Annotated in this window: 221 protein-coding genes, 5 tRNA genes and 2 pseudogenes (2 of these 228 running past the window's edge); 117 read left to right on the top strand and 111 right to left on the bottom strand. The window is 66.0% G+C overall.

Annotated elements, in window-relative coordinates; genetic code table 11:
- The 6 genes from TX79_RS07885 to TX79_RS07910 form a co-directional block, all read left to right on the top strand.
- Nucleotides 1–328: the 3' end of an isopentenyl phosphate kinase gene (locus TX79_RS07885; protein ID WP_049926914.1), read on the top strand. The gene continues 416 nt to the left of window position 1, outside the view; only the last 328 of its 744 coding nucleotides appear in the window; its start codon lies beyond the left edge, outside the window; it ends in the stop codon at nt 326–328.
- Nucleotides 329–379: 51 nt separating this feature from the next.
- Nucleotides 380–856, top strand: coding sequence for a nucleotidyltransferase domain-containing protein (locus TX79_RS07890; RefSeq protein WP_049926915.1), 477 nt, complete (start codon nt 380–382; stop codon nt 854–856).
- Nucleotides 857–1094: 238 nt separating this feature from the next.
- On the top strand, nt 1095–2447 hold the full coding sequence (locus tag TX79_RS07895; RefSeq protein ID WP_049926916.1) for a ribonuclease J: 1353 nt from the start codon (nt 1095–1097) through the stop codon (nt 2445–2447).
- 1 nt (nt 2448) lies between these two features.
- Nucleotides 2449–3516: a geranylfarnesyl diphosphate synthase gene (idsA3, locus tag TX79_RS07900; RefSeq protein ID WP_049926917.1), complete on the top strand. Its 1068-nt coding sequence runs from the start codon at nt 2449–2451 to the stop codon at nt 3514–3516.
- Between the two features lie 206 nt (nt 3517–3722).
- Nucleotides 3723–5039: a TIGR00341 family protein gene (locus TX79_RS07905; protein ID WP_049926918.1), complete on the top strand. Its 1317-nt coding sequence runs from the start codon at nt 3723–3725 to the stop codon at nt 5037–5039.
- A 128-nt stretch (nt 5040–5167) separates the two neighbouring features.
- Nucleotides 5168–6937, top strand: coding sequence for a glutamate--tRNA ligase (locus TX79_RS07910; RefSeq protein ID WP_049926919.1), 1770 nt, complete (start codon nt 5168–5170; stop codon nt 6935–6937).
- A 23-nt stretch (nt 6938–6960) separates the two neighbouring features.
- Here the strand turns inward: TX79_RS07910 and TX79_RS07915 are convergent, their stop codons facing one another.
- From TX79_RS07915 to TX79_RS07920, 3 genes are all read right to left on the bottom strand, one after another.
- On the bottom strand, nt 6961–7845 hold the full coding sequence (locus tag TX79_RS07915) for a carboxypeptidase regulatory-like domain-containing protein (RefSeq protein ID WP_049926920.1): 885 nt from the start codon (nt 7843–7845) through the stop codon (nt 6961–6963).
- A gap of 161 nt (nt 7846–8006) precedes the next feature.
- Nucleotides 8007–8171, bottom strand: coding sequence for a hypothetical protein (locus tag TX79_RS19640; RefSeq protein WP_195892477.1), 165 nt, complete (start codon nt 8169–8171; stop codon nt 8007–8009).
- Nucleotides 8172–8212: 41 nt separating this feature from the next.
- Complete coding sequence (locus TX79_RS07920) at nt 8213–8695, bottom strand: DUF456 domain-containing protein (RefSeq protein WP_049926921.1); 483 nt, start codon at nt 8693–8695, stop codon at nt 8213–8215.
- A gap of 115 nt (nt 8696–8810) precedes the next feature.
- Here TX79_RS07920 and TX79_RS07925 point away from each other — a divergent pair, with 115 nt between their 5' ends.
- Complete coding sequence (locus TX79_RS07925) at nt 8811–9548, top strand: SDR family NAD(P)-dependent oxidoreductase (protein WP_049926922.1); 738 nt, start codon at nt 8811–8813, stop codon at nt 9546–9548.
- Here the strand turns inward: TX79_RS07925 and TX79_RS07930 are convergent.
- The 3 genes from TX79_RS07930 to TX79_RS07940 form a co-directional block, all read right to left on the bottom strand.
- Nucleotides 9545–9769 carry a hypothetical protein gene (locus TX79_RS07930; protein ID WP_049926923.1) on the bottom strand — a complete coding sequence of 75 codons (225 nt, stop codon included), beginning with the start codon at nt 9767–9769 and terminating at the stop codon, nt 9545–9547. The two genes, TX79_RS07925 and TX79_RS07930, sit on opposite strands and share 4 nt — an antisense overlap.
- A 55-nt stretch (nt 9770–9824) precedes the next feature.
- Nucleotides 9825–12125 carry a tRNA(Met) cytidine acetyltransferase TmcA gene (gene tmcA / locus TX79_RS07935; RefSeq protein ID WP_049926924.1) on the bottom strand — a complete coding sequence of 767 codons (2301 nt, stop codon included), beginning with the start codon at nt 12123–12125 and terminating at the stop codon, nt 9825–9827.
- 110 nt (nt 12126–12235) lie between these two features.
- Complete coding sequence (locus TX79_RS07940) at nt 12236–12538, bottom strand: hypothetical protein (protein WP_154660482.1); 303 nt, start codon at nt 12536–12538, stop codon at nt 12236–12238.
- 270 nt (nt 12539–12808) lie between these two features.
- Here TX79_RS07940 and rpl7ae point away from each other — a divergent pair, with 270 nt between their 5' ends.
- From rpl7ae to TX79_RS07980, 8 genes are all read left to right on the top strand, one after another.
- The gene (gene rpl7ae, locus TX79_RS07945; RefSeq protein WP_049926926.1) at nt 12809–13171 is read left to right on the top strand and encodes a 50S ribosomal protein L7Ae; all 363 of its coding nucleotides are present in this window, start codon (nt 12809–12811) and stop codon (nt 13169–13171) included.
- Between the two features lie 11 nt (nt 13172–13182).
- A complete protein-coding gene (locus TX79_RS07950) occupies nt 13183–13407 on the top strand; it encodes a 30S ribosomal protein S28e (protein WP_049926927.1) in 225 nt (74 codons plus the stop codon).
- A 3-nt stretch (nt 13408–13410) separates the two neighbouring features.
- Nucleotides 13411–13782 carry a 50S ribosomal protein L24e gene (locus TX79_RS07955; RefSeq protein ID WP_049926928.1) on the top strand — a complete coding sequence of 124 codons (372 nt, stop codon included), beginning with the start codon at nt 13411–13413 and terminating at the stop codon, nt 13780–13782.
- On the top strand, nt 13779–14246 hold the full coding sequence (gene ndk / locus TX79_RS07960; RefSeq protein WP_049926929.1) for a nucleoside-diphosphate kinase: 468 nt from the start codon (nt 13779–13781) through the stop codon (nt 14244–14246). Before TX79_RS07955 ends, ndk begins: the two co-directional genes overlap by 4 nt.
- Nucleotides 14247–14464: 218 nt before the next feature.
- On the top strand, nt 14465–14839 hold the full coding sequence (locus tag TX79_RS07965) for a DUF7344 domain-containing protein (protein WP_049926930.1): 375 nt from the start codon (nt 14465–14467) through the stop codon (nt 14837–14839).
- A 261-nt stretch (nt 14840–15100) separates the two neighbouring features.
- A complete protein-coding gene (sod, locus tag TX79_RS07970) occupies nt 15101–15703 on the top strand; it encodes a superoxide dismutase (RefSeq protein WP_049926931.1) in 603 nt (200 codons plus the stop codon).
- Between the two features lie 267 nt (nt 15704–15970).
- Nucleotides 15971–16243: a DUF5827 family protein gene (locus tag TX79_RS07975; RefSeq protein ID WP_049926932.1), complete on the top strand. Its 273-nt coding sequence runs from the start codon at nt 15971–15973 to the stop codon at nt 16241–16243.
- Nucleotides 16240–17073 (top strand): ATPase, encoded by an 834-nt coding sequence (locus TX79_RS07980; protein ID WP_049926933.1) that lies wholly within the window; start codon nt 16240–16242, stop codon nt 17071–17073. The genes TX79_RS07975 and TX79_RS07980 overlap by 4 nt, the downstream gene beginning before the upstream one ends.
- Nucleotides 17074–17113: 40 nt before the next feature.
- Here TX79_RS07980 and TX79_RS07985 read toward each other — a convergent pair whose 3' ends face one another.
- Nucleotides 17114–17692: an MBL fold metallo-hydrolase gene (locus TX79_RS07985; RefSeq protein ID WP_049926934.1), complete on the bottom strand. Its 579-nt coding sequence runs from the start codon at nt 17690–17692 to the stop codon at nt 17114–17116.
- 121 nt (nt 17693–17813) lie between these two features.
- Between TX79_RS07985 and TX79_RS07990 the strand changes: the two genes are divergently transcribed.
- A complete protein-coding gene (locus TX79_RS07990) occupies nt 17814–19007 on the top strand; it encodes a helix-turn-helix transcriptional regulator (protein ID WP_049926935.1) in 1194 nt (397 codons plus the stop codon).
- Nucleotides 19008–19094: 87 nt separating this feature from the next.
- Nucleotides 19095–19169 (top strand) — tRNA-Glu (locus tag TX79_RS07995).
- A 392-nt stretch (nt 19170–19561) separates the two neighbouring features.
- Here the strand turns inward: TX79_RS07995 and TX79_RS08000 are convergent.
- Together TX79_RS08000 and TX79_RS08005 are read right to left on the bottom strand one after the other, a co-directional pair.
- On the bottom strand, nt 19562–20017 hold the full coding sequence (locus tag TX79_RS08000; RefSeq protein WP_049926936.1) for a helix-turn-helix domain-containing protein: 456 nt from the start codon (nt 20015–20017) through the stop codon (nt 19562–19564).
- A gap of 234 nt (nt 20018–20251) precedes the next feature.
- Nucleotides 20252–21088, bottom strand: a complete 837-nt coding sequence (locus TX79_RS08005) for an alpha/beta fold hydrolase (protein ID WP_049926937.1) — start codon at nt 21086–21088, stop codon at nt 20252–20254.
- A 363-nt stretch (nt 21089–21451) separates the two neighbouring features.
- On the opposite strand from TX79_RS08005, the pseudogene TX79_RS20055 reads away from it, so the two are divergent.
- The 3 genes and pseudogenes from TX79_RS20055 to TX79_RS08015 form a co-directional block, all read left to right on the top strand.
- Nucleotides 21452–21517: pseudogene (locus TX79_RS20055) on the top strand (hypothetical protein); the annotation flags it as partial.
- Nucleotides 21518–21519: 2 nt separating this feature from the next.
- A complete protein-coding gene (locus tag TX79_RS19840) occupies nt 21520–21888 on the top strand; it encodes a hypothetical protein (RefSeq protein ID WP_230198556.1) in 369 nt (122 codons plus the stop codon).
- A 580-nt stretch (nt 21889–22468) separates the two neighbouring features.
- Nucleotides 22469–23569 carry a cupredoxin domain-containing protein gene (locus TX79_RS08015; RefSeq protein WP_230198557.1) on the top strand — a complete coding sequence of 367 codons (1101 nt, stop codon included), beginning with the start codon at nt 22469–22471 and terminating at the stop codon, nt 23567–23569.
- 6 nt (nt 23570–23575) lie between these two features.
- Here the strand turns inward: TX79_RS08015 and TX79_RS08020 are convergent, their stop codons facing one another.
- The 3 genes from TX79_RS08020 to TX79_RS08030 all read right to left on the bottom strand — a co-directional run bounded on the left by TX79_RS08020 (nt 23576) and on the right by TX79_RS08030 (nt 27368).
- The gene (locus tag TX79_RS08020; protein ID WP_049926938.1) at nt 23576–25462 is read right to left on the bottom strand and encodes a glycoside hydrolase family 15 protein; all 1887 of its coding nucleotides are present in this window, start codon (nt 25460–25462) and stop codon (nt 23576–23578) included.
- Nucleotides 25463–25584: 122 nt separating this feature from the next.
- The gene (locus TX79_RS08025; RefSeq protein WP_049926939.1) at nt 25585–26355 is read right to left on the bottom strand and encodes an ABC transporter permease; all 771 of its coding nucleotides are present in this window, start codon (nt 26353–26355) and stop codon (nt 25585–25587) included.
- A complete protein-coding gene (locus TX79_RS08030; protein WP_049926940.1) occupies nt 26352–27368 on the bottom strand; it encodes an ABC transporter ATP-binding protein in 1017 nt (338 codons plus the stop codon). The genes TX79_RS08025 and TX79_RS08030 overlap by 4 nt, the downstream gene beginning before the upstream one ends.
- Before the next feature lie 263 nt (nt 27369–27631).
- Here TX79_RS08030 and TX79_RS08035 point away from each other — a divergent pair, with 263 nt between their 5' ends.
- The 4 genes from TX79_RS08035 (at nt 27632) to TX79_RS08050 (ending at nt 32977) form a co-directional block, all read left to right on the top strand.
- On the top strand, nt 27632–29590 hold the full coding sequence (locus TX79_RS08035; protein WP_049926941.1) for a hypothetical protein: 1959 nt from the start codon (nt 27632–27634) through the stop codon (nt 29588–29590).
- Between the two features lie 176 nt (nt 29591–29766).
- Nucleotides 29767–30063, top strand: a complete 297-nt coding sequence (locus tag TX79_RS08040) for a hypothetical protein (RefSeq protein ID WP_049926942.1) — start codon at nt 29767–29769, stop codon at nt 30061–30063.
- Complete coding sequence (locus tag TX79_RS08045) at nt 30063–31031, top strand: ArsA family ATPase (protein ID WP_049926943.1); 969 nt, start codon at nt 30063–30065, stop codon at nt 31029–31031. Before TX79_RS08040 ends, TX79_RS08045 begins: the two co-directional genes overlap by 1 nt.
- 83 nt (nt 31032–31114) lie before the next feature.
- Nucleotides 31115–32977 (top strand): carbon starvation CstA family protein, encoded by a 1863-nt coding sequence (locus TX79_RS08050; protein ID WP_049926944.1) that lies wholly within the window; start codon nt 31115–31117, stop codon nt 32975–32977.
- A gap of 27 nt (nt 32978–33004) precedes the next feature.
- On the opposite strand, the gene TX79_RS08055 is transcribed toward TX79_RS08050, so the two are convergent.
- Nucleotides 33005–33625, bottom strand: a complete 621-nt coding sequence (locus TX79_RS08055; RefSeq protein ID WP_049926945.1) for a hypothetical protein — start codon at nt 33623–33625, stop codon at nt 33005–33007.
- A gap of 129 nt (nt 33626–33754) precedes the next feature.
- Here TX79_RS08055 and TX79_RS08060 point away from each other — a divergent pair, with 129 nt between their 5' ends.
- Nucleotides 33755–33973 carry a hypothetical protein gene (locus TX79_RS08060; protein ID WP_049926946.1) on the top strand — a complete coding sequence of 73 codons (219 nt, stop codon included), beginning with the start codon at nt 33755–33757 and terminating at the stop codon, nt 33971–33973.
- Nucleotides 33974–33990: 17 nt separating this feature from the next.
- On the opposite strand, the gene TX79_RS08065 is transcribed toward TX79_RS08060, so the two are convergent.
- Together TX79_RS08065 and TX79_RS08070 are read right to left on the bottom strand one after the other, a co-directional pair.
- Nucleotides 33991–34545, bottom strand: a complete 555-nt coding sequence (locus TX79_RS08065) for a DUF7122 family protein (RefSeq protein WP_049926947.1) — start codon at nt 34543–34545, stop codon at nt 33991–33993.
- Nucleotides 34545–35453: an RsmB/NOP family class I SAM-dependent RNA methyltransferase gene (locus TX79_RS08070; protein WP_049926948.1), complete on the bottom strand. Its 909-nt coding sequence runs from the start codon at nt 35451–35453 to the stop codon at nt 34545–34547. The genes TX79_RS08065 and TX79_RS08070 overlap by 1 nt, the downstream gene beginning before the upstream one ends.
- Nucleotides 35454–35577: 124 nt before the next feature.
- Between TX79_RS08070 and TX79_RS08075 the strand changes: the two genes are divergently transcribed.
- The 5 genes from TX79_RS08075 to TX79_RS08095 all read left to right on the top strand — a co-directional run bounded on the left by TX79_RS08075 (nt 35578) and on the right by TX79_RS08095 (nt 39946).
- Nucleotides 35578–36321, top strand: a complete 744-nt coding sequence (locus tag TX79_RS08075) for a proteasome assembly chaperone family protein (protein ID WP_049926949.1) — start codon at nt 35578–35580, stop codon at nt 36319–36321.
- An 88-nt stretch (nt 36322–36409) separates the two neighbouring features.
- Nucleotides 36410–37786: a geranylgeranyl reductase family protein gene (locus tag TX79_RS08080; RefSeq protein WP_049926950.1), complete on the top strand. Its 1377-nt coding sequence runs from the start codon at nt 36410–36412 to the stop codon at nt 37784–37786.
- A 100-nt stretch (nt 37787–37886) separates the two neighbouring features.
- Nucleotides 37887–38732, top strand: a complete 846-nt coding sequence (locus tag TX79_RS08085; RefSeq protein WP_049926951.1) for an aldo/keto reductase — start codon at nt 37887–37889, stop codon at nt 38730–38732.
- 184 nt (nt 38733–38916) lie between these two features.
- The gene (locus TX79_RS08090) at nt 38917–39672 is read left to right on the top strand and encodes a hypothetical protein (RefSeq protein WP_049926952.1); all 756 of its coding nucleotides are present in this window, start codon (nt 38917–38919) and stop codon (nt 39670–39672) included.
- 64 nt (nt 39673–39736) lie between these two features.
- Nucleotides 39737–39946, top strand: coding sequence for a DUF7333 family protein (locus TX79_RS08095; RefSeq protein WP_049926953.1), 210 nt, complete (start codon nt 39737–39739; stop codon nt 39944–39946).
- A 39-nt stretch (nt 39947–39985) separates the two neighbouring features.
- On the opposite strand, the gene TX79_RS08100 is transcribed toward TX79_RS08095, so the two are convergent.
- The 3 genes from TX79_RS08100 to wecB form a co-directional block, all read right to left on the bottom strand.
- Nucleotides 39986–41185, bottom strand: a complete 1200-nt coding sequence (locus tag TX79_RS08100; protein WP_049926954.1) for an AGE family epimerase/isomerase — start codon at nt 41183–41185, stop codon at nt 39986–39988.
- Between the two features lie 72 nt (nt 41186–41257).
- Complete coding sequence (locus tag TX79_RS08105; protein WP_049926955.1) at nt 41258–42229, bottom strand: phosphoadenosine phosphosulfate reductase family protein; 972 nt, start codon at nt 42227–42229, stop codon at nt 41258–41260.
- 389 nt (nt 42230–42618) lie between these two features.
- Nucleotides 42619–43728: a non-hydrolyzing UDP-N-acetylglucosamine 2-epimerase gene (wecB, locus tag TX79_RS08110; RefSeq protein ID WP_049926956.1), complete on the bottom strand. Its 1110-nt coding sequence runs from the start codon at nt 43726–43728 to the stop codon at nt 42619–42621.
- Between the two features lie 546 nt (nt 43729–44274).
- Between wecB and TX79_RS08115 the strand changes: the two genes are divergently transcribed.
- The 4 genes from TX79_RS08115 to mce all read left to right on the top strand — a co-directional run bounded on the left by TX79_RS08115 (nt 44275) and on the right by mce (nt 48199).
- Nucleotides 44275–44901: a GNAT family N-acetyltransferase gene (locus TX79_RS08115; RefSeq protein ID WP_049926957.1), complete on the top strand. Its 627-nt coding sequence runs from the start codon at nt 44275–44277 to the stop codon at nt 44899–44901.
- 95 nt (nt 44902–44996) lie between these two features.
- Complete coding sequence (locus TX79_RS08120; protein WP_049926958.1) at nt 44997–46682, top strand: acyl-CoA mutase large subunit family protein; 1686 nt, start codon at nt 44997–44999, stop codon at nt 46680–46682.
- A 213-nt stretch (nt 46683–46895) separates the two neighbouring features.
- Complete coding sequence (locus tag TX79_RS08125; protein WP_049926959.1) at nt 46896–47735, top strand: aldo/keto reductase; 840 nt, start codon at nt 46896–46898, stop codon at nt 47733–47735.
- 80 nt (nt 47736–47815) lie between these two features.
- Nucleotides 47816–48199, top strand: coding sequence for a methylmalonyl-CoA epimerase (gene mce / locus TX79_RS08130; protein WP_049926960.1), 384 nt, complete (start codon nt 47816–47818; stop codon nt 48197–48199).
- Nucleotides 48200–48241: 42 nt separating this feature from the next.
- Here mce and TX79_RS08135 read toward each other — a convergent pair whose 3' ends face one another.
- Nucleotides 48242–48766 carry a hypothetical protein gene (locus TX79_RS08135; protein WP_049926961.1) on the bottom strand — a complete coding sequence of 175 codons (525 nt, stop codon included), beginning with the start codon at nt 48764–48766 and terminating at the stop codon, nt 48242–48244.
- 339 nt (nt 48767–49105) lie between these two features.
- Between TX79_RS08135 and TX79_RS08140 the strand changes: the two genes are divergently transcribed.
- Nucleotides 49106–49786 (top strand): helix-turn-helix domain-containing protein, encoded by a 681-nt coding sequence (locus TX79_RS08140; protein ID WP_049926962.1) that lies wholly within the window; start codon nt 49106–49108, stop codon nt 49784–49786.
- 415 nt (nt 49787–50201) lie between these two features.
- Here TX79_RS08140 and TX79_RS08145 read toward each other — a convergent pair whose 3' ends face one another.
- Nucleotides 50202–50648 carry a hypothetical protein gene (locus TX79_RS08145; RefSeq protein ID WP_049926963.1) on the bottom strand — a complete coding sequence of 149 codons (447 nt, stop codon included), beginning with the start codon at nt 50646–50648 and terminating at the stop codon, nt 50202–50204.
- A 210-nt stretch (nt 50649–50858) separates the two neighbouring features.
- Here TX79_RS08145 and TX79_RS08150 point away from each other — a divergent pair, with 210 nt between their 5' ends.
- Nucleotides 50859–51392, top strand: a complete 534-nt coding sequence (locus TX79_RS08150) for a type 1 glutamine amidotransferase domain-containing protein (protein ID WP_049926964.1) — start codon at nt 50859–50861, stop codon at nt 51390–51392.
- 85 nt (nt 51393–51477) lie between these two features.
- Here the strand turns inward: TX79_RS08150 and TX79_RS08155 are convergent, their stop codons facing one another.
- Nucleotides 51478–52422 (bottom strand): M48 family metallopeptidase, encoded by a 945-nt coding sequence (locus TX79_RS08155; protein ID WP_049926965.1) that lies wholly within the window; start codon nt 52420–52422, stop codon nt 51478–51480.
- 198 nt (nt 52423–52620) lie between these two features.
- Between TX79_RS08155 and TX79_RS08160 the strand changes: the two genes are divergently transcribed.
- Nucleotides 52621–54489, top strand: a complete 1869-nt coding sequence (locus TX79_RS08160) for a S9 family peptidase (RefSeq protein ID WP_049926966.1) — start codon at nt 52621–52623, stop codon at nt 54487–54489.
- 115 nt (nt 54490–54604) lie between these two features.
- Nucleotides 54605–55009, top strand: a complete 405-nt coding sequence (locus tag TX79_RS08165) for a hypothetical protein (RefSeq protein ID WP_049926967.1) — start codon at nt 54605–54607, stop codon at nt 55007–55009.
- A gap of 127 nt (nt 55010–55136) precedes the next feature.
- Here the strand turns inward: TX79_RS08165 and TX79_RS08170 are convergent, their stop codons facing one another.
- A complete protein-coding gene (locus tag TX79_RS08170) occupies nt 55137–56000 on the bottom strand; it encodes a 2-oxoacid:ferredoxin oxidoreductase subunit beta (RefSeq protein WP_049926968.1) in 864 nt (287 codons plus the stop codon).
- A complete protein-coding gene (locus tag TX79_RS08175; RefSeq protein WP_049926969.1) occupies nt 56000–57751 on the bottom strand; it encodes a 2-oxoacid:acceptor oxidoreductase subunit alpha in 1752 nt (583 codons plus the stop codon). The genes TX79_RS08170 and TX79_RS08175 overlap by 1 nt, the downstream gene beginning before the upstream one ends.
- A 327-nt stretch (nt 57752–58078) precedes the next feature.
- On the opposite strand from TX79_RS08175, the gene TX79_RS08180 reads away from it, so the two are divergent.
- Complete coding sequence (locus TX79_RS08180; RefSeq protein ID WP_049926970.1) at nt 58079–58717, top strand: ferredoxin--NADP reductase; 639 nt, start codon at nt 58079–58081, stop codon at nt 58715–58717.
- A 73-nt stretch (nt 58718–58790) separates the two neighbouring features.
- Complete coding sequence (phoU, locus tag TX79_RS08185; RefSeq protein WP_049926971.1) at nt 58791–59462, top strand: phosphate signaling complex protein PhoU; 672 nt, start codon at nt 58791–58793, stop codon at nt 59460–59462.
- Between the two features lie 12 nt (nt 59463–59474).
- Here phoU and TX79_RS08190 read toward each other — a convergent pair whose 3' ends face one another.
- From TX79_RS08190 to TX79_RS08210, 5 genes are all read right to left on the bottom strand, one after another.
- Nucleotides 59475–59852, bottom strand: a complete 378-nt coding sequence (locus TX79_RS08190) for a hypothetical protein (RefSeq protein ID WP_049926972.1) — start codon at nt 59850–59852, stop codon at nt 59475–59477.
- Nucleotides 59852–61546 (bottom strand): FAD-dependent monooxygenase, encoded by a 1695-nt coding sequence (locus TX79_RS08195; protein WP_049926973.1) that lies wholly within the window; start codon nt 61544–61546, stop codon nt 59852–59854. Before TX79_RS08195 ends, TX79_RS08190 begins: the two co-directional genes overlap by 1 nt.
- Complete coding sequence (locus TX79_RS08200; RefSeq protein ID WP_049926974.1) at nt 61543–63138, bottom strand: electron transfer flavoprotein subunit alpha/FixB family protein; 1596 nt, start codon at nt 63136–63138, stop codon at nt 61543–61545. Before TX79_RS08200 ends, TX79_RS08195 begins: the two co-directional genes overlap by 4 nt.
- Before the next feature lies 1 nt (nt 63139).
- Nucleotides 63140–64009: an electron transfer flavoprotein subunit beta/FixA family protein gene (locus TX79_RS08205; RefSeq protein WP_049926975.1), complete on the bottom strand. Its 870-nt coding sequence runs from the start codon at nt 64007–64009 to the stop codon at nt 63140–63142.
- Between the two features lie 215 nt (nt 64010–64224).
- Nucleotides 64225–65082 (bottom strand): polymer-forming cytoskeletal protein, encoded by an 858-nt coding sequence (locus tag TX79_RS08210; protein ID WP_049926976.1) that lies wholly within the window; start codon nt 65080–65082, stop codon nt 64225–64227.
- A gap of 135 nt (nt 65083–65217) precedes the next feature.
- On the opposite strand from TX79_RS08210, the gene TX79_RS08215 reads away from it, so the two are divergent.
- Entirely contained in the window at nt 65218–65415 is a 198-nt protein-coding gene (locus tag TX79_RS08215) for a DUF5800 family protein (RefSeq protein ID WP_049926977.1), read from the top strand.
- A gap of 3 nt (nt 65416–65418) precedes the next feature.
- Here the strand turns inward: TX79_RS08215 and TX79_RS08220 are convergent, their stop codons facing one another.
- From TX79_RS08220 to TX79_RS08230, 3 genes are all read right to left on the bottom strand, one after another.
- Complete coding sequence (locus tag TX79_RS08220; protein WP_049926978.1) at nt 65419–67023, bottom strand: methyl-accepting chemotaxis protein; 1605 nt, start codon at nt 67021–67023, stop codon at nt 65419–65421.
- Nucleotides 67024–67026: 3 nt separating this feature from the next.
- Nucleotides 67027–67335: a hypothetical protein gene (locus tag TX79_RS08225; RefSeq protein ID WP_049926979.1), complete on the bottom strand. Its 309-nt coding sequence runs from the start codon at nt 67333–67335 to the stop codon at nt 67027–67029.
- A gap of 122 nt (nt 67336–67457) precedes the next feature.
- On the bottom strand, nt 67458–67925 hold the full coding sequence (locus tag TX79_RS08230; protein ID WP_049926980.1) for a hypothetical protein: 468 nt from the start codon (nt 67923–67925) through the stop codon (nt 67458–67460).
- 147 nt (nt 67926–68072) lie between these two features.
- Here TX79_RS08230 and TX79_RS08235 point away from each other — a divergent pair, with 147 nt between their 5' ends.
- Nucleotides 68073–68849 (top strand): SRPBCC family protein, encoded by a 777-nt coding sequence (locus TX79_RS08235; RefSeq protein ID WP_049926981.1) that lies wholly within the window; start codon nt 68073–68075, stop codon nt 68847–68849.
- Nucleotides 68850–68877: 28 nt separating this feature from the next.
- Here the strand turns inward: TX79_RS08235 and TX79_RS08240 are convergent, their stop codons facing one another.
- Both TX79_RS08240 and TX79_RS08245 read right to left on the bottom strand, forming a co-directional pair.
- Nucleotides 68878–69981 carry a saccharopine dehydrogenase family protein gene (locus TX79_RS08240; RefSeq protein WP_049926982.1) on the bottom strand — a complete coding sequence of 368 codons (1104 nt, stop codon included), beginning with the start codon at nt 69979–69981 and terminating at the stop codon, nt 68878–68880.
- A gap of 94 nt (nt 69982–70075) precedes the next feature.
- Nucleotides 70076–70621, bottom strand: a complete 546-nt coding sequence (locus tag TX79_RS08245) for a DUF7097 family protein (protein WP_049926983.1) — start codon at nt 70619–70621, stop codon at nt 70076–70078.
- Between the two features lie 86 nt (nt 70622–70707).
- Between TX79_RS08245 and TX79_RS08250 the strand changes: the two genes are divergently transcribed.
- From TX79_RS08250 to TX79_RS08260, 3 genes are all read left to right on the top strand, one after another.
- Nucleotides 70708–71079 (top strand): DUF192 domain-containing protein, encoded by a 372-nt coding sequence (locus TX79_RS08250; RefSeq protein WP_049928327.1) that lies wholly within the window; start codon nt 70708–70710, stop codon nt 71077–71079.
- A gap of 198 nt (nt 71080–71277) precedes the next feature.
- The gene (locus tag TX79_RS08255; protein ID WP_049926984.1) at nt 71278–72810 is read left to right on the top strand and encodes a (R)-citramalate synthase; all 1533 of its coding nucleotides are present in this window, start codon (nt 71278–71280) and stop codon (nt 72808–72810) included.
- A 106-nt stretch (nt 72811–72916) separates the two neighbouring features.
- Nucleotides 72917–73543, top strand: coding sequence for a hypothetical protein (locus TX79_RS08260; protein WP_049926985.1), 627 nt, complete (start codon nt 72917–72919; stop codon nt 73541–73543).
- Between the two features lie 236 nt (nt 73544–73779).
- On the opposite strand, the gene TX79_RS08265 is transcribed toward TX79_RS08260, so the two are convergent.
- The 5 genes from TX79_RS08265 to ppc all read right to left on the bottom strand — a co-directional run bounded on the left by TX79_RS08265 (nt 73780) and on the right by ppc (nt 79419).
- Nucleotides 73780–73980, bottom strand: coding sequence for a hypothetical protein (locus tag TX79_RS08265; RefSeq protein ID WP_049926986.1), 201 nt, complete (start codon nt 73978–73980; stop codon nt 73780–73782).
- A 58-nt stretch (nt 73981–74038) separates the two neighbouring features.
- Entirely contained in the window at nt 74039–75427 is a 1389-nt protein-coding gene (locus TX79_RS08270) for a 4Fe-4S ferredoxin N-terminal domain-containing protein (protein ID WP_049926987.1), read from the bottom strand.
- A 209-nt stretch (nt 75428–75636) separates the two neighbouring features.
- Nucleotides 75637–75721: transfer RNA gene (locus tag TX79_RS08275), tRNA-Ser, on the bottom strand.
- A 164-nt stretch (nt 75722–75885) separates the two neighbouring features.
- Nucleotides 75886–76620, bottom strand: a complete 735-nt coding sequence (gene sfsA / locus TX79_RS08280) for a DNA/RNA nuclease SfsA (RefSeq protein WP_049926988.1) — start codon at nt 76618–76620, stop codon at nt 75886–75888.
- Nucleotides 76621–76728: 108 nt separating this feature from the next.
- On the bottom strand, nt 76729–79419 hold the full coding sequence (ppc, locus tag TX79_RS08285) for a phosphoenolpyruvate carboxylase (RefSeq protein WP_049926989.1): 2691 nt from the start codon (nt 79417–79419) through the stop codon (nt 76729–76731).
- 192 nt (nt 79420–79611) lie between these two features.
- Between ppc and TX79_RS08290 the strand changes: the two genes are divergently transcribed.
- The 3 genes from TX79_RS08290 to TX79_RS18980 all read left to right on the top strand — a co-directional run bounded on the left by TX79_RS08290 (nt 79612) and on the right by TX79_RS18980 (nt 82371).
- Nucleotides 79612–80061, top strand: a complete 450-nt coding sequence (locus TX79_RS08290; RefSeq protein WP_049926990.1) for a MaoC family dehydratase — start codon at nt 79612–79614, stop codon at nt 80059–80061.
- A 92-nt stretch (nt 80062–80153) separates the two neighbouring features.
- Nucleotides 80154–81074, top strand: a complete 921-nt coding sequence (locus tag TX79_RS08295) for a thiamine-phosphate synthase family protein (protein ID WP_049926991.1) — start codon at nt 80154–80156, stop codon at nt 81072–81074.
- Nucleotides 81075–81159: 85 nt separating this feature from the next.
- Nucleotides 81160–82371, top strand: coding sequence for an outer membrane protein assembly factor BamB family protein (locus TX79_RS18980; protein ID WP_081655513.1), 1212 nt, complete (start codon nt 81160–81162; stop codon nt 82369–82371).
- Between the two features lie 57 nt (nt 82372–82428).
- Here the strand turns inward: TX79_RS18980 and TX79_RS08300 are convergent, their stop codons facing one another.
- A complete protein-coding gene (locus TX79_RS08300; protein ID WP_049926992.1) occupies nt 82429–82668 on the bottom strand; it encodes a hypothetical protein in 240 nt (79 codons plus the stop codon).
- A 276-nt stretch (nt 82669–82944) separates the two neighbouring features.
- Here TX79_RS08300 and TX79_RS08305 point away from each other — a divergent pair, with 276 nt between their 5' ends.
- Together TX79_RS08305 and TX79_RS08310 are read left to right on the top strand one after the other, a co-directional pair.
- Complete coding sequence (locus TX79_RS08305) at nt 82945–84153, top strand: PQQ-binding-like beta-propeller repeat protein (protein WP_049926993.1); 1209 nt, start codon at nt 82945–82947, stop codon at nt 84151–84153.
- 170 nt (nt 84154–84323) lie between these two features.
- Complete coding sequence (locus tag TX79_RS08310; protein ID WP_049926994.1) at nt 84324–84512, top strand: DUF5786 family protein; 189 nt, start codon at nt 84324–84326, stop codon at nt 84510–84512.
- An 81-nt stretch (nt 84513–84593) separates the two neighbouring features.
- On the opposite strand, the gene TX79_RS19980 is transcribed toward TX79_RS08310, so the two are convergent.
- A complete protein-coding gene (locus TX79_RS19980) occupies nt 84594–84716 on the bottom strand; it encodes a hypothetical protein (RefSeq protein ID WP_268257979.1) in 123 nt (40 codons plus the stop codon).
- Nucleotides 84717–85079: 363 nt separating this feature from the next.
- Between TX79_RS19980 and TX79_RS08315 the strand changes: the two genes are divergently transcribed.
- A complete protein-coding gene (locus TX79_RS08315; protein ID WP_049926995.1) occupies nt 85080–85427 on the top strand; it encodes an ArsR/SmtB family transcription factor in 348 nt (115 codons plus the stop codon).
- Nucleotides 85424–85741, top strand: a complete 318-nt coding sequence (locus tag TX79_RS08320; protein WP_049926996.1) for a hypothetical protein — start codon at nt 85424–85426, stop codon at nt 85739–85741. Before TX79_RS08315 ends, TX79_RS08320 begins: the two co-directional genes overlap by 4 nt.
- Before the next feature lie 65 nt (nt 85742–85806).
- Here the strand turns inward: TX79_RS08320 and rpsB are convergent, their stop codons facing one another.
- The 13 genes from rpsB to TX79_RS08385 all read right to left on the bottom strand — a co-directional run bounded on the left by rpsB (nt 85807) and on the right by TX79_RS08385 (nt 92097).
- A complete protein-coding gene (gene rpsB, locus TX79_RS08325; RefSeq protein WP_049926997.1) occupies nt 85807–86613 on the bottom strand; it encodes a 30S ribosomal protein S2 in 807 nt (268 codons plus the stop codon).
- Nucleotides 86610–87815: a phosphopyruvate hydratase gene (eno, locus tag TX79_RS08330; protein WP_049926998.1), complete on the bottom strand. Its 1206-nt coding sequence runs from the start codon at nt 87813–87815 to the stop codon at nt 86610–86612. Before eno ends, rpsB begins: the two co-directional genes overlap by 4 nt.
- The gene (locus TX79_RS08335; protein WP_049926999.1) at nt 87812–87991 is read right to left on the bottom strand and encodes a DNA-directed RNA polymerase subunit K; all 180 of its coding nucleotides are present in this window, start codon (nt 87989–87991) and stop codon (nt 87812–87814) included. Before TX79_RS08335 ends, eno begins: the two co-directional genes overlap by 4 nt.
- A 1-nt stretch (nt 87992) precedes the next feature.
- Nucleotides 87993–88187 (bottom strand): DNA-directed RNA polymerase subunit N, encoded by a 195-nt coding sequence (locus tag TX79_RS08340; protein WP_049927000.1) that lies wholly within the window; start codon nt 88185–88187, stop codon nt 87993–87995.
- Nucleotides 88188–88199: 12 nt separating this feature from the next.
- On the bottom strand, nt 88200–88598 hold the full coding sequence (locus TX79_RS08345; RefSeq protein WP_049927001.1) for a 30S ribosomal protein S9: 399 nt from the start codon (nt 88596–88598) through the stop codon (nt 88200–88202).
- Nucleotides 88592–89041 (bottom strand): 50S ribosomal protein L13, encoded by a 450-nt coding sequence (locus tag TX79_RS08350; RefSeq protein WP_049927002.1) that lies wholly within the window; start codon nt 89039–89041, stop codon nt 88592–88594. Before TX79_RS08350 ends, TX79_RS08345 begins: the two co-directional genes overlap by 7 nt.
- Entirely contained in the window at nt 89038–89391 is a 354-nt protein-coding gene (locus TX79_RS08355; RefSeq protein WP_049927003.1) for a 50S ribosomal protein L18e, read from the bottom strand. Before TX79_RS08355 ends, TX79_RS08350 begins: the two co-directional genes overlap by 4 nt.
- 135 nt (nt 89392–89526) lie before the next feature.
- Nucleotides 89527–89611 (bottom strand) — tRNA-Leu (locus TX79_RS08360).
- 124 nt (nt 89612–89735) lie between these two features.
- A complete protein-coding gene (locus TX79_RS08365) occupies nt 89736–90485 on the bottom strand; it encodes a DNA-directed RNA polymerase subunit D (protein WP_049927004.1) in 750 nt (249 codons plus the stop codon).
- A gap of 3 nt (nt 90486–90488) precedes the next feature.
- The gene (locus TX79_RS08370; protein WP_005579703.1) at nt 90489–90878 is read right to left on the bottom strand and encodes a 30S ribosomal protein S11; all 390 of its coding nucleotides are present in this window, start codon (nt 90876–90878) and stop codon (nt 90489–90491) included.
- 3 nt (nt 90879–90881) lie between these two features.
- Nucleotides 90882–91403: a 30S ribosomal protein S4 gene (locus TX79_RS08375; protein ID WP_049927005.1), complete on the bottom strand. Its 522-nt coding sequence runs from the start codon at nt 91401–91403 to the stop codon at nt 90882–90884.
- Nucleotides 91403–91918 (bottom strand): 30S ribosomal protein S13, encoded by a 516-nt coding sequence (locus TX79_RS08380; protein ID WP_049927006.1) that lies wholly within the window; start codon nt 91916–91918, stop codon nt 91403–91405. The genes TX79_RS08375 and TX79_RS08380 overlap by 1 nt, the downstream gene beginning before the upstream one ends.
- A 96-nt stretch (nt 91919–92014) precedes the next feature.
- Nucleotides 92015–92097 (bottom strand) — tRNA-Ser (locus TX79_RS08385).
- Between the two features lie 216 nt (nt 92098–92313).
- Here TX79_RS08385 and TX79_RS08390 point away from each other — a divergent pair.
- Genes TX79_RS08390 through TX79_RS08400 form a run of 3 tightly spaced genes read left to right on the top strand, consistent with a single transcriptional unit; the run spans nt 92314 to nt 95851 of the window.
- Entirely contained in the window at nt 92314–93297 is a 984-nt protein-coding gene (locus TX79_RS08390) for a DUF4129 domain-containing protein (protein WP_230198558.1), read from the top strand.
- The gene (locus TX79_RS08395) at nt 93297–95297 is read left to right on the top strand and encodes a DUF58 domain-containing protein (RefSeq protein ID WP_049927008.1); all 2001 of its coding nucleotides are present in this window, start codon (nt 93297–93299) and stop codon (nt 95295–95297) included. The genes TX79_RS08390 and TX79_RS08395 overlap by 1 nt, the downstream gene beginning before the upstream one ends.
- On the top strand, nt 95294–95851 hold the full coding sequence (locus TX79_RS08400) for a DUF7519 family protein (RefSeq protein WP_049927009.1): 558 nt from the start codon (nt 95294–95296) through the stop codon (nt 95849–95851). Before TX79_RS08395 ends, TX79_RS08400 begins: the two co-directional genes overlap by 4 nt.
- 44 nt (nt 95852–95895) lie before the next feature.
- On the opposite strand, the gene moaA is transcribed toward TX79_RS08400, so the two are convergent.
- Nucleotides 95896–96912: a GTP 3',8-cyclase MoaA gene (gene moaA / locus TX79_RS08405; RefSeq protein ID WP_049927010.1), complete on the bottom strand. Its 1017-nt coding sequence runs from the start codon at nt 96910–96912 to the stop codon at nt 95896–95898.
- A gap of 139 nt (nt 96913–97051) precedes the next feature.
- On the opposite strand from moaA, the gene TX79_RS08410 reads away from it, so the two are divergent.
- Complete coding sequence (locus TX79_RS08410) at nt 97052–97276, top strand: hypothetical protein (protein ID WP_049927011.1); 225 nt, start codon at nt 97052–97054, stop codon at nt 97274–97276.
- A 53-nt stretch (nt 97277–97329) separates the two neighbouring features.
- On the opposite strand, the gene TX79_RS08415 is transcribed toward TX79_RS08410, so the two are convergent.
- From TX79_RS08415 to TX79_RS08425, 3 genes are all read right to left on the bottom strand, one after another.
- The gene (locus TX79_RS08415) at nt 97330–97701 is read right to left on the bottom strand and encodes a hypothetical protein (protein ID WP_049927012.1); all 372 of its coding nucleotides are present in this window, start codon (nt 97699–97701) and stop codon (nt 97330–97332) included.
- Nucleotides 97698–97922 carry an AbrB/MazE/SpoVT family DNA-binding domain-containing protein gene (locus TX79_RS08420; RefSeq protein ID WP_049927013.1) on the bottom strand — a complete coding sequence of 75 codons (225 nt, stop codon included), beginning with the start codon at nt 97920–97922 and terminating at the stop codon, nt 97698–97700. The genes TX79_RS08415 and TX79_RS08420 overlap by 4 nt, the downstream gene beginning before the upstream one ends.
- A 97-nt stretch (nt 97923–98019) precedes the next feature.
- A complete protein-coding gene (locus TX79_RS08425; protein ID WP_049927014.1) occupies nt 98020–99531 on the bottom strand; it encodes an RtcB family protein in 1512 nt (503 codons plus the stop codon).
- A 136-nt stretch (nt 99532–99667) separates the two neighbouring features.
- Between TX79_RS08425 and TX79_RS08430 the strand changes: the two genes are divergently transcribed.
- Nucleotides 99668–100021: a hypothetical protein gene (locus TX79_RS08430; protein ID WP_049927015.1), complete on the top strand. Its 354-nt coding sequence runs from the start codon at nt 99668–99670 to the stop codon at nt 100019–100021.
- A 156-nt stretch (nt 100022–100177) separates the two neighbouring features.
- Here the strand turns inward: TX79_RS08430 and TX79_RS08435 are convergent, their stop codons facing one another.
- Nucleotides 100178–100603, bottom strand: a complete 426-nt coding sequence (locus TX79_RS08435) for an archease (protein ID WP_049927016.1) — start codon at nt 100601–100603, stop codon at nt 100178–100180.
- A gap of 138 nt (nt 100604–100741) precedes the next feature.
- On the opposite strand from TX79_RS08435, the gene TX79_RS08440 reads away from it, so the two are divergent.
- The 4 genes from TX79_RS08440 to TX79_RS19845 all read left to right on the top strand — a co-directional run bounded on the left by TX79_RS08440 (nt 100742) and on the right by TX79_RS19845 (nt 103320).
- Nucleotides 100742–101221 (top strand): GNAT family N-acetyltransferase, encoded by a 480-nt coding sequence (locus TX79_RS08440; RefSeq protein ID WP_049927017.1) that lies wholly within the window; start codon nt 100742–100744, stop codon nt 101219–101221.
- A 95-nt stretch (nt 101222–101316) separates the two neighbouring features.
- A complete protein-coding gene (locus tag TX79_RS08445) occupies nt 101317–102504 on the top strand; it encodes a M24 family metallopeptidase (RefSeq protein ID WP_049927018.1) in 1188 nt (395 codons plus the stop codon).
- A gap of 113 nt (nt 102505–102617) precedes the next feature.
- Nucleotides 102618–102917, top strand: a complete 300-nt coding sequence (locus TX79_RS08450; protein ID WP_049927019.1) for a winged helix-turn-helix domain-containing protein — start codon at nt 102618–102620, stop codon at nt 102915–102917.
- The gene (locus TX79_RS19845; protein WP_230198559.1) at nt 102907–103320 is read left to right on the top strand and encodes a hypothetical protein; all 414 of its coding nucleotides are present in this window, start codon (nt 102907–102909) and stop codon (nt 103318–103320) included. The genes TX79_RS08450 and TX79_RS19845 overlap by 11 nt, the downstream gene beginning before the upstream one ends.
- Before the next feature lie 102 nt (nt 103321–103422).
- Here TX79_RS19845 and TX79_RS08460 read toward each other — a convergent pair whose 3' ends face one another.
- Complete coding sequence (locus tag TX79_RS08460; protein ID WP_049927020.1) at nt 103423–104517, bottom strand: S1C family serine protease; 1095 nt, start codon at nt 104515–104517, stop codon at nt 103423–103425.
- Between the two features lie 108 nt (nt 104518–104625).
- A complete protein-coding gene (locus TX79_RS08465) occupies nt 104626–105666 on the bottom strand; it encodes an NAD(P)/FAD-dependent oxidoreductase (RefSeq protein WP_049927021.1) in 1041 nt (346 codons plus the stop codon).
- Nucleotides 105667–105990: 324 nt separating this feature from the next.
- Here TX79_RS08465 and carB point away from each other — a divergent pair, with 324 nt between their 5' ends.
- Together carB and TX79_RS08475 are read left to right on the top strand one after the other, a co-directional pair.
- Complete coding sequence (carB, locus tag TX79_RS08470; protein ID WP_049927022.1) at nt 105991–109236, top strand: carbamoyl-phosphate synthase large subunit; 3246 nt, start codon at nt 105991–105993, stop codon at nt 109234–109236.
- A 396-nt stretch (nt 109237–109632) separates the two neighbouring features.
- Nucleotides 109633–110382 carry a TraB domain-containing protein gene (locus TX79_RS08475; protein ID WP_049927023.1) on the top strand — a complete coding sequence of 250 codons (750 nt, stop codon included), beginning with the start codon at nt 109633–109635 and terminating at the stop codon, nt 110380–110382.
- A 104-nt stretch (nt 110383–110486) separates the two neighbouring features.
- Here TX79_RS08475 and TX79_RS08480 read toward each other — a convergent pair whose 3' ends face one another.
- Nucleotides 110487–112157, bottom strand: coding sequence for a hypothetical protein (locus TX79_RS08480; protein WP_049927024.1), 1671 nt, complete (start codon nt 112155–112157; stop codon nt 110487–110489).
- A 228-nt stretch (nt 112158–112385) separates the two neighbouring features.
- On the opposite strand from TX79_RS08480, the gene TX79_RS08485 reads away from it, so the two are divergent.
- The 10 genes from TX79_RS08485 to TX79_RS08530 all read left to right on the top strand — a co-directional run bounded on the left by TX79_RS08485 (nt 112386) and on the right by TX79_RS08530 (nt 124174).
- The gene (locus TX79_RS08485) at nt 112386–113195 is read left to right on the top strand and encodes an ABC transporter ATP-binding protein (protein ID WP_049927025.1); all 810 of its coding nucleotides are present in this window, start codon (nt 112386–112388) and stop codon (nt 113193–113195) included.
- A 59-nt stretch (nt 113196–113254) separates the two neighbouring features.
- Nucleotides 113255–114070 carry a hypothetical protein gene (locus tag TX79_RS08490; RefSeq protein ID WP_049927026.1) on the top strand — a complete coding sequence of 272 codons (816 nt, stop codon included), beginning with the start codon at nt 113255–113257 and terminating at the stop codon, nt 114068–114070.
- Between the two features lie 114 nt (nt 114071–114184).
- Nucleotides 114185–115249: an ABC transporter substrate-binding protein gene (locus tag TX79_RS08495; RefSeq protein WP_081655515.1), complete on the top strand. Its 1065-nt coding sequence runs from the start codon at nt 114185–114187 to the stop codon at nt 115247–115249.
- A gap of 12 nt (nt 115250–115261) precedes the next feature.
- On the top strand, nt 115262–116128 hold the full coding sequence (locus TX79_RS08500; RefSeq protein ID WP_081655516.1) for an ABC transporter permease: 867 nt from the start codon (nt 115262–115264) through the stop codon (nt 116126–116128).
- Nucleotides 116129–116132: 4 nt separating this feature from the next.
- Nucleotides 116133–116993 (top strand): hypothetical protein, encoded by an 861-nt coding sequence (locus tag TX79_RS08505; RefSeq protein ID WP_049927028.1) that lies wholly within the window; start codon nt 116133–116135, stop codon nt 116991–116993.
- Nucleotides 116994–117069: 76 nt separating this feature from the next.
- The gene (folP, locus tag TX79_RS08510) at nt 117070–119559 is read left to right on the top strand and encodes a dihydropteroate synthase (RefSeq protein ID WP_049927029.1); all 2490 of its coding nucleotides are present in this window, start codon (nt 117070–117072) and stop codon (nt 119557–119559) included.
- A 117-nt stretch (nt 119560–119676) separates the two neighbouring features.
- On the top strand, nt 119677–120486 hold the full coding sequence (locus tag TX79_RS08515) for a hypothetical protein (RefSeq protein WP_049927030.1): 810 nt from the start codon (nt 119677–119679) through the stop codon (nt 120484–120486).
- Nucleotides 120487–120507: 21 nt separating this feature from the next.
- On the top strand, nt 120508–121269 hold the full coding sequence (locus tag TX79_RS08520) for a class I SAM-dependent methyltransferase (RefSeq protein WP_049927031.1): 762 nt from the start codon (nt 120508–120510) through the stop codon (nt 121267–121269).
- Between the two features lie 6 nt (nt 121270–121275).
- A complete protein-coding gene (locus TX79_RS08525) occupies nt 121276–122361 on the top strand; it encodes an MGH1-like glycoside hydrolase domain-containing protein (protein WP_049927032.1) in 1086 nt (361 codons plus the stop codon).
- Nucleotides 122362–122458: 97 nt separating this feature from the next.
- Nucleotides 122459–124174: an NADH-quinone oxidoreductase subunit D gene (locus tag TX79_RS08530; protein WP_049927033.1), complete on the top strand. Its 1716-nt coding sequence runs from the start codon at nt 122459–122461 to the stop codon at nt 124172–124174.
- Nucleotides 124175–124288: 114 nt separating this feature from the next.
- On the opposite strand, the gene TX79_RS08535 is transcribed toward TX79_RS08530, so the two are convergent.
- From TX79_RS08535 to TX79_RS08545, 3 genes are all read right to left on the bottom strand, one after another.
- A complete protein-coding gene (locus TX79_RS08535; protein WP_049927034.1) occupies nt 124289–124546 on the bottom strand; it encodes a DUF7553 family protein in 258 nt (85 codons plus the stop codon).
- Nucleotides 124521–125798 carry an RNA-guided endonuclease TnpB family protein gene (locus TX79_RS08540; RefSeq protein WP_049927035.1) on the bottom strand — a complete coding sequence of 426 codons (1278 nt, stop codon included), beginning with the start codon at nt 125796–125798 and terminating at the stop codon, nt 124521–124523. Before TX79_RS08540 ends, TX79_RS08535 begins: the two co-directional genes overlap by 26 nt.
- Before the next feature lie 67 nt (nt 125799–125865).
- Nucleotides 125866–126054 (bottom strand): hypothetical protein, encoded by a 189-nt coding sequence (locus TX79_RS08545; RefSeq protein ID WP_049927036.1) that lies wholly within the window; start codon nt 126052–126054, stop codon nt 125866–125868.
- Between the two features lie 190 nt (nt 126055–126244).
- Here TX79_RS08545 and TX79_RS19645 point away from each other — a divergent pair, with 190 nt between their 5' ends.
- From TX79_RS19645 to TX79_RS08570, 6 genes are all read left to right on the top strand, one after another.
- Complete coding sequence (locus TX79_RS19645; RefSeq protein WP_195892478.1) at nt 126245–126418, top strand: hypothetical protein; 174 nt, start codon at nt 126245–126247, stop codon at nt 126416–126418.
- Nucleotides 126419–126422: 4 nt separating this feature from the next.
- Entirely contained in the window at nt 126423–127406 is a 984-nt protein-coding gene (locus TX79_RS08550) for a YeiH family protein (protein ID WP_049927037.1), read from the top strand.
- A 348-nt stretch (nt 127407–127754) separates the two neighbouring features.
- Complete coding sequence (locus TX79_RS08555; RefSeq protein ID WP_049927038.1) at nt 127755–128726, top strand: PstS family phosphate ABC transporter substrate-binding protein; 972 nt, start codon at nt 127755–127757, stop codon at nt 128724–128726.
- A gap of 8 nt (nt 128727–128734) precedes the next feature.
- On the top strand, nt 128735–129676 hold the full coding sequence (pstC, locus tag TX79_RS08560; protein WP_049927039.1) for a phosphate ABC transporter permease subunit PstC: 942 nt from the start codon (nt 128735–128737) through the stop codon (nt 129674–129676).
- On the top strand, nt 129676–130536 hold the full coding sequence (locus TX79_RS08565; protein WP_049927040.1) for a PstA family ABC transporter permease: 861 nt from the start codon (nt 129676–129678) through the stop codon (nt 130534–130536). The genes pstC and TX79_RS08565 overlap by 1 nt, the downstream gene beginning before the upstream one ends.
- 42 nt (nt 130537–130578) lie before the next feature.
- The gene (locus TX79_RS08570; protein WP_049927041.1) at nt 130579–131475 is read left to right on the top strand and encodes a phosphate ABC transporter ATP-binding protein; all 897 of its coding nucleotides are present in this window, start codon (nt 130579–130581) and stop codon (nt 131473–131475) included.
- Nucleotides 131476–131513: 38 nt separating this feature from the next.
- Here TX79_RS08570 and TX79_RS08575 read toward each other — a convergent pair whose 3' ends face one another.
- Nucleotides 131514–132926, bottom strand: a complete 1413-nt coding sequence (locus TX79_RS08575; RefSeq protein ID WP_049928330.1) for a hypothetical protein — start codon at nt 132924–132926, stop codon at nt 131514–131516.
- A 225-nt stretch (nt 132927–133151) separates the two neighbouring features.
- Between TX79_RS08575 and TX79_RS08580 the strand changes: the two are divergent.
- Nucleotides 133152–134414, top strand: a pseudogene (locus TX79_RS08580) (tryptophan synthase subunit beta).
- On the opposite strand, the gene TX79_RS08585 reads toward TX79_RS08580, so the two are convergent.
- The 4 genes from TX79_RS08585 to TX79_RS08600 form a co-directional block, all read right to left on the bottom strand.
- A complete protein-coding gene (locus tag TX79_RS08585; protein ID WP_049927042.1) occupies nt 134411–134821 on the bottom strand; it encodes an HIT family protein in 411 nt (136 codons plus the stop codon). The pseudogene TX79_RS08580 and the gene TX79_RS08585 overlap by 4 nt on opposite strands.
- 111 nt (nt 134822–134932) lie before the next feature.
- Complete coding sequence (locus TX79_RS08590; protein WP_049927043.1) at nt 134933–135994, bottom strand: glycosyltransferase family 4 protein; 1062 nt, start codon at nt 135992–135994, stop codon at nt 134933–134935.
- Nucleotides 135995–136178: 184 nt separating this feature from the next.
- Entirely contained in the window at nt 136179–136841 is a 663-nt protein-coding gene (locus TX79_RS08595; protein ID WP_049927044.1) for a hypothetical protein, read from the bottom strand.
- A gap of 363 nt (nt 136842–137204) precedes the next feature.
- Nucleotides 137205–138032 (bottom strand): hypothetical protein, encoded by an 828-nt coding sequence (locus TX79_RS08600; RefSeq protein WP_049927045.1) that lies wholly within the window; start codon nt 138030–138032, stop codon nt 137205–137207.
- 261 nt (nt 138033–138293) lie between these two features.
- On the opposite strand from TX79_RS08600, the gene TX79_RS08605 reads away from it, so the two are divergent.
- The 3 genes from TX79_RS08605 (at nt 138294) to TX79_RS08615 (ending at nt 142029) form a co-directional block, all read left to right on the top strand.
- Nucleotides 138294–140126 carry a S9 family peptidase gene (locus TX79_RS08605; RefSeq protein ID WP_049927046.1) on the top strand — a complete coding sequence of 611 codons (1833 nt, stop codon included), beginning with the start codon at nt 138294–138296 and terminating at the stop codon, nt 140124–140126.
- Between the two features lie 98 nt (nt 140127–140224).
- Entirely contained in the window at nt 140225–141196 is a 972-nt protein-coding gene (locus TX79_RS08610; RefSeq protein ID WP_049927047.1) for an ABC transporter ATP-binding protein, read from the top strand.
- Complete coding sequence (locus tag TX79_RS08615; protein WP_049927048.1) at nt 141193–142029, top strand: ABC transporter permease; 837 nt, start codon at nt 141193–141195, stop codon at nt 142027–142029. Before TX79_RS08610 ends, TX79_RS08615 begins: the two co-directional genes overlap by 4 nt.
- Nucleotides 142030–142062: 33 nt before the next feature.
- Here the strand turns inward: TX79_RS08615 and TX79_RS08620 are convergent, their stop codons facing one another.
- Nucleotides 142063–143121: an NAD(P)-dependent glycerol-1-phosphate dehydrogenase gene (locus tag TX79_RS08620; protein ID WP_049927049.1), complete on the bottom strand. Its 1059-nt coding sequence runs from the start codon at nt 143119–143121 to the stop codon at nt 142063–142065.
- Nucleotides 143122–143269: 148 nt separating this feature from the next.
- Between TX79_RS08620 and TX79_RS08625 the strand changes: the two genes are divergently transcribed.
- From TX79_RS08625 to TX79_RS19850, 4 genes are all read left to right on the top strand, one after another.
- Nucleotides 143270–144265: an RAD55 family ATPase gene (locus TX79_RS08625; protein WP_049927050.1), complete on the top strand. Its 996-nt coding sequence runs from the start codon at nt 143270–143272 to the stop codon at nt 144263–144265.
- A gap of 73 nt (nt 144266–144338) precedes the next feature.
- Entirely contained in the window at nt 144339–145760 is a 1422-nt protein-coding gene (locus TX79_RS19275) for a hypothetical protein (protein ID WP_154660483.1), read from the top strand.
- Nucleotides 145761–145866: 106 nt separating this feature from the next.
- Nucleotides 145867–146280, top strand: coding sequence for a GIY-YIG nuclease family protein (locus tag TX79_RS08635; protein ID WP_049927052.1), 414 nt, complete (start codon nt 145867–145869; stop codon nt 146278–146280).
- A gap of 324 nt (nt 146281–146604) precedes the next feature.
- Nucleotides 146605–146841 (top strand): hypothetical protein, encoded by a 237-nt coding sequence (locus TX79_RS19850; RefSeq protein WP_049927053.1) that lies wholly within the window; start codon nt 146605–146607, stop codon nt 146839–146841.
- 34 nt (nt 146842–146875) lie between these two features.
- Here TX79_RS19850 and gltB read toward each other — a convergent pair whose 3' ends face one another.
- Both gltB and proS read right to left on the bottom strand, forming a co-directional pair.
- Nucleotides 146876–151429 (bottom strand): glutamate synthase large subunit, encoded by a 4554-nt coding sequence (gene gltB, locus TX79_RS08645; RefSeq protein ID WP_081655517.1) that lies wholly within the window; start codon nt 151427–151429, stop codon nt 146876–146878.
- Between the two features lie 487 nt (nt 151430–151916).
- Nucleotides 151917–153398, bottom strand: a complete 1482-nt coding sequence (gene proS / locus TX79_RS08650; protein ID WP_049927055.1) for a proline--tRNA ligase — start codon at nt 153396–153398, stop codon at nt 151917–151919.
- Between the two features lie 212 nt (nt 153399–153610).
- Between proS and TX79_RS08655 the strand changes: the two genes are divergently transcribed.
- Nucleotides 153611–154582 carry a quinone oxidoreductase family protein gene (locus tag TX79_RS08655; RefSeq protein WP_049927056.1) on the top strand — a complete coding sequence of 324 codons (972 nt, stop codon included), beginning with the start codon at nt 153611–153613 and terminating at the stop codon, nt 154580–154582.
- Nucleotides 154583–154773: 191 nt separating this feature from the next.
- Nucleotides 154774–155238: a GNAT family N-acetyltransferase gene (locus TX79_RS08660; protein WP_049927057.1), complete on the top strand. Its 465-nt coding sequence runs from the start codon at nt 154774–154776 to the stop codon at nt 155236–155238.
- 140 nt (nt 155239–155378) lie between these two features.
- Here TX79_RS08660 and TX79_RS08665 read toward each other — a convergent pair whose 3' ends face one another.
- The 6 genes from TX79_RS08665 to TX79_RS08690 all read right to left on the bottom strand — a co-directional run bounded on the left by TX79_RS08665 (nt 155379) and on the right by TX79_RS08690 (nt 165493).
- Complete coding sequence (locus tag TX79_RS08665) at nt 155379–155882, bottom strand: 8-oxo-dGTP diphosphatase (RefSeq protein ID WP_049927058.1); 504 nt, start codon at nt 155880–155882, stop codon at nt 155379–155381.
- Between the two features lie 76 nt (nt 155883–155958).
- Nucleotides 155959–159792: a UvrD-helicase domain-containing protein gene (locus tag TX79_RS08670; RefSeq protein ID WP_049928331.1), complete on the bottom strand. Its 3834-nt coding sequence runs from the start codon at nt 159790–159792 to the stop codon at nt 155959–155961.
- Nucleotides 159793–159808: 16 nt separating this feature from the next.
- Nucleotides 159809–160909 (bottom strand): PD-(D/E)XK nuclease family protein, encoded by a 1101-nt coding sequence (locus TX79_RS08675; protein WP_081655518.1) that lies wholly within the window; start codon nt 160907–160909, stop codon nt 159809–159811.
- Nucleotides 160902–163214: a hypothetical protein gene (locus tag TX79_RS08680; protein WP_049927059.1), complete on the bottom strand. Its 2313-nt coding sequence runs from the start codon at nt 163212–163214 to the stop codon at nt 160902–160904. The genes TX79_RS08675 and TX79_RS08680 overlap by 8 nt, the downstream gene beginning before the upstream one ends.
- 74 nt (nt 163215–163288) lie before the next feature.
- Entirely contained in the window at nt 163289–164938 is a 1650-nt protein-coding gene (locus tag TX79_RS08685; protein WP_049927060.1) for a thiamine pyrophosphate-binding protein, read from the bottom strand.
- 78 nt (nt 164939–165016) lie between these two features.
- Complete coding sequence (locus TX79_RS08690; RefSeq protein WP_049927061.1) at nt 165017–165493, bottom strand: hypothetical protein; 477 nt, start codon at nt 165491–165493, stop codon at nt 165017–165019.
- Between the two features lie 127 nt (nt 165494–165620).
- Between TX79_RS08690 and TX79_RS08695 the strand changes: the two genes are divergently transcribed.
- On the top strand, nt 165621–166031 hold the full coding sequence (locus TX79_RS08695) for a CBS domain-containing protein (RefSeq protein WP_049927062.1): 411 nt from the start codon (nt 165621–165623) through the stop codon (nt 166029–166031).
- A 41-nt stretch (nt 166032–166072) separates the two neighbouring features.
- Here the strand turns inward: TX79_RS08695 and TX79_RS08700 are convergent, their stop codons facing one another.
- Nucleotides 166073–166453 carry a hypothetical protein gene (locus tag TX79_RS08700; protein ID WP_049927063.1) on the bottom strand — a complete coding sequence of 127 codons (381 nt, stop codon included), beginning with the start codon at nt 166451–166453 and terminating at the stop codon, nt 166073–166075.
- A 142-nt stretch (nt 166454–166595) separates the two neighbouring features.
- Here TX79_RS08700 and TX79_RS08705 point away from each other — a divergent pair, with 142 nt between their 5' ends.
- From TX79_RS08705 to TX79_RS08725, 5 genes are all read left to right on the top strand, one after another.
- A complete protein-coding gene (locus tag TX79_RS08705) occupies nt 166596–166943 on the top strand; it encodes a hypothetical protein (RefSeq protein WP_049927064.1) in 348 nt (115 codons plus the stop codon).
- Between the two features lie 133 nt (nt 166944–167076).
- Entirely contained in the window at nt 167077–168273 is a 1197-nt protein-coding gene (locus tag TX79_RS08710) for a 3-hydroxyacyl-CoA dehydrogenase (RefSeq protein WP_049927065.1), read from the top strand.
- A gap of 285 nt (nt 168274–168558) precedes the next feature.
- Entirely contained in the window at nt 168559–169086 is a 528-nt protein-coding gene (locus tag TX79_RS08715) for an MOSC domain-containing protein (protein ID WP_049927066.1), read from the top strand.
- A 73-nt stretch (nt 169087–169159) separates the two neighbouring features.
- Nucleotides 169160–170638, top strand: a complete 1479-nt coding sequence (locus TX79_RS08720; protein WP_049927067.1) for a lipase maturation factor family protein — start codon at nt 169160–169162, stop codon at nt 170636–170638.
- A 75-nt stretch (nt 170639–170713) separates the two neighbouring features.
- Nucleotides 170714–170911, top strand: coding sequence for a hypothetical protein (locus tag TX79_RS08725; RefSeq protein ID WP_049927068.1), 198 nt, complete (start codon nt 170714–170716; stop codon nt 170909–170911).
- Nucleotides 170912–171243: 332 nt separating this feature from the next.
- On the opposite strand, the gene TX79_RS08730 is transcribed toward TX79_RS08725, so the two are convergent.
- Together TX79_RS08730 and TX79_RS19280 are read right to left on the bottom strand one after the other, a co-directional pair.
- Entirely contained in the window at nt 171244–172254 is a 1011-nt protein-coding gene (locus tag TX79_RS08730; RefSeq protein WP_049927069.1) for a tyrosine-type recombinase/integrase, read from the bottom strand.
- On the bottom strand, nt 172251–172418 hold the full coding sequence (locus TX79_RS19280; RefSeq protein WP_154660484.1) for a hypothetical protein: 168 nt from the start codon (nt 172416–172418) through the stop codon (nt 172251–172253). Before TX79_RS19280 ends, TX79_RS08730 begins: the two co-directional genes overlap by 4 nt.
- 606 nt (nt 172419–173024) lie before the next feature.
- Here TX79_RS19280 and TX79_RS18990 point away from each other — a divergent pair.
- From TX79_RS18990 to TX79_RS08760, 7 genes are all read left to right on the top strand, one after another.
- A complete protein-coding gene (locus tag TX79_RS18990; RefSeq protein WP_081655519.1) occupies nt 173025–173297 on the top strand; it encodes a winged-helix domain-containing protein in 273 nt (90 codons plus the stop codon).
- A 70-nt stretch (nt 173298–173367) separates the two neighbouring features.
- Nucleotides 173368–173799, top strand: coding sequence for a hypothetical protein (locus TX79_RS08735; RefSeq protein ID WP_049927070.1), 432 nt, complete (start codon nt 173368–173370; stop codon nt 173797–173799).
- A gap of 105 nt (nt 173800–173904) precedes the next feature.
- The gene (locus TX79_RS08740) at nt 173905–175608 is read left to right on the top strand and encodes a hypothetical protein (RefSeq protein WP_154660485.1); all 1704 of its coding nucleotides are present in this window, start codon (nt 173905–173907) and stop codon (nt 175606–175608) included.
- Between the two features lie 4 nt (nt 175609–175612).
- A complete protein-coding gene (locus tag TX79_RS08745; RefSeq protein ID WP_154660486.1) occupies nt 175613–176158 on the top strand; it encodes a hypothetical protein in 546 nt (181 codons plus the stop codon).
- A complete protein-coding gene (locus TX79_RS08750; RefSeq protein ID WP_049927073.1) occupies nt 176155–176961 on the top strand; it encodes a hypothetical protein in 807 nt (268 codons plus the stop codon). Before TX79_RS08745 ends, TX79_RS08750 begins: the two co-directional genes overlap by 4 nt.
- Nucleotides 176958–178136, top strand: a complete 1179-nt coding sequence (locus TX79_RS08755; protein ID WP_049927074.1) for an ATP-binding protein — start codon at nt 176958–176960, stop codon at nt 178134–178136. The genes TX79_RS08750 and TX79_RS08755 overlap by 4 nt, the downstream gene beginning before the upstream one ends.
- 176 nt (nt 178137–178312) lie before the next feature.
- On the top strand, nt 178313–178687 hold the full coding sequence (locus TX79_RS08760; RefSeq protein WP_049927075.1) for a hypothetical protein: 375 nt from the start codon (nt 178313–178315) through the stop codon (nt 178685–178687).
- Nucleotides 178688–179044: 357 nt separating this feature from the next.
- Here the strand turns inward: TX79_RS08760 and TX79_RS08765 are convergent, their stop codons facing one another.
- The 13 genes from TX79_RS08765 to TX79_RS08825 all read right to left on the bottom strand — a co-directional run bounded on the left by TX79_RS08765 (nt 179045) and on the right by TX79_RS08825 (nt 190144).
- Complete coding sequence (locus tag TX79_RS08765; RefSeq protein WP_081655520.1) at nt 179045–180748, bottom strand: DUF7845 domain-containing protein; 1704 nt, start codon at nt 180746–180748, stop codon at nt 179045–179047.
- 193 nt (nt 180749–180941) lie between these two features.
- On the bottom strand, nt 180942–181193 hold the full coding sequence (locus TX79_RS08770; protein WP_049927076.1) for a hypothetical protein: 252 nt from the start codon (nt 181191–181193) through the stop codon (nt 180942–180944).
- 545 nt (nt 181194–181738) lie between these two features.
- Nucleotides 181739–181810, bottom strand: a tRNA-Ala gene (locus TX79_RS08780).
- A gap of 179 nt (nt 181811–181989) precedes the next feature.
- Nucleotides 181990–182649: a rhomboid family intramembrane serine protease gene (locus tag TX79_RS08785; protein WP_049927078.1), complete on the bottom strand. Its 660-nt coding sequence runs from the start codon at nt 182647–182649 to the stop codon at nt 181990–181992.
- A gap of 223 nt (nt 182650–182872) precedes the next feature.
- A complete protein-coding gene (gene rpsJ, locus TX79_RS08790) occupies nt 182873–183181 on the bottom strand; it encodes a 30S ribosomal protein S10 (protein WP_004215311.1) in 309 nt (102 codons plus the stop codon).
- Nucleotides 183182–184450, bottom strand: coding sequence for a translation elongation factor EF-1 subunit alpha (tuf, locus tag TX79_RS08795; protein WP_049927079.1), 1269 nt, complete (start codon nt 184448–184450; stop codon nt 183182–183184).
- Between the two features lie 423 nt (nt 184451–184873).
- A complete protein-coding gene (locus TX79_RS08800; RefSeq protein ID WP_049927080.1) occupies nt 184874–185821 on the bottom strand; it encodes a homoserine dehydrogenase in 948 nt (315 codons plus the stop codon).
- Entirely contained in the window at nt 185821–186378 is a 558-nt protein-coding gene (locus tag TX79_RS08805; RefSeq protein ID WP_049928333.1) for an amino acid-binding protein, read from the bottom strand. Before TX79_RS08805 ends, TX79_RS08800 begins: the two co-directional genes overlap by 1 nt.
- 134 nt (nt 186379–186512) lie before the next feature.
- Nucleotides 186513–186878, bottom strand: coding sequence for a NifU family protein (locus tag TX79_RS08810; RefSeq protein ID WP_049927081.1), 366 nt, complete (start codon nt 186876–186878; stop codon nt 186513–186515).
- A gap of 101 nt (nt 186879–186979) precedes the next feature.
- A complete protein-coding gene (locus tag TX79_RS08815; RefSeq protein ID WP_049927082.1) occupies nt 186980–188497 on the bottom strand; it encodes an LVIVD repeat-containing protein in 1518 nt (505 codons plus the stop codon).
- Between the two features lie 96 nt (nt 188498–188593).
- Nucleotides 188594–188791 carry a hypothetical protein gene (locus TX79_RS08820; protein ID WP_049927083.1) on the bottom strand — a complete coding sequence of 66 codons (198 nt, stop codon included), beginning with the start codon at nt 188789–188791 and terminating at the stop codon, nt 188594–188596.
- Nucleotides 188792–188885: 94 nt separating this feature from the next.
- Nucleotides 188886–189056: a DUF7331 family protein gene (locus TX79_RS19285; protein ID WP_154660487.1), complete on the bottom strand. Its 171-nt coding sequence runs from the start codon at nt 189054–189056 to the stop codon at nt 188886–188888.
- A 110-nt stretch (nt 189057–189166) separates the two neighbouring features.
- Nucleotides 189167–190144, bottom strand: coding sequence for an ROK family protein (locus tag TX79_RS08825; RefSeq protein ID WP_049927084.1), 978 nt, complete (start codon nt 190142–190144; stop codon nt 189167–189169).
- A gap of 341 nt (nt 190145–190485) precedes the next feature.
- Here TX79_RS08825 and TX79_RS08830 point away from each other — a divergent pair, with 341 nt between their 5' ends.
- The 3 genes from TX79_RS08830 (at nt 190486) to TX79_RS19650 (ending at nt 194088) form a co-directional block, all read left to right on the top strand.
- Nucleotides 190486–192888, top strand: coding sequence for a hypothetical protein (locus TX79_RS08830; RefSeq protein WP_049927085.1), 2403 nt, complete (start codon nt 190486–190488; stop codon nt 192886–192888).
- Nucleotides 192889–192893: 5 nt separating this feature from the next.
- Nucleotides 192894–193856, top strand: a complete 963-nt coding sequence (locus TX79_RS08835; protein ID WP_049927086.1) for a hypothetical protein — start codon at nt 192894–192896, stop codon at nt 193854–193856.
- Nucleotides 193857–193923: 67 nt separating this feature from the next.
- The gene (locus TX79_RS19650; RefSeq protein ID WP_195892479.1) at nt 193924–194088 is read left to right on the top strand and encodes a hypothetical protein; all 165 of its coding nucleotides are present in this window, start codon (nt 193924–193926) and stop codon (nt 194086–194088) included.
- Nucleotides 194089–194152: 64 nt separating this feature from the next.
- On the opposite strand, the gene TX79_RS08840 is transcribed toward TX79_RS19650, so the two are convergent.
- The 3 genes from TX79_RS08840 to cobN are packed head-to-tail and all read right to left on the bottom strand — an operon-like array spanning nt 194153 to nt 199606.
- Nucleotides 194153–194965 carry a cobalt-precorrin-7 (C(5))-methyltransferase gene (locus tag TX79_RS08840; RefSeq protein WP_049927087.1) on the bottom strand — a complete coding sequence of 271 codons (813 nt, stop codon included), beginning with the start codon at nt 194963–194965 and terminating at the stop codon, nt 194153–194155.
- Nucleotides 194962–195714 (bottom strand): precorrin-8X methylmutase, encoded by a 753-nt coding sequence (locus TX79_RS08845; protein WP_049927088.1) that lies wholly within the window; start codon nt 195712–195714, stop codon nt 194962–194964. The genes TX79_RS08840 and TX79_RS08845 overlap by 4 nt, the downstream gene beginning before the upstream one ends.
- Nucleotides 195707–199606, bottom strand: coding sequence for a cobaltochelatase subunit CobN (cobN, locus tag TX79_RS08850; protein WP_049927089.1), 3900 nt, complete (start codon nt 199604–199606; stop codon nt 195707–195709). Before cobN ends, TX79_RS08845 begins: the two co-directional genes overlap by 8 nt.
- A gap of 34 nt (nt 199607–199640) precedes the next feature.
- Between cobN and TX79_RS08855 the strand changes: the two genes are divergently transcribed.
- Both TX79_RS08855 and TX79_RS08860 read left to right on the top strand, forming a co-directional pair.
- Nucleotides 199641–201860 carry a VWA domain-containing protein gene (locus tag TX79_RS08855; protein WP_049927090.1) on the top strand — a complete coding sequence of 740 codons (2220 nt, stop codon included), beginning with the start codon at nt 199641–199643 and terminating at the stop codon, nt 201858–201860.
- 99 nt (nt 201861–201959) lie between these two features.
- Nucleotides 201960–203588 carry a uracil-xanthine permease family protein gene (locus TX79_RS08860; RefSeq protein ID WP_049928334.1) on the top strand — a complete coding sequence of 543 codons (1629 nt, stop codon included), beginning with the start codon at nt 201960–201962 and terminating at the stop codon, nt 203586–203588.
- 120 nt (nt 203589–203708) lie between these two features.
- Here TX79_RS08860 and TX79_RS08865 read toward each other — a convergent pair whose 3' ends face one another.
- Entirely contained in the window at nt 203709–204335 is a 627-nt protein-coding gene (locus tag TX79_RS08865) for an RAD55 family ATPase (RefSeq protein ID WP_049927091.1), read from the bottom strand.
- Between the two features lie 146 nt (nt 204336–204481).
- Between TX79_RS08865 and pyrB the strand changes: the two genes are divergently transcribed.
- The 4 genes from pyrB to TX79_RS08885 all read left to right on the top strand — a co-directional run bounded on the left by pyrB (nt 204482) and on the right by TX79_RS08885 (nt 208360).
- Nucleotides 204482–205414 (top strand): aspartate carbamoyltransferase, encoded by a 933-nt coding sequence (gene pyrB, locus TX79_RS08870; protein ID WP_049927092.1) that lies wholly within the window; start codon nt 204482–204484, stop codon nt 205412–205414.
- Nucleotides 205407–205889, top strand: coding sequence for an aspartate carbamoyltransferase regulatory subunit (pyrI, locus tag TX79_RS08875; protein ID WP_049927093.1), 483 nt, complete (start codon nt 205407–205409; stop codon nt 205887–205889). The genes pyrB and pyrI overlap by 8 nt, the downstream gene beginning before the upstream one ends.
- Nucleotides 205890–206172: 283 nt before the next feature.
- Nucleotides 206173–207012, top strand: a complete 840-nt coding sequence (locus TX79_RS08880) for a hypothetical protein (RefSeq protein ID WP_049927094.1) — start codon at nt 206173–206175, stop codon at nt 207010–207012.
- 307 nt (nt 207013–207319) lie between these two features.
- Nucleotides 207320–208360 (top strand): hypothetical protein, encoded by a 1041-nt coding sequence (locus TX79_RS08885; protein ID WP_154660488.1) that lies wholly within the window; start codon nt 207320–207322, stop codon nt 208358–208360.
- A gap of 96 nt (nt 208361–208456) precedes the next feature.
- Here TX79_RS08885 and TX79_RS08890 read toward each other — a convergent pair whose 3' ends face one another.
- Nucleotides 208457–209143 (bottom strand): hypothetical protein, encoded by a 687-nt coding sequence (locus TX79_RS08890; RefSeq protein ID WP_049927096.1) that lies wholly within the window; start codon nt 209141–209143, stop codon nt 208457–208459.
- A gap of 97 nt (nt 209144–209240) precedes the next feature.
- Nucleotides 209241–210005, bottom strand: coding sequence for an enoyl-CoA hydratase/isomerase family protein (locus tag TX79_RS08895; RefSeq protein WP_049927097.1), 765 nt, complete (start codon nt 210003–210005; stop codon nt 209241–209243).
- A gap of 289 nt (nt 210006–210294) precedes the next feature.
- Here TX79_RS08895 and TX79_RS19290 point away from each other — a divergent pair, with 289 nt between their 5' ends.
- On the top strand, nt 210295–211020 hold the full coding sequence (locus TX79_RS19290; protein WP_154660489.1) for a hypothetical protein: 726 nt from the start codon (nt 210295–210297) through the stop codon (nt 211018–211020).
- Between the two features lie 320 nt (nt 211021–211340).
- Here TX79_RS19290 and TX79_RS08905 read toward each other — a convergent pair whose 3' ends face one another.
- From TX79_RS08905 to TX79_RS08940, 8 genes are all read right to left on the bottom strand, one after another.
- A complete protein-coding gene (locus tag TX79_RS08905; protein WP_049927099.1) occupies nt 211341–212009 on the bottom strand; it encodes a helix-turn-helix domain-containing protein in 669 nt (222 codons plus the stop codon).
- A 231-nt stretch (nt 212010–212240) separates the two neighbouring features.
- Nucleotides 212241–212792 carry a molybdopterin-guanine dinucleotide biosynthesis protein B gene (locus TX79_RS08910; RefSeq protein ID WP_049927100.1) on the bottom strand — a complete coding sequence of 184 codons (552 nt, stop codon included), beginning with the start codon at nt 212790–212792 and terminating at the stop codon, nt 212241–212243.
- 133 nt (nt 212793–212925) lie between these two features.
- Nucleotides 212926–213735, bottom strand: a complete 810-nt coding sequence (locus TX79_RS08915) for a TorD/DmsD family molecular chaperone (RefSeq protein WP_049927101.1) — start codon at nt 213733–213735, stop codon at nt 212926–212928.
- 9 nt (nt 213736–213744) lie between these two features.
- Nucleotides 213745–214938 (bottom strand): 4Fe-4S dicluster domain-containing protein, encoded by a 1194-nt coding sequence (locus TX79_RS08920; protein WP_049927102.1) that lies wholly within the window; start codon nt 214936–214938, stop codon nt 213745–213747.
- Nucleotides 214939–214955: 17 nt separating this feature from the next.
- Complete coding sequence (locus TX79_RS08925; protein ID WP_049927103.1) at nt 214956–218492, bottom strand: molybdopterin-dependent oxidoreductase; 3537 nt, start codon at nt 218490–218492, stop codon at nt 214956–214958.
- A gap of 280 nt (nt 218493–218772) precedes the next feature.
- Nucleotides 218773–220059 carry a P-loop NTPase gene (locus tag TX79_RS08930; RefSeq protein ID WP_049927104.1) on the bottom strand — a complete coding sequence of 429 codons (1287 nt, stop codon included), beginning with the start codon at nt 220057–220059 and terminating at the stop codon, nt 218773–218775.
- 91 nt (nt 220060–220150) lie between these two features.
- Nucleotides 220151–220813, bottom strand: coding sequence for an MBL fold metallo-hydrolase (locus TX79_RS08935; RefSeq protein WP_049927105.1), 663 nt, complete (start codon nt 220811–220813; stop codon nt 220151–220153).
- A 69-nt stretch (nt 220814–220882) separates the two neighbouring features.
- Nucleotides 220883–221617 (bottom strand): competence/damage-inducible protein A, encoded by a 735-nt coding sequence (locus tag TX79_RS08940; RefSeq protein ID WP_049927106.1) that lies wholly within the window; start codon nt 221615–221617, stop codon nt 220883–220885.
- A 183-nt stretch (nt 221618–221800) separates the two neighbouring features.
- Between TX79_RS08940 and TX79_RS08945 the strand changes: the two genes are divergently transcribed.
- On the top strand, nt 221801–222124 hold the full coding sequence (locus tag TX79_RS08945) for a HalOD1 output domain-containing protein (protein ID WP_049927107.1): 324 nt from the start codon (nt 221801–221803) through the stop codon (nt 222122–222124).
- A 37-nt stretch (nt 222125–222161) separates the two neighbouring features.
- Here the strand turns inward: TX79_RS08945 and TX79_RS08950 are convergent, their stop codons facing one another.
- Nucleotides 222162–222512, bottom strand: coding sequence for a DUF7344 domain-containing protein (locus TX79_RS08950; protein WP_049927108.1), 351 nt, complete (start codon nt 222510–222512; stop codon nt 222162–222164).
- A 213-nt stretch (nt 222513–222725) separates the two neighbouring features.
- Here TX79_RS08950 and TX79_RS19295 point away from each other — a divergent pair, with 213 nt between their 5' ends.
- Nucleotides 222726–222896, top strand: a complete 171-nt coding sequence (locus TX79_RS19295) for a hypothetical protein (RefSeq protein WP_154660490.1) — start codon at nt 222726–222728, stop codon at nt 222894–222896.
- 80 nt (nt 222897–222976) lie between these two features.
- On the opposite strand, the gene TX79_RS19985 is transcribed toward TX79_RS19295, so the two are convergent.
- On the bottom strand, nt 222977–223102 hold the full coding sequence (locus TX79_RS19985) for a hypothetical protein (protein WP_268257980.1): 126 nt from the start codon (nt 223100–223102) through the stop codon (nt 222977–222979).
- Between the two features lie 118 nt (nt 223103–223220).
- Nucleotides 223221–223457: a DUF6684 family protein gene (locus tag TX79_RS08955; RefSeq protein ID WP_049927109.1), complete on the bottom strand. Its 237-nt coding sequence runs from the start codon at nt 223455–223457 to the stop codon at nt 223221–223223.
- Nucleotides 223458–223583: 126 nt separating this feature from the next.
- On the opposite strand from TX79_RS08955, the gene coxB reads away from it, so the two are divergent.
- From coxB to TX79_RS08970, 3 genes are all read left to right on the top strand, one after another.
- Nucleotides 223584–224366, top strand: a complete 783-nt coding sequence (coxB, locus tag TX79_RS08960) for a cytochrome c oxidase subunit II (RefSeq protein ID WP_049927110.1) — start codon at nt 223584–223586, stop codon at nt 224364–224366.
- Nucleotides 224363–224785, top strand: a complete 423-nt coding sequence (locus TX79_RS08965; RefSeq protein WP_049927111.1) for a DUF6789 family protein — start codon at nt 224363–224365, stop codon at nt 224783–224785. The genes coxB and TX79_RS08965 overlap by 4 nt, the downstream gene beginning before the upstream one ends.
- Nucleotides 224786–224942: 157 nt before the next feature.
- Nucleotides 224943–225198, top strand: the 5' end (the start) of a protein-coding gene (locus tag TX79_RS08970) for a cbb3-type cytochrome c oxidase subunit I (RefSeq protein ID WP_154660491.1). Its footprint extends 1601 nt past the window's final position; the window shows 256 of its 1857 coding nt (coding positions 1–256); the start codon lies at nt 224943–224945; its stop codon lies beyond the right edge, outside the window.

Consider the following 225198-nt stretch of genomic DNA (forward strand, 5'->3'; position numbering starts at 1 on the left):
CGTGATCGCCCACGCGGGCGAGGGGGCGACGATCATCAGCGGCGACGAGGTGGTCACCCGGGTGGCGACCGACCTCGAGGCGGACTGCGTCGGTCTCTGCTCGACGGTCCCGGGCGTGCTGGACGCGGACGACGCCGTGATCGACGAGATCACCGCCTTCGAGGACGTCGCGAGCGTGCTGGGTGCCAGCGACGCGACCGACGTCACGGGTGGCATGGCCGGGAAGGTCCAGACGTTGCTGGACCTCGAGGCCGAGGCCTCGATCTTCGGGCTCGACGATCTGACCGCGTTCTTCGACGGGGCGAATCCGGGAACGACGATCAGGTGACGACCACGACCACTGTAGGCGGGTCACCGAGCCGATCGAACGACCACGACGATGCCTAACCTCGATCCGCAGTTTCAGGCCGTTCTTCGAACGCTCGCGAAGCGCCTCGACGACGTCGAGTGGGCGCTCACGGGAAGCACCGCCTTCGCGCTCCGGGACGTTCCCCTCGAGCCGAACGACGTCGACGTGCAGACGACGGAAGACGGCGCGTACGAGATCGCGGACCGGTTTCAAGAGGCGGTCGTCGATCCGGTCTCGTTCGAGGAGTCCGATCGGATCCGCTCTCACTTCGGCGCTCTCGAGCTCCGGGGAATCCGCGTCGAAATCATGGGCGCGCTCCAGAAGCGCGAACCGGACGGCACGTGGGAACCGCCGGTCGACGTCGCCGCGCGTCGGGCGTGGATCGACGTCGACGGGAGCCGGATTCCCGCGTTTCCGCTCGAGTACGAGGCGCGAGCGTACGAACGGTTGGGTCGGACTGACCGCGCGGAACTGCTCCGCGAGTGGGCCGAGGCCGACGCGAACTGAGCGACGACCAACCCACTGCGTTTTTAACACCTGGGCGTGTAGAGGGTGGTAGCGAAACCCGCGGGCAAGTGCGCTCGAGGTCGCGACGGTGTCGCGGCCGGCCGGAGGCGGTCGCCTCCGCGAGCGCATAGCGGGATGGCCGACGCGCTGCAAGACGCCGGGGCCGCACAACCGGGAGTCCGCGGACCGTTTCGATGAGAGTCCACGCTAACGCACACGGCTTTCAGTACAACGAACCATGGAAATAGAAATCGCAACAATCGGCGGTTACGAAGAAGTCGGACGGCAGATGACTGCCGTCCGCGCCGGGGACGACGTCGTCATCTTCGACATGGGTCTGAACCTCTCGCAGGTGCTGATCCACGACAACGTCGAAACCGAGCGGATGCACAGTCTCGATCTGATCGACATGGGCGCAATCCCCGACGATCGGGTCATGTCGGACCTCGAGGGCGACGTGCAGGCCATCGTGCCCACGCACGGCCACCTCGACCACATCGGTGCGATCAGCAAGCTGGCCCACCGGTACAACGCGCCGGTCGTCGCGACGCCGTTTACGATCGAACTCGTCAAACAGCAGATCGAGGGCGAGCAGAAGTTCGGCGTCGAGAACGACCTGATCAAGATGGAGGCCGGCGAGACGATGTCGATCGGCGACTCCGGCAAGGTCGACCTCGAGTTCGTCAACGTGACCCACTCGATCATCGATGCGATCAACCCGGTTCTCCACACGCCCGAGGGCGCGGTCGTCTACGGGCTGGACAAGCGCATGGACCACACGCCCGTCATCGGCGACCCGATCGACATGGAGCGGTTCCGCGAGATCGGTCGCGAGGGCAACGGGGTGCTGTGTTACATCGAGGACTGTACCAACGCGAACAAGAAGGGCCGCACGCCCTCCGAGCGGGTCGCCCGCGAGCACCTCCGTGACGTCCTCTACAGCATCGAAGACTACGACGGCGGCATCGTCGCGACGACCTTCTCCTCCCACATCGCTCGCGTGAAGAGTCTCGTCGAGTTCGCCGACGACATCGGCCGCCAGCCCGTCCTGCTCGGTCGCTCGATGGAGAAGTACTCCGGCACCGCCGAGCGGCTGGACTTCGTCGACTTCCCGACCGACCTCGGGATGTTCGGTCACCGCAAGTCCGTCGACCGTACGTTCAAGCGGATCATGAACGAGGGCAAGGAGAACTTCCTGCCGATCGTCACGGGCCACCAGGGCGAGCCCCGCGCGATGCTCACCCGGATGGCCCGTGGCGAGACCCCCTACGAACTGGACGACGGCGACAAGGTCGTCTTCTCCGCCCGCGTCATTCCCGAGCCGACCAACGAGGGCCAGCGCTACCAGGCCGAGAAACTGCTCGGCATGCAGGGCGCGCGCGTCTACGACGACATCCACGTCTCGGGCCACCTCAACCAGGAGGGCCACTACGAGATGTTAGACGCCTTGCAGCCCCAGCACGTCATTCCGGCCCACCAGGACATGAGCGGCTTCTCGAGCTACGTCAACCTCTGCGAGAGCGAGGGCTACCAGATGGGCCGCGACCTCCACGTGACGCGCAACGGGAACCTCATCCAGCTCGTCGATTGATATGACACGTCCCGAGACGCGAGAGGAAGCGGTGCTCGAGGCCGTCCGAGAGCGCCGCGAGTTGGTCAACGAAGCGATTCCGGACGAACTCCCGATCCGACAGCCCGAGCGGCTCTACGAAGCGTCGCGATACCTGCTCGACGCGGGCGGCAAACGCCTTCGGCCGACCGTCCTGCTGGCGGCGGCGGAGGCACTGGCGGACGTCGAACCCCTCTCGACGGAGTACCGCACGTTCCCCACGCTCGACGGCGACGTCGCCGGACAGCCGGAGACGGTCGACGTGATGGACGCCGCGGTCAGCGTCGAGGTCATCCAGTCGTTCACGCTGATCCACGACGACATCATGGACGACGACGACCTCCGGCGCGGGGTTCCGGCGGTCCACAAGGAGTACGACCTCGAGACGGCCATCCTCGCGGGCGATACGCTCTACTCGAAGGCCTTCGAGATCATGCTCGATACGGGGGCCACCGCGGACCGAACCGTCCGGGCGCTCGACGTGCTCGCGACGACCTGTACGAAGATCTGTGAGGGCCAGTCGCTCGACGTCACCTTCGAGGAGCGCGACGACGTCACGCCCGAGGAGTACCTCGAGATGGTCGAGCAGAAGACGGCGGTGCTGTACGCCGCCTCGGCCTGTCTCCCCGCCGTCCTGATGGGCGCGGACGACGAGACGATCGAGGCGCTGTACGGCTACGGCCTCGACATCGGCCGGGCGTTCCAGATCCAGGACGACGTGCTGGACCTGACCGTCCCGAGCGAGAAACTCGGCAAACAACGGGGTAGCGACCTCGTCGAGAACAAGCAGACGCTCATCACCGTCCACGCCCGCGATCAGGGCGTCGACGTGGCGGACCTCGTCGAGACCGACGACGTCGACGCGGTCACCGAGAGCGAGATCGACGACGCCGTCGCCCGACTGGAGGAGACTGGCTCGATCGAGTACGCCAACGAGATGGCCCGTGATCTCGTCGAGCAGGGGAAAGCACGCCTCGACGTGCTACCGGAGAACGACGCCCACGACCTGCTGGACGAACTCGCGGATTTCCTGATCGAGCGCGGGTACTGAACCGGCGTCACTACCCCCCTTTTCGTCGGCCGATCCGCTCCGTCCTAGCGACTGCTCGAGTCTGGCCGGGCGGCTTCACCCAGGAGACGAGCACTGAGGACGGTCGCTGGTATGGCCCCGCCAGGTCGACGTCGCTGGTCGAGGCGTTCGTCGATGAATGCAGGGCCAAGTCGAACGTTTATCCACGGCATGGTGGACGGGCGACCATGCGGCTCGTCGAGATACTGATTCCGGAACGGAAGCGGGAGGCCGTCGAGGAGACCCTCGAGGAAGAGGAACTCGATTACACTCTCGTCCAGGAAGAGAGCCGCGAGGAGCCCTCGGTCGTCATCACGTTTCCGCTGCCGGCACCGGCGGTCGAGTCGGTCCTCGAGGCGCTTCGGAACACGGGGCTCGAGGAGGACTCCTACACCGTGATCGTCGAGGCGGAGACCGTCGTCTCGGAACGGTACGAGGACCTCGAACAGCGATACGCACAGAACACCGCGCGCATCTCCCGCGAGGAGCTACAGGCCCAAGCGAAGGATCTCACACCCAGATTCAGTACGTATCTCGTCATGACGATCATGAGCGTGGTCGTCGCGACCGCCGGCCTGTTGCTCGATTCGCCGGCGGTCGTCGTCGGCTCGATGGTGATCGCCCCGCTGATCGGCCCGGCGCTCGGCGCGAGCGTCGGGACGGTCATCAACGACCGCTCCCTGTTCCGGCGCGGGATCAAACTGCAGGCGATCGGGCTGGGCGTCGGCATCGTCACCGCGGCCGTCTTCGCGTTCGGTGTCCGTACGACCGGTCTCGTCTCACCGATGTTCAACATCTTCGAGATATCGGAGATCCAGGGCCGTCTGACGCCGGATTTGCTCTCACTCGCTATCGCAATCGGCGCTGGGGTAGCGGGCGCGTGGACGCTCACCGCGGGCACGTCGGCCGCCCTCGTCGGCGTCATGATCGCCGCCGCGCTCGTACCGCCGCTGGGCGTCGTCGGCATCGGGATCGCGTGGGGGCTCCCTGCGGTCGCCCTCGCCGCCGCCGTCCTCGTCCTCGTGAACATAGTCACGATCAACATCACCAGCCTCGCGGTCCTCTGGTACAAGGGGTACCGACCGGACGAGTGGTTCCAGCAGGACGAGGCCCGGATCTCGACGGAGAAACGCGCCGTCGTCCTCGCGGCCACGATCGTCGTCCTCTCGGCGTTTCTCGGCGGCGTGACCTACGACACCTACCGGACCGGCGCGTACGAGGAGGGAGTCAACGACGACGTGGCCGCCGTCATCGAGTCTCCCGATCACAGCGAACTCGAGCTCACCGACGTCGCGGTCGAGTACGACGATCCGGTCCCGATCCGCCAGCCGGAGCGGGTCGTCGTTCGGGTCTCCCACCCGGTCGGCACCGACCCGCCGCGCATCGGTGACGAAATACGACCCCGGGAGAGCCTCCGCGTCGAGTCGGCGATTCCGTTGCCGAGCGGGCCGCTCGTCGAGTCCCAGCGCGCCGAGGTCGTCGTCTACTACACCGAGCGGGGATAACGGGCGAGACGGCGACCTGCGGCGGGCCGGAGAGGGACTGCGCTGACCGTCTCGAGAGCCCTCGACGGAACGGGACCGACGACCCGACATCGCGGACGTTTTGGTCCGGGCACGAATACTGGGGCGTAATGAACGACGAGTTGCGCGAGCGCGTCGAACGCGAGGTCGAGAAGCACGCGCTATTGAACGCGGTCAAACACGAGAGCGACGCCGACGTCGGCGCGATCATGGGTCCGCTGATGGGCGACAACCCGGAGTTCCGCGAGCACGGCGACGAGATTCCGGGCATCGCCGGCGGCGTCGTCTCGCAGGTGAACGACCTCTCCTACGAGGAGAAACGCGAGCGCCTCGAGGAACTGGCCCCCGAGGAACTCGCCGAGATCGAGGCCGAGGACGAGGGGGACGACCATCCGCTGCCGGACCTGCCGAACGCCGAGGCGTACGACGAGATCCGAATGCGGTGTGCGCCGAACCCGAACGGTCCCTGGCACGTCGGCCACGCCCGGATGCCTGCCGTCATCGGCACCTACCGCGACCGGTACGACGGCTGGTTCTGCGTTCGCTTCGACGACACCGACCCCGAGACCAAACGGCCCGACCTGGAGGCCTACGACGCCATCCTCGATGACCTCGAGTACCTCGGCTTCGAACCCGACGCCGTCTACCGTGCCAGCGACCGCCTCGAGACCTACTACGACCACGCCCGCGAGTTGATCGAACTGGACGGGGCCTACACCTGCTCCTGTCCGGGCGAGGAGTTCAGCGAACTGAAAAACGCCGGCGAGCCCTGTCCCCACCGCGACAAGGACGCGGAGACCGTCCTCGAGGAGTTCGAGGCCATGGTCGACGGCGAGTACGACAGCGGCGAGATGGTGCTCCGGGTGAAGACGGACATCGAGCACAAGAACCCGGCGCTGCGTGACTTCGTGGCCTTCCGGATGATCGACACGCCACACCCGCGTGAAGAGGCCAACGACTACCGCTGCTGGCCGATGCTCGACTTCCAGTCGGGGATCGACGACCACCTCATCGGCATCACCCACATCATCCGCGGGATCGATCTCCAGGATTCGGCGAAGAAACAGCGGTTCGTCTACGACTACTTCGGCTGGGAGTACCCCGAGGTGGTCCACTGGGGTCACGTCCAACTCGACGCCTACGACGTGAAGATGAGCACCTCGACCATCGCCGAACTGATCGAGGAAGGCGAACTCGACGGCTGGGACGACCCGCGCGCGCCGACCCTCAAGAGCCTCCGCCGCCGTGGCATTCGCGGCGAGGCCATCGTCGACGCGATGGTCGACCTCGGCACCTCGACCAGCGACGTCGACCTCGCGATGAGTTCGATCTACGCGAACAACCGCGAACTGATCGACGACGAGACCGACCGCCGATTCATGGTCCGCGACGGCACCGAACTCCCGCTGGGTGGCAGCCCACCCGCGGAGGCGAACCCGCCGCTACACCCCGATCACGAAGAGCGCGGCGTCCGCGAGATTCCCGTCGGCGACGCCGTTCTACTGGAGCCCGACGACCTCCCCGACCGCGAGGAGCGCGTCTGGCTCAAGGGCCTGGGTTGTTTCCGGTACACCGATGGGACGCTCGAGCACACCGACGACGACATCGACGTGGTCCGCGAGGGCGACGTCGACGTCGTTCACTGGGTGCCCGCGAGCGAGAGCGTCCCCCTCCGGATGCGAACGCCCGAGGGCGACGTCTTCGGGCGCGCGGAACCCGGCGTCGCCGACCTCGAGCCCGACGAGCTGGTCCAGTTCGAGCGCGTCGGTTTCGCCCGAATCGACAACGTGGCACAGAGCGCCACGGACGACTCGAGCAACCGACGGTCACGAGACCGTCACGAGGACGAGGAGACGGTGGCCTACTACACCCACGACTGACTGGGAGCTTCCCGAAACCGCTTCTACTGTACCGGTTCGAGCGAAACGGTTATGTCGGTCGTTCTGCCGAATCTGACGGTGGCCGATCCCCGACTCCGTTCGTACCCGTCGGCAGTCGCGACGATCGGATGGCGACCGTGCTCGAGGTCGACTTCGACGGTGCCGTTCTCGACGGCTACCGGATCGCCGTCCACGAGAACCGTCGCGTCGTCGATCCGGTTCCCGTCCGCGTCCACGACGGTGCCGCGGACGCGACCGGTCGACGGAATCTCCGCGTCGCCTTCGGCGAGTTGTACCCACGCGTTCTCGGTTTCGTCGCCGCCGACGTACACCTCCGCGTAGCCGTCGCTGTAGCCGTCCGCCTCGGAGACGCGCACTTCCCACCAGCCGTCGGCGACCTCGAAACCCCGATCCCAGGTGTCGCCGTCGGGGATCGACCCGTTCGGCGCGTCCGCGGCGTACGTCTCGTCGCCGTAGACCGTTACGCGACAGGGAATCGTCGACCCGCCGCCGACCGGCGTCGCGAACACCTCGAGGTCGCCCGTTCCGGGACCCCACTCGCGCTCGAGGTGGAGGGCGAGGTCCGCCGTGGCGGCTTCGTCGAGAGGGATGCGTCGTCGGAGGTCGACGTATCCGTCCGCGCTAACCGCGAGGTCGGCAACCGACGCGGTGCTCTCGAGTTCGAACGTCCCGTCATCGTCGGTCGTGGTTTCGGAGCCGGGGGAGAGCGAGACCGTCGCGTTGGGAACCGGCTCGCCGAAGTGGGTAACCGTTCCGCGAATTTCGCCGGCCCCAGTACCGTCGTCGCTGCCGTCGCCCTCATCGTCGCCGTCGACAGTGCCCGGCCGCGCGAGCCCCGTACCGGACCCCCATCCGAAGAAGGCCCCGGTCAGGCTCGCTCGAGTCAAAAAGTGCCGTCGAGTTTCACGCATAGAATCGTCGGCCGATCGGAGGGATCGGCCAAAGATAGCCGTTGTGATGCCGATAACGGTCGGTTTTCGGGACAATCACGGTCACCAACGTGCGCCCGACACGGGAGGGACGAATTACGGGATCGATTCCCGAACCGCTACTCGAGCAGTTCGTCCGCCCGCTCCGGGAGCGGGTCGGCGACGACGCCGTCCTGTCGGCCGAGTACGCGAGCGTGGGACGCACAGACCAGTCGATTCTCGTCCCAGGGGACGTGGAGTTCGACGGCTGCCGGTCGCTCGCAGTCGTCTTCGGAACACTCCATACCCGTGTGAACGAGACCCAGACCTTCAGTGTTGCGCGGCGTTAGACGAAGACTGCCACCAGAAACGCGAGCAGGATCGTCAGCGTCAGCAGGACCTGGACGGCGCTCGAGGCGAGGGTGCCGACCGTCGTGTAGAGGGCCGACCGGGCGCTGCCGTGGACGTCGCGCCCGCGCACGTACTCGAGGACGAAGACGGTACCGAACAGGCCGGCGAGCAGCCCGAGGGGGCCAGTGACGGTCATGAGTGCGATCGCGACGACGGTGGCGACCCCGGTGGTCGCCCACGAGGCCCCGCCCGCCTGAGCTGCGATCGAACTCCCGAACAACTCGACGAGAAGGGCCAGGAGGGCGAGTCCGGTCAGGACCGCGAGCGTTATCGTCCCCGGTTCGGCGTACCCCGATTGCCACCAGTAGAGGAACAGCCCCGACAGCGACAGCAGTCCGCCGGGGACCAGCGGCACGACCGTTCCGAGGACGCCGCCGACCAGGAGCGCGATGGCGACGATCCCGAGAGGTTCGACCATAGCGGACCTATCCACGCAACGGCTCAAAGCCGTGGTGCGTGTGGTCGAAGACTCCGACCACGGCAACTTGCCGGTCGATCAGTACCGTTATAGGCCGCTTCGAGAACGTGTGCGTATGACTCGAGGTGCGATCATCGTCGGTGCGTCGTCCGGAATCGGCGAAGCGCTGGCTCGAGAGCTCGCCGACGAGGGGTACCAGATCGGCCTCGCGGCCCGGCGGACCGAACGGATGCGCGAGATCGGCACCGCGTTACCGACGAAAGCCTACGTCGCAACGATGGACGTTACCGACACGGACGACGCCCGCGAGGGCTTTTTCGAACTGGCCGACGCGATGCCCGCGGTCGACGTGGTCGTCGTTAGCGCCGGCGTCGCGGACGAGAACTACGACCTCGAGTGGGAGGTCGAACGGCGGACGATCGACGTCAACGTCCGCGGGTTCACCGCTATCGCGACCGCTGCGATGGAGTACTTCGAATCGAACCCCGATCCGGCGAGCGACCGGGACGGCCACCTCGTGGGCATCTCTTCCGTCGCGGCCCACTTCGGGAACGGCGGTACCGCATCGTACAACGCCTCGAAGGCCTACGTCTCGCGGTACCTCGAGGGACTCCGGAACCGCCAGGCCGGCAGCGACGCCGACGTCGCGATCACGACGATCGAGCCGGGGTTCGTCGACACCGACCTCTCCTACGGGTCGTTCTGGGAGTGCTCCCCGGAGACGGCCGCGACACAGATCGCGCGGGCGATCCGCAAGGAGAAGTCCCACGCCTACGTGACCCGCCGGTGGCGACTCGTGGCGTGGGCGATCGCCGCCATGCCCGCCTTCCTCGAGCGTCGGCTCTTCTCCTAAGCCTCGGTCTCGACGTTTCGCGCCAGAAACGGCGGCAGAACCGTGAGATCCAGGATAGCGACCGCCAGGAACAGGCCCCCGATGAGCAGCTCGTCGAACGCCAACACGAGGGCCGATCCGGCCAGGAACATCGGGATGCCGGACGCGAAGAAGAGGAGTTCGATCCGCTCCGCCTCGCTCAGGTCTCCGAAGTTCCGGGCGTAGTCGATGTACTTCTTCATTACACCACATATCAGTTGGTCATAATACAAGTTATTGGCGAATCGGACACGCACCTTACTCCGCGCGGAAGCGGTCCCGAACCGCGAGCGCGGCGTCCCCGCCGTACCGATCGACAAGGGGACAGAACGCCTCGCCGAGGGCGCGCATGCACTGGCCGGGCGAGGGGTACTCGAGGCGATCCGCGACGATCGACCAGTCCCGACCTTGCAGGACGCGCAGGACGAGCAGTCGTTCCTCGCGACCGCTCAGATCGATGGCGTCAGGATCCTCGACGAAGTAGCGGACGGCCAGCCGCCGAAACGGACCGGGGTCGACGTCGAACAACCCTGGGCCGTAGGCCGCGCCCGCGACCACCCGCCACTCGTGATCGGACAACTCGAGCGGCGGTGCGGCGTCGACGCACCGGAGCGCCGCGCGGGCGACGTCGGGATCGAGGTCGCGGAGGGCGTCCGAGGCGACCGCGGCGAACCGGCGGGCGAACCACTGCGCGTGGCTGTCGTGGAGCGCCCGGCCGGCGTCGCTCGTCGGGGAAAGCATCAGCGCGGAGTACTCGCCGCTGGCGTCGTTGCGGGTCGTCGAGAGGTGGACCGTCCGGTAGCCGTTCTCGCGCCAGAACGACAGCAGGCCGGGCGTCGCGCCGAACCCGGTCCCCAGCCAGTCCATCTCCGAGGCGAACTCCTCGCGGACCCGCTCGAGGAGGTGCGAGCCGAGACCCCGGGAGCGAACCGCGTGGTGGGTGGCGATCCTGACGACCCGCAGGCCGGCGGGCTCGCCCGCTGACTCGTCGCGCAACTGGCTCGTGAGCACGTCCGGCAGCATGTTCCCCCGGACCCGGCCGCCCTCGTACATCATCGATCGCGTCTCCGGCTCGAGGTTCCCCTCCCGGGCGAGCAGGGCGACGCTGACGACGTGGCCGTCGTGGGTGAGCGCCCGGGCCTCGAGGTTGGGCGCGTCGAGGAGTCGCGCGAGGTCGTTGGGCTCCGTCCGGTAGTGTGCGAGCACGAGGAGGCCGAAGGTCTCCCGCAGTAGGTGGTCGTCCGCCAGCAGCGTATCCGGCTCGAGTCGCCGATAGGCCACCGATTCGGGGTCGGCGTCGGCGACGAGCGGCTCGACCGGCGGACGGGCGTCGAGCAACAGCGCCCGGAAGGCCCAGACCTCGAGCGGGTCGCCCGCGGCGTACCGGATCGGGTCGACGAGCGTCCGCTCGATCACCTCGTGGTCGCTCTCGGCGAGTCGGTCGCGGAACCGGACGGAAAAGCCCCGGCCGGCCCCCTCGTAGCCGTGGATCGTGGTCGCGAACGCGACCCGAGGCGCGGCCAGCAGCGACTCGAGCACTGCAACGGGAAGCGCCGCGGCCTCGTCGACGACGACGGCGTCTGCCTCCGCGAGGCGATTCGATTCGACTGCCGACGCGGGATCACAGAAACGGACGACTCCGCCGGTGGTCGTCCCGATTCGATGCCCGTCGCTGACGTCGCCGCCGTCGTGGCCACCGTCGTCGAGCCGCTCGAGATCCGCACATACCTCGCGCGCCCGAGCGAACACCTCGCGAGCGTTTCGCCACTGCGGTGCGGTGACGAGCACCTCGGCCCCGTCGGCGGCCAACGCGCCGGCGGCCAGCCCCGCGGCGCTGGATTTGCCACGGCCGCGGTCGGCCTCGAGCACGACGGCCCGTTCGCTCGCGTCGGAATCGCCGTCCGGCCGCAGCGACTCGAGGGACGCGACGGCCTCGGCCTGATCCCCGGTGAGACAGGCCTCGTAGACGGCGGCAGGGAATCGGGGGTCTTCTGGAGGGTCGATGGCATCCTCCGACGGGGCCAGCCGCGGGGCCGGTCGCGTCAGGCCGTCGTCCTCGATTCGGCCGGCCTCGAGGTCCACGACGGCGATGCCGCGGTGCGCACGGAGCGTCTCGACGAGTCGCCGTCGGAACCGTCCCGTGACGTCCGACAGGTCGAACGGCGGCACGGCCAGCGACTCGTCGAACGCGCCGCGTCGATCGGGCCACGCCTCGAGGGGCGGCGCGAGCAGGACGAGGAGGCCGCCGCCGTCGACGGCACCGACGACCTTCCCCAGCGCGTTCGGTCGGAGGCCCTCGTGTGCGTCCAGCGCGACGACCGCTCGCGTCGTCCCGAGGAGTTCGCCCGCGCGGGATTGCGGGAACTGCTCGCAGCGAAGCCGATCGTCCGGCCCCACGAGCGTCGTCTCGGTGATCGGGACGGAGAGCGCGTCGAGGACGGCCTCGAGCGCGTCGTACCCTGCCGCACGATCACCCGCGAGAACCAGCCCCCGTCGCTCGTTCGCGTCGCGGGCTTCCTCGTGCAGCGACGTAGCGAGGCCGACGACGTCGCGATCCATACGGGGAGGTTCGTCCCTCGAGAGTAATAGGCACCGGAACCGGCTTTCGGGCACCCCCGTCGTCCGCGGATCCCGTCCAGCCTCGTCGATCGAGACGACGGGCCGTGCCGCTATCCCAGTTTGCGGCCCACCCAGGCGCGATAGCGGTCGAACGCCGGGAGCAACAGGACGAGCAGGAGGAGGCCGGCGAGCCACGTGAGCGGGTCGTCGGACCGCTCGGAGAGGACCACCGACACCGACAGGTCGGCGATGACCGCCGCGGCCGATCCTCCAAGTAGCGCGGCGAGCGCGACCCGGTAGGCCACGGAGATCACGACGACCAGGCCCACCACGACGCCGAGCAGGCCGACGAACCCGATCGAGGAGCACAGCAGGCGGAGCCACCTCGAGTCGATGCCGTCGCGAACCGTCACGAATGGTGACTCGTTGCGAGCGGGCATGAACGTATCGACGGCCCCGTTCGAACGGTGGTGGCGTCGTGCACCCGTGCGGAGTCGTGCCACAGGCCCGTGCGTTTGAACACGCTTTTAAGGGGGGCAACGCTACTGGCGTAGTACACCCTACGCGGGGTTGATGATGCTCCTAGCCTCTCAGGACTTCCGCCGGACTGCTCCGGCCCGGAGCCCCCAGCGCTTCGGATGGCAGGGGAGCGCGAGCCCACGCGTAGGAGAGGTGAACAACCTATGTCAGTCTACGTAACCACCGACATCCCAGCCGACCTCGCCGACGACGCCCTCGAGGCGCTCGAGGTCGCACGAGACACCGGACGCGTAAAGAAAGGAACCAACGAAACGACCAAGGCGATCGAGCGCGGCAACGCCGAGCTCGTCTACGTCGCCGAAGACGTCTCGCCCGAAGAGATCGTGATGCACATCCCCGACCTGGCCGACGAGAAGGGCATCCCCGTCGTCTTCATCGAGACCCAGGACGACGTCGGCCACGCCGCCGGCCTCGAAGTCGGTTCGGCCGCCGCGGCGATCGTCGACTCCGGCGAGGCCTCCGGCGACGTCGAGGACATCGCCGACAAGGTCGAGGACCTCGACTGAGGTGATCAGACATGAGTGCTGAAGAGGAAGAAACCGGATCAACGCCCGCCGAGGTCATCGAGATCGTCGGCAAGACCGGCATGCACGGCGAAGCCATGCAGGTCAAGTGCCGAATCAAGGAGGGCGAGAATCAGGGACGTATCATCACCCGAAACTGCCTCGGGCCGGTCCGCGAGGGGGACGTCCTCCAGCTTCGCGAGACCGCCCGCGAGGCCGACTCCATCGGAGGTCAGTAACCAATGGTCGAGAAACGCACCTGCGACTACACCGGCGAAGAGATCGAGCCCGGCACGGGCATCATGTACGTCAAGAACGACGGCACCGTGCTGCACTTCGTCGACTCGAAGGCCGAGAAGAACTACAAGCTCGGTCGCGAACCGCGCGACCTCGAGTGGACCGAGGAAGGTCGCGCCGGCAAAGGCCCCGCGGAAGCGGAGACGCCAGCCGACGAGGAAGCCGACCAGGACGAGGTCGTCGAAGCCGCCGAAGACGAGGACATAGAGACCGAGGCCGAGGCCGTCGACGAGGACGAGGAAGACGTTCCTGCTGGTGACGAGACGGTCGACGAGACCGAAGAGACCGAGACCGAAACCGAGGCCGAGGAAGCATGAGCGACGACCACGAACGCACCTTCGTGATGGTCAAGCCCGACGCCTTCGCGCGCGGCCTCGTCGGCGAGGTCGTCTCCCGACTCGAGGACCGCGGCCTCAAACTCGTCGGGATCAAGGTCGAGAACATGCCCCGCGAGCGGGCCGAGGAACACTACAGCGAGCACGAGGACAAGCCGTTCTACGACGACCTCGTCGACTTCATCACCTCCGGCCCGGTCGTCCCGATGGTCTGGGAGGGCCAGGACGCGACCCGTCAGGTCCGCCAGATGATCGGCGAGACCGACCCGCTCGAGGCCGAACCCGGCACCATTCGCGGTGACTACGCGCTCGACCTCGGTCGCAACGTCGTCCACGCGGCCGACCACGAGGACGAAGGCGCTAACGAGCGCGAGATCGCGATCCACTTCGACGAGGACGAACTGATCGACTACGACCAGCACGACGCCGAGTGGCTCTACGAGTAACGATCGGCACACCACGGCCTCGTTAACCGGCCAGCGCCACTTCACTGACCGATTTTCTCCCGGATCTCTCACTACCCGGTACGGACGGGATTCTCTCGTCAGCGATAGTTACGGGAGAAATACACGTAACAATCTAGAGAGACGTAACAACTAATGGATGGCCTGCAGTAGAGAGGAGTGGTGATTTCGTATGGTAACGTACGGTAGGTGGTCCGGAAATGCGTGAAACAGAGGGGTCGACGGCACGCGTCGCGGAATCGGCACCGTCGCTCGATCTCGTCTTCGATCTCCTCTCCAATCCTCGTCGTCGATACGCCCTGTATCTCCTTTCCGACCGGACGGACGGGGTCGCGACCGTCGGCGAGATTACGGACCACATCGCCACGCTCGAGTGCGGCGACGATCCGGCCGCCGATGAGCCGCCGACCGACCTGAGCCGCGAGATCCGGATCGAACTCCAGCACGTCCACCTGCCGAAACTCGAGGACGCGGGGATCCTCGAGATCGATCAGCGAAGCGATACCGTCCGCTACTGGAGCCAACCGTCGCTCGAGGAGTGGCTCGAACACGCCTATCACAAGGAACTGTCGTAGCGGCGGCGAGTCGAACACGAGCGGGCGAGATCGGCGAGGCGGACTGCTGTACCGATGTATCGGGGCACCCGCGACCCGGCGTCGGCTGCGCCGGCACAGACGTACAGTAGACCGTATGAAAGGTTTAACAGGGAGTCCGTAGTGCACTCGAGTGGCGTCCGTCGCGAACGGGGCGACGGACCGAAGCAATTGGGGTGTGATATCGTTTCACTCCTCAACACTTAACAATCGAGCTATCCATACACTCACACGGGTGTTATCATGACTGATCACGAACTTCCACCACTACCGTACGATTACGACGCGCTCGAGCCGGCGATTTCCGAACAGGTCGTCACCTGGCACCACGATACGCACCATCAGGGCTACGTCAACGGCCTCAACTCGGCCGAGGAAACCCTCGCGGAAAACCGCGAGTCCGGCGACTTCGACTCGACGCCCGGTGCCCTCAAGGACGTCACCCACAACGGCTGTGGCCACTATCTCCACACGCTGTTCTGGGAGAACATGTCTCCCGACGGCGGCGGCGAACCCGAGGGCGACCTCGCCGACCGCATCGAGGAGGACTTCGGCTCCTACGAGGGTTGGAAAGGCGAGTTCCAGAAGGCTGCCGGTGCCGCTGGCGGCTGGGCCCTGCTGGTGTACGACCCGGTCTCGAAGCAGCTGCGCAACCTCGCGGTCGACAAGCACGACCAGGGCGCACTCTGGGGGGCCCACCCCATCCTCGCGCTGGACGTCTGGGAACACTCCTACTACTACGACTACGGCCCGGACCGCGGCAGCTTCATCGACGGCTTCTTCGACGTGATCAACTGGGACTCCGTCGCCGAGGAGTACCAGAAGTGCATCGACCACTTCGAGTAACGTAGTTCGACGACGGATCGCCGCCGACGAGTCAGTCAACCTCCGTTCTTTTATCAAGCACCGCCGAATAGCGGGTCGATTCCCGACCGCGGTCGAGACGCATCGCCTCGCCCGAGCGGGCCTCGAGCGTCAGACCGGCTTCGATGGTCGGGTCCATCCGGTACCGACGACGGACTGATCGCATGTCGAACCGTGACAATCGACTACTGGCACGACGTCGAAACGGGAACGAACGATTTAGGCGTCAGAACGCGATATCGACGACACATGCCCGTTCCGAAATCCGAGTTCGACGAACTCCCACCCTGTGACTTCTATACGCCCGCAGAACTGCTCGAGCCCGATCAGATGTACACCGTCTACGAGATCGCGAGACTCCTGCAGGGACTCGAGCCGGACGCCGAAATCGAGGCCGAGACCGAGGCCATCCTGCTCGACTGGGCGATCCCGTGGATCATGACGAACGCGGACGACCTCGTCGTCGCCGAACCGCGATCGGACGACGAACCCGGCTACTACGGGCTCAAAGAAGACGAATGAACGTCCTGGTGGTCGGTGCCGACCGCGTCGACGCCGGGAAAACGACGTTCACCGTCGGCCTGCTCGCACGGACCGGCGGCGTGGGCTACAAGCCGCGGGCCGGGAACGACTTCTGGTTCGACCACGACGACTGCCGTCGTGCGTTGGCGGAGGGACGGCTCTACGGGAAGGACGCGGCCCGTATCGCGGCCGCGGAACGGAGCGACCGTCCGCCGGAGCGACTCAATCCCGTCCATCGACTCTGGCGACCGTCACCCGGCGGCGGTAACGGCTTGCTCGGGCGAAGCGACCGCGAGTTCCTGATCGACAGGATCGGATCGGGCGACCCCGATTCGACGACTTACGTGCGGAACGCGACCGCCGACCTGCCCGAGTCGGTCGCCGAAGCCCTCCCACTCGAGGACGCGATTCCGGTCGAGTCCGTCGAGACGTTGAACGACGTCGCCGAACGGGAGTACGTCCCCGCGTTCGAGCGGATCGCCGACGAGATCGCAGCCGCCGACGTCGCCGTGGTCGAATCCTACGGCGACATCGCGATCCCGATCCGGTCCCTCGAGCCGACGGTCGTCGCCGCCGTCGAACCCCGTCGCGTCCGGATCTATCCGGGTGACCGATACGCCCGCGCCTGTGACGTCGCTAGCTCCAGTCCGATGGACGGCCGCCTCGAGAAACGCACCGACGACGTACTCGAACTGCTGGACCCGCTCGAGCGGGTCGAACTTCCGGCGCTACCGAGCGAGGAACGATCCGATCCCGAATCGGTCGCAACTGCATACGAACCCGCGTACGACACGGTGTTGGCCGCAGCCGATCGAGCGGCCGACGGGTGAGACCCGTCGACGGAGATCGCGAGGACGGGAGTCGACCGCTCTAGGCCTGGCGGGCCATCCGGGCCGCCAGTTGGACGTGGTCGTACGGATCGGTCGTCACGCTCGGCCCGTGGCCGGTGTGCATCTCCGAAAGGTCGGGCGAGATCCGCTCGAGGACGCGATCGATGCTCTCGATCAGCGTCTCCCGGTCGCCCTCCGGCAGGTCCGTCCGGCCGAAACTGCCGTTCTGGAAGACGAGGTCCCCGGCGAAGAGGATGCCCCGGTCCTCGGCGTAGAAACAGAGGTGATCGTCCTTGTGACCAGGCGTGTGCAAGGCGACGTACTCGTCGGACCCAAGTGTGACGCGCTCGTCGTCCCCGATCGCGTGGTCCACGCCCTCGATCGCGGGATCGTACCCCCAGACGTCGACGTCGAACGCGTCCGTGACTGCCTCGAGATTTCCGACGTGGTCCCGGTGGGTGTGCGTGAGTACGACCGCGTCGAGGTCGTCCGTCCGCGCCCGGATCCGTTCGACGACGTCGAAGTTCGCCCCGGGGTCGACGAGGACGGTCCGGTCGCCCTCGACCAGAAAGACGTTGCTCGTAAACGCCTGCACGTCCGCCGCGAGGTTGGCGATCATAGCGACGCATACGGGGTCGGATCGTTTGTGCGTATCGACACGACGCGCCATGGTCGGCGTCGCCATGGGGGTGGGTCCGTATTCACAACCATTTTTAGCTCCGGCACGTAGTAGACGACGAATGCATCGGTCGGTTTCTGTCGGGCTCGTCGCCCTCATCGTCGTGCTCGTGGTGGTCGGCGGCCCGATAGGAGGGGTCGTCACCGCCTTCACTGGGAGTGGTACCGCGGTGCCGTCGCCAGCCCTCCAGTCTTCGTCCGACTCGGACGACGTCGACTCGAGCGACTTCGAGTCGACCACCTTCGAGATCACCGTCCACGAGAACGGGAGCGCCACCTGGACCTTTCAGTACGAACAGCCGCTAACGGAGGACAGCGACGGGATCGAGACGCCGGAGAACTTCCGGACGTTCGCCGACGAGTTCGAGTCCGAAGAGACCGCCCTCTACGTTCAGTTTACCGAGCAGGCGGAGTTGATGGCCGAGACTGCGATCGAAGACACCGACCGTGAGATGGCGGCCTCGAACTTCAACCGATCGGCGGACATCGAGGGACAACTCAACGCCATCGGCGTCGTCGAGATGTCGTTCCTCTGGGAGAACTTCGCCGAGACGACCGACGGACAGGTCGTGGTCGGCGACGTGTTCCAGGGGCTGATCATCACCGCCGACCAGGAGATCGTCGTCAAACCCGACGGCAACCTCGCGTTCAGCAGTGCCACCCCAGAACCGGATAGCGTCGTCGGCTCGTCGATCGAGGAGGCGACGTCGCTTCACTGGAAGGGCGAACGCGAGTTCTTCGAGGGGCACCCACGAGTCGTCCTCGAGTCCGACCACGATGGGGCGGTCGGAGGCAGTTCCTCGCTCTCGGAGCGCATCTCCCCGAACGGCGACGCGTCGCCGTGGACGCTCGGTCTCGGCGTCTTGCTCGTTGGTCTCGCGCTCGGTGCGGCCGGATTGTGGTACCGGCACCGGTCGACGTCCGACGCCGACGGGGCCGAACCGAACACCGGCGGATCCGACGACGATACTCCCTCCGCAGATGCCCAGCCGTCGGACGCCCCTGCCGACCCACTCGAGGACGAAGAACTGCTCACCGACGAGGACCGCGTCGTCAAACTCATCGAGAACAACGGCGGCCGCATGAAGCAGGTGGACATCGTCGACGAAACCGGCTGGTCCAAATCCAAGGTCAGCATGCTCCTCTCAGACATGGAGGACGAGGGCACGATCAGCAAGCTCCGCGTCGGCCGCGAGAACATCATCAGCCTCGAGGGGTACGAGCCCGAAGCGACGAAGTCGCCGTTCGACGAATAACCGCGGCATGGCACGCCGGCCCACCCCCGGATCGAAACGGAATCCTTAAACATCGACCCGCACTACGGATGAATGCATTCGACGCACGCTCCGATAGTGTAGTCCGGCCAATCATATTGCCCTCTCGAGGCAATGACCGGGGTTCAAATCCCCGTCGGAGCACTCTTCTGAACGAACCTCGTGAGTGAAGAAGGAAGCGCACGAGGGGATTTGAACAAGCGAGTCGCAGCGATCGAACGAAGTGAGATCGACCGTCTCGCACCTGTTCAAATCCCCGTCGGAGCCGTTCTACGGCGAACTAACCGGCGAGCACCGCATAGCGTGTACTACCCGTGAGCCGTGAAATCGATCCGGGCGTTCATCGACCGCTGTCCCTTCGGAAACCGATCCGTGACTGCAACACCAGATCGCTGATCGAGTCAGTTCGTAACCTGCACTCGCCAGTAACGTGCTGTTACGATACGTCATGAGGGGGAGCACTCCTCGCGTCGGTCGTCGTTCGTACGGTTGGGGCCCAGTGCGGACAGAATGAGACGAGCTCCGCAGCCACTCGATTACGACGAATCACCTAAAGAGAGCAATCGATCGACTACCGATCGACCGACGTTGTGGTCGTCGGAGTTCGGGTTCTCGGCCATCATCGCGATCTTTTCCTCGTTCACCTCCTCGAGCAGTTCGATGGCGTCGAGACACGACGCGTAGAGCCCGTGTTTACGTTTGCGTCGGACCACGTCCTCGGAGCGAGGTGCGTAGACGTTAACGCGGCCCCCTTCGGGAAGGACGCGCGACGTCTTCTCGACGACGCCGAGATCGACGAGGTGGTTCAGGTGTCGGCTGACGACGCTTCGGTCACGGTCGACGGTCTCGACGAGGTCATCGATGGTCGTTTCACCCGCAGCCATGACCTGCTGACGGACCTCGAGTTCGGTCGGGGAGATATCGAACACGTCGCGCATGAGTTCCTCGACGGTCGGCGATTCGGTGGGGACGGTCGTCTCTACGGCGTCCATCGGCCCGTCGCAGCAGGTCGCTCCCCGTCGCTCAACGGAAGTTCGCCGCAGGTCGGACACTCGTAGACGTCTAACTGGCTATCAGAAGGCGGCATACCCGTATCTACGGTGTTCTCGAGCAAAATAGTTCCACCTAACGTGACGCCGACTCCGTCCGACCGTTCTCGTTCTCGCGTCCGAACCCGGGCTGTCGGTCGCGACGAACCCTCCGTTAGAGCCGGGCGTGAAATCCGGTCAGTCGCCGGCGAGGAACTCGCGAAGCTGGTCCCCGTAGCGGTCCGGTCGATCGGCCATGACCCAGTGGCTCGCCTCGGCCACCCCGACGAGTTCGGCGTCGGGGATGTCGTCTGACAGGCGCTCGGCGTACTCGATCCCCTGGAACTCGTCCTCGGACCCCCACAGGAGGAGCGTCCGCGCCGAAATCTCGCTCGGGTCGATCTCGGTCGTGTGACTCGTGTTGGTACCGATGGCGTTGCGCGACAGCGAGACGATCGCCTCCTCGGAGTCCCAGGGTGCGAGCATCCCGTCGACGAACTCCTCGCTCGGGTCGTCGTACCGGGTGTTCCGAAAGATCTTCTCGAGGAGGTTCCGGGCGTCGTCGACGCTCATCTCCTTGCTGGTTGCGGGGAGGCCGAGCTCCAGAATCGTCTCGATCGGCCACGAGTCGTAACAGACCGCGTTCGAGAGGACGAGGTTCGTGACCGTGTTCGGCTCGTGGGCGGCGTAGCGCAAACCGACCCCGCCGCCGAGGTCGTGTCCGACGAACGTTACTCGCTCGAGGGCCAGGTCGTCGACCAGCCCGTCGATCATCGCTTCCTGCGCACGGATCGACCGGTCGAAGCCGTCGTGCATCGCCGAATTACCGTAGCCGACCATGTCGGGGACGATCACGCGGTACTCGTCCGTCAGCGGCGGTGCGACGTCGCGCCAGAGGAACGACGACGTCGGGATTCCGTGACACAGGAGGACCGGTTCGCCCTCACCCTCGTCGTAGTACGCGACCTCGAGGTCGTGCTCGTCGACCGCCACCGTCGTCGTCTCTTGGTTCTCGGCCCACGTTTCGTAATCCATGTCCCGTCTCGCTGCCACGCCGAGACCATTAGCGGTTGGGGTCGGTCGGGATTCGGACGTGTTCGTCACATCGTTCGAGAGGATTGGGTCGTCCGCGTTCCTTCTTGGCGAGTCGACGAAAGCCTCGAGACACCGGCGGCGTGCCGTCACGTTCGGCGGTAGACCGCGGGCTACGGATCGACGTCAACGTGGGAACAGCAGCCAGATCAGTAGTCGGCAACAGATTATACCGCATTTCGGTAGTGCATCGGCGACACTCAGTCACGACACCGATTCCCGTCGCCCACCAGTACGTCAGGTGTGTCGCCGAAATTCACTGAAGAGTACGACTTCCTGGTGATCGGCTCCGGATCGGGGCTGGACGTGGCGAACGCGGCCACGCGGCGCGGGCAGTCGGTCGCCGTCGTCGAGAAGAGTCGACTGGGCGGAGCGTGTCTCAATCGCGGCTGTATCCCCTCGAAGATGTTGCTCTACCGGGCGAGGTCCTCGAGACGATCGATCGCGCCGGCGAGTTTGGGATCGACACGACGGTCGACGACGTCGCATTCGCCGATATCGTCCGAGAGGTCAACGAGGAGGTCCACGAGGACGCCGAGTCGACCCGTCGGGGACTGGAGTCGTCCTCGGATCACGACCTCTACCGGTCAGTGCGGGATGAAGCAGCCGTCTGGGACTACTGTGCCAGCGCGTTCGACGCCGACGACGCGATCGAGGACGCGGGACTCGTCCGCATCGATGAGAACGAGGGCCATCCCAGTATCCGGTCGCTAGTCGACGACGACTACGAGATCACCTTCTAGCGGTTCGATCCCAGTTCCGTTTCGAGGCGCTGTCTCGTCGCGACCCTCGAATACAGCGGACGCTGTGTCGTCCGAGTCGGTAACCTCGGATTGGGCGGTTCGCTCGCGGAACTAAGTGCCCACTTCGCATCGGCTCGCGAGAACCGCCTACAAAAGAATTGTGGGAGTGATGTGTTGCCATACCACAACGATTCACCCATTTATTCTTCCAATCTCTCTGCGCATACACGTGGTAACACATGACAAGAAAGGGCGGATCGAACGGCCGATTGACGCGACGCTCCCTCCTCGAGGCGGGCAGTGCAGCAGGGGCCGGTATCTCCCTCGGCTCGGGACTTTCGACGGTGGGTGCCCAACACGACGGTACCGACGAGGATGGAAGCGCATCCGCGCTGGGTCGCGACGTGACGGTTCGACAGGAACCAGGGAACGCGGTCTACTGGGTGTTGCCGGGCGAACGACGGCTCAGCCCGCAGGTGTTCGGAACGGCCGAAAACCCACGGTTCGGCAGTCCCTCCTCGAGTCGCGGATCGAACAGGCGAAGGAACTGCCCGAACCACTCGGTGCGGCGGTTCCCCAGTTGCTCGAGGACCTCCCGTTGCTCGTGGCCGCACCGGAGGCGGGCCGCGAACCGATCGAGGACGACGAGGATGCCGGGGTCGCCGAGCAGACGTTCGTCGAGCCGAACCTCTACAGCGACGAAGCCGAGGTCACCAGCGGTGCGTTCGAGATCACCTATCGGGACCGCCAGCCGTACGACACGCCCGGCGAACCGGGTGACACGGCGGACGAAGTCGACCTCGAGACGGTGTTCACCGATCCGGCGGGCAACGAGTACCGACTGGACTTCGATCACGTCGTCAAGCCACCTATCCCAGGCTACCAGACCGGCGGCGGCGTCCGCGTCGGTGCATGGCACCACGGACAGACCGGAACCGGCTCGCCGTTGATGGCGCAGGTGTACGATTACGCCGCCTGCTGGGACGTCGGTGACATCTACGTAAACGGCGAGCTGGCCACCGAGGACGGCTTCCGCGTGATCCACTTCATGACGACCCAGACCGTCCGCGACGAGCGCTACCGGCTAGCGATCGACGAGGAACTTCCGCTAGCGCCCGAGGAGACGATCGCGGGGCAACTCCACCACACGCACGGCGTGGTGTTGCCGATCCGGCCGACAGACGAGGGACCGGTCTTCGATCCGGTTCCGACCGCGATGGAACTTCCCGACGGCGAAATGCAGCCGTTCATTCACGCCATGTGGGAACAGGAGGAACTCGTCGAGGGGCCGTTCGACGACTGGGAGTTCCCCGGCCAGGCGGAGGCGGAACCCGAAGACGGGGCCGCCGAGGAACCGGCGAACGAGGACGCCGACTTCCGGCTGTCGGGCGAAGCACCGGGCTGGCAGGGTACGGAACCCGAGGACGTCGCGAACGAAGCGAATCCGGTACTGGAACTCGAGGCAGGCACCGAGTACACGCTCGTCTGGGAGAACGCGGACGGGTTGCAGCACAACTTCGCGATCGAGGACGAGAGCGGCGCGGACCTCCTTGAGTCCGATCTCGTCGGCGAGGAGGGGGCGACGCAGACGGTCACGTTCACGGCCGTCGAAGAGATGGCCGAGTACTACTGTCAGGTCCATCCGGAGAGCATGCGGGGGACGATCGACATCGTAGGGTAGGAGGCGTTACTCCGACAGCACCGGGACGTCCACGGCCGGGTCGCCGAGTCGGATCCCCATCGGTGCCGGGCCAGGGGTATCGTACCCCCGGACGTAGCCCAGATAGAGGGCGCTGTTGACGATCCCGATGTGGCTGAACGCCTGCGGAAAGTTCCCGAGGTGAGCGCCGGTCTCGGGATCGATCTCCTCCGCGACGAGTCCGAGCGGGTTCAGGTACTCGAGCAGCGTCTCGAACCGCGACTTCGCCGCCTCGAGGCGGCCGGAGAGCGCGAGCGCGTCGACGTACCAGCACGAACAGAGGACGAACGCGCCTTCCTCGCCCGGAAGCCCGTCGTCGCCGTCGTACCGCCGGACGAACACATCCTTCTCGACCAACGCGTCTTCGACCGCGTCGATCGTTCCTTGCACGCGGTCGTCGTCGAAGGGCAGAAAGCCCACGATCGGGAGCAGGAGGCCGGTCGCGTCGAGCGCGTCCGACCCGTAGGACTGTACGAACGCGCCGACGGCCTCGTCGTACCCGTTCTCGAGGACGTCCGCTCTAATCCGCTCGTGGCTCTCTCGCCACGCCTCGAGCGGCGCGTCGTAGTCGCCGTCGGTAGTGAGCGCGAGCGCGCGGTCGAGGGCAACCCAGCACATGACCTTCGAGTAGACGAAGTGTCGGTTCCCGCCGCGGACTTCCCAGATGCCTGCGTCCGGCTCGTCCCAGATCTCGCGGACGTAGTCGACGATATCGCGAATCCGATCCCACTCCTCGTCGGTCAGCTGGCGACCGTGTCGGTGCATCTCGTCGACGGCCAGCAGGAGTTCCCCGTAGACGTCGTGCTGGCGCTGCTCTGCGGCCTCGTTGCCGATCCGAACCGGACTGGAGCCGCGATACCCCTCGAAGTGCTCGAGTTCCCGTTCCGAGAGATCGGATTCGCCATGGAGGCCGTACAACGGCTGGATCGCTTCGGGGTCGTCGGCCTGGCAGAGGTCCATGAACCAGTCGAAGTAGTCGTTGGCCTCCGACGCAGTTCCGAGGTTCATCAGCGCCTGCACGGTGAACCCGGCGTCTCGAAGCCAGTTGAAGCGGTAGTCCCAGTTACGGACGCCACCGATGGTTTCGGGCAGCGAGGTGGTCGGCGCGGCCGCGATTCCCCCGGACTCGGCGTGAGTCAGGAGTTTCAGGGCCAACTCCGAGCGGACGACGGTGTCGTGCCACGGCCCCTCGAACGCACAGCCGTCTTCGGGATCACAGTCGTGCACCCAGTCGGTCCAGAAGCCGATCGTCTCTTCCAGCGCGGCCGCCGGGTCCGTGTCCGCGTCCTCGGCCCCCGTACACCGGAGCATGAACCACTCCTCGTCCCCTTCCTCGAGCGATTGCTCGCCGGTTATTCGGCCGTTTCGACCGTTTCCCGACGTGATCTCGAGGTCGATCGGGCTCTCGAGCAGCGTCCGTTCCCGTTCGCCCTCGGCGAGGATTCCCGCCTCCGTGAGTTCGATCGACGTCTCCGCTCGACCGTAATCGAACCGGGGTTCGAACTCGACCGCGAGGTCGACGCATCCCTCGTCGCAGGCTATCTTTCGGTAGAGGACTTTTTTCGGGTGGTTGGTCCGGCCGGCCGGCGGCAGGAAGTCGGTCACCGTTACCGTTCCGTCGTCGGTGTGGAAGGTCGTCTCGAGGACGTTCGTGTCGTCGACGTATCGCCGCGCGGTCTCGAACGAGTCGATCGGTGCGATTCGGAACCGGCCGCCGCCGTGAGCGTCGAGGATCGCCGCGAGGACGCTCGGCGACTCGAGGTGCGGAAAGGGAAACCAGTCGACCGAGCCATCGGGCCCGACGAGAGCACAGGTCTCGAGGTTGCCGACGATCCCGTAGGCCTCGATCGGCGGATACGCGTCGGACTCAGACACCGGTATCACCCGTTCCTCGAATACCAGTAGCGAACCCGGAGTGGCCGAGCGGCATACCGTTTCCTTCGGATACCAGTAGGAAAAAGACGGAGCATGCAACGCACGGATACGGTAAGGCTCGTTCAGGCGGCTTCGACACGCTCGAAGAGGGCGGCACCGAGAGCGACCATCGCGACTGACGAAAGCGCGAGGAGGCCGGCGTCCAGAAGCACCGAGTACGACGAGGAGCCGATCAGCACGGCGCGGAGACCGTCGACACCGTAGGTGAGGGGGTTGACGTACGCGAGATACTGGACCGGACCGGGGAGCCCGGAGATGGGAAAGACCGCACCGGAGAGGAAAAACAGCGGGAAGATGATGAACTGGACGATCAGCATGAAGCCTTCGCTGTCGCGAAACTGCGAGGCGAGGGCGATGCCGAAGCCGACGAACGTTACTGCGATCAACACGAGGAAGACGAACGCCAGCGGCAACGAGAAGAAACTCACGAAGCGGAACCCGAGCGGGACCGCGAACACGAGGATGAGCACACCCTGGACGAACGCGGTGGTGGACCCACCCGCGATCCGGCCCAGAACGATCGACGTCCTGCTGGCCGGCGAGACGAGAATCTCCTTCAGGAACCCGACGTCGCGATCCGAGAGGATCGAGAGGCCGGCGAAGGAGGCACCGAACATCATCGTGAAGCCGACGATACCGGGGACCAGAAACTCGATGTAGCCCACGTCCTCGGGGAGGCCGGGGATCGCCGCCCCTTCGAAGCCGTACCCGAGGAACACGAGGAACAGAAGCGGCATCGACAGCGCCCCGACGATCCGGGACGGCGTCCGCAGGAACCGTTTCACGTCCCGAAGCCAGAGACCGTAGATGGCCAGCGGATCGATTCGAGTCATCGCTCTCCCTCCAGCGATCCCGCGGACCCCGCAGCGCCGACCGACTGGACCGCTTCGGTCTCGGCCGCTTCAGTGTCGCCGTCCTCGAGCGTCCGCCCCGTCACCGAGAGGAACACGCTCTCGAGGTTGGGCTTCCGGAGGTCGATGGACGTAATCTGTACGTCGACCGCGTCGGCGATCCGGACGAGGTCGACGATGTGGGACTCGCCGCTTGGCAGCGTTACGTGAACCACGGCGTCGCTCGTCGTGTACTCGGCGACCCAGGACGCCTCGTCGAGACGGTCGAGCAGGGGAGCCGTCGGGCCGTCGATCTCGAGGGTGACGACGTCGCCGCCGAGGGAGTCTTTGAGGGCGTCCGGGGAATCGAGCGCGGCGATGTCGCCGTCGTCGACGATCGCCACGCGGTCACAGAGCTGTTCGGCTTCCTCGATGTAGTGGGTCGTCAGGACGATCGAGATACCCGACTGCTCGTTCATCCGCTTGATGTAGTCCCAGGTGTCGCGGCGGGCGCGAGCGTCGAGTCCGACCGTCGGTTCGTCCAGAAAGAGCACCGAGGGTTCGTGCATCAGACCGCGCCCGATCTCGAGGCGGCGTTTCATCCCCCCGGAGTAGTTCTCGACGAGTTCGTCGCGCTCGTCGGCCAGGTCGACGAGGTCGAGAATCTCGTCGATGCGGCGTTCGCGTTCGGCTTTCCGCTGGCCGTACATCCGTGCGTGCAACGCCAGGTTCTCGGTACCGGTGAGTTCCTCGTCGAGGGCCGGTTCCTGGAAGACGATCCCGATGCTATCGCGGACGCCACCTCGGTCCTCGCGGATGTCGTGGCCGTTGACCCGTGCGGTGCCCGCCGTCGGCTGCAACAGCGTGACCAGCATCTTGATCAGCGTCGACTTCCCAGCGCCGTTGGGTCCCAGTAACCCGAACAGTTCGCCGCTCTCGACCGTAAAGGAAAGGTCGTTGACGGCGGTCACGTCGCCGAATTCCTTCCGCAGTCCGTCGACGGTGATGGCGGCCATCACCGGAGCATAACGTCAGTGCGCCAATCAATGTTTGCATAGCCGAACCCGATTCGAGGGGACGAAACCCGGCTACGGATGGACGGCCTGGCTGGGGTCCAAGTGTGGAGGGGGGCCGGTCAGTTCGGCGCTCGTCGTTGCGTCGGTCTCGAGCGACCGACGACGCTGCCGGAGAAATCGGCGACGGCTGCCAGTTTCGACTGTGTTCTGAACTGGAATATGATGGGAAGATACTTGTTGGAAGAACGGAAAGAACGGATCGTATGAAGTGTCCCCGCCGAACCCTCTTGGGCGGTATCGCCACGACTGCGACCATCGCGTTTGCGGGTTCCGCCGTGAGTGCGTCCGACGGCTCCTCCGTCGAGGCCTCGGGCGATGCACCCGACCTCGAGACGCTGCTGGAGTATCTCCCCGCGTCCGTCAGCGACGACGCGATCGTATTCCGCGCGGTCGACTACGAACGCCGTCGCGAGGCCGACGAACCCCACGAATCCCGGCCCTACATCGGTCCGCTGAACGTCGATCCCGACGGCATCGCCGCCGAGGTCACCGTGACGTCGTACGACGAGGAGTACACCCAGCCGATCCGGATCCTCGCCGGCGACATCGATCCGGACGGTGACGGCGAGCCTGCCGAGACGGACGGCGGCCTCGAGTACGAACGGTTCGAATCCGGAAACACCGACGAGTTCGCCGCGGTCACCGACGAGTTCGTGTTCGTAACCACCGACGAGGGGACGATCGACGACGCGCTGGCCGCGGCCGCTGGCGAGGAAGACCGACTCCTCGAGACGAACGACATGCTCCAGGAGGCGATCGAGACCGTCGGCGACGCCGACAGCTACACCGTTCAGTCAGTGAACGGTTCGGCGTCGGCTTTCACCGGTAACGAGGACGACCCCCAGCCGGAGTACATCGCCCACGCCGAGACCGTCCTCGATCCCGATACGATCGAGATCGAGTACGTCGTCGCGTTCGAGGACGCCGACGACGTCACCGACGAGTTCGTCGAGAGGATCGAGGCCGACTTCGCGTACATGGGCACCACCGAGGAGCCGGAAGCGACGGTGGACGGCCGCTACGTCACGGTCTCCGTCGAACGCGACCTCGAGGCCGAACGCGCAGTCGCCGAACACGACAGCCCGGGCTTCCTCCGGGTCGATCGTGACATCGATCCCGACGACGAGTACCTCGAACTCGAGGTCGGCCGAGGCGATCCGACGCCGGTCGAGGATCTGACTCTCGAACTCGGAGACGAGGAGTACGATCCCGACATCTGGGCCGACGGCCACGGGAAGATCGAAGAGGGCGATACGATCGTCGTGAAGATGGAGGACGTCGAGCCCAACACGTCCGTCTCGATCACGCACGACCACGAGATGGGGTCGAGCAGCAGCGGGACGTCCATCCTCAGCAATCTCCGCTTCGAGTTCGAGTACGACTACGAGACGGAAACCCTCTCCATCGAGTACACCGACGACTTCCCGCTCGACGGCGACCGCATCACGATCGCGGCCCACGACGAATCGCCGTACCGGATCGTCAACGACGAGGGCGAACGGGTCGACCCCGAGCCGACCGCGACGATCCAGCCCTGGGACGGCGAAACCGTCGAGGAGGGAGCCGAAGCCACGTTCGAGGACGTCCAGCCCGGTGACGAGATCATCGTCGGCTGGGACGGAACCTCCCGATACGACTCGCTCTCGTTCCACCGGATCGACGCGCCCGGGGACGTCGACTTCGAGTACGAATACGCGGACGACCGGCTGACTGCCACTCTCGAGGTCGAGATCGAACAGCCCGCCGACGCGTACGAGCTCCGGGTCGACGACGACCCCGCGGACGTCCAGTGGGCCGACCAGTACGAGACTATCACGGAGCCCGCAACGATCGAACTCGACGACGTCGGCTCGGGCAAACGCGTCACCGTCGTCTGGGACGGAGACGAGATCCCCGTCGGTCGGACCCGGACGATCCCGAGAGTCGACCTCGAGTACGACGACGGCGTCGTCGAACACGCCGGCGGCGACGCGATTCCCGCGTCGGATCTCGAGCTACAGATCTGGAACGAGAACGGCCGTGACGGTGTCAGCCTCGCGGACGAGATCGACGGCACCTTCGAGGAAGGCGATACCGTCGCGATCGAAACCGAGAATCCACGCGACGTGACGCTGTACTACAAGGAGGATTTCTACGTCGGCTCCGTCTACATCGACCAGTAGGGCCTGAATCACCCGACCCGGCGGCGACCGGGACTACACAGACGCTATTTTGCTTCACTGAGGCACATTCGGGGTGTCCGGGTTAGTATCGAATTACGGGCGATTTGCCCTCGATGGTCCGTCGAGACCTGCCTGACGCGATAGATTTTTGGGGTTTTGTCCATGCATGTGAGACGATGACACTCGCCGAGCGAATCGCCAGGTTCCGGGCCACGGTCGAGGAGTGGCTGCACGGCCTCTATCACGGGATGATCTCGCATCCGGCGTACGAGAAGATCGAGGCCGAGGCCGAGGACATCGAGGACGCGTTCATGCTCGCGTGCTTCCCCGACGCATTCGGGGTCCCGTCGCCGATTTCGTACTACACGGCCGAGCTCGTCCCGTACCTCGAGAACGAGTTCCTCGCCTGGGAGCGACGGCTCTGGGATCGAAGTACGCTCGTCGAGCGGAAGGGACGACAGTATCACTTCTGATGGTGCGACACGTCTTCGTCGGGGGGAAAGGTGGCGTCGGCAAGACGACGATCGCGGCCGCCCACGCCTACAACTGTGCGGGGGACGGCCTCGAGACGCTGCTGGTGTCGACCGACCCCGCCCACTCCGTCGGCGACCTGTTCGACCAGTCCTTCGGCGACGAGCCGCGGTCCGTCGAGGGCGTCGACGGCCTGTCGGCCATGGAGATCGATCCCGACGAGGAGGTGTCCCGGCATCTCCAGGAGATCAGGGGGAAACTCTCCGAGCAGGTGTCGGCGGCGATGGTCAACGAGGTCGACAGCCAGATCGAGATGGCCCACGGGACGCCCGGTGCCTACGAGGCTGCGCTGTTCGACCGGTTCGTCACGGTGATGCGCGACGCCGAGGGATACGACCGGATCGTCTTCGACACGTCCCCGACGGGCGGTACGTTACGGCTGCTCTCGCTGCCGGACCACCTCGAGGGCTGGATCGACCGGCTCGCGACCAAGCGTCGCCGGAGCATCGATCGCTACGAGCGGGCGGCGATCGGCGATCGGGAACCGCGTCGGGTGCTCGAGGGCGATCCGATACTCGCCCACCTCGAGGATCGCAAGGAGTTCTTCGAGTTCGCCGGCGACACGCTCCGGGAAGACGCCGCGTTCGTCCTCGTGTTCAATCCGGATTCGCTCTCGATCAGGGAGACCGAACGCACGATCGACCGCCTCGAGGAGCAGGACCTGACCGTCCACGGGCTGGTTGCCAACCGGCTCACCCCCGAACCCGAACCCCACGAGGAGGGGCGTGGCGCACGGTACCTTCGCGACCGGGTCGAAACCGAGCGGAAACGGCTCGAGACCGCACGCGAGCGGCTATCGCCGCCGATACTCGGTACCGTCGAGTCACGCGTCGCCGAGATCCGCGGCGATCGACTCGCCGACGTCGCATCCGATCTCGACCTCGGGATCGAACGCGACGACCGGCGATAATCGTGCGTTAGCTGCTCACGACGCGTGTTACCTTTCCGCATGATTTATGATCGTGCACGGAAAATCGGCGGAAATAGGTACCTATGACCGGGGTAATATGGATCGTCGCGACGGTGCTCGTCCTGTTTACGGTGGGGTACGTAGGGTACGGCCGGTACCTCTCACAGTTCGTCGAACTCGACGATTCCAGGGAGACGCCGGCCCACAAGTACCAGGACGGCCAGGAGTACGTCCCATCGAAGAAACCGGTACTGCTCGGCCACCACTTCTCGAGCGTGGCCGGCGGCGCGCCGATCGCCGGCCCGATCACGGCGGCGCTCGTCTGGGGCTGGGTGCCTGCACTGCTGTGGGTCGCGATCGGCAACCCGCTGATGGGCGCGGTCCACGACTTCATGTCGCTGTCCTCGAGCGTGCGCCACGAGGGGAAGTCGATCGGCTACATCATCGGCGAGTACATCGGCGAGCGGGGGAAGAACATGTTCCTCTGGTTCGCCTTCCTGGTGATCATCCTCGTCGTGGCGGTGTTCGCGTTGCTGGTGGCCGTCATCCTCGACGCCTATCCGCAGGCCGCGACCGCGAGCCTGCTCTACATCGGACTCGCGCTCGTCTTCGGCGTCTGGCTCTACCAGTTGGATCTCCCGTTCATTCCGGGGACGCTCCTGTTCGTTGCCGGCGTCTTCGCGAGCGTCTGGGTCGGGTTACAGTATCCGATCGCGCTGTTCGAACCCGCGGCGTTCGCCGACGAGGCGTACATCCTGTTCGACGGGGACGGGATGTGGGTCCCCGGTGCGACCGTCTTCGAGAGCGGAAACGTCGCAGCGTGGGTCATCGTCTCGTTGCTGTACGCCTTCGTCGCTGCGATTCTTCCGGTCTGGGTGTTGCTCCAGCCGCGGGATTACCTCTCGTCGTTTCTCCTCTATACGGGGGTCGGCGGAACGCTGCTCGCGGTCGTCGTCGGCACGTTCCTCGGGACGGCCGAAGCGCCGGACGGAGCGACCGGTGCCGCAGCGCTCGAGATCCAGCTGCCCGCGTATACGAGCTTTATGGGTAGCGAACTGGTCGACGTCGCCATGCCGCTGTTCCCGCTGTTATTTATCACCATCGCGTGTGGGACGATCAGCGGCTTCCACTCGCTGGTCTCCTCGGGGACGACGGCGAAGCAGTTGAACCGCGAGACCGATGCTCGCCTGATCGGCTACGGCGGGATGCTCGCCGAAGGCCTGCTCGCGGCGACGGCGCTTGCGGCCGTCTCCGTCATCGCTGTGACCGCCGAAGGCGTCGAGGGCATCGCCGCAGCCCTCCCGAACTTCGCTGAAGGTGGCGGTCTCATCCTCACCAGTTTCGGCATCCCGATGCTCACCGGCGAGGTCTTCATGGCGCTCGTGTTCGTCAGTTTCCTGCTGACGAGCCTGGATACGGGCCTGCGACTGGGCCGATACATGATGGAGGAACTCGTCGGCACGCCCGAGACAGGCGTCGAGAACGTCGCAGCCAACCGGTACGTCAACACTGCCCTCGCGACGGGGGCCGCATATCTGCTCGTCTCGAGCGGCCAGTGGGAGGAAATCTGGCCGCTGTTCGGCGGCGCGAACCAGTTGCTCGCGGCGCTCGCGTTGTTGACCGCGACCGTCTGGCTCGCCAACTGGAAGGACACCAAACAGCTGTTGACGACCGGCGTCCCGGTCGTGATCATGGCCGTCGTCACGGTCGTCGGCCTGCTGTGGCTGGCGTTCGTCGAGAACCTCAACCGGCAACTGCTCGACGCCGCCTGGCGGGCCGAGGCGTCGATCATCGAGATGATCTCGAGCGGGCTCCGGATGCTGCTGGCGTTCGTGCTGATCTTCCTCGCGCTCTCGATCATCCGGATGGGGTACGACAACCTGCAGTCGGCCCGCGAGAGCTTGCTGTCGACCGACGAACCCGCCGTGGGGACCGACGACGACTGACCCCGTTTCGCCCTTCACTACTGTCGGCTATCGGGAAAACAGCCCCAGGACGCGACTGAGGAGGCTACGGTCCCGTTCGATCGGCTCCCACGTGGCAAACGCCGCGTCGATCTCCGTGCGGTCGCTCGAGACGACGACCTCCCGGTCGGGCGCGACGACGCCGAGGTGGATCTCGTAGTGGCCGTGGAAGCCGTATTTGAGCAGGGTTCGATCGGAGAAGCCAGCGACGAACTCCCGAACCTCGTCGGGGATCGAGGGAGCGACGAGGACGAACGTAAACTCCGTCGCCCGGTGGCGATCGTCCGGGTCGACCCGCTCGTCGGCCAGGTCGTGGCCCAGTGCGACCAGTCGCTCGAGGTCGGCGACGCGCACGCTCGAGCGGCGGTCGGCGTAGAGGTACTCCCGCATGCGGTGGTTCGCGTAGGTGATCGACGGGTGAAACAGGTGTTTGCTGCTCTCGACGCGGAGGTCGCCGTGGAGGGCGAACGATTCCCCGTTCGCGGTAACGTCCTTCTCGAGGTCGTAGGTGTGGACGAGTCGATGGGCCACCCGATTCAGGTACTCGTCTTCCCAGTCGGGGACTGCCTCGAGGATTTCCTCCGGGAGCGATCCCGCCGTGGCGTCCTCGCTACCCGTCCCGTCGCTCATACTCGAGGATGCGACGGGGAGAACTAAAACTCGTCGCCGAGTCGACCGGGTGCTCGACCTCCGAACCCCCGACCGGTCGAGAACGGGGTCACCGGTGGGCTTACGGACGAGCATGTCGTACGTGATCGTATGACATCCTATCGCGAAGCCTGCGGCCGCTGTGCGATGTCGACGGCGGTCGAGGTCGCCTCGGGGGGCGACGACGGTGAGGACGACGAGGGTCCGTACGGGGCGGACCGTATCGAGGTCGAGGAAGACCAGTTACGCACCGTCTCGCCGGGAGCGTGGCTCGCGGGGGTCGCCGATCGGATCGGCGCGACGGTCGACCGTCTCACCTGGGGGCGCTGAACGACCGGGCGGCCCCCTCAGAGGTCTCGCTGTCGTCCCTTCGGGACCATCGAACGCAGTTCGCCGTGGACGTAGAGGCCGATCCCGAGCGGTTCCAGTTCGCCCGCGACCTCGTGGGCGGCGATCAGGTACCCCCAGTCGCCGTCCCAGCGCTCGAGTTCCTGGTCCTCACCGCTCGCGAACCGTCGGGCTTCCCCGCGGTCGAGTTCGATCACGCACTCGGTCGCGTGCCCGCCGAATCGCTGGGCGAAGTCCGTCGTCGGCTTCCAGTGTTCCTGCCGCGTCCGGAGGCAAGTCATGCCCAGCGACTCGAGTTCGATCGGCGTCGGGGCCTCCCCGGCGTAGATCCAGATCTTGCCGGCACCTTTCTCCCAGAACGTGTACTCCTCGAACGTCTCCGGGGGGATGCCGAACCGGTCGTCGAAGTACTCGAGGACAGCCTCCCGACTGACGCGGCCCTCGACGGTGCGCTCCGCGGCCGTTGCGGGAAGGCGATCGAACCGCTGGCCGTCGTTTTGCTCGAGGTCGGCCGCCGAATCGGCGGATCCGTTCGCGTCGCCGTCGCCCGCCATCAGGCGGTCACCTCCAGTTTGGCGACGAAGAAGCCGCCAGTATCGTTCTGGTGAGGGTAGATCCGGGCCGCCCGCTCGAGCGTCGAGTCGAACTCCTCGCCGTCCCACTCGGTGAGTCCCGGCGAGTGCTCGAGGCCGAGGTCGAACTCGACGACGCGACAGTCCTCCGCGTCGAGGGCGTGCTGGACGACCGCTTCGTTCTCCTCGGGGGCGAACGTACACGTCGAGTAGACGACGGTACCGCCCTCGCGGGTCGCCTGGACGGCGCGCCGGAGGATCCCCTTCTGGATGCCCGAGACCGACGCGATGTGGTCCTCGGACCAGTCGTCGAGCGCGTCGGGGTTCTTCCGGATCGTCCCCTCGCAGGAACAGGGGGCGTCGACGAGCGCCCGGTCGAACGCGTCGAACGAGAACGGTTTCAGCGAGTAGTTGCGCGCGTCCTGGTTGGTGACCGCCAGACTGGTCGCACCCAGTCGTTCCGCGTTGAACCGCAGCGCCGAGATACGCCCGAGGTTGCTGTCGTTGGCGACCACCGTGCCGCAGTCGTCCATCAGCGCGGCGATCTGGGTAGCCTTCCCGCCCGGCGCGGCACAGCAATCCCAGACCCGCTCGCCGGGTTGGGGATCGAGGACGACCGGTGGAACGACCGAAACCTCCTCCTGGCCGTGGGTAAAGCCGTGGAAGGAACTCCAGGTCGACCCCGGCGAGTCGGTCTCGAGGCGCAGCACGCGGGGGTTCCAGTCGGCCTGCTCGTAGCCGACGTCCTCCGCCTCGAGGGCGGCGAGTGCGCGCTCGACCGAGGCCGTGATCGTGTTGACCCGCACGGCGTTACCGAGCGGTCGGCGGCAGGCCGCGAGGAACGCCTCGAAGTCGTCGACGATCGGTCGATACCGCTCGAGTGGCTCCATCGACCGTCCGTTCGCAGCGCCGGCGTTTGTGGGTTTCGAACCGTGGAAACCGGGATCACGGCCGCCGTCAGCATCCGAGTACGCTGCCCCCGTTTTTATGCGGGCTCCGGCCCAAGGCGACGGTATGGCAGCTATCCGTCAGCACGGCCCGGACGTCGACCTCGAGGACCCGGTGCTCGTCGAGGGGTTCCCGGGCGTCGGCCTCGTGGGCAAGATCGCGACCGATCACCTCGTCGAGGAACTCGGGATGGAGTACTACGCGAGCGTCCACTGTGACGGGTTACCCAGCATCGGCGTCTACCGGGGCGACGACCGAACTGCGCGGCCGCCGGTCCGACTCTACGTCGACGAGGCCGAGAACCTGATCGCCCTCCAGAGCGACGCGCCGATCGCCGCCCAGGCCGTCGACGACGTCGCCGACTGCCTCACCAACTGGATCGCCGAGCGAAACGCGACGCCGATCTACCTGAGCGGCCTCCCGGCCGACCAGGAGGAGAACCGCCTGGAACTGTACGGCATCGCGACCGGCGACGCCGGCGAGACGCTCGAGCGCCACGACGTCGCGGTCCCGCCGGAAGACGGCGTCGTCACCGGCCCGACCGGGGCGTTGATCAACCGCGCGGCTCAACTGGATTCCGACAGTCTCGGACTGATCGTCCGATGTAACCCGCAGTTTCCCGATCCCGAGGCCGCGAGCGTCCTCCTCGAGGAGGGCATCGGACCGGTAGCCGACGTCGAAATCGACGTCCAGGAACTCGTCGACCGGGCCGAAGAAATCCGCCGGAAACGCGAGCAGCTCGCCCAGCAGATGCAGGCGGTCGGCCAGGACGAGAGTACGCAGGCCCAGCCGTTGCGGATGTACCAGTAACCATCGTACGCGTCGTTTCGTCCTCGTATCGAGGACACAACATTTTCATTGTGTTTTTTATTTCTGATACCGTTCGATCGACGTACAGATGGCTCCCAGTACGGAAACGGCGGACGTCGTCGTCGTCGGCGGCGGCACGGCCGGTTGTTTTGCCGCGGCGACCGCAGCGCGTGAGGGGCTCGAGACCGTGCTCCTCGAGCGAAAGTCCGCCAAAGAGGCGGGCCACATCGCCTGCGGGGACGGCATCAAAGGCAAGAGCAAGTTCCCCGACGTCGTCGACCGCGAGCGGTTGCGGACCGAGTCGTTCACCAACGAGAGCATCACCCGTGGCATCTTCGAGAACCCGCGGACCGGTGAGACGATCGACGTCGACTTCGGCGAGTCGGGAGCCGTCGTCGACCGCTACCGGTACGGACAGGTGTTGCTCGACGAGACCGAACGTGCAGGCGTAGAGATCCACTACGACACCGTCGTCAACGACGTCATCCAGCCGGACGCCCGGGTCGAGGGTGTTCGTGCAGTCCGCGACGGCGACCCCGTCGACTACGAAGCCGAGGTCGTCATCGACGGTGCTGGCGCACTGTCCGTCTTGCAGGACAAGATCGACTTCTCCGCGTCCGCGTTCGATACGAACGTAAACTACTCCCAGTTCTGCTCGGCTTACCGCGAGGTGCTCGAACTCCCCGAACCGGTCGAGTGGGAGGACGCCCTCGTGTTCAAACCGACCGAGGAACTCGGCTACCTCTGGTACTTCCCCCGGTCGGCGACCGAGATCAACGCCGGACTGGGGTTTCAGATGACCGAGGAACCGATGGAGCTGGTCGACGTCCTCAAGGACGACCTGGCGAACCGGGCCGACTTCGAGGGTGCGACGGTGAAAAACAAACTCGGCGCTGCCCTCCCGACCCGTCGCCCCTACGATTCGGCTGTTCACCCCGGCTACGTGGCCGTCGGCGACGCTGCGGCCCACGTCAATCCCTGCACCGGTGGCGGCATTCCCGGCGCTGCGAAGGCCGGCCACTGGGCGGCCGAAATCGCGGCCGAAGCGATTTCCGACGGCGACGTGAGCGAAGCGGGCCTGTGGGAGTACAACCACCGCGTCCAGACGGACTTCGGCAAGCGCTTCGCCGCGATGGATCTGTACAACATCTTCGGGACCGCACACGGCGTCGACGACCTCGTCTCGGTCGTCACCGCTCTCCCTGGCCAGCAGATCGTCGACGCGATCGGCAAGAAGGGAACGACCGAGATGAGCCTCGGACTCAAACTCAAGACGGTCCTCAAGACGATCGGTCACTGGGGGACCCTCTACGATCTCTACAAGGTCCAGAAGGAGGCCGTCTCGCTCAAGGACGTCTACGACAGCTACCCGGACGATCCCGGACGGTTCGACGCCTGGCGGAAGGAACGCGACGCCCTGATGGATCGCGTCTACGAGATTACCGGCGCGGAGCCCAAGTACTGAACGCGACCCACTCGTTCGTCCGGAACCCGATCGAACCGAAAACCCCGAACCCCTGACCGCAACCCAAACCCACTTTCACTCGCTCCCGTATCTATCACACATGGGAACGCGAGACGCCGATACAGTCGCACCCGAATCGTGTCCGACAAGTAGCGGCATGCCCGTGCTCGGACTCGGCACCTGGCAGAACACCGACGCCGACCAATGTGCCGAAAGCGTCGAGACGGCGCTCGAGACGGGATACCGACACATCGACACGGCCCAGGCGTACGACAACGAGGAGGCCGTCGGCGAGGGGATCGCACGGGCCGACGTCGACCGGGAGGAGATCTTCCTCGCGACCAAGATCTGGATCTCCAATCTGGCGCGCGAGGACGTCCTCGAGACGGCCCGCGAGAGCCTGGATCGACTCGGCGTCGACTACGTCGATCTGCTGTACGTCCACTGGCCGGCCCGCACCTACGACCCCGAAGAGACGCTGGGCGCGTTCGAACAGCTCTACGAGGAGGGCTTGATCGAGAACGTCGGCGTGAGCAACTTCCTCCCGGAACAACTCGAGGAAGCCCTCGAACTCTGTGACGCGCCGATCCTGGCGAACCAGGTCGAGATGCATCCACTGTTGCCCCAGTCGGAACTGCGCGAGACCTGCGCGGACAACGACGTCGAAGTCGTCGCGTACTCGCCGCTGGCACGCGGGGACGTCTTCGACCGGCCCGAAATCCAGGAGATTGCGGAGAAACACGGCGTCAGCGAGGCCCAGGTCAGCCTCGCCTGGTTGCGCGAGAAGGGCGTCACGGCGATTCCGAAAGCGACCGGCGGCGATCACATCCGCGACAACTGGGCGTCGCTCTCGCTCGACCTCGACGACGAGGATATCGAGGCGATCGATTCGATCGAGGAGCGCAACCGTGCCGTCGACCCGGAGTTCGGCCCGTGGAACCAGTAGTCGTAGTCGGGAACTGATCCCGGCTTCGAACACCCGTCTCACCGCACGTCGTTTTTCCGTTCGGTGAACGAACGCGATCACGCCGTAGCCCCTCGAATCGGCCGCTCGTCCTTCGATTTCGCCACCTGTCGTCCGGCCGGAAAGAGCAGGAAAGTTTACGGTACAAGGGTGTTATGGCTCGCGTATGTCCACCCGCTCTCGTAGAGGCGGCGGCGGTGGCATCGTCGGTGCGATACGGACCGACTTAGCGCGGTTACACGGGGCGTGGATGGAACTGGTCTTTCCACGTCAGCGCGGCCGCGGCCACTCCGTCATGGGTAAGTGGAAGCCGGAGACGCTTCCACAGAAGATCGGCTACTACGGCTGGGCTACCGTGGGAGTGCTCGGTCTCCTCGTCCTCTATCCGCTCACGGTTATCGGTCTCGCTACCCGCTACTACGCGGCGAAACTCGACTCGACCCGCACCCGACTCGGCATCGTCGGCGTCACTGGCGTCGCCATCCTCGCCTGGGGGGCACTGACCGTCAGTGCGTATCTCAGACTCCCTTTCGACGCGTTCGTCGCGGTCGCCGCCGCCAGCAGCGCCGGCGTCGTCGCCGCAGCGCTCGCGGCAGCGTCCGCGAAGTTCGGCGGCCGCTTTACGACGGTCCTGCTCGCCTACCCCTTCGCGATGACCGCCATCTTCCTTCCACCGGTCGTCGCAGCGCTCGTCACGCCGTCGCTCGAGCCGTACGTCCTCGATCCGAGCTACGACTTCGCGGTCTGGATCCTCGATAACGTGCTGTTCGTCGGGGACCTCAACTCGCTGTTGCGCGAGAACTTCACGCTCGAGGGCGGCGCTTACGCGGCCATGTGGCTGGGAATGTCGTTCCCACTGGGCTGGTTCCTCGGAGTTCTCGTCGCCCTGGCCAATCTGGTCCGCCCGTCGGAGCAGAACTAGGCCCCGACTCGAGGGGGTTGCCGGTTTCCGATTCGTTTCAGGGATCCGGTCGAAATCGTCCGCTATGGAGTTCGACCTCCCCAAAACGATCGCTGCCTTCGTTGCGGTCGTCGCCATCGGCGTCGGCGGACTGTTCCTCGTACCGGAACTGACCCCGATGACGCCGATGGGGACCGAGACGATTCTCATGATGGTGCTCCCGTCGATGGCCGTCTTCGGCGCGATCACCCTCGCGATCGGCGTCAAACACGGCGAGTACCGTGCGACCCACTGACTGACCCGCGTTGAATTCGAGTCGTCGATCGTATCGACGTCACTCGGCAAACGCCGGTGGTTCAGCCTCGAGCGCACGCATCGTAAGCCAGCAGTTCGTTAGCGGGTGATAGCCCGGTTCGACTGCAGGGCCTCGGTCCAGCGCGTTGCGGTCGCCGGTTCGGCTCGCCCGTTCGTACCAGTTCCCGTAGCGTGGGTTGCGCAGGTGCTCCCGGACGTACGCCCAGACCCGGTCGTACCACGCGGCGTACGCGTCGTCGTACCGGCTCAAGAGCGCACTCGCCCCGATGGCTTCCGCGTGTGCCCAGCCGTACTTGTCGGGGACGTTCGGGTCGCCGTCGGCCTCGACCGTGTAGTAGAGCCCGCCGTACTCGTCGTCCCACCCGAGTTCGATCGCCGCGTCGAACAGGTCCCGTGCTCGCTCGAGGAGCCACGTCTCATCGCGGTAATCGGCGAGCAGGGCGAGCAGTTTCGCCCACTCGGCGTGGTGGCCGGGCTGGTAGCCCGGCGGCCGGAACGTGTGGCGGGGTTCGTCCTCGTTGTAGGAGCGGTCCGGCTCCCAGTCTTCGGTGTAGTGTTCCCACAGGAGTCCGTCCGTCGCGCTCGTTACCTCCCGGGTGAACCGGTCCGCGACGGTGACGGCGCGGTCGAGGTACCGCTCGTCGTCGGTCGCCTCGTACGCCGCAACGAGCGCCTCGCAGGCGTGCATGTTCGCGTTCCCCCCGCGGTAGGGCTCGAGCGACGACCAGTCGGCTGCGGCCTGATCGGCGTACAGGCCGTGATCGGGCTCCCAGAATCGCCGCTCCAGCACGGCGTCGGCCCGCTCGAGTGCCGCCCGCGCGCCGGGAATGCCGGCCTGGTGGGCACGGGCCGCCGCGAGCAGGACGAACGCGTGTCCGTAGCAGTACCGCCGCCGTTCGACCGGCGTTCGTCCCTCGAGCAGCCAGTCGTATCCCTCGTACTCGTCGTCCCAGTGGGCACTCGAGAGGAAGGACAGCCCGTGTTCGGCGGCGAACCGACACCAGTCGGGACCGTCCGCGAGGACACCGAGACTGAAGTTGTGGACGCCGCGGGCCGTCGCGACGAGGTGCCGCGATCGGGCGTCGTAGACGTGCCCGTCGCGTTCGTCCAGTTGGAAGACGTAGCCGCCGCTCGCGGTATCGACGCAGTCGGGGTAGTAGAAGTGCAGCACGTCCCGGAACTGGTGACGAAGTCCCTCGCGGGTCCGATAGATTGTCACGAGCGAGGGAACGTTCTCCGGGCGATCACATAGTGGTTCGCCTCGTCCCGGATCGATGCGAAGACGCCGATCCTACATGTAGCCGAGGTCGCGCAGGCGCTCCATCAGGTCCTCCTTGTCCTGGGCGCGGCCCGCGCGCTCGGTCGTCTCCTCGAGGTTCTGGAGCCAGGCGGGGTCGTCCTCGGTCTTCTCGGTGCTGACTTCGCTGCCGAGCGACCGGAACCCTTCCCAGTACTTCGGCGAGACGGGCGTATCGGCGGGCTCGAGGTCGTCCGGCAGGTCGTCCTTCCCCTCGGGGACGTAGCCCTCGTCGGGGAACGCCTCGACGGTGTCGGGGACGACGAAGTTCCAGAACGCCTCCCAGACGGCGGCCTCGTCGAACTGCAGGATGGGCTGGATGCGGTCGTGGGGCGGGTAGATGTCGGGGTCGTGACGCGGCGAGAAGAACGTCTCGTCGGCCCGGGCTTCCTGTTCGTCCCAGCGGACGCCCGAGATGACCCCGTCGACGTCGTACTCCTCCAGGGCGTTGTTCAGGGCGACGGTCTTCAGCAGGTGGTTGCCGACGTAGGTGTCCAGCAGGAACGGGAACGTGTCCTCCTCGTACTCGAGGATGTTCTCGACGTGGTGCTGGTTGTGGTCGTTCAGCTCGTCGATCTCGATCTCGTCGCCCGGCGTGAGGTCGTGTTCGTCGACGTAGTCGCCGACGTCCTCGTTGCGCGCGTAGATGACCTCGAGGTCCCACTCGTCGGCCCAGCGGTCGACGAAGTCGTGGATCTCGTCGAAGTGCTGGTAGTGATCGATGAAGATGGCCGGGGGCACCTCGAGGTCGAACCGGTCGGCGACCTCCGTGACGAAGTACAGCACGAGCGTCGAGTCCTTGCCGCCGGTCCACATCACGGCGGGGTTCTCGTACTGCTCGAGGCCCTGCCGCGTGACCTCGACGGCCTTTTCGATCTTCTCGTTGATGTGGGGGTAGTCCTCGGGATCTTCGCCGTCGCCGTCGTCGTAATCGACGTCCACGTAGTCGGGGAAGTCTGCCGTCATATCGTGTAATTAGATATAATTACGATACGTAAACCCTTTGGGAGAGCGGAAACGTCTGTCGGGATCTTCGAGCGCTGTCGCCCGTTGTGAGTCGGCGTCGGACTCGCCGACGGGAACGGGTCCGTCCGATACCGGAGTCCAACTGTCGCCCGATTTCGACCGATTCGTCCGCTCTCGCCGTCGTTCTCGACTCGAGTATTTCCCGAGAGTGGTCGGCTCCAGTGATTCCAATCCGGAGCGACGATCCGGGATCGATCCACGACGGGGTACGAGACAGTATTGTCACTACCACAAGCCGATTCGTCGGTTCGAGCGTTCTTATCGGACCCACCGACGTCTCCCTGGAAGAGCCCCGACGGAGGTCCGTTCGGGCGAGGGTTCGTGCCCAGTCAGTCCAGCGAAACGGGTTCGGCTTGCGGCTCCGCTTTGGGCGCTGGCAACTGCTCTTCGAGCAACTCGACGATCCGGCGGCCGGCGGTGCCGTCGCCGTAGGGCTGTGGATCGGCCGTCGGCTGCCAGTCGTCCCGCAGGGCCTCCCGAATGCGGCTCTCGTTCGGGCCGACGAGGCGGTTCCAGCCGCAGTCGACCGTCTCGACCCACTCGGTCTCCTCGCGTAACGTGAGACAGCGCGTACCGAGGAAGAAGGCCTCTTTCTGGACCCCACCGGAGTCCGTCGCGACCCGTTCGGCCGCGTCGAGCAGTCGGACGAAGTCGAGGTACCCCTGGGGTTCGATCACCTCGAGGTGCTCCGTCGCTCGGGACCACAGGCCGTACTCCTCGAGTCGGTCGACCGTCCGCGGGTGCGCGGGGAAGACGACGGGCAGGGGGGCCGACGCGAGGGCGTCGACGATCGACGCGAGGTTCGCCCGGTCGTCGGTGTTGCTGGCGCGATGGACCGTCGCGAGGACGAACTCCCCCGGTTCGAGGTCGAGGTCCTCGAGGATCGTCGACTGTCTGTGGGAGCGCTCTCGAGCGTCGAGGATGGCGTCGTACATCACGTCGCCGGTCAGGTAGACGCCGTCCCCGAGTCCCTCCTCGGCGAGGTTAGCCACCGCCGCTTCGCTCGGCGCGAAGAGGAGATCCGAGGCGTGATCGGTCAGGATTCGGTTGATCTCCTCGGGCATCGATCGGTTCTCGCTTCGCAGTCCCGCCTCGACGTGGGCGACCGCGACGTCCCGTTTCGAGCCGACGATCGCTCCCGCCAGCGTCGAGTTCGTATCGCCGTACAGCAGGATGGCGTCGGGGGAGGTCTCCTCGACGACCGGTTCGAGACGCGCGATCATCTTTGCCGTCTGCCGGCCGTGGGTATCCGAGGCGACGCCGAGGTTGTAGTCCGGTTCGGGGATGTCGAGTTCCTCGAAGAAGACGTCGGACAGTTCCTCGTCGTAGTGTTGCCCGGTGTGGACGAGGACCTCTTCACCCGCCTCCCTGAGTTGGCGCGAGACGACCGCGGCCTTGACGAACTGCGGCCGCGCGCCGACGATCGAACAGATACGCATCAGTAGCCCCCCGCGTGCGTGTGTTCGGTTCGGCTGACGACCGACGGGTCCACCACCGTCGGTGTTCCCCACGAGCAGCGCCCGTCGAGGTGCTGGCTCGAGACGACCGGAGGGCTGGGTCGCGTCCGGAGCACGGATCGAGCGGCAGGAATCGGAGACGGGGAAACGCGTGCCATCGCCGCAGACGGACTGCTGTAAGTCAGTCCCGGCACAACCGCAACCCCGGATCGGAGTTGCACCGGCACATCGTTACAGCGTTCCGTATCAGCGACGGACGCTGCACGCGCGCTCACCTCGTGAAACATGGCAGTCACTGCTTCCAAACAATCGCATTTCGTTATCAGTCCGCTACCGCCGAGAAATCGTCACCTATCAGCCCGACTGACTCTCAGTGTGATCGTCCCGGCTCGATCCGACCGCAGGACCGTGTAACGGCACGTAGCAAGGCGATGAGAGAGCGGAAACCGGTGACTACGCCGGTCAGTTTCCGCCTCGAAACAGCCCGACCCGCAAATCCTTTTGGCCGCACGTTCCGTACCTCGAATCATGTACGTGCGGGACGCGAAAAACCGGGAGGAGGTCTGGCTGCTCGATCACATCGAGGCCATGGGTCTCGACGAAACGGCGTTCCGCTCGCGTGACTACGTCGTCGCCGTGGACGAGGAATCGGGCGAGAAAGCCGGTTTCGGACGCATCCGGATCCACAAGGCCGACGGAACGTCGTCGTCCGATGCCGACTCCGGTCGCGCCAATGGGGGTGCAGACGACGTCTGCGAGTTGACCAGCATCGGCGTCCTCGAGGGGTGGCGCGGCCAGGGCGTCGGCGCACACGTCGTCGAGCGCCTCGTCGAGTACGCGAGCGACGAAGGGTTCGATACCGTCTACGCGCTGACGAGCGAGGGAGCATACCTCGCCCAGTTCGGGTTTCGCCGCATCGAGGAGTCCCGGCTTCCCGACGCGCTCGAGGATCGACTCGAATCCAAACGTGACGGCGTCGATCCCGAGGCCGTGCCGTACGCACTCGAGGTCGACCGGTTCCGCATGCCCGAGCGTCTCCGGGAGGCGTTCAAACGCGCACCGGAAGGCCGTTCCGACGCGTCGACGGACGAATCCGCCGAGGACTTCGGTATCGATCCGGATTCGGCGACGTACAAGTACGATACGGGCGACTGAGTCGAACGCCACCGCCCCCGGATCGCCGACGCGTGGCCCCGCAAGCCTGGTGCGTTCATCAAGCTTGAAGCCCTCCGACCACGTCGATATCTATAATGTTCGATCCCGACGAACTCGAGGAGATCCGTGCCAGCAAGGAGGAGTGGCACGAGGAGGAAGTCGAACCCGTCCTCGAGCGCTTTGGCGAGCGGAAGGAGACATTTACCACCGATACGGGGGGTCAAGAAGTCGATCGCCTCTACACGCCCGACGACGTCGCGGACTTGGATTACGAGGCGGACCTCGGCAACCCGGGCGAACCGCCGTACACGCGCGGCGTCTACTCGACGGGCTACCGGGGTCGCCTGTGGACGATGCGCCAGTACGCCGGCTTCTCGACGCCCGAAGATACCAACGAGCGCTACCACTACCTGCTCGATCAGGGACAGACCGGCCTCTCGATGGCCTTCGACCTGCCGACCCAGATGGGGTACGACTCGGACGACGAGATGGCCGCCGGCGAGGTCGGGAAGGCCGGCGTCGCCATCGACTCCTTAGAGGACATGGAGACCGTCTTCGACGGCATTCCCCTCGACGAGGTCTCGACCTCGATGACGATCAACGCCCCCGCCTCGGTGCTTTTGGCGATGTACATCGCGGTCGGCGACAAGCAGGGCGTCGACCGCGAGGAACTCCGGGGGACGATCCAGAACGACCTTCTGAAGGAGTACATCGCCCGTAACACCTACATCTACCCGCCGGAGCCGTCGATGCGGATCATCACGGACATCTTCGAGTTCTGTGCCGAGGAGACCCCGAAGTTCAACACGATCTCCATCTCGGGCTATCACATCCGCGAGGCCGGCTCGACGGCCGCCCAGGAACTGGCCTTCACGCTGGGCAACGGCATCGAGTACGTCGAGGCCGCCCTGGATGCGGGATTGGACGTCGACGAGTTCGCTCCGCAACTGTCCTTTTTCTTCAACGGCCACAACAACATCTTCGAGGAGGTGGCGAAGTTCCGCGCCGCTCGCCGGATGTGGCACGACATCATGGACGAGCGCTTCGACGCCGACGATCCCAAATCGAAGCAGCTCAAGTTCCACACCCAGACCGCGGGCTCGATGCTGACCGCCCAGCAGATCGAGAACAACGTCGTGCGCGTCGCCTACCAGGCGCTGGCCGCGGTGCTCGGCGGGACGCAGAGTCTCCACACGAACGGGAAGGACGAGGCCCTCGCGCTCCCCACGGAGGAGTCGGTCCGAACCGCACTCCGAACCCAGCAGATCCTCGCCCACGAGTCCGGCGCGGCCGACACCATCGATCCGCTCGCCGGCAGTTACTACGTCGAATCGCTCACCGACGAGGTCGAGGCGGAAGCCTACGAGATCCTCGAGGAGGTCGAAGACCGGGGCGGCATGCTCGAGGCCGTCGAACAACAGTGGGTCCAGCGCCAGATCCAGGACACCGCCTTCGAGCGCCAGAAGGAGATCGAGGAGAGCGAACGGATCATCGTCGGGGTCAACGAGTTCGAGATCGAGGACGAGGAACCCGAGATGGACGTCCAGGAGGTCACCGAAGAGGACCAGCAGCGCCAGATCGACAGCCTCGAGACCGTCCGCGCCGACCGCGACGACGAGGCCGTCGACGCCGCGCTCGAGGCGCTGCGCGGCGCGGCCCGGACTGGGGAGAACCTGATGCCCTACATCATCGACGCGGTGAAGGCGTACGCGACCGTCGGCGAGATCTGTGGCGTCCTCCGCGAGGAGTTCGGCGAATACCAGCCGGGTAGCGCGGTCTAATCGGGGGATCGTATCGTCGTCGGGATCTCGCATCGGTTCTCCTCTAGTGACCGCACCTCCAGTCACTACCCGACGACGCGAGACGCGACCGTCCAATTCTCGAGCACCGACGCGTCCACCAGTCCGTGGCACTCGTCGTACGCCGGGTGATTAGCCCGGCGAGATCCAGCGATCGGGCGAGATTTCAAGCCTGAAGACGGGGAACGCTGCACCATGGGAACCGAATCGAGCGTCTCGACGGCGACCGTCTCGGCCGACGGTGCGGAGATTCCCGCACTCGGGTTCGGAACGGCCCGCATGACCGGCGACGAGTGTCGTCAGGCGGTCGAACGAGCCCTCGAGGTCGGCTACCGCCACGTCGACACCGCCCAGCTGTACGACAACGAGTCGGCAGTCGGCGACGCCATCGCCGCCAGTACCGTCGATCGCAACGACGTCTTCGTCGTCACGAAAGTTCACCCCGACAACGCCGCACGTGAGGACGTCCTCGAGTCGACCCGGACGAGCCTCGAGCGCCTCGGCCTCACGACCGTCGATCTGCTCTTGCTCCACGCGCCGAGCGATGAAGTGCCCCTCGAGGAGACCCTTTCGGCGATGAACGAGTTACAGGACGAGGGTAGCGTCGATCACGTCGGCGTCAGCAACTTCCCGGTCGAGGCACTCGATCGTGCTCGCGAACTCTCGGACACACCGATCGTCGCGAACCAGGTGAAGTACCACCCGTACCATCACCAACCCGAGTTGCTCGAGTACTGCGTCGAACACGACGTCTGCCTGACGGCCTACAGCCCGCTGGCTGAAGGAGCCGTCCCCGGCGACGATCGGCTGGGCGAGATCGGCGACCGGTACGGGAAGTCGGCCGCACAGGTCGCGCTGCGGTGGCTGGTTCAACAACCGATGGTGGCGGCGATCCCGAAGGCCGCCTCGCCGGCGCACGTCGAGACCAACGCCGACGTCTTCGACTTCGAACTGGACCCAGCGGAGATGGACGCGGTCGCCGACCTCGGCGACGGGCGCTGGAGCGCCCTCGTGTCGAAACTCGGCCTGCGTTGAGTCGTCGTTCCACCAGCGACGTCCCGGAGCCTCGAGCGAGATCCCCGCGATATTTGACGCCCGGTCGGTAACGGTCGATCATGCACTTCGATCACGCGGGGATCGCGACCGAGGACGCACGCGCGCTGGCCGACCTGTACGGCGACCTCTTCGGCCTCGAGGTCGCCCACGAGGAGGAGTTCGACGGGATGCGAGTGGTATTCCTCGCGGTCGGCGAGGGCTTCCTGGAACTGCTCGAGCCCCTCGAGGAGGGGACGATTTCGCAGTATCTCGAGGAGAACGGGCCGGGCATCCACCACCTGGCACTGGGAACCGACGACGTCGAAGCCGCGCTCGAAAGAGTGCGCGAGCACGACGTGACGCTGATCGACGAGGAGCCACGGGAGGGTGCGTGGGGCCACAGCGTCGCCTTCCTGCATCCGAAGGACACCGGCGGCATCCTGATCGAGTTCGTCGAACACTGAGGGTCCGACCGTCCCGACTCGAGCGCGGTTCGGACGGGGGCGTCAGTGGAGCGTCCCCTCCCGGACGTGATCGTCGTAGGCGAACAGCGCGTAGCCGACCTCGGCGACGCTGTAACCCGTGTCGTCGGCGATCTCGCGGATCGGCTCGATCATGGTCACGTAGTCGTCGGCGTCGAACGACTCCTTGCGGCCCTCGAGGTAGTCCAGACGCTCGAGCGAGGCCCAGACGCGAGTGTCGACGACGGCGTGGCGCTCGGGATCGTACGCCGTCAGGACGCAGGACGCCGTCGGGGCCTTGAACCCGGAGAGGCCCGTCAGCAGTTGAATCTTCGAGAAGTCGTCGTCGACGGCCAGCACGTTCGCGGTGACGGTTCGACACCGCGCTTCGGGGTTGCGCTCGACGTGGTAGGCGCTGCGCGTCGAGGACTCGTAGGCGATCTCGTACAGTTGCTCGCGGGTGAGATACCCCTGCTCGCGATAGGTGTCGCCGAACTCCTCGAGTCGCTCGGGCAACACCCCCTGGGTGTCGGCGTAGCGCTCGAGGTTCTCCGCGATAAACGCCTCCATACGCGTCGCTGGGGACGACACTTACTCGAACGTTGTGGTCCGTTCGAATCCGCGTCGGCCCCTGTGCAACTCCCCGCGGTGTCCGCTCGAGCACTCGTCCCAGCCGTCTTCGACCCAGCGATCCGAACGACCGATACTGCCGTCGTAGCCGCCGGTTCCGAGGGATTCGACAGTGTGATAATATGACAATCGAACCGAGAGAACGTCTGTGTAAGCGACGAGTACGCGCTCGTCAACGATCCTGATCCTCGCTCAGAGCTGACACTCACGGCGATTGGGTGGCGGGAAAGGCTACCGGAAACCCAACGGGTCTATACGGCATCGTGGTGGCTTGGGGTGATGACGACGGTGGTCGAACTCGACGTTCCGGCTGAACGGCTCGGATTCGCGCGAACGTTCGATCGGATTCCGTCGTTCGAATTCCAGGTGCGCGGCCTCGTCGGCGACGCGCCTCCGTTGTGTCAGGTCTCGGGGACCGACCGGCCGACGATCGAAACGACGCTCGAGGAGGACCCGTCCGTCGACGTGATCGCACGGCTCTCGTCCGACAGCGGGGACGACGCCGACGACGAGCGTGCGGGGTGGCTGTTCCGCCTCGCGTTCGACGAGGGGTTCAAACTCTTCGAGCAGATCGTCCTCGAGAACGACGGCGCGATCATGAGCGCTCGAGGACGCGACGGCACCTGGAACGTGCAGTTGTTGTTCCACGACCGGGAATCGGTCTCGACCTGTCACGAGCGGTTCCAGCGCTACGAGTACGACGTCGAGGTCGTCCGAGTTCGCGGCATCGACGACCTCGAGCGGGCCGGGACGCCCCTGACCGAGACGCAGTACGAGACGATCTGGACGGCCCACGAACTCGGCTACTTCGACGTTCCTCGCGAGATCACGCTCGAGGAGCTGGCGGCGGAACTCGACGTCTCCCACCAGGCACTCTCGGAGCGACTGCGTCGCAGTCACGCGGCGCTCATCAGTTCGGAACTCGAGGGCGGCCTCGGCCCGACGAAGATCGATCCGTGATCGGGACGACCACGACCCTGTCGAACGGCCGTCGATCTACCAGCGTGATCGACGAGCGTGGAAAACGAGAGGGGCGACTCGAATAATTATCTGATATACATCACTGAATACGGACTAGTTTGTACGATCGTTTTCCAATATCTGATATAGTGGCGAATTCGCCTCGAGAGGTAGTTTTATTATTAAACAGACAGACAATACTGGTGTCGGCGTGATGCCGACCCGTGACGCATTGCCCGATAACTGAACCCTGTGAGCGCCGGTGGATCACTCGTGCTCAAACAGCGCTCGCGGTCACTCGTGGCTGTGTGACCGTACCTCTGTTGTACGATCCATTGGGTCGGGCCAGCATGCCGGTGGCTCGTCCCACTGATACTCCTCGTATAACTCGTCGTCCGAGCCGTTGGGTCGCGGTTCAGTCGTCGGCGACCGTGGCGTCGAACCCCGATGCGTCGGCCTCGAGCCGTCGGTGGGCGTAGAAAGCGACCGAGAAGTCCTGTGGGCTCGGAATCGCGCAGCCGAGCCAGCCGATCGTCACCGCCGTCCCGAGCGGGGTCTCGAGCGAGACGGTACCCGAGCCGACGAAGACGAGGACGGGCAGACCCATCGCCAGTGGGGCCAGTGCGGCGAGTCGGAGTTTCCAGGGCGGTACCTCACCCGCTGGACGCGGGTGGACGGCCGCCCACGGACAACTGGCCAGCAATCCCAGGACGCCCTTCGATCGGCCCGGAAAGAGCGACACCCCGTACTCGATCCGGGCCAGCCGTAACACCAGTGCGTGGGTTCCTTCGTGAACGAGCAGCCCGATCGCTACCGCGAGAGCGAGTCCGCACCCAGCGACCGCGAGATTCGCGTCGATCATACGGGCTCCCACCGATGCCGTCTCGGCACCCGGCCTGTTCCGTGCACCCGTCTCGAGGGAGGCGACGCCCAAACACCCGCGGCTGGACGCGTGTCGACATTAAGACGGGACGGTCGTCGCGACGTCCGACCCGTATACCTTGCGAGAGAAACGGGGCTGGAACGGAGCGTCAGCGTTTTTTCGAACCGTCGTTCTAGCGTCGACCGAACCATGCGTGCGATCGTACTCGCCACGGATGGTGTCGAGGACAGCGAGTTCAACTACCCCTACTACCGCCTACAGGAGGCCGGTCACGAGGTAGACGTCGCGACACCCGACGGCGAGACGATCGAGGGCAAGACCGGCTACGAGTTCGAGGCCGACTACGCGATCGACGAGTACGACGCCGACCGGTGGGCCGACGAGTACGACCTCCTGGTCGTCCCCGGCGGCTACTCGCCGGAACCCCTCCGACTCGAGGCCCCCGAGGCGGCCGACATCGTCGCGGCCTTCGACGACGCCGACCAGCCGATCGCCGCGATCTGTCACGGCGCGCAGCTGCTGATCAGCGCCGACGTCCTCGAGGACCGCTCAGTTGCGGCCTACTGGAGCCTCGAGGACGACGTCGAGAACGCCGGGGCCACGTTCGTCGACGAGGAGGTCGTCGTGGACGACAACCTCGTCACGGCCCGGGTGCCAGACGACCTGCCAGCGTTCGCGAGCGAGGTACTGGCCCTGCTCGAGGAAGAACCGATCGCGGCCTGATCCGGTACTGACGGCCGCTTCCCCGCCTTCTTCCGCGGTTCGCGCCGTACGCGGGGACTGCGTTCTCGGTCGCTCGAGGCGCGTATCAGCGAGCGGTCGAACGTCCACTGCGGGCGTGCTCGACCAGCCGTTCGATTCGCTCGTCGGTGTCCGGGTGCGTCGAGAACAGGCGACTCCACGCGTCCTCCTCGTCGGGCGAGACGTACAGCGTCGAGAGCAGTCCCCGACGGGGGTTCGCGGCCCGTTCGATCGTCTCCAGCGCGCTGGCGAGCGCGAGCGGCTTCCCGGTGACGACGGCGGCGCGATCGTCGGCGGCGTACTCCCGTCGCCGGGAGTGGGCACGAACCAGCGCCGTGAACGCGAGGAGACCCACCGTCACGCCGCGTTCCGTCCAGCGGACCAGGCGGCCGAAAACCGTCTCCGTCCACGCGGCGGGGCGACCGCGCGCCCACGCGATGGCGCGTGCGACGCCGACGACGAGAAACACGGCCGGCGAGAGCACCAGCAGAACGAGACCGGCGAGCGTGCGGAAGAGGCTGTACGCCAGCGTCTGGACGAACGCGTCGTAGCGCTCCAGATGGGCGAGTTCGTGGGCGATCAGCCCCTCGAGTTCGTCGAGCGAGAGCAGTCGGAACAACGATCGATCGAGGACGATCACGCCGTTGCGCGCCCCGCCGAGCGCGAAGGCGTTGGGGACCGGCAGCCGTGCGACGTAGACCGTCGGTTCGGAGAGGTCCATTCGTTCCGTCAGGCGATCGATTCGCCGGTAGAACGTCGGGGCCCGCGATCGGGGGAGTTCGGTCGCCTCGAGTCTGGACAGTAGCTGTCGCGTCCCGAACCGGTAACTCAGGTAGCCGCCGACGAGACCGCCGAGGGCGAGCACGAGGAGCAACGTCTCGAAGTTCGGCGTCGAGAGCCACAGCAGCGTCAGCGCGAAATACCCCAGGGCCGCCAACCCGACGTACGCCAGCAGGACGAAACACCCGACGAGGACCATCGTCACCCGGGCAACGGTCCGATGCGTGAACATTCAGTCGGCCGTAGGTGCGGCCGACTGAAACGCGTTTCGCGCTCCGCCCCCCGCTGGGAACGCTACCGAAGAGCGAGCGGCTGAACCGCCCGATGACCGACTCGAGTCGATCCGCCGTCCCGTGATCGGTCACGTCCGAAGGCGGAAATTCGTTCAGGATTGCTGAACATTTACCTGTATCGGATGTGAGTCCCCACCATGATCGACGCAGTCGAGGATCCGCTCGAGGAACTCGCGAACCTGCCGACGATCGCACACCCGGTCGTCTCGCCCGACGGCACCGAGGTCGCCTGCTACTACGACGGCAGCGGCCGGAACGAACTCCACGTCATCGACCTCGAGACCGGGGAAATGGGACAGTGGTCCGACGGTCAGGTACCCCGGAACGCCCGCTGGCCCGTGCAGTGGGGAGCCGACGGCGACCGGATCTACTTCCACCTCGACGACGCAGGGGACGAACAGAACGACATTTACGCACTCTCCCGCGAGGGCGACGCCGAGACGGTCGTCGAGATGGACGGCCAGAACGTCCTCCAGGACGTCGGTCCCGACGGCGAGACGCTGTTGCTCAGCTCGAACCGCGACGGACAGATGAACGTCTATCGCCACGACGTAGCGACGGGCGAGACGACCGCCATCACGGACTACGACCGGGCCGTCACCGGCCCGATCCTCGCACCGGACGGCGAGCGAATCGCCTATGCGACCAACGAGGCCGACGACTTCGACAACCGGGACGTCTACGTCGCGAACGTCGACGGCTCGGACGCCCGCAACCTCGAGATCGGAGCCGTCGGGGCCGAAGCGACGCCGATCGACTGGGACGAGACCGGAACGCGGCTGCTGGTCCACGACAACACGCCGGACCTCGGCCGCGTGGGGGTCTACGACCTCGAGGAGGAATCGATCGAGTGGTTCGGCGGCGACGAGTACGAGGAAGCCGGCGTCTCCTTCCTGTCGGGCGGGGACCGCGTGCTCGCAGCCCGGTGCCGCGGCCCGCTGTACGTCCCGGTCGTCTACGACGTCGCGACCGGCGAGGGACGCGAACTCGACCTGCCGGACGGTGTCGCGAGCTACGCCCAGGGCGGGCGCGCGTCCTACGAGTCCGCCGACAGTCGCCTCCTGGTGCCGTACACGACGCCGACGCGCCGGACGGAACTGCTCGTTTACGACCTTGCGGACAACTCCCACGAGACGCTGCTGCCGGCCGAGTACGGCCCGTTCGACCAGTCGGACTTCGTCGACGCCGAGTACGTCACGTTCGAATCCGATGGCGTCCCCGAGACGCCCGCGAACGCCGTCGAGCACGAGCCGGCCGACGAACTCGAGATCGGCGGGTTGTTCTACGACTCCGGTGAACGACCGTCGCCGCTGATCGTCAAGCCGCACGGCGGACCCCGCGGTCGGGACACCAAATCGTTCGACCTCTACACGCAGGTGCTCCTCTCGCAGGGCTACTCCGTCCTCGAGGTCAACTACCGCGGCTCTACGGGCCGCGGCCGCGAGTTCGTCGAGCGACTCATCGGCGACTGGGCTGGTGCGGAACAGGGCGACGTTGCCGCTGGCGTCGAACACGTCCTCGAGACCCGTGACTGGCTGGACGAGGACCGCGTCGCCGTCTTCGGCGGCTCCTACGGCGGCTACTCGGCGTACTGGCAACTCGTCCAGTACCCTGACCTCTACGACGCGGGCGTGGCCTGGATCGGACTCACCGACCTCCAGGAGATGTACGAGACGACGATGCCCCACTTCCGCGTCGAGTTGATGGAGAAGTACCTCGGGACGCCCGAGGAGAACCCCGACCTGTACGCGGAACGGTCGCCGATCACGTACGCCGACAACCTCGCAGCCCCGCTACTACAGGTCCACGGCGTCAACGACCGGCGCGTCCCGATCTCGCAGGCCAGACTGTTCCGCGACGCCCTCGAGGAAGCCGGCTACGAACGCGGCCAGGACGGCGACTTCGAGTACGAAGAACTCGGCGAGGAGGGCCACGCCTCGACCGACTCCGACCAGAAACTGCGGATGTTCCGCCTGCTCTGTGACTTCCTCGAGCGGCGTCTCTGATTCCGGTCCGACCCGGAACCGGTACTGAGAGGACGACGACGGGATCGGAACTTTCGGGACGACCGTCCCGAACAGCGATACTTTGATCACGCTCACTCCGGATCGTTCAGCTACGGTGACTTCCAGGCGCTCCTCGATCGGCACGCTGTTGCTCGTCGGCGCGATCCTCCTGACGGCGGTCGTCTACGGCTGGCTCGTCCCGACGCACGCGCTGGACGACGATCACGGGGGCGCGCTGTTGTACCTCACTATCGGTTGGGTCCCGTACACGCTCGTGTTCTACCTCGTGGGCCGGCGGTTCTCCGCGCCGTCGAAACTGCCGAACATGCGCGCCGCCGACGCGGGCCTCGGTCTCTTTCTGATCTCACTGTTGCTTAGCCTGGGACTGGACGCCTGGGGGTTCGAGCCCGAACTGGTGCCCCAAGCCCACGTCCTGCAGGCGATGGGTATCTTCGTCGGCCTCGCGCTGTTCGGCTGGGGGATCGGTCGCCGCTCGAAAGCGGTTTCGGCGTACGAGTAGGAATTTGCGACGGCGCATTCGTAACTCGAGTCGCTCCCTCGAGAAAACCCAGTCGCGACGACGAGACCGAAACCGAAACCGAAACGGGCGCGGATCGGCCGGCGAGAGAAGCGTCCAACGGCGTCGCTCAGTAGAACTCTCGAACCAGGTCCATGGCGTCCTCGGGCGCGCCGTCCGGAATGTCGGACATGTCCTCGGTGACGCCGTGTTTCTCGTGGTACGGGACGGACTCTTCGTCCTTGTACATCACGCCCTGGTACTCGCTGTCGCCGTCAAGGATGACCTCCTTGGCGGCCTCGTAGTCGGTCGGATCGTGGTCTTCGTCCTGGAGGTCGACGAGGTTGTCGCGGAAGTAGTCGTAGGTGTCGACGTCGTTGAACGTGACGCAGGGGCTGAAGACGTTGACGAAGCCGAAGCCGTCGTGCTCGATGGCCTTCTCGACGATCTCCTGGTGGCGCAGGGCGTCGGAGGCAAAGGACTGGGCGATGAAGCTCGCGCCGGAGGCTAGCGCCAGAGCCAGCGGGTTGACCGGCGGCTGTTTCGGTCCCTCGGGCGTCGTCGAGGTCTCGAAATCCGAGCGCGAGGTCGGCGAGGCCTGTCCCTTGGTGAGGCCGTAGATGCGGTTGTCCATGACGACGTAGGACATGTCGACGTTCCGGCGGACGGCGTGGACGAAGTGGCCGGCACCGATCGAGTAGCCGTCACCGTCGCCGCCGGCGACCATGACCTCGATGTCAGGGCGGGCCATCTTGACGCCCGTCCCGACGGGCAGGGCGCGACCGTGGACTCCATGCAGCGCGTAGCTGTGCATGTAGGTCCCGATCTTGCCGGAACAGCCGATCCCGGCGACCACGAACGTGTTGTCGGGGTCGTTGCCGGTCTCGGCCAAGGCTTTCATCATGCCGTTCATCGTCCCGAAGTCGCCGCATCCGGGACACCACGTCGGCTGCTTGTCGGATTTGAAGTCTGTGAATCGGACGTCTGAGCTCATTAGGCAGGCACCTCCTCGGAGAGTTTTTCGGTGATCTCTTCGGCGAGTTCGTCCGCCTTGAAGCGGACGCCGGTATACTTGTTAATGCGCTTCACACGGGTAAGTGCGTCGTGTTCGAGCAGGTCGGCGAACTGACCCGTGGCGTTGTTCTCGACGACGATGACCTCGTCGGCGGCCTCGATCTCCTCCGAGAGGTCCGGTCGCGGGAAGATGTACGGCACCGAGATGACCCGGACGTTCAGGCCGTCTTCTTCGAGGTAGTCGAGGGCTTCGATGAGCGCGCCCTCGTTGGAGCCCCACGAGATGACGAGGTCGTCGGCGTCGGCATCGCCGAACTCCCGGTAGTCCCAGTCCTCGCGCTCCTCGGCGGTTTCGACCTTGCGGTAGCGTTTGTCGACCTGCTGGACGCGCTCGTCCTGGTCCTCGGTCCGGCGACCGAGTTCGTCGTGCTCGAGGCCGGTGGACATGTGTGCACCCTCTTCGGTGCCCGGGATCGCCCGGGGACTGATGCCGTCGTCGGTGACGGCGTGGGCGCGGAACCGACCCTGGGCGTCGAGCCACTCGTCGACCTCGTCCTCCTCGACGAGTTTGCCGCGATCGATCTCCACCTCGTCCATGTCGAACGCCTCCGGCGGGAACGTCTGTTCGGTGACCGACATCGCGAGGTCGGAGACGAGGAAGACCGGCGTCTGGTACTTCTCGGCGAGGTTGAACGCTTCGACGGTCTTCCAGAAACACTCCGTGATCGAGGTCGGCGTGATGACGAACCGCGGGATCTCACCGTGACCGCCGTACAGCGCCATGTTGAGGTCGCCCTGCTCCTGTTTCGTCGGCATCCCCGTCGAGGGACCGGAGCGCTGGACGTCGGTGATGACCAGCGGCGTCTCGCTCTGGGCGACGAGGCCGAAGGTCTCGGTCATCAGGTCGATCCCCGCACCGGACGTCGCGGTCATCGCGCGGGCACCGCCGCGGGCAGCGCCGAGCGCCATGTTGATCGCCGAGAGTTCGTCCTCGGCCTGCACGACGTGGCCGCCGTACTCCTCGATCCGACCGGTCAGGTACTCCATGATCGAGGTCGCGGGCGTGATCGGATAGCCGGCGTAGAACCGACAGCCGGCGGCGAGGGCCCCCATCCCGATCGCCTCGTTCCCGTTCAGGAGGACGTAGTCCTCGTCGGTGACTTCGAGATCGTAGCCGAGGTCGACGTCGTAGTTCTCCTGGACGTACTCCTGGCCCAGGCGGGCGGCCTCCTTGTTGTTCTCGACGATCTTCGACCCCTTGCCGCCGAAGCGCTTCTCGAGCGCCTCGTCCAAGTACTCGACGTCGAAGCCGGTGATCTCACAGGCAGCCCCGAGCGCGACGATGTTGCGCATGATCGCGCCGCCGGCGTCCTCCGCCAGCGACTTCAGGGGGACGTCGACGGCCGTCATCTCCTCGGGAATCTCGGCCTCCCAGGAGCGTTCGCCGTCGTAGATGATGGCGCTCCCCTCGTGGAGTTCATCGAGATTTTCGTCGATGGTCCGCTGGGTGAGCGCGACGAGAATGTCGAGGCGATCGACGACGCTGCGTACCTCGTCGACCGACGTCCGAATCTTGTACGCGGTGTAGCCGCCACGGATCCGCGACGCGAAGTCCTTCGACGTGAACACGTGTCGCCCAGCGCGCGAAAGCGCCTGCGCGAAGATCTTCCCGGTGGAGTCGATACCGTCGCCGGCCTCGCCTCCAATCGCCCAGTTGAGGTCCTCAGCCATGTTAGGGCGACACTTGCCCTCCACAAATGAAAAGGCTTCTGAAACCCGTACCGACGATTGTGATTGACTCAAAATTTTCCCGATTTCCGGGTGACGGTTCGGTCCAGAAGATCACCGGACAGGTCGACGGCCGATCGAATCGGCACCCGTGCTAACAGCGGCCGTGTTCCGACGGTAGTCATACCCGATCGCACCGGTTTCGATCGAGGTTTCTCGCCGTGAATCGCACGGCTGTCTCGATCACGGTCCGCGACGGCCGCGGGACTCGCGCGACGAACCCGTCGGCGAACGAAACGACTTTTCGAGCGACTGCCGAATCGCTGCGGTATGGAAGGCACTCCCGTCACCGTCGCTTCCGTTCGCGACGTCGGCCCCGATACGGTCGCACTCGAACTCGAGACGCCCCCGGAGTTCGACGCCGCGCCCGGACAGTTCGTCCTGCTGCGGGCGGCACCCGAAGGCGAAGAGATCGCCCGCCACTACACCCTCTCCTCGCCGTCCGTCGGCGAGACGTTCGAACTCACCGTCGGAATCGATCCCGACGGCGACCTCTCCCCGTGGCTCGCCGACCTCGAGGGCGGCGAGACCGTCCACGTCGAAGGTCCCTTCGGGAACATCACCTACGAGCGCGACCGCGACGTCGTCGCCGTCGCTGGCGGACCCGGCGTCGGCCCCGCGGTGTCGATTGCCGAAGCCGCACGCGAAGCGGGCCACGAGGCCGTCGTCATCTATCGGGACGACGCCCCCGCCCACACAGACCGTCTCGAGGCCCTCGAGGACGACGGCGCGACCGTCCACGTGCTCGAGGGGGACGCCGACGACGAACTGGCCGCGGCGATCGACTCCCACGTCGACGACGGGCAGGTGTACGCCTTCGGCTTCGCTGACTTCGTGACGGCCGTCGCGGACGCCATCGAGGACGCCGGCGGCGATCCGGACGACGCGCTCATCGAGAACTTCGGGTGACGCCGGGAAACGGACCGAGACCTCGACGCAGACGAGCACAAGCTATTTTGCCACACGAACTGCTTGCTGAACCATGGCTCGCAAATCCTATCAGGAGCAACTCACGGAACTCCGTGAGGACATCCTCTATATGAGCGAGGTCGTCCTCGAGCGACTTCGCATGGGACTCGACGCGTTAGAGCAGAAAGACGAGGAGTTGGCCCAGGAGGTCATCACCGGCGACGACGAGATCAACCGGATGTACCTCGACCTCGAGCAGGACTGCATCGACCTGCTCGCGCTCCAGCAGCCGGTCGCCAGCGACCTGCGCTTTATCGCGGCCTCGTTCAAGATCATCACCGACCTCGAGCGCATCGCCGACCTGGCGGTCAACCTCGGGGAGTACACCCTCGAGGCCGAGGAGAACCTCTTCCCGGACGTCGACGTCCAGGAGATGGGCGAGTTGACCCTCGAGATGGTCGAGGATGCGATGACCGCCTACGAGACCGAAGACACCGACGCCTGTCGCCAGCTTGCGGTCCGCGACGACGACCTCGACCAGTTCGCGGAGCGAGCGAGCGAGATCGTCGTCCGGGACCTCATCGAACGCGAACTCGACTCGCCGGACGAGGTCGAACGCATCCTGCAGGACGTCTCGCGGCTCCTGTTGACGATTCGTGACTTGGAGCGCGTCGGCGATCACTCGGTCAACATCGCCGCGCGAACGCTGTACATGGTGGAGAACGACGACGAACTGATCTACTGACCACGACCGTAGCTATCCGTTCTTCTCGCGGCCCGGAACGCCGGTCAACAGTTGCCCCACGTCGTGGACGTTTCGCGTCTGGAGCAGCAGTTCCGCCGCCTCGCGGACGGTGAACGACGCCTCCAGTTCGACGCCGTGACAGCGGGCGTAACACTCGAGCCAGTCGTTCATCGCGCCGGTCAGGGCCTCGAGTTCGGCCGGCGAGAACGGGACCATCCGGCCGCCCGTCCGTGCCTCCACGTAGAGCCAGATGGCTTCGCCAGCCCCCTCGCGGAGGTAGGCAGTCGGCTCCTCGCGTTGCCTACGATCGGGACGCTCGTCGTCGAAGGCGGCGCGGTCGCGTTCGGCCCGTCGCTCGAGTGCGGCGATGCGTGGTCCGTACCCGCTCATCAGCCCTCCCTGTACTCGACGCCCTTCCCGCCACGGGGATGTTCCCACTCGGTGTCGGCGACGATGGCGCACGTGCCACACTCGACGCAGGGCTGGGTGTCGAGGCTGACGACGGTTTCGGTCGTGCCGTTGCGCTCGACCTCCTCGGAGCGGTAACAGCCGCCGCCAAAGTCCTCCGCGCTGACCGGACAGGCGTAGACGGCCGCCCCGCTCGCGTCGAACGACTCGTCCTCGAGTTCGATGTGGGGGTTTCCCACGTCCGTATCGTAGGTGAGGTCGCCGATGCGCTCCTCGAGCGTCGGCGGGTCGACCTCGTTCTCCCAGTGGATGGTCCGGCCCTGCGTCTCCCCGATGATCGACGGAATCGTGACGTAGCCCGTCCGCGTGTCGGGCAGCATCGACAGCAGGAACGGCGAGTTGAACGCCCGCTGCAGCAGGTAGCTCGAGAGCGAGTTGCCGAGCGCGACGCGGCCGACCGGCGAGTCCAGTACCCGCTCGGCGAGGTTCGTGACAGTCTCGTTCTCGCCGACGGTCCGTGCGAGTTCGTACCGCCGGGGACGGAGTTTGTCCATCGTCCCCGACTCCTCGAGGAGTTTCGCGTAGCGCCGGCCCGCGGCTTCGGGATCGGCGTTGCCCTTCGTGACCGCGTAGGCGTCGGCCGCCAGCGCGCCGGCGGTGACGGCGTGATTCATCCCCTTGATGATCGGCCCCTGGGCCTGCATCTGACCGGCGGCGTCGCCGACCAGTACGAGTCGGTCTTCGTAGGGCTCGCGGTGGGCGATCTTCTTCGAGTCGGGGACGAGTTTCGCGGCGTACTCCCGTTCCTCGTACTCGTCGCCGATCCAGGTCGCCAGCATCGGGTGGGTGAGCAGCGCGTCGAGCAACGCGTGGGGATCGGCCCGCTGCTCGACCAGGCTGTCGAGGTGGAAGACGGTCCCGATCGACAGCGACTCGGCGTTCGTGTAGAGGAAGCCGCCGCCGCGGACGTCCTCGAAGAGGTCCCCCGAGAAGAGGTGGGCGACGCCTTCGTCCGCGTCGATCCCGAACCGATCGTCGATGACGTCGGGGTCCATATCGACGACGGCCTTGACGCCCTGGAACCACTCGTCGGGCTCCTCCCAGTCCATCAGGCCCGCGTCGCGGGCGAGTTCGGAGTTGACGCCGTCGGCCGCGACGATCAGGTCCGCCTCGATGGGGTCGAGTTCGTCGCAGGTGACGCCGACGATCTCGCCGTCTTCACGCAGGAGGCCGTTCACCCGCACGTTCGTCAGCACGCCGCCGCCCGTCTCGCTGGTCTTCTCGTGGACCCGCTCCTCGAGCCACGAATCCATCCGCCGCCGGAGGACGGCGTCGCACCACTCGGTGTCGTGCTCGTGGAGGTCGGTGAGGTCGTACGTCTTGACCTTGTTGCCCGCGACGTTGTGGATTCGATACTCCGTGACAGGTCGTTCGGCGGCCCCCTCGCGGAAGCCGTCGAACAGGTCGTCGATCGTGTACGGGGCCGACTCCTCGGCGTAGATCAGCCCGCCGGAGACGTTCTTCGATCCCGCCTCGGTGCCGCGCTCGAGGACGAGCGTCTCGACGCCGTGCTCGGCGAGTCTGGCCGCGGCCGCGGCTCCGCCAGGACCACAGCCGACGACCACGGCCTCGTAGCGTTCGCGCTCGGCCTCGTCTGCGTCGATGCCGACGCTCATTCGGGCTCACCTCCGCCGTCCGCGCCGCTACCGTCGGCGACGGCCTCGGGCGCGAGTTCGCCCGATTCGACGGCCTCCGTCAGTTGCGGGAGCACCTCGAACAGGTCCCCCTCGACGAAGTAGTCGCTGAAATCGCGGATGCGCGCGTCGGTGTCGGTGTTGATCGCGACGATAGTGTCGGACTCGTCCATCCCGACCTTGTGCTGGACCGCGCCGGAGACGCCGGCCGCTATGTAGAGGTCGGGCGCGACGACCTGGCCCGTCTCCCCGATCTGGCGTTCCTCCTTCGCGTACGCCTCGACGTGGCTCTCGAACTCGTACGAGGAGGTGACGATCCCCCGGGTGATGCCGAGGGCGGCGTCCTCGAAGGCGTCGACGAGGTCGAGGCCCAGTTCCATCCCCCCGGTGGGGTCGTCGGCGATGCCGCGGCCGAGACAGACGATCACCTCGTGACCGGTGAGGTCGACGCCTCCCTCCAGCCGATCGTACTCGGTGATCTCGACGCGGAACCAGTCGTCCGGGAGGTCCATCTCGTGTTCGACGACCAGCCCGTCCCGATCGTAATCGGGATCGATCGGGTCGAAGCTCCCCGGAATGACCGACGCACCCTGCGGGTGGAACTCCCGGCCCGGATTGTCGAGACAGAGGATCGTCGAGTACTCGAAGCCGGAGAAGTCCGGCCGCTTCATGTGCAGGACCTTCTCGAAGGTCTTCTTCACGCCCGGCTCGCCGGTCTTGACGGGGTTCGAGACCTCGTTCTCCTCGATGAAGAGGTCCGAGCAGTCCGAGGCGAGTCCGGAGTCGAGTTCCGCCTGGACCTTCGCGGAGAGGTCCCGGCCGTTGTTCGTCGCCGGAAACAGGACGTACCGGGGTTTGTCGTAGTCGCGCCAGTCGGTGCTCTCGATCGAGCCCTCGCCGCGGGCCATGTGAGCCGCGATCTCGGTGTAGGGCTTGTGCAGGAAGCGATCGAGGCGCTCGTCGTCGTGGTAGACCGCGACGTCGGCCCCGTAGGCGATGCACTCCTCGGCGAGGCCCTCACAGTCGTCACCCATCAGGAACGCGACGACGCGCTCTTCGTCCCCGTACTCGTCCGCAAAGTCGTCCATCAATCGTCGCGCTTTGCCGAGCATCTCCCTCGAGACGTCGATGAGGTCGCCCCCCTGGGTCTCGCAGAAGACCCACATGTCGGCGTACTCGCCGTCCTCGAGCGCACGGACGTGTTTCTTGTCCCGGGTGGGGTGAGAGAGGTCGTCGTCCGCTTCGTCGGCGTCGGTTTCGTCGGGTTCGGTCTCCTCGTCGTCTGCCTGGGCTTCCTCGATCTCCTCACCCTCTGCCTCGTCACCGACCGTCTCTTTCGTCTCCTCGTACTCGCCTTCCGTCTCGGTGTCGCCCTCCACGCCCGCGGTTTCGTCGTCGGCGTCGAGCGCGCCGATCGCCTCGAGCCGTCGGTGGACGACCTCGCGGGCCGTCTTCCGGTCGCGACCGGCCTGCTCGGCCTCGAGGATCGACTGCAGGACGTCCGCGTCGTCGACCGCCTCGAGTTCCTCGCGCAGTTCGTCGACCGTGTGCTCGTCTGGATCGATCTCGGTCATCTCACTCACCCGCCTCCGCAGCGTACGGGTGCATCTCCGCGACGAGTTCGCCCATCCCCTCGGGGTCGTCGGGTTCGATCATCGTCGCCTCCCGCTCGGATGGGGCCTTCGGGATCGGGTCGACCGAGGAGACGATGGTCGGCGAGCCGTCCAGGCCGATGTAGTCCGGGTCGAGGTTGAGGTCGACGTGGTCCCACGTCGTCAGGTGATCCTCGTGGTCGGCGGCGCGCTCCTCGGTCTCGGTCCGGAGTCGCTTGTGAGTCAGCCGGTGGGACGCTTTCCGGTAGATGGGTTCGAACTCGGGGTCCGTGACGACGAAACAGGGGAGCGGTGCCTCTACCGTCTCGATCTCGTCCACGTCGCCCTCGACGAGCCGTCTCGCCCGCAGTCGGCGCTCGTCGGGGTCGATGTCGAGCGCGATCACGTGGGTGACGATCGGCCAATCCATCGCCCAGCAGGTCTGAGGCCCCGTCTGGCCCGTCTCCCCGTCGGCCGTCTTGAACCCCGCGAACACGAGGTCGATCTCGGCGACCTCCTCCCGATACTTCTCGAGGCCCGCGCTCAGGGTGATCGCCGTCGCCCACGTGTCCGAGGCCGCGAGTTCCCGATCCGAGAGCAGGTAGCTGTCGTCGGTGTACACCGACTCCATCGCCTCCTCCAGAACGTCCGCGTACCCCGGCGGCCCCATGCTCATCCCGCTGACGTGGCCGCCGTGGCGAACCTTCGTCTGGAGGGCCGCCTCGAGCGCGAACGCGTCGTTCGGGTTCATCACCGTCGGCGTCTTCCCTCGCTCGAGGTGGCCGTCCTCGTCGAACGACACCGCGCCCTCGGAGAAGTCCGGGACCCCCTTCGTCAGCACGATCGATCGCATGAGACGCTCCCTCCGTGTGTGGTGTTTTCTCGTACCATTCCCGCCTCGGGCTATCACACTATAACTATTAAGAATGGGGGAGCGTTCCACCGCGAGAAGCACGGGGGAGACGGCCTCCTACCGGACGAATCGGACGGTCGGTTCTGGTCGTCTCCGAGGATAGCCGTGGAAATCAACCGATCACGACTACGGCCGTCTCGAGCCAACGACCGCCGTCACTCGCGTTGGCGTTCGGTCGTGCCCATCGTGATCTCGCCGTCGGCACGGATCGTGCCGTCGACTTCGGCGTCGGGTCCGAGCTCGAGGTCCGCACACGAGACGTCGCCGAGAATCCGCGCGCCCGCGGCGACGGTGACGTCGCCGTGACGCGTCGTCAGGTCGCCGTGGATGCGCGTGTCCTCGCCTACGGTGACGTCGCCGCGGGCCCGGAGGCTGCCGAAGACGTTGCAGTCGGCCCCGACGTCGATGGTTTCGGCGCGGACGTTCCCGTGGAGCCGACAGTCGTCGCCGATCGTCGCCGGCGTCGACACGCGCCAGGCGTCGTCGCCGACGGTCGCGTTCCGCGGGATGACAAGCGGGTCGGTGTCGGGCGTCTCGCCCTCCTCGTCGACCAGTTCCGAGATGAGCCGCTGGGCGGTCTCCTCCTCGCCGATCAACAGCAGGTGCTTGAGGTAGACGAACAACAAGACGATGGTCGGCATCGGGTTCCGGATGACGATCCAGCCGTTGGCCTCGAACCCCTCCTCGATGTCGACGTCGTCGCCGATGTCCAGGTCCCCGGCGACTTTCAACTTGCCGCCGATGTGGACCCGTTCGCCGATGTAGGCGTCCTGGCCGACGAGCACGTTCTCGGCGACGTCACACCACATGTCGAGGCGACAGTCGCCGTCGGCCTCGATGTCGCCGCCGAACTCGACGCTCTCGCCGGCCAGCACGTTCCGTCCGCGCACGCCGAACTCGATCGTCGAGCGCGCGCCGACGAGCACGTCCCCGTCGGTCTCGAGGGCGACTTCCTTCGCTTCCGTCCCGTCGGGAACGACGAGTTCGTCGAGCGGGTCCCTGCCTACGGCCACACTCGAGGGCCATGTGACTGCCGCGTAATAAACTTCGTCGTTGGTCGTCTGACGCCTGTCTGCACGCCGTCAGGTCCGCGTCTCCGCCGACGCGACAGCCGTCCCCTTTTCATAGCTCGACTCGTACGCCCGTGCATGACGACCCTCGCGTTCGACGACGACGGCGTCGACGTCGTCTACGAAGGTACCGAGTTCCGCCTCGAGCGGGAGTTGATCGAAGAAGCGACGGAGAAGTCCTACTACGACGTCACCGACCACGAGGTGCTGAAGATCGTCGCCGAACAGCCGAACCTGCAGGGGGAACCGCGACGGATCGGCGACATCGTCGACTAACGACTACCGATCGTCGGTTTTTCGATCGGTGCCGCCGTCCGTGGCGGCGACCGACGGCCGTTCGTCGATGTCGAAGGTCTCGAGGCGCTCGTCGAGTTCGTTCGCCCGGGTGGCGAAGGAGTCGGCGTTCGTCGAGACCTCGGTAATCGTGGACGTCTGTTCCTCGACGGCGGCGGAGACGCTCTGGGTCTCCGACTCCGTTCGTTCGCTCGCCTCGACGACGTCGTCGACCATCGCGACGACCTCTTGCGCGGAGGCGGCCTGCTGGTCCGTCGCGTCGTTGACCTCCTGGATGCTCGCGTTGACCGTCTCCACGTGTTCGGTGATGTCCTCGAGTGCGTCGATACTCGCCTCGATCGTGCCGACGCCGTCGGTGATCTGTTCGCGCATCGTCTCCATCTCGCCGACGGCGTCGGTGGTCGAGGACCGAACGTCGGTGATCTGCGCTTCGATCTCCTGGGTCGCCTGTCCGACCTCGCCGGCGAGCGTCTTGATCTCGTCGGCCACGACCGCGAAGCCGCCGCCGGAACTGCCGGCCGTCGCGGCCTCGATTGAGGCGTTGAGCGCGAGCAAGTTGGTCTGCTCGGCGATGTCGTCGATCAGGTCGACGATCTCGATGATCGACTCCATGTCGTCGTCGAGCGATTCGACCTCTCGGACCGTTCGGTCGCTCGTCTCCTGAATCCTCGAGAGCGCGGCGACCGCCTCGGTGGCGTTCTCCCGACCCGTCTCGCCACGTTCTGCCGCGTTCTCGGTCGTCTGGGCCACGTTCGCCGCCGAGGACGCGACCTCCTCGACGGTCGCCGAGAGGTCACTCATCTCGTCCGAGACCGTCTGGAGGCTCGTCGTCTGCTCGGAGTTCGTCGCGGCGATCTCCTGGATGGAGTCGCTCACCTGCTGGCCCGCCGCTTCGATGTCCTGTGCGCTGGCCCTGACGGACGAGCTTTCGGTCGCGATCTCCCCGGCGAACTCGCGGATCTCGCCGATCGTCCGCTCGAGGTCGGCCATCATGTCGTTGAAGGCCGTCGCGATGTCGGTCATCGCCCGGCTCTCGCTCTCGGGATCCATCCGCTGGGTCAGGTCCCCGTCGGCCGCCGCCTCCATCGTCCCCTTGAAAGCGGTTGCTTTTCGCTGGAGGGTTTCCGAGAGTTCCTCGGCCTCCTGCTTCGCGGTCTCCGCCTCCGTCCGCGCTCGTTCGGCTTCTTGCCGGGATTCCTCTGCTTCCTGGCGAGCCGTTTCGGCTTCAGCCTGCCGTCGTTCGGCCTCCTCCTTCGCGGCGACGGCGTCGCGGCGAGCGGATTCGACGGACCGGCGCTCGCTTTTCAGTTCGACGACGGCCGACAGCGATCCGGTCGACGTGATCGCGAAGACGCCGATCGTGATGCCGAGCAGGATCAGTCCGAGCAGGTCCCAGAACCCGCCGCTGATACCGAGCCACTCGGCGGCGGTTACGGCGGCCCACAACATTCCCAGGAAACAGCCGAACGCGACGTTCGACCAGAAGCCGGCCTCGAGCTCGAAGTCGCGATAGTTCTGCGCGGCGATGACTCCACCCGTCGCGAACGCGACGGTGCCGACGATGTCGAACAGGGCGGTGATTTCGACCATCGATCACACCTCCGGGCTCTCGATTTCGTCGTCCGACTGGGCCAGCAACCGCTGCCGTCGGTGGTAGGTCGCGTACGCGAACGCGATGCCGACGCCCATGAGTCCCACGCTGTGCTCGAGGAAGTTGAACGCCGTATTGAACGCCAGGGCCTCGAGGTTGGTCGCGAGCGTCCCGACGACGATACAGCCGTAGCCGACGGCGAACCACTTCGCCTCCGGCTTGTACCCCAGTAACACGGGAACGAGTCCGACGACCGCGATCGTGAGGAGAATGAGCTCTCCGGGCTCGAGCGCCGATAGTGCCAATGCCATAGCCGGTAGAGGAAGAACCGGTTAAAGAGTCTTATCGCCAAAATTACAAACGTTCTATAGAACGTCTAGAGTTTATATCGGAGTAGAGGAGATGATGGACGCCGACGGGGGGACGGGACCGACTATCTATCGTCCTTTCGGCCGCGGTCCGTCGTTACGGTTCGATCCCCGTGTGGCGGGGCGTCTTCGTTGTCCTCGTGTCGATTAGCACCCTCTTCGCCCTCGACCTGCGTCCGATCCGACGCGTCCATCTTGCCGTCGCCCGTCCCGGCCCCCACGTCTCGAGGATCGGCGTCTCCCTCCTCCTGTTCGACGACGGGATCGCCCGCGTCGCTCGAGGGGGCATCCGACGCCGACGCCTCGAGTCGAACCGCGTCGTCGGTGACGGCCGCGACGTCGTCCACGTCGACGGGAACCGGCTCGTCGGCCTCGAGTTCCCAGCCAAGCGCCGCCTTGATCGAATCGAGCGCGCTCGGGTTCGGTTCGACGAGGACCCGCTCGCCCTCCACGTCGGTGAGGACGCCGATCGCCGAGCCGTTCGGTTCGGTGACGGTCTTGCCAATGTCGTCGTCCGTGAGTTGCGGTGCCATACGCGGGTGACGGTTCCGGCCGGGCAAGCGGCTGGTGCCTGCACCGGCCGGGGCGACTGGCCCGGATTGCCGACGATTTCGACACCGACGGTTGCATCTGCAGCCCGAATTACCAATGGACGGCCCGGTCCGAGTGCGTATCGACCTATGTCACCGTCTCAAGACGCGGTTGACGACGCCGCGACGCAGGTAGCGAACGACGCCAGTGATCCCGGCGCGAACGTCGGCCGACTCGAGCGGATCGCGTCCGTGGGCGTCGGAACGGCCCTCGTCGTTCGCGGCGCGTCCAGCCGTTCCCTCGGCGGCGTCGCGACGGCACTCGTCGGGGTCGGCCTGGTTGTCCGGGGCGTTCGCGGTACGAGCCGCCTCTACCGACGACTCGGCGTCGACACCGCGTCGACGCCCGATCGCGCCGGCAGCGAGGAGCGGGCGGTCACGGTCGAACGCTCGATCACGGTCGGGGAGCGCGCCGAGGACCTCGAGGCGTACTGGCGCGACCCGGATCAGTTGACCCGGATCGTCGGGCCGGTGGCCGACGTCTCCGGCTCGACCCGTAACGAGGGCGGCCACCGCTGGGAACTGGCCGGCCCGTTCGATCGCACCCTCGAGTGGGAGACGCGGCTGGTCGACGAGCGACCGGGCGAACGGCTGCGGTGGGAGACCCTCGACGGAGCGACGATTCCCCACGACTGGACGGTGCTGTTCGACCGCGCGCCGGACGATCGAGGGACCGAGGTCACCGTCCGGATCGGGTACGATCCGCCGGGTGGCTCGATGGGCGACGCGACCCTCTCCAAACTCGGTCCCGGCGTCGACGCGCTCGTCGGCCAGGCACTGCGCCGGTTCAAACGCCTCGCCGAGACGGGAACGGTCCCGTCGCTCGAGGCCAATCCCTCCGGGAGAGGGAAAGGAGACGTGCTCTAACCCTTCTTCGACGGTCGCGCCGATCCGCTTAGCCGGCGACGTCGATCCGCGGCGATTCGGTGTCGGGCGTGCCCTCGTCGAAGAAGCCGGCCACGCCCTCGAGGTCGAGGACGAACTCGGGACCGAACGCGCCGGCGGGCGTCCGGAATCCCGGCTCGAGGTCGGTCTCGAGGACGCGCTCGACTGCCGTCACCGCCGCGTCGACGGTCAGCACGTACGGGTCCGGCGTCCGGAGGCGTGAGACGACGCGTTCGCCCGAGTACTCGTCCCGGGCCTCGCCCCAGACGTAGGCCGACCCGCGCTCGCGCGACCACGACGACGGCCCTTCACGGACGAGCCCGGCGACGGCTTTCAGCGTCTCGGAGACCGGCTTCGCGGCGACGATCGGCGCGACGTACCGGTGAAGCTTCAGGAGGCTCCGCGCAGGCTGGGGGATCGCCACGTAGACGGCGACGTTCGAGATGCCGGTCGTGTAGTGGGCCGTCGCCACGTCGCCCGTCGGCATGGTGACGCCCTCCCGATAGCCGCGTCCGAAGTCGATCCGCCGGGTTCGCCAGGCCGCGGGAACGTGCTCGAGCCGTCCGTTCCGGTAGACGGCCCCGCCGTCTTCCGCCCCTTCGATGACCGTCCGAACGGTGCCGATGGAGGGCGGCCGGAGCGAGTCGACCCCCAGCGCGAGGGAATCGGGGTCCGGCAGCCGCTCCGCGAGGTGGGCCGCCAGACAGTCCATCGGGACCGCCGAGAAGGCAGCGGCCGGAACCAGCGTCACGCCGGCCTCGCGAGCCGCTTCGTCGCGGTCGGCGATCCCCTCGATGACCGGAATCTCGCCCGTGATGTCCACGTACTCCGTTCCCGTCTCCACGCAGGCCTCGACGAGCGGCTCCGCCGTGTTCGAGAACGGCCCGGCGCAGTTGAGCACGCAGTCGACGTCGGCCCCCGCGAGCGCCTCGCGGACGACGTCCGACTCCTCGAGCGCGAAGCGCCGTCCCGGGCGCTCGAGGTCCTCGACCTGTTCGCGCACTGCCTCCGGATCGCGGCCGGCCAGCACGACCTCGAGTCCGCGGTCGATCGCCTCGCGGGCCACGAGCGAGCCGACGAAACCGTACGAGCCGTAGATCAACACCGACGACATAGACGGTAGTGTTCGACTCGCTTGCGTGTAAGCGACGGGCCAGCGATCGCCGTCGTGGGGTGTTTTCGGGGCGAAAAGCGCCGACTTCGGGGGGTCACCCTTCGTCGTCCGTCTCGAACCGTTCGGCAGCGGACTCGAAGCCGAGTTCCTCCTGCTCGCGGCTCCGTCGGCCCTCGAGTTCGGCGATGGCCTCGGGTTCGGGGGCCGCGTCGTCGGTGACCCGCGCCCAGGAGTTGTGGATCTTGGCGTGACACCATCGACAGAGGTAGATCGTGATCTCGTGGCTCAGCTCTGTGCCGTCTCGCGCGTACGAGAGGTGGTGTTCCTCGAGCAGCGGGCGCTCGTCGTCGTGGGCCATGCGTTTCTCCGCGAGACCACAGCGGGCACACTCGCGGTCGCGGTTACGACAGCGGAAGTGGGGACACTCGCCCCAGTCCGGCTCCGCGTCGGCGTCCGGATCCGGATCGACGATGGGGCAGGCGTAGTCGTCGCTGGCCCGTTCGCGAGCGAACTCGGGGTCGTGTTCGTAGTGGTCGTAGGCGTACCGACACTTCCCGTCGCCGGTCAGGTAGTCGCAGACGCCGACGAACTCGTAGGGGTCGTCGACGCCGACCGAGGTCCCCTGGGGCGTTTTCTCCATGCGCTCGCCAGTCCGTTGGCAGCGGATCGATTTGAATCTGCTGTCGGGCGGGAAGCTTTTTGCCGACCGCGCGCCGACTCGAGGGCGTGCGCGTCAAGTGGGAGCCGGCGGCCGATCGCACCGTAGAGACCGAGCGGCGAACGCTGGCGACGAACGTCGACCTCGCGGATTCCGTTCTCAGCCAGGCGCGCGGGTTGATGTTCCGGCGATCGATCCCGGACGACTACGCGCTGGCCTTCCGGTTCGGCGCGGCCAAATCGCGGGACGTTCACATGGTGTTCGTCCCGTTTCCCATCGACGCCGTCTGGGTCGTCGACGACGTCGTAACTCGCGTCGAACGGCTCCGCCCCTGGCGGGGGTTCGCCCGCGAGGAAGCCGACCTGCTCGTCGAACTCCCGGCCGGCACCGCCGACGAGGTCGAAGCCGGCGACGGGCTGGTACTCGAGGGCGTCGAGTGACGCTCTGCGGCGAGGTGTCAACGCCCCATCCGAAAGACGTGCCCCCACCGGCGGATTTATGAGAGGCCCCTTCGATAGGACGAGATACAATGGCACGAGACTCGTTCTCAACGCCTGACGAGGATAGAGGAAGTCGGGGCAACCCGGCTGGGCGTGAAATTCTCCGCCGAGACTGATCGCAGTTCCAACTCACTACGCTTGCCCGTACACGACTCCACCGAACAGACCGTTCCATCCGATCGTACAGTCCGCCTTCTCGATACGACGCTTCGCGACGGCGAACAAGCCCCCGGCGTATCGCTGTCGCCCGACGAGAAAGTCGAGATCGCCCGCGCGCTCGAGCGCGCCGGCGTCGCCGTCATCGAAGCGGGCAGCGCCTGTACCGGTGCGGGCGAGCGACAGGCGATCTCGCGGGTCACCGACCTCGAACTCGATGCGGTCGTGACCAGTTTCTGTCGCGGGATGCAGTCCGATATCGACCTCGCACTCGACTGCGACGTCGACGGCGTCCACATCGTGGTCCCGGCGAGCGACCGCCACGTCGAGCGCAAGGTCGGCACCTCCCGCGAGGACAACCTCGAGACGACGGCCGAACTCGTCGCGTACGCGACCGACCACGACCTCTGGGTCGAGGTCATCGGCGAGGATGGCTCCCGGGCCGACCTCGACTACCTCGAGCGGCTGGCCGAGACGTCGCTCGAGGCCGGCGCGGATCGGTTCTGCTTCGCCGACACGGTCGGCCACACGGGGCCGGAACACACCCACGAGGCGGTCGCCCGCCTCGCCGAAATCGGGCCAGTCAGTGCTCACACGCACGACGACCTCGGGCTGGGCGTTACGAACGCCCTCGCCGCCGTCGCGGCGGGTGCCGACCTCGTCCACTGCACGGTGAACGGCCTCGGTGAACGCGCGGGCAACGTCGCCCTCGAGGAGGTCGCGATCGCGCTCTCGCACGTCTACGACGTCGAGACACTCGAACTCGACCAGCTGTACGATCTCGCCCAACGCGTGGCACGGGCGACGGGCGTCCAGCTCCCCCCGAACAAGGCCGTCATCGGGGAGAACGCCTTCACCCACGAGAGCGGGATCCACACGGACGGCACGCTCAAAGACGACAAGATGTACGAGCCCTATCCCCCCGAGACCGTCGGGCGCGAACGCCGGCTGGCGCTTGGCAAACACACCGGCCGCGCGGGCGTCGAGGCGACCCTCGAGGAACACGGGCTCGAGGCCGACGACGACGAGGTCGCGGAGATCGCGACCCGCGTCACGGAACTGGGCGACCGCGGCCGACGGGTGACCGACGCCGACCTGCTGGCGATCGCCGAGGACGTCACCGGCGACGACCGCGAGCGCGTGGTCGAACTGCTCGACCTCAACGCCACGAGCGGCGGCTCCGTCCCCACGGCGAGCATCCGCCTCGAGGTCGACGGCGAGGAACGGATCGCCAGCGGCACCGGCTCCGGCCCCGTCGACGCGGCCGTCTCGGCGGTCCGGGAGGCGCTGGGCTCGATGGCCGACGCCGAACTCGACTCGTACCACGTCGACGCCGTCACGGGCGGCACCGACGCCGTGGTGACGGTCGAGGTGACGATGGTCCGGGACGACCGCTCGGTGACCGTCGCCCGCAGCGAGGCCGACATCACCCGCGCGAGCGTCGAGGCCATGGTCGACGCCCTCGACCGGTTGCTCGCGACGGAGTCCCAGCCGCTCGCGCCGGCCGACGACTGACCTCAACCCGCCGCTTTTCGTCCACTCAGGTCGAACTGATCCGGATTTCCCGATCCGCTGTCGCTCCGTTACGTTGATATTGGACTGTCCCCACCGGAAGGACACGATGATGCTGCCGACCCACGCGCTCGCCGGGATGGTCCTGGCGGTGCCGCTGGTCGCCACGGCCCCGGAGCTCACCCCGATCGGCCTGATCGCCGGCTTGCTCGGCGGCGTCGTTCCCGATCTGGATCTGTACACCGGTCATCGCAAGACCCTCCACTTTCCCGTCTACTACAGCCTCGTCGCCGCCGTTGGAACCGTCACGGCGCTCGCGGTGCCGACGACGCTGACGGTCGCCGCCGCGCTCTTCTTCCTCGCTGCGGCGCTGCACTGCGTGACAGACGTGTTCGGGAGCGGCCTCGAGTTACGGCCGTGGGAAGGAAAGTCGGAGCGAGCGGTGTACGACCACTACCGCGAGACGTGGATCCGGCCCCGTCGCGCGGTCCGATACGACGGTTCGCCGATCGATCTGTTGCTGTCGATCGCGCTGGCGACGCCGTTGCTCGTGGTTTTCGAGGGCGGGCTTCGGATACTCGTCCTCGGAGCACTCGCCGTCGGATTCGTCTACACTGTACTCAGACGCGCTCTCGCCGACGTCGCGGCCACCGTCGTTTCACTGCTCCCTGCGAGCGTACTGCCGTACGTCCCGCCGCGGTATCTCGACGAACCCCCCTCCGACCGGTCGGTCTGATCGGGGGTTCGCATCGAGCAGTCGGCTTTCGACGGCTCCCTCGCACTGAGCAGGACCCCGATCCCGAGAGGCCAACAGTGTCGGAGACTCTTTCGAAGATCACGAGACGGCGAAGCCGTCTCGAACGACGTCACGTCCACAGCCCACCAGGTGAACCGCCTCGGGGTCAAGCTCCCGGGGCATTCGCCTTGACCGCCTGTAAAGCCGAAAGACGACCGTCGACGTGCTGCTCAGTTTCAATCGCTGTGTGGACGGTGGTCGAGGATGCCTCTGGGATTGAACAGGTACACGCCGGCCAGCAACAGCGCCGTTAGGACGACGAGCAGTCGTGCGATCGTCTCGAGCGACGTCGGGTCGGTCGGATCGAGGGTGATCGAGATCAGTCCGGCGACGGCGATCCAGAGAACGGCGACGATCACCCGCTGACGGTCGGTCATACACGGCCCTTCGTGGCCAGCGATAAGAAATGTGCGAGTTGCCGCGCTCCTGGGTCGATCAGTACAGCCCGCCGTCGACCGTCGACTCGTCGAGGACGTTCTTCCGGTTGTCGACCATGCCGACCTCGTCGTAGGCCACCGGCCCTTCGACCTGTTCGGCGTTGGGTCCGGGCTCGTTGCCGATGTACATCACGTTCGGGTTCGTGTTGAACTCCTCGAGTAGCCTGAACTGCGAGGAGTTGTCGCCGTACTCGCCCTCGAGGAGCCGTTCGGCGTCCTCCTCGGTCAGTCCGTCCTCGTCCTCGCCGGCCGGGTCCTGTTCTCCCGCGACGATGGCCATCGCCTCCTGGAGGTCCTCGTCGTCGGGGTCGTCCTCCCGGGCGCGTGCCAGCGTCACGTTCTCGAGGTAGGACTGGGGGTCGCTCTCGGGATCGTTCATGTCGCCGAACTGGATCGCGCCGGGCGGGCAAGCGTCCTCACAGGCCGTGGTGCCGACCATCTCCTCGCCCATGTTCCCGTCCTGGCGCGCCGGATCGAAGACGCACTTCTCCATGACGCCCTGCGGGCCGGTCCCGCTGACCCATCGGTCGCGTTCGTCGTACATCATCTCGTCGCCCAGCTCCTCCTCGACGTCCACTTCCGGTTCGTCCCACGAGAAGTAGTTGACGCCGTAGGGGCAGGCGACCTGGCAGTACCGGCAGCCGATACAGACGTCGTAGTCGGTCAGCACGAGGCCGTCCTTCTCGCGGGTGTGACGGGCCGTCGTCGGACAGACTTTCTCACACGGCGCGTCGGTACAGTGCTGGCACGGGCGGATGAGGTAGTTGAAGTCGCGGGTTCCGGGATCCTCCTCCGGATCGGGAGATTCGACGATGCCGTCCTCGTAGGCGATGATGTACATCCAGTTCGCCCCGAGGTTCCAGTTGTGCTCGGCGTTACACGCGACGACGCAAGAGAGACACCCGTCACAGACCTCAAGATCGAGGGTCATCCCCCACTGCGTACCGTCGTCGTCTTCCTCCTCGCCATGGTCCTGAACCGCGGCCGACGGATCCGGATTGCCGTCGTCCGCCGCCGTCAGCGCGCCGAGTCCGAGGAAGCCGGCTCCGGCCCCCATCTTCTTCATCGTCTCGCGGCGGGTCTCCTGGTCGGCACCGAACTTCGAGAGCGCCTCCCCGAGTCGTCCCCCCTCGCGGGCGGCTTCGATCTCCTCGGCCATCGGGCGGTCGTCCTCGCCGAACTCCTCGAGCACCTCCTCGTGGTACCGGTCGTAAAACTCCTCGTCGGAGAGTTCGCCCTTCGTCACCCGCATCGCGTCCTTGGCCATCTCCATCCCGAGATCCGCGTCGTAGTCGCCGTCCTCGAGTAGCTCGCGATAGTTCTCCTCGGCCTCGGGTCCGAGCGGGTGGAACGCCTCGTCGTCACCGCCGCGGTCGTCGTGGCTCATCGACTGCGGTCACCCCGATCGAATCGGGTACGATCGATCGAATACATACTCGCTCACCAACAGCCGTGCCAACCACTCACTGCCGGTTAAGAACGATCCCTGCGCACGACGGCCACGCCGGTGCGGGATCCCGATTTTCGACCCACGAACTCCGCGCACCCCCTCGAGCACGCGCTGTGCGGTGCTCGGCGGTCGGTTCGCGGAAAAAGCGCCGAGAGGGAGATTTGAACTCCCGAGTCCGTGAGGACAGCAGATTTCGAATCTGCCGCCTTGGCCGGGCTAGGCTATCTCGGCTCATCGAATCGTAGTACGGAGACGCTTTTACCCGTTTCGATTTTTCCGCCGTCTGTGATCCGTTGCCGACGTTCGAACGGAACGACCGTCGCGGTCGACGTCACTCGTGCCGTCCCCGGCTGACGGTCGCGTACAGATCACGACGAGCGGTGGCTCGAGGGCGCTCAGTCCACCTCGACCGGTAGATCAGGATCCTCGAGCGTGACGACCGGCGGGTCGAACCGCGTTGTCAGCGCGTGGACGTCGACGCCCGCCTCGACGGCCGTCGACAGCAGGTCGGCGAAGTCGGGATCGACCGAACGAAACGGCCGAACGACCGCGGCGTCGGGACGTTGCACGACGAAGACGACGTGACACTCCCGCTCGGGACCGACGAGCGACGTGAGGTGCCGAAGGTGGCGACGCCCCCGTTCGGTCGGCCGATCGGGGAACTTCGAGACGCCGTCGACGACCCAGGTGTTCGATTTGACCTCCACGTAGGCGTCGGCTCCCGACGGCGACCGCAGTCGGAAGTCGGTCCGCCCGCCCTCGGGAAGGGACGGCTCGCGCGACTCGAGGCGATAGCCCTCGAACTGCGGCACGAGCCCGTCGGCGACGCAGCGGTCGAAGATTTCGTTCGGCAGGGTGGCGTCGACGGTCACCCAGGTTCCGTCGGCCGAAATCGCGATCGCGTCGAAGTCCGTCTTGCGATCTTCGTCGTCGGCCGGGCGACAGAGTACCGTCCGGCCGGCCTCGAGCGTCGTTTCCAGCCCGCCGGTGTTGCGCAGGTACGCCCGCCGCTGCTGGCCGTCGACGTCGACCAGCAGCGTAAAGCGGTTCGAACGCTCGAGGACGGTCCCTCGCTGCAGAGTCGCCTCGTACCGGGCCACGACGTCGCGGGAATCCGATCGGCCGTCCATACTGTTTCCTGCACAGAGGTGACCCAAATCCGTATCGCTCGAGAACGACGGACAGTTTTCCTGTCCGCTCCAGGAGGATCGACTCGGTCCGTCTCGAGTACGCGAGCGTCACCCCGTGTTCTTCATTCCGGCGGCGATCCCCTTCACCGTGAGTCGCAACGTTCGCTCCTCGAGATCCGTCCGGTGGCTGCGGTCGAGCAGCGTGGTCTGCAGTAAGTTCAGCGGGTCGACGTACGGGTTGCGCCGCTCGAGGTGTTCCTCGAGCCAGTCGCGCGTGTGCAGCGTCTCACGGTTTCCGATGTCGGTGACCAACTCGACGGCGCGGTCGTACTCCCCCGCGAGTCGCGGGAAAAACCGCTCCTCGAGGTCGTCCTCGGCGAGGGCCGCGTAGTGGGCCGCGATCTCGAGGTCGGTTTTGGACAGCGACAGCGCGGCGTTGTCGAGCGTCGTACGGAAGAAGGGCCACTCCTCGTACATCTCCCGGAGGGTCTCCATCGAGCCGCCCTCCGAGAGGTAGGCGTCGATGCCGGTCGCCAGCGCGTACCAGCCCGGGAGGATACACCGCGACTGCGTCCAGGAGAAGACCCACGGGATCGCCCGCAGATCCTCGACGGTGCGCTCGCCGCTCCGTGAGGCCGGCCGCGACCCGAGATTCAGATCCTCGATGACCGTGATCGGCGTCGCCTGCTCGAAGTACGCGACGAAGCCGTCGCTCTCGAGGAGGTCCCGATACTCCCGCCTGGCCGCGTCGGCCATCGTCTCCATGGCCTCGAACCACTCCTCGGGGACGTCCTCGGTGGGCTGTTCCAGGGCGTACAGCCGCGCCCGTAGCTGGGCGTTGAGCATCTGTTCGATGTTGCGCTCGGCGATGCGTGGGTTGGCGTACTTCTCGGCGATGGCCTCGCCCTGTTCGGTGAACTTGACCTGGCCCGTCACCGTCGAGTTCGGCAGGGCAAGCAGGGCCTCGTTCATGGGGCCGCCACCCCGCGAGATGGAGCCACCGCGGCCGTGGAACAGCCGCATCGTCACGTCGTGTTCGTCGCAGATCTCCCCCAGGCGGCGCTGGTTCTTGTACAGCGACCAGTTCGCGGCGAGGAAGCCGTTCTCCTTGTTCGAGTCCGAGTAGCCGAGCATGATCTCCTGGGTCCGGCCACGGGTCTCGAGCGCCTGGCTGTAGGCCTCGTTCTCGAACAGCGTGCCCATGATCCGCCGGGCTCCGGAGAGGGCGTACTCGGTCTCGAGCAGCGGCACGATGTCGATGCCGCAGTGTTCGGGCAGGGAGACGACGCCGCCCTGATCGGCGAGGAAGAGGACCTCGAGCACGTGACTCGGCTCGTTGTTCATCGAGATGGCGTACGTATCGATGGCCTCGACGCCGTACTCGTCCTGCCAGTCGCCGAGCCGATCGAACAACTCGAGGACGCGCGCCGTCTCCTCGGAGAGCTCCTCGGTGTCCTCGAGGTCGATTATCGGGTCGTCCTGGAGCACGGCGTCGGTCAACAGTTCGACCCGTTCGTCCTCCGAGAGGGCACGGTACTCGATGCCCTCGCGCTCGAGCGCCTCGGCGATCGCGTCGGTGTGTTTCTGCCGGTGCTGGCGAAGGTCGAGGCTGGCCAGCGAGAAGCCGAAGGTCGCGACCTGCCGCCGGATCGGGTCGACGTGGGCCTCGACGACGCTCTCGGCGTCGTTGTTCCGCAAGCTTTGGGCGATGACCGCGAGGTCAGCGAGCAGGTCGTCGGCGTCGTCGTACCCTCCGGGCCGAACGTCGTCGACGCGATCGAGCCGTTCGCGCATGAGTTTGAGCTTCTGACGATAGGGCTCGTCCGGGTAGCGCTCCTCGGCCGTCCGTGCGCTTCCCGGCAGCCGTTCACGGTCGGCCTCGAGAGAGGCTGCAAACTCCGAGCCGGCCTCGATTCGGGAGCCGTCCTGGCTCAACACACCAGAGAGGCGCTTCAACTGGTCGCGGTACTTCTCGAGGACGACCTCGCGCTGGCGTGCCAGTGTCGCCTCCGTCACCTCCGGCGTGACGTAGGGGTTGCCGTCCCGGTCGCTGCCCGCCCACGAGCGGAACTCGAACAGCTTCGGGATCTCGAAGTCGCCCTCGACTTCCGCCTCGATGGCCTCGGCCAACTCGTCGTAGACCTCGCCGACGACGTCGAACAGCGTGTTCTCGAGGTACCACTGGACGTTTCGCGCCTCGTCTTCGGGCTCCGGTTGGCGATTGCGCACCTGTGGCGTCTGCCAGAGGCTCGTCACCTCGGCGTCGACGTCGCGCCAAACCTGTCCGGCCTCCTTCTCGGTGAGCAGTCGCTCGTCCAGGGTCTCGAGGTGGGAAGCGATGGTCCGAAGCTTCGCCTTGACCGTCTTGCGCCGGGCTTCCGTCGGGTGAGCGGTGAACGTCGGTTCGATGAGGACGTCCTCGAGCACCTGCCGAACGATCTCGGGGTCGGCCTCGCCGAGTTCTGCTGCCGCGGCTTCGAGGCTGTCCTCGAGCGTCCCCTCGTGTGAGGCCTGCCGGATCGTCCGAACCCGCTCGCGTTCCTCCGCGAGGTTGATCAACTCGAAGTAGGTCGTAAACGCCCGGGCGACGATCCGCTGGGTCTCCGGCGACAACCCCTCGAGTTCCGACGCCAGCGGCTCCCGGGAGTCGATCTCGCCCGATCGGTAATCGATGGCCGTTCGTCGACAGGACTCGACGGTCTCGAACGCGGCGCGCGAAGTCTGAGCCTCGAGCACGTCGCCCAGCAACGCGCCGAGTTCGCGGACGTCCTGTCGGACCTCCCTGTTGTGAAGGTGCATACCAAGCCGCACTCGTTTCACCCTCAAAAATCCCCATGTAGTCTCCTCAGCCCCTCACGTATTAGAATTCGTTATTTAACGAGTGAACGTAATCGAGTTACAACCGACTCCGGCGAGCCGTCGTCGACACCGATGCCGAAACCGGTTCGTCTACCAACACTTTCTTGCGTACACGTCACCCACCACGGCCGTATGCGGTACTACGAAGATATCGAAATCGGTGAGACGTCCGAGAGCGGCGAGTACGAGGTAACGAAAGACGAAATCCTCGAGTTCGCCGAGCGGTACGATCCGCAGCCGTTCCACACGGACGAGGAGGCTGCGGCCGACTCGGCGTTCGGCGAACTCGTGGCGTCGGGCTGGCACACGTCTTCGATCTGCATGCGGCTGCTGGTCGACGGAATACTCGACGATCAGGCGTCTATGGGCGCACGCGGCGTCGACGAACTCCGATGGCACCGCCCGGTCACGCCCGGGGATCGGCTCACCGTCCGAACCGAGGTACTCGACAAGCGCGTCTCCGAAAGCGACCCGACACGCGGCCACGTTCGAAGTCGACTCGAGGGGTACAACCAGGACGACGACCTCGTCATCTCCTGGATCAGCCTGGGTATGATCGAGCGGCGGAACCCGGACGCGTAGTTCCGGTCGAGCCGTCGCGAGGGCGACTGATCCCTACTCGCGACCCGTACCGTGTAGCGGGACTTAAGCCGTCGTCGTCCGAACGAGGGGGCATGTCCCTCGTCCTGCCGAGCGAACTCGTCGTCGATCGATTTCTGCCGACGGTTCGGGCGATGCTGGCAACGCGACTCGCCGAGCGCGGCATGACACAACAGGAGATCGCGGCCAACCTCGGCGTCACGCAGGCAGCCGTAAGCAAGTACGTCAGCGGCGAGAGCGGCGGCGACGATCGCTTCCGCGACGATCCGGAGACGGTCGCCACCGTCGACCGGATCGCGGACGGACTGGCCAGCGGCGAGATGGACGGCTACGAGGCGCTCTCGGAACTGCTCTCGCTCGTTCGGAGCCTCGAGGATCGCGGCCCGATCTGTGAACTCCACGAAGAGGAGATGCCGGACCTCCGCGGACTGGGCTGTGATCTGTGCGTTCGCGGTCTCGACCCCGACGTCCGCGCCGAGCGCGACGTCCTGGCGGACGTCCGGACGGCTGCGCGAACCCTCGCGTCGATCCCCGAGATGGCGGCAGTCGTCCCGAACGTCGGTACCAACATCGGGATGGCGCTGCCCGACCCCCGCGACGAGACCGACGTCGCCGCGATTCCGGGCCGCATCTACGCGATCGGCGGCCGCATCGAAATCCCCGCCAACCCCGAGTTCGGTGCCTCGAAACACGTCGCGACGGCCGTCCTCGCCGCCACCGACGTCGATCCGTCGGTGCGCGGGGCCGTCAACATCGCCACCGACGACGCACTCCTCGAGGCTGCTCGTGAACGCGGGATCGACCCCCTCGAGTTCGACGCCGACTACGAGGACCGCGGGGCTCACCTCCGCGAGCGGTTCGCCGAGCGCGGCGGCGTCCCGCGCGTGGCCTACCACCGTGGCGCGTTCGGTATCGAACCGGCGACCTACGTTTTCGGGACCGACGCGGAGGCGGCGGTCGAGCGCGTTCGAGAACTGGTCACCACCGCGATCTAACCGGGTGATCGCTCGCGGTTCGGCCGTGACTCGAGGGAATGCTACCAGAGCTATTATTTCCTTGAACTGTGTGCGGTGGGGTATAATGGCTGATCGGCAGACGCAGACGCGTCGACGGTGGCTCGGTACCTGTGCGACGCTCGCTGGTGCAACTGCGCTCGCGGGGTGTACCCAGAGCGAGGAGACGAACGGGAACGGCACCGGCAACGGGACCGGGGGGAACGACGACGGGACGGAGGCGGTCGGCGAGGACTGGCCGATGTACGGCGTCGACCTGCAGAACACGGCCTATCATCCGACTGTGACTAATCCAGACGGTAACGAATTGACAAAACGTTCAATTTCTGCAATTGATGGACGAAGTCCCTATCCTGTCGCCGTCGCTGACGGGGTCGTCTACGTATCGAGTACTGCGGGGAAAACGTATGCAATAGACACTGAGACGGAAGATGTTCTCTGGGAGAAAGAGGGGTATGGATCGCCGACAATCCATGGAGAAACGGTATACGGCCCAACCGCTGATGGACTACTCTATAGCTACGATGTCGAAACGGGAGAGCGATGGGAATCCGATGAAATCGAGTCAGTGATCGGGTTGGGTGCACCGATTCCGACTGACAACGGCATTTACGTTGCATCTCAAGAGGAGATTTGGCAGTTCGAACGTGAAACCGGAGCATACACGGATGTACTTACCACTCCATCGTTCGTCGGTGGTTCTTCTGAGCAACCGGCATACCAGGACGGTATCATTTATATCGCTCGGTCGTCAGAATTACACGCAGTAAACGTCGAATCTCCCGAAATCGAGTGGACGTTCGAATCCGATAATGAGGGAATTATGACGGATAGTAACCCGGCCGTCAGTGATGGACTAGTTTTCGTGGGTACGCGAGAACACCAAGTACATGCAGTCGATATTGAGTCCGGAGACGAAGTCTGGACAGTCGATACCGATTCCGATGTGGAGACAAGTCCGGCGGTCGCAAACGGGTTCGTCTATATCGGCGATAACGATCGAGTCATTGCTATCGATATCGACGAAGGTACCATTGAATGGGTAGCAGACGATGCGGTCTCAGGCGAACCCTATGATATCGTAGTCGCAAATGATGTCTGTTACGCGACTACTCTTTTTGGAGTTTACGCGCTTGACTCGAGATCTGGAGAACTAGACTGGCAGTATACAGTGGATGACTCCCTCGAGGGTGGTTTTACTGCGTCCGCTACGGTGTCCGATGGAACGGTATACGTCCCAGCAAATGATGACACACTGTACGCGATCGAAGACGCTTAGCTGACGAGCTATTTGTGAATCTCTGAAAACAAACGGTAGCCGAGAAACGGACGGAGGCTACAGACAGTCTTCCTCTGGTTCGAGGTCCCCTGTGAAGTTCGGTCCGATATCGCCCCAGAGCGGTGAACAGAGATTACCCGGTGCGTCGCTGCCGTGCTGATTGTCGCCGACGCCGGGTGCGCCCTTCGGAAGGAACTGCGGCGCGGGGACGACGACCATGATCGTCTGGCCGTTCTCGTAGCTGACCGGATTGGTCGATCCCAATTTGTGTTCACCGCCGTCGGGGGTCTCGAGCATGACATCCGTGTCCTCCCAGACGTTACCCTCTGATCACGGTTTTTAGACGCCGACCCGCAAGGAAGTCGAGACGACCGTCACCCGCTGTCCGAGCCACTGGGTACGTCGATCCGGTTGACAGCCATCTGCGAGGAGTAATCGATCGGAGAGTCGGTTACTCGACGCTGGATTCGAAAATCGCTCCGCGAGGACGACCCGGATAATATTCTTCACCCTATTTAAGCAGAACTTCCTTCTATAGGAATTATTTAGTTGAGGTGATTGTTGGGAGATACTATGGACGAACGACGGAGACAGACGCGACGGCGCTGGCTCGGCACGTGTGCGGGCGTCGCCGGGATCGCCGTCCTCGCGGGGTGTTCCGAGAGCGACGAGACGAGCGAAAACGGCACCGGCAACGGGACCGAGGGGAACGGCGACGGGACGGAAGCGGTCGGCGAGGACTGGCCGATGTACGGCGTCGACCTGCAGAACGCCTCTTATCATCCGACTGCGACGAATCCGGACGGTAACGAAATAACGAGACGAGCGATATTCGATCTGAACGGCTTCACTCTCGAACCAGTCCTCGTTCTCGATGGGATCCTGTACAGCAATAGCAGCGATGGGAAGATATACGCAGTAGACGACGAGGGAGAGACGGTCTGGGAGACCGAGAAGTCCGGATTTCTGAGCGCCGCTGACGGCATGATTTACGGCCCGACTGATGACGTTCGCATCCACGGATACGACGCGGAGACCGGCGACCACTGGCAATCGGACGTGATCGAACCCGCTAACGGACTCGCTCGTCCGCTCCCGACACCGAGCGGGATCCTAATTCCCAACTCTGAGAGGATCTGGCGGGTCGATCCCGAAACCGGAGAGTACACGAAAGTCCTCGATATGCCAGCGTACATCGGTGGCTCTTCCTATTGGCCGGCATTTCACGACGAAACGTTGTACACCAGTCGATCATCGGAACTCCACGCGGTAAACGTCGAAGCCGGCGAAATCGAGTGGACGTTCGAGCCCGAAAACGAGGGGAAACTATCCGAAAGCAACCCCGCCGTCGCGAACGGCTCGGTATACGTGACTAACTACAATCGACAACTGCACTCGGTCGACGCCGACTCCGGCGAGGAAGAGTGGACGGTTTCGACCGAGACGAGAGCCGACGCGAGTCCAGCCGTTGCGGACGGGCTCGTGTATCTGGCCGAGCGAAGCCGCGTGATAGCCGTCGACGCCGACGAGGGAGCTATCGAGTGGGAAATGGGTGACGAACTTTCGGGCGTCCCCCACGATATCGTCGTTGCAGGAGACGTGTGTTACGTCACTTCGAGACGCGGAATCTGGGCGTACGACGCGGCTACCGGTGAACTCGAGTGGAAGTTAGACTTCGAGTTCGAGAGCGACGTGCAATTTACCGCACCGCCGACGATTCACGACGGGACGGTCTACGTTCCCTCCCGGGACGAGACGCTCTACGCCCTCGAGGACGCCTAGCTGACGGCCAGTCCGGGCAAGACGCCGGCGGCGCAGTTTCATCGGCCTACAGCTACGGTTCGCTCTCCGAGACGTTGGTGGTGCGGCGATTGGGTCCCGTTCCGTGTGCTCACATCCCACCGACGGGTCAAACCACGGGACCTTTAGGGCTACCGATCGACGGTCCCGCTATGGGTTTTGGAAGCTACGACGAGTCCGAGCAACAGCACCAGAGCAGGGAGAGTGACGGCGACGAGGACGCCGCCGTCAACGTCCACGAGAACGACTACGACGGCTCCGTCACTGTCGAGTCCGATGCCTCGACGGACGACCTGCTCGGCCAACTCCAGGAAATCAAGGAATCGAGCGACGAGGAGTAACCGTCCCCGCAATCACGACTCGAGCAGCGCGCTACGGCCGTCTCGTCTATCGATTTCTCACGAGTCGTTCGACCCGCCGGATCAGAACAGTCCGCCCAGCAGCCGGAGCGGAATGCCGACCGCGAAGATCGCGATCAGTGCGCCCGCTGCCAGCAATACGGGGAGGGGCAGTTGTTCCTCCTCGAACTCGAAGAGCCAGTCCATACGCGAGAGTATCGAACGGTCCCCACGTAACCTTGTCGTTCCTGCGAGTCGCAACCGATAACGCTTTCGACCGTTTGCCGGGTCGCGAAGCGACTCGAACTATTATGATGGCTCGGTGTCACTGTCAGCACCGATGAGTGAACGCGACGACTGCGGGGACAGGGAGACGGCGAGAGTACCGTTTCGCCTCTCTGAATCGATCGAAGAATCACCGGCGGCCACGATCGAACGGTCGTGAACAGCGTTCAGCGCCGTGCAGAGTCCACTCGATGGTGCGCCTGTCTCGTTCGGACGGCCGCGACCGCTGGGACCGAGCACCGACGGACTGCCGTCGAACCGGCCCTCATTCCCTCGAGGCGAGCCGTGAGTGAGGAGTCGTCGCTCGAAACGGTCGTCGACCTGCTCGACGACGAGTACGCCCGCGCGATACTCACAGCGATCCGAACCGACCCCATGTCCGCGAACGAACTCTCCGAGCACTGTGACGGCTCGTTCTCGACGATCTGGCGGCGTCTCGAGCGCCTCGAGGAGGCAGGCCTGGTCGCCGAACGGACCCGTCCACGATCGGACGGCAACCACGATACGGTGTACGCCGCGACCGTCGAAGAGGTGCGACTGCGCCTCGACGACGACGGCTTCTCCCTCGAGATCGACCGTTGCGACGAGGACGCGGCCGACCGTCTGCAACGTCTGTGGAGTGAGTTCCCATGATCGACGCGTTCGACGTTCGGCCGATCGAACTCGCGATCGGTGTGCTCGCACTCGGCGCGACGATCGTCGGCCTCTACATCGGTTATCAGGCCATCGTCGCGCTACGCCGGTACGAGGATCGCTCGATGTGGTATCTCGCGGTCGGTCTCCTGCTCCTGACCGCGGTCACGTACTCGCTGTCGTTTCTGGCGACAGTGTTGATCAACTTGCGACTGCTGTCGCTGCCCCAGCAGGACTGGCTCTGGCTGGGCATTCACGTCTCCCAGTTTACCGGACTGGCGTTGATCGCCTACGCGCTGCACCGCCGTCCCTGATCGATAGCGGCCGCGACGCTGGTGGGTAGCTACCGGACGGAAACTGCAGGAAAAACTCGACCCGTTCAGACCGTACTCTCGAAGTCCTCGAGCGAGTACGAGGGTTCGGCACCGCGCCGATCGAGGACCTCGTTGGCGAGCAGCCAGTAGACGACCGAGAGGGCCTTGCGACCCTTGTTGTTCGTCGGGACGACGAGGTCGACGTTGCTGACCTGGTTGTTCGAGTCACACATCGCGATGACCGGAATGCCCACCGTGATGGCCTCCTTGACGGCCTGGGCGTCGCCGATCGGGTCCGTGACGACGACGACGTCGGGTTCGATGTAGCCGTCGTACTTGGGGTTGGTCAGCGTGCCCGGGATGAACCGCCCGGTGCGGGCTCGAGCGCCCACGGCCTCGGCGAACTTCTCGGCCGGGAACCGACCGTACTGGCGCGAGGACGTGACCAGGATCTGTTCGGGGTCGTAGTTGGCGAGGAAGTCCGCGGCCGTACGAATGCGCTGGTCGGTCTTGGAGACGTCCAGCACGTAGAGGCCGTCGGTCCGGACGCGGTGGATGAACCGCTCCATGTCGTTGGTCTTCTGCTGGGTACCGATGTGGACACCGGCACCGAGGTAGTCCTCGACGGGGATCAGCAGGTCGGCCTCCTCGTCGGACATCACGTCGTCGTCGAGGGCGGGTCCCGCGTCTTCCTCCTCGTCAGCGGCTGGTTCTGCCTCGGCGTCGGCCTCCTCGGCCTCGGCGTCGGTGGACTGTTCGTCGACCGGCTCGACGTCCTCCTCGGCGGCGGGGCCAGCCCCTTCGGCTGGCTCCTCGTCGATTTCCTCCTCGGCGGCGTCGAGCCCTTCCTGGGTTGCGTTGTCGTCTGTCATGTCGCGTCGTCTGCGATTCTGATGAGCTCGTTGAGCTTGGCGGTTCGCTCGCCGCCGACCGCGCCCGTCTTGATGAACGGGGCGTCGGTCGCGACGGCGAGGTGTGCGATCGTCGTATCCTCGGTCTCGCCCGAGCGGTGGGAGACGACCGAGTCGTAGCCGTTCTCGGTGGCGAGTTCGATCGCGTCGAAGGCGTCGGTCAGCGTCCCGATCTGGTTGGGCTTGATCAGGATGCTGTTTGCCGCGCCGCGATCGATCCCCTCACGCAGCCGATCGGTGTTGGTGACGAACAGGTCGTCACCGCAGATCAGCGTCCGATCGCCGACCTGGTCGGTCAGCTCCGCGAAGGCGTCGTAATCGTCCTCGTCGAGGGGGTCCTCGACGTAGACCAGATCGTACTCGTCGACGAGGTCGGCGATGTACTCGATCTGTTCGTCGGTATCGCGGCTGGCGTCGCTGTACTCGTACGTGCCTGAGTCGGCGTCGTACAGTTCGGCACCGGCGACGTCCAGTCCGAAGGCGACTTCGAAGCCGACCTCGTCTTCGACCTGCGAGACCGCCTCGTCGACGATCTCGAAGGCCTCCGCGTCGTCGATCGACGGTGCCCACGCGCCCTCGTCGCCCTTCCCCGAGGGTACGTCGCGTTCCTCGAGCAGGTCGGCGACGGCCGCGTGTGCGGCGGCGTTGGCGAACACCGCGTCCTGGACGTTCGGCGCGCCGACGGGCGCGACGAGGAACTCCTGAATGTCCGTCGCGTCGGCGGCGTGTTCGCCGCCACCGACGACGTTGCCGAGCGGGATCGGGAAGTTCTCGCCGCGGAAGGTGCCGCCGAGATGCTGGAACAGCGGCGCACCGAGAACGTCCGCGCCGGCCTTCGCGGCGGCCATCGAGATGGCGACCGCGCTGTTGGCACCGATCTCGGAGAAGTCGTCGGTGCCGTCAGCGGCGTGCAGGATGGCGTCGACTTCCCGCTGGTTGCCGGCGTAGGCCTCGCCGACCAGTCGTGGGACGGCGTGTTCGCGGGCGGCGGCGATCGCCTCGCTCGGTGGTCGCTCGATGGCCTCGTACTCGCCGGTACTGGCACCGCTCGGCGCTGCGGCGCGACCGAACCCGCCGCTTTCGGTCAGCACGTCGGCCTCGACCGTGGGGTTGCCACGCGAGTCGAGGATCCGGCGGAGTCGGACGTCGGTGATCAGCGTCATTCGTGTCCTCGTTTGACCGTGAACGGGAGCGCACCCGCGTCGTACTCCTCGGCGGCGATCAGGATCGGCTCGGACTGGTCCGTCTCGATCAACACCGGTGCCCCGTGGGACACCTGCAGCGCTCGCGCGCCGAGGATCCGTGCTTTCTCGTAGCGGTTGTGCTGTTGCTGTTGCATGTTACTGGTACGGAGAGACGACGTCGACGAGGTCGGTGTGACTGACGAGCATGCGCCGACAGCAGTAGCGCTCGACGCCGAGGTCGTCGAGGACTTCGGCAGGGTCCTCGTCGCCCTCGTTGGCTCGCTCGTCGAACTCCTCCCAGTGTTCGCCGACGACGCTGCCACAGGTGAAACACCGAACCGGTACCATCATACTTGAATCACCTCAGCGGTAGGACTTCTGGTAGCGCGCCCGAGCGCCCGGGCCGCCCCACTTTTTCGGTTCGGACTGGCGAACGTCGTTGACCAGCAGCGAGCGATCGAACTCCATGAACGCGTCGCGGAGTTCGGCGTCGTTCGTGTGCTGGACGATCCCGCGCGCGATGGCGGTGCGGACGGCGTCCGCCTGGCCGCTGATGCCGCCGCCGTCGACGCGCACGTCGACGTCCATCTCGTTGCGCAGGTCCTCGCCGGCGATGCGGAACGGCTCGAGCATCTTGAGCCGCGACATCTCGGGCTCGACCAGTTCGACCGGCTTGGAGTTGATTCGCACGCGACCCTCGCCCTCGCGCACGGTGGCGCGAGCGACGGCCGTCTTCTTCTTGCCGCTCGTGTTGGTTACCATGTGACGTTAGCACCCAGTTGTTCGGAGACTTCGCCCAGGTGGACGAAGCGGATGTTCGAAAGCCGATCCAGCGACGTTCCCTCGAGAACCTCCGCGTCGCGCTCGTCGTCGTCCTCGTAGGGGTTGCCGACGTAGATGCGGACGTTCTCGAACGCCTCGCGACCGCGTTTCTTCTTGTACGGCAGCATGCCGCGGACGGAGCGCTTGAAGATCGTGTCCGGACGACGCGGGTAGTTGGGCCCGCTGTCCGAACCGAGCTGGAGCCGCGTCCGGTAGGTCTCGAAGACGTCCTCCTTGTCGCCCGTGATGACGGCGTCTTCGGCGTTGACGACGGCGACGCGTTCGCCCTCGAGGGCGCGCTGGGCGACCTCGCTGGCGACGCGGCCGAGGATACAGTCGCGGGCGTCGACGACGACGTCCGCGTCGAACTCTGCGATACTCATGCGATCACCCGTACGTCGGAGCCTTCGGGGTTCTCTTCGAGCAGTTGCTCGAGCGGTACCGACTCGCCGACCTGTTCGATCTTCGTCTCGGCGGACGACGAGAAGTCGACGGCCGCGACGGTTACCGACTTCTGCAGTGCGCCCGAACCCAGCACCTTGCCGGGAACGACGACGGTCTCTTCTTCGCGTGCGTATCGCTCGATCCGTCCCAGGTTCACCTCTGCGTGGTTCGCCCGGGGCTTCTCGAGTCGATCCGCGACGTCACGCCAGACGTCGGCGTCCGTCTCGCGGGACGTCGACTTCAACTCGGCGATGAGGTCGTTGAGCCTCGGATTGGTCTTGCTACTCATTGGTTAGCCTCCAAATGTCGAATACGGTGAGCGGGGCTCACCGGAGTGGAATCGAAATCGTCAGTCCGTCGATCGACGCGAGTCGGGATCCGGACGGATCCGTCGCTCGGCGTGCGATCGTCGCGACAGAAGTGATGCAGGGAGCAGGATTTGAACCTGCGGACTCCTACGAGACAGCGCCCTGAACGCTGCGCCGTTGGCCTGACTTGGCTATCCCTGCTCGCACTTCCGTCTATCCGTCGCCCCTTCAAACCCCTTTCGATTCCAGTGAACGACCGTCCGGCGGTCTCGTAGCTGACGGCACCGGCGGACGGATCGGTGGGTCGGGGGCGTCGGGTCATGGTCTATAGCTGTACTGCGTCTTCGAGTTCGGTCGCGCGTGCTTCGATCGTGTCGGCGGCTCGCGTGACCAGCTCCTCGACGGTGAAGGAGCCGTCCGTCTCGACGTGGAAGACGAAGGCGTTTGGTACGTCCTCGACGGCCACCTCCTGGTCGGGGTAGCGGTTCGCGAGGTCGTGGTCGAACTCGCTCGTCGGAACGAGTTCGCCGTCGTCCTCGATCACGCCGCGAACGATCTGAGCCTCCCGCTCCTCGAACTCGGGGACGTCGCCGACGACCTCCACGCGCTGGAGGTGTCGGTAGCCGACCGCGACGCCGCCCTGGTGTTTCGCGTGGTTCTTTCCGCGTCCCAGGGTCGCGTCGGCCTCGGCCTCGAGGCGCTGTCCGTCCTTGAGGTCGATGATCGGGACGTTCTCCTCGGCGGGCTGGACGAGCTCGTCGCTCGACTCCAGATCGCCCGAGTAGGCGGTGGCCGGCCCTTCGACGTCGATCGAGAGCGTGACGACGTCGTCCTCGTCGAACTCGCCTTCCGGGGGGGTCGTCAGCGGGACGAGCCCGAGTCGGAGGGCGAGTTGCTCGTCGAACATGACCGACGAGTTCTCGACGAACCGGACGGTATCGATCGCCATCGTCGGCACGTCGGCGAGCATGGCCCGCCGGATGCCGTTGGCGAACGCGGGCGTCACGCCACGGACGAGAAACCGCGCCTCGTGGTCGTCGCGTTCGACGAACTCGACGTCGTACTCCTCACTCATGGTCTAGTAGCCGCCCTTGCCTTTGGGTGCGCGCGATCCGTCGTGCGGGATCGGCGTCACGTCCTCGATGCGACCGATCTCGATGCCCGAGCGGGCCAGCGCGCGGATCGTCGCCTGCGCGCCCGGTCCGGGGGACTTCTGGAGGTTACCGCCGGGACCGCGCACGCGGACGTGAAGTCCGGTGATGCCCGCGGCCTTGACCTCCTCGGCGACCGACTCGGCCATCTGCATGGCCGCGTACGGCGACGCCTCGTCGCGGTTCTGCTTGACCGCCGTCCCGCCGGAGGACTTGGCGATCGTCTCCGCGCCCGTGAGGTCGGTCACGGTCATGATGGTGTTGTTGAACGATGCGTGCACGTGGGCGATGCCCCACTTTTCGTCGTCCTGACTCATGGTTTACTGACCCTCCGCGCGTTCGGGGTGGAGTTCGTCCGCCAGCGGGCTGTTCTCGTCGAACGCGACGAGGTCCTCCTCGTCGACGTCGACGACGTACGAGGGAACCTTGTGACGCTGGTCACCCACCAGGATGTGTCCGTGGGTGATGAACTGACGGGCCTGCTGGGTCGTGTTCGCCAGCCCCTTCCGGTAGACGACCGTCTGGAGGCGGCGCTCGAGGATGTCCTCGATCTCGAGCGACAGGATGTCGCCGAGTTCGTCGGCCTCGTCGAGGATGCCGACGCGCTTGAGTCGACCGAGGAACTCGTCGGCCCGTTGCTGGACGGTCTCGTCGTCCTGGGCCTGACCGAGCAGGTCGCGGGCCTCGCGCCGGTAGGAGCGAAGTTCGGACTGGGCCCGCCAGAGCTCTTCTTTGTTCTTGAGCCCGTAGCGGTCGATCAGGGAGTGTTCGTCGGCGATGCGTTCACCCTGGTAGGGGTGATTCGGGGTCTCGTACAGCTTGGTCTTCGTTCCGAGCGGCATTACTCACCACCCTCCTCGCCGCCTTCTTCGGCTTCTTCGCGGATCTCTTCGACGTTGACCCCGATGGTGCCCTCCGTACGGCCGGTGGACTTGGTTCGCTGGCCGCGAACCTTCTGGCCGCGCTTGTGGCGGACACCCTTGTAGGAGTCGATCATCTTCATCCGGTTGATGTCGTGCTGGCGGGTCAACTCGAGATCGTTGCCGATCTCGTGGGTCGTTTCGCCGGTGTAGAAGTCCTTCTGGCGGTTGTTGAGCCAGTCGGGGACTTCGTCGGCGTAGTTCTCTACGAGTTCGACGACCTCGTCGATGACGTCCTCGTCGAGCGCACCGAACGTGGCCGTTCGGTCGACGCCCGCCTCCTCGGCGATGATCCGGGCGGTCCGTCGACCGACGCCGGAAAGTTCCGAGAGCGAGCGCTCGACGGACTTCGTCCCGTCCAGGTCGGTCTGACCGATCCGGACGAAGTACTGAAGATCGTCGTCGTCCGCTTGTTCTTGGGGTGCTTCCTCGCTCATGTGTTGGGTATGTGTGTCTGGTCTGCGCGCGTTGCAAAGCGACTGACGGAAAACGTCAGCCCCGCTGCCGGGTGTCCGGCAGCGTCGTGAATCCGACGTCGTGGCGGGGATTCGAACCCCGGAGGCTTGACGCCACATGGTTAGCAACCATGCGCCTTGGGCCGCTTGGCTACCACGACACCGTGTCGTTCTATCGTCGCCCTTCCGGACTCGGGGACTGGGTCCCCTACACGTATCGCACCAGAACCTACCGGGGTCGACTACTTAAGCGCAACGAAAGACCCCGACGGGACGGGTACCTCGAGCAGGGGATCGACGGAACCGCTGCCACGAACGGGGAACCCTTCACTGGGACGACAACATTTAGCCCCCGGGGGTCCGTAGGCAGTCACCGAGTGCAACGTTCACGCCTGCTCGTCCGTCTACTGGTCGTGGCCTGTGCAATCGTCGCCGTCGCGATAGCCGCGGCGACCATCCAGTCCCCGATCGATCCCGCCGGAGAGGGTAGCGGCAGCGCCGGCGACGATACGCCCGGCGACGCGCCGGTGTCGTCGCCGACGACGGACTTCGGGGGACCGCTCGAGGGAAGCGGCGTGCCAACGTTTCTCGAGTACCTGGGCTACCTGCTGATCGCCGTTATCGCGATCGTGATCGTCTGGTATCTGGTGAAACACAGACGACAAGCGCTCACCCTCATCGCCGCCTGCGTGGTCGTCTCGCTACTGCTCCTCCTGGCCGGCGAGGCCCTCGAGTTGACGGTCGAGCCCAGAGCCAACCCGCCCATGGAGGGTGGTGGACTTCCCGGAAACGGCACCGGAACGGAGGACGGAAGCCAGAACGCCGACGACGTGTTCTCGGCACCGGTCAGCCCGTTGCTCGTCGCTCTTGGTATCGTCGCCGTGATCGTCATCGGTGGACTGCTCCTCACGCGCGATGACGACGCGGAGACGGCCGGTGCGGACGACGACCGGACGCCGACGACGACGTCCGAAAGCGCACAGGCCGTCGGCTCCGCCGCCGGCCGCGCCGCCGACCGACTCGCGGCAGGTACCGACGCCGACAACGAGATCTATCGGGCGTGGTGGGAGATGACGGACTCGCTCGAGGTCGACAACCCCGAGTCGAGTACGCCCGGCGAGTTCGCCGCGGCCGCCGTCGACGCCGGACTCGACCGCGAGGACGTCGCCGATCTGACGGCGCTGTTCGAGGAGGTGCGATACGGGACCACCGACGTGACTCCCGAACTGGAACGGGAGGCGGAGACGGTGTTCCGACGGATCGAGCGACAGTACTCGGCCGACGACGTCGAGGACGGCCGGTTCGACCACGTCGCACGCGAGGACCCGTCCGGTCGGTCTAACCTCGGGGGTGAGCCGTGATGAACCGCTGGCGGGTGGCGCTCGTACTCGGGGTCCTCGCGTTTTCCGGGGCCACCGCCGCGTTCTTCGGCGTCTGGGAGCTGACCGTGGGCCAGGCGCTGGTCACCGTCGTCGGCGTCGTGGCCCTGTTGGTCGCGATCAGCGCGCTCTCCGGGCGCAGCGGGGGTCGGCAACTCGGGCGGCCCCCGGAGCCGGAACGACGGCGAACCGTCCCCGTCCCCGGCGACTCGTTTCACGACGCCCTCGAGTCGTTCACGGGTACCGATATGACGTACTTCCGTCCCGGAAACCGGGCTCCAGAGGGACTCCAGGCGGCCGCCGTCGCCGTTCTCACGCGGTTCGAGGGCGACTCCGAGGAGACGGCGGCCGAACGGATCGAGGACGGTACCTGGACCGACGATCCGATCGCGGCCGCGTTTCTCTCCGAGTCGGTCGAGTTGCCGACCCGATCGGTTCGCGATCGGCTCGCGTCGTTCGTCGGTCGGGCAGCAACTGGCCGATCCTCCCGGTCCGAGGGAATCCGCCATACGGTCGCCGCGATTCGAGCAGTCGCCGGCGGGGCGGCCGAGGATCGACGGATCGATCCCGACTCGCTGGCGGTGACCAACGACGCCGAACGCGGATCGGCCGTCGCCGGAGACGAGTCCTCGGGTCGACGCCGAACCACGACCGTCGAGACCACTGGGACCGATTCCCGCGCCCGCCGCGCGACCGGCTACTGGAACGGAATCGGCGTCGTCGCGCTCTCGGCGGTCGGGATCGGCGCGCTGGCCAGTTCCCCCGCCGTCGTGCTCGCGGGGGTCGTCGGCGTCGGCTACGCGGGATTCGCCCGGACGTTCGACCCGCCCGAACCGGAACTCTCGCTCGAGCGATCGCTGAGCGACGAGACGCCCGACCCCGGCGACGAGATCGACGTCACCCTGACTGTGACCAACGAGGGCGACGGCCTCGTCCCGGACCTGCGCCTCGTCGACGGCGTCCCGCCAGGACTCCTGGTGACCGAGGGCTCGAGTCGGCTCGGCACCGCGCTCCGGCCGGGGGAGTCCGTCACGCTCGAGTACACGGTCACCGCGGGCCACGGCAGCCACGAGTTCGATCCAGCGCTCGTGATCGCACGCGACCTCTCGCGGTCGACCGAACGGGAGTACCTCGTCGAGTGCGGGACGGCGCTCACCTGCGAGCCCGAACTCCAGGCGATTCCCTCGCGGGTGCCGTTGCGCACGTCTGCCGTCTCGCTGTCCGGCCGTCTGACGACCGCCGAAGCGGGTGCGGGGACGACGTTTCACTCCGTCCGCGAGTACCGGCCGTCTGATCCGCTCTCGCGGGTCGACTGGAACCGGCGGGCGAAAACCGGCGAGTTCGCCACCCTCGAGTTCCACGAGGAACGGGCGGCTCGCGTAGTCGTCCTCGTCGACGCCCGGAAACGTGCCTACCTCGCCCCCACGCCGGACGGCACCCACGCGGTCGACCGGTCGGTCGCTGCCGCCGGACGGATCGCCGCGACCCTGCTCGAGGGGGGCGATACCGTCGGGCTCGCTGGCCTCGGTGGCGGCGATCGTAACGGACCGGACGGCCTCGGAACCGATCCGTGCTGGCTCGCGCCCGGGTCAGGTCGCGACCACGAGATTCGCTTCCGGGAACTGCTCGCGACCCATCCCCAGTTCGAGACGGTCGCACCCGATCAGTCGATACTCTGGCGCGGACAACTCGAGACGATCCGCCGACGGCTCGACTCCGACACCCAGATCGTGTTCCTCACGCCGCTTTGCGATCCCACCGGGGCCGACATCGCCCGCCGACTCGAGGCGTGGGGCCACCCCGTCACGGTCGTCAGTCCGGATCCGACGGCCGATCGGACCGCCGGACAGGCCCTCGCGGGGGTCGCCCGACGGCTCCGGTGTGTCGACCTGCGCCGTGCCGGCATTCCCGTGATCGACTGGCCGACCGACGAGACGATCGACGACGTCTTCGCCAGGCACGAGGCGAGTGATCGGCTGTGAGCGACGCGCTCGAGGGCGTGGAACTCACCCACCGCCCGACCGTCGCCTCGAGCGCCGGCGCGGTCGTCGCCGTCTTGTTCGCGGCCGCCGTTGCTGCGACCGGATCGATCGGCGGCGGCGCGCTTGCCGCGACCGGCGGGGTGATTCTGGCGGGCGGACTCGTTCGGGGCCACCGATCGGCGGTCGACCTCGGGGGCTTCGTCGCCTTCGGCGGCGTCGTCGTCGCCGGTCTCGAGTCGGGGTACGTCGAGCCAACGCTCGTGGGAACCGTCGGGACGGTCGTCGCCTGGGACGTCGGCCACGGCGCGATCGACCTCGGCGAACAACTCGGTCAGGAGTCGCCGACGCTCCGCCTCGAGGCGGTCCTGGCGTGCTCGAGTCTGCTCGTGGGGCTGCTGGCGGCGACGATCGGCTACGCGCTGTACGTGTTCGGTCCCGCTACCGGCCCCGTCGGCGCGCTGGTCCTGTTCCTGGCCGCGGCGGCCCTGCTGACGATCGGACTCGGAATGGGGCGCGAACGCGGCCGCTCCCGCCGCAGGCGACGGAGCCCGTAATCGCGCCCGTCACATTGTCGTCGAACGCCGCACAGAAGAGTGTGTCAGGGCTCCGCGTGCTCCTCGAGGTACTTCTCGTTGAGTTCCCACTCGCCGTCGCCGTTCCTGACCATGTACTCGCCGTAGTAGGGAACCCGATCGGCGACGACCGCGCGGAACGCCTCGCGGATCTCGGGCTTGGTCATCTCGCCCATCGGCTTGAGGTCGTCGTTGCGATTGAGACAGCCCTTGAGGAAGCCGTCGTGGGTGACGCGGACGCGATGGCAGTTCGCGCAGAACGTCGGATTTTCGACGGGGTCGACGATCTCGACCATACCGACGTGCGGCGATGCGGCGGGGTCGCCGTCGATCTCGGCGTCCTCGGCGGCGATCCAGTAGCGGCGTCGGTCGTGCATCTCGCGGTGTTCGATCGCGACGGCTTGCTCGGCGAGCCAGTCGTGGACGCGGTCGATGTCGACGTTCCACTCCGGCCGCCCCGTCAGTTCGGGCATGTACTGGATCAACTGCAACTGGAGGCCCTCGTTCTCCGCGACGTGGTCGACCATCTCCGGCACGTAGCCGGCCGTGTGCTCGAAGACGACCATGTTGAGTTTGACCGGATCCAGGCCGGCCTCGAGCGCTGCGTCGACGCCCTCGAGAACCTTGTCGTAGGCACCGCTCTGGGTGACCGCGGCGAACTGCTCGCGGTCTAAAGCGTCCTGGGAGACGTTGACCCGCTCGAGGCCGGCGTCGACGAGGTCCTCGGCGCGGCCGGGGAGGAAGGTTCCGTTGGTGGTCATCGAGACCTCCATCGAGTCGGGCGTCCGGGCGACGATCTCCTCTAGGTCGTCCCGAAGCATCGGTTCGCCGCCGGTGAATTTGACGGCGTCGACGTCGAACTCGGCGGCGACCTCCAGAAAGCGGACGACGTCGTCGGTTCCCATCTCGTCGTCCTGGGGGTCCATCGGTCCTCGGGTGTCCCCCAGCCCCTCGTTGTGACAGTAGACGCAGTCGAAGTTACACCGATCGGTGAGCGAGACGCGGACCCCGGTCACCTCGCGCCCGAACTCGTCGGTGAGCATGTCACTCCGTTGCAGGTGGATCCGCTTAAACGCGCGGGGTATCCCGCGGGTTCCGTAACCGATTTCGGTTTCCCGCCGGGGTCAGCGCCCGTGATCGGCTGGGGGAAAACATACCACCTCGAGTCACGAACCCCGAGGTATGGACGAGGACATGCTCGACGATCAGCGTCGGCTCGTAGAGCTGATCGAGTCGGAGGGCTGGGACGTCACCGACCTCGAGATCTCGGCGTACGACAGCCCCTGGTCCGACGAGGACGATCCGGAGGCGTCGGTGACGATTACGGCCCGGAAGCCCTACGAAACCGAGGACGATGGGGACGACGGCGCGGACGAGGACGACGAGAACCCGTTCCGGCTGAAGTGAACCGCCTCGGGGTCAAGCCCCGGGGCATTCGCCTTGACCGCCTGTAAATGGGATTAGGTCAGTTCCTCGAGTTCGATACGCTCCGAGTACCCGTCGTAGTCCGATTCGCTGGAAGCGATCGGGTCGTCGTCGGACGTAACGAGATGGAGCGCGTCGAGGGGCGTGAACCCGTCGTCTTCGACGTAGCTCGCCGCGGCGAGGATATCTTCGGTATCGCCACGGATCTCGACGAGGGCTCGAGCAGCTGTTACCGTTCGAAGGACGTCCCACTCGTTTCGGTACGCTACGAGCATCAGTTCGATCAACGTCACCCGTCCGGTCCAGAGTTCGTCTTGCCGATCCCGATACACGTGTTCGGCAGCTTCCCGAAGCCAGCCGTCGTCTTTGATGAGGGCGAGCAGAAAGTCGGTTTCCGCGTAGGTCATTGGCCTGCCTCCTCGAGTGCCTCCTCCAATGCGCTCTCTTTGAGGGCTCGAGCCGATTCGTCGCTTTTCCGGGCCTCTTCGCGGAGCGCTTCCAGTGGGTCCTCGGGGACCGGAACGAGTACGAGTCGATCCCCTCGATCGATGAGTTCGAACTCCTCGCCGAACTCCTCCCGCATCGCTTTCGGGAGGTAGATACGCCCGTCGTCAGTACTGACGCGCATATAGACGATTAGATGCCAAAAAGACATTATCCTTCCGCCGGCTGGTCTACAGTGTCGTCATAGAGTTGTTTTGGAAAGAACAGTCGTATTTGCCAAATCACCCCTTGATGTTACAGACCGGGAACGTGCGTGCCACCTTGTCGCCGATGCCGAGCGCGTCCGAAACGCGGACCACCTCGTCGACGTCCTTGTAGACGCCCGGAGCCTCCTCGGCGACCGTCGCGCCCGACTGCGCTTTGACGTAGATCTGATCCTGCTCCTCGAGTTCCTGCTGGACGTCGCCGCCCCAGTACTCGTTTTTCGCCTGCGTACGGCTCATCAGCCGGCCGGCACCGTGGGCCGTCGAGCCGAAGGTCAGGTCCATCGAGTTCTCGCCGCCCCGGAGGACGTAGCTGCCCGCGCCCATGCTGCCGGGGATGATGACCGGTTGGCCGACGTCGCGGTACGCCTTCGGTACCTCGGGGTGGCCCGCGGGGAACGCGCGCGTCGCGCCCTTGCGGTGGACGTAGAGTTCGCGCTCCTCGCGATCGACGGCTTCGCCGTCTCGCACCGGTCGGCCCTCGGGCCCGACCCCCACGGTGTGGGTCTCCTTCTTCGCGATGTTGTGCGCGACGTCGTACAGGAGGTGCATGTCCATCTCCTCCCACGAGCGGTCGAAGACGCGCTCGAAGACCTTCCGCGTGCGGTGCATGATCAGCTGGCGGTTGACCCACGCGAAGTTGATCGCCGCGTTCATCGCCGCGTAGTAGTCCTCGGCGAGTTGCGACCCCGCGGGGGCAGCGGCCAGTTCCTTGTCCGGCAACTGGTTCAGCAGGCCCTGGTGTTGCTGTTCGATCTGTCGCAGGTAGTCGTTACAGGTCTGGTGACCCAGCCCGCGGGAACCGCAGTGGATCAGGACGACGATCTGGTCCTCCTCGAGGCCGAACGCGTCGCCGACAGTCTCGTCGAAGACGTCGGTCACGCGCTGGACCTCGAGGAAGTGATTGCCCGACCCCAGCGAGCCGATCTGGTTCTTCCCGCGGTCCTTGGCTTTCTGGCTGATCCTGTCGGCGTCGGCACCCGGCCGGACGCCCTCGTCCTCGCAGTGGGCCAGGTCCTCCTCGACGGCGTGACCGTGCTCTAAGGCCCAGTCGACGCCACGCTCCAGGATCTCGTCGACGGTGTCGACGCCGGCCTCGACGATGCCGCCGCCGCCCAGACCTGACGGAATGTTTTCAAATAGCGAATCGACGAGTTCCTCTTCCGTCCCCTGGAGCTCGTCGTAGGTCAGATTCGTCCGCATCATCCGGACCCCACAATTTATATCATATCCGACAGCTCCCGGCGAGATACAGCCCGTCTCGGCGTCGAGTGCTCCGACCCCGCCGACGGGGAAGCCGTACCCCTGGTGGCCGTCGGGCATGCAGATCGCGTAGTTGGTGATGCCCGGCAGATGGGTCGTGTTCGTGATCTGCTCGAGCGTCTTGTCCTCCTTGATCTCCTCGAGCAGCGCCTCGCTGGCCAGCACCCGCGCCGGGGCGCGCATCGCCCCCTCCTGTGGGATCTCCCAGACGTACTCACGCACCCGCTCGAGGGTGACGTCGCCGGCGTCGAACGTACGATCGCTCATACCAATGGATCGACTCCGGACGGTCAAAGAAGTTCGTCTCTTCGGTCGACGTCGCCTCGTCCCGCCAGTTCGATCGTCGGGGCGTCGGGGCTGCATCGAGCGGCACCTATTCCTTTCTCGGGCGAGAACGTTCAGTATGCTCGACAGTCTCGTCGTGTTCGTCGTGAGCCTCTTGATCGGTGCGCTGGGGATCCACGTCGGTGCCCTGCTGATCGCCAACGTGAGCGACTACTCCTACGCCGTATACACTGCCCTCTTTGGAGCGATCGTCTGGAGCGTCGTCGGTTTCCTCTTCGGCTGGCTCCCGTTTCTCGGGCCGGCGATCGTCCTGCTCGCATATCTGGGGGTCATCAAACGCCGATACCCGGGCGGCTGGATCGACGCCGCCGGCATCACACTCGTCGCCTGGATCGCCGTCCTCGGCGTACTCTATCTCCTCGCGAGCGCCGAGTTGACGACGTTCGACGCTATCGGCGTCCCCGGAACGTGATTCCGAGCGCGCGGCGATAACCCCGCCACGAGCAGTCCACTTCGGGACGACCGACTCCGCCCGTTCACCTCGACCTCGAGGCGCTCGAGTCGATCGTCTAGCGAGGCGAATCGCGGCCAGATGCGCTGGCTCGTCGTCTCCCGGTTTCGGCTCGTCTCAGACGTCGAACACGACGTACGCTTCCCAGCCGTCGTCGACCCGCTCGAGTCGCATCTCGGAGTAAGTGATCGCCTTGATCTCGCGAGCGGCGACCGCCGAGAGCGGTACGCCGCGAGCGGTAGCCTCGAGGGTCCACGCGGCCGACTCGTCGTCGGGTCGGTCGATCCGGTCGATCCGGTGATCGACCGGCAGTTCCACCCGGACGTCACGGAGATACACGAGTTCGTCGAGGTAGTCGAACAGCAGCGCTTCGCGGCTCTCGGCCGCGACCGACAGGGAGAAGCGCTCGCCCTCGTCGGCGGGGACGTCCTCGCAGGACGCGGCGACGAAACCGTCCGCGACCGCGGCGAAGACCGACTCGAGGTCGTCGCCCGTGGCCTCGACGGCGACGTCGGCGGTGTGATCGCGGAGTTCGAATCCCATTCGGTCGAGCCGTTCGACCGCCGCAGCCGTATGTCCGTCGGAATCGCGACGACGGCATCGCCTTTCTCTCCGACGTCTGACGTTATCGAGCGGGGGTTGCCGGTGGAATTATATTGACGACGATAGTACGGTGTGGTAGTGAGCGTCAACATCGACAGTCGCGTCGTTACCCCGGGCAGTGACGACTTCGTCGAGGAGGCGTGGGAACTCAAAGAGACGATCAACCGCCGGGAAGACGTACTCAAACAGCGGTACGACTTCTTTACCGACGCGTATCGTCGATCGACGGTCTACTGTTACCTCCAAGACGGCGACCTCATCGGCTTCGCGGCGGTCCGACGCGACGGCTACATCCTCTTTCTGGCGGTCGATCCCGAACACCGGGGCGAAGGGATCGGCAAGAAACTCGTCGCTCGCGTGGCCGACGATCACGAGACGATCACTTGCCACGCGCGGACGAGCAACGAGAACGCCCTCCAGTTCTACGAACACCTCGGCTTCGAGATCAAACGCCGCATCGACGACTACTACGAGGACGGCGGCGACGCCTACTACCTGAAACTCGGTGCCGACGTCGGGATCACCGACCGACTCTCCGATCTGATCCGCCGGTCCTGACGACCGTTGAGAGCGGATCGGAGCCGCCGAGAACCGCGTCGGACCGAGTTCCTCGAGGCGAACAGTATTTGTTCCTCTCACTCACAGACACGTGCATGAACGTCGATCCCGATCTGTCGCCCCTTCGGGACGCGCTCGAGACCGAGGACGTGGACGGCTACCTGATCGACGACGACGCGTCGGATTCGGACCAGCGCTACGTCTCCGGCTTTACCGCCCCGGATCCCTACCAGACGCTCGTCACGGACGACGGCGTCCACCTGCTGGTTTCGGGCCTCGAGTACGGCCGCGCGAAATCGAACGCCAACGCCGACTCGGTCACCCGGCGGGCCGCCTACGACTACCAGGAACTGGTCGGCGAGTGCGGCCCCTACGAGGGGAAGATCCGGACGATCGAGGCGTTTCTGGCGGACCACGGCGTCGACGGGGTCGCCGTCCCCCGCAGTTTCCCGACTGGTACCGCCGACGGCCTGCGCGAGCGCGGCGTCTCGGTGACCGTCGAATCGGAGGGGATCGTCGAGGACGTTCGCGCGACGAAGACCGACTGGGAGCGCGAACAGATCCGCACCTCTCAGCGGGCCAACGAGGCGGCGATGGCCCGCGCGGAGGAACTGATCGCGAACGCCGACATCGAGGACGGGACGCTCGTCCACGACGGCGAACCGCTGACGAGCGAGCGGGTAAAGGAGGCCATCGAGATCACGCTGTTGCGACACGGCTGTAGTCTCGACGACACCATCGTCGCCTGTGCGGCTGACGCCGCGGATCCCCACGACCGCGGGAGCGGCCCGCTCGAGGCGGACGAGTTGATCGTGATCGACATCTTCCCCCGGGACAAGGAGACGGGCTACTTCGCGGACATGACCCGCACGTTCGCCCGCGGCGACCCCGGCGAGGAGGCGACCCGTCGGTACGAGGTCACCCGGGAGGCCTACGAGGCCGGCCTCGAGGCCGTCGAACCCGGGGCGACGGGCGCACAGGTCCACGACGCAGTCTGTGACGTGATCGAAGACGCGGGCTACGAGAGCCTGCGCAGCGATCCGAGCACGGACACCGGCTTCATCCACAGCACGGGCCACGGCGTCGGCCTGGATATCCACGAACAACCCAGCCTCTCGCCCGCCGGCGAGGAACTACAGCCGGGCCACGTGGTGACGATCGAACCTGGCATCTACGATCCGGCGGTCGGCGGCGTCCGCATCGAGGATCTGGTCGTCGTCACCGAGGACGGATTCGAGAACCTGACCGACTACCGCGTCGGCCTCGAACCCGTCGCCGACTGACGCACACTGCGCCCCGAGGGATCCAGTAGGAGTCCGTCGAGCGAGTCAGTACTGTGACGGGGCGTATCGCCGTCCCGGAATTTATTTTTTGCCTTGATCCGAGTTCTACCTGTATGCGCCAGCTCCTGTGGTGGCTCATCGGCGGTTCGCGGGGCGGTCACAACCGCCTCCGGATCGTCCGAACGCTACAGGAGCGTCCCATGAACAGGAACCAGTTGGCCGAGGAACTCGATCTGAACTACAAGACGGTCCAACACCACCTCGAGGTCCTCGAGGAGAACGACGTCGTCACCACCCAGGGAGACAACTACGGCCAGCTGTACTTCCTGTCCGACCGCATGGAAGAGAACCTCGATATCCTCGAGGAGATCGTCGAGCGAGCGGACATCGACCCGACCGACCATGACACGTGATCTCAGTCCACTGGCGAAAACGGCCCTCGTCACCGCCATCGCGGCGGCGCTGGGCCTGGCGAGTACCGTCGTCTTGCCGAGCGTCCCGCTCCCGCCGCGGGCCCCGCTCGAGGTCGTCCACCTGTTGATTCAGGCCGAACTGTTCGTCACGACGTTCAACCTCGTCCTCCTGTTCGCGCTGACGTGGTCGTACGTCTCCCTCTACCAGGACCTGCCGAACAAGTACAGCCTGAGTCTCGTCGTGTTGAGCCTCGCGCTGGTGCTGTACGCGCTCACCTCGAACCCGCTCGTGCAGTTGCTGTTCGGCTTTCCGCCAGTGAGCGACATCGGCCCGTTCGGATTCATTCCCGACGTGTTCGTCGGATTCGCTATCGTCGTGCTGTTCTACCAGAGCCAGACCTGAACGCCGGTGGCAGGTCCTGCGGATCGGTCTCGATCACGTTCGTGACCGCACGGATGGTCGGCAGGGTCGGACGGTTCTCGCCACGGGTGCGGCGCTGCACTGTCAGGGGGCCGGTCGGGTCCCCAGGGTGAGTTCGACCGATTCACGCTCGCCGTCGCGGATCACCGTCACTGTCACGGTTTCGCCCGGACTGGTCTCGAGCGCGAGGTAACTCGAGAGGTCCTCGAGCGACCTGATGTCGGCGTCGTCCAGCGCGACGATGACGTCGCCGCCCGTCGGAACCCGCGTCCCGGCGACGAGCGCGGTTCCGGCACTCGGTTGCAGGACGCCGTCGGACGGCCCTCCGGACCGGACGCGTTCGACGATCACCCCGCGAGGCTCCTCGAGGGCGTTGGCCTCGGCGACCGCGGGCGTGACGGTCGCGAGCGAGACGCCCATGTACGCGTGGTCGTACTCGCCGGTCTCGATGAGCGAGGGAACGACCCGCTGGGCAAGCGGAGCCGAGATGCCGAAGGCGATGTTGTCGCCAGTCCCGGAGTTGATGACGGCGATCACCTCGCCGTCCAGCGAGACGATCGGGCCGCCACTGTTGCCGGGGTTCGCTGCGGCGTCGGTCTGGACCGCGTCCGGGATGTCGTACCCGAGTGAACTCGTGAGCGATCGGTTGATACCGCTGACGACCCCCGTCGTGAGCGTGCCGTCGAGGCCGTACGGGTTGCCGATGACGAGGACCTCCTCGCCGACGACCGGATCGCCGTCGATGAACGGTAGCGGGGCTGCGTACTCCGGTCGATCGTCGATCTCGACCGCGGCGAGGTCGCTGTAGACGTCGGTGCCGAGGACGGTCCCAGAGCGCCACTCGCCGTTTCGAAAGCGGACGTCGAGTTCGGTCGCGTCGCCGACGACGTGGGCGTTCGTCACGAGGTGTGACTCGTCGTAGACGAACCCCGTCCCCTGCCCGGACGTCGTCTCCATCTGGGTGACCGAATCGACGGTCTCCTCGTAGACGGCGGCGTAATCGCCGTTCGCCGGGGGATCGCGCTGACCAGTGTCGTCGGACTGTTCGGCCGACGACTCCCCGGACTCGTCGCCCGTTTCGTCGTCAGCCTGGGGGGTCGTACACCCGGCGAGAACGCCCGTCGCTGCGACGCCGATCGCCTGCAGCACCTGTCGTCGGGAACGTCGTTCTCGAGGCATTTGATCGAACGTTGCCACCGGTGGTACCTGTGTCTTTGCCGAGTTTCGTCCCAACTGATGGCCAACTAAGACCCAAATTCGATCCGGTCACCGAGGCGGTACTACGACTCATCCGAGCGCGATCCGCTCGCCGGCCTCGAGTCCGCTCCGAAGCGCCGCGTGGAGTCGTCCCTCGCCGGCGACCCAGTCGCCGAGACAGTGCAGTCCCGCGTCCGCCGCCGTCTCGATCGGCCCCGTCGCGACGCCGGCTTCGGGAATCGCGTGGTGCCAGACGTGATGATCCGTCCAGTCCGGGTTCCCCAGTCGGTCGTCCTCGAGCAGATCAGCCGTCAGCGCCGTGAGTTCGTCCAGACAGTCGTCCGGCGAGTCGTCGGCCCGTTCGACCGACCACTCGTGGTTGGCCTGGACGACCAGCACCGATTCGCCAGCAGGGACGTGGCCCGGTTTGCACGCCTCGCGGGCGATCCAGCCGATCTCGTGGTTCTTGTCGGTGTTGACCAGCGCGTAGTATGGGCGCTCGAGTTCGAACGGGTAGTGGAAGACGCCCGTCCAGATCGTCCGGAAAGGTACGTCCGTGACGGCCTCGACGAGGTGGTCGCGAACCCTGTCGTCCCAGTCGGCCGACTCGAGGAGCGACGCGGTCTCGGGCGCGGGCGGGCTCACGAGGACGGCGTCGAACGGCCCCCAGCGATCGCCGTCGGCATCCTCGAGCGTCCAGGTGTCCTGGCGGTCGTTTCGGACGATAGTCTCGACGCGGGTTTCGGGATACATCTCCGCGTCCGTCCGCGTGAACAGCCGTGACGCGAGGCGATCGAGTCCTCCGCGGAAGGTCCACTTGTGGTCGTCGGCGTCGCGGCCCTCCGACACCGTTCCCTCGGCGTCGAAGGTCCAGACCGGGTCCGTGACGTCGACCAGTCCGTCGGTCTCGAGGGTGGCGGTCACCAGGTCCTCGATCCGCGGGTCGTCCGACGTGAGGTAGTTCGCCCCGTAGTCGTAGACCACGTCGCCACGGCGCTCGGTCGCCGCGCGTCCGCCCACGCTCGCCGACGCCTCGAGGACGGTGACGTTTGCGTCCGGGAGCGTCTCCGAGAGGGCGAACGCGGCGGCTCCGGTAGCGACCCCGGCCCCGACCGCTCCGATCCGAACCATACCGATCACTGGGTACGCTCGAACCAAGAATGCCGTGGGGATCCGTGGATGCTGAGACCCCGACAGCCGGGACGGTCGGACGTGGGGAACCGTCCGTCAGCCCGCGACTCGCGTCGACGATCTCGAGGTGCGGTATCGACTCACACCCGATGCTGTGAATTCGACGCGGCTCGAGCCACGAGCGAGTCGATTCGACCCCGACCCGCCCGTCCGGGCACTCGAGCGCCCCAGAGGGCGACGATTCGAATTTCGAAATAGTATTTCGAGATTCGTACTGTATCGTGGGGCTTATTACGATGTGCGAACTCCGGACGAACAAGATCAATGAGTACGGACACGAGCGGATCCACGGCAGGGGACGGACGCAAGATCCTCCTCATCGGCAGCGGGCCGATCCAGATCGGGCAGGCCGCCGAATTCGACTACTCGGGCGCACAGGCCTGTCGCGCGCTGCAGGAGGAGGGCGCGGAGGTCGTCCTCGTGAACTCGAACCCGGCGACGATCATGACCGACCCGGAGATGGCCGACCAGGTCTACATCGAGCCGATTACCACCGAGGCCATCGCCGAGATCATCCGGAAGGAACAGCCCGACGGCGTCATCGCCGGTCTGGGCGGGCAGACCGGGCTGAACGTCACCGCCGAACTCGCCGAGGAGGGCGTGCTCGAGGAACACGACGTCGAGATCATGGGGACGCCGCTGGACACCATCTACGCGACCGAGGACCGCGACCTCTTCCGCCAGCGCATGGAGAAGATCGGCCAGCCCGTGCCGAAATCGACGACCATCTCGCTCGAGGAGGGCGAGGAGGTTTCGGAGCTGACGGAGGAAGACCTCCGGGACCGCGTCCAGCAGGCCGTCGACGACGTCGGCGGGCTGCCGGTCATCGCCCGGACGACCTACACGCTGGGCGGGAGCGGCTCGGGCGTCGTCCACGAGTTCGACGAACTCCTCCAGCGCGTCCGCAAGGGGCTACGCCTCTCGCGCAACAGCGAGGTGTTGATCACGGAGTCCATCGCGGGCTGGGTCGAGTACGAGTACGAGGTCATGCGCGACGCCGACGACTCCTGTATCATCATCTGCAACATGGAGAACATCGACCCCATGGGCATCCACACCGGGGAGTCGACGGTCGTCACGCCCTCACAGATCGTCCCCGACGAGGGCCACCAGGAGATGCGCACCGCGGCGCTCGAGGTCATCCGCGAACTCGGCATTCAGGGCGGCTGTAACATCCAGTTCGCCTGGCGCGACGACGGCACCCCCGGCGGCGAGTACCGCGTCGTCGAGGTCAACCCGCGCGTCTCCCGTTCCTCCGCCCTCGCGTCGAAGGCGACGGGCTACCCGATCGCCCGTGTCACCGCGAAGGTCGCGCTCGGCAAGCGCCTCCACGAGATCGAGAACGAGATCACCGGCGAGACGACCGCGGCGTTCGAGCCCGCGATCGACTACGTCGTCACCAAGGTGCCGCGCTGGCCCAAGGACAAGTTCGACGACGTCGACTTCGAGCTGACGACGGCGATGAAGTCGACCGGCGAGGCGATGGCCATCGGCCGCACCTTCGAGGAGTCGCTGCTGAAGGCCCTCCGATCGTCGGAGTACGATCCCAGCGTCGACTGGGACGAGGTCAGCGACGAGCAACTCGAGGAGCAGTACTTAGAGCGCCCCTCGCCGGACCGCCCGTACGCGATGTTCGAGGCCTTCGAGCGCGGCTACACCGTCGACGAGGTCGTCGAGCTGACGGGCATCTTCGAGTGGTACACCGAACGCTACAAACGCATCGCGGAGTCGACCCGCGCGGCCCAGGAAGGCGACTTCACCGAGGCCGCGACCGTCGGGCGCACCAACGCGGCGATCGCCGCGGCCGCCGGCACCGACGTCGGCACGGTCGAGCAAGACGTTCCGGGCCGCACCTACAAGCAGGTCGACACCTGCGCCGGCGAGTTCGAGGCCGAGACGCCGTACTACTACTCCGCCCGCAAGAACGAGTTCGAGTCCGGCACGCTTCAGGGCGACGCCGCGGGCGAACTCGAGGTCAATCCCGACGTCGAGAGCGTGATCGTCGTCGGCGGCGGCCCGATCCGCATCGGACAGGGCGTCGAGTTCGACTACTGCTCGGTCCACGCCGTCCAGGCGCTGCGCGAGATGGGCATCGAGGCCCACGTCGTCAACAACAACCCCGAAACCGTCTCGACGGACTACGATACCTCCGACGGCCTGTTCTTCGAGCCCATTACCGCTGAAGAGGTCGCCGACGTCGCCGAGGCGACCGGTGCCGACGGCGTCATGGTCCAGTTCGGCGGGCAGACCTCGGTCAACATCGGCGACCCGCTCGAGGCGGAACTCGCCCGCCGCGGGCTCGACTGCGAGATCATGGGCACGTCCGTCGAGGCGATGGACCTCGCGGAGGACCGCGACCGCTTCAACGCCCTGATGGACGACCTGGGTATCGCCCAGCCCGAAGGTGGGGCGGCCCACAGCAAGGAGGAGGCCATGCAGTTGGCCCACGAGATCGGTTATCCGGTCCTCGTGCGCCCCTCCTACGTGCTGGGCGGCCGCGCGATGGAGATCGTCTACGACGACGAAGAACTCGAGCAGTACATCGAGGAGGCCGTCCGCGTGAGCCCGGACAAGCCGATCCTCGTCGACGAGTTCCTCGAGGACGCGGTGGAACTGGACGTCGACGCCGTCGCGGACGGCGAGGACGTCCTCATCGGCGGCATCATGGAACACGTCGAGAGCGCCGGCGTCCACTCGGGCGACTCCGCGTGTATGATCCCGCCGCGCTCGCTGGGCCGCGACGTCAACCGTCGCGTCCGCGAGGTGACCGAACAGATCGCCCACGAACTCGACACCGTCGGCCTGCTGAACGTCCAGCTGGCCGTCACCGGCGTCGACGACCCCGACGCGGAGAGCGAGGTCTACGTCCTCGAGGCGAACCCCCGCTCCTCGCGTACGGTGCCGTTCATCTCGAAGGCCACGGGCGTTCCGATCGCGAAACTCGCGGCGAAGGTCATGGCCGGCGAGTCGCTCGCGGACCTGGACGTCGAGGAGCAGGTCCCCGAACAGGTGTCGATCAAGGAGGTCGTCCTCCCGTTCGACCGCCTGCCGGGTTCGGACCCGCGTCTCGGCCCCGAGATGAAATCGACGGGCGAGGTCATGGGCACCGCCGACACGTTCGGCAAGGCCTACGACAAGGCCCAGGACGCCGTCGGCAAACCGATCCCCGAGGACGGAACGATCGTCGTCGACCTCTCCGCCGACGAGTTCCCCGACCCCGACACCGAGGCCGGCGAACAGCTCGTCGATGGCTTCACCGACTACTACGACCTCTGTGAGGCCGTCGACCTCGTCGACGCCGCCCGCCAGGGCGAGGTCGATCTCATCATCTCGCGCGACCGCGACCTGCTCGAGGTCGCCGTCGAGGAGGAGATCACCTACTTCTCCACCGAGGAGTCCGCGAAGGCCGCACTCGAGGCCCGCGCCAACAAGGACGAACCGATCGACGTCCAGCCGATCACCGACCGTCCCCAGCGCGACGAGTACTGGGGCCAGCCGAAAGCCGAGTGAATCCTCGTTCTTTCGACCTGGCAGTGTTCAGATAATACCTCGAGTAATACTGGAACGGGGAGAACACCACGAAAGCCCCTGCCGTTCTCGGCCGTTCTGACTCGCTGCGCGCGCTCCCTGCGGTCGCGTGCTTACGTCGTCGGAACGGCCGAGACCGACAGCCCCTTTCAGTCCCGCCCACGGTGGCCTGTCCGTCCAGCCGACACAGGTGGGAATGAACGGGGCTGACGCGCGTGGCGGTAACGCCGCCACGCATGTCAGGGGCTTTCGTGGTGGTTTGATCGTTTCTGTGTGGGACGTATGTAATCTGACCATCACCTTCGACCTCCGCCTCTCTTGTCGGATCGGTTATCCGAACGTGACCGTTTGAAGCCGGTGGGCCTCGAACCCGTGGGTATGTCGACCCCCGGCTCCGTCACCATCGTTCCCAGCGTCCACTTCTCGCCCGTCCACCGCAAGCGCGTTCGCGACACGATCCGCGAGGAAGAACCCGACGTCGTCGCCGTCGAACTCGACGAGTACCGGTTCGAGCGCCTCGAGCGCGAGGCGGGGGCGGATCCGTTCGATCTGGCCCGCGAGTTGCCGCCGCCCGCGGCGATGACCTACACCACCTTGCGAACGATCCAGCGGACCGTCGTCCGGCTGTTCGGCCTGGACCCCGAGACGACCGACATGGAGGCGGCCATCGAGACGGCCGCCGAACGGGACCTCGAGGTGGCCCTGATCGACGAACCGATCCGGGACACGGTGGCCGCGCTGTCGGATCGGGTGGGGCTCGACACCCTGCCGAAGCTGGTGCTGCGAGCACAGCAACTCTCGCCCGCCGATCAGGCCAGGGCGACCGAACTGATGGCGGTCCCGATGACGGAGATCGAGGACGGCGACGACGTCCAGCCGGCGATCGAGCAGATGCGTACACTACTCCCCGAAGTCGCCGAGGTGATGATCGATCGACGGGATCGAACCATGGCCCGGAACCTCCACGCGCTCCGCCAGGACGGCCACGACGTCGTCGCCGTCGTCGGGGCCGGCCACCACAACGGCCTCGTCAACCACCTCGCGGACCTCGAGGGCGAGACGGTATCGGACGTCACGGTGCCAATTCGGCCGCCGACGCGGAACGTAACCCGCATTCCGATCGAGTGAGCCGCGGCCGATCGTCGATTACGCCACGGTGAGTGACGGGTCGGTCTCGAGATCGGAGCGAAACTGCGACGCGGCGTCGCCGACTCGACCCCGCGAGGGGTGGCTCACTCGAGGGCGTACCAGTCGAACCGTTCGACGGCGTACTTGTAGGCAACGAGGGGCGCGACGATGCCGACGGCGAGGACGATCCACGCCGCGGTCTCGATACCGCCTGCCGACATCGCCGCGGCCTCCGGAAGCGGCGTCGCCGCGAGTATGGCCGCCGAAATTTCGGCGAGCAACGGCGCGGCGTCCGCGTAGAGGACGGCGGCCGCCCCCGCGGGAACCACGATCGCGGCCGAGTAGACCACGAACGCGGACTTGCTGGGCATCACCGCCTCGCGGTTGTTCGTCACCTTGACGCTGCCGAACCGCGGGAACGCGGTCCCGACGCCGACCGCCAGCGCCGGCGAAGCCACCGCGCCGAGTACCGTTCCGGCGACCAACGCGGCGGTCGCCTCGAGCGAGAGCGGACTGGCGACGCCGGCGACGAGCGCGACGACGGCCGCCAGCGGGACGCCGACGAGCGCGCCGGCGATCATCCGCCCGCGGATCGCGTCCCGGCCGGGAATCGTCGACGTGAGCACCGCGGGGAGTGCGCGTCCGAGGTCACCGAGCGGATTGAGCGTAAAGAGCACGCCCGCACCCCAGACCACGTACAGACAGAGCACGACGGCCACGTACGACGGGAGTCGACCCGTCTGGAGGACGTCCTGAACGAAAAACAGCGCGCCGAACAGGGGGTAGCCGGCGTACGCCAGCCGGATCGGTGCCCGTCGGGTCCGCCGGATCGCGGTCACGGCGACGGTACGGGCCGGACGCGTAGCGACGAGCGAGAGTACGCTCTCGAGCCGACTCGAGGACGACGGATCGGACCGGGAGACGGTGGCGTCGTCGGTACGGGCCGGATCGGCGAACCAGTGGCGGCGAGCGGAGGGAACGGCTGCGGCGACGGCGAGCGCACACACGGCCGGCGCTGCGATCAGGGCGGCGATTGCAGCGGTGCTCGAGCCACCGAGGTTCGGGATGGCCAGCAGAAGGAGATGTCCCGGCCAGCCCAGGGGGCCGTCGCCGAGCAGCGCGAACAGTTGTGCGGTCACGACGTCGAACCATCCGGTGACGATCGATCCGAAGTACACCAGTCCCAGAAGGACGAGCAACGGCGTTCGGAAGCGGGCGATCGGCTCGTAGACGGTAATCAGGTGACGGAACCAGATCCCGATGAGAAACCCGATGGGAACGGCCGCGACGAGCAGCGCGAGCGCGAACACCGGCGCGGCGACGACGGGCAGGACCGTCCCAGCACCGGCGGCGAAGGCGGCACCGGCGACGGTGGCCGGGAGCACGACCCAGGGGACAAACAGGAGGATTTCGGCACCGATCAGGCCGAGGACAGTGTTCCGAAGCCGCGTCGAGATCAGCAGGAACGCGGGTTTGTCGACCTTCCCGGTGGTCGTCACCGTTCGGATTGCGGCCATCAACACGAGGAAGAGCCACGCGAGCGCGGCCCCGCCGGTCGCTGCGTCGGCCGCAAAGGCGACGGCCTCCGCGTCGAACTCTCCGGCCACGACGGCCTCGCCGAGCCGTGGGAGCATGAAGAGCGCGACGACCGTGATCGGTCCGAAGGCGAACACCGCGATAGCGGCGAACATGAGCAACTTCGTCCGGTCGCCGGCGATGGTCCGGAGCGTGCGACGACACTCGGTGCGAGCGACGGTCGCAGTCGGGCCGGTCATGGTCGATCACCGCCGATCGTCCGACTGCGGTCGCGGCGTTCGGGAGCGGATTCCATATCCGATAGCGCGTGACGACGCCAGTAAACGTTTTGGATCAGTGTCACTAGCTCGAATCGCGTTCCGGTTCGCCCTGCCGAACCGAATCGGTTCGATCGGGGCGACGGTTCCGGACGACACCTCCTGACAACGAAGTAATGACTTTAACTGCTGGGGCTCGAAACGGACGGTATGGCTTTCGCCCATACGGACGACCCCGCTATCGAGACCGAGGGGTTAACGAAGCGATACGGCGAGACGACGGCCGTCGCCGACCTCGATCTCGAGGTCGAATCCGGTACCGTCTACGGCTTCCTCGGCCCTAACGGCGCGGGGAAGACGACGACGATGCGGATGCTGACGACGCTCACCCGTCCGACGTCGGGGACCGGTCGCGTCGCCGGCCACCCGATCACCGACCGGGAGGCCGTGACGCCCCACATCGGCTACCTGCCCGAAGAGCCGCCGATCTACGACGAACTCAGCGGCCGGGAACAGCTCGAGTACGCCGCCGGCATCCGCGACCTGCCGGAAGAGGAAGTCGGCGACCGCATCGAATCGCTGCTCGAGCGGTTCGATCTGCTCGAAGACGCCGACAAGCGCATCGAGGACTACTCCAAAGGGATGCGACAGAAGGTCGGCGTCATTCAGGCGGTGTTGCACGAACCCGCGGTCGTCTTCCTCGACGAGCCGACGAGCGGGCTCGACCCCCGCGCCGCGCGGACGATGCGAAATACGATCGCCGAACTCGCCGACCGCGAGATGACGGTCTTCCTCTCGACGCACATCCTCCCGGTCGTGGACGAGCTGGCCGACGAGATCGGCGTTCTCCACGACGGCCGACTCGTCGCGGAGGGCGATCCGGAGACGCTGAAATCCCGCGCCGAGACGGGCGACGCGCGCAGTCTCGAGGACGCGTTCCTCGAGGTCACCCGGGAAACGCCCACGGAAGGCTCCGAGCAAAGCGTCGGCGACGTCGCGGCGAACTCCACGCTCGAGTAAGCGGGAGCCGTTTTCCTCGTCGGGTAAGGTACACGTGACTGGCTGTCGATGCCCCGAGTATGAGCCCCTCGCTTCCACGCCCCTCCACCGCCGGAATCGGGGCCGGATTCGTCGGTGGCCTCGTCAACGCCGCAGTGGTGATCGGACTCTACGTCCGGGGCGACTATCCGTTGCTCGAGTCGACGAGCGGGACCGCCGTCCTCGCCCTGACGGCCTTCTGCATCGGATTCGTCCCACTGGTGGTGTCGAGAGACACTGGCCTCATCAGTCCCGCCGCTGGCTTCCTCGCAGTACTTTCAGGGACGATCTGGCTCGAGGTGACCTCGCCCGATCCGAGGTGGGGGCAGTTGAACGAGTACGTGATCGTGGACGGACCGACCCACGTCAGCAGCTACGCGAACACGTGGTACGTCTGGCTCGCGCTGACGGCGCTCGTGGCCGCCGTCGAGTTCGGCCTCCGACGACGCTACGCCGTCGGAGTCGACCGGCTCCGAAACCTGCCGAAGGGTCCGCTCTCGCGGGTGGATCGGCTCGAGATCGTACTGGGGGCGGCGACCCTCCTCGCCGTCGCGGCGACGGTGCTGGTGGTCCGGGCCGGAATCCGGCCGCCGGCAGCGGCCGGGATCGTCTTCGCGTTCACCTTCGCCAGCACGGCGATCCCCCTGTGGGCCCTGTTCGAGGACGGGGCGATCGCCCCGCTGGCGCTGTTTGTCGCGCTGGTGGCGTACTTCCTCGTCTACGAGGTGTTCGTCTCGACTGACAGTCCAGTCCACATCCTCCTGTTCGGTCCATACGCGGTCGTCTTTGCCGTCGTCTGGCTCCTCGAGCGGTCGCTCAGACGACGGTTCGACGCCGTCCGACGCGGTCACGCGTGATCGTGTAAGGATCCCGTTCGATGGCTCGAGCCGTCGCGCGTCGATCCATCGAGCGATCCGACGCGGAAGATGTTCGGGAGAGCAGTTAACGGGGGAGGCTGACGACTGCCGAACATGAATTTAGGTTCGCCTAAAACAAAGAGTGGGATCGAAACGACAGCGACGCGACGTGGATATCTCCGACTCGCTGGCGGAGCAGGCATCGCCGGGCTCGCGGGGTGTACGGCCTTCGGGGGCGGACCCGACGAACTGACGGTCGGCTACAAACCGTTGTTCCCGTTCCTGCAGGCGCTGCTACTGGACGAACGTGACCAGTACGACGCGCTCGACGTCGACGTCGAGACGGAGAACTTCGGCAACACCGGGTTGACGATCATGCAGTCGTTCGGTAGGGGCGACCTCGACGTCGCGTTCGTCGGCATCACGCCGGCGATCGTGATGCAGGACCGGGGACTGCCGGGGAAGGTCGTCGCGGCGAACAACGTCAACGGGTTCACGTTCGTCGCCCACGACTTGTTCGGGGAGTACTGGACCGAACACGACGGCGGCCCCGCCGCGTTCGAGGCGTTCGAAGCGGAGCGTGGCCGACCGGTCGAGTTCGCGACGCCGCCCGAAAGCAGCGTCGCGTACGTCCTCTTACACCACTGGCTCGAGTCGGAGGTCGGCTACTCGCCAGAAGACGTGTCGACGACCCCGATGAGCGGTGCCGGCCCCGTCCGTCAGGCACTGGTCTCGGGCGAGGCCGACGCGACCTGCATCATGGAGCCGGTTCGGACGCAGTTGCGCCGTGCCGACGCGCCGCTGACCCGCCTCGCCTGGGCGGGGGAGTTCATGTCGGGCCAGCCCGGCGGCGTCATGGTCATGCACGAGCGACTCCGCGAGGAGTATCCCGACCTCGCGGCCGAGATCGTCGAGTTGCACGCGGAGGCGACCGCGTTCGTCACTGAGAACCCCGACGACGCCGCAGAAGTCGTCAGCGACGCCATCGGCCCGGAAGCCCTTCCCCCGGAAGCGGCCCAGGAAGCGCTGGAATCGCCCGCGGCGAACTTCGTGACGGACCCGCGGGAGATCGTCGACGACACGCCGCTGTTTTGCGACGCGATGGCCGACCTCGAGCGTACCGACAGTCGGATCGACCCCGACGACGTGTTCGATTTCGGGCCGTACGACGCGGTATGACGGTGCAACGCCATGCACGGCGCACCAGGCTCGACGGACGAGCGCAACGACGAGGCACCGACGACGCACGACGGCGAGACGGCAGCGGGAGGTACGGGTCACCCCGAAGCGACGCCGACGGACGGCCGGATCGACGTCGACTGGCGGCGACTCGCCACCGGTCTCGCGGGAACGCTCGCATTTCTCGTCGTGTGGGCGGCAGCAGCGAGTACCCAGCCGTCGTACCTCATGCCGTCGCCGACGGCGGTCACGGCCGCGTTTCTCGCCGAACTCGAGAGCGGGCGCATGCTCGCGAGCCTCGGACAGAGCGCGATCCACTACGTACCTGGGGTCGTCCTCGGGACGAGCCTCGGGACGGGACTCGGGATCACGATGGCGTGGTATCGGCCGGTCGACGACCTGTTCCGGCCGGTGGTGCGAATCCTCCGGCCGATCCCGCCGATCGCGTGGATCGCCGTCGCGATCGTCTGGGTCGGCATCGGGCACGCCGGCGCGACGTTCGTGGTCGCCGTCGGGACGTTCTGGATCAGCTACTACAACGCCTACGCCGGCGTCGAAGGCGTCCCGCAGGAGCAACTCGACGCCGCCGCAGTCCTCGTGGCGAACGACCGTACCGTCCTGCGATCCGTGGTACTGCCGAACGCCACGCCGGCGATCCTCACCGGAGTCAGAACCAGCGTCGGTCGCGGCTGGATGACCGTCGTCGCCGCGGAACTGTTCGGCGCGCCCGGCGTCGGCTACGAGATCATCACGAGCGCGCAGAACCTGGCGCTGGCGGTCACGATGAGCTACATGCTGCTGATCAGCGGCGTCTTCATCGCGATGGACGGGACGTTCCGGTGGCTGCAACGGCGACTGGTCCGGCGACGGAGGTGGTGATCGCGTGACGGTTCGATCGTCGGCCGCCGGCGGCCTCGCGGCGATACGGTCACGCATCGGGCCGCTTCGGCCTCGACTCGTCCTGGCTCTCCTGTCGTTCGCCGCGCTGGCCGGGACCTGGATCGTCACCCGCCGGACGCACTCCGGCGTCCGTCCGGCGCTCGTCGTCGCGAACTGGGGACTCGTGCTGACCCTGGGCGCGCTCCTCGGCGGCGTCGGCTGGCGGCTCTTCCTCTACCCGGATCGCCGGCCGGACGACGACGCCAGTCGGTCGTTCGTCGAACGCCGCTACGCACTGCTCGAGTGGTCGATCGTGCTGGGTTCGATCGCCAGCGTCCTCGTCGTCGCCGTCCGATCGGCCGGTAGTCCCGCTGTCGACGCGAGTGTGGTCCTCGTACTCACGCTCGCGAGCGTGCCGGTCGTGATCGCCGTCGGGCGCATCGGCACGTCGACGACGGCCCGGTGGTGGCGGTTCGTCGCCCTCCTGCTCGGGGTCGGCGCGCTCTCGGCGCTGGCCCTCGAGAACGTCCGGCAGGTGAACGGAACGGCGATCGACGCTGTGGTCCGGATCGGGCACCTCGGTGCGGTTTCCGTCTGGCTCGGCGGCGCGCTGTGGCACAACCTCATCGTCGTCGGAGTCGTGCGTCGGTTTCCCCACGGCCGGGAGTCGCTCCGCGCGCAGACGCTGGCGTTCCGCCGGGTCGTCGCCGTCTTGCTGGTCGTCGTCGCACTCACTGGCGTCGTACAGGCCGCTCGAGCGTTCGGTACCGCGCCCGCCTTCTATCTCGGGACCAGTACCGGGTTGCTGGTCGGCGCGAAACTGGCTATCGTCCTCGCGTTGAGTTACGTCGCGGCCTCCGCGTAGGCACTCACTGCAGGCCGTTCGTCACCCTCGATCCCGAGTCCGACACCCTAAAGCGGTCGGACTCTGTGGTTCGGATATGGAGTATCACGAGGCGGCGGACTTTCTCTTCGGGCTCCAGCGGTTTCGGCTGAAGCCCGGGACGGAGTCGACGGCGCGGCTGCTCGCCTCCCTCGAGAACCCCCACGAGGGCATCGACTGCGTCCAGGTCGCCGGCTCCAACGGCAAAGGGAGCACGGCCCGGATGCTCGAGCGAACGCTGCGGGAAGCCGGACTCTCCGTGGGACTGTACACGTCGCCACACCTCGAGGACCTTCGCGAACGGATCCGCGTCGACGGCCGCAAGATCCCTCGCGCTGCAGTCTGTGAATTCGTCGAGTCGGTCCGCGGGTTCGTGACCGACGAGGGGGCCGACGGCGACGCGCCGACGTTCTTCGAGGGGATGACCGCGCTGGCGCTGTGGTACTTCGCCCGGGAGGACGTCGACGTCGCCGTCCTCGAGGTCGGCATCGGCGGCAAGTACGACGCTACGAGCGTCGTCGACCCTGTCGCGAGCGCGGTCACCACCGTCACCTTGGAGCACACGGGCATCCTCGGCGAGACCGAGGCCGAGATCGCCCACGACAAGGCCCACGTCGCCCCGGTGGACGCACCGCTCGTGACCGGCGTGACCGACGAGACGCTCGCAGCGATCCGTGAGGTCGCCGGGGACGTCGTGACGGTCGGCACCGCCGGGAACGACAGCGGGACGGAGCCGGACGTGACCGTGAACTACGGCGGGCGGACGAACCACACCGAAGCCGCCGTCTCGATCGACGCCGGGGACTGGGACCTCGAGACGCGGATCCCGCTGCCCGGTGCCCACCAGGCGACGAACGCGGGGATCGCCGCCGTCCTCGCGAGACAGGTCGCCGACGTCACGGACCAGGACCTCGCTCGCGGCCTCCGGAGCGCGTACTGGCCGGGTCGCTTCGAGGTGATGGACACCGATCCGCTGGTCGTCCTCGACGGGGCGCACAACCCCGGCGCTTGCGAGACGCTCGCCGAGACGCTGTCGACCTACGACTACGACGACCTCCACCTCGTCTTCGGGGCGATGCACGACAAGGACCACCGCGAGATGGCCGCCGCACTGCCCGCGGCCGAGACGGTCGTCGCGAGCGAACCGACCCTCGAGCGCGCCGAAGACCCCGCGGTCCTCGCCCGGGTCTTCGAGGACGCCGGCGTTCCGACCGTCGAGCGAATTCCGGCGGTCCAGGACGCCCTCGAGCACGCGCTCGAGCGGGCCGACACCGACGACTGCGTGCTCGTCACCGGATCGCTGTTCGCGGTCGCGGAAGCCCGCTCGCGCTGGACGAGCGCGGACGTTCCAAAGCGGATCCGAAACCTCTCGGACGCCCAGGAGACCCTCGAGGGAGCGAACGTCCCCGCGCGGGAGGTGGGCCGCCTCGGCGGCGACGCCGTCCACCGCGTCGTGAAGACGAACCTGCAACCCCACCAGGCCGACGTACTGGAGGCGGAACTGCTGCGGGTCGGCGGCGAGTGCGCGGTCGCCGACTACCGCGACGACGACGAGCGGATCGACGCGGTCCTGATGGGGACGCTCGCGCAGTTCGAGCGCCTCACCGACGCGCTCGCGGGTCGGTCCGGCGGCCTCGAGACGGTGGCCCGCGAGCTTCGGGCGACGCTCGATCTCGGGGACGATACCGAGGCCATCTCCTCCGAAACCGCCAGCAGTAGCGACGGCGGCAGTACGTACCCCTGGCACGATCGCACGGCCGTCATGGGGATCCTCAACGTCACGCCCGACAGCTTCCACGATGGGGGCGCGTACGACGCCCTCGAGGACGCCCTCGAGCGGGCGGAGGCGATGGTCGAGGCCGGCGTGGACGTGATCGACGTCGGCGGCGAGTCGACCCGGCCGGGTGCGGACCCGGTCCCTGTCGAGGAGGAGATCGACCGCGTCGTCCCCGTCGTCGAACGGCTGGCCGACCTCGAGGTGCCGATCTCGGTCGACACCCGCAAGGCCGCCGTCGCCGACGCCGCCCTCGAGGCCGGCGCAGACATCGTCAACGACGTCTCCGGGCTCGAGGACCCCGAGATGCGGTTCGTCGTCGCCGACCACGACGCGGGGCTGATCGTCATGCACAGCATCGACGCCCCCGTGATTCCCGACCGCGAGGTCGAGTACGACGACGTCGTCGAGGACGTGATCGACGAACTCGCCGAACGGGTCCTGCTCGCGGAGAAGGCGGGCGTCGATCGCGAGAAGATCGTCGTCGATCCCGGCATCGGCTTCGGGAAGTCCGCCGCCGAGAGCTTCGAGATTCTCGGCCGACTCGAGGAGTTCCGCGCGCTCGGCTGTCCGGTCCTCTTCGGTCACTCGCACAAATCGATGTTCGACCACGTCGATCGCGAGGCCGGCGAACGGCTGGCCCCGACCGTCGCGGCGACGGCCCTCGCCGCCGATCGCGGCGCGGACGTCGTCCGCGTCCACGACGTGCCCGAGAACGTCGCCGCGGTTCGGGCGGCGCTGGCCGCTCGAGATCCGGATCGGTTCGAGTGGTGACCGAGGCGTCCCCGACTTCTCGGCCGCGACGGTGACGATCCGGTCCCGGAATCGGTCGCGCGGTAGTCACCTGCCGGCCCACGCTTCAACCGTCCACGTGTCGTACGGCCGACGACAATGACTGCGAACCACGACAGCGAGTCCGGTACCGATCTCCCGATCGACGAGATCGATCGCCTCGAGGACGTCGACGTCGAGGAACCGCTCGAGACGGCCGCGTCGATGGCGACCGACGCCGGGAAGGCGGGCCTGCTCCCGCTGGCCAGCGGCGGCCTGTTGCTGATCTCCGCGGTCAGATCGGTCGTCCGGGGCAAGTTGCGCGCCATCCCGGTCGGACTCGCAGGATTCGCGCTGGTCCGGTACGGCCTCCGCAAGCGACGCTCGAGCGCGGACGAGGCGTCGACGTTCGAGCCGTCCACTGAGGGGATCGACGGCGGCACCGAGGGGAAGGAGGTCTCCGACGGGGCCGCGACGGCGACCGGCCATCCCGAGAACGTCGACATCGACGAGACCGGCGACATCCCCGACGAGGCCGAGTTGAGCGAGGACGACGGCGGCTCGCGGATCGAGTTCGTCGAGGACGAACCCGGCGACCGCGAGTTGCCCCACGACGAACCCGAACTCGAGGAGTCCGACGAGGACCCTCGCCGCGACGAGACCGGGTCGGACGACGACACGACCGAGATCGACCTCTCGCAGTCGTCGATGGCCGAAGAGGCGAGCGAGGCCGCCGGCCCGAGTCCCGGACAGGCCCAGCCGACCCAGACCGACGCCACCGAACCCGAAGAGACCCCCGAGGAGGACGCCTCTGACATGAAGGTCGAACCGGACGAGGACGACGATGACGTCGAAGCCGCCGAAGCCGACGATGACGTCGACGCCGACGGGACCGACGAAGAGGACGACGCCGAGGACGAAGCGACGTAACGAGCGTTCCCCCGATCACTCGTGTCCGCAGGGCCACTCGGGCTCGTTCCGGCCGATCCGCTGGGCTTGCTCCGGCGCGGCCTCCATCGCCCCGGGAAGATCCCCCGCTACCTGTTCGGGCTGCTCGTCCCGTCCTCGCGCTGGGGACCGGAGTGGCGACGACGCGACGGGGTCGTCACGTTCGAACCCGGCGGCTACGCTGCGAGTCCGCGTACCCGACCCGAGTTCGCGGCGAACCTCGCCCACGAAGTCTCGGGGCTGTGGGCACTGCTGGACGATCTCGAGGCGCACGACCTCGATCGATCGCTCGAGGTCGGCTGTGGCTACGGCCGCCTCTCGCCGTGGCTCGCCACGCGTTCCGACTGGCACGTCGCTCTCGACCCGGACGGGCGAGCGCTCGCGAACGCTACCGAACAGTACCGCGAGTGGGAACTCGAGTTCGTTCGCGGCCGCGCGGAGACCCTCCCGTGTCCGGACGACGCGTTCGACCTCGTCGTCACCTGGACGGTGCTCCAGCACGTCCCCGACGGGACGATCGGGGCGGCGACGAGCGAACTCCGGCGGGTACTCTCCCCGGACGGTCACCTCGTCTGCTGTGAACGGGTCGAACCGCCGGCAGACGACCACATCTGGCCGCGATCGATCGAGGAGTACGACCGGCTTCTCGCACCGCTGTCGCTCGTCGAGGTTCGCGACCGGCCGGTCGAACCGACCTGGAGCGACGCGATGCCGACCGACGAACCGTCGGAACGACTGCTGGCGTTTCGCGGACCGGACGGTTAGCCGACGATGACCGACCTCGAGACGACCCGCTACTACGCCCGCGAACTGCGCCGTCGGCTAGCCCACTACGTCGAGAAGCGACGAGAGGGGTACCGGGATCGAGGGCCGCTCGAGCGGGCCGCGTCCGACATCCTCGCCGAGCGGGCCGACCGCGGCTTCGAGGCGGGCGGGCACTTCCGCGGGATCTGGCCGCGTGACCTCTGCTTCGCCGCTCGAGGGCTATGCGCGGCCGGCTACGGGGAGGTCGTCGGCGAGACCGCGGCGTGGCTGGTCGAGCAGATCGAGGACGTCTTCTACACCGACTTCCACGACCGGTTCCACGCCGCGACGCCGGCCGAGGGAGTCGACACCTTTCCCGCCCTGGTGCTCCTGCTCGCCGAAACCGATCGACTCGACGATCACCCCGGGACCCTCCGGGACCTCGCCGCGTTACACCGCGAGAAGTTCGTCGACGCGGAGAACGGCCTCGTCACCGGCAGCGGAAGTTCCTGGTGGGATTCGGCCGCCGCCCCCCGGGAGACGTACGACACGGCGACGTGGCTCGCCGCGATCGAACGTCTCGAGGCCCACGGCATCGAGACGGTCGTGACAGGCGAGTCCGAGCGGGTTCGAGAGGCCCTGTTCGATCGACTCTGGAACGGGTCGTACTTCGACGAGCGCCGCGACTCGTCGGTGCTGGCCTGTGACGCCAACGTCGTCCCGCTGTATCTCGGTCTTCTGGACGACGACCGCGCGGCCGCGGTCGTCGACTCCCTCGAGCGGCTCGCGACGCCCTACGGCCCGCGGATGCGCGACCGTCCGTTCTCCCCAGGGGAGGTCCATCCCTTCTTCCTCCTCCACCGGGACTACCACTATCACGTCTGGCCCTGGAACAGCCTCATGTACGCCATCGGGCTTCGCCGGTACGGGTACGACGCGCGGGCCCGCCGGGAGATGGACCGCCTCGTGGGGCTGCTCGCTCCCTACGGAAACTTCCTCGAGGTCTGTACGCTCGAGGGCACTCCGTACGTGAAATGCGGCTACGCGAGCGCCGAGGATTTCACCGTCGCCGCGGCGCTGTGGACGGAGTACCGGACCGAGTGGGAGCGCTAATCGCGGGACGGCCGGCCGTCGGTCGGCAGGTTCCGGGCCAACCCTCTTTTCGGGGAGGGATGTAGGGAGGCGAAACGCGCCCGTTCTGAGCGAACCCATGAGTGAAACACCGCAACGCGAACGGCCGAGCATCGATCCGGAGTACGACCACCGGCGGGAGGACAGCGTCGACGAGGCGGAACTCGAGTCGCTGCTGGCGGACTACGCGCTCGCTCGGGACGACCACGAGAACGCCCCGGCGTTCGTCATCCGGCCGGACGACGTCCAGGAGGTGCTGACGCTGTTGCGCGAGGAGTCGGGGTTCGATCACCTCTCGTGTATCACCCCACAGGAGTACGAGGACCGCTACGAGTCGATCCTCCACCTGACGAAGTACGATCAACGCCAGCACGAGGTGACGCTGGTCGTTCAGCTCCCACAGGACGACCCGGTCTGTCAAAGCGCAGAACCCGTCTATCGGACCGCGGACTGGCACGAGCGCGAGGCCTACGATCTGGTCGGCATCGAGTACGAGGGCCACCCGGACCTCCGGCGGATCCTGCTGCCCGACTCCTGGCAGGGCCACCCGCTCGCGCTCGACTACGACCAGCAGAAACCCCAGATCGTCGAATTCGCCGAACACCGGAACCCGCTCGAGCCGGATCGACGCGTGGAGGCCGACCCGGACGCCGACGAGCCCGTACCGGAGTCGGACACGATGTTGCTCAACATCGGCCCACACCACCCGGCGACCCACGGCGTGTTGCACCTGAAGACGATCCTCGACGGCGAGACGGTCGCCGACGTCGACCCCGACGTGGGTTATCTCCACCGCTGCGAGGAGCAGATGTGCCAGAACGGCACCTACCGCCACCAGATCATCCCCTACGCCGATCGGTGGGACTACACCTCGAACCTGCCCAACGAGTGGGCCGTCGCTCGTGCGATCGAGGACATCGCGGACATCGAGGTCCCGCCGTACGCCCAGGTGCTGCGGACGATGTCGACCGAACTCGCGCGGATGCTCGGCCACTTCCTCGCGCTGGGAACGTTCGCGCTGGACGTCTACGGGGAGTTCACCGCCATCTTCCAATATGCCTTCCGCGACCGCGAGGTCGTCCAGGACATCATGGAGGACCTGACCGGCCAGCGGATGATGTTCTACTACTTCCGGCTGGGCGGGGTCGCCTGGGACCTGCCCGAACCCCGCGAGGAGTTCATCGAGAAAACGCGGGACTTCCTCGACGAACTCCCCGCGAAACTCGACGAGTACCACGACCTCGTCGTCACCAACGAGATCTTCCGCCTGCGAACGGTCGACACCGGCGTCCTCGAGCCCGAGGTAGCCAAATCCTACGGCTGTACGGGTCCGGTCGCCCGCGCGTCGGGCATCGACTACGACCTGCGACGCGACGATCCCTACGGCTACTACGAACACCTCGACTGGGACGTCGTCACGCGGGACGGCTGTGACAACCACGCGCGCGTCCTCGTCCGCATGGAGGAGATCGAGGAGTCCGCGAAGATCGTCCAGCAGTGTCTCGACCTGCTCGAGGACTGGCCCGAATCCGAGCGCACCGTCCAGAGCAACGTCCCGCGGACGCTCAAACCCGACGCGGGCGTCGAAACCTACCGCGCGGTCGAAATCGCGAAGGGCGAACTCGGCATCTACGTCCGTTCCGACGGCTCGAACTCGCCGGCCCGGTTCAAGATCCGCAGCCCCTGTTACCACAACCTCTCGGCGCTGCCCGAGATGGCCGAAGGCGAGTACGTCCCCGACCTGATCGCCTCGCTGGGCAGCCTGGACATCGTCCTCGGGAGCGTCGACCGGTAGACAGTTTCCGGACCCGTCGCGAGAACGGTCGGTTCGCTTCGTTCTCGTGACCGATCGTGTCGGCTCGAAGACGTCGGCCTGGTTCGGGCCGGCGACTCGCCGCTCGAGCCCCGGTTACCTGTCGTCGGCCACGCCGTCGCCGCCCTCCGCGAGGTAGGCGATGCAGTGATCGCGGGCCGCCTCGATGTGGTCGACGGTCTCGCCCGAGGCTTCGTCGGCCAGTCCGTCGAGTTTCTCGGCCAGTTGCTCGATCCGGTCGGCCTTCGGATCCGGGTCGCGCTGGGTCAGGTCGCCGTCCTGTTCCTCGTGAACCGCCTCGGGGTCAAGCCCCGAGGCTTCCCGTGGATTAGTCGGACACGCCTCGGATATCATCGGGATGATGCCCTCTCGCGGTATCCGAGGTCACGGTCGGGGCGTCCACGGCCCCCGATGCCTGCCGTCGCACCGTCCGCACTTGGGGAAGGCTGTTGAGAGCAGGCACAGTCCAGTCTTGATGCTTCTCGATGCCTTTCACGGCGATGTTGACGCTCGCACTTCGGTCGGCGTGGTCCTGATGCTGGCACGACCGACACTTGAACCGCTTTTTGTTGCGGTTCGCTCGCTCCGTGTGTCCACACATCGGACACTGCTGACTCGTGTATTCTGGGTTAATCCACGCCGTTGGCACGCCCTCGAAAGCGGCTTTGTACGAGGCGTAGTCTTGGAGTGTACGGAACGGCAAGTGGTGCAAGCGTCGGTTCATCCGCGTACCGTAGTCGATACTGTCGCGCATCTCCTTGAGGTCTTCAAAGACGATGCACGGTTTCTCGAACTGGTGGCTCCACGCCACGATGTGGCGGCTCACCTTGTGGAGTCGGTCACGGACGAACCGCTCTTCCCGTCCTTCCAGCGTGTCGTGTATACTCGGTTTCTGGGCGTTCTGCACCCGCTTTCGCATCGTGAAGTAGCGGTGACGCTCGAACTTGATTTCGGGGAACTGGATGACCAGCGTGTCCTCGACGCCATCTGCTGACAGCGCCGACAGTGCCACGTTGTCTTCGTTCACGTCCACGCCGATGACCGTCCGAGAGTCCTGTTTCTCTCGGACGGGACGCTCGGTATTCGTGACGGTGATGTGCAACTCGGGCGTTCCATCATGGAACAGGGCTTCTGCAGTTCCAATGATCCACTCGTCGCCAGCGAGTGCGGCCCGCAGAATGTCAAGATGGGTGTCATCGCCCTCCAACACTCCTGTGACGTGCTTGTACGGTTTGGCACTGATGCGGAACTCGATAGTGCCGTCGTCACAGAGCGTGAGGTTGTAGCCTTCCTCGTAGTTGGCTCGAAGCGGGTACGTGCCGTCTTTGGTGTGACTCGGCAGGCCGAAGTCATCGTGCTCGTGGTAGTTCTCCATCGCGCCGAGTGCTTTCGCAACGACTCGCTGTGTGGTGTTTTTCACGAGAGCGGCGTCGTCGGCCACGCGGTCGGGGATTTCATCCCAGTCCACGCCTTGCTTGGCAAGACGGATGGTTTCGTTGTACGCCCACCGCGATTCGAGCGTGGCGTCGTACAGCAGACTCTCGTTGTCACTCTGGATGTTCAGTTGGAAATCCAGCGTCTTCACGAGCGCCTGTGCATCGGTCATCTGCCTCGTCCCAGAGTAGTAGTGCGCCGTGCTTGAATGTCAGCCATCCACGGTGAAAGTAAAGCACTCACCCGAGCGTACGGCCTTCACCCTCGGGGTCAAGCCCCGAGGCACTCGGCCTGTTCCGCCTGTAGACGCCCGCGGTGATCGAGTTCAACTGGGTATCGATCGGTCGGTCCGCGGACTCGGTCGCCGCCTGGAGCCGTTCGCGCACGCGTTTGAGGTGCTCGTCGGGGGACGAATCGTCGGCACTCATACGTCGATCCACGGGCCGAACGCGGAAGTGAGCGGCCCCTGAATACGGCACCCGACCCGCGACCGAAACGGCGAAACTCGCCACTTGTCTCCGGGACGACACACTCTCCGTCGTAGAAGCCGGACAGAATTGCATCTATCTGCGACGGAATCGACAACAGTTAACTGCGACCGTCACTCGAGTCCGGACCATGTCGAGCGATGGCTGGCGGCCACCCATCGATGGCGTGACGGATCGCTGGCGGCTACTCCTCGGTGGCGTCGCGGATCGCTGGCGGGGCCTCGAGCGTGACTGCCAGAGCGTCCTCGTCGGGGCGACGATCCTCGGGCTCGTCGGTCTCCTCGACGTTCCGATTCCCTGGTGACGCGATGCAGAACCGTCGACTGCTGCCCGGCTTGGTCGCGCTTTCGATTGGTGCACTTCTCACGCGGGGGGTCGCCGATGCGGTCGGCGTCAATTCCCTCCTGCTCGCGATCGCACTCGGCGTCGTCGCGACGAACGTCGTCGGAATCCCCGAGCGCCTCGAGCCCGGCATCGCGACCCACAAGCTGTGGCTGGGCGCGGGGATCGTGCTCATGGGTGGCTCCATCTCGCTCGAGACCGTCCTCTCGGTCGGCGGGCGCGTCTTGCTGGTCGTCGTCGGCGTGACCGCGACGACGCTGTTGGTCGTCGAACTCCTCGCGCGGAACGTGTTCGCCCTGGCCGACCGGATGGGATCGCTGCTCGCGGCCGGGGCGAGCATCTGTGGCGTCTCGGCGGTGGTCGCCGTCGCTGGTTCGATTCGGGCACGCGAGGACCAGATCGCCTACGCGGCCGGGACGGTGTTGCTGTTCGACGCGCTCACGATCGTCGTCTATCCGATCGTCGGCGACCTGCTGGACCTCTCGGGGACGATCTTCGGTACCTGGGCCGGCGTCAGCATGTTCTCGACGGGGCCCGTCGTCGCCGTCGGCTTCGCCCACTCGGAGGTCGCCGGCCAGTGGGCGACGATGACGAAGCTCTCGCGTAACGCCCTCATCGGCGTCGTCGTCCTCGTCTACGCGAGTTACTACGCCCGGTCGGCCGGCGGGGGTCGTCCCTCTCTCCGGACGCTCTGGGACGAATTCCCGAAGTTCGTCCTCGGCTTTCTCGCGCTGGCTCTCGTCGCCAGCGCGGGCGTCCTCTCCCCGGCCCAGCAGATCGCCATCGAGAACGCCTATAACTGGCTGTTCGTCCTCGCGTTCGTCGGTCTCGGCACCGAGATCCGCCTCGAGAACCTCCGTGCTGCCGGGATCACGCCCGCCGTCGTCGTCCTCCTCGCCCTCTTCGTGAGTAGCACGCTCTCGCTTTCACTGCTTCTCCTGTTGTTCTGACCGGAACGACCGGAAACGACTTCGTGGTACCGTGTGAGGATCCGGCAACATACGTGGCAACGGTCGGTTCGAGATCCGACTCGAGACGACTCGAGACGGTCACTCGTGAGAATCGGCCGGGTACGGTGTTCGGCGTGACTCACGCCGCGGATTTCGCGGTACGGACCTCGAGCCGTTCGCCGCCATCAATGCTCGTTCCCGATGGAAATCGGAGGATCGCCGAGAGAGACGTTCGCGGGCGTGAACGACACGCACGCGGTCGTAAGTTTTGCTGACATCGGATTCTACACTCGAGAATTGCTGGGTAGAGAGGTCATACAAGTGGTTAGCCGGTACGACGGGGTAGGCATGGAACGAGACTACTCGCGACGATCTGTACTCGGACTTCTTGGTAGCGGATCGGTTGCTGCGTTGGCTGGCTGTACCTCCGGCTCCGGCACTACTATCGACATCTCCGGCGGGGTTGGCCCGCGAATGGCGGTCGAAAACTGGGCGGACATCTACGAATCGGAACACGACGTGACGTTCGACATCAACGGCGGCGGAACCGGCGTCGGCGTCTCCGAGGTGCTCGAGGATCAGGTCGACATCGCGATGATGGGCCGCGATCCGTTCGACGAAGAGATCGACAGGGGACTGTTCGCCGTCCCGATGCTCATCGACACCGTCGTCGGCTCGATCAACGAGGCGAACCCGATCATCGACGAGATTCAGGAACGCGGAATGACTCGCGAAACCCTGGAGGCGATCTTCACGAGGGAGATCGAAAACTGGGGCGAGGTCTACGACGACGTCGACGTCGACGAGGAGATCGTCGTTTACGGCCGATCGGACACCTCCGCCGCGTACAAGCAGTGGGGCGATTTCCTCGGCGGGGAGGACGACGCCCACTCCGAGAACGAACTGGAGGGCCTCTCGGACGGCAACCACGATGGCGACTCGGCGGTCCAGCAGGCGATCGCCAACGAAGAGAACGCTATCTCGCTGAACAACATCAACTACGTCTACGACGACAGCGGCGAACTCGAGGGGGCGCTCCGACCCGTCCCGCTGGACCAGGACGGCACCGGCCTCTCCGAGGAGGAGGACTTCTACGACGACCGCGAGCAGTTCCTCGACGCGGTCGAAGCGGGGAAGTATCCGTTCCCGCCGGCACGGGAGATGTTTCTCGCCGCGAACGACCAGTTCGATGACGAGGCCTACGACTTCGTCGAGTGGGTCCTGACGGAGGGACAGGAACACGTCCGCGAGAGCGGCTACGTGCCCCTCGAGGAGGACCGCCTCGAGGAGGCACAGCAACGACTCGAGGAGGCACACTGAACTGAACGATGGCGGAATCGACGGAATCGACCGATTCGAAACGAGTTCGGAGCCGCCTCGCGAAGCGACTGCGACGCGATCGGGTCAGCAGCGTCTGGTTCACGGTCGCCGGCTATTTCGCGATCGGAATATTCGTGCTGATCGTCGCGACGATGGTCTACCAGTCGCTGCCGCTGTTGCGGGAGTTCTCGGTCGTCCAGATGGTGACGTCGTCGAACTGGCACCCCGCCGAAAACCAGTTCGGATTCCTGCCCGCGATCGTCGGTACGGTGTACGTGAGCGTCCTCACGATGCTCATGGGGACGCCGATTGCGATCCTCACGGCGATCTACCTCGCCGAGTACGCCGAGGGCCGAACGAAGACGATCGTCGGGACGTTCATCGACGTACTCGCGGCTATCCCGAGCGTCATCTTCGGGCTGGTCGCCCTGCTCGTCGTGGTCCCGTTCGTCGGCGACTATCTCGCGCCGGCGTTCGGCTCGAGCGCCACCGGACAGGGGATCTTCACCGTCAGCCTGGTGATGTCGATCATCGTCACGCCGTTTATGATCTCGCTGTCCGTCGAGTCGCTCGAGGCGCTGCCGGACGAACTGCGTGAGACCTCGCTGGGCGTCGGCGCGACCAAGTGGGAGACGATCCGGACGGTGCTGCTCCGGGCCGCGGGGCCGGGGATCTTCTCGGCGATCCTGCTCGGATTCGGGCGGGTCTTCGGGGCGACGATCGTGCCCGCGATGCTCATCGGGAGCCAGACGCACATCCCCGACTCGCCGTTCGCGACGGGTCAGACCCTGCCGACACTGATCGTCAACGACTTCGGCGAACTGATGACCCTCCCGCTGACCCAGTCGGCGCTGATCTTCGTCGGCGTCATGCTGCTCGTCGTCGTCTGGCTGTTCAACTTCAGCGCCATGCTCGTTCGACGGCGACTCCAGCGGAGGTGGCAGTACTGATGGACCGCTACACCAAACAGCGCCTCGTCGGCTACCTCGCCCGCGGCGCGACCGCGCTCGTCGTCGGCGTCATGCTGTTCGTCGTCGGCGTGACGATCCTCAGGGGCGCGCGCATCCTGATCACGGACCCGTCCGTCGTCGTCACGCCACCGGGCACCCAGTACGTTCTCCGGGCGGAGGGTGGGTTCCTCCACGCTATCGTCGGGAGCATTTACATCGTGGTTCCGGCGACGATCGTCTCGTCGATACTCGCCGTCTCGACGGCAGTGTACCTCCAGAGCGACTACTCGAGCGAGCGGTTTTCGGACCTCGCGAACATGTTCCTCAACGTCCTGTGGGGGACGCCCCCGATCGTTTACGGCGTCTTCGTCCTCACCATCATCTTCGCGGTGGGGGCACGACAGAGCGTACTGTTCGGGGCCATCGCGATCGCGATCTTCCAGTATCCGATCATGACCCGGTACACGGACGAGGCGTTGCGATCCGCGCCGGATACGGTGAAGGAGGCCTCGTACGGCCTCGGCTCGACCAGGTTCGAAACCGCGCGGATGACGGTTCGCTCGGCGCTTCCGGGCGTCGTCGCCGGCATCATCATGGGCTTCGCCCGCGGGATCGGCGACGCTGCTACCGTCCTGTTCACCGCCGGCCGGAGTACGAACGTCCCTATCCTGCCCACGGACGGTGCGACGACGCTGCCGATCCTCATCTACGAGAACGCGACGTCGCCGAACGACGAACTGGTGGCTCAGGCGTACGCGGCGTCGTTCCTGCTGATCGTCGCCGTGCTCGCGTTGATCGGCGTCTCCAAGCTCCTGGCCGGACGCTACGCACGATACGCGCCTGGAGGTCGGAACTCGTGACACGAGACGGACGACACCCATGACACAAGGAGGACGACACCCATGACAACCGAGCCAGCACTCACCACGGACGATCTCAGCGTAACGTACACCGGAAACGACGACGTCGAGGCGTTGAAAGGCGTCTCGCTCGAGTTCCCGGAGAACCAGCTGACGGCCATCATCGGTCCCTCGGGCTGTGGGAAGTCGACGCTGCTGAAGTCGCTGAACCGGCTCCACGAGATCCAGCCCAACGTCGAGATCGAGGGCGACGTCTACCTCGGCGACCAGCCGATCTACGACACCGAAGAGCCAGCGCCGGAGATCCGCCGTCGGATCGGCTACGTCCCACAGACGCCGACCGCGTTGCCGCTGTCGATCTACGAGAACGTCGCCTACGGCGTGAAGATCCACGGCGATTACGCGAGCAAAGACGAACTGGACGATCTCGTCGAGACCTACCTCCGGAGGGTCAACCTCTGGGACGAGGTGAAAGACAGACTCGATACGCCCGGCGCGGAACTCTCGACCGGACAGATCCAGCGGCTCTGTCTCGCCCGCTCGCTGGCCGTCGAACCCGACGTGTTGCTGTGTGACGAGGTGACGTCGGCGCTCGATCCCGTCTCGGCCGAACAGGTCGAGAAGACGCTGGTCGATCTCAAGGCGGAGTACACGATCGTCATGGTCACACACAGCATGGACCAGGCGAGGCGAATCGCCGACGAGGTGGTCTTCCTCTATCTCGGCGAACTCGTCGAGAAAAACGACACGCAGTCGTTCTTCGAGAACCCCGAGAACGAACGGACCAAGCGCTTCGTCGAGGGCGAGACGGTCGTCGATTACGACGCCGCCGAGACCCCGGACGGCGAAACAGACGACGATACGCCGGACGGTGAATCCGACGCCGACGACTCCCACGCCGAATCCGTGGAGTCCGATCCTATCTCGACAGGTCGGTAACACCCTATTTTCGGTCGCCTCCCTCCTCGCTCGTCGTCTCACGTCCACTCGAGGCCGTACTCCGACGCCGTCTCCGTCGCTCGCTCGTCGAACCGGTGGAACGCCATCGGTGGGAGGTGCGGATGGCGGGCGTCGATCGCCTCCGGGAGGTCCGCGTGGTAGCGGACGTGGGTTTCCACGTCGTAGGGGAACTCGCTCGCGTCGACGCCGACGAACCCGTGGCCGTCTCGAGCATGCTCGAGGACCTCCCGCCAGCGATCCGCCGACGCCAGGCCCGCCGACTCGACGCCGTGGGAGAACAGCGTCGCCCGGATCTCGTCGTAGGGGTCCGTTCGGTCGAGGTACTGCTCGAGGAACGCGACGTCGGACTCGGTGTTGAACGCCGACCAGTAGGGGACCGACCCGGTGCGGATCGTCCACCAGGGTTCGACCAGGGCGAACGACTGGACGAGCAGTCGCTCGACCGGCCGGTCGCGGGCCGCGTACCGCTCCCGGTAGCGGTCGGCGACGAACGGGCTCAACTCGCGGGGGTCGTCGAATCGGAGCCGACGGACCTCGTGATTGTGCTCCTCGGCGAACCGATCGACGTCGTCCAGCAACGCGGGCTCGAACCCCCACTCGGCCTCCGGGATTCGGCCGTCCGGCTCGGCAACGTCCCACTCGCGGACGTCCGCGTCCTGTCGCTCGAGGAAGTCGGCGACCCGCTCGCCGCCCTCGTAGTACTCTTCGGGGGCGAGGCCGCCGAGACCGCCCACCTGGAAGCTGTGGCGTTCCCCGAGGTCGATCGCGGGCCAGTCGTAGCCACACTCGAGGGTGACGATCGTTCCCCCGGGCTCGAGGACGCTCTCTATGAACTCCTCGTAGGCCGGTCCCAGCGTCCGCGACTTGGTGCGGAAGTACGCCAGTTTGCGGACCATCAGCCGGTCCTGGTTGGGGTCGTGCATCTGGTGGAGCGACACCTCGGGGTTGGCCTCGAGGAACGGCTCCGCGTGAGCGGCCCCCCACCGGGCGTCCCGACGGACGTCGTCCGGGTGGCAGTCCCGGCGGACTGGCACCAGGAAGGTCTGGGGCAGCCACGGAATCCCGAGCAACGCCGCGAGGTAGACGGCCGCGCCGTTACTCGAGCCGACGACGACGGCGGGATACCCCCGCGTCGGGTACCGGTCGACGACCCACTCCCGGAAGCGTTCGACGTCGACGTCGCCGAGGTCGTCGGGCGAGACGCCCTCGTTCGCGCCGCCGGTGGTGTACATCGTCGTGCGAGCCGCGCGCGGGAGGTGATTGACCCGTTCGGCGAGCGGCGTCAGTCGCGGGTCGATCATCCCGAGGGCCGGAAACTCCTCCCCGTGGAGGTAGCTGGACGCCGCGCGGACGAAGACGGTCGTCGAATCGAAGTTCGGCATTCCCGGCGGGGCGGATTCCCCGCTCGAGAGCAGGCTCGAGGCTCTCATGCCGACGCCGTCGTCACCCCCGGTTCGAGCCGCCACAGTGAGCGATCGCGTCTATTGAACTGCCGTCGGGAACGAACGAGAACCGCAGCCATCGGTCTGTCGACTCGCACTTCCACGTTCAGGGGGATAAGACGCGGGCCGGCAATGACCGTTGTCGGGGAGTCTCGATCACTCCGCCCGACGGGGACGGAACGGCTTTATCTCGTCGGTACCTCAACGCAACGTATGTCCGACGGAGAGTTCGAGGGTTACGGTGGGAGACACGTTCCGGAACCGCTCGAGGAGCCCCTCGACCAGCTCGCGGCCGCCTACGACGAGGTCGCCGCCACGGAGGCGTTCCAGTCCGAGTTCCGCGACCTGCTCGAGTCCTTTGCCGGCCGACCGACGCCGCTGTACTACGCGGCCAACCTGAGCGACCGGTACGACGCGGAGATCTACCTCAAGCGCGAGGACCTGCTCCACGGCGGCGCACACAAGATCAACAACTGTCTCGGGCAGGCGCTGCTCGCCAAGCGCGCCGGCCGGGACCGTCTCATCACCGAGACCGGCGCGGGGCAACACGGCGTCGCGACGGCGATGGTCGGCGCGTTGCTCGGCCTCGAGACGGAGATCTACATGGGGAAGAAGGACGTCCAGCGCCAGGAGATGAACGTCTTCCGGATGCGACTGATGGGTGCAGACGTCAACGAGGTCACCCGCGGCGTTCGGAAGACTCCAGAGGAGTCTTCCGCAGCCCATCAGAAACCGGAGGTTTCTGAGGACGACGAGGGCCTGGCCGACGCCGTCGACGCCGTCGTCAGAACGCGCGCGTTCTGACGGCCCATCAGACGTAGTCTGATGACCGCGCTCGAGGACTTCGTCGAGAACGTCGACGACACCCACTATCTCGTGGGCAGCGTCGTCGGCCCCGATCCCTTCCCGCGGATGGTCCGTGACTTCCAGTCGGTCATCGGGGAAGAGGCCCGCGAGCAGTTCCAGGAACGGACGGGCGAGTTGCCCGACGCCGCGGTCGCCTGCGTCGGCGGCGGGTCGAACGCGATCGGACTCTTTCACGCGTTCCGCGACGACGACGTGGCGTTCTACGGTGCCGAGGGTGGCGGCAAGGGGCCCGACTCGAGCGAGCACGCCGCGCCGCTGTCGGCCGGCACGGAGGACGTCATCCACGGGATGAAAACTCGCGTGATCGACGACGACGTCGACGTACACTCCGTCTCGGCGGGACTGGACTACCCCGGCGTCGGCCCCGAGCACGCGATGTTCCGGGCCGTGGGTCGCTGTGAGTACACCGGGGTCACCGACGACGAGGCGCTGGCCGCGTTCCGCGAACTCAGCGAGACCGAAGGGATCATCCCCGCGCTCGAGTCCAGTCACGCCGTCGCCCGCGCGATCCAGTTGGCCGAGGACGACGAGCACGAGACGATCCTCGTCAACCTCTCGGGCCGAGGCGACAAGGACATGGAGACCGCCGCGTCGAAGTTCGACCTCTAGATGGCCTCGCGCACGTCGTCAGTCAGCGCCGCCACCTCGTCCTCGACGAGTTGCTTGCGGGGCAGCGACAGCGAGACGTCGTCGTCGGTGAACCGCGGCACGAGGTGGACGTGGGCGTGTTCGACCGTCCCCACGAGCGGTCCGGTCGTGTGAAAGACGCTGAAGCCGTCCGGCTCGAGGACCGACTCGAGACCCGCGGCGACGGTCCGAACGGTGTCGAAGACGGCGGTTCCGGTCTCGTCCTCGCCGGTCAACACTCCCTCCACGTGCGTCCGCGGTACGACCAGCGTGTGTCCAGCCTCCGCAGGCTGATGATCGAGAAACGCGATCGTTCGCTCGTCCTCGTACAGAACGTGGGCCGATCGATCCCCTGCCGCGATCCGACAGAACGCACAGTCGTCGTCCATATGTCAACGTTCGATCGAATCACTAAATAGCTATCTCTGCGTTCGAATTGCCGCTACAACCAGCGATACAACTGGGGACGAGCCTCCCGGTCACTCGTCGGACAAGCGATCTCACAGCAGGCCCGAAGATTCCTGCAGCGTCCGATAGGTCGTTAGATACGCATCGCGAACGACGGATTCGTCGTACTCGGCGAACCGCTCGTCGTAGTCGCGGCGCTCGAGGTCGCCGGCCTCGAGGATGGCGTCGCCGAGTTCCTCCTCGCTGGTGGTCCGAAAGCCGCGGTCCCACCCCTCGACGAGTTCGTGGGCGCTGGACTCGACGTGGTACTCGACGACGCCGACGCACCCCGAGGCGAGCGCCCACAGCATCTCCGTGGGGAAGACGCAGTGTTCCGCGGTCTGGACGAAGACGTGTGCGCCGCGGTAGGCGGCGATTCGTTCCTCGAGCGAGCAATCCCCGACGAAGGTGATTCGATCCTCGATCCGCAGGTCGCTGGCCAGTCGTTCGTACGCGCCGCGTTCCGGGCCGTCGCCGATCACCGTCGCCGTCCAGTCGCGGGTCCGGAACTCAGCCAGCGCCAGAAAGAGGCTCTCGAGGTTCGCGTCCGCGTCGAGCCGTCGGGCGTAAACCACGTCGACGGGCTCGCCGGGCTCGACCGACTGGACGAGGTCGACGTCGATCGGATTCGGGCACACGTCGATGGCGTCCGCGCCGACCCCGAGTTCGCGCACCCAGGTCGCGACCAGTTCCGACGGGACCACGATCCGATCGGCCCACTTGCCGGCACGACGCGTCCACCAGCCGTCCGAGACGCCGCCGTCGCCGTACCACTCGAGGACGAGCGGCACCCGGGTGATCGTCCCGGCGAGGCGCGCCCACAGGACCTGCGTCGGCGGGGTGGCACGGGCGTGAATTACGTCCGGACTCGTCCCGGCGATGGCGACGGGCAGGCGGACGAGAAACGAGCGTCTGGCCTCGAGGCTTCCCGAGAGGCCGTGGTAGGTGATCCCCTCGTGCTCGAAGGTTCGGTGGTCGCCGTCCCAGAACCGTGCACAGAAGACGTGGATCTCGTGGCCCTGCTCGTGGAGGAGTTCGAGAACCGTGTGCAATCGTTGGTTCGTCTCGGAGTCCGTGTGGTGGACCGTCTCGAACGAGACGAACGCGATGCGCATACGTCGCGGAACGCAGCGCCAGAATAAAAAATCACTTCTTTCGGCCAGTTCGGACCGGCGATCTGTCGTCGGACCGATACGGTTCTCTCGAGCGCTCTGGAGTCAGTCCAGCGGCTATGCTGGGATCAATCCACCCCGAACTACGCTCACGAACCGAGTTTCACCCCAGTAGGCCGGGGTTCGATCAGCCCTCGTCGTCGACCTGTTCGTCGTGGTGATCGGCGCTCGTCTCGTCACCGCCGGCCGTCCTGTCATCGGCGTTCTTCTCGGCCTCGTCGCTGACCTCGAGCGCAGCCTCGTCGTCGACGAGCGTAACGACGAGGTCCGTCGTCCCGTCCTCGTCTGCGTCGTCTTCACAGTCGAGGGTCACTTCCGACTGGTTGACCGGAGCGTCCGTTCCGTCGCTGGTCGCTTCCAGGTCGTACGTCCCGTCGTGGAGACCCGCGACGGCGACGGATTCGTTGGCCGGGACGGAGACGGTCACCGTGGTCCGAATCGTCTGTTGCGTGCCCGTCTCCGTCTGGTTCGTCTCGCTCACGGTCTGGAGTCCAGTCGGGAGGTCGCTCTCAACTGACAGCCCCGACAGGTCCCCCTCCCACGTCACGTCGAGATCGACCGGCTCCGCGGTCGGGTTCGTAGCGAGTAACAGTCCCGATTCGTTCGTGCAGTAGTCGGCTATCGTGACGCCCTCCTCGTCCGGATCGGTCGCCTGTCCCGTCCCAGCGCCAGCCGACGCCGCCGTCATTCCGACGGCGACGACCACGGCTACTGCGGCGATCACGATCGGTTTCGAGCGTCGGCCGATCGACCTCTCCTGGCCCTGGTGCTGGTTCGTTGGGTCCCCCATCGTGACAGTACTCGACGCGGGAGGTGCCCTTTGTTATGGTCGACAGACAACCGCATTTCCACAGCCGAGGCCTTCCGGCGATGCGAGGGTTCTCACGACTTACCGTTGAACGGAGTAAACGGCCCGTCAATTTCGGATTGTGGCCGCTGAAACAGTCGCCGCCGCGCCGAAGATCCGGCCACTGCAACGGGTTAGCCCCGCGTCCATCGCTTCGCCCGGTCGGTACCGCCCACACCCCGATCGAACGCCATCACGTACCGACGTTGCCGTGGATTACTCCGATCCGCGCGTCCGGAACGAGCCCCGACTGAGTGACTGGGAACCGAAGGACACTCACTGACGGCCGACCGGAACTTCTGATCGTCAGTCGTCGCCGATCGTCAGGACGTCCTCGAGAAAGGAGTTGATCCGGTCGAGGAGGTCCGCATCGTCCTCCGTTGCGTCGCCGGATGCATCCTCGAGCGCGTCGTCGGTGTCGCCCTCGCCGGTGGGTGCATCGTCGCTTTCGCCGGTCTCGAGTTCGTCGTCATCCTCGTCGTCTTCCGGTTCGTCCTCGTTGGTATCTTCCTCGTCCCCGTCGTCGGATTCGTTCTCACCGTCCTCTGCTTCCGCAGCGTCGTCCTCGTCCGTTTCATTGCCGTCGTCAGATTCGTCGTCTGAATCGTCATCGCCTCCGTCGTCTTCATCATCCTCATCCTCATCTTCGTCATCGCCTCCGTCGTCTTCATCATCCTCATCCTCATCTTCGTCATCGTCTCCTTCATCTTCATCGTCACCTTCGTCTTCGTCTTCATCCTCCTCGTCATCGTCACCTTCGTCTTCGTCCACATCGTCGTCATCGCCATCGTCGTCCGATTCGCCCCCATCGTCTTCGTCGTCAGTGGCGACAGATTCATCGGTTTCGGAGGACTCGTCGGCTCCACTCCCGTCGCTCGAGTCCCCACTCGTGCCGTCCCCGTCGTCACCGTCCGACTCGTCGTCGTCCGTGTCGTTTGCGGGTTCACCAGGCCCGCTTGAGCCGGTCGCCTCGAACCCGGTCACGTCGTCGGACTCGACCGTCTCGGTGGTCCCGTCGCCGGTACCGAGCCCCAGTCCCACGGCGGCGATGGTCGTCCCGAACGCCACGAGCACGATCAGGACTGTCACGATGACCCAGCTCGAGCCGTACTCGGTTCCACCATCGGCTGTCATCGGGCCGAAGGAGCCGTCCCGGGGCCTTTGTTAATCGTCCCGATGAGGACTCGAGGCAGGGGCTACGGGTGCCGAAAGGACACCGAGCGGACTGTAGACGGTAACTCGGGACGAAGCGTGCTGGTATCTGTCGCGGGAGATGCGTGCTCGTGTAGGCTCGGACTATCGGCAAAACCCAACACGCCGTCAGGTATCGACCGATCGGGAAGCAGGGCTTCCGGAACCAAAACGACTACCGGCGGGTAACCGGTGTAGTCGGGTATGGCCTACGACATCGAACGCTATCTCAACATTCGAAGCGCCTACGGGGCCTCGTTCGGTCCCGACGGCGAACGACTCTCGTTTCTGATGGACACGACGGGGACGGCACAGGTCTGGACGCTGTCCGAACCACGGGCCTGGCCGACACAGCGGACCTTCTTCGAGGAGCGGGTCACCTTTGCGTCTTGGTCACCCGAACGACCCGAGTTGATCTTCGGGATGGACGAGGGCGGCAACGAGCGCGCACAGCTCTACCGGCTCGAGGCCGAGACGGGCGAGATTACCAACCTGACCGCCAAACCGGACGCCAAACACCGCTGGGGCGGCTGGAGCCACGACGGCGACCGCTTCGCGTTCGCCTCGAATCGACGCGACGAGTCCGTCTTCGACATCTACGTCCAGGGTCGCGACGAAACCGGGGACGAGGCCGAACTCGTCTACGAGGGCGACGGCTGGCTTTCGCTCTCGGGCTGGAGTCCCGACGACTCCCGCCTGCTGGTCACCCAGTCGTACTCCAACTTCGACCAGGACCTCTTCGTGCTCGATCTCGCAGCCGACGACCCCGACCTCGAGCACCTGACGCCCCACGAGGGCGACGTGCGCTACCAGAGCGCCAGTTGGGCTCCCGACGGGGAGGGAGTGTACCTCGTGACCGACGAGGGAGACGCCGACACCCTGTATCTGGCATACCTCGATCTGGAAACCCGCGAACTCGAGACCGTCTCCGACGGCGACGGCTGGAACGTCGACGGCATCGCGCTGGACGACGAGACCGGGCGGTTCGTCTTCTCGCGGAACGTCGAGGGGTACACCGACCTCACAGTCGGCGAGTTCGACGCCGACGAGCCGACCGAATTCGAGACGTTCCCCGAACCCGACCTGCCGGGCGGGGTCTCCGGCGGCGTGAGCTTCGACCCGAACGCCGAGCGGTTCGCCCTGTCGACGACCGGCGATACGGTCAACACGAACGTCTTCGTCGTCGACGTCGAAACCGGCGCGGTCGAACGGTGGACGGACGCACCCACGGCGGGCATCCCACCCGAATCGTTCGACGAGTCCGACCTCGTCCACGTCGAGAGCTTCGATGGCCTCGAGGTGCCTGGCTTTCTCACGCTCCCCGAGGACGCCCACGATGCCGACGAAGGCGACGGGGGCGTCCCGGTCATCGTCGACATCCACGGCGGCCCCGAGAGCCAGCGTCGGCCGTCGTTCTCGAGCGTCAAGCAGTACTTCCTCGACCGGGGCTACGCCTACTTCGAGCCGAACGTGCGCGGCTCCGCGGGCTACGGGGCCGATTACGCCGCGCTTGACGACGTCGAGAACCGGATGGACTCCGTCGCCGACATCGAGGCCTGCGTCGAGTGGCTGCGGAACCACCCCGCCGTCGACCCCGACCGGATCGCCGCCAAGGGGGGCTCCTACGGCGGATTCATGGTGCTGGCGGCGCTGACCGAGTACCCCGACCTCTGGGCAGCCGGCGTCGACGTCGTCGGCATCGCCAACTTCGTCACCTTCCTCGAGAACACCGGCGACTGGCGTCGTGAACTCCGCGAAGCCGAGTACGGCTCGCTGGCCGACGATCGCGAGTTCTTAGAGGGGATCTCGCCGACGAACAACATCGAGAACATCGAGGCCCCGCTGTTCGTCCTCCACGGCGCAAACGATCCGCGAGTCCCGGTCGGCGAGGCCGAGCAGATCGCCGAAAAGGCCGAACAGCAGGGCGTCCCCGTCCGCAAACTGATCTTCGACGACGAGGGCCACGGCTTCTCGAAACTCGAGAACCGCATCGAGGCTTACTCCGAAATCGCCGACTTCCTCGACGAACACGTCTGATCGACCCCGACCGCCGTCGACTCGGTATCAGTTGACAACCATTTCTATGGCATAATTTTAGAAAGGCTTACATTTACGGCGGCAGGGCTACCCCACGTATGCCCGCTATCGAAACGACCGCCCTGACCAAACGATACGGCGAGAACGTCGTTGCCGTCAACGACCTCGACCTGACCGTCGAAGAGGGAGAGGTGTTCGGCTTCCTCGGTCCCAACGGAGCCGGCAAGTCGACGACGATCAACCTGTTGCTCGATTTCGTTCGCCCGACCGAGGGTTCCGCGACGGTGCTCGGTCACGACGTCCAGCGAGAGCCGAAAGCGATCCGCTCGCGCATCGGTGTCCTCCCCGAAGGCGCGACGTTGTACGAACGGCTGACCGGCCGCGAACACCTCGAATGGGTCATCGACAACAAAGGCAGCGACGACGATACTGACGAACTCCTCGAGCGAGTCGGCCTCGAACCCGAGGCCGCGGCACGATCGGCCGGCGGCTACTCGACGGGGATGGCCCAGCGGCTCGGGTTCGCGATGGCGCTGGTGGGGGATCCCGATCTCCTGATCCTCGACGAACCGTCCTCCGGGCTCGACCCCACGGGGATGCAGGAAATGCGCGAGATCATCACCGCCGAAGCCGACCGCGGCACGACCGTGTTCTTCTCGAGCCACATTCTCGGCGAGGTCGAGGCGGTCTGTGACCGCGTCGGGATCATGAACGACGGGCGACTCGTCGCGACCGGGACCCTCGACGCGCTGCGGGAGAACCTCGACCTCGACGCCTCGATCTCGCTAGACGTCGAGCACGTTCCCGACGCGCTCGTGGCCGACCTCGAGAACCACGAGGGCGTCCACTCGGTAACCGTCGACGGATCGACGATCACTGTCGCCTGTGCTACGACGCCCGTCAAGTACGACGTCGTGACTCAGGTCGGTGCGGCGACGACCGTCCTCGACATCGTCTCCGAGGATACCTCCCTCGAACGGCTGTTTAACACCTACACGACCGACGAGCAGTTGGGTAAGGGTGACGCCGACGCCGATCTCGCCGAAGTCGAGACGGAGGTGTCGGCATGAGCGTTCGCTCCGTGGCGAAAAAGGACTTCCTCGACGTCCGACGGTCGAAGAGCGTCTGGATCGTCAGTGGTCTGTACGCGTTGCTCGTGGTGTTTCTCTTCTACCTCGGACAGAGCGGACCGGGGGAACCGAACGTCGTCTATCAGTTGATGAACCTCACCAGCGTCGGACTGCTGTTTATTCCGATCATCGCGCTCATGATGGTGTATCTCGCGATCGCCGGCGAGCGGGAGTCGGGGAGTATCAGGTACCTGCTCTCGCTTCCGAACACGCGACGGGACGTCGTCCTCGGAAAGTACCTCTCCCGCGGGGCCGTCGGTGCCAGCGTGATCCTCGTTGCGTTCGGTGTGGGGGCGGTGATGGCGGTGCTGTGGTACCCATCGCTCGAACCGACCGTCTTCGCCGGCGTCGCCGGCCTGACCGTACTCCTTACGCTGGCGTACGTCTCGGTCGCAATCGGTATCTCCGCGGCGACGGGGTCGCGATCGCGGGCGATGGCTGGCTCGATCGGGTTCTACTTCCTCAGTAACCTACTGATGATCATTCCTTCCTTTTCGATCATCGCCGGGCTCAAGCACGTGCTGAACGGTCGGCTCGGGCTGGGGCTCTCCGATCACCTGTTCGAGTTCATCCGCATGCTCAGTCCGACGATCGCCTTCAGAAAATCCTTCCCGCTCGTCCTGCCGAGCGACGTCGAGGCGTTCATGGTAAACGCGGACCCCTCGGGCCCGTCCTACCTCGCGCCCGAAGTCGCCTTCACCATCCTAATCGCTTGGCTCGTCGTGCCGATCGCGCTCGGTCTGTGGTGGTTCAACCGGGCCGATCTAGGCTGAGCGAGTCGACGGCTCGGCTCTCTACCCGTCTTTTCAGATCACGCCCGTTTTCGTCGCCACCTCCCGCGCTGCCCGCTCGTTCATCCCGTCGCCCAGGATGGTGTAACGGTCGCGGATCTCGTGACAGGTCGTCAGCGCCTCGAGAACGGTTTCGTCGTCGATCCCGAGCTCGTCGGCGGTCGTCGGCGCGTCGATGCTGTCGAGCGCGTCGCGTATGTCCCGCCAGACTCCGTTTTCGCCGCCGTGGAGGTAGGCGGTCATGATCGAGCCGACGCCGACCTGGTGGCCGTGCAGCGCCGCGTCGGGCGCGAGCCGGTCCAGCTGGTGGGAGAAGAGGTGTTCGGCTCCACTTGCCGGGCGCGAGGAGTCGGCGATGCTCATCGCGACGCCGGAGGACATCAGCGCCTTGGTGACGACCCAGGCCGATTCCTCGAGGCCGGGCCGGATGAGGTCGGCGTTGTCCACGAGGATCTCGGCGGTCATCTCCGAGAGCGCCGCGGCGTACTCGGAGTACTCGACGTCCTTCAGTCGCTTCGCCAGTCGCCAGTCCATCACCGCGGTGTAGTTCGAGATGATGTCGGCACAGCCGGCGGTCGTCAGCTCCCAGGGGGCTTCCGCCAGCAGGCCCGTGTCCGCGATCACCGCGAGCGGCGGTTCGGCGGCGACGCTGTGACGGGTGTCGCCGTCCGGCACCGAGCCGCGATTGCTGACGATGCCGTCGTGGCTCGCGGCCGTCGGCACCGAGAGGAAGCCGAGTTCGAGGTGATCGCTCGCCATCTTGGCGATGTCGATCGCCTTTCCGCCGCCGACGCCGATCAGGTAGGAGGGATCCTCGGCCTCGGCTACCTCGATCACGCGTTCGACGGACTCGAACGTCGCCGTCTCGACCGTGACCATCGCCGGGTCGATGCCGGTCGCCGCGAAGTCGTCGGCGATCGGATCGGCCGCGACCGCCCGGGGCGTCGGACTCGTGACGATGAGCGGCCGCCCCTGCAGGTGGAGGTCGTCGACGACGTCGACGACCCGATCGCGGACGTCGTGCCCCACGACGACGTTTCGTGGCAGTCGGATCCACGTCGACTTCTGGAACATACCTCACCTGTCTCAGCCAGCACGTTTACGTGTTTTTCTCCGATCGTTCCCCCGACTCGAGCCGAGTTCGAGCCGGTCGACCCTCGCCGAGGCCCCACTGCAGACTCCGGATGGGGCTTCATTTGTCCGGTCGTGGTACGCCGTGTCGATGACGGAGTCCGCACGACCGAACCGATCGACGGCCCAGCCCCTCGAGTGTGACTACTGCCACTATCCGATCCCCGGCGATCCCGAGGAGAGCGACGACGGGCAGTTCTGTTCGACGGCGTGTCTCGAGGCCGCCGAGGACGACGAGACGCTGCCAGATCCCGGAGCGTACAAGCGCATCGGGACCGGGATCGAACCGCTCGACTCGCTCGTTCCGGACGGGATCCCGGCGGATTCGTTCCTGCTGGTCTCCGGCGACGAGGGGACGCGTCGCGACGAGTTGCTCACCGAACTCGTCTGGCGCGCGCTCGAGCGGGGCGAACCCGCCGTTCTCGTCTGTTACGCGAATCCGCCGATCGCGGCCCTCGAGCGGTTCTTCGAGAACGGCTGGAACGTACTGCCGGCCCTCGAGTCCGACCGACTGCGCGTCCTGGATTGTTTCACCCACCGACTGGCGGACCGCGATCAGTACCTCGAGCGACGCGCCGAGTGGGCGACCTTCCTCGGCGAGGCTGCCGCCGACGCCATCGTCGAGGTGTCCGAACCGAGCGACGTCCGGGCCGTCGCGAACAGCCTCCACGGCGCGCTCGAGGATGTCGAGATGAGCGAGACGGGGCTGGTGACGATCGACTCGCTGGACGAACTCTCGGCGCTGGTCCAGGACGAACTGGTTCACAACTTCATCAAGGACGTGCGGGCGACGGTGTGTAAGGCCAGCTACGTCCCCATCGTCGCGGGCGCGACGACGGCAGGCGAAACGAGCTATCCCGGTGACGAGTACGTCTTCGACGGCATCGTCGACCTCCGCCTTCAGGACTGGAACTCGCCGTCGGCACGGTATCCCCAACTCGGCATCCGCAAACTGATCGGCGCGCGGTATCTCCCCCAGTGGGTCACCTACGAGTACGAACCGGTCCGCGGGCTGTACGCGGTCGAGCGGTCGGAAGATCGGCGGCGACCGCCGAGGAATCCACAAGCGGTCGATCACGGCCGCTGACCCGGATTCATCCGCGGTCGATACCAAGCGAACGCGCGCCCTGCTTTTATTCGCGTCATCGGCGAAGCGCCCGATGCAGCACGCCGACGGCCAGCAGCGCGTCAACGATCCGTTTCAGGTGATCACTATGAACGACCGATACGACGACGACCGGCGAGAACAGCGTGGCAGGAACGACCGCGGCGACGACGACGACAACGATCGGGGCTGGCTCCGGGGCATGCTCAGTCGCGACGATCGGGGCGACCGATCGCGGGACCGGGACCGGGATCGACAACCGGAGACGCGACGCGAAGGACGCCGGGCGCAGGGACCCGGACAGGGCCAGGACGACCGCCGGCAACGGAGCCAGGGGCAACCCGATACGGGCTGGCAGCGCGACGACGACATCCAGGGTCGCCACCAGGGACGGAGACGGACCGGTGCCGGACGACAGACCGGTGACCGCGGTGGCGGCGGAGGGCACCGACAGGGAACGGAAGGCCACCACGGCACCGGTTCGGAAGGCTTCCACACGAACGCACAGGAGCAGACGAACCTCGAGTACGGCGGGAGTGCCCGTCGCGACGAGTATCAGCAGTCGGGTCGACCGGAGCCCGACATTCAGGAGATGCGCCAACGTGCCGGCGGAACGGGGAGCCAGCAGCGAGACCAGAGCCAGCAAGGCGGTCGAGGACAGGGACGAGGCGGGCAACGCCGCCAGCAGGGTCGCGAAGGCCATCAATCTCAGCAGGGCGGGCAGGGACGTCGTGAACAGCAGGGTCGACGAGGTCAGCAGGGTCGAGAGGGCATCCAGAACAGGGAACGCCAGGAACGAACCGGCCAGCGACAGGGTAGCCAGCGGAACCGCGGCCAGCGGAGTCAGGGCGGCGACGAGTACGGGCAGCGACGCGGCGGCCGCGAGCAAGGCCGCCAGCACCGCGGCCAGCAGGAGGGCACGTACGGCGAGAGCCGCGAAGGGTTCGACACCGGTGCCTCGGAGATGATGGGCACCGGCGGCAGCGACCCACAGCGCATCAGCGGCCGCGAAACCCGCGGTGGGGCCGCCCAGCGACACCAGGGCCGGTCCGGCGACGAGAACCAGGGGAGCGAGCCCCGACAGCGCTGGAGCGAGGGACAGGATCGCTCCGACGTCCGGCAGGGCGATCGCCACCAGCGGAGTCAAGGCATGCGCGGCCAGCAGGAGGAAAACCGAGGCGGACAACAGCGGTCCGGCGGGTCCCGCGGACTGGGCCAGCAACGACACGCCGACCGGGACGAGGTCCGCACCCAGGAACGCTCCGGCGGGGGGCTCGAGCACGACCAGCAACAGCCCCGCGACGAGTCCGGTAGCTGGACCCAGAGCAGCACCGACCAGTCGGGCGACCGTCGACAGGAGGGGCCTCACGAGCGCGGCGATCAGCAGGGTCCGGAGAGCGACGAGGACATGAGCAACCGGCGGCACGTCCATCACGGCGAGGAGGGCGACGAGGGGACGCCCCACGACCAGTACTGACGACTACTGCCGCCCGTCGCCGCGCGACCGCCGACTCGACGGTTTCCGGTCGGTTCGCCGTCGCGAATCGTCGTCGTTTTTGACGCCCGACTCTCACAGAACCGCCATGGGCGGGACGTACGTCCTCGTAATCGAACTCTCCCGATCGACGACGATCGAAGTGGGTGCGCTCGACGACCGCTCGTTCGACGCCGGCGCGTACGCCTACGTCGGCAGCGCGTTCGGCCCCGGCGGCTTCAGCCGCATCGAGCGCCACCGCGAACTCGCCTGCGGAGAGCGCGACACCCGCCACTGGCACGTCGATTACCTCCTCGGGCACGCGGACGCCCGCCTCGAGTCGGTCGTCCGGTTCCCGGACGCCGACCGTGAGTGTGAACTCGCCGATCGGCTTCCCGGCCAGCCCATCCCGGACTTCGGGGCCTCCGACTGCGACTGTACGGCTCACCTCCTCGCCACGCCCGGAGCGGAACCCGTCCGCAAAGCCGCGCTCGAGGCCGGTGGGGTCCTCGACGGCGCGTAGACGGTGGCGATCGCGTAGAGCAGCCCGAAATCGAGCGTCGCGACCTGGTTCGAGCGGACGGTGGGGCGTTCATCGCTCCGTCCGTCGAACCCGTCGGTACCGTGACCGAGAGCGTGACGACACGAACTGAAGAGCGGCGGCCCTCGTCGCCGTCCTCGCCGCGATGGCACTGTTTCCGGCGGCCGCGCTGGGATCGACCGTCGCCGTGCTGGGTCTGTTCGTGGTCGCCGTTAGTTTCGGTTCGATCGCGCGCTCGAGTCGACGTCGACGCCCTGGGCACGTTCGGTCCCCGGTCGGTGTCGGCGGACGACCCCAACGAGAACGGTGCCTCGACCGTCGCCGGCGACGGATCGATCGGCTGCGAAGCTGGCTGCGCTCGAGTACGATCCGCGCTTCGATCGACTGCTGGCGGTCGCACTGGTGCTCGGCGTGGGTGCGCTGGCCGTCGTCGTGACCCGCGACGGCGACGTCAGAAACAGCGGACGGCTGCTTGCCGTCGTCCTGATCGCGCTCAACGCGGCGCTGATTATCTACGGCATCTCGTACGTGAATCGCGACTGATCGACGTACCACCGCGAGAAAACGCCGGTGCCGATCAGTCGTCGCTCGCGGCGAAACTGGTCGTCTCGGTGCCGGCCTCGGTACCGGGTGCCTCGGGCAGTTCGTTGCGGACGTCGTCGCTCCCCTGCTCGGTGATCGCCTCGTGGTAGGCTTCGGGCATCACCTTGACGAAACACTCGAGCGCGCGCTCCCAGTTTGCGAGCAGGCGCTCGCCCCGCTCGGAGCCGGTGTAGGCGACGTGGTTCTCGACGAGTCGGCGCAGCATCTGTTCGTCTTTCTCCTCGAGGTCGTCGTACAGCGAGACCATCCCGGTGTTCGCGCGGCGTTCGAACTCGTCGTCGGGGTCGTAGACGTAGGCGACGCCGCCGCTCATCCCCGCGGCGAAGTTCTTGCCCGTCTCGCCGAGGACGGCGACGACGCCACCGGTCATGTACTCGCAGCCGTGGTCGCCGACGCCCTCGACGACGGCCTTCGCGCCGGAGTTACGGACGGCGAACCGTTCGCCGGCCACGCCGTTGACGTACAGTTGTCCGCCCGTAGCCCCGTAGAGTGCGACGTTGCCGATGGCGACGTTCTCCGTCGGGTCGTAGCTGGCCGTCTCCGGCGTGCGGATCGTGATCTTGCCGCCGGAGAGGCCTTTGCCGACGTAGTCGTTGGCGCTCCCGTCGAGGTGCATCGAGACGCCGCTGGCGAGGAACGCGCCGAAGCTCTGGCCGGCGGTGCCCTCGAGGTCGACGGTGATGGTGTCCTCGGGGAGACCGGGCTCGCCGTAACGGCTGGTGATGCGGTTCGAGAGCATCGCGCCGACGGTGCGGTCGACGTTGGTGACCTCGGCGTCGAGGTTCACCGGTTCCTGGTCCTCGATGGCGTCGGCCGCGGCCGCGATCAGATCGCGATCGAGCTGGTCCTCGAGTTCGTGGTCCTGCTCGCGGATCTTGCGGCGGACGTCGCTGCCGGGGTCGGCGAGCACTTCCGAGAGATCGACGTTGCGGGCCTTCGGGTGGTCGACGTCGTCGCGCTGCTCCAAGACGTCGACCTGGCCGATCATCTCGTCGACGGTGCGGAAGCCGAGTTCGGCCATGATCTCGCGCAGTTCCTGCGCGATGAACGTCATGTAGTTGATGACGTGGTCGGGTTCGCCCGGGAACCGGTTGCGGAGCTTCTCCTGCTGGGTCGCGACGCCGACCGGGCAGTTGTTGGTGTGGCAGATCCGGGCCATGACGCAGCCGGAGGTCACCAAGGCGGCGGTACCGAAGACGTACTCTTCAGCGCCCAGCAGGGCGGCGACCGCGACGTCGCGGCCGGTCTTCATCCCGCCGTCGGCGGAGACCCGGATGCGGTCGCGGAGGCCGGTCCGACAGAGCATCTGGTTGGCCTCGGCGAGGCCGAGTTCCCAGGGGAGGCCGGCGCTCTTGATCGAGGTGCGCGGCGACGCGCCCGTCCCGCCGGAGTGGCCCGAGATGTGGACCACGTCGGCGTTGGCCTTCGCGACGCCGGCGGCGACGGTGCCGATGCCGGCCTCGGAGACCAGCTTGACGTTGATGTCCGCGTCCTCGTTCGCGGCCTTGAGGTCGAAGATCAGCTGTTTGAGGTCCTCGATCGAGTAGATGTCGTGCAGCGGCGGCGGCGAGATGAGGCCGACGCCGGGCGTCGACTTGCGGACGTGGGCGATCATCTCGTTGACCTTCGAGCCGGGGAGGTGACCACCTTCGCCGGGCTTTGAGCCCTGGGCCATCTTGATCTGCAACTCCTCGGCGTTCGAGAGGTACGTCGAGGTGACGCCGAACCGGCCCGAGGCGACCTGCTTGACGTTACACTCCTTCTCGGTGCCGAACCGTTCCGGCGGCTCGCCACCCTCGCCGGAGTTGGACTTCCCGCCCAGCCGGTTCATCGCGATCGAGTTGTTCTCGTGGGCCTCGGGGGAGATCGACCCCAGGCTCATCGCGGCCGTCGAGAACCGCTCGACGATGTCGCCGATCGGTTCGACCTCCTCGAGCGGGATCGGCTCCCGGTCGGAGTCGAACTCGAGGAGGCCACGCAGGGTCTGGAGGGTCTGGTTCTGATCGTTGATCTTCGCCGCGAACTCCTTGTAGCGCTCGTAGTCGTTCGAGCGGACCGCCTGCTGGAGCGCGCCGACGGTGTCGGGGTTCCACTGGTGATGGATGCCGTCCGAGCGGTGTTCGAACTCGCCGTGGCGGGCGAGGTCGGCCTCTCGCTCGCTGAAGGCCGTCTCGTGGCGTTCGCGCAGATCCTCCTCGATCTCCGCGAGGCCGATCCCCTCGGTGCGGTTCTCGGTCCCCTCGAAGTACTCCGCGACGAGGTCCGACTCGAGGCCGACGGCCTCGAAGATCTGGGCTCCCTGATAGCTCTCGACCGTCGAGATGCCCATCTTGGCCATGATCTTCAGCAGACCGTCCTCGACCGCGCCGACGTAGGCGTCGATCGCGACCGACGTATCCGCACCGTCGGGGCCGGCCGTCAGGTCCTCGATCGTCTGGTAGGCGAGGTACGGGTTGACTGCGCCGGCACCGTATCCCACGAGGGTCGCGAAGTGGTGGACGGTCCGGGGTTCGCCGGACTCGACGACGAGGCCGACGTGGTTGCGCAGCCCGTTGCGAACGAGGTGATGATGAACGCCGCCAGTCGCGAGCAGACTCGGGATGGCGACGCGGTCCTCGTCGACGTTTCGATCGGAAAGGACGATGATGTCGTGGCCCCCTTGCTCGATCGCTTCGACGACGTCCTCGCGGACGCGTTCGATCGCCGCCCGGAGGTCCTCGCCGGGTTCGTCGCGTTCGGGCTCGTAGGTGATGTCGATCGTCGCCGCCGTGATCCCGTTGGCAGTACAGTCGCGGATCGCCTCGAGTTCGGCGTCCGTGAGGATGGGGGAGTCGAGCACGAGCTGTCGGGCGTGCTGGGGGGACTCGTCGAGCAGGTTGCGCTGGAATCCGAGTCGCGATTCCATCGACGTGACGAGTTCCTCCCGGATGTAGTCGAGCGGCGGGTTGGTGACCTGTGCGAACAGCTGCTTGAAGTAGGAAAACAGCGGGCGGTTGAACTCGGTGAGCACCGAGAGGGGCGTGTCGTCGCCCATCGAGCCGACTGGGTCTTTCCCCTTCTGGGTCATCGGCTCGATGAGGTTCTCGAGTTCGTCGTGGCGGTAGCCGAAGGCGGCCTGATGCGAGCGCAGTCCGTCGACCTCGCCGCGAGGGGTGTTGTCGGTCGTCGAACAGACGTCCTCGAGGTGGACTTGCTCTTGCTCGATCCACTCGCCGTAGCGGTCGTCCACGAGGTCGTCGAACACCTCGTCGTCGGGGATCACGCGCCCCTCCTCGGGATCGGCGAGGAACAGTTGTCCCGGCTGGAGGCGACCGCGTTCCTCGATGTCGGCGGGGTCGGTGTCGAGGGCACCGGCCTCGCTGGCCATGATGAGTCGGTTGTCGGTGGTGACGTCGTACCGGCAGGGCCGCAGGCCGTTGCGGTCGAGGACAGCACCGATGCGCTCGCCGTCGGTCGCCGCGACCAGCGCGGGTCCATCCCACGGCTCGACCAGCGACGCGTGGAAGTCGTACCAGTCCTTGCGCTCGGCGTCCATCTCGTCGTCGCCGCGCCAGGCCTCGGGAATGAGCATTCGCAGCGCGTGTGCGAGGTCCCGGCCGTCCTGCATCAGCAGTTCGAGGGCGTTGTCGACGCTCGCCGTGTCCGACTGGTCGGGGTCGTCGATGATCGGCTTGACCGCCTCGAGATCGGAGAGCACGTCGCTCTCGAGATCGGTCTCGCGGGCCCGCATCCAGTTGATGTTGCCCTGGATGGTGTTGAACTCGCCGTTGTGGATGATGTTGCGGTAGGGATGTGCGAGGTGCCACGCGCCGAGCGTGTTGGTCGAGAACCGCTCGTGGACCATCACGAAGTTGGATTCGATCCGCTCGTCGGTGAGGTCGGGGTAGTAGGCTGGGACCTGCACGCCCTTGAGCAGACCCTTGTAGACGACGGTATCGGAGTCGAGCGAGACGACGTAGAACCGCTCTTTGTTCTCGATGTCGGCGTCTTCGACGGCGTTCTCGAGGGCGCGTCGAGCCACGTAGAGTCGGCGGTCGAAGTCGTCGCCCGAAACGTCGTCTTCGGGGGCGACGACGACCTGTCGGACGTCCGGTTCCGATTCGACGGCCGTCTCGCCCAGCTCCTCGTTGTTCGTCGGAACCGACCGCCACTCGAGTACGTCCAGATCGTAGGTCGCGAAGGTATCCTCGGCCAGCGAGATCAGTTCCGCTCGTGCGTCTTCGTCCTGCGGGAAGAAGATCGATCCGATCGCGTAGGTCTCGGGGAGCGCAGTATCGAGCACGTCGGCGAAGAAATCGTCCGGAATCTGGAGCATGATCCCGGCCCCGTCGCCGGTGTCTTTCTCCGCGCCGGTCGTCCCGCGGTGCTCGAGGTTGCGAAGGAGTTCGAGACCGTCGGCGACGACATCGTGACTGGCTCCGCCGTCGAGATCCATCACGACGCCGACGCCACAGTTCGACCGCTCGTCCTCGGGGTTCGCGAGTCCCCGGGAACGCTCGGTGGATGACGCTCGGTGTGGCTGTGACATACACGCACCTAGCGCGATCCCCTATATGAGGCTGTCCAATAATGACTAAGTGTATTATGTACCCATATAATCGAATTTAAGGTGTGGGGTTCCGTACGAATCGTGCCGCTCGAGTTGTCGGTATCGGACAGTTCTCGGAAGGATTCGCCAGCGAACGGACGGTTTTGGCGCTTCGAACCGCACAACGAAAGAGCAGAATGTCAGAGGCACGTAGTGCTCACCCCGGCAGAGTGAACACCACACGTTCGGTTCATTCCCCAGCGGTAAGCAATCTTGGGTTAAACGATTAGGTTGCCGCGATTCCCCGTGAGACTTGCGGTTCGTCCTGAATGCTGTTCACGGCGTGTTTACAGTGTCAGCGGTCACGAGTTCTGTCACTACTGATACCCATGATCCGTGCATAGCTCCGTCCGGGACCACCGACCTGCCGGCCGGAATCGATGGCCGTCCGACGGTCGCGAGCGACTCGAGCGAGAAGGACTCCCCCTCAGTACGACTTCGCGAAGTACGCGATTTCGTCGGCGGGATCGCCACAGACGCCACACTCGTCGCGTTCGGGTTCGGGGACTTCGCCGCCGCTTTCCCCGCCCTCGTCCTCGAGGGGTTGCATGACGATCTCGGCGGCGACCTTCTCCTTGATGGCTTCCTCGCAGGCCTCGTCGCCACACCACGGGGTCTTGACGTAGCCGCCGTGCTGGCCGATCGTGCCCATGATCTCCTCGGGACTGTGGGCCTCGCGGATGTTCTCCTCTAAGTTCTCCTCGGCGGTCTCGTACAGTTTGTCGAAGATCTCCTCGAGGTGTTCGTCGACGGTGTCGACGATGGTCGCGCGGTCGGCGACGGACTGCTCGTTGTCGGGGCGGTGGACGAGCGTGACCTCCTCGTCCGCGACCTCGTTGGGGCCGATCTCGAGGCGGAGGGGAACACCGTTGAGTTCGTGCTCGTTGAACTTGAAGCCGGGATTCCGTTCGTCGCGGTCGTCGAGTTCGACGCGGAAGCCCGCCTCCTCGAGTTCCTCGGCGACGTCCTCGGAGTACTCGAGGACGTCCTCCTTGGTATCTTCCTGCCAGATGGGGACGACGACGACCTGCGTGGGCGCGATGGTCGGCGGTAAGACGAGCCCCTGATCGTCCGAGTGGGTCATGATGAGCGCGCCGAGCGCCCGCCAGGAGAGCCCCCACGAGGTGGTGTAGGCGGTCTTTTCCTCCTCGTCCTCGTCGACGAAGGTGATGTCGAACGCTTCGGCGAAGGACTGCCCGAGGTGGTGGCTGGTGCCGCCCTGGACGGACTTGCCGTCGGGCATCAACGCCTCGACGGTCGTCGTCGTGTCCGCGCCGGGGAACTTGTCGTGTTCGGGCTTCTTCCCGCGCAGCACCGGGATCGCCAGGACCTCCTCGTAGACGCGTTCGTACTGCGAGAGCCGGGTCCAGACCTCTTCCCACGCGCCCTCGCTCGTCGCATGGGCGGTGTGGCCCTCCTGCCACATGAACTCCTTGGTGCGGAAGAAGGGCTTGGTCTCGGTGGCCTCCCACCGCACCACGGAGCACCACTGGTTGACCCGCAACGGCAGGTCGCGGTGGCTGCGCGTCCAGTCGGCCATGAAGGGCGCGATGATCGATTCGCTCGTGGGACGGACGGCCAGTCGCTCCTCGAGTTCCTCGTGGCCGCCCTGGGTCACCCACGCGACCTCGGGGTCGAACCCTTCGACGATGTCCTTCTCGCGCTCCAAGAAGGACTCGGGGATGAACATCGGGAAGTAGACGTTGTCGACGCCGGTCTCCTTGAACCAGCCGTCCAGCGCGTCCTGGATGCGCTCCCAGAGGGCGTAGCCCCGGGGCTTGGTGACGATGAACCCGCCCATCGGCGCGTAGTCCGCGAGGCCGGCCTTCTGGACGACTTCGGCGTACCACTCGCCGGGCCTGTGCGATTTCGACTCGGTGATCCCGAGTTCCTGGCTCTCCGAACTCATTAGTTCGACACTCTGCCAGCGCAGTCTTAAACCATGCGAAGGCCCACGCCGAATTCGACGGGCCGATCGGGACGTGGCCACTCACGGCCTATCGACGGTCGCCCGTCGCCGCCGCGTACGATTCGGGATCGCGCGATCGAAAACCACCAACGGCGAGTGGGTTTCATGCGGTTCTCGGGATTTTATGCGCCCGTATCACACATGATAACGACATGAAGGCGATCCAGGTACCCGAGTACGGCGACAGCGACCGACTCGAGGTCGTCGAAACCGACCGCCCCGAACCCCGCGCGGGCGAAGTCCGCATCGAGGTCGAGGCCGCGGGGATCAACTTCGCGGACATCATGCAACGACGCGGCGTCTATCCGGGTGGACCCGACGCGCCCTACGTACCCGGCATGGAGGCGGCGGGAACGATCGACGCGACCGGCGACGGCGTCGGTCTCGAGGAGGGCGACCGCGTCGTCGCCATGCTGAACACCGGCGGCTACGCCGAATACGCGACCGCGAACGCACAGATGCTGTTCCCCATCCCGGAAGGGATGAGCTTCGAGGAGGCCGCGGGCTTTCCCGTCCAGTTTCTCACCGCCCACTGCTGTCTGTTCGGCTGGGGCGAACTCGAGGAGGACGAATCGGTGCTGATTCAGGCCGCCGCGGGCGGCGTCGGGACGGCCGCCGTTCAGTTGGCCTCGAACGCGGGCGCGGAGGTCTTCGGCACCGCGAGCACCCAGGAGAAGCTCGACCTCGCCGCCGACCTGGGCTGTGACCACCCGATCAACTACACCGAGACCGACTTCCGTGACGTGATCGAGGAGGAAACCGACGGTGAGGGGGTCGACCTCGTCCTAGAGAGCGTCGGCGACGACGTCTTCGAACGCAGCCTCGACGCACTGGGCCACTTCGGTCGGATGGTCACCTACGGCGTCGCCAGCGGGGTCCCCGCCGAGGTCGAGAACCGCCGCCTGCTGTTCGAGAACAAGACCGTCAAAGGGTTCCACCTCGGGCAGGCCTCCTACCACGATCCGAACAGGGTCATGGCGGCCGTCCCCGACCTGACCGAGGGGCTGACGAACGGCGACCTCGAGGTGATCCTCGGCGAGTCGTTCGGACTCGAGGACGCGGCCGCGGCTCACCAGTACATCGAGGACCGCAAGAGTTCCGGCAAGGTGGTTCTGAAGCCGTAGTCCGGGACGGTTCGCCACGGGACGTCCTCGAGCAGTCCCCGGTGTTTCCTGCAGACGATCTGCCACAGCGGAGGAGGCGTCGGCGATAATCGATCGGCTGGCGGATCCGTCCGCGCGAACTGCGTTCCGCTCAGTGTCATCTCCCACCACACCGTGGAAGACATTATTAGCGGTCCGTCGGGACGCAAGGTATGGAACTCGTGGAAGCCACGGCGGACGATCTCGACGCCCTGATCGAACGGTGGTACTCCCTCGCGACGTCGATGGAGGCGTACGACGAACTGAACCGACTCGCCTACGCGAGCGTCGACGACGTCCCTCCGGACGGCTTCCGAAATCACCTCGAGGCCGAAGACGTCACCGACTATCTCGTCGTCCACGAGAACGAGACCATCGGCTACGTCATTCTCCGGGAGGGCCGTCACCCGTTCCGCCAGTATTCTGACTACCTCCGCATCGTGGACCTCTACATCGACGACGACCGACGAAATCGTGGTCACGGCACGGCGGTCGTCGAACGCGTCACGGAGATGGCTCGAGACAGAGGGTGCGATCACCTCAAGGTATCGTGTGAATGGCAGAACGAAGATGCGCGACGGTTCTACCGCGAGACGGAGTTCCGACCGAAACAGGTGGAATACGTGCAGTCACTGTAGCGGCCGGCCCGCCGGCCTCACCCGGCGTTCTCGGACACGAGAGTGACGCGCTCGCTACTGGGTACGTTCAGATATCTACCGATCCCGACAGACCTTCCGTCGTTCGATCAGCGGACGGTGGTGATCGGAACGATCCACGTCTACTCGCCGTCGAACGAGACGTCCCACTCGAGGTCGTGCGAGACGAACTCGGCCTCGTCGAGCGGTTCGCCGCCCCTGAACGCGAACTCGCCGGCCACGGTGTCGCCCTCGAGCACGGCGGGGAGCCAGATTCGGTCGTCCTCCCACATCCGATCGTAGGGGACGTCGTCGACCCGAACCCACTCGGGGCGGGCCTCGTCGGACGGTCGCGGCTCCCCGTCGAACTCGGTCGTCCGGAAGACGTGACAGAAGGTGTGGACCTCGCCGTCGAGCAGGAAGGTGAGTTCGCCGGCCTTCTCGAGCGCGCCCGGATCGGCCTGGAGGCCGACTTCCTCGCGGGTCTCGCGGACGGCACACTCCCGCGGCGTCTCGCCGTCCTCGAGTTTGCCGCCGGGACCGTTGTACCAGCCCTCGCCGAGGCCGCGGCGTTTCTCGATCAGCAACACCTCGTCGCCCGCGTCCGCGTGGCGGCGAAGCGGGAAACACAGCGTCGCCTCGATCATGCCCGTGCGTTCGCTCGAGCGGGCAAAAACGCCTCGGAACGGACGGGCGGTGGATCGGCCTCGAGCGCGCTTCCCGTCAGTCGTCGCCCGCGGCGTCGATTTCGTCGGCTCCCCGTTCCACGGCGTACTCCCCGGGAGCGCAGCCGAGCGAGCGGTGCGGACAGAATCGGCAGTGGTCGCCGGGGTTCGTCTCGGCGTAGGACGGATCGTCGACGGCGGCGAGCGTCTCGCGGACGGCGTCCCAGGCGGGTAACGCGTCGGGATCGAACAGGTCGACCCGCGGACCGTCGACGTCGCCGACGTAGACGTAGCCCACCGCCTCGATCGGCTCGTCGAACCGATCCCTGCAGGCGCGGACGTACAGCGAGAGTTGCACAGCTTCCGCGGGCTCGATCCGGCCGCTCGTCGCCTTGTAATCGAGGACGACCAGTCCGCCGGGCTCGGCCGGCGGTCCGCGTGCGTCGCCGGTGAACGTCGCCGCCCCGGGGAGCCGTCGCACCGAGTCGACGTAGCCAACTACGTCGCCTGTGACGTCGGTCACCGCCTCGAGCGCGAAGGGGAGTTCGGCGGCCAGCGGCTCCCACTCGGCGACCGGTCGATCGATGCCCGGCGCGGCGGCCTCGAAGTAGCGATCGATACACGCGAGGACGGGTTCGCGGTAGGCCGTCAGCCCGCGAGCGGTGAGCTGTCTGGTGGCGGCCTCGCGCCACTCCTCGCGGGTTCGATACTCCCGGTGGAACGCCTCCTCGGCGACGTCGTGAAAGAGCGTGCCGACCAGCCGCGCCGACGCGTCGGGGTCGGCGTCCTCGAGCGCGGCGTCCGGATGGGTCGCGCCATCCTGTCGTAGGGGGTCGTCGATCGCCCGGACGACGTGCTCGAGGTAGTGTTTCCGCGGACAGGTCTCGAAGGTCTCGAGCGCGGAGTAGCTGTGACGCATGGCGACGGGGAGGTCGGTCGCGCTCGAGAGCGAGTCGACGGGGAACCGGACGGTCTCGGTGGACAGCGCCGAGAGCGAGCGGCCAGTCGGTGCCGAAATCGACTCGCCCGCTTCCTCCGTGGTGCTTTCGGGAAGATGGTCGGCTGCGTCCGCAGCCGGAAGCAAGGTGCCCTCGCGCAGCAGTCGTCCGAGTCGGTGGACCGTCTCGATGGCCTCGCGGGTCTCGAGCGGTTCGACCGTCCGCTCCCCGTAGTCGGCGTAGTAGGTGATCCGACCCGGCGTCAGTCCGGCGGCGTCACCGATCTCGTCCGTGCGGTCGGCGACGCTGTCGGGGTAGGTCTCGCGGACCCGGTCGAAACTCGCAGTCAGCGACGACCACAGGTCCATCCGCTGGCCGGTCACGGACCACTCGAGGGCGTCGGCGAGACAGTCTTCGGCGGTCGAGGTTGCCAGTTCCCCCTCGTCGCCGTCGTAGTCGTACGCCGACCCGAAGACGAACAGGTGGTTCGCGGCGCGGGTGAGCGCGACGTGGAGGACCCGCCACTCCTCGGCGACGCGTTCCGTCGCGAGGTCGGCCGACAGCGGCGAGTCGACCTCCGGCGCGAGCGTCGCCTCGAGCAGCCGGTAGCGGGCGCGGCGGACGTAGTCGCCCTCGACGCACCACTCCTCGTCGGAGAGGTAGGGGACGAGGACGGTGTCGAACTCCAGTCCCTTCGCCTGGTGGACGGTCATCACGTCGACGCAGTCTTCGGATTTCGTCCCGCGGGTTCGGTCCGAGCCGCTGCCGGCGAACAGCCGTTCGAGCGCGTCGACGAACGCGCCGGACAGCGACTGGATCTCGGCCTCGCCGCCGTAGCGATCCGCGAACCGCTCGAGGCGGTCGAGGTCCGCCCGCTCCTCGGTCGTGAGGAACCACTCGATCCGCGTTCGCTCGCGGAAGCGCCGCAGGAACCCCGAGAGCGGATAGACGTCCCGCTGGGTCTCGAGCGTCTCGAGGTGCTCGCGGGCGCACTCGAGGCGGTCGGGTGCCTCGAGGGCGTCGGGGTCGACGTCGAAGACGGCGTCGTACAGCGACCCCTCCCGCCGCTGGAGGGTGCGGAGATCGGATTCCGGGAGGCGATACCGGTACATGAGGACCCTGCGGAGGTGGACGCTCGCCTCGGGATCGACGAGAACCCGCAGGTACGACAGCAAGGTGCGGATGCCCGGCGAGAGGTCGCCCCGCGGCGAGCCCGAAATCTCGAAGGGGATTCGCCGTTCGCGGAGGGCGTCGGCGACCGCCCGGGCCTGTCCGTTCGTGCGGACGATGACCGCGAGGTCGGCGAGCGACCGTTGCGGGACGTTCTCTGCCCGCCCGTTGAGCAACCGTGAGACCGTCGTCGCGACCTGCTCGGGCGTCTCGGAATCGATTTCGTCGCTCTCGACCTTGACGAGGCGATCGGGCGGCTTCGGATCACCGTCCGCGTCGATGTCCGGACTGCGCTCCTCTTCGTCACACCAATAGCGACCGGGCGTTCGACCCTCCTCGCGGAGCGTCTTGGAGTCCTGGGGACCGTAGTCGCAGTGGTTGGTCAGATCGAGGATCTCCTGGCGCGATCGGAAGTTGAGCTCGAGTTCGATCGACTCGTGGTCGTCGTAGACCCGGGCGAGCCGATCCAGCCCCTCGCGGTCGGTACCGCGCCAGCCGTAGATGGCCTGATCCTTGTCGCCGATGGCCAGCAGGTCCGGCCGGTCGGGGCCGTCGGTCAACGCCGTGATCAGCGCGAACTGGGTCTCGTCGGTGTCCTGGAACTCGTCGCAGTAGACCTGCGACCACTGGCTGGTGATCTCCTCGGCGATCGCCTCGCCGGCGATCGGATCGCTCGTCCCCCCGTCGCCTTCTTCGTCCCCGCCGGAGCCGGCGCGGGGTCCAGCGACCAGCGCCGTCGCCGTCCGCACGAGTTCGTCGAAGTCGAGCGCCCCCTCGCGCTCGAGGTGGGCGTGGTAATCTGCGTAGACGTCGGTGTAGTGGCGAGCGAGCCGGAGGAACTCGAGGGCGTGTTTCAGCCGGCCGAAGGGCGTCTGTTCGATCCGGTTCGTCGCGGTGCCGTGGATCCGGTTCCCGAACAGCGCCCGCGGGAGGTGTTTCGTCGTCGGCTCCTCGAGCGAGAGCGTCTCGATGGTGTTCGTGACGGTCGTCTGGAGGTGTCGGAGGTACCGGTCGACGTCCCGGACGAGGTCGTTCTCCCGGAACTCGGCGGGCGACTCGGCGATCTTCTCGCGACAGAACTCGACGAGGGTGCCGTACTCGACGAGCGCCTCCCGTGCCGCCTCGAGGTGTTCCTCGCGGTTGAAGTAGCGCAGGGCCTCGTTGTCGAACGAGAGCGCGGATTCGGCCCGCCGTTCGAGCCAGAGGACGAACTCGGTACAGAGCTCGAGCGTGCGGACGTCGGGCAATCCCTCCCGAAGCGTCTCGGGCGTCAGGTCCTCGCGGCTCATCGTGGCGATGAAGCGATCCACCCGGTCGACCAGATTCGTCGTCGCGTCCTCGCCGGCGACGGGGGCGGCGAACCCGTAGTCGTTCTCCGCCAGCAGCCGGCCGACGATCCGGCGGCGTCCGCGATCCGTGACGACGTCGAACTCCGGCGAGTACCCCAGCGCGTAGGCGTACTCCCGGACCAGCCGGTGGCAAAACGAGTGGTAGGTGTAGACGTCGATCGCCGCCGCCGTCTCGGGATCGAGCCGTTCGGCGACGGCCTCGCGGATGCTCCCGGCGGCCTCGTTCGCGAACGTGAGTACGAGCACGTCGTCGGGGTCGACGTCACCTCGTTCGATCGCCCGCTCGAGGCGCATGAGCATCGTCGTCGTCTTCCCCGTCCCAGCGCCCGCGTCGACGGAGAGACAGGCCGCCCGTCCGTCGATGACCGCACCCTGGTTGCCCTTGGGCTCCTCGGAACCGTCCGGGGTCAGCGAGTCGGCCCCGCGGTCGGCCATCGCTTCGTCTCCATCCTCACCCATCGAAACGCACCTCCGAGGCGACGTATTCGGGACAACAGACCGCGTACGCACAGTCCGGGCAAGCGTGGCGTTCGATCGCCTCCCAGCGGTCGCTCGGATCGAACCGGCCGGTGACGATCCGGCCCGCGACGGTCGCGAGCCGATCGTCGACCGTCCCGTTGCGGTGCTGCTGGGACATCGCGTACGAGACCTCGTCGACGTAGGGCTCCGTGAGGTCGACGGCCTCGAGCGAGGTCTCGACGGTGCCGCGAACCCAGTTGACCGCCGCGTTCGACCGGTCGACCAGCGGGATCTGTACGTATCGACACTCGCGGTCCTCGAGGCCGAGTCGCTCTCGCAGGGATCGCAGCCCCTCGAGGACGATGCTCGTTTCGAGGAGTGCCGCGGCCACGTCGGATTCGACGGTGGGCGACTCGGGATCGAAGTGGTCGGTGAAGGTCGCCTCGACGTCGCCCTCCCAGCGCGACCGATATCTGAGGAGTCCGAGCGAGGCGAGCGTCGGGACGAACCGCACGCCGACGATCGAGTCGCCGTCCCCGTAGACGTAGTCGACCGTCGCGTCGATCCGGACGGTCTCAGGCGTTCGTTCGTCTGTTCGGCCGTCCATGGACCCCCCGCTCAGTACGTCCGGCAGCGACACCCGCCGCGAGAGCGGCCGTTGTGGACCGATGAGCGCGACGTCCTCGCCGGTTCGCTCGAGCCGCGCACAGCCGGCCGCGTGTTGCTCGCCGAACGAGTCGCAGTAGGCCTCGACCGTCGCCTCGAGGACGGCCCGTTCGTGGCGGCGCTGCTCGACGGAGTGAAAGCGCTCGTCGTGGGCGTCCCACAGCGACGACAGTCGCTCGAGCGCGACTTCGGCGAGGGCGTCCGCGTCCGCGGCGTCGCTCCGGAGGGCAGCACAGATCGCCCGCCGCAGGATTCGGAGCCGATCCGCGTCGCCGTCGCTGTCAGTCGCCTCGAGGTCGTCGACGTGGGCGAACTCGTACCGTCGGGGACAGTGGAGGTAGGTCCGGATCTCGTCGATCGAGATCGCGTCCACCCCGTCGTCCGGCGAACGGCCGTCTCGAGCGTCGGCCTCCGCCCGATCACTCACGGCGGATCACCTCCCCGGCCGCGAACTCGAACTGCGAGCGGACGGCCTCGGCGAGGTCCGCGTCCACGTCGCCCTCCTCGAGGACGACTGCGATCTCCTGGAGGAGCGCCTCCGTCTCCGCGAGGTCGGCGTCACCGCCGGTGCTGGCCTCCCGCAGCACGCGCTCGAGTTCGCCGCGTGGCTGCTCGAGGAGGGCGTCGATCGCGTTCGCGTCGCCGTGGATTCGCGCCTCGGAAGTGGCGTCGACCGACTCGAGCGTGAGGCCCGGCGTCGCGGCCACCTCCCGGAGGTAGCGCGACTCGTCGTAGGTCCGGCGCAGTCCGCCCGCGCCCCGTTCGTACGAACAGCAGTAACAGACGTCGGTGGCCGCGCGTACGCCGAGTGCGAGCCGTCGCCTGGCCCGCTGGGCGTGGTAGGCCGCGAACGGATCGCCGCCCGCGTCGGCGTCGGCGGTGGCGAACGTCTCCGCGACCGTCTCCCGGGAGGGGTCGGTGACCGCAGGGTAGCCGGACAGTTCCCGAAGCCAGGCCCCGGGGAAGAGCTGGGTCAGGAACTGCTCGCCCGGATACCGGTCGTCGATCAGGTCCAGCAGGAAGACGGCCCGCCGGCGCTCGTACTTGCAGTCCGCGGCCGCACAGACCGTCACGCCGCCGGTCGGTGGGCTGGTCTCGACGCTGTGGACGTACGGCGCGTCGTATCGGATCGTCCGTTCGAGCATCCGACGGAACCCCTGCCAGTCCGGTGCGACGAGGTCGGTCGCCTCGACGAAGTCCGCGATCTCGCGGACGCGGCGAATGCCGTCGAACTGTTCGCGGGCGTCGATCCAGTCCTCGCCCTCGGCGATCCGGCCTTTCAGGTCGGTCCGTGCGATCCAGCGGTCGATCGACCGAGTGACGCTCGCGTCGTCACACGCCTCGAGCAGGTCCGGCGAGTAGTCGGGCACCCGTGCTCGCAATCGGTCGCGGGCGGCCCGGTGGCGCTCGGGTTCCTCGGAGGGGGCTCCGTCCGGGTCCACATCGGCGGGACTGTTCCGGCGTCGCTCCCGATCGGCCTGCAGCGTCACGTAAGCGTAGAGTTCGTTGACCGCCGGATCCTCGGCGAGCGACGGCGTCCCGATGGTCGCCGTCGGGATGCCGGCCTCGCGCAGGCCGCGACGCGTTTCGGGCACGCGTTCGATCGACGGCACGACGACCGCGACGTCGTCGTAGCCCCAGTCGCGGCGCTCGAGCAGTGATTGCAACTCCGTCGCGACCGCGCGTACCTGTTCGCGGGGCGTCCGCGCTCGAATACGACGGACGCTCCCGCGGGTGTCGTCCGATCCCGACTGATCGTCGGTGGCACCTTCCTCGAGCGGTCGTTCACCCGTCGCGAGGAAGCGAGCGACCGGGCGGTGAGACGGTTCGTCACGGGTTCGTTCGCCGTTCCCACCCCTCTCGCTCCCGGTGTCGTCTCCCGACGCTCGCTCGAGAACCTCGTCGGCCTCGAGCCGTTCGACCGCGAGACTGTCGGCGACGACACGGTCGATCCGTCCGGGTTCGACGCGGGTGCGTTCGACGCTCGCGTGGCGCTCGCCGAGACAGACGAGATCGGCGTCGCTGGTCAGGGCGGCGAGGTAGCGCCGATCGAGGCGGCGAAACTCCTCGAACTCGACGGCCAGGACGGCGTCGAACGACGCGGTGATCCGGTCGCGCAGGCCGTCGGCGTTCGCCTCGAGCAGGTCGACGGCCCGGGGGATCACGTCGGCCCGCTCGACGTAGCCGCGATCGGCCAGTTCCGCGTGGAAGCGATCGTTCATCGCGTAGAGGAAGGCGAGGCAGTCGCGGGCGACGGACTCCTCCTCGGCGTCGTCCGGTCGCTCGAGGTCGTCCTCGCCCGCCTGCTGACGAGTCGCCTCGAGCAGCAGTTGCCCCACGTCGCGGCCGAAGCTCTCGTGGTCGGCGGCCCGTTCGAGGTAGGCGGGCACCTCGCGGCTCGTGCCGTCGATCACCAGCGAGATGAGTTCGATACGCTCCTCGTACTCGAGGCGCTCGAGAGTCGGGTCGAACTCCTCGATGACCTTCGAGGCGTGTTCGGGCACCGACTCGACCTGCGGCGACCGCGGGGAGCCCTCGCCCGCTCCGGCGTCGACGAGCGTCTCGCTGACGGCCTCGAGCCCCTGGGGATGGCGCTTGAGGACGAGGACGTTCCGGGGACCGTGTTCGGCCGCGAGCGCGGCGTACTCCCGCTCGAGGGCCTCGAACGTGCAGTCCTCCGGGGCCGGGAGAAGCTTGCAGACGCCCTCGAGAGCGGGTTCCGTTGGCGGCATTCGTAACACTCCCCTGTAGCGCGACGGTCGTTTATAAAGGTACGGCGGTCGCCGTGGACGACTGAAGAGGACTGTCAGTCGCTCATCCAGTCGCTGGCCTGGGGTTCTCCGGGATCGGTCGGTACCTCGACCAGAACGGGCGCGTCCGTCTCCAGCGCACCCGCGAGTGCCGAACGGATCTCGTCGGGATGGGCCGCCCGGATGGTCTCCATCCCCATGCTCTCCGCGAGGGCCGTGAAGTCGATGGGGGCGTCGGGCCAGGCGTAGGCCTCGCGCTCGAGGCCGTAGTCGCGGTCGGCCTGGTCGCTGATGATCGCGTAGTCGGCGTTGGCGAAGACGACGACCGTGATCGGCAGATCCTCGGCGACGGCCGTGTGGAGTTCGTGGACGCACATCATGAGTCCGCCGTCGCCGGTCAGCACGACGACGTCCGCGTCGGGATTGGCACACTGAGCGCCGATCCCCGACGGGACGCCGGTCCCCATCGTCGCCCACGAGCCGGGGTTGACGTACGACCGCGGGCCGCCGGCCGCGAAGACGTTGAGTCCCCAGACCCGGAAGCCGCCGGCGTCGGCGGTCACGATCGCCTCCTCGGGGAGCGCCTCGCGGATCGTCTCGAGCGCGGCCACCGACGTCAGCGGCGGGGACCCGTCGCGAAGCTCCCCGAGACGCTCGCTCGTCGCCGTTCGAACCGCCTGTGCCCGGTCGCGGGCGACCGACGGGTCGGTCTCGAGACCACGATCGGCCAGGCCCTCTTCGAGTGCCACGAGTGCCTCGCGGGCGTCGGCGACGATGCCGACCGCGACGTCGTAACCAGTACCGAGGTCGTCGGGCTCGAGCGTGACGTGGACCACCGTCTCGGGGAGGTCGACGGACCACGCCCTGGTGGCGACGGCGTCGAAGTCCGTTCCGACGGCCAGCGCCGCGTCGGCGCTCGCGAGTAACTCGAGCAGTTCCGGCGCGGCACTGCCGGCGAGGGTGCCCGCGACCGGGGCGTCGCCCGTCTCGGGGAGGACGCCCTTGCCCTTGTAGGTCGTCACGACGGGCGCGTCGAGTCGGTCGACGACACGCCGGAGGTGGTCGCTCGCTTCCGCCGTTCGGACGCCCCCGCCGGCGACGATTACCGGGTCTTCGGCCGACGCGAGGAGATCCACCGCCGCCTGGAGGTCGTCCTCGGGAACGCCCTCGAGACGGGTCCGGTCGTACGTGCCCGGCGTAGCGACCGGAACGTCGGTCTTGAGGAACGACTTCGGGATGCCGACCCTGACGGGTCCCTTCGGCGGCGTCTCGGCGGCCGCGATGGCCTCCTCGAGGACGACGGCGGTCCGTTCGGGGGCCTCGACGAGGACGTTCTCCTTGACGACGGTGTCGTACGTTTCGGGCGGCGTCTCGTGGATGCCGTCGCCGCCGCGTATCTCGGGGTCGGTCTCGACGGCGAGGTGGACGAGCGGCGTGCAGTCGTTGAGAGCGTTTTTCAACCCGTTCATCGCGTTCATGTCGCCGGGACCGGGGACGACGAGCGTCGCGGCGGGGCGGCCGCTGGTTTCGGCGTATCCCCAGGCTTGGTGCGTGACGGCGGTCTCGTGACGGGCCATCACGTACCGTAGCCCGGGCGCGTCCGTAATCGCGTCGTTCAGCGGCAGCGTCTGGGTTCCCGGGATTCCGAAGACGGTGTCGATCCCGTTGTCCTGTAGCCGGTCGATCACGGCGCGACTGACCTGCATAGTCGACGCTCGTCGAGCGGACACTTAACTGTCGGTTGATCGATCACGTTCGCGATTCGCTTCCCACGAGCAGGTGGGTCACCCACGATCGGTCTCGAGCACGGTCAGATACCCGACGTAGACGACTGCCGCGACCACGAGGGCGACGGCGAAGACGGTCACGCCCGCATACCCCTCGAGTGCGACGGCAGGATTCTCGCTGAGGTACGCGCCGCCCTCGACGGCCAGCACGAACAGGCCGCCGTAGACCGTCGCCAGCACCAGCCCCCGGGCGATGGTTAGCACCGATAGCCGGCCGCGCTGGAGCAACTCGAGGACGAACAGTGCCGCGACCGCGAGCCCGTAGAACGGCGTCGGAACCGCCTGGCCGAGCTGTCGAGCCCCCTGAATCGCCTCGAGACCGTAGTACGCGAGCGCCAGCAACACGGCCCCGATCAGCGTCAACGTGATCCCGTAGCCGGTGGTGGCCTCGGTGCCGGGGACGGCGTCGCCCAACCCCGAATCGGGGTCGTCACCTGACGATCCGTCGGCCGGCCGCCGATCGTCCGTTCCCATATCGGACCTCCCCGACGAACCGGGTTAGTTACTGGCCCTGTATTGGGTCCCAGCAGGGTGACCCAACACGACCGTTCGGCCGACGGATATCGACAACCCTTATATGGGGCGTGTGGTACGGTATCGTATGGAGGACATTTTCGTCGCCCGCGTCATGTCGACCGATCTGCAGACGGTCTCCCGCGACGCGCTCGTCGAGGAGACGGCGGAGTTGATGCTCGAGGAAGCGGTCGGTTCGGTGCTCGTCGTCGACGAGGAAAACCGCCTCGAGGGGATCCTGACGTCGACGGACTTCGTCGACATCGTCGCGAAGAGCAACCCGAAGGCCGAGACGACGGTCGAACGCTACATGAGCACGGACGTGGTGACGACCACGGCCCAGGAGAGCATCCGCGACGTCGCCGATACGATGGTAGAAAACGGCTTCAAACACGTCCCCGTCGTCGACGAGGACGAGGGCGTGATCGGCATCGTCACGACGACCGATCTGGCGGCGTACCTCTCGCGGGCGGAGACGCCGAGTCCGGAGACGGTCTGAACAGGTCTCGTCAGGCTCTGCAGCCACGGTAGCCTCGTCGGTCAATCCCCCGAACCGATTCCGTCGCCCGTCCCTTTCTCGTCGGTTCCCGTCATCCAGCGGACGGTCTCGTCGAGTTGGTTGCCCAGCGCACGGGCCTCCGTCGGCGTCAGTTCCAGGTCCGCGTGGCCGCGGGCGTGATCGCCGGCCATGGCGTCGATACTGACGACGATCCGTCCCCCGTCGTCCGCCGGGCGTACGGCTACGTCGGCCCGGTCGGGGTACTCCCGCGGCGGCCCGATCTCCGCGTCCTTCTCGCCCCGAGTCACGCCGATCCGAACCCGATCGGAGTGCTCGAGGTCGAACGAGTCCGTCGGATCGTCGCGCCGGTCGCGGTCGTCCGCCGTCGACGACTCCCGGTCGGCCGTGGTATCGTCACGCATACGCGACGGTTCGACTCCGCGGGTCTTGTGTGTACTGCCGATCCGCGTCCGCCGGGAATCGAAGCCACGGGGTTCCTCATATCAACGCTGTCGTCGTTCACGCGGAGGGTCACGGGGCTCCGGTCCGACGGTCCGCCCAGAGATGGTCGATCAGCCGCCCACCCCCTCCTCCGCACCTGGCGGACCGACGATAGCCTCGCTCGACAGCGGGGAGTCCACGGGCCGCATCGTCGTGACGACCGACGGCATCGCCGCCACTCTCGAAGACAACTACGGCGTCGTCCTCGATCGAGCGGTGCTCGAGGACCTGCTGCTGGAACTCGAGCGCCGCGGCTACCTCGAGTGGGTTACCGTCACCCGTAACGGCGACTACGTCTGGGACCTGACGGACGCTCCCGACCGGATCGCCGACGCCGTCGCCCCGGTGATCGTCGAGGCGATCGCCGCGTGGATCGGCGAGGGGGACGACGGGAGTACTGGCGACAACTGACCGGCCTCGCGAGGCCATACGGTGTTTCGTGGCTGGAGCGAACGACGCTCTCGCGTGGTCGAACGATGGTAACCTGAGACCGGCCGGTCGATAACGTTGTCATTTTTTATGAACGGGGACGAAACCGTCCCGTATGGTCGTCACCACCGACGAGATCGAGACCGTCGCCGTGATCGGAGCCGGACAGATGGGTCGCGGGATCGCCGCCGTCGCCGCACTCGCCGGCTACGAAACGTACGTCAACGACATCGACGAGGACCAACTCGAGGAGGCCCGCGAGGAGGTCGAGTGGTCCTACGAGAAGACCATCGAGAAAGGGGGCGCGTCCGAGGACGACGTCGAGGCCGCGCTCGATCGGCTGACGTTCACCACCGACCAGGAGGAGGCCGTCTCCGGCGCGGAGTTCGTCACCGAGGCCGCGGTCGAACAGCAGTCGGTCAAGGAGGACATCTTCCAGGACCTGGACGACATCGCCCCCGAGGACGCCATCCTCGCGACGAACACGTCGGGGCTGAACATCACTCAACTCGCTGAGTCGACCGATCGCCCCGAGCAGGTGCTTGGCACCCACTGGTTCAACCCGCCGATGCTGATGGACCTCGTCGAGGTCATCATGACAGAGTACACGCCCGACGGGGTCGCCGACACCGCCGAGGAACTCGTCGAGTCCTTCGGCAAGACGCCCATCCGGTGCAAGATGGACATTCCCTCGTTCATCGTCAACCGGCTCATGCGTCCCTACGGCGAGGGTCCCGCCTGGATGGTTTATCGGGGCGAACACTCCATCGAAGAGATCGACTCCGCGATGAAGTACCAGGAAGGGTTCCCGATGGGGCCGTTCGAACTCGCCGACTTCACCGGCGGCATCCAGCTACGCGTGGAGGGTGAGGAGGACCACCTCGAGGACGACCGGCCGATGGCCTACGACACTGAGGTCTGTCCGATCGTCAAGGATCTCTACGAGAAGGGCCGCTACGGCCGGAAAGCCGACGCCGGCTACTACGACTACAGCGACCAGGACGAACCCACCGTTCCCGTCGATGCCGGCTACGGCTTCGATCCGCTGCTCGTCTGGGCACCCATCGTCAACGAGGCCGCCAAGATGGTCCAGAACGACGTCGCTACCGTCGAGGACGTCGACACCGGCGCGAAACTCGGCGGCAACTGGCCGATGGGGCCACTCGAGAAGTGCGACGAGGTCGGTGCCGACGTGATTCTCCAGAAGCTGACCGAAGTGGCGAGTCGCCACGAAGACACGGACAAACTCGCCGAGACGCTGCCGTGTGACCTGCTCGTCGAGAAGGCCAAGAACGGCGAGACGTTCTACTGAAATCGGTCGTTTTCGGTTTTCGATTTGGTTTTTGGGACGGTACGGACCCCTTCTCGAGCGGTAGCTGCGGGGAATGCCGGCACCTCGAAAGCCCCTGCCACGCTCCGGTCGCGGGACTCGCTGCGGTCCTCACTGCGTTGCGGTCCTTGCGTCGTCCGGCTTCCCGGAGCGCGACAGCCCCTTTCAGTCCCACCCAGTCGCGGTTGCCCGGGTAGCCTATCGCCGGCGGCCCGATCGGTCGGGAACTCGAGAAGACTTTTGCCCGGCCGGCCTCACGGTTCCGCCATGAGTTCTCGAGGCACTACCGAGGGTATCTTCATCGCGCCGGACTCCGGCGACACGATGGAGTCGGTCGACAGCGTCGAAGCGGTCGCCGGTCGCGGCCTCCGTGGCGATCGCTACTTCCGCGAGCAGGGCCTGTACGACCGTCGCGACGACCTTCCGGACTCCACGGACGTCACGCTGATCGAAGTCGAGGCGCTCGAGGCGGCCCGGCGCGAGTACGACCTCGAGATCCGGCCGCGGGAGACCCGGCGGAACGTGCTGACTCGAGGGGTTCCGTTGAACCACCTCGTCGATCGCGAGTTCACGGTCGGGGAGGCGACCCTCGTCGGGGAGCGACTGTGCGAGCCCTGCAGCTACATGGAGTCGCTCGCCGAGCGGGAGGGCGCTGCCGAGGCGCTGGTACACAGGGGCGGGTTGAACGCGAACGTCCTCGAGTCGGGGACGATCGCGGTCGGAGACGGGGTCGAGATCGCTCCGTCGAACGGTTCGTCGAACGCGAGCGGACGACCGACCGACACAAGCGAGTAGCCGACCGACGCGTCGATCCCGCGGTCGCGCGTCGACCTGGCTTACTTGTGCTACCCGCGTGTGAGGGCCGGATATGGATCCCGTGGGTGCGGAGGGATACTGGCTCGTCCGGTGGCTGTTCCAGCGCGGACTCGCGATCGTCTACCTGCTGGCGTTTCTCGTCGCCGCGAACCAGTTCCGGCCGCTGGCCGGGAAGGACGGCCTCCTGCCCATCGACGACTACGTCGCGGCCAGCGCGTTCAGGGAGCGCCCGAGCCTGTTCTACCTGCTGCCCGACGACCGCGTCATCGGGCTCGCGGCGTGGGCCGGCGTCGCCCTCTCGATCGCGGCACTGGTCGGCGTTCCGTACTGGCTGCCCACCCCCTACGCCGTTCCCGCGTCGATCCTGCTGTGGGCGACGATGTGGGGGCTGTACCTCTCGTTCGTGAACGCCGGCCAGCTGTTCTACGGCTACGGCTGGGAGTCGATGCTGCTCGAGACCGGTTTTCTGGCGATCTTCCTCGGTGCCGGACCCGCGGAACCGCCGATGATCGTCATCTGGCTGCTGCAGTGGGTCCTGTTTCGCAACATGTTCGGCGCTGGCCTCATCAAGATCCGCGGTGACGACTGCTGGCGCGACCTCACGTGCCTGGATTACCACTACGAGACCCAGCCGATACCGAACCCGCTGAGCTGGTTCGCCCACCACCTCCCCGACCGCTTTCACCGCCTCGAGGTGCTGGGCAACCACGTCGTCGAACTGGCGATCCCGTTTCTCTACTTCGCGCCCCAACCGTACGCGGCAGTTGGCGGCGTCGCCACGATCGGCTTCCAGCTCTGGCTCATGCTCACCGGGAACTTCGCCTTCCTGAACGCGCTAACGATCGTCCAGGCGATCGCCACGTTCGGCGACGGAGTGCTGACGGGCGTTCCTGGTGTCTCGAGCCCCGTCACCGCGCCCACGCCGACCTACCTCGAGGTGGTCGCGCTGGCGGTGGCCGCGCTGGTCGCGGTCCGGAGCGTCCGGCCGGTGGCGAACATGCTCTCCCAACGACAGGTGATGAACACCGCCTACGATCCGCTCCACCTGGTCAACAGCTACGGCGCGTTCGGCTCGATCACCAGCACCCGCTACCAGCTCGTCGTCGAGGGGACCCGTGCATCCGACCCGGACGAGGACGACTGGACGGCCTACGAGTTCGAGGGCCAGCCCACCGACCCAAACGAGCGGCCGTCCCAGTGGGCACCGTACCACCTCCGGCTGGACTGGCAGCTGTGGTTCGCCGCGATGCGACCCCGCCCGGGCCCTCGCCAGCGGTGGCTGCTGTCGTTTCTCGAGTCCCTGCTCGAGGGCGACGAGGCGACGCTGTCGCTGCTCGAGGACGATCCGTTCCACGGGACGCCGCCCGAGCGGGTTCGGGTAGTGCGCTACCGCTACCGGTTCACCACGCCCGCGGAGCGCGCCGAGACCGGCGACTGGTGGGTTCGCACGCGCCTTGGAACGTACGTCGAGTCCACCACCCTGGCGGAGGTACGCGGCCGACGACCGATGCGGCTCGGCCCGCGACGCTGACGGCACCGTCAGGACCGCGGCAGTCCGGGCTCGAGCGGACGAAGGAGCCTTCCGTTCCCGCGACGACGTGCCTCCATGGCCCGACGCCAGGGCTGGCAACGCCCCGAGCGGTTCGTCCAACTGATCGTCGCCGGCGGTCTCGCGCTCGTCGCCGGGCTCTGGCTGGTGACTCTCTCCGCGGCACCGTCGACGCCGTGGCTCGTCGGCGTCGGTCTGGTTCTGGTCGGCACCACGGGGCTCGCGGGCGGAATCTGGACGGAACTCGAGTACTGAGGCCGGAAAACCCGACGGGTGGAACGACCCTAGTCGTCCCCCGGACTTGGCGACGGGGCGGCCGGTCACCGTCACCCGATCGCCCGCTCGTTCGGTACCCTCGCGATCGGAATTCTCGCGCTCTCGCCGTCGGTCTCGTGGCGAAACTCGATGTGTGGCTCTCGATCGGCGCTGGATCGTCGTCGGAATCCTGGCGGCCGTCGGCTGGTACGTCCGACGAACTCCATTCGCGCCACTCGAGGATTTGCTCGCGGCGCAAAAATCATGGACTCGCCGGGAACCAGAATATTCGCCCGACGGCGTAGGGTTCCGAGTGTTTCAGCGATCATCGTTCACACCCCCTCCAGGAACTTGCGCCGCTGCTCCATTTTCTCGTCCGGGCGGCGGGCATCGTAGTGCTGATACAGCACCTCGAGCGACACGTCCATCCGGTCGGACACGATCTCCGGCGGTACGTCCTCGAGCAGGTGGCCGGTGATCGCTCCGCGCCGTATAGCGTGCGGTGAGCGGGTGGACGGACACTTTGACGGAACGTTCGCCGCACCGACAGCCTCGCACGTCTCCGGTTCACGGTCGTGCGGGCAATCCTCGACGAGACACGGCTGGCAGCACCGATATACCGTATCCCGAATCGTTCCGCCGCAAATTCGACCTTCTCGAGTCGTCAGCAGCGGTTCTCGCCCGTGTTCGTCGGTCTGATCGATCCGGTTCACCTCGATGTACTCGGAGACGATGCTGTACCACTCCGGGCCGAGATAGACCCATCGTTCGCTCCGCTCCTTGTTTTTCAGCGGCGTCCCGGTCTCAGGACGGTGTTTCAGGTAAATCGCGAAATGCTCGCCTTCGAGGTCGCACAGGTCGATCGACCGGAGCGCCGACAGACGCATCCCCGTCCGCCAGAGGATCGCCATGATGACGTGATCCCGGCTCGCGTACTCGTACCGATCCAGATACTCGAGGATCTTTTCGGCGCGGGACCGCTCGAGCTTGATGCTCCGGGATTCGGACCCGTCGGGCACCTCCGGCGCGTGGACCTTCTCGTTCAGTCCCTCCGGGACGGCCTCGATGTCAGCGGCCCACGCCAGGAACTCACGGATCGCGCTCAGGTTCTTCTGTAGGGTGATCGGCTTCACCTTCTCGCGACGGTGGGCGACGAACAGGGCCAAGTCCCGGCCCGTCAGGTCGTTCAGGTTGTCGATGTCGTTGTCCGCGCACCACGCCGTGAACTGCTCGAGCGTCGTCTGGTTGTTGTAGTACGTCGACTCGGCGACGCTCGGCTTTCGATGCGCCAGGAACGCCTCGACCCCTTCTTGCGGCGTCATCGGCTCGAGTTCGTCGCTCATCGTTCACCTCGCGCGTCGGCGTCGCGCTCTCGCGTACTCTCGTAGTGGGCGGCGAGCTTCGCAGCGCACGCCTCGCAGACGTACCCCTCCGGCGTGATCGTCTCGGCCGGTTCGTCGCACCGCGGCGTGTCGCAGGTTCCGGTGTGAGCCGGTTCGGTACTCATCGGCCCACCTCCAGCGTGTCAACGGAATGGTTGGATTCGGTACTCTTACCGTGGTGAAGCGTGCATTCGCGCATGGTCTCAGTGTTCTGGGACCGCGGACGAACCGCGCACGCTCCCTGCTCCAACAAGTAGCGTGCGCGGTAGCTGTCCGTCGGTGAATAGTAGTGATCGAACCAGCCTCTCTTAGTGTTAAGAGGGTCGTTTCCGACACTTTCCGATAGAGGTTCCAACGGCCATATCGTTCGGAAAGCGGTTCTGTGTCGTCTGATTTGTCGCTTCCGAAAGTACGGAAAACACACTCCGAAACCGCGCGCTGCTCAAGGCAGCGAGTGGATTGGAGCGATCGGACCGGAGTTTTATTTCCCGTCCATGTGATCGGTATCATGCTTCCGTACTTCGGATACGGGAGCTTCTCGCGGACCCGGTGCCACCAACACCGGCCCGCTACTCATCAGGACCTACGACAGTCAGGTCCGCGTGTAGCTTCCGTGGTAACCCTATCTGTTGCATCCAGCATAAGGGTAACCCTATCTGTTGTACTTTGCAACAAACAGTATTACCCATCAATCTCTTGATTATATGGTACCGGATTAGAAACACGGTACTGTGCAACCGAGTTGGTGGAGTGAATATGACGAACCTATCTTGGAGATTCTACACGAGAGTGGCAAGGCTCTTCCTCCTCGTGTTATCCATTTCAATCTCGAATACGAGAATCGTGCATCACCTCATCGATCAACAGTAAAACGGAGGCTAAACCGGCTCTGCGATCACGGGCTTACTGAGAAAGTGGACGATTCTGGATACTATATTATAACTGACACAGGGGAACGATTTCTCGAGGGCGAATTAGATGCTGAGTCCATAGAGAAGGACTAACGCACCACTTTTCCAACCTCTCGCTACGTAGATTTATTAACCGATTCTTGGACGTCTCGCCTGTTGCAGTATGGCAACGAGTTCACTTCCGGGGGCGGGAGCCCTCAACCGAGAGGACGGAATCGACGTGATCGACAGCGTGCTCGCACCGCTGTTCGTTCTCGCGACTATTTCGATGACCGGGCTGTTCGTACTCGAGACGGGCACGTTCCCGTTCGACTGGGGCTTCAACGACGTGATCTACAGCGCCTACGGTAGCGAAATCACCTGGGCGTTCACGATCACGATGGTGACGATCTTCGTCGCCTGGATCTCCAACGGCATCACCGAGTGGGACGACCTGAACGATCTCGAATCGGTGACGGTGCTGCTGATGGTGATTCTGAACCTGCTGATCGCGCTGGTGCCGGCGGTCAACGAGACGGTGACTCAGTTCTGGTGGGTCGGATCGTTCATGGTGATCCTGAACGCGGCCGGATTCTGGGTGCTGGCGTACAAATAACGGAGGTTTCGACACATGGCTCTTACACCAACCCAACAGTGGATCATCGGCCTGGTCGGTGGGGTACTGCTCGGAATCGCGCTCGCCTACCTGGGGGTGATCTGAGTGTCGGCGACTGACTCCGGTAGCCAACAGCCCACAGCCCACGAGGTGGAGCCGGGCTGCTCGCTGGCGATGAACCGCCGGCAGTTCGGCAAGCTCGCGGCAGCGTCGATCGCGACGGCGGCGACCGCCGGAACAGCCAGCGCCCAGGACGACGAGGACGACCCGACGGGTCCGTGGGAGACGACGTACAACGTCGCTGTCGCAGTGAAAGACGTGATGGTGATGCCGGTCAACCAAACGCTGAGCGCTATCTTCGGTGATCGGAAGGACTACGAACACTACACCGGAGAGGGCGCGCTTCGGAAGGCGATTCACACGGGTTCGCAGGATCTCCGCATCGGCTTCCGTGATCTCATCTCGACCTACGAGAACGACGTGGCGTTTCTGCAGAACGTGCTGGTTCCGAAGGGTATGGCCCAGATTGCCGAGGCGATCGGCAACGACGAGAACCAAGAGGCGGCCGAGCAGGCCCGCGACGAAGCCCTCGAAGAACACTGCGCGCTGCTCCAGGAGGACATCCTCCGTAGCTGTCAGCGTCACGTCAACCAGTGGATTCACTACTACGAGCAACTGCTGACTCACGACAACACCGATCCCGGACAGGTCCTCTGGGCTTGTCGGGACACGAAGGAGGACTTCGCGGCGGCGATCGAGGCCGGTGAAGAACCTGAGTGGTATCACGACGGCCTTGAAAACCCGGTCGACTGGTACGAGATCGAGGTGGAATTAATCGATGGGTCCACGACGATCTTCGAGGCTCCAGAGATTCCGATCTCGAACTGGACGAACGACGTATCTGCGTACCCGGATTTCGTCGCGCAGAACGCTGTAAACGGGATGCCGAGTGATTTGTCCCCGCACAACCTTCTCGGTGCGTTCCCGAACGACGCCGATGGGAACCCGATCCACGAGGAGGAGGGAACTGACCGGGTGGACGTCGTATCGACTGACCAGATTGCTGTGAACGTCTTCCGGTACGATGACGCGTTAGACGCGCTATCCACGCAGTTCGCGGATGCCTACGGAGAACTTCAAGGTACGATCGACCAAGCGTATTCGTACTACGATCCGTCCGACATCGACACCGAGGACGTGCTGGACCCGACGACGGCGTACCTCGAGTTCCGCAACGAGATCGACGACGAGGCGTTCCAGGGCGCGATGGCGGCCTCGATGCTCGGGATTCCGCGCACGGACGAGCCGATGGACGTGCGCCTCGAGGACGAGGATCTCGAGGTAGAGGGGTCGATCTACACGACCGACACGCCCGGCGAAGACGGCTTTAGCGTCGGCGAAACCTACGACCCGGACGACCTCTCGGGGACCGTCACACTGCGCTACACGTTCCTCAACGAGGACGGCGAACAGGAGACAGACTTCCATCAACTCCAACAGCCGTTCACGATTCTCGAGGCGACCGACGCCGACGGGGAGCCTGTCGAGAACGTCGACGCCGAGGAGTCCGTCCAGTACGACCCCGCCCAGATCGAGGAGATGATGGACCAACTCGAGCAGATCCGGCAGGAACAGAACGACCTAATCGAGGAAGCCGAAGAACCCGGTGGCTGGAACATCGGCCTGCCCGGCAATCCGCTTTCAGGGATCGGACAGGGCGTGCAACTGCTCGGCTTCGGCATCATCGGTGTCGTCGTACTCGGTGCCGTCGGCTGGGTGACTGACCTGCTCCCGTTCGGAGGCGACTGATACCATGACTCGATTTTCGCGTTTGCTTACGGTTGCAGCCGTGGCCGTCGCGCTCGCGATGAGCATGGGCGTGATGGGCGCGGTCGCCGCACAGGACTCGAGCAACGAGACGGCGATCAACGCGTCGGAGATAGACCAGTCGATCGACTCGCAGACGCACATCATGGACTGGTCGTTTTCGGACGGCCAGTTCCGCGTCGAGTTCTACGCAGAGGAGGCGACCCAAGTCTCAATCGCCGAATCAGGCGATTTCGAGGAGGGTTCCGGGGAGTTCGCGTACTATATGCGACGGCTTCCCGCCGGGGAATCGGTCGAGACGTTCAGAGTCGTCCACGACGACGGCGGCGCAGCCCTGTCGTTCGCGACGCCGCTCGCGCAGCAAGAGCAGCGCGGCGCGTACATCTCCACCGGCCAACGGGCAGAGGACCCGTTCCGCCACTTCGGCGGCACGAGCGGGCTGTTCAGCGGCATCGCGATGACGGTCGCACTGGCCGCTCTGGGCGCGTTTATCGTCATCCGACAGGAAGAAAGCGGGGTGGTTGAGGCGTGACCGAGACGAGTACGACGTTCGGCGACTGGCGCGATCGCGTGACCTACGTCGTCGCGAACGCCCAGCTCGTCGTACTCGGTCTGCTTGTCTCGGTCGGCGCGGCGATCGTCTGGTTCCGCCCGTCGCTGCCGGGCATTCCGCCGATCGTTTTCGGCTGGCTCGCGGCGCTGACGCTCCTGGGGCCGCCGTTGCTCGCGCTGTTTGTGCAGGGCGTCAGGAAGCTCCGAGAGCGGCGCATGGAGACGGTTTTCCACATCAACGCTGCCCAGGACGTTCGAGAGAAATACTACGTCGAGCCGGCTGTGTGGGACGAGAAAGAGACGATGGGGCCGTCTCCGTACTGGTGTGACGAGAGTGAGTGCTGGGAGGTACGCGAGTTCGAATGGGACGAGGACCTGGGCCAACTCCGGGTCCGAGGCGCGCACATGTCCCAAATGCAGGATTCGGCACTTGTGACGTTCAAAACGCTGGTTCACGACCTACATGAGAAGTTCGCGAAGAAGTGGGTCGAGTTCAATCACGCTCGCGCACGCGAGACACGACGCGGCCTCGAGCAGCAGGAGGCGGTGGTCAACGCGCAGGCAGAGGCGACTGAGCGGGGCCTGATGGAGCCGCGCGGGATCGTCGCCGAATCGTGGGAAGAATCCCTCGAGGACCTGCGTGAAGACGACGACGCCCTGGAAGTCGACTCTCTCGAGACCTACGCGGAGCAGGAGCGAGCGATGTGGTCGCCGGAGCCGATCGGCCCGGAACGACCACCAGAACAGCCTGATGCAGCAACCGACGGAGGTACTGACCGATGACCGACGAACAGGACCTATTCACGGCAGCAGGAGCAGTAGAGTGGCGAGACGGCCATCTGAAGCGCGACAACGACCGCGCTCACAACCACGCGGGGACGATCCGAGACGAGCAGATCGCCCGCGCTATGTCGATCCGGGAGGAGTTTTTCGAACCGGAGTTGTGGGAGCAGCCGGAGGCGGCCCCTGGTCAGGCCAAGGACCTGAAGGGGTATCGTCGTATCCTCCGAATGGAGGGGACAGAGACGTTCACAGAGGCGTTCGACACAGGCGACATGGCGACCCTGAAGCACTTCTTCGGCGACCCGGACCAGCGGGCTGACATCTCCGGAATCAAGGCGATGGAACGGTTCAAGGGCCTGATTCTGGACGGTCCGGCCCCCATCATCTACATCTACGCACCGCCAGGGGCGGGCAAGACGAACCTGGGCGCGTTCCTGTCGCAACTGTGGAAGAACGACCAGCCGTCTGACGCGCTGCTCGCGAGCAACATCAAGACGCTCGAGGAGACCGACGACTGGGTGGACGAGGACGGAAACGTTCGTGACGGCTGGCTGGCGTCCTACGGCGAACTGAAGGAGTGGCTGAAGCAGGACGGCGACGTTCTCGAGGGGAACCCGGTTCCGAAGCTATTCCTGTGGGACGAGGTGTCTTCCGCCGGTTCTGGTGTCGGCGAGCAAGGGTATACGATGCGGACCAAGATGGGGCCGCTACTGTTCAAAATCCGCAAGTACGGCGGCGCTATCATCATCATCGGCCACGATCCGAAGTCGGTCGCGCCGCTGGTGCGCGAGATGGCGACGATCATCAAGAAGGAGGACCTGAAAACGGCACGAGTCGGCGAGACAATCAGCGAGAACGGCGAACTGAGGAACCAGATCGGGAAGCCTCTCGAGGGTATCCCGGCGACGGACTACCGCTACAACGACAAGGAACCGACCTCGTGGAGTTGGCAGGACTCCCGCGACGATCGGGACGGCCTCGAGGAGGAGACGGTGGAGGCGGTCGCGATGTGGAACATCGTGCAGATGCGGGAGCAGGAGAACCCTGTTGCATACCGGGATGTGGCGAAATCGACGCCCTGGGATGCCTCTACCTGCTCGCGACGATACAAGGCCTGGAAGGAGGAGGGGAAGTACGCGGATCAGGTGCAACAGGTAGAATCTGTAATCGCATGACGGCGGCAGGACAACGCGGTGTTGCAGTTGCGACCCCCTCCCCCGTACTATGGGCGAGCGGGACCGAAGGGACCGCTCGCGCGGCCCATCCGCTCGAGGCTCGTCGATACACGGTGAGGAGTTGATATATAACGGCGCGCGAGGCGCGGAAAAGACAGAAATAATACATATTACGGATGCCAAGTCACAAAGCGAACAAGTACGGCACTGCCTGCGAGTACCACCTGGCCGAGAAGTACGGTGTCGAGTTGGAGCGGTCGAGTTGGCACGACGGGGTGAAGAACGGCGTTCCGTGGGAGTTCAAGGCCACGAAACGGACGCACGCGGACGGACAGCCGGGGAACTTCAAGATTTATCGCGAGTATCACGAACGCCTCCAGGAGGCGGGCGGTCACTACGGATTCGCCGTGTATCGGATTCGAGGGCGGGGGTGCGAGGTATTGGCGACGACGACGATCGCGGCCTCGAGGCTCCCGATGGTTCGCTGGCACGGCGGGGGATCTCACCGAGGGACCGAGCAGGCGAAGGTCTCGATCGAGGACGTGTTCTGAACGACCGGCGCGGCCGTCGGGCTGCGCCGCCCCAGCTGGGCCGGACGTGCTGTCGGGCCACTCGTGGAGCTGGGGCCGCGCCGGTCGCGGGGCGGTGCTGAGGGGGGGACCCCGTTTTCGCGCCTGCGGCGCGAAGCGGGGGCGGGGTGTTTTGAGTTCAGTCGCCTTAGCGACACCCCTAACCCCGATTCCAACGCCTGCCGTTGGAATCGGGGCGTGGGTGACGCGAGGCGACCGCGCCGGACGGCAAGGGAGGCGCGGTCGCCTCGCGTCGCACGCGCCGAACCGGGGCTAAAACCGGAAAAGAGTGCCTGAAAAGAGGGCGTAGAACAGTGTTGCCACTAACCGGGCACGCTGCTACGTCGGGAGTTCCTGGCCGATCGTGCCGCCGATCGTCGTTGTCACCTGCTCGGTGAGGTAGGTCGCGTCGGGGTACTTGTCGTAGGAGACGACGGCCGTGTACTCGCCGCCGATGAACTTACTCGGGTCCCGTTCCGCATCAGCCCACAAGCCCATGCCGTCCCGCAGGGCGCGGCGGATCTCGCGTTTTGCTTCTTCCAGGCTCTCGGCCTCGAGGCGGTCAAACTCGATCTTCACGTACTCGTCGGTCTCGTTCAGTCGGAGACCGTGACGGGATGCCCATGCCACCAGGGCAGACGTCGCTTCATCGAGGTCTCGGTCGGCAGCCTCGAGGGCTTTCGCGCCGGTCTCGACGGCGCGGCGTGTGGCGTTCTTAGCATCCTGAATCGCGTCGTGGACAAGTTCGCCTACGTAGTTGCTGGCGAGGCTCACCCGGTTATACTCGCGCTCAACGAGGTCATCTAACTGACGGAGCGCACGGCGGACACTCTCGGGATGACGGTCGTTCTCATCGGCTATGTCGGTAGGGGACACTTCGCCCCCGTCCGTAACGAGAGTCCGCAGAGACTCCCACTGAACCGGGCTGAGTCCGTCCGCAACATGCCGGATGACGACGGACTCCTGTTCGTTACGAATCCGGGTGAGGTTCAGAGTCGTGACGGGGTTATCCTCGTACAGCGTGCTGTCTGCGTCAAAGTAGGCGTCTGGAACGTAGGGGTGTCCGTCGCTCTCTCGCGGTTCAAGCGGAAGGCCAGCGTCAGCCAGTACCGAAAGAACGGTCTCGGTGAGTTCGTCGTACAGGCGCTCAAGGTCGTCCCAGTGAATCGTTTCGTCCCAGCGACTCGCCTGATATGCGGCTTCGACCTTCGGATGCCGCAACGGATCGGTTTTCGGCAGGGATTTCGCCTCTCTCGCGTAGTAGTGTTTGACCTCCTTCGGGGTGTGATGGGAGGGGAAGGCCTCACCGATCCGCCTCGGGCCGAGAGTGACAGTGTGATAGTATCCCGGTAGGTTCCGGCCGCGTTCATCGTCGTCGTTCTGAACGAGCTTTCTGTAGCCTTCTCTGTCGTTCTCGAGCAGGTGCGCCATGCTCGCGATAGGTCCGTCTCGGGCGTGGACGGGGCCGCTCTCGTCGGTATCAACTCGCACGTACACAGCGGCGTCCTGAACGTTGCTCGCTGCGTGCAGGTCGCGGAAATAGTCGGAGTTGATACCGACGACGGCGGCAGCCTCACGGAGCAGAGGAACGTATCGATCAAACGGGATGTTACTGCCCTGAATGCGGCAGTTCACCCCCTCGATGAGACTCGGCGGAATGTCGATCTCGGTCTCGGTCCCGTCGCCTTTCTCGGCCCGAAGGCCCTGCCAGCGTGGGGCCATGTGAACGCTGAAATCCTGCTCGCCGGTCGGATCTTCATCGGGGTGCCGATAGATTTTGAACCGAGGTTCGCGGATGGTCTCAAATTCGATCGGTGTCCCAGCGGGGGTTTCGCCGGATTCAGGGGGTAGAAGGTTCCCCTCCGTGTAATAGAGCTTCACGACCCATCGCTGTCCATCGCGGGTAAACTCCCCGGTCGCGCTACCACCCGACTGCTTCAGTGTGTGATCCGCGGCGAACCAGGGTTTCAGAGTCGGGAATATCGCGTTTGCGTCGAACTCGTGGTATGCGGGTTCGACGGCTTTAATCGGCCCGCTCGTCATCGCAATCCCTCCCGGTTGACGAAACACGCCGGACAGAGCGGCACAGGCTGCTGGAGCCGCGTTTTCACCTCATACCCAGCATACTCGCAATCTACGCACTGTGACCAGACCTGCTCGGACTCGTCTTCAGCGGGGCCTCCCTCCTCTTTTGGAGGGTCCTGCGGCTCAAGACCGAAGGCCGTCAAGTCTTCGGTCATGCTGGCGTCCTCCCCTCCAAGTGCGAACAGCGGTGGTCCCGAGATTCCTCGAGAACGACGTTCTTAGGCCGATTATCCCAGGGAACGTGATTCAAGTGGTGAACGTCGAACTCGTCACCGAACACGTCGTTCGGGTCGTTCTCGAGGCAGGCCACCAGTTGGTGGATGTAGACTGTCGAGTCATCATCACCGACGCGGCACCGGACGTACTCGTATCCGAGTCCGGTATGGTGAATCGAGACGTTCACGCCGACTCACCCCGGTTTTCGGACTCGCACCGATGGTCGGGGTCGGTTGACTGGACAGCCGGGTGCGCGATGGGTGTCCGACTCTCGACATCGTACAGACGACTGGCACGGACGAACCCAACCGTCATCGCTCCGATTCACCCCCATCGGTGAGAAGCGGCGGTTTACGAGCCGATCCCGTTCGGACCAACCGACGCGAACACCCTTTCGCGTGCCCGGCCTCGCCGTCCTTGTTGAGCAACCGGGTACAGCGGGCTTCACACTCCGGACAGACGAACTCTCGAGAGGTTCGCGGGTCGGGCCGAGTCCACACCCGCCGCTCGAGTTCGTCCCGGTCAATCTCGGCGAGAAGATCCTCGAGCGACTTCACGCCGACCACCCCGATTTACTCGGTTCACCGATGGACGGCGAAGGGGTGCAGAAACTCCAGTACTGGATTCGCGATGAGACCAGCCGCTCTAATCGGGTGGTGAAACGAGAAAACCGACCGAAAAGGCGGGTGAAGGTGCCGAACTCGACACCTTCGAAATCGCCTTTTTCAGGGATGGACTCGCCGGGATTTGAACCCGGGGCCTCTTCCTTGCGAAGGAAGCGATCTGCCGCTGATCTACGAGCCCTCGCCCGTTTCTAACCGGGGTTTCTATTTGTACCTTGTGTTTCGTGGGCAGATCGTGAGAGCGCCCCACGATCGCCGCTCTCGAGCAGCCGCGTCCTCCCACGGTTTACTGTACGTCAGTTCCGGCGCAACCGCCGCCAGGGTCGCGGTTGCGCCGGTACATCGGTACAGCACTCCGTATCAAACGGCCGGCCGATCGGCACCGGCGCTCGAGCGTACGTTCAACACGCGTGCCCGCCCGGCGAGCAACCCGAGGAGGAAACCGGTGAAATGGGCGATCAGCGCGACGCCGGGGGCGGCCGTCGCGAACGTGACGAGGACGGCCAGCGCGAGGAAGACGAGGATCGCGACCCACCGCGGGACCGAGACGAACGACGAGACGCCCACCGAGAGCCGGTTCGACGCGACGAGATAGCCGAGCAGGGCGAAGATCGCACCGCTGGCCCCCAGCACCGGCCGCAGTTGGAACCAGTCGCCGATAACGGGCAGCCCCGTGAACAGCCCGCTGAGTACGATCTGCGAGACCGCGGCGATCGCACCGGTCACCAGGAAGAACGCGTGGAATCGCAGCCGCGTCGTCGCGCGGGCGACGGGCCAGCCGAAAACGACGAGCGCGACGCTGTTCGAGACGAGATGCCCCAGTCCACCGTGGGCGTAGACGCTCGTGACGATCGTCCACGGGTTGACCGACAGCGGGGGCGCGAGGACGAAGAGCGTGCCCATCAGCCCCAGCAGCGCGGTCACCAACTGAAGCGCGTGGACGATGACGAAGAGGGCCAGCAACTCGAGGATGGGGCTGGCCGAACCGTCGGTCGACTGGGGCCGGGACCCGTTGCCCATACCCACCGTCCGGCGGCGAGGGACAAAAGTCCCCACGGCTTACGCGGTGTACGGAGTGCTTACCGCGGCCGGTCGATCGGGCGTCGTCACGACGGCGCTGTCGCTACGGAGGTGATAAACGGAAAATGTGCGCGGCGTGCGTCTCATACGATCCGCCGTAAGTCAGGATCGGCGCAACCCGCGTCCGCCTGCGGTTGCGCCGAGACCGTTACAGCGGACCGCCTCAGTCTTCGAGGACGATCTCGATCGAGACGTCGTTCGGCACCTGAATGCGCATGAGCTGGCGGAGTGCGCGTTCGTCGGCGTCCAAGTCGATCAGGCGCTTGTGGACGCGCATCTCCCAGTGCTCCCACGTCGCGGTGCCCTCGCCGTCAGGCGACTTCCGGGTCGGAACCTCGAGGGTCTTGGTCGGCAGCGGGATCGGACCGCTGAGGTTGACGCCGGTGTTGTTCGCGATCTCGCGGACGTCGTCGCAGATGTCGTCCAGGTCGTCCGGGCTGGTGCCCGCGAGTCGAACGCGTGCCTGCTGCATTTATTTCTCGTTGACGTCGAGCACTCGACCGGCCGCGATGGTCTGGCCCATGTCTCGGATCGCGAAGCTCCCGAGTTCGGGGATCTCGTCGGCCGGCTCGATGCTGAGCGGTTTCTGCGGGCGGATCGTCACCTTCGCGGCGTCACCCGACTGGATGAAGTCGGGGTCTTCCTCGGTGACCTCGCCGCTCGAGGGGTCCATCTTCGCGTCGATGGACTCGATCGTACAGGCGACCTGGGCCGTGTGGGCGTGGAAGACCGGCGTGTAGCCCGAGGTGATGACCGAGGGGTGCTGCATGACGACGATCTGGGCCTCGAACGTCTCGGCGACGCTCGGCGGGTCGTCGGCGGGGCCACAGACGTCACCGCGGCGGATGTCGTCCTTGCCGATGCCACGGACGTTGAACCCGACGTTGTCACCGGGCTCGGCCTTGGGCACCTCTTCGTGGTGCATCTCGATGGTCTTGACCTCGCCACCGACGTCCGAGGGCTGGAAGACGACGTCGTCGCCGGTGTTCATGACGCCGGTCTCGATACGTCCGACGGGGACGGTACCGATACCGGAGATGGTGTAGACGTCCTGGATCGGGAGGCGCAGCGACGCGTCCGTCGGCGGCTCCGGCTCGGGCAGGTCGTTCAGGGCCTCGAGCAGGGTGCGGCCGTCGTACCACGGCGTGTTGTCCGAGGCCTCGGCGATGTTGTCGCCCTCGAAGGCCGAGATCGGGATGAACGAGGCGTCGTCGGTCTGGAACTGGACCTGCTTGAGCAGCTGGTTGACCTCGTCGACGACGTCGTCGAAGGTCGACTCCTCGTAGTCGACGACGTCCATCTTGTTGATACCGACGATGAGCTCGTCGATGCCGAGGGTGCGGGCCAGGAAGACGTGCTCCTGGGTCTGGGGCGCGACGCCGTCGTCGGCGGCGACGACGAGGACGGCGTTGTCGGCCTGCGAGGCCCCCGTGATCATGTTCTTGACGAAGTCGCGGTGGCCCGGACAGTCGACGATGGTGAAGTAGTACTCGTCGGTGTCGAACTCCTGGTGGGCGATGTCGATGGTGACACCGCGCTCGCGCTCTTCGGCGAGGTTGTCCATGACGTAGGCGAACTCGAAGCCGCCCTTGCCCTTCTCCTCGGCCTCTTCTCGGTGCTGTTCGATGACGTGCTCGGGTACGCTCCCCGTCTCGTAGAGGAGTCGTCCCACGAGCGTACTCTTCCCGTGGTCAACGTGGCCGATGATGGCCAGGTTCTGGTGCGGTTTGTCTTCGCTCATTGTTGTAGCTCACGCGCAGAGGCGCTTATATCGGTCTCTTTGGCTCGTTGCGGTTAAAACCATTTCGAAAGCGTATTCGACCCAACCCGACGCCTGCTTGCGGTTTGTGTCGGTACCACACGATTTGCCTGCCCGGTCGTTCGGGAGCGCCGGCCGATCGCGACCCGTCGACCATCGCTTTCCCACGACACGTCCGAAAGAGTTCCCACCGACCCTGTGTCGACTCGGGCGACCGCTTCACGCCTCGCGACTCGAGATTCCGTTTGCGCATACGTGCGCGATTACGTTCGGCAGTGACGTCCCTGCCGTCGTGGACAGCCACTATTCGAGCAGTTCCGTCCGCCCGGTCTTGCGATCGAGCGGTCGGACGGCGGTCCCGAGAGAAAGCGAGACGCGTTCGCCAGCCGCGCCGCCCGTCTCGAGTTACAACGGCGGAAGCCGGCCCACGTCGGACAGCACGGCAGTCGCCGTCTCCGGGCCGCCCGCGCCGCGACCGCTCGAGGCCAGCGATCCGGCGTGGCGGGTCTCGATCTGGACGATGTTTCGCGTCCCGGTCACCGCGAGCGCGCCGTTCTCGGGGACGAGTCGCGGACCGACGCGGACGCCCTCCCGGGTGGCTTCGCCGATCAGCCGAATGGTCCGGCCGTCCTCGGCGGCCAGATCGAGGGCGCTTCCGGGGACGTTGCGGATGCCGTCGACGGTCGCGTCCGACAGCGAGAAGCCGCCGTCGTTGAGCACGTTCGCGAGGATGACGAACTTCAGCGCGGCGTCGGTGCCGTCGACGTCGAACGTCGGATCGGCCTCCGCGACGCCCAGATCCTGGGCCTCGGCGAGGACGTGTTCGTAGTCCAGTCCCTCGGCGGCCATCCGGGTGAGGATGAAGTTCGCCGTCCCGTTGAGGACGCCTCGAACGGCGGTCACGGCCTCGGGCGTGCAGTCCTCGATCGTCGACAGCACCGGAATAGCGCCGCCGACGGTCGCCTCGAAGCGGATCGACCCCGCGCTGTCGGCCTCCAGCGCGCGGAGTTCGTCGTACCGTTCGGCGACGGGACCCTTGTTCGCGAGGACGACGTGTCGATCCGCCTCGAGCGACCGGCGAACGTGCGTGAAACCCGGTTCGGCGTCGCCGAGGGTCGTGGGCGTCGCCTCGACGAGGACGTCGTGGTCGGTCTCGAAGACGGCTTCGGGATCGGCCGTACCGACCCCGTCGCCGCCGGCCTTGCGCTCGAGGGCGCTCTCGACGTCGATGCCGTCGCCGTCGACGGCCGCGCTGCTCGAGTCCGCGAGCGCGACGACCTCGTGACCGTACTCGCCCGCCAGGTCCGCGACGGATCGCCCGACGGCCCCGGCACCCAGGATCGCGAGTCGCATCAGGCATCACCTCCGAGCAGGGGTTCGACGACGGTGAGGTCCTTCCCGGTGCCGATCGAGCGAATCGCCTCGAGCGCCTCGGCCGAGCGGCCGGAGTCGATGGCGAGGCGGATCCGGGCGCTCGCGGTACCGTCGGTACCTTCGGGGGCGGCCAGCGAGAGGTCGAGAACGGCGGCGTCGGCCTCGTCCTCGATGCGCGAGAGCGTCTCGGAGAGGTCCCGGTCGACGAGTTTCCCGACGAGGACGACGTTGATCTCCTCGCCGTACTGTTCCGCGCCGGCCTGGATCACGTTGACGCCGGCGTCCCGGAGGGCTTCGACGATGTCGTCGAACCGGTCGGGCGGACACTCCAGATCGACCTCGACCGGGATGTGCCCGCGCGGCGTGATGTTGCCCCGTTCGTGGTGGATCGAGAGCAGGTTGCCGCCGTTGTCGGCGATCGGGGACAGTGCCCGAAGCAACTCGCCGGGTTCGTCGACGAGTTCGAGTCTGACGGTGTAGGGGCGTACGCCGCCGTCAGTCTCGGGACCGTCTTCCGCGGCGGACTCGTCACCCATCGCCGTCACCTCCCAGTCGCGGACGTCCACACGTCGTCATGGGTACGACTCCGTAATTGGTGCGTAAAAGGATATAGGACTTCCCAAAACTGACCGTCACCGACGTTCCGGGACCGTCTCGCGTCCTCGCGGCGTCAGAGGTGGTCCTCGCCGGGGTTCGAGGAGCCCCAGTCGCCGCGACCGCCTTCGGTCCTATCGATGCCCATGATCGATTCGGCCTGCTCGGGGCCGCCGAGACTCTCCCGGGGATCGGGCACGCGGACCGTCACGTCCTCGATCTCGGGCCACTCGAGGAGCGCCGCCTCGATGTTTCCCGAGGTCACGTCGCTGATCGAACAGCCCGCACAGCCGCCGCCGAGTTCGACGATCACCTCGCCCGACTGGGGGTCGGCCTTCCGGACGGCGCTCGTTCCGCCGTGCATCTGGATGATCGGCATCTCCCGGCTGAGCCACTCCTCGACGCGATCGCGAAGCGGACGGTCGGCGTCGGATTCGGACATACCCCCACTTGGCACTCGAGCGGCGTATAGGTTGTGCAGACCGCTCGAAACCGTCAGGAACGACCACGAACGATCACCGCCGATTTCGCGCTGGCCGCGGGTCACTCACCGTCGCGCGATCGGCGGCGGACCCACTCGAGCGCGAGAGCACCACCGGCGAGGCCGGCCGTGGTGGTCGCGGTGAACCCGGGGATCGAGTCGTCGGGGCTGGTCGAGTCGGTTTCGTTGCCGCCCGTGTCGCCCCCGTCAGCGGCCGCGGGTTCGTCGTCTGCTGCCGTTTCGTTCCCTCCTTCTTCGTCGGCTTCACTACCCTCCGACGCAGTGTCCTCGAGCGGAATCTCGAGGTCGTCGGGGTCGGTCAGCGATGGGGGATCAGCCTGCTCACCGTCCTCGATCGGGAAGGTGTAGAGTCCGCCCTCGGTCGGCGCACCGGGGATGAACTCGGTACTGCTGGCGACGAACGTCTCGCCGGGCTCGAGGACGCGAGCCGTCCAGAACCCGGCGACGTTCGGATCACGCCATCGGGCGCGCTCCAGGGGATCGGACGGATCGCTCACGTCGTGGATCGCGACGCCGCCCTGGTACCAGGCGGAGTAGAGCGTCCCGTCCCGGAGCTCGAAGTTGTGCGCGGTCGTCCAGAGGCCGCCGCCGTACGCTTCGACAGCGGCCCGGGGAGCTTCGATCGTCGCGCGGTGCTCGGGCGCGCTCGGATCGCTCACGTCGTAGAGGTCGATCCCGCCTGGCCGATCCGGCCCGTCCCCGCCCGTCGCCCAGGCCTCCCGGCCTACCGCGAGGAGGTCGCCCGTCTCGTCGACGGCCGCGTAGTGGTCGTTGCCCGGCAATCCCAGTTGAGCCTCCTGATCCGGGAGCGAACGGGCCTCCTCGAGGTCGGTCTCGGCGACCGTCGAGAGGTACTCCGGCGCTGTCGGATCGCTGACGTCGAGGAGGATCGTTCCGGGGTCCCAGTGGGCGAGGTAGGCGACGTCGTCGTGGACGGTGACGTCGTGGAGGTACCGGACGAGCCAGTCGACCTCGCTCCACTCCGGTTCCCGGTCGAGGAGCGACCAGCGACCGATCTCCGTCGGCTCGTCGTCGGCGACGTCGTAGACGACCAGCTGGTTCTCGTCCTGATAGTTCGCGGCGACGTAGAGGACGTCGCCGTCGAGATAGCAGTTGTGGATGTGAAAGCCGGTCTCGTAGGGGTCGCCGGCGAGTTCCGGCTCGGCGGGATCGCTCACGTCGTAGCAAAGGAACCCCTCGAAAACCCCCTGAAACGACTGGTTGGCCGGTCCGGCGAGGACCAGTCGATCGCCGTCCACGTCGACGTCCAGGGCCTCGGTCACCCGGTCGCCGTCGACCTCGAGGTTCCGTTCCTCGGCGAGTACCGTCGGTTCCGTGGGATCGGTCACGTCGACCGACGCGAACCCGTCCGTCGCAGCGACGTAGGCGGTTTCGCCGTCGTCGCCGACGACCGCCTCCGCAGCGCCGTCGACCTCGACCCGACCGAGCGGCTCGTAGCCGCTTTCGGTCCCGTCCTGGGCAGTTGCCGTTCCCAGTGCGGGGACGCTCGAGAGGGCGAGGGCGACACCGGACGTCCGAAGGAGGGCTCTCCGTCGCATAGCCCGGGATTCGACGTGACGTAGTAAATAAGTTCAAGACGTACAGGTATCGAAACGCCTTCGACAGCGAGCACACGCAGCCGCCTCGCGGGTACGTTAGTGGGCCTCGCCGGATTCGGCGGCCCGTTCGGCCTTGAAAGCCGCGGCAGTGAACCCGGCGATGCCCAAGAGACCGATGATCCCGCCGACGACGATGACGACGAGTACCTCGCCCATGAACACGCCGGCGAGAACGATCGCCAACCCGATCAGGAGGGCCACGAACCCCGCAGTAAGCGCCGTCGATTCGTCCATACGCCCCGCTACCACCCGGACACGCATAAAGCAACCTGCCGCTCGCGACCGAAGCGTAGCGGTCGAATCGGGTCGTAGCGGTAGCGCCCGACGGTCACCGATGGTCGACGAGCAACACGGAGTCCTCGGCGTCGACCGAGAGCCACGCCGCGGGATTGCGCTCGTCACAGAGAATCGTGAACTCGTCGGCGTCGTACATGATGACGGCCTCGGCACGTTCGGCGCGGTCGCGTGACGGCCTGGCGTCGGAGTTGTCCGTGTCCATACCTGGATCGAGTGAGGCGTCCACGGGCAGTCCCTAAACCGTCGTGTGGATTCTCCGTGGGTGAAAACCGATCGCTCGAGCGGCGGTCTGCCGACGGAAACGGGTGGGCGTTAGCCCTGGTAGTGTTGCCGGTCGCCCGTCCCGGCGGTGAGCGCGCTCGCGAGCGCCCCCTCGACGACCACGTCGTCGCCCAGCTCCGTGACCCGGATCTCCGGGACGTTCGTCATCACCATCTCCGAGACGCGCTCGCGGATCGGGTCGACGACGAGGTCCTCGTTGTGAAGGGCGACGGCCCCGCCGAAGGAAACCACGATCGGCGAGAACGCGTGGACGACGTTGGTGACGCCGATCGCGTTCCAGTGGGCGAGTTGATCGATCACGTAGTCGGCCAGTTCGTCCTCGCCGGCGAGGTCGAAGACGTCCTTCGCCGTGAAGTCCGGATCCTCGAGCGGGAGGTCGGTCGCCGTCGTCGGATCGTCTTCGGCCAGCAGGCGCGCGTACTCCGGAATTCCGTTCCCGGAGCAGTAGGCTTCCCAGTGGCCCTCGCGACCACAGCCACAGGTCAACCGGCCGCGAGGATCGACGACGTAGTGGCCGACCTCGCCGGCGTTGGCGTCCCAGCCCTCGAGCACGTGGCCGTCACAGCAGACGCCGGCCCCGATACCCGACGAGATAGTGATGTAGACCATGTCGTCGGGGTTGCGGTCCGAGTAGAACCGTTCGCCGATGACGCCGGCGTTCGTATCGTTGTGGAGGTAGACCTCCTCGCTGTCGATCAGTTTCTCGACCGGCCCCGTCAGCGGGATGCGATCGATCGAATCGGGGAGGTTCGCCGGATCGACGACGGCCCCCTCCGCGAGATCGAACGGACCGATCGAAGCGATCCCTGCGGCCTCGATCGCGGTCGGATCGACGCCGGCGTCGGTACACGCGTCGCGAAGCGTCTCGAGGACGCCTTCGGTGACGTCGATCCCGGTCGGTCCGCGGGGCGTCGCGTTTCGACTGACGCCGATCGTCGTGCCGTCGGGTTCGGCGACGATCGCCCGGACGTTGGTCGCGCCGAGATCGACGCCGGCATAGTAGCCCATCCTGTCCGTTAGGCCGACCCGGCGCTACTTAACTACACAGATGTACTCGCCAGCGAGTGAGAATCCCAAAGAGCGGACGCGTTCGACGGCGCGCGGACGTTCGCTCCGGTCGCTGTCGCCGGTCGAAGTAGGTCGAGCGACGTGTTACCGGACACGATTGTTTTACGTAAGCTCATCTAGACCGAATAAATTTTCAGCTTCGTTGTCGGAACTACAGGAACACACGTCACTGGAGCACGAGATGGGGCCAGCTACGCACGGCCGACCTCGGATCTCCAGCGAACGGTGGGGGGCTACTCCGTAGTCGACTAGGCCTCCGTACCCAATAGAGAGACGCTACGATGACAACGCGAGATATCGACTCGATACGAGATCGAATCGAAACGCTCGAGTCGGCGGGACGGCCCCAAGCGCTGGCCGAGACGCTCGCCGACGCGATCGAGGCGTCGGTCGAGGCCGATACCTGTGACCGACAGGCGGCCTGGATCGACCGGCTCGAGGAACTGGACGACCGACACGACGCGGCGGCGATCCGTTCGTCGCTCGTTCGGGGGGTAGCGGCCGCTACGACAGTCGAGGGCTGCCAGAACCGACAGGAGAAGCTCTCGGCGGACGACATTCGCCGCTACCGGGATCGGCTGGACGCGCTGTACGACGACGACGATCCGGAACGCGCGGAACGGCTCGCGTTCGCGACCACACAACTGGTTGCAGCCCACGCGGACGCGAACGATCTCGAGGCGATCGCCGACGAGATACCCACGCTCAACCAGTTGCACGAGCGCCACGGAACCGAGGCGATTGCGGCCCATCTGGCGGATGCACTGCTAACAGAAGCCGACCTCCACTTCGCCCTCGATCGGGGCGAGTCCAGCGAAATCCACGCCAACTACCAGCTGATCGAGACGCTGGCCCGCGAGTATCCCGGCGAGCGACTCAACGAACGGTTGGCTGGCGCGCTGAGTTACGCGGCACGAGCGAGCTACACCCGCGGTCGGTTCGACTTCGGCGAAGCCGAACGGCTGGCGAGTCGGATCGAGGGGCTGTACAAGCGCTACCAATCCGACGAGATGGCTTACTGGCTGGCACACGGAACCCACCCGAAAGTCTGGTCGTACGGGAACAACGAGAAGTTCCAGGCCGCCGAGGCGGCGATCGACCGGGTCGAACGGCTGCTCGAGGAACACGACGACGATCGGCTTCCGAAACTGCTCGGCTGGTACTACCGGAACGCGGTCTACCACCGCGTCGAGGCCGAGCGGTCCGCGGCAGTCGAGCAGAAACTCGACCGGCTCGCCGCCTTCTACGAGGAGCACGACGACGTGGCCCGAATCGCGAACTACTACGCGAACGCGCTCCGGAGCGCAGCCACGTACTACTTCGACGAGGAGGGCGATTTCGAGGCTGGCCACCGAAAGCTCGACCGACTCGCCGATCTGTACGAGGCCCACGACCCGTCCGAAACGGGAATCCCGAACCGGTATGCGCGAGCGCTCGCCAGCGGGGTCGAAGCGAACGTCGAGCGCGGAGATATCGATGCTGCGATGTCGCAGTTCGAACGCATTCGGGACCTGGTCGGGGACGAGGCCGACGTCGGGACGCCGCTGACCGCAGCGACCGAGGCCCTCGCCGATTTCCTCTTCGACCAGCAGGACGTCGACGAACTCGATCGGATCGTCTCCGACCTGTGGACGGTCGTCGAGGAACCGACCGACCGGTTCGTCGCGGCCGAGCTACAGACGCGGCTCAACCTCCAGCGAGGCCACTGGTGGCCGGACGATACCGCGTTCGAGGTCGAGATCGAGGAGGAAACCGCCAGTACGGTCCAGCTCCGAGTAATCGATCGGTACGACATCGAACACGTGATCACCGTCGGAGCGGACGGCAAGGTGTCGACCAACGCCGGCGAAGGGGACGTTCCCCAGGACCTCGGCGACTACTCGAGCGATCTCTCGTCGTTCCAGCGACGGCTACTCGAGTTCGTCCGCGGACAGGCCGTCTACTGGGTCCACCGCGAACACGAGTTCGACGTTCTCGAGCCTCATCTGACGCCCGGCGGGATCGAGACCGTTCGCGAGGCGGTCGCCGACCTCTCGACCGACGAGGTTGCCGACCTGTTCGACGAGTATCTCGCCCAACACGCGAGCCACTCCGCGGACGAGGTTCCGTTCTGTGACCCGGTCGAACGGCCGGTCGATCCCGACGGCGTCGACCTCGACGACGACGCCGTCCGGTACGAGGTCTGGGTTGCCGTCGAGGACGGCTCCGTCAACGACGTTTCGGAGCTGCAGATCGCCGTCATCGACAGGGACGAGCGAACCGTCGTCCGGGAGGCGGCCGTTCCCGATGGCGAGGCGTACGCGCGCGTCTCGCTGCCGGTTCGGCTGGTCCAGACGCCCGAGCAGTTACAGACGGTGATCGACGAGAACCTCCGCTGTCAACAGCGGGACCGCTGTGTCGCGTTCGGACTCGAGCCGCCGGAACACTGTCGACTCCTCGGGACCGGTCAGCACTCGCTCACGACGGTCTACCAGGAGTTCGACGAGATCCCCGACTTCTACGAGGTCGATGCCGACGTGCCGGGATACGAACGCGGGATAACCGCCGACGAACTGCTACGTGACTACCTCACGACCGTCTTCTCCGGCTCCGAATGGGGCCGGTCGGTGCGTGACGCCTACGACGACGCGCCGGAGACGGTCCCCGAACCGCCGACGATCGCTGCCTCGAGTTCACGGGGGTAAGACGTATGGACGCAACAATCCTCTCGAAATCCGGCGATACAGCACAGCTCCACGTCGTCGACAACCGTGGAAACGATCACACGGTGACGGTCGATACCGACTGTCGGGTCGAGTACCACGAGACCGACGCCTACCCGCGAGACCCGACCGAACGAACGCCCGCGACGAACGAGCTGCTGCGACAGGTCCAGCAGTTCGCGCGGTATATCTTCGCCGAGCAGACCACCAACCAAGAACTCCTGCTGGGCCGCCATCCGGATCTCGTCGACACCGTCGTCGGCATCCTCGATACGTACTCCGCCGAGGAGTTCGAAGAACTGTTCGATCCCGTTCGGTTGCAACTCTCACGGCACGCCGAGGCCGACGACGAGCCGTCGACGTCGACCGACGACGGCGAAGACGGATCGTTCGTCTACTACTGTGGTTTGCTCGACGTCGACGTCTCCGCCTCCGCCGGCGCGACCGAACTCCAGCAGTTCTTCGACGCCCTCGGCGGCGCGTTCGTGGAAAACCAGTTCGCCAGCATGTTCGGCGGGAAATCGTCCACCGGGGCCGATTTCTTCTCCGACGTCGGTCAGGTCGCCAACTCGCGTGGCTACGATCTGAGCGAGTTAGTCGAGTTGACCCTCACCGGAACCTACCCGTGTCGGTTCGATCCCGAGACCGGGGAAGAAGTCTTCGTCTCGGACGCCACGATCGACGACCCGCTCATCGCCGCCGTCGAGTTGCCCCCGTTCGATCCCGGGACACCTGAGGAGTTCAAACACGCAATCCAGCACCACCTCCTCTGTCAGATTCGAGATTGTTACATCGGGATGGGACTCGAGCCGCCGGAGTACGTCAAGCTTCAGGGGCCTGGTTTCGCCGAGTTGACCCAGCGCTACCGGTTGCTCGACGTCTACGAACCGTACCACGATCCGGACGCAACGGTTTCGGTCTGGGATCCCAGCGAACTGCTCGCCGACTAGCCGGCGGCCGATCCACACCACCGACGAATTTACCCGTCCGAATCCGGTATGGCCTGTCCCTACAACCATGACCGACGACGACCAGCCGGACGTCGAACACCACCTTCGCGAGGCGCTTCGACACCTCGAGACCGCACAGAACGGGGACCTCAGGAAGACCCACGCCGTCGCGCTCGAGGAGGTGTCGACGACCATCGGGACGGTCCTCCAGGAGCAGCGATCCGACGAGTAAATCGACGGGATGGTCGGCTTGCAGCGGCGTCGGCGTCCGTCGATAAGTTACCCGTGGGAGGAACTCAGTCGCCGACGGGCTGACGGACGGCGAGAACGACCAGGTCCGAAAACGGCGTCTCGTCGCTCCCGCCGCCACCGGCGTGGTCCGCGAGTGTCGCGAGCGTAAATCGGTGGATCGCTTCGTCTTCGTGAGTCAGTGCCTCGAGCACGAGCGCCTCGAGGTCGGGATCGGCCCCCTGCTCGAGGAGGAACGCGGCGAGGTCGCCCGGCATCCGGTCGTACGGACGGGGTAGCGCGAGCAGGTGTCGCTCGTCCGCGACGACCGCGGCGGCGAGCCGTTCCACGTCGTCCGCGAGGTCGCCGCTTTTGTGTAACGTGACGAACTCGGTATCCTCCATCGGCGTCCGGGCCCGGCTCGCGGCCACCTGCAACGAGGAGATGCCCGGCACGACGCGGACCGGTCGCGGCTCGAGGCCACGCGTCGCCGCCTCTCGTTCCACGGCGTCCTGGACCTTCCCGACGAACTGGTAGCCCGAGTGGTTCGGGTCGCCCATCGCAACTGCCGTGCCGTCTTCGCCGCTCGCGACGCGCTGGGCGAACTCCTCGAGCGCCTCGGCCTCGTCCTCGTACCCGCAGGTCAGCAGGTCGGCGTCGGTCAGATCCGCGACGAACTCCACGACGGTGGTAAACCCGACGACGACGTCGGCCTCGCGGATCGCACGCTCGCCTCGCGGCGTGAGGTACTCGAGGTTGCCGGGGCCGACCCCGACGACGGGGACGGGATCGTCCCGGTCCTCGTCGATTTCGGGTTCGGGCTCGGCGGCCGCAAACGTTGCCGGATCCGGCCCGGCGTCGAGGTCGTAGTCGTCGCTCATCGGTTTTTCCCGGATTCGGCGCGCGTCTCGGCATCGAGGTCCAACTCGAGTTCGTCGGTACGCACGTCTTTTGCGACGTGAATCAGTTCGTTCGTCAGGGCCGCGGCCAGTCCGCTACCGCCGCGGCGGCCGACGTGGGTGATCGCCGGGACGCCGAACTCCTCGCTGACCTCGCGGACGCGCCGGCGGCTCTCCTCGGCTTTGACGAAGCCGACCGGGTTCGCGACCACGACGGCGGGCCGAGTTCCCTGCTCGATACAGTCGGCCAGCGCAAGGGCGGCCGTCGGGGCGTTGCCGATCGTGACGATCGACCCCTCGAAGGTGTCCTCCTTGTCGAGCTCGAGCATCGCCGCCGCGGTGCGGGTCATCCCCGTCCGCTCGGCCAGTTCTTTTCCGTGACCGATCGCCTTCGACACGTCGCAGTCGTGGCCGCGACCGGTCACACCGGCTTTCACCATCGTGATGTCCGTGACGACGTCGGCCTCCTCGAGCACCGCTCGAGCGCCGGCGCGGACCGGTGCGTCTTCGTCGCCGCCGAGGTCGTCCGCACCCGTAAACCGGATCAGGTGCTGGAACTCGATGTCGCCCATCGAGTGGACCGACTTCTGGCGAACCCGGTCCGCGAGGGTCTCGTCGGGCACGAACTGCCGGACGATGTCCATGCTCGTCTCGGCGATGTCCATCGCGTTCTGGGTGGTCGCGCCGAGGTCGGCGTACTCCTCCTCGAATGTTTGGTCGCCGTCAGTCATCGGTCGACACCTCCGCGTCCCCGCCGACGGCCTCGTTGGTCGTCCGCGCCTCGAGATCGCCCTCGACCGCGAGATTGAGGTCGCGCAGCCGGTCGATCGTCTCGTCGTCGGCGTCCCACAAACCGCGCTCGATCGCCTCGAGCAGGGTGTCAGTGATCGACTCGAGCGCCCACGGGTTGACCTCGCGCATCCAGTCTTGACGGGCGTCGTCGAAGGCGAACTTCTCGGCGACCTCCGCCCAGAGCGTATCGGAGACGACGCCGGTGGTCGCGTCCCAGCCGAGCGTCACGTCGACCGTCGTCGAGAGGTCGCCCGCGCCCTTGTAGCCGTGCTCCTCCATTGACTCGAGCCAGTCAGGGTTGAGCACGCGCGAGCGCATGGCCTTGCGGACCTTCTCCTCGTTCGTGTAGACGGAGACGTTGTCGGGATCCGAGGAGTCGCCGACGTAGGAGGCGGGTTCCTCGCCCGCGATTTCCGAGACCGCCGAGATGAAGCCGCCGTGGAACGCGTACCAGTCCGAGGAGTCGAACTCGTCTTGCTCCATCGTGTCCTCGAGCTTCACGGTGGCGTCGACGCTCGAGAGCCGTCGCTCGAAGGCGTCGTGGGCGTCCGAGACGCGGCCTCTCGAGCCCATGGCGTAGCCGCCCCACTGGACGTAGACGGAGGCGAGGTCGGAGCGATCGTCCCAGTTGCCCTCGTCGACGGCCTTGTTCGTCCCGGCACCGTAGCCGCCGGGCTTGGTCGTGAAGACGCGGTGTTTGGCGGCCGTGCGGGCGTCGGACTCGTCGAGCCCTTCTTCGGTCTGCAGTTCTTCGGCTTCCTCCTCGACGTGTTTCTTCACGTAGTTCATCTCGTGGGGCTCGTCGAGGTCGACGACGGCGTCCACCGCGTCGTGGATGACCCCTGCCGCGGCCGGGAAGGCGTCGCGGAACAGGCCCGAGACGCGGGTCGTCACGTCGATGCGGGGTCGGTCGAGTTCCTCGAGCGGAATCGGCTCGACGTCGTCGATCCGGCCGGCGTCCGTCCACTGCGGCTCGACGCCCATCATGGCCAGCACCTGGGCGATGGTCTCGCCGCGGGTGCGGACAGTGGGGGTGCCCCACGCGACGACGCCGATCTCCTCGGGGTACTCCCCCTCTTCAGAGTGATGGCGCTCGAGGACGCCCTCAGCAACTTCCTTCCCGACCTGCCAGGCGGGCTTGGCCGGTACCTTCCGCGGATCGAGTGTGTAGAAGTTCCGCGCCGTGGGTAACAGGTCGACGCCGCCGCGGGTCGGCGCGCCCGATCCGCCGGGCGGGACGTACTCGCCCGAGAGCGCGTCCACGGTGCGGGGAATCTCGTCTTCGGCACCCTGCACGCGGGGCTGGGCCTCCTCGCAGATGTACGCAAGGACCTTCCGCAGGTCGTCGTGAGCGCCAGACTTCGCCCGCGCGTCGCCGATCGTATCGAGATCGACGACGAGCAGGTTCATGTTCACCTCGTCGTCGGGACCGGCCTCGCGCTCTGATTGAGGAACGTCGAAGTCGTGTTCCGCGAGCGTTTCGACCAACTCGAGGCTCGTCTCGTGGACGACGTCCGCGGCCTCGGCGTAGGTTATCCCCAGCGCCTCGTCGTACTCGCCGGGCGCGTGCAGCATCTTCTCGTAGTCGATGCCGAGCGCGCCGGCCACGCTCTCACGCAGGCTCGGCGCGCCGGGGTTCTCGAGCCGAGTTAGGGCGACGAGGTACTCCACGAGGCGCTCGTCGGCCGGCGGCTCGGACATCGTGTGCAGGCCGAGCCGGATCTGGGTGGTCTTGACGTCGGTGAGGTACTCGTGGATCCGTTCGACGAGTTCGTCGATGGCGACCTCGTCGCCGTCTACGTCGCCCTCAGCGAGCGTCGAACCGGCTTCGTCCGGACCGCGGACGTCGGCTTTCTCGTCGATGGTGCCCGCGATGCCGAGTTCGACCGCGAGGTCCAGTTCCTCGACCGTCTCGCGGATGAGCGTCTCGAGGTGCTCGCCGTCGTCGGCCCGGGCGTCCTCCATCCCGGCCTCGCGGTACTGATTCGCGAGTTCCTCGAGTTCCGAGAGTTCGTCGTAGGTGCCCGCCGACCGCATGACGGGCGTGAGGTAGTCGACGATGGCGGCGTAGGATCGGCGCTTGGCCTGCGTCCCTTCGCCGGGGTTGTTGACGATGTAGGGGTAGACGTTCGGGATATCGTCGATCAGTTGATCGGGCGCGCTCTCGCCGTTCAGCCCGACCGTCTTGCCGGGGAGCCACTCGAGGCTGCCGTGCGTACCCAGGTGGACCACGGCGTCGGCCTCGAACGTGTTGCGCAGCCAGCCGTAGAACGCGTAGTAGTCGTGGGGCGGCTGCAGGTCGGAGTCGTGGTAGACCTTCGAGGGGTCCATTCCGAACCCGCGCGGGGGCTGTACGGTGACGAGCACGTTGCCGAACTCGACGCCCGGGATGGCGAACGGGCGGTCGGGGACGTCGCCCCACTCCTCGACGACGTTCTCCCGGAACCGCTCGTCCGCTTTGGAGAACCACTCCTCGTAGGTGTCGGGTGAAACTACGTCGACCGAGAGGTCGCGGACGTCCTCCGGCGCGACCCAGCGGTCCTCGAGCGTCAACTGCGACGTCAGCGTCTCGACCAGCGTCTGTCCGTCGTCGGGCGTCTCACCGCCGAGGTCGTATCCTCGAGCGTCGAGTTCCTCGAGCAGATTCACCGTCGACTCGGGCGAGTCGAGGCCGAACGCGGTGCCGATGCCGTCGTCGCTCGGCGGGTAGTTGTGGAGGACGACGGCGATCTGCTTGTCTTCGTTCGGCGTGTGGCGCAGTTCGGCCCAGTTGACCGCCAGTCGCGTGGCGTGATCGATGCGGTCCTCGATCGGGAAGTGGTGTTTCGGCGCGGAGCCGATGCCGGCCTCGTCGTCGGTGTGTTCCTTGCCCGAGATGGGGTGCGTGATGACGTTGCCGTCGAACTCCGGCAGCGCCACGGAGAGGGCGAGTTCGAACCCCATCACGCCGGTATCGCTGGATTCGTATCGAGAGCGCGAACGCATGGTAGTGATCGTCTGGAGGACCGGCACGCCGAGCCGATCGAGAAAGACGTCCTCGGCCGACTCGCCCTCGTCGCTGGCCGATCGGCCGCGCTCGTCCATCGACAGCGAGAACATGAAGGAGGAGAGCACGGCGTCGACGATCGGCTCGCCGTCGTCTAAGAGCCAGTTGTCGGTGACCCACTCGGCGTCCTCCTGCTCGTCAGTGTCTGTTGCGGGGTTGCAGAAGATCGGCAGGGCGTTCGCGCCCTGCTCCTCGAGCGCGCGGACCTGCGCGTCGACGTAGCGAGTGTTCTCGTGCGTCCAGTGGGATTCGTAGAACCAGACGGCGACCGTCGGTTTGTCGGGGTCGTGGGTCTCGAGCAGTTCCTCGTACCCGATCCCGGGGTAGTCGGGGTGGTAGACGCCCTCGGTGGGGAGTTCGGTTGGCTCGTCGTACTCGAGGTCTCGACCCGCGTACTCGGACGCCACGAACCGACACAGGTTCTCGACGTTGATCGTCCCGCCCTTCTCGAGGTAGTCGTAGACGCGGTCGCGGTGTTCGTCGCTGACCGTCGTATCCTCGAAGGCGAACGCGTCGCCGGTCGCCTTGACGATCAGCGGGACGCCCGCATCCTCGAGTTCGCCCGTCGCGTACTCGTAGCCGGGCATGCTGTCCTCGGCCCCGTGCAGCCAGAAGATCGCTGTCGCGGCGTCGCGCAGTTCGTCGACGAACGCCTCGATTTCGGCCTCGTCGTCCAGATCGCTCTCCGAGCGCACGACCAGTTCGACGTCCTCGAGGCGCTCGGCGGCCCGGCCGATCGATCCGAGTTCGTTCTCCGTGGCGGTGTAGATCCCGATCGTAGTCATCGCGTTTTTAAACCTCTATTGTATTAGCGCAAATATGGTTGCAGAGCCCGAGGACAAAAAGCTGTCGTCGCTCCCCTTCCCGGCGATCGTCGGCCAGGACGAACTGAAGCGCGTCCTGCTCGCGATTGCCGTCAACGACGACCTCGATGGCGGCTTGGTCGTCGGCGAGAAGGGAACGGCGAAATCGACCGCCGTCCGGGGGCTGGTCGACCTGCTTCCCGAGCAACGGGCCGTCGCCGACTGCCCGTACGGCTGCGCACCCGACGACCTCGCGCTACAGTGTGCCGACTGCCGCGAACGCGACCCGGACGAGATGCCCGTCGAAACGCGGCCCGTCCCGCTCGTGACGCTCCCGCTGGGGGCAACTCGAGATCGCGTCGTCGGCACCCTCTCGGTCGAGGACGCGCTGGCGGGCGAGGCCGACTTCGATCCCGGCCTGCTGGCTCGCGCACATCGGGGCCTCCTCTACGTCGACGAGGTGAACCTGCTCGAGGACCATCTCGTGGACGTCATCCTCGACGCCGCCGCCAGCGGGGTGAATCGCGTCGAACGCGACGGGATCAGCGTCTCGCACCCCGCCGAGTTCACTCTGATCGGGACGATGAACCCCGAGGAGGGCGACCTGCGGCCCCAGCTCCGGGATCGCTTCGCCCTGCAGGCGACCGTCGAGGGCTGTCGCGAGATCGACCAGCGCGTCGAGGTCATCGATCGGGCGCTCGAGACCGACGCCGCCAATGGTGGTGACGGGACTGACCCCTGGACCGAGTACGCCGACGAGACCGCGGCCTTACGCGAGGAGGTCGTGCGCGCCCGCGACCGCCTCTCAGCGGTCACCCTCCCAGACGACTTCAAGGCGGAGATCGCCGACCTCTGCCTCGAGGCCGGCGTCGACGGTCACCGCGGCGACGTGGCGACTGCCCGGACCGCGATGACCATCGCGGCGCTCGAGGGCCGAACGACGGTCATCGAGTCGGACGTCCACGAGGCTGCGGGCTACACCCTTCCTCACCGGCTCCGGAGCACGCCCTTCGAGGACGAACCCGATCTCGCGGACCTGCTCGAGGAGCGGTTCGACGAGGAGTCGCCGGACGAGGGAAACGGCGACGACGAGACCGGTGAGGACGCCGACGGCGACGGTGACGAGACGGACCGCAGCGACGACGCAGGAACCGAGTCCGGCGACGAAGGTATCGATGGCGACGGCGGCAGCGAAGACGGACCCGACGGCTCGAGCGACGACGGCGACGCCGACGGAGACGACGGATCGGACGAGTCCGGTGCCGAACGCGGCCCCGAGAACGCGGACGATGCGGCGAGCAGTGAGCCGTCACCGGCCGAGGCTGGCGGTGATCCCGACGAGCCGGGGTCCTCGAGCGATCGCAGGTCGGGAGACGGCGACGGTGACGAGAGCGACGACGAGGACGTCCAGCCGATCGTCCCTGGCCAGCAGCGCGCCGAGATCGCCGAAGTCGGCGAGGCGACCGCCCCGGACCTCGAGACGCCCGACGTGGAGAGTACGGACGCGACGACCGCGGGCGGTTCGCGGGCAGGCACGGGTCCGAGCACGGACAACCGCGGGGCTCGCGTCCGGACTGAACCCGCCTCGGGCGACGGGTCGATCGACGCGGCGGCGTCGGTTCGCTCCGCCGCCGCGCGCGGGGACTCCCGCGTGCAGAAACGGGACCTCCGACAGTCGGTCCGTACCGGCGAGACCTCGGCGACGATCGTCTTCGCGGTCGACGCCAGCGCCTCGATGCGGCCCGCGATGCGCACCGCGAAGGGGGTCGTCCTCGACCTGTTGCGAGACAGCTACGAACACCGCGATCGGGTCGCCTTCGTCGCCTTCGCCGGCGAGGACGCGGCGGTCCTGCTTCCGCCGACCGACAGCGTCTCGCTGGCAGCACGCCACCTCAAGGAGTTGCCATCGGGCGATCGGACGCCGCTCCCCGCGGGCCTCGAGACGTCTCGGCGCGTCCTCGAGCGCGCCGACACCGACGCCGCGGTCGTCGTCCTCGTCACTGACGGTCGGGCCAACGTCGCCGACGGGAGTCCGACCGAAGCGACGCGGCGGGCCGCGCGGAGACTGGCGGCCGCCGACGCGACCGTGCTCGTCGTCGACGCCGGCGACGACTCCCGGGCGGGACTCTCGGACGTCGTCGCGAGCGAGACGGCGGGCGAACTGGTCTCTCTGGAGGCGCTCTCCCCCGAGACGGTCCGCGCTGTGGCCGACCGGGCCGCGTCGAACGACCGATGACGACGGCGAACCGCGGCTCGAGCGGAGCGGTCGTCCCTGTGCAGACGGCGACGCCAGATCAACATCGATATGGTCACCCTCGCTCGTTATCCGACGAGAATGAGCGATACGGGGGACGACGTCACTGACGACGCTGGCGGCTCGGACGCCGAGGTCGCCGTCAGCGAGGATATCGAGTACGGGATCGACGACAAACCACCGCTTGGCGAATCGTTCGTGCTGGGAATTCAGCACTACCTGACGATGGTCGGGGCGAACATCGCCGTGCCGCTGATTCTGGCTGACGCGATGGGGATGCCAGGTGACGTGGCCGCGCGGTTCATCGGTACCTTCTTCGTCGTCTCGGGGATCGCGACGCTCGCCCAGACGACGTTCGGGAACCGGTATCCGATCGTCCAGGGTGCGCCGTTCTCGATGCTCGCGCCGGCCCTTGCGATCATCACCGTCGTGACCGCCGGCGGCGTCGACGGTGGCGCGGGCTGGGAGACCGCCCTGCTACAGTTACAGGGAGCGATCATCGTCGCCGCGACGGTCCAGGTCGCGATGGGCTATCTCGGTCTCGTCGGGAAACTCCGACGGTTCCTCTCGCCGGTCGTCATCGCGCCGACGATCATGCTCATCGGTCTCGCGCTGTTCGACGCCGATCAGATCGTGACCGACGAGCAAAGCTGGTTGCTGTTGGGTCTGACGCTGGGCCTCATCCTGCTGTTCTCGCAGTATCTGGACGTCAAATCCCGCGCCTTCCGGCTCTACCCGGTCGTGCTGGCGCTCGGGATCGCGTGGGCCGTCGCCGCCACGCTCTCCGTGACCGGCGTCATCACCGACGCACACCCTGGCTACGTCGACCTCGCCGACGTCGTCGCTGCGGACCCGGTCCTGCCGATCTATCCGTTCCAGTGGGGCACCCCGGAGATCACGACGTCGTTCGCGATCGGGATGTTCGCGGGCGTCCTGGCCTCGATCGTCGAGAGCATCGGCGACTACTACGCCGTGGCGAACCTGACCGGCTCCGGAGCGCCCAGCGAGAAGCGAATCAACCACGGCATCGGAATGGAAGGACTGATGAACGTCTTCTCGGGCATCATGGGGACGGGCGGCTCGACCTCCTACTCCGAGAACGTCGGTGCGATCGGGCTGACCGGCGTCGCCTCGCGGTACGTCGTCCAGCTCGGTGCCGTCGTCATGCTGCTTTTCGGTTTCGTCGGCTACTTCGGACAGCTCGTCGAGACCATCCCCGACCCCATCGTCGGCGGGCTGTTCATCGCGATGTTCGCCCAGATCGTCGCCGTGGGCGTCTCGAACCTCCGCCACGTCGATCTGGACTCCTCGAGAAACGTCTTCGTCGTCGGCTTCGCGCTGTTCGTCGGGCTGGCCATCCCGGCGTACATGGGGAACTTCGAGACCACCCTCGCGTTCCGCGAGGCGATCGGCGTCGAGGCCACGCTCGCGCCGTTGCTCGAGGCCGACCCCATCGCAGGGACGCCGGTCGAAGGCTGGCTCGTCGCCGCCGCGATCGCCGTCGTCGATACGGTCTTCATCATCGGCTCGACGGGGATGGCGGTCGGCGGCCTCGCGGCGCTCGTGCTCGACAACACGATTCCGGGCACCCGCGAGGAACGCGGGCTCGCGGAGTGGAGTCGCATTACCGAAGACGAATCCGAGTTCGACACCTTCTGGGAACGGTGGGTCGACGCCGAGGATCCGACTGCGGAGACGACTCGGGAGTAGGGTTCGTTCGTCGACGGCTACCGAACCGTCGTCCGAGTCGGCCGCGGCCCCGGCGGCCGGCTGCCGCTACGCTGGCGATCGGTTTGCAATCAGCTACCTCGCGTACAGCGAGCGGGGACCTTACGCGATGTCGCGGCTCGTGTCGATCGCCACTTCCTCGGTCAACTCGAGTTTGATGGTCTCGGTGGGCTGGCCGCCGTCGCGGAACTTGGGGATCGCGAGCATGTTCTGGAGGTCGGTGCCCGTGACGGCCGTCTCGAGGTCGAAGACGGCGTCGGCCGCGTGGTGGGTGCGCGTCCGGTTGGGGGGTTCGTCCGACCCCTTCAGACAGTGCAAGACGGCGATGCTGCCGGTTTCGAGCATCCGGGCCTTGAGGTCGTTGAGGAAGGAGACGTACGCCTCCGTGTCGGTTCGCTCGAGCACGTCCATCGTATCGATGATGAGGTTCGCGCCGTCGGGCAACGCCTCGATCAGCCGCGTCGCTTCCTCGAGCGGGTTCTCGTCGGCGACGTGTCTGACCGTCGGGTTGCCGACGTCGGACGGCGATCGATCGATGGCTTCCCGAATCACGTCGTCGGTACGTTCCGTCGACAGGTAGAGAGTGCCCCGGATGGCCGTCAGTTCGTACAGGAGCAGTTCCGATTGGCTGGCCGGATCGGCCGTGAACGCGATCACGTAGCCTGGCGGGACGCCGCCGTCGAGCTTTCGATCGAGGACCTCGATACCCGTTTCCAGCCGACCGTCCATACAGTGTCCGACTGTTACTGTAGTACCCGCATAACTCTTTGCTTTCGGACGCTCCGCCCGCTACCAGAACCCGCTATGGAAGGGACTGACAGAGCGTCGCCGTCGAACGGTGGCTTCAAGGGTTTTGCAGGACCGTTCACGAACGAATGCGCCACGACCACCTCATCACGAGCAAACAACTCTCGCTCGAGGACATCGAGACCGTCCTCGACCGCGCGGCAGCAATCGACGCCGACCCGTCGGCGGTCGCCGATCGACACGCGGGCCGGCTGCTCGGGTTGCTCTTTTTCGAGCCGAGCACGCGGACGAAGATGAGCTTCGAGACCGCGATGAAGCGCCTGGGGGGCGACGTCGTCGACATGGGTTCGGTCGAATCCTCGAGCGTGAAGAAAGGGGAGACGCTGGCGGACACCGTTCGGGTCATCGAGGGGTACGCGGACGCACTCGTGTTGCGCCATCCGAAACAGGGAGCGGCCAAGATGGCCAGCGAGTACGTCGACGTCCCGCTGGTAAACGCGGGCGACGGCGCGGGCCACCACCCGACCCAGACGCTGCTGGACCTCTACACGATCCGGGAGAACGCCGGGCTCGAGGACCTGACGATCGGCATCATGGGCGATCTGAAGTACGGTCGTACCGTCCACTCGCTGGCCCACGCGCTGACGAACTTCGACGCACGACAGCACTTCATCAGCCCGGAGAGCCTCCAGTTGCCCCGCGAGGTCGTCTACGACCTCCATCAGGAGGGAGACACTCAGGTCCGGGAGCACGAATCGCTCGAGGAGGTCCTCCCGTCGCTCGACGTCCTCTACGTCACGCGCATTCAGCGCGAGCGGTTCCCCGACGAGAGCGAGTACCAGCAGGTCGCCGGCGAGTACCAGATCGACACCGAGACGCTCGAGGCGGCCAGCGACGACCTGACGGTGATGCATCCGCTGCCGCGCGTCGACGAGATCGCGCCCGAGATCGACGACACCGAGTACGCGGCGTACTTCGAGCAGGCTCACAACGGGGTTCCGGTGCGGATGGCGCTTTTGGATCTCCTGCTGGACGATTCTGGGGGTGAGAACGATGAGTGACGACCACGAGCGCCACGACTCCGACCACGAACTGCGCGTCAGCAAGATCCGCGACGGGACCGTCATCGATCACGTCCGTGGCGGGCAGGCGCTGAACGTCCTCGCGATTCTGGGCATCGACGGTAGCGAGGGCGAGGAGGTCTCCGTCGGGATGAACGTCCCCTCCGACCGACTCGCGCGCAAAGACATCGTCAAGGTCGAAGGCCGGGAACTGAGCCAGGACGAGGTCGACGTTCTCTCGTTGATCGCCCCCGATGCGACGATCAACATCGTCCGGAACTACGAGGTCGTCGAGAAACACCGCGTCGAACGCCCCGAAGAAGTCACGGGAGTCCTCTCCTGTCCCAATCCGGGCTGTATCACGACGGGTGACGAGCCGGTCTCCTCGCGGTTCGAGGTGCTCGAGGACGGCGTCCGCTGTACGTACTGCGAGACGATCGTCCGCGAAGAGATCGCGTCGCTGATCGAAACTTAACTGGGGCGCGAGCGGCGGATAGTCGCCGTCGTTCGGCCCGCGTGACTGTGTTTTGTTGTGACGAATGGTTCCAGAATATCTAAGTAGGAACCGGTCGTAGGTTCGAACGTACATGTCACTGTCACGAATCGTCAAGATTCTGGCCGTCCTGGTCGTCATCGCCATCGTCTGGAAAGTCGTCATCAGCGACTCCTCCGAAGTCGACGTCGAGTACGACCCAGCCGAATAGCACCGTAGTCGACCGTTCCGAACGGCTTACGGGGACGGCGACGTACCACGAGGTATGTACGGCGTCGTCACGCGTAACGCCGAAGAAATCGAGTGGCCGGAGTTCGACCGCGGCTTCTACGAAGTCAAGGACGTGACCGGCCGGTCCGCCGAACCGATCGAACACGGGGTCAACATGGTCTCGTGTTTCGGTGACAACGCGGCCGCGGACGCCGATCCGTCGCTGGTCCCCGTCGACGACATGGGACGGCCGGCGACGAGGGATCGGGAGTACTTCGACTGGGCCTACATCTGCCCGAGTCGCGAGGATTACCGCGAGGGACTGTTCGACGTCATCGACGACTGCGTCGCCGCGAACGAGGACGTCCGCCTCGACGACGTCGGCTTCCCGCGCGCGGAGTACTGTCGCTGTGGCGTCTGCGAGCGGAACTTCCAGGAGAGCGACTACGACGATCGGTTCGAGTGGCGCGCGAGCGTCGTCACCGAGTTCGTCGCCGCGGCGGCCAACCGGATCCCCGGCACCGTCTACATGACGCTGTATCCGGACCCCTACCCCGGCCACCTCTACGAGCGGGCCGGCATCGACCTCGAGGCCATCGAGGAGTACGTCGACGAGTTCGTGGTTCCCCTCTACGACACTGCCTACGAGACGACCTACTGGCTCGAGACCATCGCGAAGGGGTTCGACAGCGCGCTCGAGACGCCGTTCAATATCGAATTGTACGCGGTAAACGTCGATATCGACAACTTGATCCACGCGACGGAGGTCGCCGAAACCTACGGGAAACGGGTGTTCTTCGGCTACGAGAGTGGCAACGCCCGGGCCGCCCTCCGTCGAATGCAGGCAGAGGAACGCGAGGGCGTCACTCACGGTGAACCCGACTCGGACGACTGACGGGTCCTTGGAGTATCGAATCTCCGAACGCTCGTCCGGTGCCGTGAAACGGTCGGTAACCGCGTCTTACGACGGATTCGATCGGTGACGGCTGCGTATTGCGCAGAAATCGTCGGCGTTCGAATCCGTCTCTTCGCTCCACATTCTGTCAACGTAATAATGTTTCAGCCGGTTCGTCCGGCTCTTCCCGTCGTAACCGACGGCTGCCTTTATTCCGCTCACGATTGCCCTCGGAGACGACCGAGGATCGGATCGACGCCCGACGGACGCGAGCGGCGCGATAGATCAGGATCCTCGCGTGAGTATCATGACTGACCAGCAATCCACCCAGACGCGGGAGAACCAAGAGCCGACGATGAACCAGGGGAAAGAGGCCATGGAGCAGTTGCTGGACCTCCAGCAGAACGTGGCCCGAATGACGCTGAGCGCGTTACAGTGGCAACGGATGGCTCAGCAGCAGGGGATGGAGATGACGCGGTCGATGATGGGAGTCGTTCCAGGCCAGCAGCTCACCGAGACGATGCTCGAGAGCTACATCGAGGGGATGGAAGCGATCGTTCCCGAGATGGAGCGTGCGATCGAGAAGGGCATGGACGCCGCAACCGAGCCCGGCCAGCAGATGGCCCAGGAGATGGGCGCGCAGACCCAGGAACTCGGACAACGAACCCAGGGGATGGGGGCGCAGCGTCAGCGGATGGGCGAGCAGATGGAGCAGCGACCCCAGGGGATGCCCCGACAGGAACACCAGATGGAGCGGCCGGGCGAACCCACCCAACGCGGCCGCCCGACGATGCAACAGGCTGGCGGTAGCCGAGGGCGGCAGCACGGGGAGAGTCAACGACAACGACGGGAACCGATGGCTGGCGGCGAATCGACGTCCCAACAGGGATCGACGGCCCCCCAGACTGGGGAGTGGGTGACGCGACAGGGCACTGGTGACCAGCAACCGCCCACTGGGACCGAGGGACGACCGCCGTCCGAGTCCGCGTACACCGGCTCGAGTCGACAGGGACAGTACGGACAGCAGCCGTCGGGCCACGAGGGGTCACAGCCCCACGCTGATAGGCAGCCGCCTGGGGGCTCGCCGTCCCCTCGAGGGAGTACGCAGCAACCGCAGCAACAGCAGGGGCCGCCTGGTCGCGAAAGTCGACAGGCCGGTCCGCCCGAGAGCCGCGGTCAACCCCACCAGCAACAGCCAGTTCAGGAAGAACGTCGCGAACGGCCAGAGCGGGGCGACGAGTCTGAGTTGGGCGAGAGCGACGAACACGAACCGACGGCAGAATCACAGGAACCGCCGGAGCCGCAGACGGGCGAGGAATCCCCCGGACCGGACGGCAACGGACAGTAACACCGGTCCACCAGCCGGGCGGTCGACGGAACGGAAACCGACGGGAAACGGCGATGACCGATCGGGAATCGCGACCGGTCGGCTCGAGTCGACGGGTTACCGCCTGTCGTCACCGATGACGTCGTCGTCATCGTCGTCGCTCATGAGACCCTCGTCGTCATCGTCGTCGCTCATGAGACCCTCGTCGTCATCGTCGTCGCTCATGAGACCCTCGTCGTCATCGTCGTCGCTCATGAGACCCTCGTCGTCATCGTCGTCCCTCATGAGGCCTTCGTCGTCACTTCGTCTTCCCTGGTCGTCGTCACCGATCAGGTCGTCGTCGCTGTCGTCGCCCATCATGCCCTCGTCGTCGCCGATGATGTCGTCGTCGGTGTCGCGGCTACCGCCGGTCGTGCCTGCGCCGCCGCTCCCGGTCGTCTCGGTGCCGGGTCGGGGTTCGGATCCGCCGGTATCCATGCCGGTGTCAGTTCGACCACCGGTCTCCGTCCCGGTGCCTGTACCAGTAGTGCCCGTTCCGGTTCCGGTGTCGGTTCCGCGACCCGAGAGGTCGCTCTCGAGGCGGACCTCGTCGTCGGTCACCGTCGCGACGGATTGCTCCTGGAGCGGGTACGTGTCCTCGTCCGAACCGCCCCAGCCGAGTTTGGCCTTGATCGTGTCCGTAATGCCTGGGTCGGCCTCGACGTGAGCGGTGCCGTGTTCGACGTCGGCGACGATGCCGACCTCCTCGCCGTCCGCGTTGACGACGGTCTTGCCGATGTCGTCGTCGGTGAACTCGGGTGACATTGCGGTATGACAAACGATTGAGCGGCCCACAACCCTGTTGCTTGCGCCCGCTTGCGGTTCGAAGGCAATTCCCGGCGATTCGGTCCGTGAGCGCCGATTAGTCGAAGTCGGGTTCGCGATCCTCGAGGAACGCGGCCACACCCTCCTCGTGGGAGTCGGAGAACCGGGCCTGGACCTGGAGCGTGTTCTCGTAGTCCAGCGCCTCGGACCAGTGACGGGCCATGTTCTCGTGCATCGCCTGTTTCATCATGCCGATAACGTCCGTCGGTCGTCGTCCCAGTCGATCGACGGTCTCGGCGACGCGGTCGTCGAGTTCGTTGGCGGGTACGGCGTCGTTGATCAGATCGAGCTCCGCCGCCCGCTCGGCGTCGAAGAACTCGCCCGTAAAGGCAAGCTTCTTCGCCGCGCGCAGGCCGACGATGTGAGGTAGCATGAACGTCCCGCCGGTGTCCGGAATCAGCCCGACGCGGACGAACGCACAGGAAAAGGTCGCGTCTTCGGCGGCGTAGGCGATATCGGAGAGCGCGACGACGGCCAATCCCGCGCCGACGGCGTCGCCGTTGACCTTCGCGACGATCGGCACCGGCGACTCGAGCATCGCCTCGACGAGTCGACCGAACGTCTCGGTAACTTCGGCGTAGGCCTGTTGGGGGGACTCGGGGGTCTCCGCGAGCATCTCGAGGTCGCCGCCGGCGCTGAAGGCCTCGCCCTCGCCGCTGATAACGACGGCGTCGTATTCGTCGGGGGAAGCGGCCTCGATCCGATCGGCTAACTCGGTGACCGTCTCCCGCGTCAGGGCGTTCATCGCCCCCGGTCGATCGAACGTGAGTTCTAGAACGTCGTCGGTGCGCTCGACGTGCATACCTCGAGCATGGATCGGTCGCCGCTTAACGGTACAGGAATCCGAACGGAGCGTCACGATTCGTTCGGCGATGCTACGAGCGGACGGACCCGTCTCGGAACCGGATCGGCTACGGAGACGGCACGAACGCGGAAGAACCCGGAGACGCTCGCTCGAGGCCGCCTAACCCTGTCTGGGTCGTTTCCGAAACTAGTGAGATCTGCCAGTTGTCTGGGGAAATACCCAAAGGAAAGTAATTACCGCTGTAAATGGTAAATCAACCATGAAACGACGTGTGCTTCTTGCATTTATGACGACTATCACAGGTGGTCTTGTCGCAGGCTGTATCGATAACTCGACTACAACAGACAACGAGGAGACTGACTCGTCCACAACAGACAGCAAAAAGAACGAGAGTCTGACGCCATCAGACTATGAAGAATGTCCTCTAAGTGTAATTAGGGAAAATCATCTTCCCAGTGAGGCAGCAGAAGAAGTAACGAAAGCGCTGGAAGACGGATCGTACGAAACGAGTGAACAACTCTATTTAGAAGAGATACTGGGTGTCGATCCCACTTTCATTCAGAGTATCGTAGATGACCAACGTCGATACTACAGAGCAGAGATCGATTCGGACGGTGAGAAGACGACACTCGTGCTGGAAGAAGGCCTTCCCACGAATGATACTACAGTAGATATCCACAACCAGTCACACAGTGAATTGACGCTATCGCTCAACATCCTTTACGAACCGTTCTCGGATACGTTCGAGCCTAAAACGATAGTCGACGACGGGTTCGAGGTCGACGCTAGAGATAGTATCACGCTGGATGACCATGATCTTCGTTACGGCGAGTACAAGCTCGAGGCCACGGTCGATTCCGCAGAAACGGTGGAAGACGGTCCCGTATCAGTAGAGATGGCGAGAGGGTTCGATGGAATCTATATCGATGAGGATAGGAACATCAAATTTGGCGAATATACGCACGATATGGTCCCATGTGCGTGGAAATCAGACGGACAACTTGATCGCTGATTAAAATATAACACTTTATATTTATTACTTCGGAAATATTCTTCCTGTAGTTCGTTCGGACATGGCAGGGAAGATACTCCGTGTACTAATTAGAGAAGTTTCCCTGAGCGAACTCACCACGTCAGTTGATACGTCTGCTAAGAATGTTAGTTAAGCCCAGAAATTGACAGAATCAACCACTCATCTGGGTGTATGATATCGTCTACGAACCGCCGCGGAGGGTCCGAGCCGTTCGACTCGAGCCCGCCGCGATCGGTCGCTTCGATCGGGAGCGCCGGGCCGGGTGAAACCCGGACGACGGTCGGCCGGGATCGGACAGCTTAGTCCGACGGGATTGGGGGGGCGGTCGTTTCGTCCTCGGCGACGTTCAGTTCGGACGTGACGAGTGCACGGTAGGCCCGTCGCAGCCGCTCCGAGAGCGCCTGGTGGGAGATGTCCAGCTCCTCCGAGAGTTCCTGCATCGACACCTCGCGGGGAATCTCGAAGTAGCCGTGGTCGATGGCCGCCACGAGCGTCTCGTACTGGCGTGGGGTGAGGCCACACTGGGAGTGGCTCTCCTCGGCCAGGTCGTAGAGGCGGACGATGGTCGGCGAGACGTCGTCCTCGACGAGGCGATCGTAGAGCGAACTGACGCTCTCGCGATCGACCACCCGGATGCTGATCAACCAGGTGCCGCTCGAGGCCGACGCCGAGAGGACGGTCCCGCCCTCCTCTAAGACGAGTTCGAAGACGTCGACCGTCTCCGGATCGAACTCGATGTCGTAGAGCCAGCGGTCCTCGTCGCTGCTGATCAGGGAGAACTCCCCGATCGCCGACGCGTCCTCGAGTGCAGTCTCGACCTCGTCCTGGCTCGCGCCGGAGAGCCACAGGCCGTGGCCGCTCGAGGCGATCACCCGCTCCATCTCGCAGTTGAGGGATGGGACCGCCTCGAAGAGCTCGCCCAATCCCGTGCCGTCGGCCGGAATCTCGATATCTGCAATCGATGTCATGCGTCTCGCTCCTTGCTACAACAGGGACCGGCATAACCCCACTTCCAACAAGATTAGCGCCGACGAAACCGACTGTCTCCTCGTAGAAACTTTTCTTTCTGGAGTTCTGTCATCGATCAATTCCTTCGTTTCTGGGGCAGTGTCACGACGGTTGTGAGAGACTCGAGAGAACTTTGCCATCGATGAGTCGAAGAATCTCTGGCCGGGCGGAGTGAGGCGTCGGTTCACCGATCACGACCCGTCGGCATCCCGGATCGTGATCCCCTCGAGCGACCGAACCGTCTCGACGAGCGCCTCGAGGTCGTCGTCGCCGCGTCCGACGACGTCGCCGCCGACCGCGTCGGGGTCGCGATCCCCGACGAGAATCGTCGGCAGTGGCGCGGCCGTGAAACCTTCCACGACGACGACGTCGTAGCCTCGTCGGGCGAGACGCACGAGCGTACTCGCGAGCGTTCGCAGTTCCGGATCGTCACGGGCGGCCTCGAGCAACGGTCCCTCGAGAACGCCCTCGGGCAGATCGCATGAATCCCGCTTGCCACGGCTGCTGACCTCGAAGGTGAGTTCCGGCGTGATGCCGACGACCGTTTCCGCGCCGGCGGTCCGGTGGCGATGGGTGTCGGTCCCCGGATCGTCGACCTCGATATCGTGGTGGATCGACTTCACGGTCGCGACGCGATCGCCGCGGTCGGCGAGCGCTGGGACGAGCCGTTCGACGAGCGTCGTCTTGCCGGCGTCGCTCGGCCCGGCGAGACAGACGGGACGGATCACAACGGCGCTAGCCATATACCGACAGTAACGCTGGAACCCCATGATCCGTTCGAGTCGACGACGGCAAGGGGCGAAAACCGAACGGGGAGAATCGGAGGCCGACGACCGTGACCGACCCCGCGGGAGCCGACGCGTGAACGACGAGCAGTTATTTCGGTTCGTTTCGGCCCCTCATCGGCATCTCGGGGGTGGTCTGGTTCGATCCCGTCGGGGACGGGTTCGAACCACAGGTACCACAGCGGAAGTCACCGCCGTCGTCGCCGACGAGCCCCTCCGTCGGTGCCGGCGGTGCCTCGTCGAACACGTCCGGCTCGATACCGAACTGGTCGGCGTCGGCGGCGATGAGAGCGTCGACCAGATCGGCCAGCGCCTCGAAAAACGCCACGTCAGAGTCCTCGTGGACGGTGTCACGGAATCGCGGCGTCCAGCGACCGAGGTGATCCTCGAGGAAGTCCGCCTGTGCGTTCGTGACGACCTCGACGCCGGTCTCGTCGCCGTCGAGGTCGAGGTAGGCCGTCTGGAGCGCGAGGTGCGAGAGGAACTCGAGTTCGAGACAGAGGTGGTCGACGCGCTCGCGGTTGCCGTCCCGAGGCTCGAGGTCGAACGCGCGGTAGAACCCCGCGATATCCGCCAGCGTGTCGGTGCTGGTCACGAGCGTACCGGGCCCGTACTCGATCTGGTAGAGCTGGATCTCGCCGCCCTTTTCGAAGCCGAACAGGCTCGCCCAGTCCGAGTAGAGGTCCGCAACGCCGTCTGCGTCTTTCGGGGCCGTCTCGACGACCGACTCCGCGTGCGTTCGCAGGGCCTCGGCCTCGAGCGCCGCGGCGGATTCGAGCACCTGCTCGGCAAACTCGCCCGAGAGCAGCGCCGCTTCGAGTTCGTCGTCCGGGCGGTCGAACGAAAGCGACGCGAGCTTGTACAGTCGTGCGCGGTGAACGTGGGTTTCCGGGTCAGTCATGGTCGACGATCACGTGATGTCGAGTCGGTAGACGTCGTTCTCCGCGTCGAAGCGGTCGCGTTCGTACTGCGGTTCCTCCATCGGCACGCGGGCGACGACCGAGCCGCTTCCGTCGTAGCCGATCGCCTCCTCGTCGGTGACTTCGAACTCCTCGATGCGCCACTCGGTCGAACCCATCAGGTGCAACAGCCCCCGCAGCTTGCGGTACTCCTCGTCACCGCGGCGGGCCGCACGGTAGGTCTCTTTTGCCTCGGAGACGCCGGGTCCGAACATCTGGAACAGGTAGTCGTCGGGCACGTTGATCGGCGGAATGTAGTAGACGTTCGGCTCGAGTCCCAGTTGCGGGTACAGCGGCTTGGCGACCTCGACCTCGTGGACGAGGTAGTCGATGGGGTTCGACGGGTCGTGCTCGCCACGGGGATTGACCCAGCCGTGTTGGCGGATCTTGCCGAGACAGTTCTCGAAACACTGCGGGACCTGTCCCTGCTCGACTTTCGGGTAACACCCGACGCACTTCTGGGAGTTGCCAGCCTCCCGGTTGAAGATCGACTTCCCGTACGGACAGGCCCGCACGCACTCTTGCATCGCCTGACAGCTGTCCTCGTCGATGAGGACGATGCCGTCATCCTGGCGCTTGTAAACCGCCTGCACGGGACAGGCACCCGCACAGCCGGCGAAAGTGCAGTGGTTGCACACCCGCGGGAGGTAGAAGAACCACATCGGGTGGGTCTCCTCCTGAATGTGGGTATCCGATTCGAAGGATTCGCCGGCCGGTTCGTCCTCGCCCATGTTGGGGTGAGTCCAGTCCTCGTCGTCGGGCCGGTATCCCTCGATCCCCTCGCCGTGGAAGTTTCCGGGATCGTCGTCGGGTACTTGCTCCTCCCAGTCGATGTCGTTGGCCTCGAAGATCGTGTCACCCTCGTAGACGCCGTCCGAGCCCCACTCCTGGACCCCGAGCCGATCGAGGATCTCCTTGTCCCACTCGAGGGGGTAGGAGCCGTAGGGCTTGGTCTCGACGTTGTTCCAGAACATGTGCTCCTGGCCCTCGCCGCTGGTCCAGGTCGTCTTGCACGACATCGTACACGTCTGACACGCGATACACTTGTTGATGTCGAACACTGCTCCCCACTGCCGGTCCGGTCGAGACTCGGCGTAGGGGTACTCCATCTCGCGTCCGATCTGCCAGTTGTACACTTCAGCCATCGGTGATCACCTCGGTGTTAGTCGTCGGATTGGCTCGCAAAACCGCCGCTCAGATACTCTTCCATCGTTTCGTCCTCCTGGGTCGGTCGGATACCGCGGTCGACCGGCTCCCAGTCGCCCTCTCCCTCGAGGCCGCCGTCTTCGGCCTTCTCGATCTTCACGAAGGACTCCTTGGGCGCGCCGTTGGCCGCGTGGACGTCCGGCTCGAACCCGACGTCCATGTTCTGTCCAAACATGTCCTTGCGGGGCATCGAGTCGGTCATCCAGGTACGGCGCAGCCAGGTGGTCGTCATCGACTGGTGGCCGCCGCTGCGGTACATCGCCACGTAGTTCGTGTCCTCGGCCTGGGCCTTCCCGTCGTCGCGCTCCTGCTGGGCCTCGTAAGTCCTGTGAGAGGCCTGGCTCACGTTCATCCAGCTACGGGTCACGCCCTGTGGAAGGCTGGGCTGGTACCGGAGTCGCATCAGCGCGCGGGTGTAGTCGGCGTCCTCGTCGTCGGGATCGTAACTCGGGAACGGACGGTCCGAGGGATCGGCGTCTACCCACACGTAATCGCCGTCCTGCAAGTCCTCGTCGCGGGCGTCCGCGGGATTCATCTCGATGTAGCCCTCGCCGACGAACGGCTTTCGCTCGTCGAAGGTATCCCGTCCCGTCTCGCGGCCCATGTCGCCGTAGTTGCTCCACCAGACCGCCATCTGCTTCAGGTCGGCACCGAAGGTGTGGGTCCCGTGGCGGTACTTCGGCGTCATGTAGACGTAGTCGTACCCCTCCTCGAGGTCGGTCAGCGGGTGGCTGGTCTCGACTAGCTCATCCGACGACCGCACGACGTTTCGGACCTGTCGGTCGTTGGTGTCGCGGGCCTTCTCCTCACTGTTCCACCCCCGATCCTCGGGCGTCTCGGGCGCGACCACCGGGCTGTCACTGTCGTCGACGATGACGTTCGGCTCGTAGGGGGTCGCGTCCATCGGCTCCCGGTGCAGCGGGATGTGTTCGCCGGCCTCGGCGAACTCCTCCTCCTCGCGGAAGAACTCGAGGCGACCCGTCTTCGTGTACCAGGGCTGGGAGTCCTGGATCTGCTCGTTGCCGACGTGCTTGGGGTAGGTCCGCGTCATGATGATCGCCGGCGTCCCGTCGCGGGCGTCCTCGAGCAGTCCCTCGACGTCGTAGCCCTTTACGGCGTTCGAATGGTCGAGGATGCGCTGGAGGTACGGTTTGGCCCGGTGTTCGTCCTCGTCGATGAACGCCCAGTAGTCGGCGAAGCGGTCGTCGCCGGTGAGGTCGGCGAGCTTCTCGGCGACGCCCTTGTAGTGCTGGGCGTCGTTGAGTGTGTCGTAGATCCGGCCGATCTCGGTCTCCGGCATCGTCGTGATGAAGGGGTTCGTGACGGAGGCGGTGATGTCGTGGACGTGGTGCTCGGCCCACGAGTCCGCCGGGAAGACGATGTCGGAGTACTCGCAGGTCATCGACCACCACCACTCGTTGGTGAAGAACGCCTCGATCTTCCCGGTCCGCATCATCTCTTCGATGACCTTGTAGGCCCCCTTCGCGTTGCCGAGGATGGAGTTCGACCCCGACACCCAGATCGACTTCGTGGGCGTGTGCATGTGGGTCTCGCCCTGGAAGTACTCCCCGTCGACCTTCAGCGGCTTGTCGAGGTTCGTGTAGAAGTGCGCGGAGTGGGCGTTCCACCGCTTGTCGGTCGAGGCGGGTTCGTCAGGGTCGAGTTCGGGATCGAACGGATCCTCGTTGGCGTACTGACCGACGCCGTTGAAGTACGCCATCCGGTAGTTACCCGAATAGCTGCCGACGTTACCGGTCCGATAGCCGACGTTCCGGGTCAGCGACGCCAGCAGGAACGCGGCGCGACCGTGCTGGTCGGCGTTCGCGTAGTGGTTTGGCCCCATCCCGGTCAGCAGCATCGTGCTCTGTTTGTTGTCGGCGAAGTCCCGGGCCAAGTTCTCGACGGCCTCGGGCGAGGTCCCCGTGATCTCGGCGGTCGACTCGAGGTCCCAGGTCTCGACCAGGTATTCCTTGATCAGGTCGAACACCGTTCGGACCTCGACCGTCTCGCCGTCGGCGAGTTCGACCTCGAACGCGCCCTCGATCGTCGCGGGAACCTCGAAATCCTCGCCGATGTCGTCGCGGGTAACAGGCTCGAACTCGTCGCTCCCGGCGTCGTGGACCACGAAGTCGCCCCACTCGCGGCGCAGTTCCTCGGTGATGACCTGTTCGTCGATGGTCGTCACGTCGACGCCAGGCCGCTCCGACTCGTCGCCAACGGCGTCGGTCTTCTCGAGGTCGGCCGGTTCGTAGTCCGCGAAGAGATCGCTGGCCCGCAGGAGTTCGTGCTCGTCCATCCGGACCAAAAGCGGCAGGTCCGTGTGCTTGCGGACGTAGTCCTCGTCGTACAGCCCCTCTTCGATGATCTCGCGGGCCGCGCCGAGGAACAGCGCCGAGTCGGTCGCCGGCCGGACCGTGATGAGTTCGTCGCACTTCGAGGCGGTCGCGTTGTAGTCGGTGAAGATGCCGGTGAGCTTCGACCCCTTCAGTTTGGCCTCGGTCAGCCAGTGACAGTCGGCCATCTTCGAGGTCAGGTAGTTGATCCCGTCGAGCACGATGTGGTCGGCGTACTCGATGGAGGCGAGGTCGAAATCGACCGTCTGCTGACCGGTGACCATCGTGTGGCCCGGCGGCAGGTCGGTGTGGAACGAGTAGTTGTCCAGCCCCATCGCGCCCAGAGCCTCGTCCTCCGAGACATCCCGGACGTAGTTGTCCAGCAGCGCCATCGAGTTGGCGTTGCGGTACTGCCCGAACAGCTTGATGACGCCCAGAAGCGGCATCCCGCCGCGGAACTTCATCGTCCGGACGCCCGCGCCCTGGGTCTCCTCGACGACGCGCTCGTCGTAGCCCTGCTCGAGCAGCCGTTGCATCCCCTCCTCGCCGCTGTAGTGTTCGGCGAGCTCCAGGAAGGTGCGGGCGGCGTACTCGTGGGCCTCCGCCTGGGAGACCTCGACGAAGTCGTCCTCGCCGCGGTTGGCGTATTCCTCGGGCATGGAGCCGTCGTCCTCGCGCGGGAAGCCGTCGTCGACCCACTGCTTGAACCCCTCGCGGATCATCGGGGCCTTGACGCGGCGCTCGTTGTAGAAGCGCTCGACCATTGCCAGCCCCTTGTTACAGACCCGCGGGTCCCACCGCTGGGACGCCTGGTTTCCCTCGAGGTCCGTCGCCTCGCCGTAGTTCATCGACGGCCCGAGGCGTGTGATCTCGCCGTTCTTGACCGCGGCCTCGAGATAGCAGTTGTGAGTGTCATTGGGGGTGCAGGTAAGCATGTAGGAGTCGTCGGGCTCCCACACGTTGCGATAGTGTTCTTCCCACTCCGTGTTGGGATACTCCTCGAGCGGATTCATCGGGTCCGCCTCCTCGGCGTCCTCGTCGGTCTCCTGCCCGAGTCGCCGGAAGCCGAGGTAGCCGAGGCCGGACGCACCCGCGATCCCGGCGGCGGCCGCACCGAGTTCGCGACGCGTCAGATCGAGTCCGGAGTCGTCGTCACTCATGGTACCACCCTGCACCGGACGTGCAAGAGAGATCGGCGGGCGATGCGGCCACCTGCCGAACCGGAGGACAGCGGTCGGTCGTTGGTCGTCCGTGTGCCATGCGCAGTTGAGCCTGCACGATCCTCACATAAACTGAGCCGGTGATTTCCCACGCGCTGGGGACCGGGTCGAATACTCCCTGTGAATAGTGGGGATTTATATTCGTCGCGGACTCCCCGGTCGGAAGTTCCTATCCTCCAAACAGCCCGAAAAATACCGCGTCGAACGCGCCGAAGTCGGGTTAGGCGGCCGATTCGGACATCGCTTCCGGCTCGTCGGCCTCGAGTTCGACGAGCCAGCCGTTCCGTCCGAGGTCGGTCATCGATACCGAGAGATCGCGACCGTCACGCTCGAAGTTCTCCCGGACGATCGCCGCGAGTTCCCGGGGTTCGCCGCGGGTGAGGACCGACACCGTACCGTCGGGGTCGCGGTCGAACTCGGTGATCGCTTGCTGATGACCGGCCGACGGCGGCAGTCCGCGTACATCGACGGCGTCCGCCGGTGGTTCGGGATCGCTGTTCGCCTCCCAGAACTGCTTGACGGTCTCGCCTAGTGCGGCGATCGCGGCCGCGCCGTCCGTGTCCAGGTCGGTAAACGATCGCTCGAGCGGCTCGCGCAGGGCAGGATCGAACGGCACCGATTCGACCTCGGCAACGGCGTCTTCGGTGATCGCGTCCTGAAGCCCCGTCGCCGTCGCGTCGTACGGACCGTCCTCCCCGACCATGTTCGGGACGACGCCGATCGTCTCCACGTCGTTGGCCGTAAACAGCGCGCCGGTTCGTTCCGTCGCGCGGACGCTCGCGTCAGTCGGGGTAGTAACCAGCAACGCGCCGTCGATCCGGGCCTGCTGGACGATCGTGTACACCGCATCGCCGATCCCCGGCGGCAGATCGACGAGCAACACGTCCCTGTCGTCCCAGACGGCGTCACCGAGCAGGTCGGAGACGACCTCGTGAACCATCGCACCGCGCCAGGCGACCGGGCCGTCGTCGGCGATCAACTCGAGGCTGAGGACCTCGATGCCGTCGGCATCGACCGGTTTGGGGCGGCCGGAAGGCGTCTGGTGGACCGGTCCTTCCGCATCCAGGCGGTCGGGAACGTCGGGGGCGTAGACGTTCGCGTCGAAGACGCCGACGTTCAAGCCGGCCTCGGTCAGCGCCTTCGCGAGCGCGACGGTGATGGTCGTCTTGCCGACGCCGCCTTTGGCGCTTGCGACCGCGATCAGCGTATCGACGCCGGTGATCGTCAGGCCGCCGTCTCCGACCCCGGGGTCGGCTGCCTCGACGCGGACGTGGTCGACGCCGGCAGTCGCCAGCCCCGCTCCCCGTAGCTGGTCGGTCACGCGCTCGACCATCAACCGATCGAGCCGATCGACGACGACGGTGAACGTGACGACGCCGTCCTCGAGGTCGACGTCCTCGACCAGTTCTTCGCTGATCGGATCGCCGCCGGCGACCTGTACCTCGCGAACCCGGTCGACGACCGCCCGCTGGATCTCATCGTCGGTCCTGGAACCGTTCGCGGTCATGTACACGCGTACAGTCCGACCCGGTATTTCACTCGGCGGCTCTTCCCACCACCTGGGAAGTCCGGCACCTCGAGCCGACCGTCGGTGCCGGTCAGAACAGTTCCACGCGGATTCCGTCGTCCTCGAGTTCGTCCGCGAACGCCTCGGCGTCGGTCTCGATGGGATCGAACGTGTCGTAGTGTTCGGGCAGGACGAGTTCGGCACCGACGCTGCGGGCGAAGTCGCCGGCCTCGTGGCGATCCATCGTGAAGTGGCCGCCGATCGGCGGCACGAACACGTCGGCCGTGATCGACTCGTGGTGCGGGTGGAAGTCGGTGTCCGACGGGAAGAAAACCGACGCGCCCTCGAGGTCCAGCAGCAGGCCGATCACTTCGCCCTCGGCGTGGAACGGCTCGCCGTCCTCGTCGACGTGGTCCCCCTCGGGGTCGTTGTAGGCGGGCATCGTCTCGACGTCGATGCCGGCGACGGTCGTCTCCCCTTCGTGTGGCAGCCCGATCACGTCGAACGTGAGGTCACCCGTATCGATCGCCTCGTAGGCCGCGATCGTCGGATCGTCGCCGGTGACCGCCTCGATAGCCGTCGGATCGTAGTGGTCGAAGTCGTCGTGCGTGACGAACACCACGTCCCCGTCGCCGGGTTCGCCCTCGAGGACGTCGCCCCACGGATCGACGTAGATGATCCGGTCTCCGGTGTCGATGCGGACGCTCGCGTGCCCGAGTCGTTCGAACTCGAGGCCGTCGTACTCGACCGTCATGATCGGCACTGACGACGCGGGGAACAAAATAGCCCGGTCCCGGATAGGGGCGGGTCACACGGAAGACGGTCACTCCGGATCGACGGTATCGATCCGGTCGGCCAGCCAGTCGGCGACGGTTTCGACGGCGTCGGGATCGGTGCCGGTGATCTTCAGGCGGTTGTAGCCCTCCGTGTCGGGGTAGCTGCCGATCGTCGCGTCGAACCGATCGCGGGCTGCCGCGAGGTCGTCGACCATCGACCCCTCCGGCTGGGGGGTGTACAGCGTGCGTGAGACGGCATCGCCGTCGAACTCCTCGGCGACGAGATCGAACAACGCCTGCATCTCGCTCGGGACGCCCGGAAAGGCGTAGACGTTCTCGAAGACGAATCCCGGGCACAGTCCCGCAGGGTTGAGCAACGTCCGGCTTCCCTCCGGAAGCGCCGCCCAGGCGTCGACGTCGATCTCCAGTTCGTAGGCCTCGACCCGCTCCGGGTTCCGATCCCGGTAGGCCGCCACGGTCTCGACGACGTCCTGATGAACGTCGTCGTCGACGACCAGCGGCCGATCGAAGACGTCGGCGATGGCGTCGGCAGTGACGTCGTCGTGCGTACCGCCGAGTCCGCCGGTGACGAGGACGGCGTCGAAAGCCTCGCGCCACTCGTCGACGGTCTCGGCGATCAGCGCCCGGTCGTCGGGGACGGTGAGAATGCGGACCACGCTCGAGCCCCGATCCGTGATCCGACTCGCGAGCCACGTCGCGTTCGTGTTGGTCGTATCGCCCGCCAGGACCTCGTCGCCGACGGTGAGGATCGCGACCTCCATCGCTGGATTCCAGGGCTGGCGTGGACAAAAGCACCTCGGTCGGCAAGGGTTCACTGGCGCAATCTGCAGGAGACACTAGCGTCCGTCTCGGAAACACTCACCGATACTGCCAACGACGAGCCATAACCATTGGAATTGGACGGTTTTATGTATCGGAGTGTTGCCCTACGGGCAAGGGGTACAATGGAAACGGAACCACGACAGGACGACGCTGCAGTTCGCACGGCGGCAGAAGCGACGGCTCACGAGTTCTCCTCGAACGGGCCCGCCGCGGTCGCCGTCGTCGATGCGGTCTCCGCCGTCTCCGGCACCGACCCGATCGATCTCCCGCCGCTGTACGAGACGATCGATCCCGACGCCGTAAACGCCCTCCTCGAGGCGTCCGATCCGGACTCGCCCGTTCGGATCGAGTTCTCGTACGCTGGGTACGACGTGGTGCTTCGCGACGGGCCGAGAGTAACCGTCCGGACCGACGACTTGGATCCCGAACCCGAGGACGACGGGTAACCGCCACTCGGAGCGTTCCTACGGGGGTGGGAGCGCCTTACTTCACGCGTCGCGGACGCCGATCCGGCGGCCACGCCGGCAGTTCGTCGGCCACCTCGAGGAGTCGCTCTACGGTGTCGTCCTCCTCGAGCGCGATTCGATCCCCGTCGCTCTCGTAGCTCACCACGCCGTGCTCGTCCAGTTTCGGGAGATGCGTGTGTATCAATCGAACCCGCGCTCGATCGACGTACTCGTCCGGAACGGACTCGGGATCGATCCGATGGCGACGGGCGGCGACCGCTCGCGCGAGCGTCGATAGCTCCGGATCGGATCGTCGTGTCGATAATTCGTGGACGACGTGCTGTCGGTCTGCGCTCGCGAGAACGTGGTAGGCGTCGGTTCGTTCCATATCGGAAGCCAATCGACTGGAGACAAAGAACCGCTCTCCTAACTCTGTTGGGTGGCAGTCGAACGTGATCGGTTCTGCTTCGAACTCACCTCCCGCTTGTTAGACGGCCGCCATATGAGGGATTGGCCACTCGAGTAAAGTAACAGCAACTGAATTATCGGGTGACAGAACGGAGCGGGGCCACCGCGGCCGCGCTGCCGCGAATCGAACACCATGCAACCGAGCCAATCGACACCGGGACGAACCGTACAGCGCTACTGGGACGAGTTATCGCAGTCGGCTCGCGTGGCGGTACTGCTGACTATCTACGGTGTGATCGGCGTCACACTGGTCTTCGGCCTCGGGCTGGACGGCGCAGCGATGGGCGGCTGGACCGGCCTCTGAGGGCCTGGAGAGATCGACGACGAGCGGTCTGCAACCAGCACTTGACGAGCCACCGGCCGAACCACTGGCCGCGACCACGGTTACGGCGGTATCGTGGCCCCAGTAAAGGCGACCAGGTAGACGATCGCGGCCACGAGCGCGAGGCCGAGCACGGCCATCAGGAACGCGAACGTCCCCTCGGGAGTGTAGATCGAGGGACCGGGCATACAGCAGTCGAACGTACGGGATCCGGTCGGTTAAACCCTCTCGTGACATCGGACGAACAGCCCCGACGTCGCGGGTTCGGAATCTCGAGACCGCGACTCCACCCGACGCAGCGTTCGGTCACCCGCTTCGAGCCCGGTTTCGGTCACGCTCGATTACCCGTGCGACGACGTACGTCGCGATCAGCAAGAGGACCAACGGAAAGAGCGTGAGCGTGTGGGTGAGCAGGACGGGAAGTGGATCGAACGACCACGGGGACGCGCTCTCGAAGAGGAGGGAAAAGTACGCGAGGATCACCAGCGGAACCGCGTTGATCGAGGCGTCGACCGCCGTTTCCCGGGAGAGCCACTCCAGCATGTTCCTCCCTTCGACTACGGGGACCATAAGCCGTATCCACGAACCCGATACGTGCAGCGTTCGGCGACGATAGATCAACGTTGCTGACAAACGCTTATGGCGGGGGTTACTGTAGCCACCCGGAAGATGAGGGGCGAACGTCGCACCATCGTCTTCGTCGGTGTTCTGGCCGTGCTGGCGGTCGCCGCCGTCCCAACCGTCGCCGTCGCCGGATCGGTGACGGACCAGTTGATCCGCAGGCTCAACCGCCAGTTGCTCTATATCGCCGTTCCGATCGCGGTCCTCGTCGAGGCGATCCTCGCGTACACGGTCTGGCGGTTCCGCGACAACGACGAGCCGGAGCCGACCAAGGAGAACCGACAGCTCGAGATCACGTGGACGCTCGCGACGGCGCTCGTCCTCCTGTTCGTCGGGACGGCGTCGTTCTACGTGCTGGCCCAGCCGACGGTGTCGACGGTGCTCGACGATCCCCACGGCAGCCACGAACCCGGTAACGCCCCCGAGGACGCCGTCGAGGCCCACGTCGTTACGGAGCAGTGGAACTACACGTTCGAGTACCCGAACGAGAACGTGACGACCTCGGAGTCGCTCGTCCTGCCCGCGAACCGGACGATCTACCTCTACGTCACCTCCGAAGACGTGATACATTCGGTCCACGTCCCCGAACTCGGCCTGAAACAAGACGCCATCCCGGGCGAGTACCACCTGTTGCGGACCGAACCGACCCAGGAGGGCGAGTATCGCCTCTACTGCGCGGAACTGTGCGGTCGCGGCCACCCCGAGATGCTGTCGACCGTGCGGGTCGTGAGCGAGGACGAGTACGAATCGTGGCTCGAGGGTGAGGCACTCGACCCGGACGCCGGCGGCGACGCGTCGACGAACGAGTCGACGATCGACGGCAACGCATGAACGGGAATCGAATCCGGAGCGCCGTCGCCGGCGGAATCGCCGCGACCGCCGTGTTGTCGCTGTTGCTCCTGTTGCTCGAGGTCCAGACCCGGTCGGCGATGGAGCTCTTCTACGTCATCGCCCGCTTTATCGGAACGCCGGACGACCCCGCCGCCGGCTTCGCCCTGTTCGCCGTCGCCGGGACGGTCGCCTGGCCGTTGCTGTTCGTCGCGCTCGAGCCGTACCTCCCCGGAGGGCCGGATCCGGCTGCCCGGGGCGTCGCGTTCGCCTCGCTGCTGTGGGTGCCGTTCGTGATCACGGGTCGGGGGGACATCGGCGGGCCACTGCTCGCGTTATTCGTCGCGTACACGCTGTTCGCCCACTGGGCGTACGGCTTCACCCTCGGTGCGGTGTACGGTCGGCTGCTCGGCCCCGCATAGCCGCACTCGGACGCACGGAACCGATGTTCGAGCGCACCGTAACCCCCGATTTCGATCCCCGGGGAGGCAAACCTTTACCTCACCTTCGTTGAAGACGGCGGTGGCCCTGGAGCGGACGGGTCGTGCGTCCGCCTCCATCATAGGGACACCGAACACGATGCTGGATACGATACCGGGAGTCGCGCTCGCCGTGATCGGACTGGCCGCGCTCGCAGCCTACTACCGTCTTCGGAGCGATCGGCCGGCGAGATCGTTCGCCGACGGCGGTACGACCTCGGTGACCGTCGGTCTGACCGGTGTTGAGAAGCCCTCCGGCGTCCTGCGGTGGCTCACGACGGTCGACCACAAGGACGTCGGGCTGCTGTACATCCTGTTCGGGACGGCCGCGGCGCTGTGGGGCGCGACCGACGCGA

This window comes from Halopiger goleimassiliensis (genome assembly GCF_000455345.1).
Taxonomy (GTDB): domain Archaea; phylum Halobacteriota; class Halobacteria; order Halobacteriales; family Natrialbaceae; genus Halopiger_A; species Halopiger_A goleimassiliensis.

Excerpts from the sequence above, each read along its gene's own strand:
- TX79_RS07890 (WP_049926915.1), top strand. The coding sequence starts at position 380 with ATGCCTAACCTCGATCCGCAGTTTCAGGCCGTTCTTCGAACGCTCGCG.
- TX79_RS07895 (WP_049926916.1), top strand. The coding sequence starts at position 1,095 with ATGGAAATAGAAATCGCAACAATCGGCGGTTACGAAGAAGTCGGACGG.
- idsA3 (WP_049926917.1), top strand. The coding sequence starts at position 2,449 with ATGACACGTCCCGAGACGCGAGAGGAAGCGGTGCTCGAGGCCGTCCGA.
- TX79_RS07905 (WP_049926918.1), top strand. The coding sequence starts at position 3,723 with ATGCGGCTCGTCGAGATACTGATTCCGGAACGGAAGCGGGAGGCCGTC.
- TX79_RS07910 (WP_049926919.1), top strand. The coding sequence starts at position 5,168 with ATGAACGACGAGTTGCGCGAGCGCGTCGAACGCGAGGTCGAGAAGCAC.
- TX79_RS19640 (WP_195892477.1), bottom strand. The coding sequence starts at position 8,171 with ATGGAGTGTTCCGAAGACGACTGCGAGCGACCGGCAGCCGTCGAACTC.
- TX79_RS07920 (WP_049926921.1), bottom strand. The coding sequence starts at position 8,695 with ATGGTCGAACCTCTCGGGATCGTCGCCATCGCGCTCCTGGTCGGCGGC.
- TX79_RS07925 (WP_049926922.1), top strand. The coding sequence starts at position 8,811 with ATGACTCGAGGTGCGATCATCGTCGGTGCGTCGTCCGGAATCGGCGAA.
- TX79_RS07930 (WP_049926923.1), bottom strand. The coding sequence starts at position 9,769 with ATGAAGAAGTACATCGACTACGCCCGGAACTTCGGAGACCTGAGCGAG.
- tmcA (WP_049926924.1), bottom strand. The coding sequence starts at position 12,125 with ATGGATCGCGACGTCGTCGGCCTCGCTACGTCGCTGCACGAGGAAGCC.
- rpl7ae (WP_049926926.1), top strand. The coding sequence starts at position 12,809 with ATGTCAGTCTACGTAACCACCGACATCCCAGCCGACCTCGCCGACGAC.
- TX79_RS07950 (WP_049926927.1), top strand. The coding sequence starts at position 13,183 with ATGAGTGCTGAAGAGGAAGAAACCGGATCAACGCCCGCCGAGGTCATC.
- TX79_RS07955 (WP_049926928.1), top strand. The coding sequence starts at position 13,411 with ATGGTCGAGAAACGCACCTGCGACTACACCGGCGAAGAGATCGAGCCC.
- ndk (WP_049926929.1), top strand. The coding sequence starts at position 13,779 with ATGAGCGACGACCACGAACGCACCTTCGTGATGGTCAAGCCCGACGCC.
- TX79_RS07965 (WP_049926930.1), top strand. The coding sequence starts at position 14,465 with ATGCGTGAAACAGAGGGGTCGACGGCACGCGTCGCGGAATCGGCACCG.
- sod (WP_049926931.1), top strand. The coding sequence starts at position 15,101 with ATGACTGATCACGAACTTCCACCACTACCGTACGATTACGACGCGCTC.
- TX79_RS07975 (WP_049926932.1), top strand. The coding sequence starts at position 15,971 with ATGCCCGTTCCGAAATCCGAGTTCGACGAACTCCCACCCTGTGACTTC.
- TX79_RS07980 (WP_049926933.1), top strand. The coding sequence starts at position 16,240 with ATGAACGTCCTGGTGGTCGGTGCCGACCGCGTCGACGCCGGGAAAACG.
- TX79_RS07985 (WP_049926934.1), bottom strand. The coding sequence starts at position 17,692 with ATGATCGCCAACCTCGCGGCGGACGTGCAGGCGTTTACGAGCAACGTC.
- TX79_RS07990 (WP_049926935.1), top strand. The coding sequence starts at position 17,814 with ATGCATCGGTCGGTTTCTGTCGGGCTCGTCGCCCTCATCGTCGTGCTC.
- TX79_RS08000 (WP_049926936.1), bottom strand. The coding sequence starts at position 20,017 with ATGGACGCCGTAGAGACGACCGTCCCCACCGAATCGCCGACCGTCGAG.
- TX79_RS08005 (WP_049926937.1), bottom strand. The coding sequence starts at position 21,088 with ATGGATTACGAAACGTGGGCCGAGAACCAAGAGACGACGACGGTGGCG.
- TX79_RS08025 (WP_049926939.1), bottom strand. The coding sequence starts at position 26,355 with ATGACTCGAATCGATCCGCTGGCCATCTACGGTCTCTGGCTTCGGGAC.
- TX79_RS08030 (WP_049926940.1), bottom strand. The coding sequence starts at position 27,368 with ATGGCCGCCATCACCGTCGACGGACTGCGGAAGGAATTCGGCGACGTG.
- TX79_RS08035 (WP_049926941.1), top strand. The coding sequence starts at position 27,632 with ATGAAGTGTCCCCGCCGAACCCTCTTGGGCGGTATCGCCACGACTGCG.
- TX79_RS08040 (WP_049926942.1), top strand. The coding sequence starts at position 29,767 with ATGACACTCGCCGAGCGAATCGCCAGGTTCCGGGCCACGGTCGAGGAG.
- TX79_RS08045 (WP_049926943.1), top strand. The coding sequence starts at position 30,063 with ATGGTGCGACACGTCTTCGTCGGGGGGAAAGGTGGCGTCGGCAAGACG.
- TX79_RS08050 (WP_049926944.1), top strand. The coding sequence starts at position 31,115 with ATGACCGGGGTAATATGGATCGTCGCGACGGTGCTCGTCCTGTTTACG.
- TX79_RS08055 (WP_049926945.1), bottom strand. The coding sequence starts at position 33,625 with ATGAGCGACGGGACGGGTAGCGAGGACGCCACGGCGGGATCGCTCCCG.
- TX79_RS08060 (WP_049926946.1), top strand. The coding sequence starts at position 33,755 with ATGACATCCTATCGCGAAGCCTGCGGCCGCTGTGCGATGTCGACGGCG.
- TX79_RS08065 (WP_049926947.1), bottom strand. The coding sequence starts at position 34,545 with ATGGCGGGCGACGGCGACGCGAACGGATCCGCCGATTCGGCGGCCGAC.
- TX79_RS08070 (WP_049926948.1), bottom strand. The coding sequence starts at position 35,453 with ATGGAGCCACTCGAGCGGTATCGACCGATCGTCGACGACTTCGAGGCG.
- TX79_RS08075 (WP_049926949.1), top strand. The coding sequence starts at position 35,578 with ATGGCAGCTATCCGTCAGCACGGCCCGGACGTCGACCTCGAGGACCCG.
- TX79_RS08080 (WP_049926950.1), top strand. The coding sequence starts at position 36,410 with ATGGCTCCCAGTACGGAAACGGCGGACGTCGTCGTCGTCGGCGGCGGC.
- TX79_RS08085 (WP_049926951.1), top strand. The coding sequence starts at position 37,887 with ATGGGAACGCGAGACGCCGATACAGTCGCACCCGAATCGTGTCCGACA.
- TX79_RS08090 (WP_049926952.1), top strand. The coding sequence starts at position 38,917 with ATGTCCACCCGCTCTCGTAGAGGCGGCGGCGGTGGCATCGTCGGTGCG.
- TX79_RS08095 (WP_049926953.1), top strand. The coding sequence starts at position 39,737 with ATGGAGTTCGACCTCCCCAAAACGATCGCTGCCTTCGTTGCGGTCGTC.
- TX79_RS08105 (WP_049926955.1), bottom strand. The coding sequence starts at position 42,229 with ATGACGGCAGACTTCCCCGACTACGTGGACGTCGATTACGACGACGGC.
- wecB (WP_049926956.1), bottom strand. The coding sequence starts at position 43,728 with ATGCGTATCTGTTCGATCGTCGGCGCGCGGCCGCAGTTCGTCAAGGCC.
- TX79_RS08115 (WP_049926957.1), top strand. The coding sequence starts at position 44,275 with ATGTACGTGCGGGACGCGAAAAACCGGGAGGAGGTCTGGCTGCTCGAT.
- TX79_RS08120 (WP_049926958.1), top strand. The coding sequence starts at position 44,997 with ATGTTCGATCCCGACGAACTCGAGGAGATCCGTGCCAGCAAGGAGGAG.
- TX79_RS08125 (WP_049926959.1), top strand. The coding sequence starts at position 46,896 with ATGGGAACCGAATCGAGCGTCTCGACGGCGACCGTCTCGGCCGACGGT.
- mce (WP_049926960.1), top strand. The coding sequence starts at position 47,816 with ATGCACTTCGATCACGCGGGGATCGCGACCGAGGACGCACGCGCGCTG.
- TX79_RS08135 (WP_049926961.1), bottom strand. The coding sequence starts at position 48,766 with ATGGAGGCGTTTATCGCGGAGAACCTCGAGCGCTACGCCGACACCCAG.
- TX79_RS08140 (WP_049926962.1), top strand. The coding sequence starts at position 49,106 with ATGACGACGGTGGTCGAACTCGACGTTCCGGCTGAACGGCTCGGATTC.
- TX79_RS08145 (WP_049926963.1), bottom strand. The coding sequence starts at position 50,648 with ATGATCGACGCGAATCTCGCGGTCGCTGGGTGCGGACTCGCTCTCGCG.
- TX79_RS08150 (WP_049926964.1), top strand. The coding sequence starts at position 50,859 with ATGCGTGCGATCGTACTCGCCACGGATGGTGTCGAGGACAGCGAGTTC.
- TX79_RS08155 (WP_049926965.1), bottom strand. The coding sequence starts at position 52,422 with ATGTTCACGCATCGGACCGTTGCCCGGGTGACGATGGTCCTCGTCGGG.
- TX79_RS08160 (WP_049926966.1), top strand. The coding sequence starts at position 52,621 with ATGATCGACGCAGTCGAGGATCCGCTCGAGGAACTCGCGAACCTGCCG.
- TX79_RS08170 (WP_049926968.1), bottom strand. The coding sequence starts at position 56,000 with ATGAGCTCAGACGTCCGATTCACAGACTTCAAATCCGACAAGCAGCCG.
- TX79_RS08175 (WP_049926969.1), bottom strand. The coding sequence starts at position 57,751 with ATGGCTGAGGACCTCAACTGGGCGATTGGAGGCGAGGCCGGCGACGGT.
- TX79_RS08180 (WP_049926970.1), top strand. The coding sequence starts at position 58,079 with ATGGAAGGCACTCCCGTCACCGTCGCTTCCGTTCGCGACGTCGGCCCC.
- phoU (WP_049926971.1), top strand. The coding sequence starts at position 58,791 with ATGGCTCGCAAATCCTATCAGGAGCAACTCACGGAACTCCGTGAGGAC.
- TX79_RS08190 (WP_049926972.1), bottom strand. The coding sequence starts at position 59,852 with ATGAGCGGGTACGGACCACGCATCGCCGCACTCGAGCGACGGGCCGAA.
- TX79_RS08195 (WP_049926973.1), bottom strand. The coding sequence starts at position 61,546 with ATGAGCGTCGGCATCGACGCAGACGAGGCCGAGCGCGAACGCTACGAG.
- TX79_RS08200 (WP_049926974.1), bottom strand. The coding sequence starts at position 63,138 with ATGACCGAGATCGATCCAGACGAGCACACGGTCGACGAACTGCGCGAG.
- TX79_RS08205 (WP_049926975.1), bottom strand. The coding sequence starts at position 64,009 with ATGCGATCGATCGTGCTGACGAAGGGGGTCCCGGACTTCTCCGAGGGC.
- TX79_RS08215 (WP_049926977.1), top strand. The coding sequence starts at position 65,218 with ATGACGACCCTCGCGTTCGACGACGACGGCGTCGACGTCGTCTACGAA.
- TX79_RS08220 (WP_049926978.1), bottom strand. The coding sequence starts at position 67,023 with ATGGTCGAAATCACCGCCCTGTTCGACATCGTCGGCACCGTCGCGTTC.
- TX79_RS08225 (WP_049926979.1), bottom strand. The coding sequence starts at position 67,335 with ATGGCATTGGCACTATCGGCGCTCGAGCCCGGAGAGCTCATTCTCCTC.
- TX79_RS08230 (WP_049926980.1), bottom strand. The coding sequence starts at position 67,925 with ATGGCACCGCAACTCACGGACGACGACATTGGCAAGACCGTCACCGAA.
- TX79_RS08235 (WP_049926981.1), top strand. The coding sequence starts at position 68,073 with ATGTCACCGTCTCAAGACGCGGTTGACGACGCCGCGACGCAGGTAGCG.
- TX79_RS08240 (WP_049926982.1), bottom strand. The coding sequence starts at position 69,981 with ATGTCGTCGGTGTTGATCTACGGCTCGTACGGTTTCGTCGGCTCGCTC.
- TX79_RS08245 (WP_049926983.1), bottom strand. The coding sequence starts at position 70,621 with ATGGAGAAAACGCCCCAGGGGACCTCGGTCGGCGTCGACGACCCCTAC.
- TX79_RS08260 (WP_049926985.1), top strand. The coding sequence starts at position 72,917 with ATGATGCTGCCGACCCACGCGCTCGCCGGGATGGTCCTGGCGGTGCCG.
- TX79_RS08265 (WP_049926986.1), bottom strand. The coding sequence starts at position 73,980 with ATGACCGACCGTCAGCGGGTGATCGTCGCCGTTCTCTGGATCGCCGTC.
- TX79_RS08270 (WP_049926987.1), bottom strand. The coding sequence starts at position 75,427 with ATGAGCCACGACGACCGCGGCGGTGACGACGAGGCGTTCCACCCGCTC.
- sfsA (WP_049926988.1), bottom strand. The coding sequence starts at position 76,620 with ATGGACGGCCGATCGGATTCCCGCGACGTCGTGGCCCGGTACGAGGCG.
- ppc (WP_049926989.1), bottom strand. The coding sequence starts at position 79,419 with ATGCACCTTCACAACAGGGAGGTCCGACAGGACGTCCGCGAACTCGGC.
- TX79_RS08290 (WP_049926990.1), top strand. The coding sequence starts at position 79,612 with ATGCGGTACTACGAAGATATCGAAATCGGTGAGACGTCCGAGAGCGGC.
- TX79_RS08295 (WP_049926991.1), top strand. The coding sequence starts at position 80,154 with ATGTCCCTCGTCCTGCCGAGCGAACTCGTCGTCGATCGATTTCTGCCG.
- TX79_RS18980 (WP_081655513.1), top strand. The coding sequence starts at position 81,160 with ATGGCTGATCGGCAGACGCAGACGCGTCGACGGTGGCTCGGTACCTGT.
- TX79_RS08300 (WP_049926992.1), bottom strand. The coding sequence starts at position 82,668 with ATGCTCGAGACCCCCGACGGCGGTGAACACAAATTGGGATCGACCAAT.
- TX79_RS08305 (WP_049926993.1), top strand. The coding sequence starts at position 82,945 with ATGGACGAACGACGGAGACAGACGCGACGGCGCTGGCTCGGCACGTGT.
- TX79_RS08310 (WP_049926994.1), top strand. The coding sequence starts at position 84,324 with ATGGGTTTTGGAAGCTACGACGAGTCCGAGCAACAGCACCAGAGCAGG.
- TX79_RS19980 (WP_268257979.1), bottom strand. The coding sequence starts at position 84,716 with ATGGACTGGCTCTTCGAGTTCGAGGAGGAACAACTGCCCCTCCCCGTA.
- TX79_RS08320 (WP_049926996.1), top strand. The coding sequence starts at position 85,424 with ATGATCGACGCGTTCGACGTTCGGCCGATCGAACTCGCGATCGGTGTG.
- rpsB (WP_049926997.1), bottom strand. The coding sequence starts at position 86,613 with ATGACAGACGACAACGCAACCCAGGAAGGGCTCGACGCCGCCGAGGAG.
- eno (WP_049926998.1), bottom strand. The coding sequence starts at position 87,815 with ATGACGCTGATCACCGACGTCCGACTCCGCCGGATCCTCGACTCGCGT.
- TX79_RS08335 (WP_049926999.1), bottom strand. The coding sequence starts at position 87,991 with ATGCAACAGCAACAGCACAACCGCTACGAGAAAGCACGGATCCTCGGC.
- TX79_RS08340 (WP_049927000.1), bottom strand. The coding sequence starts at position 88,187 with ATGATGGTACCGGTTCGGTGTTTCACCTGTGGCAGCGTCGTCGGCGAA.
- TX79_RS08345 (WP_049927001.1), bottom strand. The coding sequence starts at position 88,598 with ATGGTAACCAACACGAGCGGCAAGAAGAAGACGGCCGTCGCTCGCGCC.
- TX79_RS08350 (WP_049927002.1), bottom strand. The coding sequence starts at position 89,041 with ATGAGTATCGCAGAGTTCGACGCGGACGTCGTCGTCGACGCCCGCGAC.
- TX79_RS08355 (WP_049927003.1), bottom strand. The coding sequence starts at position 89,391 with ATGAGTAGCAAGACCAATCCGAGGCTCAACGACCTCATCGCCGAGTTG.
- TX79_RS08365 (WP_049927004.1), bottom strand. The coding sequence starts at position 90,485 with ATGAGTGAGGAGTACGACGTCGAGTTCGTCGAACGCGACGACCACGAG.
- TX79_RS08370 (WP_005579703.1), bottom strand. The coding sequence starts at position 90,878 with ATGAGTCAGGACGACGAAAAGTGGGGCATCGCCCACGTGCACGCATCG.
- TX79_RS08375 (WP_049927005.1), bottom strand. The coding sequence starts at position 91,403 with ATGCCGCTCGGAACGAAGACCAAGCTGTACGAGACCCCGAATCACCCC.
- TX79_RS08380 (WP_049927006.1), bottom strand. The coding sequence starts at position 91,918 with ATGAGCGAGGAAGCACCCCAAGAACAAGCGGACGACGACGATCTTCAG.
- TX79_RS08395 (WP_049927008.1), top strand. The coding sequence starts at position 93,297 with ATGAACCGCTGGCGGGTGGCGCTCGTACTCGGGGTCCTCGCGTTTTCC.
- moaA (WP_049927010.1), bottom strand. The coding sequence starts at position 96,912 with ATGCTCACCGACGAGTTCGGGCGCGAGGTGACCGGGGTCCGCGTCTCG.
- TX79_RS08410 (WP_049927011.1), top strand. The coding sequence starts at position 97,052 with ATGGACGAGGACATGCTCGACGATCAGCGTCGGCTCGTAGAGCTGATC.
- TX79_RS08415 (WP_049927012.1), bottom strand. The coding sequence starts at position 97,701 with ATGACCTACGCGGAAACCGACTTTCTGCTCGCCCTCATCAAAGACGAC.
- TX79_RS08420 (WP_049927013.1), bottom strand. The coding sequence starts at position 97,922 with ATGCGCGTCAGTACTGACGACGGGCGTATCTACCTCCCGAAAGCGATG.
- TX79_RS08425 (WP_049927014.1), bottom strand. The coding sequence starts at position 99,531 with ATGAGCGATCGTACGTTCGACGCCGGCGACGTCACCCTCGAGCGGGTG.
- TX79_RS08430 (WP_049927015.1), top strand. The coding sequence starts at position 99,668 with ATGCTCGACAGTCTCGTCGTGTTCGTCGTGAGCCTCTTGATCGGTGCG.
- TX79_RS08435 (WP_049927016.1), bottom strand. The coding sequence starts at position 100,603 with ATGGGATTCGAACTCCGCGATCACACCGCCGACGTCGCCGTCGAGGCC.
- TX79_RS08445 (WP_049927018.1), top strand. The coding sequence starts at position 101,317 with ATGAACGTCGATCCCGATCTGTCGCCCCTTCGGGACGCGCTCGAGACC.
- TX79_RS08450 (WP_049927019.1), top strand. The coding sequence starts at position 102,618 with ATGCGCCAGCTCCTGTGGTGGCTCATCGGCGGTTCGCGGGGCGGTCAC.
- TX79_RS19845 (WP_230198559.1), top strand. The coding sequence starts at position 102,907 with ATGACACGTGATCTCAGTCCACTGGCGAAAACGGCCCTCGTCACCGCC.
- TX79_RS08460 (WP_049927020.1), bottom strand. The coding sequence starts at position 104,517 with ATGCCTCGAGAACGACGTTCCCGACGACAGGTGCTGCAGGCGATCGGC.
- TX79_RS08465 (WP_049927021.1), bottom strand. The coding sequence starts at position 105,666 with ATGGTTCGGATCGGAGCGGTCGGGGCCGGGGTCGCTACCGGAGCCGCC.
- carB (WP_049927022.1), top strand. The coding sequence starts at position 105,991 with ATGAGTACGGACACGAGCGGATCCACGGCAGGGGACGGACGCAAGATC.
- TX79_RS08475 (WP_049927023.1), top strand. The coding sequence starts at position 109,633 with ATGTCGACCCCCGGCTCCGTCACCATCGTTCCCAGCGTCCACTTCTCG.
- TX79_RS08480 (WP_049927024.1), bottom strand. The coding sequence starts at position 112,157 with ATGACCGGCCCGACTGCGACCGTCGCTCGCACCGAGTGTCGTCGCACG.
- TX79_RS08485 (WP_049927025.1), top strand. The coding sequence starts at position 112,386 with ATGGCTTTCGCCCATACGGACGACCCCGCTATCGAGACCGAGGGGTTA.
- TX79_RS08490 (WP_049927026.1), top strand. The coding sequence starts at position 113,255 with ATGAGCCCCTCGCTTCCACGCCCCTCCACCGCCGGAATCGGGGCCGGA.
- TX79_RS08495 (WP_081655515.1), top strand. The coding sequence starts at position 114,185 with ATGAATTTAGGTTCGCCTAAAACAAAGAGTGGGATCGAAACGACAGCG.
- TX79_RS08500 (WP_081655516.1), top strand. The coding sequence starts at position 115,262 with ATGCACGGCGCACCAGGCTCGACGGACGAGCGCAACGACGAGGCACCG.
- folP (WP_049927029.1), top strand. The coding sequence starts at position 117,070 with ATGGAGTATCACGAGGCGGCGGACTTTCTCTTCGGGCTCCAGCGGTTT.
- TX79_RS08515 (WP_049927030.1), top strand. The coding sequence starts at position 119,677 with ATGACTGCGAACCACGACAGCGAGTCCGGTACCGATCTCCCGATCGAC.
- TX79_RS08525 (WP_049927032.1), top strand. The coding sequence starts at position 121,276 with ATGACCGACCTCGAGACGACCCGCTACTACGCCCGCGAACTGCGCCGT.
- TX79_RS08530 (WP_049927033.1), top strand. The coding sequence starts at position 122,459 with ATGAGTGAAACACCGCAACGCGAACGGCCGAGCATCGATCCGGAGTAC.
- TX79_RS08535 (WP_049927034.1), bottom strand. The coding sequence starts at position 124,546 with ATGATATCCGAGGCGTGTCCGACTAATCCACGGGAAGCCTCGGGGCTT.
- TX79_RS08540 (WP_049927035.1), bottom strand. The coding sequence starts at position 125,798 with ATGACCGATGCACAGGCGCTCGTGAAGACGCTGGATTTCCAACTGAAC.
- TX79_RS08545 (WP_049927036.1), bottom strand. The coding sequence starts at position 126,054 with ATGAGTGCCGACGATTCGTCCCCCGACGAGCACCTCAAACGCGTGCGC.
- TX79_RS19645 (WP_195892478.1), top strand. The coding sequence starts at position 126,245 with ATGTCGAGCGATGGCTGGCGGCCACCCATCGATGGCGTGACGGATCGC.
- TX79_RS08550 (WP_049927037.1), top strand. The coding sequence starts at position 126,423 with ATGCAGAACCGTCGACTGCTGCCCGGCTTGGTCGCGCTTTCGATTGGT.
- TX79_RS08555 (WP_049927038.1), top strand. The coding sequence starts at position 127,755 with ATGGAACGAGACTACTCGCGACGATCTGTACTCGGACTTCTTGGTAGC.
- pstC (WP_049927039.1), top strand. The coding sequence starts at position 128,735 with ATGGCGGAATCGACGGAATCGACCGATTCGAAACGAGTTCGGAGCCGC.
- TX79_RS08565 (WP_049927040.1), top strand. The coding sequence starts at position 129,676 with ATGGACCGCTACACCAAACAGCGCCTCGTCGGCTACCTCGCCCGCGGC.
- TX79_RS08570 (WP_049927041.1), top strand. The coding sequence starts at position 130,579 with ATGACAACCGAGCCAGCACTCACCACGGACGATCTCAGCGTAACGTAC.
- TX79_RS08575 (WP_049928330.1), bottom strand. The coding sequence starts at position 132,926 with ATGAGAGCCTCGAGCCTGCTCTCGAGCGGGGAATCCGCCCCGCCGGGA.
- TX79_RS08585 (WP_049927042.1), bottom strand. The coding sequence starts at position 134,821 with ATGGACGACGACTGTGCGTTCTGTCGGATCGCGGCAGGGGATCGATCG.
- TX79_RS08590 (WP_049927043.1), bottom strand. The coding sequence starts at position 135,994 with ATGCGCATCGCGTTCGTCTCGTTCGAGACGGTCCACCACACGGACTCC.
- TX79_RS08595 (WP_049927044.1), bottom strand. The coding sequence starts at position 136,841 with ATGGGGGACCCAACGAACCAGCACCAGGGCCAGGAGAGGTCGATCGGC.
- TX79_RS08600 (WP_049927045.1), bottom strand. The coding sequence starts at position 138,032 with ATGACAGCCGATGGTGGAACCGAGTACGGCTCGAGCTGGGTCATCGTG.
- TX79_RS08605 (WP_049927046.1), top strand. The coding sequence starts at position 138,294 with ATGGCCTACGACATCGAACGCTATCTCAACATTCGAAGCGCCTACGGG.
- TX79_RS08610 (WP_049927047.1), top strand. The coding sequence starts at position 140,225 with ATGCCCGCTATCGAAACGACCGCCCTGACCAAACGATACGGCGAGAAC.
- TX79_RS08615 (WP_049927048.1), top strand. The coding sequence starts at position 141,193 with ATGAGCGTTCGCTCCGTGGCGAAAAAGGACTTCCTCGACGTCCGACGG.
- TX79_RS08620 (WP_049927049.1), bottom strand. The coding sequence starts at position 143,121 with ATGTTCCAGAAGTCGACGTGGATCCGACTGCCACGAAACGTCGTCGTG.
- TX79_RS08625 (WP_049927050.1), top strand. The coding sequence starts at position 143,270 with ATGACGGAGTCCGCACGACCGAACCGATCGACGGCCCAGCCCCTCGAG.
- TX79_RS19275 (WP_154660483.1), top strand. The coding sequence starts at position 144,339 with ATGCAGCACGCCGACGGCCAGCAGCGCGTCAACGATCCGTTTCAGGTG.
- TX79_RS08635 (WP_049927052.1), top strand. The coding sequence starts at position 145,867 with ATGGGCGGGACGTACGTCCTCGTAATCGAACTCTCCCGATCGACGACG.
- gltB (WP_081655517.1), bottom strand. The coding sequence starts at position 151,429 with ATGTCACAGCCACACCGAGCGTCATCCACCGAGCGTTCCCGGGGACTC.
- proS (WP_049927055.1), bottom strand. The coding sequence starts at position 153,398 with ATGAGTTCGGAGAGCCAGGAACTCGGGATCACCGAGTCGAAATCGCAC.
- TX79_RS08655 (WP_049927056.1), top strand. The coding sequence starts at position 153,611 with ATGAAGGCGATCCAGGTACCCGAGTACGGCGACAGCGACCGACTCGAG.
- TX79_RS08660 (WP_049927057.1), top strand. The coding sequence starts at position 154,774 with ATGGAACTCGTGGAAGCCACGGCGGACGATCTCGACGCCCTGATCGAA.
- TX79_RS08665 (WP_049927058.1), bottom strand. The coding sequence starts at position 155,882 with ATGATCGAGGCGACGCTGTGTTTCCCGCTTCGCCGCCACGCGGACGCG.
- TX79_RS08670 (WP_049928331.1), bottom strand. The coding sequence starts at position 159,792 with ATGGCCGACCGCGGGGCCGACTCGCTGACCCCGGACGGTTCCGAGGAG.
- TX79_RS08680 (WP_049927059.1), bottom strand. The coding sequence starts at position 163,214 with ATGCCGCCAACGGAACCCGCTCTCGAGGGCGTCTGCAAGCTTCTCCCG.
- TX79_RS08685 (WP_049927060.1), bottom strand. The coding sequence starts at position 164,938 with ATGCAGGTCAGTCGCGCCGTGATCGACCGGCTACAGGACAACGGGATC.
- TX79_RS08690 (WP_049927061.1), bottom strand. The coding sequence starts at position 165,493 with ATGGGAACGGACGATCGGCGGCCGGCCGACGGATCGTCAGGTGACGAC.
- TX79_RS08695 (WP_049927062.1), top strand. The coding sequence starts at position 165,621 with ATGGAGGACATTTTCGTCGCCCGCGTCATGTCGACCGATCTGCAGACG.
- TX79_RS08700 (WP_049927063.1), bottom strand. The coding sequence starts at position 166,453 with ATGCGTGACGATACCACGGCCGACCGGGAGTCGTCGACGGCGGACGAC.
- TX79_RS08705 (WP_049927064.1), top strand. The coding sequence starts at position 166,596 with ATGGTCGATCAGCCGCCCACCCCCTCCTCCGCACCTGGCGGACCGACG.
- TX79_RS08710 (WP_049927065.1), top strand. The coding sequence starts at position 167,077 with ATGGTCGTCACCACCGACGAGATCGAGACCGTCGCCGTGATCGGAGCC.
- TX79_RS08715 (WP_049927066.1), top strand. The coding sequence starts at position 168,559 with ATGAGTTCTCGAGGCACTACCGAGGGTATCTTCATCGCGCCGGACTCC.
- TX79_RS08720 (WP_049927067.1), top strand. The coding sequence starts at position 169,160 with ATGGATCCCGTGGGTGCGGAGGGATACTGGCTCGTCCGGTGGCTGTTC.
- TX79_RS08725 (WP_049927068.1), top strand. The coding sequence starts at position 170,714 with ATGGCCCGACGCCAGGGCTGGCAACGCCCCGAGCGGTTCGTCCAACTG.
- TX79_RS08730 (WP_049927069.1), bottom strand. The coding sequence starts at position 172,254 with ATGAGCGACGAACTCGAGCCGATGACGCCGCAAGAAGGGGTCGAGGCG.
- TX79_RS19280 (WP_154660484.1), bottom strand. The coding sequence starts at position 172,418 with ATGAGTACCGAACCGGCTCACACCGGAACCTGCGACACGCCGCGGTGC.
- TX79_RS08735 (WP_049927070.1), top strand. The coding sequence starts at position 173,368 with ATGGCAACGAGTTCACTTCCGGGGGCGGGAGCCCTCAACCGAGAGGAC.
- TX79_RS08745 (WP_154660486.1), top strand. The coding sequence starts at position 175,613 with ATGACTCGATTTTCGCGTTTGCTTACGGTTGCAGCCGTGGCCGTCGCG.
- TX79_RS08755 (WP_049927074.1), top strand. The coding sequence starts at position 176,958 with ATGACCGACGAACAGGACCTATTCACGGCAGCAGGAGCAGTAGAGTGG.
- TX79_RS08760 (WP_049927075.1), top strand. The coding sequence starts at position 178,313 with ATGCCAAGTCACAAAGCGAACAAGTACGGCACTGCCTGCGAGTACCAC.
- TX79_RS08765 (WP_081655520.1), bottom strand. The coding sequence starts at position 180,748 with ATGACGAGCGGGCCGATTAAAGCCGTCGAACCCGCATACCACGAGTTC.
- TX79_RS08785 (WP_049927078.1), bottom strand. The coding sequence starts at position 182,649 with ATGGGCAACGGGTCCCGGCCCCAGTCGACCGACGGTTCGGCCAGCCCC.
- rpsJ (WP_004215311.1), bottom strand. The coding sequence starts at position 183,181 with ATGCAGCAGGCACGCGTTCGACTCGCGGGCACCAGCCCGGACGACCTG.
- tuf (WP_049927079.1), bottom strand. The coding sequence starts at position 184,450 with ATGAGCGAAGACAAACCGCACCAGAACCTGGCCATCATCGGCCACGTT.
- TX79_RS08800 (WP_049927080.1), bottom strand. The coding sequence starts at position 185,821 with ATGCGACTCGCGATCCTGGGTGCCGGGGCCGTCGGGCGATCCGTCGCG.
- TX79_RS08805 (WP_049928333.1), bottom strand. The coding sequence starts at position 186,378 with ATGGGTGACGAGTCCGCCGCGGAAGACGGTCCCGAGACTGACGGCGGC.
- TX79_RS08810 (WP_049927081.1), bottom strand. The coding sequence starts at position 186,878 with ATGTCCGAATCCGACGCCGACCGTCCGCTTCGCGATCGCGTCGAGGAG.
- TX79_RS08815 (WP_049927082.1), bottom strand. The coding sequence starts at position 188,497 with ATGCGACGGAGAGCCCTCCTTCGGACGTCCGGTGTCGCCCTCGCCCTC.
- TX79_RS08820 (WP_049927083.1), bottom strand. The coding sequence starts at position 188,791 with ATGGACGAATCGACGGCGCTTACTGCGGGGTTCGTGGCCCTCCTGATC.
- TX79_RS19285 (WP_154660487.1), bottom strand. The coding sequence starts at position 189,056 with ATGGACACGGACAACTCCGACGCCAGGCCGTCACGCGACCGCGCCGAA.
- TX79_RS08825 (WP_049927084.1), bottom strand. The coding sequence starts at position 190,144 with ATGGGCTACTATGCCGGCGTCGATCTCGGCGCGACCAACGTCCGGGCG.
- TX79_RS08830 (WP_049927085.1), top strand. The coding sequence starts at position 190,486 with ATGACAACGCGAGATATCGACTCGATACGAGATCGAATCGAAACGCTC.
- TX79_RS08835 (WP_049927086.1), top strand. The coding sequence starts at position 192,894 with ATGGACGCAACAATCCTCTCGAAATCCGGCGATACAGCACAGCTCCAC.
- TX79_RS19650 (WP_195892479.1), top strand. The coding sequence starts at position 193,924 with ATGACCGACGACGACCAGCCGGACGTCGAACACCACCTTCGCGAGGCG.
- TX79_RS08840 (WP_049927087.1), bottom strand. The coding sequence starts at position 194,965 with ATGAGCGACGACTACGACCTCGACGCCGGGCCGGATCCGGCAACGTTT.
- TX79_RS08845 (WP_049927088.1), bottom strand. The coding sequence starts at position 195,714 with ATGACTGACGGCGACCAAACATTCGAGGAGGAGTACGCCGACCTCGGC.
- cobN (WP_049927089.1), bottom strand. The coding sequence starts at position 199,606 with ATGACTACGATCGGGATCTACACCGCCACGGAGAACGAACTCGGATCG.
- TX79_RS08855 (WP_049927090.1), top strand. The coding sequence starts at position 199,641 with ATGGTTGCAGAGCCCGAGGACAAAAAGCTGTCGTCGCTCCCCTTCCCG.
- TX79_RS08860 (WP_049928334.1), top strand. The coding sequence starts at position 201,960 with ATGAGCGATACGGGGGACGACGTCACTGACGACGCTGGCGGCTCGGAC.
- TX79_RS08865 (WP_049927091.1), bottom strand. The coding sequence starts at position 204,335 with ATGGACGGTCGGCTGGAAACGGGTATCGAGGTCCTCGATCGAAAGCTC.
- pyrB (WP_049927092.1), top strand. The coding sequence starts at position 204,482 with ATGCGCCACGACCACCTCATCACGAGCAAACAACTCTCGCTCGAGGAC.
- pyrI (WP_049927093.1), top strand. The coding sequence starts at position 205,407 with ATGAGTGACGACCACGAGCGCCACGACTCCGACCACGAACTGCGCGTC.
- TX79_RS08880 (WP_049927094.1), top strand. The coding sequence starts at position 206,173 with ATGTACGGCGTCGTCACGCGTAACGCCGAAGAAATCGAGTGGCCGGAG.
- TX79_RS08885 (WP_154660488.1), top strand. The coding sequence starts at position 207,320 with ATGACTGACCAGCAATCCACCCAGACGCGGGAGAACCAAGAGCCGACG.
- TX79_RS08890 (WP_049927096.1), bottom strand. The coding sequence starts at position 209,143 with ATGTCACCCGAGTTCACCGACGACGACATCGGCAAGACCGTCGTCAAC.
- TX79_RS08895 (WP_049927097.1), bottom strand. The coding sequence starts at position 210,005 with ATGCACGTCGAGCGCACCGACGACGTTCTAGAACTCACGTTCGATCGA.
- TX79_RS19290 (WP_154660489.1), top strand. The coding sequence starts at position 210,295 with ATGACGACTATCACAGGTGGTCTTGTCGCAGGCTGTATCGATAACTCG.
- TX79_RS08905 (WP_049927099.1), bottom strand. The coding sequence starts at position 212,009 with ATGACATCGATTGCAGATATCGAGATTCCGGCCGACGGCACGGGATTG.
- TX79_RS08910 (WP_049927100.1), bottom strand. The coding sequence starts at position 212,792 with ATGGCTAGCGCCGTTGTGATCCGTCCCGTCTGTCTCGCCGGGCCGAGC.
- TX79_RS08915 (WP_049927101.1), bottom strand. The coding sequence starts at position 213,735 with ATGACTGACCCGGAAACCCACGTTCACCGCGCACGACTGTACAAGCTC.
- TX79_RS08920 (WP_049927102.1), bottom strand. The coding sequence starts at position 214,938 with ATGGCTGAAGTGTACAACTGGCAGATCGGACGCGAGATGGAGTACCCC.
- TX79_RS08925 (WP_049927103.1), bottom strand. The coding sequence starts at position 218,492 with ATGAGTGACGACGACTCCGGACTCGATCTGACGCGTCGCGAACTCGGT.
- TX79_RS08930 (WP_049927104.1), bottom strand. The coding sequence starts at position 220,059 with ATGACCGCGAACGGTTCCAGGACCGACGATGAGATCCAGCGGGCGGTC.
- TX79_RS08935 (WP_049927105.1), bottom strand. The coding sequence starts at position 220,813 with ATGACGGTCGAGTACGACGGCCTCGAGTTCGAACGACTCGGGCACGCG.
- TX79_RS08940 (WP_049927106.1), bottom strand. The coding sequence starts at position 221,617 with ATGGAGGTCGCGATCCTCACCGTCGGCGACGAGGTCCTGGCGGGCGAT.
- TX79_RS08945 (WP_049927107.1), top strand. The coding sequence starts at position 221,801 with ATGGAAACGGAACCACGACAGGACGACGCTGCAGTTCGCACGGCGGCA.
- TX79_RS08950 (WP_049927108.1), bottom strand. The coding sequence starts at position 222,512 with ATGGAACGAACCGACGCCTACCACGTTCTCGCGAGCGCAGACCGACAG.
- TX79_RS19295 (WP_154660490.1), top strand. The coding sequence starts at position 222,726 with ATGCAACCGAGCCAATCGACACCGGGACGAACCGTACAGCGCTACTGG.
- TX79_RS19985 (WP_268257980.1), bottom strand. The coding sequence starts at position 223,102 with ATGCCCGGTCCCTCGATCTACACTCCCGAGGGGACGTTCGCGTTCCTG.
- TX79_RS08955 (WP_049927109.1), bottom strand. The coding sequence starts at position 223,457 with ATGCTGGAGTGGCTCTCCCGGGAAACGGCGGTCGACGCCTCGATCAAC.
- coxB (WP_049927110.1), top strand. The coding sequence starts at position 223,584 with ATGAGGGGCGAACGTCGCACCATCGTCTTCGTCGGTGTTCTGGCCGTG.
- TX79_RS08965 (WP_049927111.1), top strand. The coding sequence starts at position 224,363 with ATGAACGGGAATCGAATCCGGAGCGCCGTCGCCGGCGGAATCGCCGCG.